The organism is Agromyces sp. NPDC058110, from assembly GCF_042884735.1.
In the GTDB taxonomy this organism is placed as follows: domain Bacteria; phylum Actinomycetota; class Actinomycetes; order Actinomycetales; family Microbacteriaceae; genus Agromyces.
Map to the genome: position 1 here is coordinate 273,519 of NZ_JBHVTI010000003.1, position 227,387 is coordinate 500,905.

The window sequence follows — 227,387 nt, forward strand, 5'->3', positions numbered from 1 at the left end:
TGGCCATCGCGACCGGGAACATCGCCCGCAACTCGGGGTGGGTGTAGAAGAGGTGCGAGTAGAAGAACAGCGGCACCTCGTCGCCGAGCGTCTCCGCCAGCGACCAGGTGTGCTTCAGTGCAGCGGTGTCCACGCCGTCAGGCTTGCGTCGAAGAGCCCTCGACGATGTCGGGCTGCGTCGCCGCGACCGCGCTCACCGTGCGGTCGATGATCTCGGACGGCACGCCGGCCTCGGTCAGCGCGGCGATCAGGTGGCCCGCGACCGCGCCGAACTGTTCGGCCGTGATGCCCATGCCCGCGTGCGCGGCGCGCAGCTCGCGGCCCTCGTACGCGACCGGGCCGCCCATGACCTGCGACACGAGCGCGACCTGGTGGCGCTTGAGCCTGGCCATCTCGATGCCCTCGAAGTGGCTCGCGAGCAGGTCGTCGCCCAGCACGAGCTCGTAGAAGCGGTTGACGACGGTCGTGACGGCCGGGGCGCCGCCGACGGCCGCGTAGTCGCTCTGGGCCGCCGGTTCGGTCTGCAGGTCGAGGGAGGTCATGTCGGGTGTCCATTCAGTAGGGGGGTTTGGGACTCCCCTTTCCTAGCAGACGGCAATCGTTCAGATCAAAGCTTTTCCACGATGTCGCCAAGGGGCCTGTGGGCCTTCGCGGGGTCGTGGTCGCGATCGTGGTCGCGACTAGGCTGGCGGGGTGGAACCCGGCATGATCTTCGCCCTCGCGTGGGCGGTGCTCGCGCTCGTCGCGGGCGTCGCGCTCATCGCGAGGCGGCGCTGGCTCGCCGAGACCATCACGGCCGAACGCCAGTCGGCCGTGTCCCGCGCCGGGGCGCGCGGCCCGAGCGCGAGGGTCTTCCTGATCGTCGGCCTCGTCTTCGTCGCGATGGGCCTGTTCATCATCGTGTGGTGGGCGTCGGCGACGCTCTGACCCTCCGATCGCATTCCCGGGAGGCAGTCGTGGTGCAGTTCCGTTCGGTCGTCGAGCCGCAGCAGAAGATGCACGGGCTCGAGGTGCCCGAGGCAGCGGTCGAGGCGCTGGGCGGCGGCAAGCGCCCCCGGGTGACCGTCACGGTGAACGGCCACTCGTGGGAGACCCGCATCGCGATCATGCTCGGACGCAACCTCATCGGGCTGAGCAACTCCAACCGCGACGCCGGTCGGCTGGTCGTCGGCGAAGCGGTCGACGTGCGGCTCGACCTCGCGGCGGAGCCGGTCGATGCCGACGTGCCCGACGACGTCGCCTCGGCGCTCGACGCCGACCCGGCCGTGCGCGCACGGTTCGACGCGAAGACGGTGAGCCAGCGCCGCCAGTTCATCCGGGTCGTCGACCAGGCGAAGACCGAGGCCACGCGCGAGCGGCGCATCGCGAAGCTCGTCGAGGAGTTCGGGGGCGAGTCGGGCGGCGAGCCCCAGCCTGCGGAGGGGTAGGCGCAGGCGCCCGCCCGCGGCATCCGCTCGCCCTGCCCGTGCGGTTCGCGCGGTCTCGTGCGGCCGGCTCAGTCGATCGGGTCGAAGCGCACCAGCAGTTGGCGGCTCACGAGGCCGACCGTGCCGGCCAGGGCCTGCGCCGTCGACTCCGGCACGAACGGCAGATCTCGCACGGCCCAGAGCGTGAGCGTGGTCGCCCAGGCGGCGTCGCGCGCCTTCTCCATCGAGAAGTTCGTGACGAGGTCGGCCAGCGGCGAGAGCGGTGCTCCTGCGCGCACGACGGCTTGTTCGAGAAACCGCTGCCGGATCGGGCGCACGAGTTCGGCGAGCACGCCGTTGATGCGATCGAAGTCGGCGTGCACGGTGCCGCGGTTCGGGTCGAGTCCGCGTCGTTCGCACGTGTCGACCACCGCGAGCGCGAGGTCGTGGTTGATGTGGGCGTTCATGCCCGCGAGGGCATACTGCAGCGGGAAGAGGCGCGCCGATCGACGATCGATCAGCGGGTCCCAGGCCTTCGGCACGGGTCTGCCCGCCGCGATCGCCTTCGGCACGGCGAGGAAGTAGCCCGCGAAGACGACGTCGAGCTCCTCGATGAAGGGCGCGTCGTCGAAGCGACCCTCGGCCACGCGCTGCCCGACGAGGGCGGTGACCTCTCGGTACATGTCGACGAAGACGGCCAGGCCGTCGGAGGCGCGCAGCGGCCGCCGCACGCGGTCGAGATCGGCGACGACCCTGCCGATCGGGGACTTCGGGTCGAGCTGAGGCGTGCTCATGTCCGCATCCTATGGGCGAGCGGCGAGCGGTCACAGGGTGCTGGCACTGACCACCGAGGTCCTGCCGCCGCCAGTCGTTCGTCGGTCGGTTACGCTCGGGATCGACACGGCGGGCGCGACGGGAGGCGGGCATGCAGGCATCCGGCACCGAGCGTGCGCCAGGCGAACCGCAGGCGCACGGCTCGTCGCGCGCGGTCGGCGTGCGAGACGTCGCCGCGCTCGCCGGTGTCTCTCGGCAGACGGTCTCGCGCGTGCTGAACGAGCATCCGCAGATCAAGGAGTCGACCAGGCGCCGGGTCATGGACGCGATCGCCGAGCTGCAGTACACCCCCAACTTCGCCGCCAGGGCGCTCGGCACCAAGCGGTCGCGCACGATCGGCGTGCTCGCCTCCGACTCGCGCCACTACGGGCCCTCGACGAGCATCGCGGCGCTCGAGGCCGCGGCCCGGGCGGCGGGGCACTGGGTCAGCACGGCCTACGTCGACTCCGCCGACCTCGGCTCGGTCTCGGCGGGAATCGCGCACCTGCGCGGGCAGGCCGTCGACGGCATCGTGGTGGTCGCCCCGCACGTGCGCGTGCTCGAGGCGCTCGACGAGCTGCGCGTCGACGTGCCCGTCGTGACACTGCTCGCGGGCGGGCGTGGCCGGGGCGACTCCGCCGACAGCCCCGCCGTCGATCAGGTCGAGGGCGGGCGCATCGCGACGCGCCACCTGATCGAGCTCGGGCACACGCGCCTCGCGCACTTGGCCGGCCCCTCCGACTGGCTGGAGTCGAGTTCGCGCGAACACGGCTTCGAGCTGGAGCTCGCGGCGCACGGTCTCGAGCCGGTCGCCACCGTGCGCGGCGACTGGTCGGCACGATCCGGGTACGACGCCGGACGCGAGCTGCTCGACGGCAGGGTGGGCGAGGCGCCGACGGGCGTGTTCGCCGCGAACGACCAGATGGCGCTCGGCCTCATGCGCTTCGTGCGCGAGCAGGGCGGCGACGTGCCCGGGTCGCTCAGCCTCGTCGGCTTCGACGACATCCCCGACGCCGAGTACTTCTGGCCGCCCCTCACGACCGTGCGGCAGGACTTCGACGAGCTCGCCCGTCGGGCGGTCGCGGCGCTGGTCGCGCGCTCCGACGGGCCCGACGGGTTCAACGCGTCGGAGCGAGCGGATGCCGCGGCGGACCGCCCGATGCTCGTGCCCGAGCTGATCGTGCGCGACTCGACCGCGCGGCGCTGAGGCGGGGGGGGGGGGAGTGCGCCTCGGCCGCTCGCGAATCGAGGCCGATCGCGCCGGTCCGGATGAGCGGGGCCCCGTGATGTCTCGCAGATCGTCGCCACCAGGCCAGGCCCGCGTACCGACCGTTCGCGCGACATCACGAGGTTTCGCGCAGGGGTGCGCCTAGTGGGTGTGCCTGGGGGTGCGCCCGGGGGTGCGCCCGGGCGTGTGCGGGCGCGCCCCGAGGTTCGGCCCAGTGATGTCTCGCAAATCGTCGTCACCGGGCCCGCGTACCGACCGTTCGCGCGACATCACGGGGTTGCGCGCGCGGGTGTGCGCCCGGCGTGTGCGCGGGAGTGCGCCCGGAGGTCCGGCCGTGCGCCCCGAGGTCCGGCCCGAGGGCCCGCTCGATTGACATGCGCGCGGGCCTGAGTCAGAATGTGACCGGTCACAGTGGCCCGATCACGATGGAGGACGCCCCGTGAATGCACCAGCCCAGACGTTCGGGGCCGACATCGAGACCGCGATCGCCCGAGTCCGGGCAGACGTGGCGAAGTTGCACGCGGAGTTGACGCGGTACGGCCTGGTGGTGTGGACGGGTGGCAACGTCAGTGGTCGGGTGCCGGGTGCGGAGCTGTTCGTGATCAAGCCGTCTGGGGTGTCGTATGACGATCTGGCTCCGGAGAACATGATCCTGTGCGATCTGGACGGCAATGTGATCGAGGGCACCCCGGGTGCTGAGCGCAGCCCGTCGTCCGATACCGCGGCGCACGCGTACGTCTACCGGAACATGCCCGAGGTCGGGGGTGTGGTGCACACGCATTCGACGTATGCGGTGGCGTGGGCGGCGCGGAACGAGCCGATTCCGTGTGTGATCACGGCGATGGCCGATGAGTTCGGGGGTCCGATCCCGGTGGGTCCGTTCGCGATCATCGGGGACGACTCGATCGGTCGGGGCATCGTGGAGACCCTCAGTGGGCATCGCAGCCGTGCGGTGCTGATGGCCAATCATGGGCCGTTCACGATCGGGGCGAACGCGAAGGACGCGGTCAAGGCTGCGGTCATGGTCGAGGATGTCGCCCGCACGATGCACCTGGCGCGTGAAGCCGGGCCGCTCGTGCCGATCCCGCAGGAAGCGATCGACCGGTTGTACGACCGGTACCAGAACGACTACGGACAGAGCGGAGATGCCCGACGATGAGCACCGAGCCCCAGAGCGCGCCTCAGAGCACGCCTCAGAGCACGCCCAAGAGCCTCGACGCGGATGCCGCGCGCTCGGCCATCCTCGCCGGCCGCACGTCGCTCGGCATCGAGCTCGGCTCGACCCGCATCAAGGCCTGCCTCGTCGCATCCGACGATCCAACCCTCGTGCTCGCCGTCGGCAGCCACGCGTGGGAGAACGAGTTCACCGAGGACCGCCGCTGGAGCTACTCGCTCGACGCCGTGCACTCGGGCCTGCAGTCCGCGTACGCCGACCTCGTCGCCGACGTGAGCGCTCGATACGGCGCAGGCGCCGTGCCCGAGACGTTCGGCGCGATCGGCGTCTCGGCGATGATGCACGGCTACCTCGCGTTCGACGAGCGCGGCGACCTGCTCGTACCGTTCCGCACGTGGCGCAACACGTCGACGGGTGCGGCGTCCGCCGAGCTCAGCGAGCGGTTCGGCGTCAACATCCCGTTGCGCTGGTCGATCGCCCACCTGCACCAGGCGGTGCTCGACGCCGAGGCGCACGTGCCCGACATCCGCTTCGTGACCACCCTCGCCGGGTACGTGCACTGGAAGCTCACCGACCGCAAGGTGCTGGGCGTCGGCGACGCGTCGGGCATGTTCCCGATCGATGCGGCGACGCACGACTACGACGCGGCGCTCGTCGCCTCGTACGACGAGCTGGCCGGCGACCGGCTGCCCCGCAAGCTCGTCGAGCTGCTGCCGCAGTCGCTCGAGGCCGGCGTTCCGGCAGGCGTGCTCACCGCGGGCGGCGCCGCGCTCCTCGATCCGACCGGCGCGCTGAAGCCGGGCGCGCTCCTCTGCCCGCCCGAGGGCGACGCCGGCACGGGCATGGTCGCGACGAACTCGGTCGCACCCCGCACCGGCAACGTCAGCGCGGGCACGTCGATCTTCGCCATGGTCGTGCTCGAGCGCCCGCTGCAGCACGCCCACCACGAGCTCGACCTCGTGACCACGCCTGCGGGCGACCCGGTCGCGATGGTGCACTGCAACAACGGCGCCAGCGAGCTCGCGGCGTGGGCGGGCGTGTTCGGGCAGTTCGCCGCGGCATCCGGAACCCCGCTCGACTCCGACGCCGTGTTCGAGGCGCTGTTCGCGGCGGCGCTCGAGGGCGAGGCCGACGCCGGCGGGCTGCTCGCCTACAACCACCTCGCGGGCGAACCCATCGCCGGCCTCGACGAGGGCCGCCCCCTGGTCGTGCGCACGCCCGACAGTCGACTGAACCTGCCGAACTTCATGCGCGCGCAGCTCTACGGCGTGTTCGGCACGCTCGCGCTCGGCATGCGCGTGCTCGACGGCGAGGGCGTCGCGCTCGACCGCATGTTCGCGCACGGCGGCATGTTCCGCACCGCGGGGGTCGCCCAGCGCTTCCTCGCCGGGGCGCTCGACGCTCCGGTCGCGGTCGGCGAGACGGCCTCGGAGGGCGGCGCGTGGGGCATCGCCGTGCTCGCGTCGTACCTCTCGGCCGCCGGAACGCACGACGGCCCCCCGGCCGACCTCGGCGGTTACCTGAACGACCGCGTCTTCGCCGACGCGGGGTTCACGACGGCCGAACCCGATGCGGCGGATGTCGCCGGCTTCGCCGCCTACCTCGACCGCTACCGCGCCGGCCTCGCCGCCGAGGCCGCGGCCGTCGAAGCCCTCTGATCCACACCACCGACCACCAGCAAGGAACGAACATGACCCGCACGCCCCTCACCACGTCGCTCGACCAGTACGAGGTCTGGTTCCTCACCGGCAGCCAGCACCTGTACGGCCCCGAGACCCTCGCACAGGTCGCCGAGCAGTCGGAGGCCATCGCCGCCACGCTCGACGCGGCATCCGACGTGCCCGTGAAGATCGTCTGGCTGCCCGTGCTCACCGACTCGGCGGCCATCAAGCAGGTCGCGCTCGAGGCGAACGCCGCACCGAACGTGATCGGCGTCGTCGCGTGGATGCACACGTTCAGCCCCGCGAAGATGTGGATCGCGGGCCTCGACGCCCTGCAGAAGCCGCTCGCGCACCTGCACACGCAGGCCAACGTCGAGCTGCCGTGGGCCGACATCGACTTCGACTTCATGAACCTGAACCAGGCCGCGCACGGCGACCGCGAGTTCGGCTACATCCAGACCCGTCTCGGCGTGCCGCGCAAGACGATCGTCGGCCACGCGAGCGACCCCGCGGTGCAGCAGCAGTTCGGCACCTGGCAGCGCGCCGCAGCCGGCCTCGCCGCGAGCCGCGACCTGAAGCTCGCCCGCTTCGGCGACAACATGCGCTACGTCGCCGTCACCGAGGGCGACAAGACCGAGGCCGAGCTGCGGTTCGGCGTGCAGGTCAACACGTGGGGCGTCAACGAGCTCGCCGAAGCGGTCGCCGCGGCGTCCGAAGCCGAGATCGACGAGCTCGTCGCGGTCTACGAGAACGAGTACGACGTCGTGCCCGAACTGCGCCAGGGCGGCGAGCGCCACCAGTCCCTGCGCGACGGCGCCGCGATCGAGATCGGCCTGCGGTCGTTCCTCGAGGAGGGCGGCTTCGGCGCGTTCACCACGTCGTTCGAAGACCTCGGCGAGCTGAAGCAGCTGCCGGGCCTCGCGGTGCAGCGGCTCATGGCCGAGGGCTACGGCTTCGGCGCCGAGGGCGACTGGAAGACCGCGATCCTCGTGCGCATCGCGAACGTCATGGGCGCGGGCCTGCCCGGCGGCGCGAGCCTCATGGAGGACTACACCTACGACATGACCCCCGGTGACGAGCTCATCCTCGGCGCGCACATGCTCGAGGTGTCGCCCTCGCTCACCTCGAAGAAGCCCACGCTCGAGGTGCACCCGCTCGGCATCGGCGGCAAGGACGACCCCGTGCGCCTCGTGTTCACGGCCGACCCCAGCCCCGCCGTGGTGGTCGCGATGAGCGACATGCGCGACCGGTTCCGTCTCACGGCGAACGTCGTCGAGAACGTCGAGCCGCGCGAGTCGCTGCCGAACCTGCCCGTCGGCCGTGCCGTCTGGAAGCCCGCGCCCGACTTCAAGACGAGCGCCGCGGCCTGGCTCACGGCCGGTGCAGCGCACCACACGGTGATGTCGACGGCGGTCGGCATCGACGTGTTCCGCGACTTCGCCGAGATGGCCGAGGTCGAGCTGCTCGTGATCGACGAGGAGACCACGCTGCCCGGCTTCAAGCACGAGGTGCGCTGGAACCAGGCGTACTACCGCCTCGCGCAGGGCCTGTAAGTGGTCGCCGAGCACGCCCTGTCGGGGCACCAGGCTCTGTCCGGTCAGCAGTACGCGATCGCGGCGCACGGGTACGAGGCGACGATCGCGAGCATCGGGGCCTCGCTCCGCACGCTCACGTTCGAGGGCCGCGACCTCGTCGTGCCCTTCGCGGCCGACGAGGTGCGCCCGGCGTACCGCGGGGTGACGCTCGCGCCGTGGCCGAACCGGGTGGTCGACGGCCGCTACCGTTTCGGCGACGTCGACGAGCAGCTGCCGCTCACCGAGCCCGACCGCGGTCACGCGCTGCACGGGCTCGCGGCCTGGCTCGACTTCACGCCCCTGCATCGTGAGAGCGCGCGCGTCGTGCTCGCGGCGACGATCGAGGCGCAGGCGGGTTACCCGCACCGGCTCGCGATCGAGGTCGAGTTCCGGGTCGACGCCGGGGGCCTGCACACGAGCGTCAAGGCCACGAACGTGGGCCCGGATGCGGCGCCCTACGGCACGGGTCCGCACCCGTACCTCGTGGCGGGCGTCGGCCTCGTCGACGACTGGACGCTGACGCTGCCCGCGGCCGAGGTGCTCGAGGTGACGCCCGACCGGCTCATCCCGACCGGTCTCGCACCGGTGGACGCCCCGCGCGAGGGCGGGTCGTTCGACTTCCGGATGCCGCGGCGCATCGGGTCGACCGAGATCGACCACGCCTTCACGGGCCTGGCCTACGACACCGACGGCGAGCACGGGGCCGTGCAGGTCACGGTCACCGACGACGGCGGACGCGGAGTCGGCATGGCCTGGGGTCGGGACTGCCCGTGGGTGCAGGTGCACACGGCCGACGGCAGCGGCCGCTCCGGCCTCGCGGTCGAGCCGATGACCTGCCCGCCCGACGCGTTCAACTCCGGCACCGACCTGATCGTGCTCGAACCGGGTGCGTCGACCACGGCGCACTGGACGATCTTCGGCATCTGACGTATCTGACGCATCTCATGCGCCCGCGCATCTGACGCATCGACCCGACGGCCCGGCTGGGGCTCGGTCGGTCACCGCCCTTCGACGAGGGCGGTGGTCGACCCGGCTCCAGCCGGGCCGTTCTGCGCGCCGCCACAGGTGAGCGGCCCGCGTCGGCGCCCGCCTATCTCCCGTCGCGCGACCGCGCAAGGCCTCGACGCAGGTCGGCGCGGGTCGTAGCGTCGGAGCACGCAACGAGAGGGGACCAGCATGTCCGATCCCGAGATCACCCCGTCGGACCCCGAGCAGGGTCCCGGAGAGAATCCAGATGCCGGTCGACCGTCGGGGGCGGACATCCCGCTGCCCGAGGAGATCCGGGTCGGCGACGAGACCGTCGAGGCGGACACGGCATCCGGCGGTGCGCCCGAGCCATCGGACGACCCCGAGGCCGGCGAAGGGGAGGACTGACCGCGACGCCGCGGCGCGGCATCCGACGCCCCGAGCCGTCGTGAGCGGCTAGTCGGAGGTGGGGCAGTGCACCTGGGTGCGCTCGCCCGAGCGGTCGATGCGGTGCTCGGCCATGGGGCCGCCGCACAGCGGGCAGCGAGGGTCGGCGGGCGGAACGTACGGCGCCTCGGGGCGGCCGATGCCGACCTGGGCCGGACCGGTGAACCGGAAGACCATGCGGTTGAAGGCGTTGTAGAACCCCGGCTTGCCGAGGAACGGGTTGAGGGGGTTGAGCCCACGCTCCGGGGTCCACTCGGTGGCGTCGTCATTCATTCGTGCCATAACACTTAGTATACTAATCAATATGGATGCCGCAGCCAGCCGACCACGGACCGACCCCGTCGGCACCGATGACGCGCCCGACACCGTCGACCCTCTCGCGCTCGACCGCCAGCTCTGCTTCGCGCTCGCCGTGGCCTCGCGTCTCGTGATCGGCACCTACAAGCCGATCCTGGAGCCCATGGGGCTCACGCATCCGCAGTACCTCGTGATGCTCGCCCTCTGGGAGCAGGAGCCGCGGGCGCTCAGCGAGATCGCCCAGCTCGTGCGACTCGAGCCCGCCACGCTGTCGCCCCTCGTGAAGCGACTCGAGGCGTCGGGCATCGTGACGCGCGAGCGCGCCGCCCACGACGAGCGCCAGCTCGCCCTGCGGCTCACCGACGAGGGGCGTCGGCTGCGCGATCAGGCCGAGCGGGTTCCGGGGCAGGTGGTCGACGCGCTCGGCGTCGAGCTCGACGACCTGACCCGCATCCACGCCGAGCTCACCACGCTCATCCAGCGCATCAGTCCCGACCCGGTGCCCCGCGCCCGGGCGTAGCTCGCGCGCGTCACCGACGCCCTGATCGTCGGGCACGCTCGAGGCGCTCGGCCAGGCGGCCGAACGCCTCGGCGAGTTCGTCACCCTCGAGCACCTCGACTTCGGCGTCGAGCTGGGTCACCCACAGCGCAAGGCGGTCGGGGTCGTCGGAGCCGACCTCGACCTCGCACGTCGCGTCGTCGACGGGGGTCACCACCGCGGGGGCGCCGATCTTCCACTCGACCACGGCAGCGGGCGCATCGACGCGGATGCGAGCGCGGTACCGCCACGTCGCGCGGTCGACGCCGCGGAGGATGTGGTCGACGACGAGCGCCTCGTCGATCTCGCGCGGGCGGAAGCGCACACCGGTCGGCGGGAGGGGAGCGATCCGGTCGGCCCGGAACGTCCGCCAGTCGGCGCGGTCGAGATCCCAGGCCAGCAGGTACCAGCGCGACCCCTGGTTCACCAGGCGGTGCGGCTCGGTGGATCGACGCGACGCGGTGCCGTCGTGGGTCGAGTAGTCGAAGCGGAGGCGTTCGCTGCCGCGGATCGCGGAGGCGATCGCGCTGAAGACCGAGACGTCGAGCGACGCATCGGGCCCGTCGGCGACGCTCGTGGCCGCCCGCGCCGCGTCGACGCGGTACCTGAGCCGCGGCGGGAGCACCTGTTCGAGTTTCGCGAGCGCGGTCAGCGACGATTCGCCGAACCGGATGCCCCTGGTCATCACCGAGGTCAGCCCGATGGCGATCGCCACCGCCTCGTCGTCATCGAGGAGCAGCGGAGGCATCGCAGCTCCCGCGGCGAGCCGGTACCCGCCGGCGACGCCGGGGCGCGCATCGACGGCGTACCCGAGGGTTCGGAGCTTGGCGATGTCGGTGCGGATCGTCCGGGCGCTCACCTCGAGGCGCTCGGCGAGCTCGTCGCTGGTCCAGTCGCGCGTCGCCTGCAGCAGCGCGAGCAGCTTCAGGAGTCGGGCCGAGGTATCGAGCATGCGTCGATCATTCCAGACATTGCGGAAGAGAACCCGCCGCAATTGACGGAAGAGTGGGAGACATGAACGAGCACACCGAAGACCGAGACGCACTCACCCCCTTCCGCATCGACGTCGCACAGGCCGACCTCGACGACCTCCACGAGCGCCTCGCGCGCACGCGCTGGCCCGACCCCGTTCCCGGCCGCGACGACCGGGCCGACTTCAGCCGCGGCATCCCGATGCCCTACCTCCGGGACCTCGCCGAGTACTGGGCCGACGGGTTCGACTGGCGCGGTCGCGAGGCGGCGCTGAACGCGCACGAGCAGTTCACCACCGTCGTCGACGGGCAGACGTTCCACGTCGTGCGCATCCGCTCGGCGAACGCCGAGGCGACTCCGCTGCTGCTGGCGCACGGGTGGCCCGGCTCCTTCGTCGAGTACCAGCGGCTCATCCCGCTCCTGACCGATGCCTTCGACCTGGTGATCCCGTCGCTGCCCGGATTCGGGTTCTCGACGCCGCTGTCGAGCACCGGCTGGGAGCTCGCGCGCACGACCGACGCGTACGCCGAGATCATGACCCGGCTCGGCTACGAGCGGTTCGCGGCGCACGGCACCGACATCGGGGCCGGCATCGTCGGCCGGCTCGCGGCGCTGCATCCCGAGCGCGTGATCGGGGTGCACGTCGGCAGCGACGGCCGCTCGCTCGCGATGGTGGGCGACCAGTTCCCGATGCCCGACGGGTTGACCGAGGCCGAGATCGCCGAGCTCGACGCGATCCGCGAACGGGATGCCTCGGAGCACGGGTACTTCGAGCTGCAGAACCACAAGCCCGACACCATCGGCCCCGCGCTGGTCGATTCGCCCGTCGGGCTGCTCGCCTGGATCGCGGAGAAGTTCGAGGGCTGGACGAACCCGAGCTCGGCGACGCCCGACGAGGCGGTCGACCGCGACCAGTTGCTGACGAACATCGGCCTGTACTGGTTCACGCGATCGGGCGCATCGAGCGCGCAGTTCTACTACGAGTCCACGCACTCCGGACTCGACTGGCTCGCCGGTTCGGAGGTGCCCACCGCGTGGTCGGTGTTCGACACGCATCCGTTGATGGCGAAGGCGTTCAACGCATGGGGCGGCATCGCGCAGTGGCGCGAGCACGCCGAGGGCGGCCACTTCCCGGCGATGGAGGAACCCGACCTGCTCGTGGGCGACCTGCGGGAGTTCTTCGCCGACCGCGCCTGAGCACGCCGCCCGGCGCACCGCTCCGAGCAGTCCGCGCCGAGCAGCCCCTGCCGAGCGCCCCACGCCTCGCCCCGAGTCGCCTAGCGGAAGATGCGCCGCCACACGTTCGTGTCGGCCAGGTCGAGCAGCTCGTCGCCGCGCCCCGACATCACGGTGCGCAACGCGTAGAGCGCGAAGCCCTTCGTCTGGGCGGCGGTGATCGACGGCGGGATCGAGAGCTCCTGCCTGGCGACGACCACGTCGACGAGCACCGCCCCCGGCTCGGCGAACGCCCGCCGCAGCGCCGGCTCGAGGTCCGCGCCGCGCTCCACCCGGATGCCGGTGATGCCGACTGATTCGGCCACCGCCGCGAAGTCGGGGTTCACGAGCTCGGTGCCGAAGTTCACGATGCCGGCCGCCTTCATCTCGACCTCGACGAAGTTCAGCGACGAGTTGTCGAACACGACGATCTTGATGGGCAGGTCGTTCTGCCGGATCGAGAGCAGGTCTCCCATGAGCATCGACAGCCCGCCGTCGCCCGCGAGGGCGATCACCTGGCGTCCGGGTGCCGCGCCCTGGGCGCCGAGCGCGTGCGGCATGGCGTTGGCCATCGAGCCGTGGGTGAACGAGCCGATCAGTCGGCGTTCGCGGGTCATCCGCAGGTACCTCGCCGTCCAGACGACGGGCGAACCGACATCCGCCGTGAAGATCGCGTCGTCGTCGGCGAGCCGGTCGATCAGCTTCGCGACGTACTCGGGGTGGATCGGCTCCTTGCCGTCGTCGTCGGCCAGGCCGTCGAGCTCCCGGCGCGTCTTCGCGTAGTGCTCGAGGCTGCCCGTCAGGTGCTTCGGGCTCCGGTCGCCGCCGATCAGCGGCAGCAGGGCGGCGGCGGTCTCGCGCACGTCGCCGACCAGCCCGACGTCGATGGGCGTGCGCCTCCCGAGCTGCTCGCCACGCAGGTCGACCTGCACGATCTTCGCCTTCGACGGGTAGAACTGGCGGTACGGGAAGTCGCTGCCGAGCACCAGCAGCGCGTCGCACTTCTCCATGGCCCGATAGCCCGAGGCGAACCCGAGCAGGCCGGTCATGCCCACGTCGTAGGGGTTGTCGTACTCGATGTGCTCCTTGCCTCGGAACGCGTGCACGATCGGCGCCTGCAGTCGCTCGGCGAGCGCGAGCACCTCGTCGTGCGCGCCCGCGACCCCGGCTCCGGCGAGGATCGTGACGGATGCCGCGGCGTTCAGCACCGCGGCCGCTTCGTTCAGCTCGTCGGGCGACGGCACGACCCGTGGGCGCGCGGCGCGGATCGGTGCGCTCGCCCGGCGCGCGGGGGCATCGCGGAAGAACACGTCGCCCGGCACGACGACCACGGCGACGCCCTGCTTCTCGACGGCCGTGCGCATCGCGATCTCGAGCACCCACGGCAGTTGCGACGGATCGCCGACGAGTTCGCTGTAGACGCTGCACTCGCGGAACAGCTCCTGCGGGTGCGTCTCCTGGAAGTAGCCGCTGCCGATCTCCGACGACGGGATCTGCGAGGCGATCGCGAGCACCGGCACCCGGCTGCGCTGCGCGTCGAAGAGCCCGTTGACGAAGTGCAGGTTGCCGGGTCCGCAGCTGCCCGCGACGACTGCGAGCTCGCCCGTCACGGCGGCATCGGCGGCAGCGGCGAAGGCGGCGGTCTCCTCGTGCCGCACGTGCATCCAGCGGATGTCGCCGTCACGGCGCAGTGCGTCGGTGAACGCGTTGAGCGAGTCGCCCGGAATGCCCCAGACCCGGCTCACCCCTGCCCGCTTCAACGTTTCGACGAACAGCTCGGCGACCGTCTGCGACATGCGTCATCCCCCCGGACGTGTGCGGGCGCCGCGACGACGCCGTACTCCCACCGTACGTCGCCGGGTGTCCGCTCACCACCCGCTGCGGGTCGGCGTGTGGCCCTCGCGCGCGTCGTCGGGCATCGGCATCTCGGCGCGCAGGCCGAGCAGCCGGATCGGCCGTCGGGGCTCGATCCGGTCGGTCGCGAACTGCTCGACCCGAGCCAGCACCTCGTCGCGGTCGGAGGACTCCGGCACCTTGCGGCTGAACGTCTTCGTCAGGAACGGCGCGTACCGCACCTTCAGGGTGAGTCGCATCACCGGGCGGCCCTCGGCGGCGATGTCGTCGAGCACGGCTTCGGCCAGCACGCGCAGCGCCGCCCGCACCTCCGCGGGCTCGACGAGGTCCTGCTGGTAGGTGGTCTCGCGACTGTGCCCTCGCGCGACCCATTCGGTGTCGTCGACGACGCGGGCGCCCTCGCCGCAGCCGAGCTCGCGGAACCACGGACCCATGCGCGGGCCGAACTCGGCGACGAGCGGGTCGAGCTCCGCCTCCGCCAGATCGGCGACGGTCGTGATGCCGAGTACGCCCAGCCGCTTCGAGATCTTCGAGCCGACGCCCCACAGGTCGATCGTGGGCCGCCCGCCCATGACCTCCAGCCAGTTCTCGGCCGTGAGCCGGAACACGCCCTGCGGCTTGCCGAAGCCCGTGGCGACCTTGGCCCGCACGAGCGTGTCGCCGATGCCTACGCTGCAGTGCAGCCGGGTGCGGTCGAGCACCGCGCGCTGCACGGCGCGGGCGTAGGCCTCCGGGTCGTCGACGTCGACGCCGAGGAAGGCCTCGTCCCAGCCGAGCACCTGCACCGTCGCACCCGGCTGCCCGCGCAGCGTCGCCATGACCACGGCGGATGCCTCGGTGTAGGCCTCGTGGTCGACCGGCAGGATCACCGCGTCGGGCGCCTTGCGCGCGGCGATGCGCAGCGGCATCCCGGAGCCGACGCCGAAGGCGCGCGCCTCGTACGACGCCGTCGAGACGACGGTCCGCTCGGTCGGGTCGCCGCGGCCGCCCACGATGACCGGGAGCCCGGCGAGCTCGGGGCGCCGGAGCACCTCGACCGCAGCGATGAACTGGTCGAGATCCACGTGCAGCACCCAGGCGGCCACGCGTCCAGTCTGCCGTGCCCGGCGGGTCGAGCGCACGGCCTGCGGCCGCTCACGAGACCCGGGACGGCGACGGGGCGCCGACCGGATCGGTCGGCGCCCCGCGGCATCCGTTCTCGTGCGAGGAGACTACGGCGTGATGATGTCGAATGCCGGGTCGCCCGGGTCGAGCACCGAGAGCAGCGAATGCAGCACGCTCGCGTCGCCCGTGAGCTCGACGCCCGGGCTCGTGGAGTCGCCGCCCGCGAGCTGGATCAGGCGGGGCTTCGTGACCGTGATGGTCAGGTCGGCGTCGTCGGCGGCGTCCTTCAGCACGTGGATCAGCACGCCGTTGCGCAACGTCAGGCGATAGTTCTCATCGAGGTCGGTGATCGTGACGTCGATCTTCAGGTCGAGGTCCCACGCCCGCGGCCCGTCGATCGAGAGCGCGAGCGAGTCGAAGAGCTGCTGCGGGTGCAGCTGAGCGAGCACCGCAGGCGCCGACGTGACGGTCGGCGTGCCGAAGTTGCCATCGCGCAGTTCGGTGGCGCCCGACAGGAAGAAGTCGCGCCAGGTGCCGTTCTCGCTGCCGTACGCGAGCTGCTCGAGGGTGTCTGCCTGCAGTTCACGGGCGGCGGCGTGCGTGTCGTCGGTGAAGATCGCGTAGTCGAGCAGGGTCGCCGCCCAACGGAAGTCGCCCTCGTTGAAGGCGGCCTTCGCGAGTTCGACCACGCGGTCGAGGCCGCCGATCGCCTCGACGTGGCGCTTCGCTCCCTCGGTCGGCGTGTGCTGCCAGAGACGGGCGGGGTTGCCGTCGAACCAGCCCATGTAGCGCTGGTAGATCGCCTTCACGTTGTGGCTGACCGAGCCGTAGTAGCCGCGCGCGTTCCAGGCGTTCTCGAGGGCAGGGGGCAGCTCGATCATCTCGGCGATCTCGCTGCCGGTGAAGCCCTTGTTGAGCAGGCGGAGGGTCTGGTCGTGCAGGTAGGCGTAGAGGTCGCGCTGCGTCGAGAGGAACTCGATGATGTTCGCCGACTCCCATGTCGGCCAGTGGTGCGAGGCGAACGCGACGTCGCTGCGCTCGCCGAACTTCGCGATCGCCTCGGTCAGGTACTCGCTCCACACGTGCGGGTCGCGCACGAGCGCCCCGCGCAGGGTGAGCAGGTTGTGCAGCGTGTGCGTGGCGTTCTCGGCCATGCAGAGCGCACGGTACTTCGGGAAGTAGAAGTTCATCTCCGATGGTGCCTCGGTGCCCGGCGTCATCTGGAACTCGATCTCGATGCCGTCGATGACGTGCGTCTCGCCGGTCGAGGAGATGTCGAGGTTCGGCACGATGATGCCGACCTCGCCCTTCGACGTGGTCTGCCCGAGTCCGGCGCCGACCTGGCCCTGCGGCCCGAGCTCGAGCGCGGCGCCGTACATGTACCCGGCACGGCGCGCCATCGCGGTGCCGGCGTAGACGTTCTCCTCGATCGCGTGCTCGAGGAACCCGGTCGGTGCGATGACGGTGACCTTGCCGGATGCCGCGTCTTCAGCGGATGCGACGGCGAACACGCCGCCGAAGTGGTCGACGTGGCTGTGCGTGAAGATGACCGCGACGACCGGGCGCTCGCCGCGGTGCTGCCGGTAGGTGGCGTAGGCCGCGGCTGCGGTCTCGGTCGAGATGAGCGGGTCGATGACGATCACGCCGGTCTCGCTCTCGACGAACGTGACGTTCGAGAGGTCGAAGCCGCGCACCTGGTAGACGCCCTCGACGACCTCGAAGAGGCCGTGCTTGGCCACGAGCTTCGACTGGCGCCAGAGGCTCGGGTTCACCGAGGTCGGCGCCTCGCCCTCGAGGAAGGCGTAGGCGTCGGCGTTCCAGACCTCGCGGCCGTCGGCTGCCGTGATGACGGCGGGTTCGATCGTGCCGAGGTATCCGCGGTCCGCGTTCGCGAAGTCGGTCGTGTCCGCGAACGGGAGGCTCTCGAGCAGTGCGCGATGCGCCTGCTCGATGGCCGGGGTGACGGGCTTGTGCTGCATGGCGACGAGTGCTCCTTCTCAATGAAGACGACGTGCGTTCGCCTTCACTCTGACAGTCGGCTGCGTGCCCGCCAATGGCAACATGCTGTGAGTCGCGGTGGCGTCAGCCGAGCACGGCGTCGACGAGACGCTCGGCAGCGTCGGGCTCGGCCGGGGTCGCGACGAGCGCATGGAGCACGATCGCGCCGACGAATGCCTGGCCGAAGGCCTGCGTCGGCCGGCTCGCCGAGAACTGCCCGGCGGCCACGGCGGACTCGAGCCGGGCGCGCAACAGGTCGTTGACGCCCATCGTCTCCTCGAGCCGTGCGCCGATCGCGGGCTGGTCGATCGCCGCGGCGACGAGGGAACGCACGAGCGAGGCGCCGCCGTTCTCGAGGAAGCCGAGGATGCCGCGCATCCACGTCACGAGGTCGGTCCGCAGGTCGCCGGTGTCGGGAGGCGAGAGGTACTCGCTCAGCAGGAGGCCCTCGACGAGGCAGTCCGCGACGATCGCGCTCTTCGACGGCCACCAGCGGTAGATCGTCTGCTTGCCGACGTGGGCCTCGGCGGCGATGCCCTCCATCGTCAGCTGGTCGTAGCCGCGTTCCTCGAAGAGCCGCGCGGTCGCCTCGAGGATCGCCAGCCGTGCGGCTTCGCTGCGCACGGGTCCACGTCGATGCTCGGGCATCCACACATGCTACTCACATGAAACGAGACGGTCCGTCTCGTATACTCGCACGGTCGATCGTGCCGGCGATCGCGAGGAGAGGACACGACGTGGCTGAGCTGTTGTACCGACTGGGCAAGTTCTCGGCGAGACGGGCCTGGGTCGTCATCGGCGCCTGGCTCGTGGTGCTCGCCATCGCCGTCGGCGGGTTCCTCGTCGGCTTCAAGGGGCTCGCGACCAGCTTCGACGTGCCGGGCACCGCCTCGGGCGACGTGATCGCCGAGCTCGAAGACGAACTGCCCGAGTTCAGCGGGGCATCCGGAACCGTCGTGTTCACGACCGACGACGGCTCGGCGCTCACGGCCGACCAGCAGGCGCAGATCAGCGCGCTCGTCGCCGACCAGAGCGACCTCATCGACGTCGCCGGCGTGGTCGACCCGTTCGACGCGCAGCAGCAGCTGGAGGACCAGCAGCAGCAGCTCGCCGACGGCCGGGCGCAGCTCGACGACGGCGTCGCCCAGCTCGACGCGGGCCAGCAGCAGCTCGATGCCGGCGCCGCCCAGCTCGCGGCGGGCCAGCAGCAGCTCGACGCTGCGCAGGCGCAGCTCGACGCCGGCCGCCAGCAGGCCGAGGCCGCCGGCGCCCCGACCGACGAGCTCGACGCCCAGCAGACCCAGCTCGACGCGCAGCAGGCACAGCTCGATGCCCAGCAGGCGCAGCTCGACGAGCAGCAGCAGAAGATCGACGACGGCCGCGACGAGATCGCGACCCAGGGCGAGCAGCTCGAACTCGGCACCGAGCTCGCCGGCTACGCCGACGGCATCCGTCTGGTCTCCGAAGACGGCTCGACCGCGCTCGTGAGCGTCTCGTTCACCGAGCCGCGCCTCGACCTGCCCGAGGAGTCGAAGCAGTCGGTCATCGACCACTTCGAGTCCGAGCCCATCGACGGCGTGTCGGTGTCGTTCTCGACCGACATCTCGCAGGGCATCCCCGAGATCTTCGGGGTCGGCGAGGCGGTCGGCCTCATCATCGCCGCGATCGTGCTGCTCGTCATGCTCGGATCGGTCATCGCCGCCTCGCTGCCGCTCGTGACCGCGATCTTCGGCGTCGCCGTCGGCATCCTCGGCTCGCTCGCCTTCTCGGGCGTCGTCGACATGGCCTCGGTCACGCCCATGCTCGCCGTGATGCTCGGCCTCGCGGTCGGCATCGACTACTCGCTCTTCGTCGTGAACCGGCACCGCAAGCAGCTGCTGCAGGGTGCCGAGGTCGTCGAGTCGATCGGTCTCGCCAACGGCACCTCCGGCAACGCGGTCGTGTTCGCGGGCACCACGGTGATCGTCGCCCTGCTCGCCCTGAACATCACGGGCGTGCCGTTCCTCGGCCTCATGGGCACCGTCGGCGCGGTCGCGGTGCTCGTCGCGGTGATCATCTCGACGACGCTCACGCCCGCGCTGCTCGGCCTGCTCGGCATGCGCATCCTCCGACGCAAGGTGCGCGCGCACCTCGGCGAGGGCAACCGGCACGAGCCGCCCGTCGTGAAGCCCATGCCCACGTGGCGCGCGGTGCTCACGGGCCTCGTCGCGATCGTGGCCCTGCTCGTCGTCGCGATCCCTGCGCTGTCGATGCGCGTCGGCCTGCCCGACGGCTCCACCGAGCCGCACGACTCGTCGTCGTACGAGGCGTTCACCGTCGCGGAGCAGCAGTTCGGCGCGGGCGTCAACAGTCCGCTGCTCGTCACGGCCCAGCTGCCGGAGGGCACGACCGAGGACGACGTGCTGCAGCTCCAGGTCGACGTCGCGTCGACCCTCGCCGCGCAGGACAACGTGGTGGCCGTCGCACCCATCGCGGTCTCCGACGACCACACGCTCGCGGCGTTCCAGGTGGTGCCGGCCGAGGGCCCGAGCGCCGTCTCGACCGAGCAGCTCGTGCGCGACCTGCGCGCGCTGCCGCCCGTCGACGGCGACATCGAGCTCGGCGTCGCGGGCCAGACCGCGATCAACATCGACATCTCCGAGGGGCTGTCCGACGTGCTGCCGCTCTACCTCACGGTCGTCGTGGGGCTCTCGCTGCTCATCATGATCCTGGTGTTCCGCTCGCTGCTCGTGCCGCTCATCGCCACGGGCGGGTTCATCCTGTCGCTGTTCGCGACGTACGGCGCGATCGTCGCGGTGTTCCAGTGGGGTTGGTTCGCCGACCCGCTCGGCATCAGCACCGGCCCGATCCTGAGCTTCCTGCCGGTGATCCTCGTGGGCATCCTGTTCGGCCTCGCGATGGACTATCAGCTGTTCCTCGCGACCGGCATGCGCGAGGCGTACGTGCACGGATCGTCGGCGAAGCTCGCGGTCGCGCAGGGCTTCCGCGCCGGCCGCTCGGTGGTCACGGCCGCGGCGCTCATCATGGTCTCGGTCTTCGGCGGGTTCGTCTTCTCGGACTCGACCATGATCCGCTCGGTCGGGTTCGGTCTCGCCTTCGGCGTGCTCGTCGACGCGTTCGTCGTGCGCATGCTCCTGATGCCCGCGATCATGCACCTGCTCGGCCGCTCGGCCTGGTGGATCCCGAAGTGGCTCGACCGCATCATGCCCGACGTCGACGTCGAGGGGGCCGCGCTCGAGCGCCGGCACCACCTCGTCACCAGCGACGACGAGCGAGCGGATGCCGCGGGCGACCCCGATCCCGAGGTCGCGACGCTCGTCGGCGAGCCCGAGCCGTCGTCGCGCTGAGGTCTGCCCGATCGGCCCTCGTCGCCCTCCTCGCCCGGCGTTAGCATGACGCCGAGCGAGGGGGCGTGGCATCGATGGGCGCACCGGTCGGTGACGAGCGGATCGACACCAGGCGCGGCACGGCCGGCGTCGTCGCGTTCATCGTCGCGCTGAACGTCGTCGGCTGGGGCGTGCTGCTGCTCGCCGTCGTGCCCGCGGGCATCCCGCTCGGCGGCGGCGACGGCACCGCGCTCGTGACGCTCGGCGTGGGGCTCGCGGCCTACACGCTCGGGGTGAGGCACGCATTCGACGCCGACCACATCGCGGCCATCGACAACACCACGCGCCGCCTAGCCGAGCGCGGCCGGCCGGCGAGCACGGTCGGCTTCTGGTTCTCGCTCGGGCACTCGACGATCGTCGTCGTGCTCTGCGTGCTGCTGACCTTCGGCATCACGGCCGTGAGCGCCTCGCTGGCTGACGACGGCTCGGCCCTGCACGCCTGGACCGGGGTCATCGGGCCGACCGTGTCTGGCGTGTTCCTCCTCGTGATCGCGGCGATCAACCTCGCGTCGGTGCGCGCGATGGCCAGGGGCGATCGACGGCGAGGCGGGCCGGTGATGCAGCTGCTCGGCCCCTTCGAGCGCTTCGTCGATCGTCCGTCGCGCATGTACGTCGTGGGCCTGCTCTTCGGGCTCGGATTCGACACGGCGACCGAGATCGGGCTGCTCGCCCTCGCCGGCGCCTCGACCCTGGCGTCCGTGCCCTGGTGGGCGGCGCTCACGCTTCCCGTGCTGTTCGCCGCGGGCATGAGCGCCTTCGACACGACCCAGGGGGCGGTCATGCGTCGGGCCTACACGTGGTCGCCGGTGCGCGGGCCTCGAGCCGTCGGAGCCGGCCGGCACTCCGACGAGGCTCCGGGCCGACCACCGGTCGGTGCGATCTACGGCATCGCGATGGCGCTGCTGTCGGTCGTCGCCGCGGTCGTCATCGCGATCGTGCAGCTGAGCGACGTGCTCGTCGTGTACCTCGGTCTGGGCGACCCGTTCACCTGGATCGCGTCGATCGGCATCGACGACCTCGGGCTCGTGCTCACGGGGCTGCTGCTGGCCACCTGGGCGGCCGTGTTCGCGACGACCAGGCGGCCGCGTTCCCTGCCGACGTGATCGTCAGGCGATGACGTCGAGGTCGGCGAGCAGCCGCCTGACCCGCTGCTCGATGTCGTCACGGACGCGCCGGACGGTCTCGATGCCTTGGCCCGCGGGGTCCTCCAGTTCCCAGTCCTCGTACCGCTTGCCCGGGAAGACCGGGCAGGCGTCGCCGCATCCCATCGTGATCACCGCGTCGGCGGCCTGCACGTCATCGGTTCGCAGGAGCTGCGGCACGGCGGTGCTGATGTCGATGCCCGCCTCGCGCATCGCCTCGATCGCGACGGGGTTGATCGCAGTGCCCGGTTCGGAACCGCCGGACAGCACGGTCACGGTGCCGCCGGAGAGGGCGCGCGCGAACCCGGCGGCCATCTGCGAGCGGCCCGCGTTGTGGACGCAGACGAACAGGATCGTGGGTGCGGAGCTCATCGGTCTCTCTCTGGTCGGTCGGAGGAGGCTAGTCGCAACTCGATGCGGACGTCGCGCCGCAGCAGGAGGAGCCGGGGGGCGCGGTGTCGGTGAGGCTCGACGAGCATACGCCGGTCTGGGGCAGGGCGAGTTCGACGTTCGCCGCGGCGGCGCGGTCGCCGCTCAGGTGGGCGACGATCGACCGAACCTGCTCGTAGCCGGTCGCGAGGAGGAACGTGGGTGCGCGGCCGTACGACTTCATTCCGGCGAGGAAGAAGCCCGGCTCGGGGTGGGCGAGCTCGGCGAACCCGTGCGGGGGCACCGTGCCGCAGCTGTGGAGGTTGGGGTCGATCAGCGGTGCGAGCCGGCGGGGCGCCTCCACGATGTCGTCGAGGTCGAGCCGGATCTCGCGCAGCATGCGGAGGTCTGGTCGGAACCCGGTGGCGTTCACGACGAGGTCGCCGGTGACCTCCTCGAGGGTGCCGTCGCGGCTGCCGATCAGGGTCGCCCGGTCGCCGTCGCGTCGCACGCGCACGATCTCGAACCGGTCGACGAGTCGGACCCGCCCCTGGGCCACGAGCCGGTCGAGTCGCCCGCCGATGGAGGCGCGGGCCGGGAGCCCGTCGTCGGCTGACGAACCTACCCTGACCGCGGAGGGGTTGCGGATGACCCAGGTCGCCGTCGTGCCCGACTCCGTCTCGGCGAGTTCGGCGAGCTTGAGGAGGGTGTTCGCGGCGGAATGGCCCGCCCCGACGACGAGCGTGCGGCGACCGGCGAACCGGTCGCGCTCGGTGCCGAGCACGTCGGGGAGTGCATGCGCGACGAGGTCGCGGACCTCCTCGACCCCGAGCGGGTCGAGCCCCGACGACGCGAGCGAGTTCGGGGTGCGGTAGGTGCCGGAGGCGTCGATGACGGCTCGGGCACGGACCTCGCGGAGGCCGCCGCGGTCGTCGATCCGGAGCACGAACGGGGCGTGCTCGCGGTCGGTCGTGCGGGTGCGGTCCATGCCGTCGCGGCTGACCGCGATCACCTCGGCGCCGGTCGTGATGTGCTCGGCGATGCCGGGCAGGGCGGCCAGCGGCAGGAGGTACTCGTCGATGAGCTCCGCTCCGGTGGGCAGGCCGTCTTCCCGGGGGTGCCGCCAGCCGGTGGCTTCGAGGAGGCGTCGCGATGCCGGATCGACCAGGTGCCGCCACGGCGAGAACAGGCGGGTGTGACCCCATGCGCGTATCGAGTCCGCGACGCCGTCGCCGGCCTCGAGGATCTCGAACGGGATGCCCCGCTCGGCGAGGTTCGCGGCGGCCGCGAGCCCGATCGGACCGGCCCCGATGATCGCGACGGGCAACCCGTCGAGTCGGTCGTCGCGTCGGGTCGGGATCATCAGGTCGGCGAGGGTCACGCGCTGCCTCCATGGCATCGAAGATCATCAATACAGCAAGCATCCACCCTGTATCGAAGAATGTCAATATGACGTAGGCTGAGCTGCGTGACCGACCTGATCGAGCTGCCCGTCATCCAACCGGATGCCTGTTGCACGCCGATCGCGAGCGCGCCGATCACCCTCGATGAAGCGGCGAGGACCGCCGCGCTGTTCAAGGCGCTCGGCGATCCGACGCGGGTGCTCCTGATCTCGATCGTCGCGGCCGCCGACGGCCAGGAGGCCTGCGTCTGCGACCTGACCGAGCCGACGGGACTCTCGCAACCGACCGTCTCCCACCACCTCAAGATCCTCACCGACGCCGGCTTCCTGACGCGGAGTCGGCGCGGCAGCTGGGCGTACTACGCGCTCGTGCCGGGCTCCCTCGATCGGCTCGCCGCCCTGCTCGGCGAATAGCAGCCGATCGGTTCCACCCGCCTTCGCATGGGGGAGCCCCCGACGCGCGCTGGCAGGGCCTAGGCTCGGCGCATGCGGAGCCCGACGGCGTATGTGCGAGGAGTGCGGCACCCCGAGGCCTTCCACGGGCACGGCGTGACGCGAGGCTACTTCGAGGGCTGGTACAACAAGGTCGTCTCGGCCGACCGGGCGCAGCGGTGGGCCGTGATCCCGGGGGTGTTCCGGGGCTTGGGCGGCGACTCCGCGACCGGGGCGAGCACCGACGAGGCGTTCGTGCAGGTGCTCGACGGGCGCACCGGGCGCTCCTGGTACCACCGCTACGAGGTCGGCGAGTTCGCGGCATCCGATCGGGAGTTCGACGTGCGCGTCGGGCCGAACCGGTTCTCGTCGGCCGGCATGAGCCTCGACCTCCCGCAGCTGCGCGGCGAGATCGCGTACACGACGCCCCTCGAACCCTGGCCGGTGACGGTGCGCGAGCCCGGCATCATGGGCTGGTACGGGCTCGTGCCCGCCATGGAGTGCTTCCACGGCATCGTCTCGTTCGGGCACGGGCTCGCCGGCGAGATCGACGTCGAAGGCGACCCGACGAGCTTCGACGGCGGTCGCGGGTACCTCGAGAAGGACTGGGGCAGGGCCTTCCCGGCGGGGTACGTCTGGATGGCGAGCAACCACCTCGACACCACCGACGGCGACGGGGCGGATGCCTCGCTCATCGCGTCGATCGCCATCATCCCGTGGCTGGGGCGGGCGTTCCGCGGGTCGATCATCGGACTGCGCCACGGCGGCCGCCTCCACCGTTGGACGACCTACAACCGATCGAAGGAGACCAGGCTCTCGATCGACGACACGCACGTGCGGTGGAGCGTCACCGGGCCCGACGGCGTGCTCGAGCTCGACGCCGAGCGCGTGCGCGGCGGCCTGCTGCACGCCCCGCTCCGCACGGCCATGCACCGACGCGTCGAGGAGACGCTCGATGCGAGCATCGTGTTCCGCCACCTCGACCACGACGGGCGGGTGCTGCTCGCCGGCGTCGGCGCGTGCGCCGGGCTCGAGGTGTTCGGCGACACCGAACGGCTGCTCGCGCTCGGACGCCGGCGCGCGGCATCCGCCCGACCCTTCGCGACGACGCCGGCACGCGGCATCCGCCCGCTTCGCGCCCCGCCACGCGGGCACCCGGACGCCTCACAGGCGGCAGGACTAGGCTGAAATGTGACTTCCGGCGAAAACCCCGTCGTGGCCGAGGCTCCTGAAGAGCCCGCCGCGATCAGCTTCTCCGACCTCGGACTCGACGGCGCCGTGCTCAAGGCCCTCTCCGATGTCGGCTACGAGACCCCCTCGGCCATCCAGGCCGCGACCATCCCGACCCTCCTCGCAGGGCGCGACGTCGTGGGCCTGGCCCAGACCGGCACCGGCAAGACGGCCGCGTTCGCGCTGCCCATCCTCGCGCGCCTCGACGAGTCGCAGAAGACCCCGCAGGCGCTCGTGCTGGCCCCCACGCGCGAGCTCGCGCTGCAGGTCTGCGAGGCGTTCGAGAAGTACGCGTCGCGCATGCGCGGCGTGCACATCCTGCCCGTCTACGGCGGCCAGGGCTACGGCGTGCAGCTGTCGGCCCTGCGCCGCGGCGTGCACATCGTCGTCGGCACCCCCGGTCGCATCATGGACCACCTCGACAAGGGCACGCTCGACCTCTCGGAGCTCAAGTACCTCGTGCTCGACGAGGCCGACGAGATGCTCAAGATGGGCTTCGCCGAAGACGTCGAGACGATCCTCGCCGAGACGCCCGACGACAAGCAGGTCGCGCTGTTCTCGGCCACGATGCCCGCGACGATCCGCCGCATCTCGAAGCAGTACCTGAACGACCCCGAAGAGATCACGGTCAAGACCAAGACCACGACCTCGGCCAACATCACCCAGCGCTACCTCATCGTGTCGCACCAGCAGAAGCTCGACGCCCTCACGCGCATCCTCGAGGTCGAGAACTTCGAGGGCATGATCATCTTCGTGCGCACCAAGAGCGTCACCGAGGAGGTCGCCGAGAAGCTCCGGGCCCGCGGGTACTCCGCCGCCGCGATCAACGGCGACATCGCCCAGGCCCAGCGCGAGCGCACGGTCAACCAGCTGAAGTCGGGCAAGCTCGACATCCTCGTGGCGACGGATGTCGCGGCCCGCGGCCTCGACGTCGAGCGCATCAGCCACGTCGTCAACTACGACATCCCGACCGACACCGAGTCGTACGTGCACCGCATCGGCCGCACGGGCCGCGCCGGCCGCACGGGCGACGCGATCAGCTTCGCCACTCCGCGCGAACGCCGCCTGATCTCGGCGATCGAGAAGGCCACCCGCCAGGAGCTCACGCAGATGCAGCTGCCGAGCGTCGAAGACGTGAACGTGACGCGCCTCTCGCGCTTCGACGACCGCATCACCGCGGCCCTCGAGCAGAGCGAGCGCATCGACGGCTTCCGCGACATCATCGGGCACTACATGAAGCACCACGACGTGCCCGAGGTAGACGTGGCCGCGGCGCTCGCCGTGGTCGCCCAGGGCGAGTCGCCCCTGCTGCTCGAGCCCGAGCCCGAGCGCCCGGCGCGCGAGTGGAAGGAGCGCGACGACCGCGGGCGCGGCGGCCGCGACGACCGCTTCGACCGCTCCGGACGCGACCGCGACGGCGGCTCGCGAGGCGGCAGGTACGACGACGACCGCGGTGAGCGCCGCGGCCGGGGCGGCCCCCAGCTCGCGACCTACCGCATCGCGGTCGGCCGCCGCCACAAGGTCGAGCCCCGCCAGATCGTCGGTGCGCTCGCCAACGAGGGGGGCCTGCGTCGCGAGGACTTCGGGGCGATCCAGATCCGTCCCGAGTTCTCGCTCGTCGAGCTGCCGGCCGACCTGCCCCGCGAGACGCTCGAGCGACTCGACGGCACGCGCATCAGCGGACGCCTCATCGAGCTGCGGCCCGATCGCGGCGGCCCCGCACGACGCGACGGCGGCCGCGACGGCGGCCAGCGCCGTTCGTACGGCGACCGCGACGACCGGCCGCGCCGCTCGTACGGCGACCGCGACGACAAGCCGCGCCGGTCGTACGACGACCGCCCCTCGCGTTCGTACGACGACCGCCCGGCTCGGTCGTACGACGACCGTGGCGCCGGCGCTCCCGACGGCGACGACCGGCCCGCGCGCAAGCCCCGTCACAAGGGCCAGCGCGACGAGTAGGTGCGCGTGAGCGCTCCGAGCCCGCGCGACCCGCGCGCCGAGGGCTCGCCCTCGCCCTCGCGTGTGTCGCACGGAGCCGACCTCCGCGTGCGGATGATGCTCACCGCGACCGCCGCGGTCGTGCTGCTCGCGGGCCTCGCCCTGCAGCTGCTCGATCGCACGATCGCGGTCGACCTCGTCGGCAGCGCGCTCTACGCGTGCCTCGTCGGACTCGTCGTCGCGATCGCGTGGCCGCGCCTGCCCTCCTGGGTGCTCGCGGCCGTCGCGTTCGACGCCTCGGCTGCGATCGAGCTGCTGCAGCTCACCGGCATCCCGTCGCGCTTCGTCGACGCCGTGCCGCCGCTGCGCCTGGTCTTCGGCAGCTCGTTCGATCCGCTCGACCTCGTCGGATACGCGATCGGCGCGGTGCTGCTGGTCGTGGTGCTCGCGGCGGCTCGGCGCATCGTGCGACGGCCCACGGGGTCTGCCGGCCCGGCCGACCGGGCGCCGGCCGGCTGATCGGCGCTCGGCCGCGCTCGCGGCACGTTGCGGCGTGCCGCAGACGCGACGATGCCGCGAGGCTCGTGCCCCGCGGCATCCGTCGTTCGCAGCCGTCAGCGCTGCGGAGTGATCTCGAAGGCGACTCGGCCCTCTTCGTCGACCTTCGCGTCAAGCGTCTTGTCGGTGAGGGCGGCGGCCGCTGCCTCGCCGAGGTAGACCCGGGCCCCCGACTGCTCGATGACCGCGTCGGTCTCGTTCGGCGTCGGCACGATCGCGACCGCGAACTCGGTCGCCTCGGGGTCCCGCGCGTTGATGCGCAGCCCCGATCCCTCTGGCGCGCCGTTGCTGGACACGATCTCCTTCACGACGGTGCTGGCGTTCTCGGTCAGTACGAGCATGTGCTCCTCCTCTGCGATCACGAGCCACCCACGATTCCGGAGTTCCGGATGTCTCGCACCCCCCTTGCGCCCGGCGAGCGGATGCCGCACACTCCGCGCGCGGGCGCGCACCCGCCCGAGCGTGCGGCCTGTGCCGGTGCGCGCACCCACCCGCACCCGCGCACCCACCCGCACCCGCGCACCCGCCTGCGGGCACCGCCTCGGGAGGTTTCGACTCGGCCACATTCCGCCTTCATGCGCCGTTCAGATTCGCGTGGTCGGCTAGGTTGAGCGCGACGCCCGACGTCGTGCGTCGAAGCCGATCGATGGGACCTCCCGTGAACACCCGGATCGCCGAATACCCCCGGCCGCTCCACTTCCTGCTGCACATCAGCGACACGCACCTGCTCGCCGGCGGCGGCAGGCTCTACGACCGCGTGGCCAGCGAACAGCACCTGCGCACGCTCTTCGAGGAGTTCGAGGCATCCGGCGGCCAGCCTGAGGCGATCGTCTTCACGGGCGACCTGGCCGACAAGGGGGAGCCCGACGCGTACGACCGCATCCGGCGCATCGTCGACCCGGTGGCCGAGCGCCTCGGCTCCCAGATCATCTGGGTCATGGGCAACCACGACGACCGCACCGCGTTCCGCCGCGGGCTGCTCGACGACCAGGTCGGCGGATCCCGCTCGGTCGACCGGGTCGACGACGTGAACGGCCTGCGCGTCATCACGCTCGACTCGACCGTGCCGGGCCACCACCACGGCGAGGTCTCGCCCGAGCAGCTCGACTGGCTCGCCGAGGAGCTCTCGATCCCGGCGCCGCACGGCACGATCCTCGCGATGCACCACCCGCCCGTGCCGAGCGTGCTCGATCTCGCGGTGTCGGTCGAGCTGCGCGACCAGTCGGGGCTCGCCGAGGTCGTCGAGGGCAGCGACGTCCGCTCGATCATCGCCGGGCACCTGCACTACTCGTCGACGGCGATGTTCGCGGGCGTGCCCGTCTCGGTGGCGTCGGCCAGCTGCTACACGCAGGACCTCAACGTGCCGGTCGGCGGCACCAGAGGGCGCGACGGCGCCCGCGCGTTCAACCTCGTGCACGTGTACCCCTCGACGGTGCTGCACTCGGTCGTGCCCCTCGGTGCGACGCCCGCGCTCGACTGGATCGACGCCGCCGAGAGTGCCCGTCGCCTCGCGGCAGACGGCATCCGGATCGCGGATGCCGCCGCGCCTCCGATTCCCAAGGAGCCGCCGTTCACGATGCCGATCCAGGTGCTCGCACGCTGACGCTCCCTGCGGGCACCCCGCGGATGGTGCGCAACTCCGGAGGCGAGTGCGGACACGCCGCCACTCGGCGCACATCCGCGGGGTGCCGGAGCGCGGCATCCGGAGTTCTGCACGCGCGCCGCGTCGCGACGGTTCGGCTCGGCCGAGCCGCTGGCGTCAGGCCGTGAGGTCGGGCGCGCCGGAGGGAGCGTCAGGCGACGGTGAGCCCGCCGGCGACGAGGCTGCGTGCAGCGGCGCGCCCGCGGCATCCGTCGGCTTCTCCCACGGAGCCGGGAACGGGAAGTAGCGCTCGAGGAAGTCGGTGACGGCCGCCGTGCGCTCCTCGACCGAGATCTCGGGCCGGCTGCCGTCGTTCAGGCAGAACATGTCTTGATCGCGGCGCTTCAGCAGGCGGCGCATCGCGGGCAGCGCACGCTTCAGCGTGGTCTCGACGTACTTCACGCGAGCGTCGGTCTGCACGACCGCGCGCCCGGTGAGCAGCGCGTAGTAGTGGTACAGCGAGTTCGTGACCGAGATGTCGGTCGCCGAGCGGAAGCGGCTCGCCGCCGTGCGACGGAACTCGTCGGGGAAGGCCGACTCGAGGTCGGACATGACCGACTTGCGCAGGGGAGCCGCGCAGTGCTCGAGGTGCCGCGTCGTGACCTTGCCGAAGCGGTCGCGCAGCAGCGCGCGGTTCACGCGTGCGGCGTTCTCGAAGCCCGAACGGCCGGGGTGCGACTCTCCGAGGCCGATGCGGGTCGCGGCCTCGACGAACTTCGTGACGCCGCCGGGCGAGAAGAACAGGTCGGGCGACACGGGGCGGCCGAAGAACATGTCGTCGTTCGAGTAGAGGAAGTGCTCGGCGAGGCCCTCGATGTTGTGCAGCTGGCTCTCGACGGCGTGCGAGTTGTGCGTCGGCAGCACCGACGGGTCGGCGAACATCTCCTCGCTGCGCACGATCGTGACCTTGGGATGCCGCGCCAGCCACTCGGGCGCCGGCGAGTCGGTCGCGATGAAGATTCGCCTGATCCACGGGGCGAACAGGTGCACCGATCGCAGCGCGTACTTCAGCTCGTCGATCTGGCGGTAGCGGGCCTCGGAGTCGTCGCCCTCGCCGACGACGTAGCTCGCCATGCGCTTGGCGCGCTCGCGCACGAAGTCGTCGCTCGAGCCGTCGACCCACGAGAAGACGAGGTCGATGTCGAAGTCGACGTCGCTCGCGAGCGGCGCGAACATGTGCTCGAGCGTCGGCCAGTCGCGCCCGTGCAGGTGCACGACGTCGTCGATCGCCTCGGAGCGCGGGAGCGTGCGGCGCATGAGCGCGTTCTCGACGGGCGCCTCGATGGTGTCGTCGCCGAACCGCCAGAACTCGAGCTGCACGCCGGTCTCGGCGCCGTAGCGCAGGCGCCCGACGGGCTCGATGCGCGGACGGTACACCCGCACGACGGATGCCTTTCTGCTGCCCGACAGCCGTCCGTCTGCCAGGAGCACCGGGTAAGCGTCGCCCGACGGCTCGACGGTCTCGGCGTAGAACGGCTCGGTCGCGAAGGCGTCGGCGAGCGCGCGGGCCGCGGCCTTGCGGTCGGCGCGGTCGAGGGCGAGCACGAGCCGCTCGTCGTTGCCGCGGACGAGCAGGTAGCCGATCCCGGCGGCGTCCAACGCCGCGCCGATCGCGCAGAGGTCCTCGATCATCGACTCGCGCGGCGTGAGGTGGCCGTTGCGCAGCGCGTACTGCCCCTTGCGCATCACGATGTCGGCGCGGTCGAAGCGGGCGTCGCGCGCCGGGGAGGTCACGAGCACGAGTTCGTGCTCGTCGGCGATGCGCATCTGCGGCTGGACGGTCGGATCGGCGCGCGTGAACGCGAGGTGGCGGTCGTGCTCGTTCGTCGTCATGAAGTGGACTCCTGGAGGTCTGGGAGCCACGAAGCTCATCGGAACCTCGATTCTACGGCCGCCGCCGAAACGACAGATAGCGTCACGTGGATTGCGCCGGATGACGCCTCCGTGGCGCCGCGAAGCGGCCGGAATCGCCCCGAACGGCCCGGAATCGCCCGAGCGTGACGGCCGGTGACGGTATCGGACATCGCGTGTCCACGCCGATTGCGAGGCGGCCCGAGGCCTTCGTACCTTCGTGCACACCCCGGGGAACCGCCCCGGCCGACACGCGAAGGAGGCACCGATGGGCGACACGATCGTGCGGTTCATCGCCGCGGACGACCCGCTGGCCAAGCCGCTGCTCGACGACCTCGAGCGCGAGTACGACGCGCGATACGGCGACCTCTTCGGCGAGGTCGCGAGCGTCGAGCTCAACCGATACCCCGCGCAGGAGTTCGCGCTGCCGCACGGCGCCTTCCTCGTGCTCGTCGAGTTCGTCGACGGCGTCGAGACCCCGGTCGCCGGCGGCGCGTTCCGCCGCTACGACGACCGCACGGCCGAGCTCAAGCGCATCTGGACGCGCGCCGACCGCCGCGGCCGAGGTCTCGCCGGCCAGGTCGTCGCCGCGCTCGAGGCCGAGGCGCGCCGCCTCGGCTACACCGACGTCTTCCTCACCACGGGGCCGCGCCAGCCCGAAGCCGTGGCGCTCTACCTGCGCGCGGGCTACGAGCCGCAGTTCGATCGAGCGCTGCCGGCCGAGGAGGTCGGCATCCACGCGTTCCGCAAGCAGCTGGCCGGGGTGGGCATCGGCCGGGCTACGGGCGTCGAGGCGGCCGCGACGGTCGCCGCGGCATCCGCAGACCGCGCAGGAGCGCTCGCGTGAGCGCGGCATCCGCTCGTCCGGACTTCACGCGCGACCACGGGCCCGGGCTCGAGCACGGCCTGAAGGTCGTGCCGGTGAAGCACTGGGGCCGCTGGGTGCTCTCGGCCGTGGTCGTGTTCCTCGTGCTGCAGTTCCTCTGGTCGCTCGCGGTGAACCCGCAGTGGCAGTGGAACGTGTTCGCCGAGTACTTCTTCGCGCCGTCGGTGCTGAACGCGCTCGTGCTCACGCTGCAGCTCACGGTCATCTCGGGCGTCATCGGGTTCGTGCTCGGCGCGGTGCTCGCGGTCTTCCGGCTGTCGAAGTCGCCGCTGCTGAACGCGGCGGCCTGGTGGTACATCTGGTTCTTCCGGTCGGTGCCGCTCGTCGTGCAGATCCTCGTCTGGTACAACCTCGGATACCTCTACCCGACGCTCGGGCTCGGCACGCCGTTCACGACCGACTTCTGGCTCGTCGAGTTCCCGACGACGACGCTCATCAGCGCGTTCGCGGCGGCGACGATCGGCCTGTCGCTGCACCAGGCGGCGTACTCGGCCGAGATCATCCGCGCCGGCATCCTCTCGGTCGACCAGGGGCAACTCGAGGCCGCCGCGTCGCTCGGCCTGCCGCGCCGCATCCGCTTCTTCCGCATCACGCTGCCGCAGGCGGCCCGGGCGATCGTGCCGAACGCGTTCAACGAGATCATCGGGCTCGTGAAGGGCACCTCGGTCGTCTTCATCGTCGCGCTGCCCGAGCTGTTCTACACGGTGCAGGTCATCTACAACCGCAACCAGCGAGTGATCCCGCTGCTGCTCGTCGCCGTCGTCTGGTACGCGATCATCACGACCGTGCTGTCGGTCGCGCAGTACTACGTCGAGCGGCGCTTCGCCCGCGGGGCGGTTCGCGAACTGCCTCCCACGCCCATCCAGCGGTTCCGCGGCTGGGCGGCCGAGCAGTGGGCGCGTCTCGGCGAGGGACCGGCCGGCGACCCGCCCGGCGGTCAGGGCGGTCCAGCGGATGCCGCGGGCGGCTCGCCGGGCTCGACCCGGCCGCCCGAGGAGCGGGCGCCCGCCGAAGTGCATGCGGATGCCGCATCCGCACGCGCCGGCCGGGGCGCCGCGGCCGAGGTCGCCGTCGACGCAGCATCCGTCGGACCTGTGGCCTCCCGCCTCATGACTACCACCCCGCCCAGCCGGATCGGAGGAACCCGATGAGCCAGACCCTCGCGCCCTCGTTCGACGGCAACGTGCCGATCGCCCCGCGGCCGACCGCGACCGTCGGACGCGTCGAGATCCGTGACGTCACGAAGTCGTACGGGCAGCACACCGTGCTGCACGACGTGTCGCTCGACATCCGGCCCGGCGAGGTCGTCGCGCTCATCGGGCCGTCCGGCTCGGGCAAGTCGACCCTGCTGCGCACCATCAACCACCTCGAGACCGTCGACCGGGGGTCGATCACGCTCGACGGGCAGTACATCGGCTACGAGGAGCGCGGCGGCAAGCTGTACGAGCTGCGCGAGGCCGAGATCCTGCGCCGTCGCACGCAGTTCGGGCTCGTCTTCCAGAACTTCAACCTCTTCCCGCACCTCACCGCGATCGAGAACATCGTCGAGGCGCCCGTGGCGCTGAAGCGGCAGTCGAAGGCCGAGGCGCGCGAGCTCGCCAAGGCGCTGCTGGCCCGGGTCGGCCTGGCCGACAAGCTCGACCACTACCCGAGGCAGCTCTCGGGCGGGCAGCAGCAGCGCGTCGCGATCGCTCGGGCCCTCGCGCTCTCGCCGAAGGTGCTGCTGTTCGACGAGCCGACGAGCGCACTCGACCCCGAACTCGTGGGCGAGGTGCTCGACGTGATCCGCGGGCTCGCCCGCGACGGCACCACGCTCATCGTCGTGACGCACGAGATCGGCTTCGCCCGCGAGGTGGCCGACCGAGTCGTCTTCCTCGACGGCGGCGAGATCGTCGAGCAGGGACCGCCCGTGCAGGTGCTGCGCTCGCCGAAGCAGCAGCGCACCAGAGACTTCCTCGCGAAGGTGCTCTAGCACCGGGCACCGCTCGACCCGCGTCGGGCGCTCGACCTCGGGTCGGGCATCCGCGAGAAAGACAGCCCGGGTGCGGCATGGCAGTGCCGCACCCGGCGAACCGAGAAACCGTCCGGCCATCGGAACAGCAACAACCCTAGGAGCAGCCATCATGGCGATCAACAAGAAGCAGGCGGGGGTGATCGTCGCGGGCGTCGCGGCGGTGGCCCTCATCGGAGGCGGCATCACGTGGGCCGTCCTGGCAGGCAACAACTCGGCCGAGGCGGCCGACAGCGGCGCGAAGTCGAGCACCGAGGAGCAGGTCGAGGCGGCGACGCAGTTCGACCTCACCTCGCAGAACGCCGCCGACCGGCCCACGATCGAGCCGGTCGCGGCCGCGGTCGAGGCGCTCGAGGAGAGCGGCTTCGAGCCGATCGAAGCCGGCAAGCTCACCGTGGCGATCTCGCCGTGGGCTGCGCCGCTCGGCGTGCTCGCCTCCGACGACGACACGACCGTCATCGGCACCGAGGCGGACTTCGGCTCGCTCATCGCCGACGGCCTCGGCCTGGAGTACAACCCCGTCGCCGTGAACTGGGCCGACTGGCCACTCGGCATCCAGTCGGGCAAGTACGACCTCATCGCGTCGAACGTGACCGTGACCGAGGAGCGCAAGGAGCTCTACGACTTCGCGAGCTACCGCCAGGACCTGCTCGGCTTCTACGTGCAGGCCGACAGCGACATCGACTCGATCTCGGAGGCCGCCGACATCTCGGGCCTGAAGATCGTGGTCGGCTCGGGCACCAACCAGGAGAAGATCCTGCTCGCCTGGAACGAGGAGCTCGAGGCCGACGGCGAGGCCCCGGCCGAGCTGGTGTACTACGACGACCAGGCCGCCGCGACGCTCGCGGTCACGTCCGGACGCGTCGACGCGACCTTCGGTCCGAACGCGACCTCGGCATACCAGGCGGCCACGACCGGTGAGACCAAGCTCGTCGGCACCATCAACGGCGGTTGGCCCGAGACCGCACCCATCGCCGCAGGCACCGCCAAGGGCAACGGCCTCATCGAGCCCGTGCAGCTCGTGCTCCAGTCGATCATCGACGACGGCACGTACGACGAGGTGCTCGAACGTTGGGCGCTGACCAGCGAGGCGCTCGACGCCTCCGAGATCAACCCCCCGGGGTTGCCGAAGTCCGAGTGAGGCAGAAGCTCGGATGACGGGGGATGCCGCGCAGCGGGTGGCTGCGCGGCATCCTGCATCTCCTGGATGCCGTCGCCCGGGCTCGGCGTACGCAGCGCCACCGCACCGACAACACCACATCGCGGCGTACCCAAGCGGTCAAAGGGAGCGGACTCATAGCCCGCCATTCGCAGGTTCGAATCCTGCCGTCGCGTCGAAACCCCCGATCGAGCACGAGGTCGGCTCGCCGTGAAGAGGCCCCTGAACTGTGGTCGCGGCGGCCGAGGCGTCTCTGCCAGAATCTGCGCGAGGAGGCGACCATGGGCCTGCTGGACGACGAGGTTCCGTCTGCGTCGCGGACGATGTCGAGGCGGACGATGCTGCGGAGATCCGCCGACCTGGCCGCCATCGTGGTCGCCGGCACGGCGGTGGCGGGATGCACCGCCGACGAGCCTGACGCTTCGAGCCCGCCGGGGAGCACCGGCCCGACGGGCGCATCGTCACCCAGTTCGTCCGACGCACTCTTCGCCGAGCTCGACGCCGAGATCCGGGCGGCGATGGAGGAGTACGCCGTGCCCGGCGTCGCCGTGGCCGTGCTGCACGACGGGAACGAGTACGTGCGCGGGTACGGGATCACCAGTGTCGACGCTCCGGTGCCGGTCGACGAGCACTCGTTGTTCCGCATCGGATCGACGACTAAGACGTTCACCGGAACCGCGATGATGCGCCTGGTCGATGCGGGCAAAGTTGACCTCGACTCGCCCGTACGCACCTACGTGCCGGAGTTCACCGTCGCCGACGACGACGTGGCAGCCGCCGTCACCGTTCGGCACCTGCTGAACCACACCGCCGGCTGGTTCGGCGACGACCTCGAGGACTTCGGCCGGGGTGACGACGCGATCGAGCGCTACGTGGCGAGCATGGCGGGCCTTCCCCAGCTGACGCCACTCGGGTCCACGTTCTTCTACAACAACGCCGCGGTCGTGCTCGCGGGCCGAGTGGTGGAGAAGGTGCACGGCACGACCTTCGAGCAGGCCATGCAGGAGCTCGTGCTCGACCCGCTGGGCCTCGACCAGACCCGATTCTTCACCGACGACCTCGTCGGACACACCTTCACCGGCGCGCACGACGTGGTCGACGGCGAGCCGGTCCTCGACCCGTCCTTCTGGCACGTGCCGAGGTCGCTCGACCCGACCGGCGCCCTCATCTCGAGCGCTCGCGACCAACTGGGCTACCTGCGCTTCCACCTGGGCGACGGCACCGGCCCCGACGGCCGTCGCATACTCAGCCCCGGTTCGTTCGACGCGATGCACTCGAACCCGGGCCCGGGCGGAACGATCTTCATCGAGATCGACGGGTACGCGGTCAGCTTCCGTCTTCGGCCGACGGCCGAAGGAGTCAGCGTCGTGCAGCACGGCGGGGACTGGCCAGGGCAGCACAGCGGGTTCCTCCTCGTTCCCGAACGGAACTTCGGCATCGCCATGCTCACGAATTCCGAGGACGGCCCGAAGCTGCTGAGCACCTTCTTCCAGGACGACTGGGCGTTGTCGCGGTTCGCGGGCGTCCACAACCTGCCGGCCGATCCCAGAACCAGGACCGCCGCGCAAGTGGCCCCCTACGAGGGCCGGTACGACCTCGCCGAGATCGGGCCCGACGGCAGCACGGGGCGGGTGACGCTCGAGTTCGCCGCGGACAACGGTCGGTTGCGCATCCGCCCGCTGAATCCCGACGGAACCGTGTCCGACGCGGCGCCGCCCGAGTACGTGGACTTCTACGGCGACGACCGCGTGGTGGGCGCGAGCCCCCTCTCGCCCCGCTCCGACTTCGTGCGGGGCCCGAACGGCGAGGTCGCCTGGTACCGCACCAGCGGCCGGCTGCTCCCCAAGGTCGGGTAGCTCAAGCGAAGCGCGCGAGGCGGAACGGCTCCGGAGAGGGGCGGCCCTCGGCGAGGTCCGCGAGCACGCGGCCGATGGCGGGCGTGAACTTGAAGCCGTGGCCCGAGAAGCCGGCGGCGACCACGAGCGGGCCGACGGCGTCGAGCACGAACACCGAGTCGGGGCTCGTCGTGTACGTGCAGCTGATCGCGCGGGCGGCGTCGGCGTCGGCGCCCGGGATCCACTCGCGCACGTAGCGCCGCAGGGCCTCGAACTGCACGGGCTCGGCCGTGAAGTCGCGGTGGTCGGGGTCGACGACGGGGCCGGTGCCGTGCCAGCCTGCCTTGACGCCCTCGCCGGGCGTGAGCATGCCGTAGACGCCCGAGTACCACCACTCGTCGCCGGGGCCCGGGCGGTGGTTGAATCCGGGCCACTCGAACGAGGTGTCGACCACCGCGAAGTGGCCGGGCTGCTCCTGCGTGACGACGAGCCCGGGCAGCGGCAGAAGGCCGCCGACGAGCTTCGAGGTCCAGGCGCCGGCGGCGACGACCACGCGCTTTGCGGTCAGCACGGTGCCCGCGCCGCCGGCCGTGGAATTTTCGAGCGTGACCTCGACGAGGTCGTCGTCGAGCACGCGGATGCCGCGCACGGGCGTCTCGTGGCGCACCTCGGCGCCTCGGGCGGCGGCCGCCTGCTGCAGTGCGCGCACCGAGGCGTCGGCGTTCAGCCGCCCGGCGGTCGGCGTGTGCAGCACGCGCGTCGCGAACCGCAGGCCCGGCCAGCGGTCGCATGCTTCCGCGGCGGGCAGGAACTCGCTCGGGATGCCGGCGGCGCCGAGCGCCTCGTGCACGGCATCGAGCTCGGGGTGGTCGCCGTGGTTCACGATGCCGACCCGGGCGAGCAGGCTCGCACCGGTCTCGGCCTCGAGCTCCTCCCACTGGCGGCCGGCTTCGACGAGCAGGGCGACGTGCGCGGCATCCGCGTACGAGACGTTGAAGTTGCGGCTCGCGCCGTGCGAGGCGCCGTTGGCGTGGCCGTCGGCGAAGCGCTCGAGCAGCAGCACGTCGCGTCCGCGCGAGGCGAGCTGCCAGGCGGCGGCCGAGCCCATGGCCCCGCCGCCGACGACGATGACGTCGTGGTCGGTCATGCGGCGGCCGTCTCGTCGGCCGGACGAGGTGCCCGGGGTGTCCGCGGCACGTCGATCGTGAACGCGAGCAGCCGGAAGCGCCGGTCGCCGTCGACGATCTCGCGCTCGCGGTCGTGCAGGCGGTCGAAGCCGAGCTTCGCGTAGAGGCGGTGGGCGCCGGTCATCTGCGGTCCGCTGTTCATGACGACGCGGTCGAGGCCGCGCAGGCGGGCGAGCTCGATCGCGAGCAGCGTGAGGGCTTCGCCGACGCCGCGTCCGCGGGCTGGCGGGTCGACGGCGAGCAGGCGGAAGTCGAGCTCGCCCGACTGGGCCAGCGGTGAGATCGTACTGCCGCGGCGAGGCGTGGCGACGCTGCCGAGCAGTTCGCCGGTCGCCGCGTCGGCTGCGACCCAGACCTGGTGCTCGAGCGCGCGGGGCGCGACGTCGGCGATCGACGCGCGGTAGTCGTCGGAGAGTTCGTACGCGTACTCGTAGGCGCGCACTGACAGGGCTGCGACCGCGTCGATCTCGTCGTCGCGTACGAGCCTGATCACGAGGTCGTCGCGGAGCTGCAACTGCAGGCGGTAGTCGACGTGGTCGATGCGATCCTCGGGCGACGCGGCATCGGCGGGTTCGGTTGCGACGGGCGAGAACGCCTCGTAGCCGAGCCGCTCGTAGAGCCGCTGCGAGGTGTGGTTCAGCGTGCCCGTGTCGAGCACGACGGCCGAGGCACCCCAGGTGAGGGCCTCCTCCTGTGCGGCGAGGGCGAGCGCCTCGCCGAGTCCGCGTCCGCGGGCCTCGGGGGCGACGGCCAGCAGGCGCAGCTCGGCCTCCTCGCCGACGGCGAGCCGGGCCTGCGACGAGGCGGAGCGCACGAGGCTGGCGGTTCCGAGGAGGTGGCCGCCCGCGGCATCCGCTCGCCCTTCGCGGTCGGATTCGGGATCGGATGCCTCGACCGCGACGAGCACGGTGCCCTCGGCCGCGCGTTCGGCGACCGCGTCCACGAGCGCGCGCCGCTCGGGCGAGACCGGCAGGTGCCCGTAGGGGCCCGCCGCGAACGCCCGATGGGTGAGCTCGGCGACGGCCGGGACCTCCTCGGGTCGCGCGGCGCGGATCGTGAACGCGGTCGCCGCGGCCATCAGGCGGCCACCGGCTCGCGGACGGTGCGGGTCGCTTCGACGCTGGCCGCGGCATCCGCCTCGGATCCGCCGGCGAAGGCCGGGCGCGCGGCGTACGGGTCGCCCTCGCCCCACAGGGTGGTCGGCAGCTCGCGGCGCAGCACCGGGAACACCTCGGAGGCGAGCCGGTCGAGCTGCTCGTGCTGCTGCTCGATCGGGAGCGTCGTCGGCAGGCTCACCGATTGCAGGTCGTGGCCGAGCGCCTCGTGGAACCGGGCGATCTTGTCGATCACCTGCTGTGGGCTGCCGACGAGCGCCGGCCCCTCGGCGATCGCGTGATCGATGTCGCGGAAGGGCGTGTTGTTGCCCGGAACGTTGGTCGCTGCCACCAGAGCATCGTAGACGGGCCCGTAGAGCTCCTTGGCCTGCTGCGTGGTGTCGGCGATGAAGAGCGAGCCCGACCCGGCGCCGACGTAGGCGAAGCGAGGGTCGTGCCCGTGCCTGGCGACCTCGTCGCGGTAGTGCCGCACGAGCACCGCGTAGTTCTGCAGCGGCTGGATCGCGTTGGCGCTGAACAGGGGGTCGCCCCACTTCGCGGCGAGGGCGGCGCTCGCCAGGGTCGTGGCCGAGCCGTGCCAGACGCGCGGCGCGCCCGCGAACGGGCGGGGGAGCGTCGTCGTCGCGTGCTGGTCGCGCGTGTACGGAGTGGCCGGCCAGTCGACGTCGGTCTCGCGCCAGAGGCGGCGCAGCAGCGCGTACTTGTCGGCGAGCAGCTCCCACTGGTCGTCGATCTCGAGGCCGAACAGCGGGAACTGCGCGACCTCGTTGCCCTTGCCGATCGTGATCTCGAGACGGCCGCGCGAGAGCTGGTCGATCGTCGCGTAGTCCTCGGCGACGCGCACCGGGTCGAGCACCGAGAGCACCGTGACGCCCGAGTGCAGGCGGATGCGCGAGGTCGTCGCGGCGATCGCGCCGAGCAGCACGGTCGGCGACGACGACAGGAAGTGCCCTGCGTGGCGCTCGCCGACCGAGAACGCGTCGAAGCCGAGGCGTTCGGCGCGACGGGCGGACTCAACGGTCTGGTCGAGGCGCTCGGCCGCGCTCACGAGCCGGCCGGTGACCGGGTTCTCGACGTGCGGCACGATGTCGAGCAGCTGGAACCGCATGGGTCAGGCCTCCGTGCTCGCCGTTGCGGCCGTCGCCGTCGCGGTCGCCGTCGCGGTCGCCTCGGCTCGCGCGAGCGGCGTCTTCTCGCCGGCCTCGATGCCGACGGGCAGCTTGTTGCCGGCCGGCGGCAGCGGACACGTCGCGAAGTCGGTGTACGCGCACGGCAGGTTGACCGCGCGGTTGAAGTCGAGCAGCACCGAGCCGTCTTCGGCGGGCGCGTCGATCGCGAGGCTGCGGTTGGCGGCGTACGTCGTGATCCCGCTCGTGGCATCCGTGAACAGCACGAAGAGGCTGCCCGGCGCGTGGCCGTTGAACGCGATGAGGCGGAACGTCTCGCCGCGCAGCTCGAACTCGACCTCGCCCGGCGCCTCGTAGACGTGCTGCAGGCCCTCGACGGCGGCGTCGACCGTGACCTCGCGGGGCGCGTCGAACGGCACGAAGCGGCCGTACGCGAGCCAGCGCGGGTTCGGCAGGTACGTGGGCGTGCCCGCGTAGGCCGCGAGGAACGGGAACGCCGGGTCGCGCGGACGCACGATGTCGTTGCCCCCGCGGCGCGCGAGCTCGATCGCGAGGTCGCCCGAGCGGAGCGTCAGCCCCCCGCGCTCGGGGATCGGGCCGAACTCGTGGCGTCCCTCGAGCGCAACGCCGTCGAGCTCGAGCACCTCGCCCTCGGCGAGCTCGACGACCGGGCCCGCGTCGCTCGTCGACCAGAGGCCCGGCGTGCCGTCGAGGCGCTGCGGCTCGGCGTCCAGCCAGTACAGACCGGTCACGGCGAGGAACCCGTGGCCGCTCGCACGTGCTGCCTCGTGGGCGCGGTGCCACTCCTCCCACTCGCGGGCGAAGGCGGCGCGGTCGATCGAGGCGGTCGGTGCGGCGGCAGGTGCGACAGCGGGAGCGACGGATGCCTCGGGCGCGACGGATGCCGCGTCTGCGGCGGGTGCCTCGGAGACTGAGTTCGTGGTGATCAGCGTGTCGGTCATGCAGGAATGCTAGGCAGGTCGCAAGGGGCTTTCGGAGGTCGTGACGGCAGGTTTCGGGCGGCCGTCACGGGGCGTAACCGGGTGGGCCTGCACCTCAGCCGACGCGCACGGTGGAGCGGTCGAACGCCGAGATCGCGACCGCGGCGGCCGAGAGCACGGCGAAGACCGCGGCGGCCGTGGCGAAGCCCGCCGCGGGCGTCGGAGCGGCGAGGAAGAGGCCGATGCCGACCGCGAGGCACACGGCGCCCGCGAGGCGCTGGGTGAGCGCGAGCACCCCTGCGCCGACGCCGGCCGCGTGGGCGGGCGCATGGTCGAGGGTGAGCGTCTGGTTCGACGGGATCGCCAGCCCGTAGAGCACGCCGTGCACGGTTCCGACGCCGACGAGTGCGATGAGCACGAGCACGTCGGAGCCGGTCGCCACGAGTGCCGCCTCGACGGCCACGGCCACGGCTCCGGCCGCGAGCACGAACGTGATGCCGCGGCGCCCGAACCTGGTGGCCACGCGCCAGCTCTGCATGCTGCCGAGGGCCATGCCGAGTGCGCGCGGCGCGAGCAGGAGCGCCGCCGTGAGGGCCGGCAGCCCGAGGCCGTCGATGAGGTAGAGCGTCGAGACGATGCCGAGGCCGAGCCCCGCCCCGAAGATGAGCGTCGCGACCCCGGTGCCGAGCATGAAACCGCGCGAGCGCATGAGCGCCGGGTCGAGCACCGGCGATCCGCCGCGGCGCGCGACCCGGCGCTCCCAGCCCGTGAACGCGAGGCCGGCGATCGCGGCGACGACGAGCCAGAGCGGGCCGCCGGGCACCCCGGCGGTGACGGGCAGCATGAGTGCGAGGATCGCCGCCATGAGCAGCACGAGGCCGACGAGGTCGAGGCCGCCGCGACGGCCGTCCGCGGCATCCGACCTCGTGGTCGCCGGTGACCGGCCCGCCGGCAGCACCGCGAGCCCGACCACGAACAGCGCGAGCGCGACGGGCACCGAGAGCAGCACCACGAGGCGCCAGCCGAGGCCGGGCGCGGCTGCCGCGAGGATCCACCCGGCCGCGGGCGGCGACACGAGCCCCGCGATCGAGCCCGCGACCGTGTAGGCGCCGAGCGCCTTCGCCCGTGGTGCGCCGGTGAAGAGGTCCTGGAAGTATCCGAGCACCTGCGGGTTCACGAGCCCGGCGCCGAGGCCCTGCACGAGCCGGGCCACGACGGCGGTGCTCGCATCACCGGCTCCGGCCGCGATGATCCCGCCGACCGCGAAGAGCAGCAGGCCGACGAGGTACGGCACCCGTCGCCCGAGCACGTCGCCGAGTCGCCCGCCCGGCAGCAGTGCGGCCCCGAACGCGAGCGAGTACCCGGCGACGAGCCACTGCACCTGCCCGGCGTCGGCACCGAGGTCGTCGCGCAGCCCGGGCACGGCGAACGAGAACGACGCCTGGTCGATGATCGTGACGAACCCCGTCGAGACACCGAGCGCGAGCACGCGCCCGGAGGTGCGACCCCGAAGTCGCACGGGGGTCGCGGATGTCGCGGGCCTCACTCCGGGGCGCCCTCGCCGAACATGCGCTCGACATCGACGACCCCGCCCGCCGCCTCGAAGTCCGCGCGGACGGCGGCCAGCAGGTCGGCATCGGCCAGCACGTCGGCGACCGTCGCCGCGAGGCCGTACGCGGCATCCGTGACGGCCTCGAGCGACGCGGGGGAGCCCGCATACTCGGCGAACTCGCGCGTGTGGAGCGCGATCTCGGGCGGCGCGATCGCGATGACGGGGTGGATGCCGGGCAGCCGCTGGCTGATGTTGCCGAAGTCGGTCGACGCGGCCTGCGCGTCCGGCGCATCCGCGGCTCGCAGCACGCGACGCCCGCGCTCGGCCTGGGCCAGCGCCCAACGCGCGGCGAGCGGACCGTTGTGGCGGATCGGCAGGCTGAACGGCTGCGGGTCCCAGACGACCTCGACGCCGGTGCCGGTCGCGAGGGCGATGCCGTGCGCGATGTCGTCGACGCGCGCCGAGAGCTCGCGCAGGGTCGCGATCTCGTGCGAGCGCACGTAGTACTCGAGCTCGGCGCGCTCGGGCACGACGTTGGGGCGCGCGCCGCCGTCGACGAAGACGCCGTGGATGCGATCGCCTGGCGGCAGGTGCTGCCGCAGCAGGCCGACCGCCTGGTAGTTGAGCGCCGCGGCGTCGAGCGCGTTGCGGCCCTGGAACGGGGCGGCCGCGGCGTGCGCGGCGACCCCGTGGTACACGATGCGCACGATGCGACGGCCGATGAAGACGGGATCGGCGAGGTCGGCGCCGAACGGGTGCGCCATGACCGCGGCGTCGACGCCGTCGAACGCGCCGGCGCGGGCGAGCAGCTCCTTGCCGTTGCCGCCCTCCTCGGCGGGCGTGCCGATGAGCAGCACCCGGCCGGGCACGCTCGCCGGGCTCTGCCGCCTCGCCTCGGCGAGGGCGAGGAACGCGCCGACGGATGCCGCGGCGATGAAGTTGTGCCCGCACGCGTGACCCACGCCGGGCAGGGCGTCGTACTCGGCGAGCAGCGCGATCGTCGAGCCGGGGGCGCCGGGCGCTCCGGAGAGATCCGATGCGCCGGGTGCCGCGGTCAGCTCCGCGACGAACGCCGTCGGCAGGCCGAAGACCCCGAGCTCGGAACGGATGCCGCGTGCCTCGAGCGTTTCGGCGATCGCCGCCGCGCTCTTCACCTCGGCGAACCCGGGTTCGGCGAGCGCGAACAGGTGCGCTGAGAGCGCGCCGAGTGTCGGCGCGAGTTCGTCGACGGCCGCGGCGAGGGAGGCCCGAAGCTCGGGCGCGGCCCCCTCGTGCGGCGACGAGATGGGCGGAGCCGCGCCCGCGAGGCGTTCGGCCTCGCGGGCGACGGCGTCCAGGTGCAGGGTGCTCGGCGTCGTGGGCCGGGCACCGATCCGCACGCCGTGCGTGGCGGACGTCACGCCCCGACCGCGGCGACCGCGAGCTCGGACGGCTCGCCCGCGGCATCCGCTCGGCCGTCGCGTTCGACGGAACCGGCGACGGAATGCGCTGCGGAGTCGACGGATGCCGCGGCCACCGGCGACTCGGCCGCCGACGATCCGGCGCCCCACGCCTCGGCGAGCAGCCGGTACGACGCCACGCGCGCCTCGTGGTCGTGCGTGATCGTCGTGACGAGCAGTTCGTCGGCGCCGGTCGCGCGCTGCAGGGTCTCGAGCTGCGCGACGACGGATGCCGGTGAGCCGACGAAGCGCGTGTCGAGGCGGTCCTGCACGGCGTCGAGCTCGATGCGCGAGAGCTCCGCGTCGGGGGTGGCTTGCTCGGGGCTCGGGTAGGGCACGGCGCCCTGGCCCTCGCGGATCGAGAGCACCCACTCCGCGTACCCGGCCGCGAGGCGCCGGGCCTCGGCGTCGGTCGGCGCAACGACCACGTCGACCGAGACGATCGTGTGCGGCCGTTCGAGCTCGGCCGAGGGCACGAAGTGCGCGCGGTACTCGGCGACCGCGTCGAGCACGCCGCTCGGGGCGACGTGGTAGTTCGCACCGAAGCGGAGGCCCTGGCTCCCGGCCAGGCGTGCGCTCTCACCCGCGCTCGACCCGTGCACCCAGAGCTCGACCGGGGTGCCGGTCGCGGGCTGCGCCTGCACGGTCACGCCGTCGGGCCGGGTGTCGTCGGCGTAGCGCACGGGGCCGGCGAAGAAGTCGCGCAGGGCGTCGACGTCGTCGGCGAAGCGGGCCGCGTCGCCGGCCGTGCGTCCGAGCAGCCTCGCCTGCAGCGCGAACCGCGCCGAGTCGAAGCGGAACGGACGCTGCGGCGGCACGACGAGTCCGTCGACCACGGCGTTGGGCGCGAGCGGCGCGGGATCCGCGACCGCCTCGGGGGCGTCGGGCACCGCGGGCAGCGGCGGGGCGGCCGGGACGGCGGCGGTCGGGGCCGCGGCATCCGGACCCCCGGCCTTCGCCGGCGGCAGCCCGCTCCGACCCAGCCCGAGGTCGACCCGGCCCGGCCAGAGCGCCGCGACCGTGCCGAGCGCCTCGGCGACCTGGAGCGGCTCGTAGTTGCCGAGGATCGTCGCGGCGGTGCCGACGCGGATGCGCTCGGTCGAAGCCGCGACGATGCCGAGGAACGTGTGCGGCGCGGCACCCGCGACGCCAGGGTTCAGATGGTGCTCGGCGAGCCAGTAGCGCGCGTAGCCGAACGACTCCGCCCGTCGGGCGAGGTCGATCGAGCGGTGCAACGACTCGCCGGCCGTCGAACCCTCGGCGATCGGCACGAGGTCGAGCACGGCGAGCGGTACGCGGCGGGCGGTGGCATCGGGGCGTGCGGACGCGGCATCCGCGGGTCGAATCGTCTCAGCCGACACGACGCACCTCCTCGGCTTCGCGCACGGACGCGACGCGCGCGCCGGGCTCGGGCAGCTCGAGGTTCTGCCGCAGCGTCGCGCCGGGCTCGTACTCGGTGCGGTACACACCGCGCTCCTGGAGCTCGGGCACGACGCGGTCGACGAACGCGTCGAGGCCGTGCGGCGAGGTCGTGCCGACGACGACGAAGCCGTCGGTCGCGCGCTCCTGCACGTAGCGGTCGAGCTCGGAGGCGATGTGCGACGGCGTGCCGACGAACGACTGGCGTCCGGCGACCTGGATCACGAGCTCGCGGATCGAGAGCCCCTCGGCCTCGGACTTCGCACGCCACGCGCGCGCGATCTGCGCGGCGTTCGGGAACCGCGGCGCCCAGCCCTTGGTGGTCTTGCCCGAGACGGTGTCGGCCGGGCCCTCGCCGGGATCGAACGTCGGCAGCGGGCCGTCGGCGTCGTACGACGACAGGTCGGTGCCCCAGAGCTGTTCGAGCGCGGTGATGGCGTTGCGCGGGGTGACCTGCGCGAGCGAGGTCTCGCGGGCGACCTCCTCGGCCTCGGCCTGCGTGTCGCCGATCGCGAAGGTCACGGCGGGCAGGATCTTCAGCGAGTCCTCGGTGCGGCCCCAGCCTGCGAGCCGGCCCTTGACGTCGGCGTAGAACGCCTGCGCCTCCTCGAACACGCTGTGCCGCGAGAAGATCACCTCGGCGTGCTCCGACGCGAAGTCGCGGCCGTCCGACGAGTCGCCGGCCTGCACGATCACCGGGTAGCGCTGCGGGCTCGCCGGGGTCGTGAAACGCCCGCGCACGTCGAACTGCGGTCCGCGGTGGGCGAAGGCGCCCGAACCGGCACCCTCGTCCGCGGCATCCGCGGCCAGGAACCGCCCGGACGCGCGGTCGGCGACGATCGCGTCGGCCGACCAGCTGTCCCACAGCTCCTTGGCGAGGCTCACGAACTCGTTCGCGCGGTGGTAGCGGTCGCCGTGGTCGAGGAACCCGCCGCGGCGGAAGTTCGCGCCGTGGAACGCGTCGGAGCTCGTCACGACGTTCCAGCCCGCGCGTCCGTCGGAGAGGTGGTCGAGCGTCGCGAGCTGGCGGGCGAGCTCGTACGGCTCGTTGAACGTCGAGTTCAGCGTGCCGACCAGCCCGATGTGCTCGGTCACCGCGGCGAGCGCGGTGAGCACGGCGAGCGTGTTCGGCCGGCCGACGACGTCGAGCTCGTGCAGTTGCCCCTTGTGCTCGCGCAGGCGCAGGCCCTCGGCGAGGAACAGGTAGTCGAAGCGGCCGCGTTCGGCCGTGCGGGCGAAGTGCTCGAAGGCCGTGAAGTCGATCTGGCTGCGGTGCAGCGGGTCGGCCCAGAGCGTCGTGTTGTTCACGCCCGGGAAGTGCGCGGCCAGGTGCACCTGGCGCTTGGTCGGTGCCGGCTTGCTCGCAGCCATCAGGCGGCCTCCTCGTTCGATCGTGCGGCTGATCCGGCGGCAGCGAGGCCGGCGGTGCGGCGGGCGGCGGTGTACCGGTTCTCGGGTAGCTCGAAGCCGAGCCGTTCGCGCAGGGTCGTGCCCGCGGCATCCGCTCGTCCGAGTGCGGGCAGCACCCAGTCGGCGAGCTGCTCGAGGTCGTGCGGCAGGCGGGCGGGGCGGATGCGCACGCCGTCGTAGCCGAGCGCGGTCCAGGCGTCGATGCGCTCGAGCAGCTGCTCGGGCGTGCCGGCGAACACGAGGGCGTCGGATGCCAGTGGCGAGCCGTTCTGCTCGTCGAGCCGTTCGAGCGCGGCACGTGCCGCAGCAGGCGTCGACTCGAGCACCACGAGCACTTCGGCGAGCACGGAGAGCGGACGGCCGGCGCGGCCGGTGCGGGCCTCGGCGTCGCGCACCTCCGCGAGGATCGACACCGACTGCGCGTCGTCGAGCGGGGTGATGAACACGAGGTCGGCGCTCGTCGCGGCGAGCTCGTAGGGGATGGTCTGGTGCGCGAGCACGGCGACGAGGGGCTGGCCCTGCGGCGAGCGCGGCACGATCGACGCGCCATGCACGTCGAACCACTCGCCCGAGAACTCGGCGCCGTGGATCTTCTCGCGGTCGATGAACCGGCCGGTGGCGGCGTGGCGGATGATCGCGTCGTCCTCCCAGCTGTCCCAGAGGCGGCGAACGACTTCGACGACGTCGCGGGCCTCGTCGAAGCCCGGGCGGATCTGCTCCGAGTCACCGGCCTGGAGCGCGGCGACGTCGACGGGCGGCAGCGTGCGGCGGCCGAAGTGGGCGGCCTCGGCGGGGGAGCCCGACAGCTGCGCGCGCCAGCCGGCTCGACCGCGGCTCACGAGGTCGAGCGTCTGCAGCCCGGTCGCGACGTGGAAGGGCTCGGTGTGGGTCGTCGTCACGGTGGGCACGAGGCCGATGCGGCTCGTCACGGGGGCGACGAACGAGGCGATGAGCAGGGCGTCGAGGCGGCCGCGCACCTGGTCGGCGCGCTCGTCGGGGGTCCAGAGCGTCGAGCTCTGCACGCCGAGCGCGTCCTCGATGGTGACGAGGTCGACGTCGGCTCGCTCGGCGAACTGCGCGAGGTCGCGCCAGTACCGGGCGGTGAAGAGTTCGGCCGGGCGGGCCGACGGGTCGCGCCAGGCGGCGGGGTGCCAGCCGGCCCCGTCGAGCGCGACGGCGATGGTGGGTCGTCGAGTCATGCCGTTCACCTTCCGCGCGTGCCGGCGGGGCTCGCAAGGCGGCCCGTCACGGGGTGAAGCCGAGGGTCACACGGCTTCATCGGATGCCGCGTGCGGAGGTCACACGCGGTCACACCGCGCGGCCGGCCGACGTCACGATCCGTCGCGCGGCGACACCCGGCGCCACCTTCGGTCACGGTTCGCGACACGGCTTGGCAGAGGCGCCGACCGACGGTTCAGTGGCGGCATGAGCACCCTTTCGACCATCGCATTCCTGACCCCGGGCAACTACGACGACGCCCGCCCCGAGCAGGGCCTCGAGGACACCCTCGCCCTGTTCGAGCACGGCGAGCGCCTCGGGTTCGACGGGGCCTGGGTGCGACAGCGGCACCTGGAGCACGGGGTGTCGTCGGCGCCCGTGTTCCTCGCCGCGGCCTCGCAGCGCACGAGCCGCATCCGGCTCGGCATCGGGGTGATCCCGATCGGCTACGAGAGCCCGTTCCGGCTCGCCGAGGACCTCTCGACGGCCGACGTGCTCTCGGGCGGCCGCCTCGAGGTCGGCGTGAGCGCCGGCCGCCCGCCGCACGTCGAGCTCATCGGCGAGCGCGTGTTCGACGGCGACTGGAGCGGCCAGGACTTCTCGCACGCCAGGGTCGACCGGCTGCTCGAGAACCTGTCCGGCGAGTTCCTCGGCGACGCCGACACCGTGATCCATTCGCCGGGCAACGTGCAGCGACCGCGCCTGCAGCCGCACGCCGCGGGCCTGCGCGACCGCGTCTGGATCGGCGCCGGCTCCGCACGCTCGGCCGAGTGGGCCGCGGAGCGGGGGCTCGGCCTCCTGACGGGCAATATCGTCTCGGGCGGGGCGGTCGCCGAGGGCGGACCCGCCGCGTTCGCCGCGACGCAGGCCGACGTGCTCGCCCGGTACCGCGACGCATACCGCGGTGCCGGCGCGCCGCGTGTGGCGCTCGGCCGGGTCATCGTGCCGACCGACGGCGCCGACCGGGCGACCCGAGCGCGGTACGCCGAGTACCGCGCGAGCCGCGTGGAGCGCACGCGCATCGCGCACGGCGAGCGCCTCACGCAGTTCGCGCCCGACCTCGTCGGCACGGCGGAGGAGATCCTCGAGCGGCTCGCCGCCGACCCCGTGGTCGCGAACGCGACCGACCTGCGGCTCGAGCTGCCCTACGAGTTCTCGGTCGACGACTACCGCCAGATCCTCGACGACGTCGCCCGGCTCGTCGCGCCCGAGCTCGGCTGGACCGCGAAGCCGGCCACGGATGCCCCGGCGCGCGCCGCGGCATCCGGAACCGATGGTGCCGTGGTCGCCGGTGCGAGCACGGAGGCCGCCTGATGGCCAGGTACGTGCTGCTGCGCCTGCTGCAGGCGGTCGGCGTGCTGTGGGCGGCGTACACGGTGTCGTTCCTCGTGCTCTACGCGCTGCCCGGCGACCCCGTCACGCTCCTCGCGGGGGCCGACGCGACCGACATCACCCCGGCGCAGCTCGACGCCCTGCGCGCTCAGCTCGGGCTCGACCGGCCGCTGATCGTGCAGTACCTCGACCAGCTCGGCGCGGTGCTGCGCGGCGACCTCGGTACCTCGATCGTCACGGGTCGACCCGTGACCGCGATCCTCGGCGAGGCGTTGCCGCCGACCGTCGCGATCTCGGCGTTCGCGCTCGTGATCGCTGTCATCGCCGGTGCCGGCATCGCGATCGCGGCGAACGTCACGCGCCACCGGTGGCTGGCCGACGTGCTGCTCGGGCTGCCGCCGCTCGGCGTCGCCGTGCCCGCGTTCTGGTTCGGCCTCATGCTCATCCAGTGGTTCTCGTTCACGGTGCCGATCTTCCCGGCGGTGGGCGACCGCGGCTTCGTCTCGCTCGTGCTGCCCGCGATCACGCTCGCCCTGCCGACGGGTGCGACGATCGCCCAGTTGCTCTCGAAGAGCCTCTCGAACACGCTGCGCGAGCCCTACGTCGACACTGCATGGGCCAAGGGCGCGAGCCGCGCCCGCGTGCACCTCGGCCACGCCCTGAAGAACGCGGCGCTGCCCGCGCTCACCGTCACGGGCCTCATCGTCGGGCAGCTGCTCTCGGGCACGGTCGTGACCGAGACCGTGTTCTCGCGCCCCGGCATCGGGCGGGTCACGGCGAGCGCCGTGCAGCAGCAGGACGTGCCCGTCGTGCAGGGCGTCGTGCTCATCGCCGCAATCGCGTTCGTGCTCGCCAACCTCGCGGTCGACCTCGTGGCGCCGCTGCTCGACCCGCGCATCGTCACATCTGGCGCGGCCGCCCGTCGTCGGGGTCGCGTCGGGGTGACGGTGCCGAGCGCACGGCCCGCACCCGCGGCATCCGGAGCCGTCGCCGGCGTGCCCGCCGCCGCCGTGCCCGCCGGGAGCCGACCCGCCGGGAGCCGACCCGCCGCATCGACCCAGGGGGAGCCTGCATGAGCGAGACCACCGCCCTCGTGCCCGACCGGCACGAGCAGTCCGACGACGTGTTCGCCGCCACGGCCGAGGCGCGCTTCGCCGATGCGGTGCGCAGCCGCTCGGCCGACGCCGCGCTGCGCGCCGGTCGCGGCATCCGGCAGGTGCTCGGCCGACCCGTGCTGCTGGTCGCGCTTGTATGGCTGGCCCTCGTCGTCGTGGCTGCGATCGCCCCGAACCTGCTCGCGCCCGGCGACCCGCTCGACGGGGTTCCGGCCGACCGGCTGCAGGGCCCCTCTGCGGCGCACTGGTTCGGCACCGACCAGCTCGGCCGCGACCTCTACACGCGCGTCGTGCACGGCACGGCCCTCACGCTCACGGCCGCAGGCATCGCCGTCGCCGTCGGACTCGTCGTCGGAACCCTGCTCGGCCTCCTCGCCGGCTTCGTCGGCCGGTTCGTCGACGAAGCCGTCATGCGCCTGGCCGACGTGCTGCTCGCGATCCCAGCGCTGCTGCTCAGCCTCGCGATCATCACGGCGCTCGGATTCGGCACGATCAACGTCGCCGTCGCGGTCGGCTTCGCGAGCATCGCGACCGTCTCGCGCATCTCGCGGTCGGAGGTGCTGCGCGTGCGCAGTTCGGTCTACGTCGACGCGGCCCGGGCCTCGGGCGACCGCTGGGGGCGGGTGCTGTTCCGCCACGTGCTGCCGAACTCGGCCGGACCCGTGCTCGTGCTCGCGGTGCTCGAGTTCGCCGGCGCGATCCTCGCGGTCTCGGCCCTGAGCTTCCTCGGGTACGGCGCTCCGCCGCCCGCGCCCGAGTGGGGCTCGCTCGTCTCGGGGGGTCGCGACTTCCTGCGGAACGCCTGGTGGTTGACGACCTTCCCCGGTCTCGTCATCGCCGCGACCGTGCTCGCCGCCAACCGAGTCTCCCGCGCCCTCGACACCGAAGGGAGGCGCACCCGATGAGCGCCGCATCAGAGAACCGAACGACCGACGCCGTGTCCGTGGCCCGGACCGCCACCGCGCTCGCCGCGGACGAGCCCGGCGCACCCCTGCTCGAGATCGCGAACCTCGCCGTGAGCTACCGCACGACGGCCGGCACGATCGAGGCCGTGCGCGACGCCAGCCTCACCGTGCACGCCGGCGAGACCGTCGCGATCGTCGGCGAGTCGGGCTCGGGCAAGTCGACGACCGCCCACGCCGTCGTGCAGCTGCTGCCCTCGACCGCGTCTATCGCGCAGGGGAGCATCCGCTTCGAGGGCCGCGACGTCACCGCGATCTCGCGCGTCGAGCTGCGCGGACTCCGCGGCCGGGCCATCGGCTTCGTGCCGCAGGACCCGACCGTGAGCCTCAACCCCGTGCAGCGCATCGGGCGCCAGGTCGCCGAGGTGCTCGAGATCCACGGCCTCGCCGATCGTCGCACCGCCGCGGCTCGAGCGGTCGACGCGCTCGCCGAGGCCGGCCTGCCCGACCCCGAGCGCCAGGCCCAGCAGTACCCGCACGAGCTCTCGGGCGGCATGCGCCAGCGCGTGCTCATCGCGATCGCGCTCATCGCGAGGCCGGCGCTCGTGATCGCCGACGAGCCGACGAGCGCGCTCGACGTCACGGTGCAGCGGCAGATCCTCGACCGCATCGACCGGCTGAAGCACGACCTCGGCACGGCCGTGCTGCTCATCACGCACGACCTCGGCGTCGCGGCCGACCGCGCCGATCGCATCGTCGTCATGTCGCAGGGCGAGGTCATCGAGCAGGGCACGCCGGCCGAGGTGCTCGGCTCGCCGAAGCACCCCTACACGCGGGCGCTCATCGCGGCGGCGCCGAGCCTCGACCTCGACGCGCCGGCGGGCGAACCTGTCGTCGGGCCGGCTCGGGTGACGGATGCCACGGGGTCGACTGGTGCGGAAGCGCAGGCGGATGCCGCCGGGCAGGCGTTCGCCGCGGCATCCGCCCCGCTCGTGGTCGCCCACGACCTCGTGAAGGAGTTCCCCGTGCCCCGGGCGGCCGGAGGAGGCGTGCATCGCGCCGTCGACGGAGTGAGCTTCGCGATCCCGCGCGGGCGCACGCTCGCCCTCGTCGGGGAGTCGGGGTCGGGCAAGTCGACGACCGCGCGTCTGGTGCTTCGGCTCGCCGAGGCGACCTCGGGCCGCGTCGAGTTCGACGGCCTCGACCTCACCGCGCTCGGATCGGGCGCCGTGCGGCGCTTCCGTCGCCGGGCACAGCTCGTGCACCAGAACCCGTACGCGTCGCTCAACCCGCGCCTGCCGATCGGCCGCATCGTCTCCGACCCGCTCGAGGCCTTCGGCGTGGGCTCGCGTGCCGAGCGCCGCCGCCGGGTGGAGGAGTTGCTCGACGTCGTCGCGCTGCCCGGCGGCACCATCGACCGCAAGCCCGCGGAGCTCTCGGGCGGGCAGCGGCAGCGCGTCGCGATCGCCCGGGCGCTCGCGCTCTCGCCCGACCTGGTCGTGCTCGACGAACCGGTCTCGGCGCTCGATGTCTCGATCCAGGACCAGATCCTCACGCTGCTGACCGAGATCCAGGCCGAGCTCGGCGTGAGCTACCTGTTCATCTCGCACGACCTCGCCGTCGTGCGCCGCATCGCGCACGACGTGCTCGTGCTGCGCGACGGCCGGGTCGTGGAGGCAGGGGAGACCTCGCGCCTCTTCCGCGACCCGCGCGAGGCCTACACGCAGGAGCTGCTCGACGCGATCCCGGGGCGCGCCGCCCGCGCCTGACCGCCGGCCGCGGCATCCGCTCGTCGCGATCGCGCCGCAACCAGACCACCCGCACCACCCAGACCTGCACACCGAACACACCAGGAGAACCACATGCGCACCACCACACGCTTCGTCGTCGCGGCCCTCGCGACGTCGACCGCCCTCGTCCTCGCAGGCTGCGCCGACGCGCAGCCGGCCGGCAGCGGCGAGTCCACCGCGACGGTCGTCGACGGCGGCAGCCTCGCCTTCGCGATCGGGAACGACCCGATCTCGCTGAACCCCTCGGGCACGGGATCGGGCAACGACACGCTCTACGTGACCCGCCAGCTGGTCGACTCGCTGCTCTACCAGAACCCCGGGACCGGCCGCCTCGAGCCGTGGCTCGCGACCGAGTGGAGCTCGAACGACGACGCGACCGTGTTCACGTTCACGCTGCGCGACGACGTGACCTTCTCGGACGGCACGCCGCTCACCGCGACCGACGTCAAGGGCACGTTCGACGACATCGTCGCGGCCGGGGCATCCGCCCAGAACGCCGCAGCGCTGCTCATCGGCTACGACGAGACCGTCGCCGTCGACGAGCACACGGTCGAGGTGCGCTTCAGCACCCCGAACGCCGCGTTCCCGAACTCGACCGCGACCGTCGCCCTCGGCATCGTCGGCGCCGCCACGCTCGAGACGCCGTTCGACGAGCGCGCCGACGGCCGGGCGATCGTCGGTTCCGGCCCATTCACGCTCGGCGAGTACACGAAGGACGTCGAGACGGTGCTCGCGGCGCGCGACGACTACGCCTGGGCGCCCGAGGCGCTCGGCAACGACGGCGCCGCGCACCTCGACGAGGTCGTGTTCCAGGTCGTGCCGGAGGCGAGCGTGCGCACCGGCAGCCTCACCTCCGAGCAGGTCGACGTCATCGGCGGCGTGCAGCCGAACGACGTGCAGACCATCGACGACGCCGGCTTCCCCCTCGTGTACCGCGGCAACCCCGGAGCGACGTTCGGCGTCTACTTCAACGAGTCGCGGCCGGCGGTCGCCGACCTCGACGTGCGCAAGGCGATCGCCGCGGCCATCGACCCCGAGGTCGTGCGCGACACCGCGCTGAACGACCTGTTCGCCGTCGCCACGAGCTCGCTCGCGAAGACCACGCCTGGCTTCGCCGACGAGGGCGACGCGTTCGCGTACGACCCCGAGGCGGCCGCCGACCTGCTCGACGAGGCCGGCTGGACCGAGGGCGCCGACGGCACTCGATCGAAGGACGGACAGCCGCTCAGCCTGAAGCTCGCGTGGATCACCAACTTCGGTCCGAACCAGACCTCGCTCGAACTGATCCAGCAGCAGCTCAAGGAGGTCGGCGTCGAGGTCGAGCTCGTGGGCGGCAGTGTTCCCGAGTTCCTGAAGATCCAGGAGTCGGGCGACTTCGACCTGTCGTGGCAGAACCTCTCCCGCGCCGACGGCGACGTCCTGCGCACCACGTACTCGACCGCGGCGAGCAACCGCCTGCACCTCGACGACCCCGAGCTCGAGGCGCTGCTGCAGGAGCAGGCCGCGCTCGCCGACCCCGACGCCCGCGACGAGAAGCTCGCCGAGGCGCAGGCCCGCATCGCCGAGCAGGTGCACCAGGTGCCCGTGCACGAGCTCACCTCGATCCTCGGCACCCTGCCGACCGTGCACGGCGTGAGCCTCGGCGCCGACTCGCGCCTCGACTCGCTCGTCGGGGCCTGGGAGGAGGCCGAGTGACCGGCTACTTCGACCCGAGCGACCGCAGCTACACCAAGGTCTACAAGGAGCACACGCCCGACATCCTGAAGGCGTTCGCCGACTTCGACGCGACGGTGTTCGCCGCAGAGGGGCGCGAGATCCCGCTCAAGTACCGCGAGCTCATCGCCCTCGCGGTGTCGATCACCACGCAGTGCTCGTACTGCATCGACGCGCATTCGAAGAACGCGGTCAAGGCCGGAGCCTCCGAGGCCGAGCTCGCCGAGTCGGCGTGGGTCGCGACCGCGATCCGCGCGGGCGGCGGCTACGCGCACGGCCGGCTGGCGTTCAAGCTCTCGGGATTGCACGAGCACTGATGTCGGAGACGTTGTTGACTGGGACGGTGAGCGAGACCTCGGACGGAGTGCAGGCGGGCGACGCGCGCGCCGTCGGCGACCCGGGCTCGGGCGATTCCCTGCTCGAGCGCGAGGCGCTGCACTACATCCGCGAGCTGATCCGCATCGACAGCGTCAACACGGGCGACCTGCGCACCATCAGCGACGGTGAGACGCGGGCCGCCCGGCTCGTGCAGTCGGCGCTCGCCGAGGCCGGCCTCGAGAGCGAGCTCGTCGAGTCGACGCCGGGCCGCGGCAGCGTCGTGGCCCGGCTGCGCGGGGCCGGTCCCGACGGCGGCCCGCCCGAACGCGGAGCACTCGTCGTGCACGCCCACCTCGACGTGGTGCCGGTCGAGGGGCAGGACTGGCGGCATCCGCCGTTCGGGGCCGAGATCCACGACGGCCTGCTCTACGGGCGCGGCGCGGTCGACATGAAGAACTTCGCCGGCGTGCTCGTCGCGGTCGCGCGGTCGTTCGCCCGCGAGGGGTTCGTGCCGCCGCGCGATCTCGTCTTCGCGTTCTTCGCCGACGAGGAGGCGGGCGGCACCTGGGGTGCGAAATGGCTCGTCGAGCACCGGCCCGACCTCTTCGCGGGGGCGATCGAGGCGCTCAGCGAGGTCGGCGGCTTCTCGGTGCCGATCCTGCCCGGCCCGACGGACGCGCCGACCGCGACCGGCTCGCCTGCTCCGGCCGGCTCGAAGGCTCCGGATGCCGCGGGCTGCCCGAACCGGCCACGACGCGCGTATCTCGTGGCCACCGCCGAGAAGGGCGTCGCCTGGGCGCGCATCACCGCACGTGGACGCCCGGGCCACGGCTCCCGGCCGACGCCCGACAACCCGGTGGTGCGCATCGGGCGCGCGGTCGCCGCGATCGGCGACCACCGGTTCCCGTTCACGCGCACGCCGGCGCTCGAGGTGTTCCTGCAGCGGTTCGGCGAGGCGCGCGGTCAGGCGTTCCCGGATGCCGCGGCCGACGTCGAGGCCGAGCTCGCCGAGCTCGGGTTCACGGGTTCGCTGCTCGGCGCGGGTGCCCGCGACACCGCGTCGCCGACCGTGCTCGACGCCGGATCCAAGACGAACGTCATCCCCGGCGTCGCCTCGGCGAGCCTCGACCTGCGTGTGCTGCCCGGGCACGAGGAGTCGTTCGTCGAGCAGCTGCGCGGGGTCGTCGGCGACGACGTCGAGCTCGAGGTGAGCACGTGGATCGCGCCCATCGCCTCGCCCGTCGACGCCCCGATCGTCGCGGCCATGCAGCGGGCGATCGAGGCCGACGACCCCGACGGCCTCGTCGTGCCCTACCTGCTGCCCGCGAGCACCGACAACAAGCACCTGTCGCGGCTCGGCATCGCCGGCTACGGCTTCGTGCCGCTCCGAGTGCCCGACGGCTTCGACGTGTTCGGCCAGTTCCACACGGCCGACGAGCACGTCCCGGTCGAGGCGCTCGCGTTCTCGGCACGCGTCACCGAGCGGCTGCTGCGGCTGGCCTGATCTAGCAGCGCGGCGGCATCTGACATGTCGTCATGCGGCGCAATGCGACGGCCTGTTGCGCCGCCTTACCGCCCGCGTCGGCGGCGCTCGCGACATCCGCCCGCCTCGACCTAGCTTCGAGGGATGCCGCATACGACGCCACGACGAGGGGAACGACGATGACGAGACTCATCATCGGCGCGATGGTGCGCGCGATCGGCGCCTACCCGTCGGGATGGCGGTATCCCGGCGCGCACCGGGACCCCCGGCAGGACGCGGGGGTGCTGCGACTGACCGCGCGCCTCGCCGAAGAGGCGCGCCTCGACTACCTGTTCTTCGGCGACTGGCTCGCGACCGGCACCGACCTCGAGCACCGCGACCCCTACCTCGTCGCGCGCATCGACCCGCTGTCGACGATCTCGCACCTCGCGGCGGTGACCGACCGCATCGGGCTCATCGCGACGGTCGACTCGACCTACGCCGACCCGTACACGGTCGCCCGCGCGACGGCGTCGATCGACCTGCTCTCGGGCGGTCGGGCCGGGCTGAACCTCGTGACCACGGCCGACCCGCGAGCCGCCGCGAACCACGGCGTCGACTTCGAGCTCGTGAACGGCACCAGGTACGAGCGGGCGGTCGAGTTCGAGACGCTGCTGCGACGCCTCTGGGACTCGTTCGACGACGACGCGATCGTGGCGGATGTCGCGACGGGCCGCTTCCTCGCACCGGGCAGCCTGCACGAGACCGCGTTCCGCGGCCGGCACGTGCGCTCGACCGGACCGCTCAACGTGCTGCGTCCTGTTCAGGGGCACCTGCCGATCGTGCGGTCGGGGGCCTCGCCGCGGTCGCAGCTCATCGCGGCGCAGAGCGCCGACCTCGCGCTCGTCGCCGCGAACGACCTCGCCCACGCCGTGTCGGTGCGCGAGGAGCTGCGCGCGCTCGCGTTCGAGTCCGGACGCGACGACCGCACGCTCAAGGTGATCGCGCCCGTGCTGCCGATCGTGGGGGAGACGCGCGCCGACGCGCAGCAGCTCGCCGACGAGCTATCGGAGCTCATGCAGATCGTCGAGGACTGGCCCGACGGGCCGCCGCCCGGGTTCCCGGCGTCGCGATCGCTCGCGAGCCTCTCGCCGCTCGTGGGCGTCGACCTCGCGGGCCGCTCGCCCGACCTCGCGGTGACCCCGGCGATCGCCGAGCAGTTCGGCGCGGCGGGGCAGCAGCTCGTCGAGATCGTCGCCGAGCGCACCGGGCGCACGCCCGGGGGCACGCGTCCGCCCACGCTGCGGCATCTCGTCGTCGCCGCCGCCGTGAACGCGCCCATCATCGTCGGCACCGCCGCCGACATCGCGGGCGAGTTCGAGACCTGGGGCGAGGCCGGGGCCGTCGACGGCTTCAACGTGCTCTCGGCCGTGCAGCCCGCGCAGTTCGAGGCGTTCACCTCCCTCGTCGCGCCCGAACTCGTGCGCCGCGGCGTGCTGCCCCCGGCCTACGAGGGCGAGACGCTGCGCGAGCACCTCGGGCTCGCCCGCCCCGAGAGCCGGTTCGCATACCCGAGCTACGCGGGCGCCCACATCTGAGCCGAGGGGCGGGCGACCCTCCGGTCTCGATGCCTCCGTCGTCGCTCCCCGAGCGGGGCGAGCGGCCGGTTCGTGACCGAATGTTGCACCCCGTGACCACGTGCGACGGTCGGCGCTTGTCGGCCCGTCGGCGGCGGTCGTAGGTTCGACGCCTGACCAGCATTGGAGCATCCGTGATCGAGACCGCAGCCCGCACCGACGTGCGCGAACCGGTGCGCACGGATGCCGCGATCCGCCCGGGTGCCGCGGCCGGCCGGGTCGCCGACGGCGCCGTTCCGCTCGCGCCGCTCACCGATGCCGGGCTCGAGGTGCCCGTGCTCGGCGGCGGCACCGTGCGGCACGTGAACCTCGACATCGCGGCCTCCGCCCCGGCGCTGCAGGCCGTCGCGGCCCACGTCGCCCGCGTGCTGCCCTACTACTCGAGCGTGCACCGCGGCAGCGGGTATCCGTCGCAGGCCGCGACCGCGCTCGTCGAAGACGCCCGCGCGAGCGTCGCGAGGCACGTCGGCGCCCGCGACGGCGATCTCGTGGTCTTCACGCGGAACACGACCGAAGCGCTCAACCTGCTCGCGACGGCGGTGCCCGGCGAGACCGTGGTGCTCGACATCGAGCACCATGCGAACCTGCTGCCCTGGCGCGACCGCCGCGTCGTCGTGGCCCGCACGAGCATCGCCGAGACGCTCGCCGCGCTCGACGCCGAGCTCGCCTCGCGCCCGGCCGCGCTGCTCTCGGTGACGGGGGCCTCGAACGTCACCGGCGAGGTGCTGCCGATCGCCGAACTCGCTCGCATCGCCCACGCGCACGGCGCCCGCATCGCCGTCGACGCCGCGCAGCTGCTGCCGCACCGACGCGTCGACCTCTCGGCATCCGACCTCGACTTCATCGCCTTCTCGGGGCACAAGGCGTACGCCCCCTTCGGGGCGGGCGCGCTCGTCGGCCGGGCCGACTGGCTCGACGCGGCCCCGCCGTTCCTCGCGGGCGGCGGCGCCGTCGAGCACGTCGCGCTCGAGCAGGTCGGCTGGAAGACCGGCGCCGACCGGCACGAGGCCGGAACGCCGAACGTGGTCGGCATCGCGGCTCTCGCGCGAGCCCTCGCCGAGCTGGAGCGTCTCGGCGACGCCGAGCGGGAGGCGCACGAGGCGGCCGTCACGGCCCGCCTGCACGACGGACTCGACGCGCTGCCGGGCGTGCGCGTCATCCGCGGATTCGACGACGCCGACGACCGGCTCGGCATCGCCACGATCGAGCTCGAGCGCGGCTCGGTCGGCCTCGTCGCGGCCGCCCTCGGCGCCGAGCACGGCATCTCGGTGCGGGCCGGGCGGTTCTGCGCGCACCCGTTCTTCGACCGCGTCTCGTCGCGCTCGAACGGACTCCGGGCGAGCCTCGGCGCGGGCTCGACCGCCGACGACGTCGACCGCTTCGTCGCGGCGCTCGGGCAGCTCGTGGCCGAGGGTCCGGCGTTCGAGTACTCCCGCACGCCCGAGGGCTGGTGTCCCGTGGCCGACGACCGGCCGCGCGTCTCGTTCGACTGACCGTCGGCCGCTGCCGCTGCCGCTGCCGCTGCTGCTGCTGCCGCAGCCGGAGCAGCGACCAACCGGCCCACCGCGCTGGCGGGTTCTCAGGTGCGCCTCGATACGATCGGCCCATGGGTGCGCGACACATCTCCACCGGGTTCGGCGCGATCGTGATGCTCGCGCTGCTGAGCGGCTGCGCGGCCAACGAACGCGACCAGCAGCCGAGCGATCTCTCGGGCACGATCGACGGCTCGGGCTCGTCGGCGCAGGCCTCCGCACAGGATGTGTGGGTCGCCGGCTTCCAGACCGCGAACGGCAGCACGACGGTGAACTACGACCCGGCGGGCTCCGGTGCGGGTCGCGACCAGTTCCTGGTCGGCGCGGTCGCGTTCGCGGGCAGCGACGCGGCCCTCGCTCCCGACCAGACGACCGGCGAGGTCGGCCGCTGCACCGACGGTGCGGGCGCGGTCGACCTGCCGCTCTACGTGTCGCCCATCGCGCTCGCCTACAACGTCGAGGGCGTCGACTCGCTGCGCCTCGACGCGGCATCCGTCGCCCGCATCTTCAGCGGCGACATCGACCGGTGGAACGACCCCGCGATCGTGGCGCTCAATCCCGGCACGGCGCTGCCCGACGCGCGCATCACGGCCGTGCACCGGTCCGATGACTCCGGCACCACCGAGAACTTCGTCGACTACCTGCACGAGGCGGCGCCCGCCGAGTGGCCCGACGAGCCGTCGGGCACGTTCCCCTACGAGGGCGAGGCCGCGCAGGGCAGCTCGGGCGTCGCGTCGGTGATCCGCGACGGCGTGAACGTCATCGGTTACCTCGACGCGTCGCGCACGACCGGCATGGACGTCGCGCAGCTCGCGGTCGGCGACGCGTTCGTCTCGCCGACGCCCGAGGCGGCCGCGGCGATCCTCGACGCCTCGCCCATGCAGCCGGGGCGAGCCGACGACGACCTCGTGATCGATATCGACCGGGCGACGGATGCCGCGGGCGCATATCCGCTCGTGCTCGTCAGCTACCTCATCGCGTGCCGCTCGTACGTCGACGAGCAGGAGGGCGAGCTGGTGGGCGCCTACCTCGACTGGATCGCGAGCGAGGCCGGCCAGGATGCCGCGGCCGAGGGTGCCGGTTCGTCGCCGATCTCGGCGGCGCTCCGCGCCCGCGTGCAGGAGGTCGTCGCCTCGATCGGCTGAACCGGTCGCGTCGGCGGCCGGGCTTCGTAGACTGGTGGGGTTCGATGAATCGCACGGACACGGGGAGATCGATGCAGGCGCTGACCGAGGCCGAGGTGCGCGACGCATTCCGCAACGCGTCGGCCGGCGAGCTCGAACAGCTGTCGCTGCCGGTCTCGTTCTTCGTGACGGAGTGGGCGCACCTCGACGCCTTCGCCTGGCGCGACCCCCGCATCGCCGGCCGCGGCTACCTCGTGACCGAGCTCGGCGGGTCGGCCGTCGGGGTCGTGCTCCGCGCGCCGAAGTCGAGCGGATCGCACCACCGGGCGGCGATCTGCAACCTCTGCCACACCCAGCAGCCGGCCGACCAGGTCGCCATGGTGTCGGCGAGGCGTGCGGGCCCCGCAGGCGAGCGCGGCGACAGCGTGGGCGTCTACATGTGCAGCGACCTCGCATGCCAGGAGACCGTGCGGCTCGGCCGACCGGCCGCCCCGTCGGAGGTCATGCCGAGCCTGCGCGAGCTCGAGCGCATCGAGGGACTCGCCCGCCGCACGCGGGCATTCGTCGCGAACGTGGTCGAGACCGGCTGATCGGGCGCATGAGGGCGGGTCGACGATGACGTCTTCCGATCGTTCCGAGCTCGAGGCACGCGTGGCCGTGCTCCGGCGGATCGTCTACGGCACGCCCGACGGATACGCGAGCGCGGCGGCGACCGAGCTCGAGGCCGCCGAGGCCGAACTCGTGCGCCGCGACTCCGCGTCCGGCGCTGCTCGGATGACGGCGGCGTCGGGGCAGGGGGTGCCCCTGCTGGCGGATGCCGGTGCCGCAGGCGGGGCTGGCATGGCAGGCATGGCCGGTGCGGGAGGCGTCGCCGGTTCCACCGGTGGTGCCGTCGGCGCCGATGGTTCTGGAGGGCTCGCGGTGCTCGAGCAGCTCCTGCACGACGTGCGCGACCTGCCGGAGGCGGTCGACCGAGCTGAGCCGTCGACGCAGGCGGGGCTCGACGTGCGCGCCGCATCCGCCGCAGAGGCACCGGAGTCCGCCCCGCCCCGCGGCGGCGCCCGTCGGCGGGCCAGGGTCGCGCTCGCAGTGGCCGCCGTCGTCGCCGCGGTCGTGGCGATCGGTCCGCTGCGAGAACTCGTCGAGCCGCCGCGCGGCCTGGCGATCTTCGACCGGGCCCCCGACCCGTCGCAGGCGCTCATGCCGGGCAGCCACGACATCCTCACGCCCGAATCGCTCGCCTCGGTGCGGTACATCGGCACGGAGGTCGGGTATCGCGCCTGGGTGTTCCGCGATCGAGGGGACGTCTGCATGACCCTGCAGCGCGAGAACTGGGCCGGGTCGGGCACCACGTGCGTCGCCGAGGCGGACTTCGCCGGCACCGGCATCCATCAGGTGGTGCGCTACGAGCAGCTGTACGACCTCGTGCGGCCGGTCGGGGTCGGGCCGGGCGACGGCGTCGAGTTCGCCTGGACGGCGGAGTCGACCGGGCTCGAGTGGTCGATGCGCCGGTAGTGCGCACCCCGTTCGCCCAGCTGCGCTGTGTACACTCGGCGCTCGTGAGTCAGCATGTTCCATTCGCGATGCCCGTGGGGCGTCAGGAGGTCGTCGGCGTTCTCGGAGCCGGCCTCAGAGGGCCGTCGCGCCCGTGACCTCCCGCGCCTCGGCGCGATCCCGCCGTGAGCCGCCCATGCCGCTCCGGCACCTCTCACCGGAACACCAGCACGGGTCGCTCGACCGACCCGTCACCACGAAGGACTCATCATCATGCTCCCCATCGACGACGCGCGCATCCGTGCCTCGTTCATCAACGCCACCCAGCGCGAGCGCGCCGCGGTGACCCTGCCCGCCGGCTTCGCGACCCTCGACTGGGACGCGCTCGACTTTTTCGGCTGGCGCGACCCGAAGCTGCCCAAGGTCGGATACGTCGTGACCGAGACCGAGGGCGGGCTCGTGGGCATCATGCTGCGCGAGGCCGATGGCCGCATCCGCACGCGCCCGCAGTGCTCGTGGTGCGAAGACGTGACCCTCCCGAACGACGTGGTCTTCTACACGGCGAAGCGCGCGGGGGCGTCGGGCCGCAACGGCAACACGGTCGGCACGCTCGCCTGCGCGGGCTTCGAGTGCTCGCGCAACGTGCGGCGGCTTCCGTCGGTCGCCTACCTCGGGTTCGACGTCGAGGCCGCTCGGCAGCGTCGCATGGAGGCGCTGCGCGAGCACGTGGCCGGCTTCGTGCACACGGTGCGCGAGGGGTCCTGACCTGGTCAGCGCGCGGCGTCGGGAGCCAGGGGCTCCAGCGTCGCGCGCTTGGCCGCGCGCCCGTCGCCCGATGAACGGCCGGTGAGGCGGCGCCCGATCCACGGCAGCACGAACTCGCGGTAGTACGCGGCCGTGTTGCGGCTGCGCGGGCCGGCGGGCGCGGCGGCGACCTCCGCGACGCCCCATTCCTCGGGTGTCGCGACGCCGATGGCCGTCAGCACGTTGCTCGCGACGCGCGCGTGCCCGAGCGAGTTCAGGTGCAGCTTGTCGGCCGACCAGTACCGGATGTCGCGCAGCCCGCGGTCGTTGAAGTTGTCGACGAACGTGACGCCGTCGAGTTCGGCGAGGTCGCCGAGCGCGGCCGTCAGTCGCACGCCACGTGCGTCGAACACCTTGCCCAGGGGCAGGTGGTCGGTGGGGTTCGCACCGCTCAGCATGAGCACGTGGATGCCCTCGTCGCGGATGCGGTGCACCGCCTGGCGGAACCGGCCGGCCACGCGCTCCTCGGGCATGCGCGGACGCAGCATGTCGTTGCCGCCGCCGTTGAAGCTGATGACCTCGGGCTTGAGCGCGATCGCGACCTCGAGCTGCTCGTCGACGATGGGCCCGAGCTTGCGGCCGCGGATCGCGAGGTTCGCGTAGCCGACGGGCTCGCGCGCCGCGATCGCGAGGCCCATCGCGACGAAGTCGGCCCAGCCGCGCACGCTGCCGTCGGGCAGCTCGTCGCCGACGCCCTCCGTGAAGCTGTCGCCGATGGCCGCATAGGAGTGGAACATACGTTCAACGCTACCTTTCCGCTGCGACGGCCGGGGTCGCCGACCAGTCGCCGGGGCCGCGGTCGCCGACCAGTCGCCGGGGGCGGCGCCGCCCACGGGTCGCCGCGGGGTGCCGACCCGTGGTGCTCCGCAGGGCCCGGCACTAGGCTCGGCGCAAGTGGGTCAATCGTCCCACTCCGAGGCTTCCTTCGATGGCGAGGTTCCAGTGGTCGACGCACGCATGCCCGAGTTCCCCCGCGGCTTCCGATGGGGTGCGGCCACCGCCGCATTCCAGATCGAGGGCGCGACCACGGCCGACGGACGAGGGCCGAGCATCTGGGACACCTTCACCGCCGAGCCGGGGCGGGTGATCGACGGATCGAACGCGCTGGTCGCCGCCGACAGCTACCGTCGCCACCACGACGACGTCGACCTGCTCGCCGAACTCGGCGCCACCGACTACCGCTTCTCGATCTCGTGGCCGCGCGTGCAGCCCGGGGGCTCGGGGCCCGCGAACGTCGCAGGCCTCGACCACTACGAGCGGGTCGTCGACGCGCTCGCCGAGGCTGGCATCGCCCCGCTCGCGACCCTCTACCACTGGGACCTCCCGCAGCCGCTCGAAGACGCCGGCGGATGGCTCGTCCGCGACACCGCCGAGCGCTACGCCGAGTACGTCGGCCTCGTGCTCGACCGCCTCGGCGACCGCGTCGGTCGCTGGATCACCCTCAACGAGCCGGCGATGACCACGCTCGAGGGCTATGCGCTCGGCACGCAGGCCCCCGGCCGCACGCTCATGCTCGGCGCCCTGCCGACCGTGCACCACCAGCTGCTGGGGCACGGGCTCGCGGTCGCGGCGATCCGCGCCGCCTCGGGCACGGCCGAGGTCGGCATCACGAACAACCACACGCTCGTCGTGCCCGCATCCGACGACCCGGGCGACCTCGTCGCCGCGGGCGCGTTCGACGTGGTCTACAACCGCATCTTCGTCGATCCGCTGCTCACGGGCGCCTACCCCGACCTGTCGGCGTTCGGCCTCGAGTCGTTCCCCGGCCTCGAGTCCGGCGACCTCGGAGTGATCGCGGCGCCGCTCGACTTCTACGGCGTCAACTCGTACAACCCCACCTACGTCGCCGCGCCGGCCGAGGGCTCGGAGTTCGCGCTCGCCGGACTGCCGTTCGAGCCGGCGGCCCCGCCGGCGGGCACCCCCGTGACGGGCTTCGACTGGCCGGTCGTGCCCGAGGCGTTCGCCGAGCTGCTGGTGGGCCTCCGCCGCGACTACGGCGACGCCCTGCCGCCGATCGTCATCACCGAGAACGGCGCCTCGTATGCCGACGAGGTCGTGCCGGGTGGGAACGGCGGGCGCTCGGTGCACGACCACGAGCGCATCGCCTACCTCGACGGGCACGTGAGGGCGGTCGCCGACGCGATCGGACGCGGCGTCGACGTGCGCGGGTACTTCGTCTGGTCGCTCGTCGACAACTTCGAGTGGGCGCAGGGGTACACGCAGCGCTTCGGACTCGTGCACGTCGACTTCGAGACCGGCGAGCGCACCCGCAAGGACTCGTTCGACTGGTACCGGCGGGTCATCGCCGAGCAGCGGGGCTGATTCGCGCGCGCGGATGCCGCGGGCGGCCGTCCGCGGCATCCGTCACCCTCGTCGGCGCTGCAGTCGAAGCCGGCCCGCTACTGCACGGCGAGCAGGGCCGCCCAGAGGTCGGCGCGCGCGTGGAACCCGGAGAGGTCGCGCTCGAGCAGGCGCTCGGCGAGGGCGATGCGGCTGCGCACCGTGTGGCGGTGCACGCCGAGCTGCTGCGCGGTCGCGTCGAACTGCCCGCCGTGCTCGAGCCACGTGCGCACGGTCTCCACGAGCGAGGTGCCGGATGCCGCGTCGTGCTCGACGAGGGGGGCGAGCGTCGCGACGGCGACCGCCCTGGCGTCGGTGCGGGCGAGGAACGCGAGCACGCCCTGCCGGCTGATCTCGTCGAACGCGACCACCCTGGCGCCCGACCCGGACTCGCGGGCGCGTTCGAGCGCCCGCAGCGCCTGCTCGTGGGCGGCGGAGAGGGCGTCGATCGGCACGGCGTCGGACACCCCGACCGGCAGTTCGAACTCGGTGCAGAGCTCGTCGGCGATCGCCGTGTCGGCGGCCTCGAGCACGAGCACGATGAGCTCGCCGTCGCGCGCGAAGAACAGGCGCCCGCCGCGCTCGTCGACCCGGAGCTCGAGCAGCTCGGTCATGCGGTCGAGGGCGTGGGCCGCGGCATCCGTCACCGCGACGCGGACCGGGCCTTCGGGCAGCGGACCCCACATCTCGGAGGCGACCCGCTCGGCGAGCGAGGTGTCGCCCGCGAGCAGGCTGCGCAGCAGGCCAGTGCGCAGGTGGCCGCGCGCGCGGTCGAGGTCGCGGTTCTGCTCGAGCGAGAGCCCGGCGAGGGCGATCACCGCGGTCACGACCTCGCGCCCGGCCTGGTCGAGCTCGGCGGAGTCTCCGACCGCCAGCACGCCGCGGAGCGCGCCGCCCGACCCGAGCGTCTGCATCGTGACGTGCTGGGGCTGCCCGGTCGACTCGCCGACGAGCACCGTGCGGCTCGCCCGCTGGCCGCGGCGCAGCATCGAGCGGGCCTCGCCGACGACCTCGCCGAGCGACGGCTGGCCGAGCGCCCCCTCCGGCGCCTCGCGGTCGAGCGCACCCGTCGCGTCGACGAGCCCGACCCAGGTGCCGAGGCGTTGCGAGAGCTCGGCGAGCGTCGCGGTGAGGCCGTCGGGGCGCAGGGCGGCGCGCGAGATCGCCCGCTGCGCCGAGAGGGCCCACGCCTGACGCGCGTAGGCGTCTTCGGCGAGCAGGTCGGCGACGAGCTTGGCGATCGCGATGAACGGCACCCGGTAGGGCACCTCGAAGAGCGGGAGTCCGAGCTCGGTGCAGGCGTCGACGAGGGCCGCCGGGGTGCCGGCGCGGATCACCTCGGTGCCGAACCCGAGGGCGGCGACGCCGCGATCGCGCAGGCGCTGCACGTACGCGCGCGCGTGGCCCGCGGCATCCGCCGTCGCCTCGTCGTCGTGCTCGAACTGCGTGCCCGTCGTGAGCAGCACCTGGCCCTCGTCGAGGAACGGGGCCGGGTCGGCGAGGTCGGAGCTGTGCGCCCAGACGACGGGGACGGCGAGCGCCCCGTCGGGCAGCGAGTCGGCCGGTGTCAGCAGGCCGAGGGCGAGCTCCGGGCGATCGAGCAGGGTCTGCACCGTCGGCTGCATGTCGCCACCCTCCGCTCAGGCATGTACGCGGTGTCGAACATGCAGCCACGAGTGTACAGGCGGGCGCTGCGGCATCCCCTGCGCGGGCCCCGGCCGGGCCGGCGGACGCTCGACCGGCGGGCCGACCGATGCGCCGGTCGACCCACCGGGGCTTCTCAGGTCACGGCGCCGCGACGGGCGAACCGCGGCTCGCGCCAGACCTCGGTCTCGAGGATGTCGGCGAGCACGTCGACCGCGTCCCACACGTCGGCGTGCGAGACGTACAGCGGCGTGAAGCCGAAGCGCATCAGGTCGGGCGCTCGGAAGTCGCCGATGACCCCGCGTTCGATGAGCGCCTGCACGACCGCGTACCCGTCGGCCTCGCCGGCCCGCAGCGACACCTGGCTGCCCCGGGCGGCCGACTGGCGCGGCGTGACGACCTCGATGCCCCACCGGGCCAGGCGCGAGTCGACGAGCGAGATGAAGAGCTCGGTCAGCCGGAGGCTCTTCTCGCGGAGCTGCTCGAGGTCGACGCCGCTCCAGATGTCGAGGCTCGCCTCGAGGGCGGCCACCGACAGGAGCTGCGGCGTGCCGACGCGGAACCGCGTGACCCCGTCGGCCGGCGCGTACGCGACATCGAAGTCGAACGGCTTCGCGTGCCCGTGCCAGGCCGTGACCCCGGGCCGCGCGGCGGACTGGTGCCGCCCGGCCACCCAGATGAACGAGGGCGAGCCCGGCCCGCCGTTCAGGTACTTGTAGGTGCAGCCGATCGCGAAGTCGGCGCCCGCGCCGTTCAGGTCGACCGGCACCGCGCCGACGCTGTGGCAGAGATCCCACACCATGATCGCGCCGGCCTCGTGCACCCGCCGCGTCACCGCGTCCATGTCGTACATGCGCCCGGTGCGGTAGTTCACGTGCGTGAGCACGACGACGGCCACGTCGTCGCCGAGCACGTCGTCGAGGGAGGGGCCGTCGTCGGCGATCAGGCGCCGCTCGAACGGCCGGCCCGTGTCGCCGAGCAGCTCCTGCACCGACTCGAGCACGTAGAGGTCGGTCGGGAAGTTGCCGCGCTCCGAGACGACCACGTTGCGTCCCTGGCGGAGCCTCGCCGCAGCGACGGCCACCTGGAACAGGCTCGCCGACGTCGAGTCGCCCAGCACCACCTCGCCGGCCGCGGCGCCGATGAGCGGGGCGATGCGGTCGCCGAGCACGCGCGGCTTGTCGAACCATCCGGCGTCGTTCCAGCTGCGGATGAGGCCCGTGCCCCACTCGTCGGCGATCACGCGCTGCACGTGCGCGGCCGTCGCCTTCGGCAGGGCGCCCAGCGAGTTGCCGTCGAGGTAGACCACGCCCTCCGGCAGGTCGAACAGGTCGCGGTGGCCGGCGAGCGGGTCGGCGGCGTCGAGCGCCGTGCACGTCGCGCGGTCGATCACGTGGGGGATGGAGGTGGCGATGCTCATGGCAGGGGGTCCTTCGCGTCTCGAGGTCGGGCGGGGGTCAGAGCGCCAGGAAGCGGCGGGCGTTGCCGTGGCGGATGGCTTCGCGCTGCGCCTCGGTCAGGAAGTCGGCCCGGTCGATCACGGCGCCCACGGGGCGCTCGCCGAGCGGATACGGGTAGTCGCTGCCGAGCATCACCTGCTCGGCGCCGAGCGTCTCGACGAGCAGGCGCAGCGCAGCCGGATCGAAGACCACCGAATCGACGCCGAAGCGGTCGAGATAGGCCGACGGCGGCTGCTCGCTCACGCCCACCAGGTCGCGTCGGCGGTGCCACGCGTTCTCGAACCGGCCGAGCCAGAACGCGAACGAGCCGCCGCCGTGCGCGAACGCGATGCGGAGCGACGACGGCACCCGGTCGAAGACGCCGCCGAGGATCATCGCGATGATCGACAGGTGCGTCTCGGCGGGCATGCCGGTGAGCCACCGCGCCATCCAGCGGTCCAGGCGCGGCGAGTTCGGCATGTCCCACGGGTGCACGAGCACGGGCACCCCGCGATCGGCGCAGTGCTGCAGGAAGGTGACGATGCCCTCGGAGTCGAGGTCGTCGTCGCCGACGTGGTTGCCGATCTCGACGCCGAGATGGCCCGACGCGATCGCGCGATCGAGCTCCGCGCACGCGGCATCCGTGTTCTGCAGCGGCACCTGGGCGAACGGCAGGAGGCGGCCCTGTCCGGGTTCGCAGATCTCGAGCGCGAGGTCGTTGAAGATGCGGGCGACCTTCACGGCCTCGTCGCCGGCCTTGTCGTACGAGAAGAACACCGGGGTGGGCGAGACGACCTGCAGGTCGACGCCGTCGGCATCCATGTCGGCCAGTCGTGACTCGGCATCCCAGCAGTCGACCCCGACGCGACGGAACTCGGTCTCGCCGAGCATGATCATCGCCTCGCGCTCGGAGTCGACCCGCAGCGACGGCCAGACGCCGGGCCCGACCTGCGTCTGCAGGTCGGGCCAGGCGCTCGGCACGTAGTGCGTGTGGATGTCGATCGTGCCCACCCGGGTCAGCCCTTGCCGGGATGCACGGTGCCGCACTCGGGGCAGGTGCGGCCCGACTCGCTCTCGTAGAACTCGCGGAACACGGGGGGCAGGTCCTCGACGATGTCGCGCACCTGCAGCTCGACCTCGTGCACCTTGGTGTTGCAGTTCGGGCAGAACCACGCGAACTTCTCGAGCGTTCCCTCCTCGCGGATGCGCTCGATCACGATGCCGATCGATCCGGCCTCTGGACGCTGCGGGGAGTGGAAGACGTTGCCGGGCAGCAGCCACATCTCGCCCTCGCGGATGTCGATGCGCTGCAGGCCCTCCTCGGTCTGGATGTTCACGTGCATGTTGCCGCGGTACTGGTAGAACCACTCCTCGTAGGGGTCGAAGTGGAAGTCGGTGCGCTGGTTGGGGCCGCCGACGACCTGCACGATGAAGTCGCCCATGGGCGTCCACGCGGCCTTGTTGTTCACCGGCGGCTTCAGCAGGTGCTCGTGCTCCTCGATCCACTTCGGGAAATCGATCACGGGTGGGATGGCGGTCATTGCTCCTCCTCGGGCGTTGCGGTGGTGTTGGGGTGGTTCGGGATGCGCGCGATCGCCTGGATCTCGATGCGCAGGTGCGGGTGCGGCAGCTGGTGCACGGCGACGGTCGTGCGGGCCGGGCCGGTCTCGTCGAAGGTCTCGGCCCAGACGGCGTTGTAGCGGCCGAAGTCGTTCATGTCGACGAGGAAGGTCGTGGCCTGCACGACGTCGTCGAGCGTGCAGCCGCATTCGGCGAGCACGTCGGCGATGTTCGCGAGCACGGCGCGGGTCTGCACCTCGATGTCGAGGCGCGTGGTGCCGAACCCGTCGACCTCGGCGCCCTCGATGGTGTTGTCGGGGCGCCGGCTCGAGGTGCCGGAGACGAACACGAGGTCGCCCGAGACGCGCGCGTGCGGGAACCGTCCGCGGGGCGTGGCCTTGCCGGTGGCGAGGATGCCGCGTGCGCCGGTCATGGCCTGGCCGCCGTTCGGTCGTGGCCGGCCGGCGCCCCGGCGCCCGTGACGCGCAGGGACACGCGTCCGAGGCCGGCCACCGTCGCCTCGGCGAGGCCGTGGCCGCCGAGCGGCACGGCCGCCGTCGCCGCGCCGGCGAGCAGCACGCTGCCGGCGGGCAGCGCGAAGCCGTGCGCGCGGCCGAGGCGGTGGGCGGCCTCGACGGCCCGGAGCGGGTCGCCGAGGATCGCCGCGGTCGAGCCGGTCTGCGCGAGGCGCCCGTCGAGCTCGATGCGCACGGCGCGGTTGGCGAGCGGCCCGACCTCGGCCGGGCTGCGCCACGGGCCGATCGCGTAGGCCGCGGCCGAGGCGTTGTCGGCGACGACGTCGTCGAGGCTGAACCGGAAGTCGCGGTAGCGGGAGTCGATCACCTCGAGTGCCGGTGCGACGGCCGCGATCGCGACGAGCGGATCGGCATCGACCGCGTCGCCGGCGTCGTCGCCCCCGAGGCCGACGCCGAGGTCGACGCCCAGGAGGATCGCGATCTCGGGCTCGACCCGCGGGTGGATCGCCGAGGCCGCGTCGAACGCCCCGCCGTCGGCGACGCGCATCGCGTCGGTGAGCGTGCCGATGATGACGTCGTCGACGCCCATCTGCGCGGCCTTCGCGCGGCTCGTGAACCCGAGCTTGACGCCCGTGATGCGCTCGCCGCGGGCGACCCGGCGGGCGATGAGCGCGTGCTGCGCCGCGTAGGCGGTGCCGAGGCCGATGGCGGCGTCGGGTGCCAGATTCGTGATCGGCGTCGCCGTGCGCTGGGCGCGGTCGAGCGCGGCGGCGAACGCGGCTGCGGCGGTCATGCGGCGTCCCCGTTCACGGCGGCGTCCCCGTCCACGGCCGTGTCCCCGTCTGAGGCGGCGTGCGCGGCACTGTCGGCGATCGCGGCGCGCTCGGCGTCGCGCTCGGCGACCAGGTCGAGCGCGACATCGACGATCATGTCCTCCTGGCCGCCGACCATGCGGCGTCGGCCGAGCTCGATGAGGATGGCGCGGGCGTCGAGCCCGTGGCGATCCGCCGCGCGCTCCGCGTGCAGCAGGAAGCTCGAATAGACGCCCGCGTAGCCGAGCGTGAGGGTCTCGCGGTCGACGCGCACCGGGCGGCGCTGCAGCGGGCGGATGAGCTCCTCCGCGGCATCCTGGAGCGCGAAGAGGTCGCAGCCGTGCTGCCAGCCCTGCAGGTCCGCCACCGCGACGAATGCCTCGATCGGACAGTTGCCCGCACCCGCGCCCTGGCCCGCGAGCGAGGCGTCGACGCGGAACGCGCCGTGCTCGACCGCGGTGATGGAGTTCGCGACGCTGAGCGAGAGGTTCTCGTGCGCGTGGATGCCGATCTGGGTCGCGGGGTCGAGCACGTCGCGGTAGGCGTCGATGCGTTCGGCGACGTCGCGCATGGTCAGGCGCCCGCCCGAGTCGGTGACGTAGACGCAGTGCGCGCCGTACGACTCCATGAGCCTCGCCTGCTCGGCGAGCCCGCGCGGATCGTTCAGGTGGCTCATCATGAGGAACCCCGAGACATCCATGCCGTGCTCGCGGGCCCAGCCGATGTGCTGGGCGGCGACGTCGGCCTCGGTGCAGTGCGTCGCGACGCGCACGCTCGTCACGCCGAGGTCGCGGGCGCGCTCGAGGTCGTCGAGCGTGCCGATGCCGGGGAGGATCAGCGTCGTGAGCTTCGCGCGCTCGAGCACCGAGGCGGCGGCCTCGATCCACTGCCAGTCGGTGTGCGCGCCGTGCCCGTAGGCGACGCTCGAACCGCCGAGCCCGTCGCCGTGCGCGACCTCGATCGCGTCGACGCCCGCGGCTTCGAGGGCGGCGGCGACGGCCCGCACCTCGTCGACCGAGTAGCGGTGCGCGACCGCGTGCATGCCGTCGCGCAGCGTGACGTCCTGCACGTAGACGCGGGGGGCGGATGCCGCGGGCGCGACGCCCGTCGTCGGCTGCGGGGTCATGCGCTCGCTCCTGTCGCGGTCGTCGCCGCCTGCACGCCGTCGGAGCCCGTGCCGGGGCCCGAGCCGACGGCCGAGGCGGTAGTCTTCGCCTCGACGAGCCGTTCGGCCGTGCGGAGCGCGGCGCTGGTCATGATGTCGAGGTTGCCCGCGTACTCGGGCAGGTAGTGGCCGGCGCCGGCCACCTCGAGGAGGACGGTCACCTTCGTGCCGTGGAACGCGCGGTCGAGGGCGGGCACGTAGGGCTCGTCGACGGCCTCGAACTGCACCTGCTGCTTCAGGCGGTAGCCGCCGACGTAGCCCTGCACGTCGGCGAGCATCGCCTCGATCGAGGCGCGCACGGCGTCCTGGTCGAGCGTCTCCGGCTCGCCCTCGACGAGGCAGAAGACCGTGTCGCGCATGATGAGCGGCGGATCGGCCGGGTTCAGCACGATGATCGCCTTGCCCCGTTCGGCGCCGCCGATGGCCTCGATCGCCCGTGAGGTCGTCTCGGTGAACTCGTCGATGTTCGCCCGTGTGCCCGGCCCGGCCGACTTCGAGGCGATCGAGGCCACGATCTCGGCGTAGGCGACCGGCGCGACGCGCGAGACGGCCGCGACCATCGGCACGGTGGCCTGGCCCCCGCAGGTGACCATGTTCACGTTCGTGGCGTCGAGGTGCGCTTCGAGGTTCACGACGGGCACGACGTAGGGGCCGATCGCCGCGGGCGTGAGGTCCACCATGATGCGGCCCGCGTCGCGCACGAGCGCGTCGTTGCGGGCGTGCGCGCCCGCCGAGGTCGCGTCGAAGACGAGCTCGACATCGGCGAACTCCGGCATGCGGATGAGCCCGTCGACGCCCTCGTGCGTGGTGGCGACGCCCAGGCGGCGCGCGCGGGCGAGCCCGTCGGAGTGCTCGTCGATGCCCGCGACCGCGACGACGCGGAGGGTGCTCGAGAGGCGCTTGACCTTGATCAGCAGGTCGGTGCCGATGTTGCCCGAGCCGATGATGGCGACGCCGGCGCTCATGCGGCGGCTCCTTCCGTGCGGGCGCCCGTGGGGGCGGCGGCGAAGTCAGCGCGCACCTCGCCGAGGCCGTCGAGGCGCGCCCGGAAGACCCCGGCGGTCGCGGCGACCATGGGGCCGAGCGCACCGGAGAGGATGACCTCGCCCGCTCGCAGCGGACGGCCGTGGCGGGCCACCGCGCGTGCGAGCCAGGCCACCGCGATGACGGGGCTGCCGATGCACGCGACGCCCGAGCCGGTCGAGACCGGGTCGCCGTCGCGTTCGAGGCTCATGCCCACCTCGGTGAGGTCGAGACCGTCGAGCGAGCGCGGCGTCGTGCCGAGCACGACGGCCCCGCTCGAGGCGTTGTCGGCGACGGTGTCGGCGATCGTGATGTCCCACCCCGCGATGCGCGAGTCGACGACCTCGATGGCGGGCAGCACGAAATCCGTGGCCCGGATGACGTCGGCGACGTGCGTCGTGGGGGAGTCGAGGTCGCGGCCGAGCACGAATGCGATCTCGGCCTCGACTCGCGGCTGCAGGAACCGGTCGAGCGCGATCGGCTCGCGGTCGGCCGCGACCATGTCGTCGAGCAGCACGCCGTAGTCGGGGGCGAAGACGCCGAACTGGGCCTGCACCGCCGTCGAGGTCAGGCCGATCTTGCGGCCGATCACGCGGCGTCCCTCGGCGATGCGACGCTCGATGCCGAGCGTCTGCACGGCGTAGGCGGCGTCCTGGTCGGCGTCGCCGATGAGGTCGCGCACCGGAGCGCAGGGGGTTCCGGATGCCGCGGCCAGCCGGAGACGCTCGTCGGCGGCGCGCACGGCGGGCGTCGCGGCCGTCGCGGATGCGGCGTGCGCGGCATCCGCCTCGAAGCGCTCGTCGGGGCGGTCGCCGGGCCAGGGCGGCGTGGCGCGGCCACTCACAGCGCCACGCACACGTTCGTCGGCTCGCTGTAGAACTCGAGGGAGTGGTGGCCGCCCTCGCGGCCGATGCCCGACAGGCCCATGCCGCCGAACGGGCTGCGCAGGTCGCGCAGGTACCAGGTGTTCACCCACGACATGCCGACGCGCATCCTCTGGGCGACGCGGTGGCCTCGCGAGAGGTCGCGAGTCCAGGTCACCGCGGCGAGGCCGTAGTCGGTGTCGTTCGCGAGCGCGATCGCCTCGGCCTCGGTGTCGAACGCGATGAGCGCGGCCACCGGGCCGAAGATCTCCTCGCGCATGGTGCGATGCGTGTTGTCGAGCCCGGTCAGCAGCGTCGGCTCGATCCACGAGCCGCCGTCGAGCCCATCGCCCATGGTCGGGATGCCGCCGCCGATGAGCACGTTCGCGCCCTCCTGCCTGGCGAGGTCGAAGTAGGAGAGCACCTTCTGCCGGTGCTGCTGCGAGATGAGCGGCCCGGTCGTCGTGGCGGGGTTCTCGGGGCGCCCGAGGCGCAGGCGCGCGGCCTGCTCGGCGAGGCCGGCGGCGACGTCGTCGAAGACCGGCCGCTCGACGTAGATGCGCTCGGTGCAGAGGCACACCTGCCCCGTGTTGAGGTAGGTCGAGCGCGCGAGCCCCGCGATCGCGGCGTCGAGGTCGGCGTCGGCGAACACGACGGCGGCGTTCTTGCCGCCGAGCTCGAACGACACCGGGCGCACGCGCGGGGCGACCGCGCGCATGATCGCGGAGCCGGTCGAGGACTCGCCCGTGAAGGTCACGCCGTCGACGCCGGGGTGCGTCGTGAGGAACTCGCCCGCCGAGCCGGCGCCGAAGCCGTGCACGACGTTCATCACGCCGGCGGGAACGCCGGCCTCGAGCAGGATCTCGGCGAGCAGGGTCGCCGACGACGGCGTCTCCTCCGACGGCTTCACGACGACGGTGTTGCCCGAGGCGAGCGCGGGGGCGAGCTTCCAGGTGAGCAGCAGCAGCGGGAGGTTCCACGGCACGATCACGGCCACCACGCCGAGCGGCTTGCGCACGGCGTAGTTCAGCGCGCGGCGTCCGTCGGGCAGTTCGGTGAGGTAGGAGTCGAGCGCCGCGGTCGAGATGATGTCGGCCGCCGACCGGAAGTTCGCCGCGGCACGGGCGACGTCGAGGTCGCGTGCGAGTGCCTCGGGCTTGCCGGTGTCGGCGACCTCGGCGGCGACGAGGTCGTCGAACCGCCGCTCGATCGCGTCGGCGACACGGCGGAGCACGGTCGCTCGCTCGCCGACGGGCATGCGGCCCCACGGGCCCTCGAGGGCTGCGCGGGCCGAGGCGACCGCCCGGTCGACCTCGTGCCGACCCGCCTCGTGCACGTCGGCGAGGAGGGCGCCGTCGATGGGGGAGTGCTTGGCGAACGTGCGCACGCCGTCGACGGGTTCGCCGTCGATGACGTTGCGCACGTGCCGCATCGGAGCGGGGGAGGGAGCCGTGTCAGGCAACGACGTCGTCCGGGTGGTCATGCGATCAGGCTAGGAAGCGGTGGCGATGCCGACAAATACTCTCTTGTCGCGCTGCCATGCCCGTACGGCTATAGTTCCGAGCCATGGCCACCGATCGACTCCTCGACGGACGACTGAAGATCCGTCATCTCGTGCTCATCACGGCGATCGCCGACGAGGGCACGCTCGTCCGCGCCGCCGAGTCGCTGCACATCACGCAGCCCGTCGTCACCCGCGGACTCCGGGAGGTCGAGGACATCCTGGGCGTGCCGCTCTTCGAACGACTGCCGCGCGGCGTCGTGCCGACGCCGTACGGCCGGCCCTTCATCGAGCGCGCCAGGTCGGTGCTCGCCGAGCTCCGCACCGCGGGCGAGGAGGTCAGGCTGCTGCAGACCGGCCGGCTCGGCACGGTCACGGTCGGCACGCACCTCGCCGGCTCGAACCTGCTGCTGCCGCGGGCGATCGCCGGCCTCAAGGCCGAGTTCCCGCGGCTCACGGTGGTCGTGCGCGAGGGCACTCCCGACATGCTCCAGCAGCTGCTGCTCGCGGGCGACCTCGACTTCACCGTCGGCCGGCTCTCGCCCGCGGTGCCCGTGCGCCTCGAGCAGGAGCGCCTGCACCTGGAGCCCATCCGGCTCGTCGCACGCGAGGGCCATCCAGTGCACGACGGGCACGGCACGTCGCTCGCCGACCTCATCGCGTACCCTTGGATCTTCCCGGTCGCCCAGACGGCGCTCCGCGACGAGCTCGAGGCGGTGTTCTTCCACGAGGGCCTGCCGCTGCCGGCCGACCGCGTCGAGTGCACGTCGATGCTGACCCTGCGCAACCTCCTCGTCTCGACCGACGTCATCGCGGCCCTGCCGATGTTCATCGCGGTCGACGACCGCGAGCTCCGCATCCTGCCGACCCCGCTCAGCTCGGTGCGGCGGGCGGTCGGCGTCACGAAGCTGAAGGACCGCGCACCCTCCGCGGCCGCGGCCGCCCTCCTCGGCCACCTGCGCGAGGAGGGCGCGCTGCTGGCGGCGCTCGAACGCGACTACGCGCACTCCGAGCCGCGCCCGCTCGGGTGAGCGGGCGCGGCCGCCCGCGCCGCGCCAGTCTGGGCGCCGCCTCCGAAGGTATGCCCGAACGGTCATAGCTCGGACCCGGAAAGTCATTGGACAGCATGCATCGGCCTCGCTGACGCTGGGGTGAACGACGCCCCCTGCGTCGAGACATCCACTGCCTGACCTGGAGGCGACATGGCCGGTTCTCCGTACGTACCCGACGCGAAGAAGTACCGCCCCGAGGACTTCGTGCGCGTGGCCGGCGAGCCGGCCGACCCCGATCCCGCGAGCTGGGGCATGCAGCCCGACGGCAGCTTCCTGCCGCCGGCGCACACCCCGTCGGTGCCGCGCGACGTGTTCGTCGATTGGCCCGGCCAGCTCGACTACCGCGACCCCGAGACCTACGCCCTGAACGCGAAGGCCGAGGCGTTCTACCCGATCGTCGTGAACACGAGCCACTCGTGGCAGTGCATCTACGACTGGGACGGCACTCGCTACATGCTGCACTACGGCGGCGGCAACCACTGGAAGCTCTACGACATCACCGACCCCCGCGACCTGAAGATCGTCGACGAGGAGCAGTGGGGCTGGGGCGACCCGCGCCCCCAGTTCGGCGCCACCACGGTGCAGTTCAACGAGAAGCTCGGCAAGCACCTCGCCATCCAGGCGAGCGAGACGCCGCGCTACTTCCTGAAGGGCCGCGTGGCCAACAAATGGATCGATGACACCGTCGAGGGCCAGCTCAAGGAGTGGGAGGGCCTGCGCGGCTTCCGCACGTTCGAGATGAACGGGCCGAGCCCGCGCGACTGGACCCTGATCAACGAGACCTCGACCGACCCGAACCACGGGCCCGACGAGATCCAGGAGGGCAACGGCGTGCTCGACCTGCCCGTCTATTACGGCGACAAGTACCTCTTCGTCGCGACCGCGCCCGACAACACATTCACCAACCAGCCCTACAAGACCACCCTCTGGACCGCCGGCCACGCCGCCTACGACGTCTCCGACCCGACCAGGCCCGAGCTGCTCTCGACCTGGTGGGTCCCAGGCTCGCGCGCCGGTGAGGAGGCCGACTCGGAGTACCTCGCGAACAACGACCGGTGGAACAACAACACCTCGTGGTTCGGCTCGCGCATGGGCGTGTTCATGCCCCGCTCGGTCGAGTCCGGCTCCCGTTACGCGTATGCGGCGCAGGGCGGCCAGGGATTCTTCGTGCTGGATGTCTCCGACCCGTCGAACATCCACCACGTCGGATGGTGCGAGCTGCCGTCGAGCGTCGCCGGCACCGAGGGCGACAACGTCGACACGACGCAGGTCGAGGAGACCGGCTACGTCTACGTGTCGGGTTACCCGATGAACACCGACTGCTACGAGCCCGCCAAGGAGATCTACCAGATCGACGTGAGCGACCCGACGCAGCCGAAGCTCGTGCGCACGCTGCCCCGCCCGGTGCCGCCCGCAGAGGCGAAGTTCACCGACTGGGCCCAGCGCCGAGGTTCGTTCGGCCCGAAGCGCTCCGGCTACTTCACGAACACCGGAACCCCGCACGGCGGCGTGATCCCCTATGCGTTCTACGCGGCGGGCCTGCAGATCTTCGACGTGCGCGACCCCGAGAACCCACAGGTGGGCGCGTACTTCGTGCCGCCCATGGGCCTGAAGGACGACGACGACCTCGCCGCCCCGGTGCACGGCATCTTCGTCGAGTGGGACCGCAACCTCATCTGGCTGTTCGCGAACCACGGCATCTACGCGGTCTCCACCCCGCTGCTCGGCGAGCCCGTCGTCGGCCTCCCGGGCGGCGAAAGTGCTCCGGATGCCGCGGCACCCGCAGCGGGCTGACCGGGCCACGAGACATCCGACGCCCATGAACCCCGCCGCGAACCAGACCGTGAACCGCACCAGCAGGCCCTGGCCCGCCCTCTGGGCGCTCGTCATCGGGTTCTTCATGATCCTCGTCGACACGACCATCGTGTCGATCGCGAACCCGTCGATCATGGCCGACCTCGACACCGACCTCACCTCGGTGTTCTGGGTCACGAGCGCCTACCTGCTCGGCTACGCCGTGCCGCTGCTCATCACGGGCCGCCTGGGCGACCGCTTCGGACCGAAGCGCGTCTACCTCGCGGGGCTCGTGGTGTTCACGCTCGCGTCGCTCTGGTGCGGGCTGTCGGGGGAGATCACGATGCTCATCGCGGCGCGAGCCGTGCAGGGCGTCGGCGCGGCGCTCATGACGCCGCAGACGATGGCCGTGATCGCCCGCATCTTCCCGCCGAACCAGCGCGGCGCGGCGATGGGCCTGTGGGGCTCGGTCGCGGGCGTCGCGACGCTCGTCGGCCCGATCCTCGGCGGCGTGCTCGTGGACTCCCTCGGCTGGCAGTGGGTGTTCTTCGTGAACGTGCCGGTGGGCGTCGTCGCGTTCGTCGCGGCGTGGCGGCTCGTGCCCGACCTCGAGACGCACGCGCACCGCTTCGACTGGCTCGGCGTCGTGCTGAGCGCGATCGGCATGTTCCTCGTCGTGTTCGGCATCCAGGAGGGCGAGACCTACGACTGGGGCACGATCGTCGGCCCGATCACGGTCTGGGGCCTCATCGCCACGGGGCTCGTGGTGCTCGCCGGATTCGTCGTCTGGCAGGCCTTCAACCGCGCAGAGCCGCTGCTGCCGCTCGGACTGTTCCGCGACCGCAACTTCGCGCTGTCGAACGTCGCGATCTCGCTCGTGGGCCTCGCCATGACGGCCATGCCGCTGCCGCTCGCGTACTACTTCCAGGTGGCGCGCGGGCTGACCCCGACCCAGGCGGCGCTCATGTTCGTGCCGATGGCGGTCGTGTCCGGCCTGCTCTCGCCGCTCGTCGGCCGCTTCAGCGACCGCATCGACGCGAAGTGGGTCGCGCTCGCCGGCCTCTCGCTGTCGGCCGTCGCGCTGGCCGGCTACGCCGCGCTGCTGCATCCGGATGTCGCGTACTGGGCGCTGCTGCTGCCCTCGGCGGTGCTCGGGCTCGGCATCTCGGGCGTCTTCGCGCCGCTCGCGTCGACCGCGACCCGCAACCTGCCGCCCGCGCGAGCCGGAGCCGGATCGGGCGTCTACACGATGACGAGGCAGGTCGGCTCGGTGCTCGGCTCGGCCGCGATCGCCGCGCTCATGAGCTTCACGCTCGCGGTGCAGCTGCCGGGCGCCGATGCGGGTTCGGCCGCGCCCGGCACGGGGGAGCCGCTGCCCGTCGACCTCGCCGAGGGCTTCTCGACGGCCATGGGCCAGTCGCTGTGGCTCGCCGTCGTCGGCTTCTCGGTCTGCGCGGTCGTCGTCGCGTGCTTCGCCAGGGCGAGGGTCACCGTCGCGTGGGGCGAGAGCGCGCCGGCCGACGGCGCCCGGGCCGGGAGTGCCCCGGGCGTCTCGACCGAACGTGCTCCTGCCGCGGGTGCGCCGGCCGGGAGTGCTCCGGCCGGGAGTGCTCCGGCCGAGAGTGCCCGGTCGACCTCGGCCGCCGAGTCCTGATGAGCGTCCGAGCGCCTGCCCCCGGCATCCGGAACCACCGTCTGGATCCTGAATACAGAAACCGTCACAGAGAGTTGGACACCGACATGACTTCAGCACGCGGCGGAGGCCGCCTCGTGGTCGACGGCCTCGAGAAGCACTACGAGCTCGACGGCACCGAGGTGCCCGTGGTGAAGGGCGTGACCTTCACCATCGAGCCCGGCACGTTCACCTCGCTGCTCGGTCCGTCGGGCTGCGGCAAGACCACGACCCTGCGCTGCGTGGCCGGGCTCGAGAACAGCAACGGCGGCGAGATCTCGCTCGACGGCCAGGTGCTCTCGACCGGGAGCCGGCACGTTCCGCCCGACCAGCGCGACGTCGGCATGGTCTTCCAGAACTACGCGATCTGGCCGCACATGACCGTGTTCGCCAACGCGGTGTTCCCGCTCCAGGTGTCGGCGGGCAAGCTGCCCAAGAAGGAGGCGAGGCAGCGGGCCATGGAGGCGCTCGAGCTCGTGCAGCTCGACGGGTACGCCGACCGGCCGGCGACCGCGCTCTCGGGCGGGCAGCAGCAGCGGCTCGCGCTCGCCAGGGCGCTCGCCCACCGGCCGCGCCTGCTGCTGCTCGACGAGCCGCTCTCGAACCTCGACGCGAAGCTGCGCGACACCATGCGCAACGAGCTGCGCTCGCTGCAGCAGCGCCTCGGCATCACGGCCCTGTACGTCACGCACGACCAGTCGGAGGCGCTGTCGATGTCGGACCGCGTCGCCGTGATGAACCAGGGCCGCATCGTGCAGGAGGCCACCCCGCGCGACCTCTACTTCAAGCCCGCCGACCGGTTCGTCGCCGACTTCGTCGGACGCGTGAACATGATCCCGGCGGTCGTGCGCGACCGCACCGCCGACGGCGACGCGGTCGTCGAGGCGCTCGGCGCCCGGCTGGTCACGCCGTGCCCGGCCGAGACCGCGACGGGCGCCGACGTCACGGTGACGTTCCGCCCCGAGAGCGTGCGCTGGCACGAGACCGCGCCCGACCGGCCCAACGTGCTGCCGGCGCGGGTCGTGCGGGTCGAGTTCCTCGGCGAGATCGTCGAGTTCGAGGTCGAGGTGCTGCACGGCGAGACCGTGGTCGGCACGCTCGTCGCCCGCGGAGCCCCGCTGAACTCGCCCGCGAACGGCAGCACCGTCTTCGTCGAGCTCGCCCCGCACGCCTGCCGCGTGCTCGCGGCCTAGCCCGCCGGCGCGACACCGTCCGCACTCCGCAACTGCAACTGCAACTGCAACCGCAACACCCGCAACACCTGAACCACCGACCACCCGCAACACCGACCACCCGGCACCACCGGCACGACCCCAAGCAAGAGCGCCACCGAGAAAGGAAACCCGGATCATGAAATCACCCACAGCACGGAACGGAATCGGAATGGTGGCCCTCGCGGCCGCGGGCATGCTGCTGCTCAGCTCGTGCAGCTCCGAGGGATCGGCCGCCTCAGGCGCCATCGAGCCCACGGGCGCACCGGTCGAGCTCGCCGCCTGCGACGCGGTCGAGGTCGGCGCGGTCACCCGCTGCGAGAACTTCTACGACGACTTCTGGCCGGTTATCTCCGAGCAGATGGACGCCCTCTACGAGACGGCGAAGCAGACCGACGGCGGCCGCGTGGTCATCTGGGACTGGTACGAGCTCTCGCCCGACGTGATCGCCGAGTTCAACTCGGTCTACCCCGACCTGAAGATCGAGACGCGCGGCCTCACGTACAACCTCTCGTCGGCCATCATCTCGGCCAAGGCGACCGGCTCGCGCAACACCGACGTCATCTCGGGCTCGCTCGTCTCGGCGGCGACCATGACCGACGAGGGCTACTGGGCCGACGTCGACTGGACGAAGTTCGGCGTGCCGGAGGAGTTCTTCACGATCGGCGCCCCCGAGATGCTGCCCGACAGCGTCAACGGCTCGCTCATGCAGGTCAACACCGACAAGATCGAGGCGCCGACGACGCTCGAGGGCCTCCTCGACCCGAAGTACGCGGGCAAGGTCTCGGTCGCGAGCTACAACGCCAACGTCTTCGCCGGGTACGGCATGGACCAGGGCGAAGACGCCATGGCCGGACTCATCGGCGACCTCAAGTCGTCGGGCAACCTCCAGGTGCTCGAAGACCAGGACTCGCCCCTCTCGAGCGGCGACGTGCCGATCGCGCTGGGCCAGACGCTCTTCAACCCGAACCCGAGCCTGACGGTCTCGCCGTATGAGGACGCCGGCGTGTTCGCCCAGTTCTCGGGCGTCAACGTCGACGCGAAGAACCCGGCCGGCGGCATGCTCTGGTCGCTCTGGAACGCCTACAACCCCGACTGGCTCGAGCTGCGCATGACCGACGAGCGGTTCTCGACGACGCAGGTGCCCTACCCCGGCCTGCCGACCTCGCTGTTCGACTCGGCCACCGGCCTCATGGAGACGAACGCCGACGCCCTCCTCGAGGGGCTGCAGGGCGGCGCGATCACCGAGACCGTCGACACCCGCGATGACTGGATCGCGATGATCAACGCCGCCGACGCGGCACTGAACGGATAGCACGTGTCTCAGGCAGGACGGACCACGAAGGTCGAGCGCACTCGGCCGACCTCGATGAAGATCGCGACGATCATCGCGGGAGCGGTGATCTTCCTCCTCCTCGCGATCCCGCTGGTCGTACAGGTGATCACGGCCTTCCGTGGTCCGTTCCTGCCGTTCGGCGTCTCGACCGCGAAGTGGTCGGTCGAGAACTTCGTCACGCTGTGGAGTCTGCGCGACGACTTCTGGGCGGTGCTCGGATCGACCGCGGTGTTCGTCGGCGGATCGACGGTGCTCTCGCTCGCGATGGCCTTCGGGCTCGCGTGGGTGACCGTGCGCACCGACGCCCCGTTCCGGCGGGTGATCTCGGTGCTCGTCGTGGTGCCGTTCATCATCCCGCCCATCGTCAAGGCCCAGGCGTACCTGCTGATGCTCTCGCCCGAGTCGGGCGTGCTGAACCAGCTGCTCCGGATGCTGCCGGGCGACCTCGTGATCGATCCGTACTCGTTCGCGACGATGACCGTCATCCAGTCGCTCACGAACGTGACCTTCCCGTACCTCATGATCGTGCCCATTCTCACGAGCATGGACGGCTCCCTCGAGGAGTCCGCGCGCGTCTCGGGCGCCTCGTGGGCGCAGACCCTTCGTCGCGTGACCCTGCCGATGCTGTGGCCGGGCTTGCTCGGGGTCACCGTGCTGACGTTCATCCTCGGCCTCGGCAGCCTCGAGGTGCCGCTGCTGTTCGGCCAGGAGTCGGGCAAGTCGATCTTCGCCCTGAAGCTCTGGACGCTGATCAGCGCGGGCGCCGGGGAGCTGCCGCAGTACGGCCTGGCGGCGGCCTGGGGCTGCGTGTTCCTCGTGATCACGACAATCGCGTTCGTGGTCTACCTGCGGGCGACGCGCAACGCCGAGCGCCGGGCGTCGATCTCGGGCAAGGGCTTCCGCCCGACCACCATGAAGCTCGGGGCGTGGAAGATCCCGGTCATGATCGCGATCGCCGTGTTCGTGCTGCTCACCGCGATCCTGCCGCTGTTCGCCCTGTTCTGGTCGGCGATCACGCCCTACCCGATCGCGTTCTCGTTCGACGCGCTCGCCACGCAGACGCAGTTCGGCTCGTTCGGGGCGGTGCTCGCCGACCCCGAGTTCTGGGCCTCGCTCGGGCGCACGCTGCTCATCGCGGGCGGCAGCGCGACGATCGCCTGCGTCGCGGCGACCGTGCTCGCCTACGGCATCGCACGGGCCAGGCGCTCGGGCTTCACGAAGGCCGTCGACCTGTTCGCCTCGTCGTCGGTCGCCATCCCGGCGGTCATCGCCGGCTTCGCGATGTTCCTCACGTTCATGGTCATCAACCCGGTGATCCCGCTCGCGGGCACGATCGCCGCGCTCGTCATCGCCTACGCCTACCGCGTCTCGATCGCCTACCGCTCGGGCTACAGCGCGACGCTGCAGATCCGCATGGAGCTCGAGGAGGCCGCGCTCGTGAGCGGCGCGAGCCCGCTCGAGGGGTTCCGGCGCATCGTGGCGCCGCTGCTCATGCCGACCGTGTTCGCCGTGTGGATCCAGATGTTCATCCTCGGCACGAACGAGTTCACCCTTCCGGCGTTCCTCGCCACCCCCGAGTCGCGCCCGCTGTCGGTGTACATGTACGCCATGATCAGCCCGCGGTCGGCGCAGCTCTACGCGCCCGACCAGGGGGCGGCCATGGCGCTCATCTTCACGCTGCTCGTCTTCGCGATCGGCTACGGCCTGCAGTGGGCGGTGTCGTTGCGCGCCATCGGTCGCGCCAGGCGCCGGGCCCGCATCCCCGGCACCGAGGCGCCGCCGGCCGTGCTGCAGGAGGCCCAGGCCGCCCCCGACACGCGCGCGGTCGCGGCGCAGGAGCTCGATGACCGGAGGGCGTTGGCGAAGCGGTGAACCCCGCTCGGCGGTGTTGTACGCGGCGTCGAGAAAACGGGCTCCGAGTGTACGACGGGGCGGTGCGACATCCGGATGTCGCGACCTAGCATTGGGCGCACCGCCACCGTCGTCACCTGAACAGGAGCCCGTCATGACCATCGTCGACACCACGGCCACCGTCACCGGAGGACCGACGCTCCCGCAGGAGCGCCGCCTCGTCACCGCCATCCCGGGCCCGCGCTCGCAGGAGCTCATGGCCCGCAAGGCCGCGGCCGTCGCCTCGGGCGTCGGCACCACCATCCCGATCGCCGTCGTCGCCGGCGGCGGCGGAGTGCTCGTCGACGCCGACGGCAACTCCATCATCGACCTCGGCTCGGGCATCGCCGTCACGGGCGTCGGCAACGCCAACCCGCGCGTCGTCGAGGCCGTCACCGCGCAGCTGAACGCCTTCACGCACACGTGCTTCACCGTCGCGCCGTACGACTCCTACGTCGACGTGGCCGAGAAGCTCAACGAGCTCACGCCCGGCGACCACGCCAAGCGCTCCGCCCTCTTCAACTCCGGCGCCGAAGCCGTCGAGAACGCGGTCAAGATCGCCCGCGCGTACACGAAGAAGCAGGCCGTCGTCGCGTTCGACCACGCCTACCACGGCCGCACCAACCTCACCATGGGCCTCACCGCGAAGAACATCCCCTACAAGAACGGCTTCGGCCCGTTCGCGCCCGAGGTGTACCGCGTGCCGCTCAGCTACCCCTTCCGCGACGGCGGGCTCTCGGGCGCGGATGCCGCGGCCAAGGCCATCTCGCAGATCGAGAAGCAGATCGGCGCCGAGAACCTCGCCGCCATGATCATCGAGCCCATCCAGGGCGAGGGCGGCTTCATCGTGCCCGCCGCCGGCTACCTCCCGGCGCTCGTCGAGTGGTGCCGCGCGAACGACGTCGTGTTCATCGCCGACGAGGTGCAGACCGGATTCGGCCGCACCGGCGCCTGGTTCGCCAGCGACCACGAGGGCATCGTGCCCGACCTCATCACGACGGCCAAGGGCATCGCGGGCGGCCTGCCGCTCAGCGCCGTCACCGGCCGCGCCGAGATCATGGACGCAGCCGGCCCCGGCGGCCTCGGCGGCACCTACACCGGCAACCCGATGGCCTGCGCCGCCGCGCTCGCCTCGATCGAGTCGTACGAGGAAGACGGGCTCATCGAGCGCGCCAAGCAGATCGGCACCGTGCTCATCGGCCGCCTGAACGCCCTGCGCACCACCGACGCCCGCATCGGCGACGTCCGCGGACGCGGCGCCATGGTCGCCATCGAGCTCGTCGACCCCGCCACCGGGGCGCCCGACGCCGCGCTCACCGGCAAGGTCAACGCGTACGCCCACTCGCAGGGCGTGCTCGTGCTCACCTGCGGAACGTACGGCAACGTGATCCGCTTCCTCCCCCCGCTCACCATCTCGGACGACCTCCTCATCGAGGGCCTGCAGGTCGTCGCAGAAGGGCTCAAGAACGCATGACCGACCTGCTCGCGGCGACGACGACGTCGACCGCATCCGCCGGCGCGCCCGCATCCGGGACCGTCGCCGACCACATCGCCACCCCGCTGACCGACGCGCGCGCCCAGCTCGCCGAGGCCGTCGCCCTGCTCGGGTACACCGACGGCCTGCACCGCATGCTCGCCACCCCGCGTCGTGAGCTCACGGTCGCCGTGCCGCTGCGCATGGACTCCGGCGAGAGCCGCCTGTACGTGGGCCACCGCGTGCAGCACAACTTCTCGCGCGGCCCGGCCAAGGGCGGCCTGCGCTACGCGCCGAACGTCAACATCGACGAGGTGCGGGCGCTCGCCATGTGGATGACCTGGAAGTGCGCCCTGCTCGACGTGCCGTACGGCGGCGCCAAGGGCGGCATCGCGATCGACCCCCGCGAGCACTCCAAGGCCGAGCTCGAGCGCGTGACCCGTCGCTACACGAGCGAGATCCTGCCGATCATCGGCCCGGAGCGCGACATCCCCGCGCCCGACATCGGAACCGACGAGCAGACCATGGCCTGGATGATGGACACCTACTCCGTCGCCAGCGGCTACACGGTGCCCGGCATCGTGACCGGCAAGCCCATCGCGCTCGGCGGTTCACTGGGTCGCGCCTCGGCGACCAGCCGGGGCGTGACCCACATCGCGCTCGCCGCGCTGCGCCACGCCGGCATCGAGCCTGGCCGGGCGACCGCGGCGGTGCAGGGCTTCGGCAAGGTGGGCGCCGACGCGGCGCGCTTCCTCTCCGAGGCGGGCGTGCGCGTGACCGGCGTCAGCGACCAGTACGGCGCCGTGTTCAACGCGGCGGGCCTCGACATCGAGGCGCTCTCCGACCACGTGCGGGCCGGAGGCTCGGTCGTCGGTTTCGCCGGTTCCGAGCCCATCGAGGGCTCCGACCTGCTCGAGCTCGACGTCGACCTGCTCGTGCCGGCCGCCGTCGAGGGCGTGCTCCACGAGTCCAACGCCGGCGACGTGCGCGCCCGCGTCATCGTCGAGGGCGCCAACGGCCCGACGACCCCCGCGGCCGACGCGATCCTGCGCGAGCGCGGCATCCTCGTCGTTCCCGACATCCTCGCGAACGCCGGCGGCGTGATCGTGTCGTACTTCGAATGGGTGCAGGCGAACCAGGCCTACTGGTGGCGCGCCGACGAGGTCGAGTCCAGACTGGAGGAGCGGATGCTCAACGCGTGGCAGCACGTGCTGGGGTACGCCGAGACCAGGGGGCTCTCGCTTCGCACCGCCGCGACGGCGCTGGCCGTCGAGCGCGTGGCGGATGCGCACCGCCTCCGGGGCCTCTACCCCTGATCCGTCCGGATGACTCCCCGAGTCGCCCGGATGGCACCGCATCCGGGCGACTCGGGGCCCGCACCACCACTCCTGCACCACCAGTCCGAACCGCACGAACCATCGAACGGAAGTCACACATGACGAACGCAACGCTCGAAACGACCGTCCTCGACGCCGTCGAGACCCGCCTCTTCATCGGCGGCGAGTGGGTCGAGGCCGAGGGTGGCCGCACGCTCGCGGTGCAGGACCCCGCGACCGGCGACACGATCAAGGAGATCGCCGACGCGTCGCCCGCCGACGGCATCCGCGCCCTCGACGCCGCCGTCGCCGCGCAGGACGCCTGGGCGGCGACCGCGCCCCGCGTGCGCGGCGAGCTGCTGCGCAAGGCGTTCGACCTGCTGCAGGAGCGCAAGGAGGAGTTCGCACTCCTCATGACCATCGAGATGGGCAAGCCGCTCGCCGAGGCCCGCGGCGAGGTCGTCTACGGCGGCGAGTTCCTGCGCTGGTTCAGCGAGGAGGCCGTGCGCATCTCCGGCCGCTACGGGCTGAACCCCGAGGGCACCGGCCGCATGATCGTCTCGCAGCGCCCCGTCGGCCCCTCGTTCTTCATCACCCCGTGGAACTTCCCGCTCGCGATGGCGACCCGCAAGATCGCGCCCGCGCTCGCCGCCGGCTGCACGGTCGTCATCAAGCCCCCGGCACTCACGCCGCTCACGACCATCGCGTTCGTGCAGCTGCTCGAGGAGGTCGGCCTGCCCAAGGGCGTCGTGAACGTCATCGCGACGTCCACGTCGTCGGCCGTCTCGGGCCCGATCATCGAGGACCCGCGCCTGCGCAAGCTCAGCTTCACCGGCTCGACCGGCGTCGGCCGCGCCCTCATGAAGCAGGCCGCCACCGGCATCCTCCGCACGAGCATGGAGCTCGGCGGCAACGCGCCGTTCGTCATCTTCGAGGACGCCGACCTCGACAAGGCCGTCGACGGCGCCATGCTCGCCAAGTTCCGCAACATCGGCCAGGCCTGCACGGCCGCCAACCGGTTCATCGTGCACGAGTCCGTCGCCGCCGAGTTCTCGAAGCGCGTCGCCGCACGCGTCGCCGGCTTCTCGGTCGGCCGCGGCACCGAGGAGGGCGTCACCATCGGCCCCCTCATCGACGACAAGGCCGTCGTCTCGACCGACGAGCTCGTGCAGGACGCCGTGTCGAAGGGCGCGACGATCCTCACCGGCGGCACCGTCATCGACGGCGCGGGCACGTTCTACGCGCCGACCGTGCTCGGCGACGTCTCGGCCGACGCGCGCCTGCTCAAGGAGGAGATCTTCGGGCCGGTGCTCGGCATCACCACCTTCTCGACCGAAGACGAGGCCGTGCGCCTCGCCAACGACACCGAGTACGGCCTCATCTCGTACGTCTTCACGCAGGACCTCGCGCGCGGCCACCGCATGATCGAGCGCCTCGCCACGGGCATGATGGGGCTCAACACCGGCCTCGTCTCGAACGCCGCCGCACCGTTCGGCGGCGTGAAGCAGTCGGGCATCGGCCGCGAAGGCGGGCTCGAGGGCATCCACGAGTACCTCGACACGAAGTACACGCTCGTCCCGGTGGACTGAGCGCGTCGAGCGGATGTCTCGGCGCTGCGCCGCGGCATCCGCTCACCCATTTCTCGAACCACGCGCATCGTGCGCGACCACGCGAACCGGAAGCGGAGCAACAACCATGGAACGCATCGACTGCGACGTCGTCATCGTCGGAGCGGGGGCCTCGGGCCTCACCGCCGCGAACAGGCTGAAGGACGCCGGCAGGACCGTCGTCGTGCTCGAGGCGCGCGACCGCATCGGCGGGCGCCTCTGGACCGACGACATCGACGGCGCGATGCTCGAGATCGGCGGCCAGTGGGTCTCGCCCGACCAGGACGCCCTCATCGAGACGATCGCCGACCTCGGCCTCGATACCTACTCGCGCTACCGCGAGGGCGAGAACGTCTACATCAGCGAGACGGGCGAGCGCCGCCTGTTCGAGGGCGAGATCTTCCCGGTGCCCGCGAAGACCGAGGGCGAGATCCTCGGCCTCATCGAGAAGCTCGACCAGCTCGTCGCCGAGATCGACCCCGACGCGCCCTGGGCGCACCCGCGCGCGAAGGAGCTCGACGAGGTCAGCTTCGCCGAGTGGCTCGGCACCCAGACCGACGACGAGGAGGCGAAGCTCAACATCGGCATGTTCATCGCCGGTGCCATGCTCACCAAGCCCGCGCACGCGTTCTCGGCGCTGCAGGCGCTGCTCATGGCCGCCTCGGCCGGCTCGTTCTCGAACCTCGTCGACGCCGACTTCATCCTCGACAAGCGCGTCGTCGGCGGCCTGCAGCAGGTGCCGCTCGGCCTCGCCGCGAAGCTCGGCGACGCCGTGCGCCTCGGCCAGCCCGTGCGCACCATCCGCTGGACCCCCGAGAACCCGGCCGCCGGCGTCGTCGCCGTGACCGAGTCGCTCGAGGTGCACGCGAAGCACGTGATCGTCGCCGTGCCGCCCGTGCTCATCAGCCGCATCTCGTACGAGCCGCCGCTGCCGCGCCGCCAGCACCAGCTGCACCAGCACCTCTCGATGGGCTTCGTCATCAAGGTGCACGCCGTCTACGAGACCCCGTTCTGGCGTGCCGACGGGCTGAGCGGCACGGCCTTCAGCCCCTACGAGCTCGTGCACGAGGCCTACGACAACTCCAACCACGACGACCCGCGCGGCACGCTCGTCGGCTTCGTCTCCGACGAGGAGGCCGACGGCGTCTTCACGCTCTCGGCCGGGGAGCGGAAGGCGAAGATCCTCGAGTCGATGTCGCACTACTACGGCGAGCAGACGAAGAACCCGGTCGTCTACTACGAGTCCGACTGGGGCTCCGAGGAGTGGACCCGCGGCGCGTACGCGGCGAGCTTCGACATGGGCGGCCTCGCGCGCTACGGCTCCGACCTGCGTGCGCCCGTCGGCCCCATCCACTTCTCGTGCAGCGACATGGCGGGCAAGGGCTACCAGCACGTCGACGGCGCGATCCGCGTGGGCCGCGAGGTCGCGGCGGAGATCCTGGCGGCCGGCTGATGGACGCGGCAGCGTCGTCGCCCGACGTCGCCCGGCGCATCGTCGTCGGCTACACCGCCAACGAGAGCGGCGCCGATGCGCTCGCGCTCGCGACGCGGCTCGCCACGGCGAGCGAGGCGCTGCTCGACGTCGTGATGGTGCTGCCGAGCGAGGCCCGCTCGAGCACCGTGCCCTCCGACGTCGGCTACGAGCGGCACCTCAAGGCGCGCTCGCGCGAGTGGCTGTCCGAGGCGTCGGCCGGGCTCGACGGCGACGTCGCGCAGTCGCTGCACGTGCGCTACGCCGAGTCGTTCGCCGAGGGCCTGATCGCCGCGGCGCACGAGTTCGGCGCGTCGCTCATCGTCGTCGGCGCGGCCCGCGGCGGCATCCTCGGGCGTTCGCGCATCGGGTCGGTCGCCAACGAGCTGCTGCACTCCTCCGACGTGCCGGTCGCGCTCGCGCCCTCCGGTTCCCGCGAGCTCGCGGCATCCGTCGGCGTCACCCGCATCACCGCGGCCCTCGGCACGCGACCGGGCGCGGGCGTGCTGCTCGACGCCGCCGTGCGCCTCACGAAGTCGCTTCGCGCGCCGCTCCGCCTGCTCTCGCTCGTGCCGATCGACCTGCCCGCCGGCATGGACGAGGGCCTCGCCGAGCTCACGAGCGAGGCGCACGCCGACGAGGTGCTCGCGGCGGCGAGGCAGGCGCTGCCCGCCGGCACCAGGGCGACCGCCGAGGTCGCGACCGGCGACACGATCGAGGAGGCCGTGCGCAGCCTCGACTGGCACGAGGGGGAGCTCGTGCTCGTCGCCTCGAGCCGGCTCGCGAAGCCGAGCCACCTGTTCCTCGGTTCGACGGCATCGAAGATGCTTCGCGAACTCCCGGTGCCGATGATCGTGGTGCCGCGCTCCACCGGGCCCCGCGCCCACGCTCCGAAGGCCGCATCATGACCAACCACTCCTCAGAGCCCGCCTCGGGCGCGCCCCTGACGTCGGCGACCGCCGTCGACGCGCCCGAGCAGGGCGGCATCTCGAAGAAGGGCCTGTCGGCCGGATCGGTCGGCCTCATCGGCGCGATCGTCATCGGCATCAGCTGCATCGCCCCCGCCTACACGCTGACCGCCGCGCTCGGCCCGACCGTGTCGGAGGTGGGCGTGCAGGTGCCGGCCATCATCCTCGTCGGGTTCATCCCGATGCTGCTCGTCGCGCTCGGCTATCGCGAGCTCAACAAGCGGATGCCCGATTCCGGCACGTCGTTCACGTGGGCGACGCGAGCGTTCGGCCCGTGGGTGGGCTGGATGGCGGGGTGGGGCCTGATCGCGGCGACGATCCTCGTGCTCTCGAACCTCGCGGGCATCGCCGTGGACTTCCTGTTCCTGCTGATCTCGCAGATCTCGGGCAACCCCGACATCGCCGCGCTCTCGACGAACCCCTTCATCAACGTCGCCGTGTGCCTGCTCTTCATGCTGGGCGCGACGTGGATCTCGTACCGCGACATGCAGACCACCCAGAAGCTGCAGTACTGGCTCGTCGGGTTCCAGGTCGCCGTGCTCGTGCTGTTCTCGGTCGCGGCCCTCGTCGAGGTCGCGAACGGCAACGCCTTCGACGCGACGCCCATCGAGCTGTCGTGGTTCAACCCGTTCGCCGTCGACTCGTTCTCGGCCTTCGCCGCCGGCCTGTCGCTCTCGATCTTCATCTTCTGGGGCTGGGACGTCACGCTCACGATGAACGAGGAGACCAAGGGCTCCGACAAGACCCCTGGCCGCGCGGCGACCATCACGGTCGTCACGATCGTGGTGCTCTACCTGCTCATCTCGGTCTCGCTCATCGCCTTCGCGGGCGTCGGCACCGGCGAGTACGGCCTCGGCAACGAGGACATCCAGGACAACGTCTTCTTCCACCTCGCAGGGCCGATCCTCGGACCGCTCGCGGTGCTCGTCTCGCTCGCCGTGCTCACCAGCTCGGCGTCGAGCCTGCAGTCGACGTTCGTCTCGCCCGCCCGCACGCTGCTCGCCATGGGCCACTACGGGGCGCTGCCCGAGAAGTTCGCGAGCGTCAGCCCGCGCTTCTTCACACCGGGCTACGCGACCGTCGTCTCGGCCATCGTCGCCTCGGTGTTCTACACCGTGATGCGCCTGCTCAGCGAGAACGTGCTGTGGGACACCATCACCGCACTCGGCATGATGATCTGCTTCTACTACGGCATCACGGCGTTCGCGTGCGTGTGGTTCTTCCGCAAGGTGTGGTGGAAGTCTGTGCGGAACGTCATCTACACGCTCCTCGCCCCGCTCATCGGCGGCGTGATCCTCGCGGTGCTGTTCTTCACCACGCTCATCGACTCGATGGACCCCGAGTACGGCAGCGGGTCGAACATCGGCGGCGTCGGGCTCGTGTTCGTGCTCGGCATGGTCGTGCTCGTCGGCGGTGTCGTCGTGATGCTCTGGCAGTGGCGCAAGCGTCCGGCGTTCTTCCGCGGCGAGACGCTGTCGCGGGCGGTCGCCGACCAGTAGGTCGTCGGCAGACGCCGGCGGCTGCGGCCGGCGACGTCGTCGGCATCCGCCGCCGGCGTCTGCGGACAGACGCGAAGCCCCCTCCCGCGACACCGGGAGGGGGCTTCGTGCTGTCGGCGAGTGCGTCTGCCGTCTGCGCCTGCGTCAGTCCGCCAGTGCGTCCCACCGCTTGAGGAAGGTCGCGAGCTCCTCGCGCGTCACGGTCGCGGTCGGGCGGAAACTGCCTGTCACGCCCGTGATGCGCTCGGCCGCGAACCACTCGATCGACGTGAAGTACGTCGAGCCCTTCGGCACGTCGGTGAAGGTCGCCTTCGCCGGCGCGGTGAAGGCCGCGTCGGCCGCGCGGTACAGGAACGCGGCGGCCTCCTGGCGCTTGAGCGCCGCGTTCGGGCCGAACGTCCCGGTCGCCGCGGTGATGCCCTCGAGCTTCATCCACTCGATCGCAGCGTAGGCCGCGTGGTCGGCGGGCACGTCGCGGAACGTCGGCTTCGCGGGCAGCGCGAACTCGGGCGACCCGGCGAGCCGGTAGAGCGCGACGGCGAGCGTCGCGCGGGTCGCGGCGGTCTTCGCGTCGAAGCGCACGATGCCGTCGTCGCCCCGCACGCCGTCGATGACGCCCTCGGCTCCGGCCCAGCGCACGTTGGCGGTGTGGCCGCCCGTGCCCGTGACGTCGGCGAAGCGGGGGAGCAGTGCAGCGGTCGGCTCGGAGGTCGCGGTGAGCGCCGCCTCGCCCGGGCGGATGCCGGTGACCTCGACGCTGATCGCCGCGCCGGACTCGGCGTCGGCCGGGGTGTACTCGGCGGCAGTGGCGCCCTCGACGGCCTCGCCGTCGGCGAGCCAGCGGTACGAGAGCGCCGCGTCGGCGCCCCAGTCGCCCGCGTCGGCGGTGAGCGCCTGGTCGACCTGGGCGACGCCCGCGATCGTGGGCACGGGAGCGGGCTCCGGCTCGGGCTCGGCAGAGGTGCGGGTCATCACGGCGGAGACGCCCTCGAAGGTGCCGCCGTTCGGCGCCTCGAGCACGGTCGCCTCGGCCTGCGTCGCGGCGTTCTGCCAGTACTGGGTGACGTAGGGCTGCTCCGTCGAGACGCCGCGGTCCTCGAACCTCACGACGTAGTTCCCGGGCGGCATGCCGCCGGCGGCGTAGGAGATGTCGTCGCCGGCACCGCCGTGGGCCGGCGGTTCGACCCAGTTGCCGGGCGTGCGCTCGTAGAGGATCACGAGGCGGGCATCGGGCGCCGCGCCGCCGTGCTCGTCGGTGATCGTGCCGCGGATCGAGACGCCGGGGCGGGTCTCGACGTCGACGTCGCCGGACTCGGTCGAGGCGGTCACGGCGACGGCCGTGGCATCCTCGGGGTAGTAGCCGCCGCCGAAGTAGGTCGACGCCCACTGCGCGCTCGACGAGCCGTACGTGAGCACCGTGTACTCGCCGGGCGCGAGGCCCGAGACCCGGTAGGCGCCGTCGGCGTCGGAACGGGCGGAGGTCACGCGCTCCCATTCACCTGCGGGGTTCTCGCGGAGCACGTCGAAGTAGCCCGATGCCGAGGGCACGGCGTCGCCGTCGGGGTTCTCGGTGAGCACGCCCGAGAGCGAACCGCCGGCCGTGAGCTCGGCGTCGATGTCGGCGACGACGTCGCCGGGTGCGACCGTGAGCGCGGTCGCCGACGTGCGGTCGGCGACGCCCTGCCAGTACTGCTGGCCGAGGTCTCCGTCGAAGTCGGAGAAGCTCACGACGTAGTCGGCCTGCTCGAGGCCCGCGAGGCGGTAGGTGCCGTCGGCCGCCGTCGTGGCGGTCACGGTCTCGACCCACCGGTCGGACGTGCCGGCGGAGGACGCCGACACCTCGACGCCCTCGACGGGGGCACCGTCGGAGGTGACCGTGCCCTCGATCGCGGCGCCGGCGTTCAGCACGAAGTCGGCGGTGAAGGCCGCGGCGCTCGCGAGGTCGACGCGCGTCGCAGCGTCGGACGTGTAGACGTCCTGCCAGTACTCGTCGACGAGGTCGGTCTCGGCGCCCCAGCCGGGCCCGGCCTTCAGCACGTACTTTCCGGCCGGCAGGCCGGTGATCGAGTAGGTGCCGTCGGCTGCCACCGACGCGCCGCCGCGGGTGCTGTTCAGGTCGTTCGAGAGGTAGGCGTAGACGTAGCCGCCGGCCACGGGCGCACCCGCGTCATCGACGACGGTGCCCGAGACGGTCGCGCCGACCTCGAGCGAGGGCGCGATCGACGCGGCACCGCCCGCCACGACCTCGATGTCGGTCGCGGCCTCGAGTGCCTCGACCCCGTCCCAGTACTCGCGCACGTACTGCGCGGTCTCGGCCTGCGGGGCGATCGACGCGCGGTACGTGCCGGGCACGAGCCCGTCGATGCCGAACATGCCGTCGGCGCCGGTCTTGGCGCTCTGCCCTTCGCCCCACAGCAGCGTCCAGCAGTCCGCCTGCACGGTGGGGTCGAATTCGGGGTCGCAGTGGAACAGCTGCACGAACACCCCCTGCAGGGGTGCGCCGGCCTCGCCGGTCACGACGCCCGTGATCGAGCCCGTGTCGGCGGCCGCTCCCGCGGCATTCGCGGCCGGCGTGCCGACGGCCGCGAGGCCGACGGTCATCGCGAGGGCGGCGAGCCCTCCGAGGAGTCCACGACCCGTGCGTCGCGGAGGTCGTGCAAGTTCTGGGGAGTTCATGGATGCCTTCCGTCGTCGTTGCCTGCGCGTTCCACGCTAGGCAGCGACCGCCGCCCCGACCATGGGCAGCGCTCCCCGTGCCGCGCCGGCCCCGCATCGTTCGGTCATCCGTGGTCGTTCCGAAGGCGCGGATGCGACCAGGAGCGACCGAACGATGCGCCCGACAGCGCCCGACAGTGCCCGACAGCGCCCGACGCTCAGGCGGCGTCAGGCGGCGTCGACGTCTTCGACGACGCTCGCCGGCGCCTCGAACACGATCGCCCCCGCGACGACGGTCTGCACGACCTTCGCCGTGAGCAGCGACTCGTCGCCCTCGGCGAACGGGTCGACGTCGAGCACCGCGAAGTCCGCCGCGAGCCCGGTCGCGAGGCGACCGCGGTCGTCGCCGTCGCCGCACGAGGCGGCTGCGTCGCGGGTCGCGTGCCCGATGGCCTCGGCGAGGGGCAGTGCGAATCCGGGCAGTGCGGGCGGGTACGACGGGTCGAGCGCCGACCTCCTCGTCGCGGCGACGTACATGTTGTGCAGCGCCTCGTGGGGTGCGGTTGGCGCGTCGGTCGAGAAGGCGAGGAGCGCGCCCGCCTCGCGGTACTCGGGCCACGCGAACGCCCGCTCCACGCGCTCGTCGCCGAGCATCGCGACCCAGTTGTCGAAGATCGCGGGGTCGGCGTGCACGGGCTGCATCGACGCGGTGACGCCGAGGCGCGACATCCGCTCGGCCGTTCCGGGCGCCGCGTACTCGAGGTGCTCGATGCGGTGGCGGCGGGGCAGGTCGCCGTTCACGGCGTGCGCGTGCTCGATCGCGTCGAGCGCGATCTCCGACGCGTAGTCGCCGATCGCGTGCTGGGCGACCTGGAGCCCGGCGGCGTCGGCCGCCGCGACCACGGGCTTCAGCGCGTCGAGCGGCCAGATCGGCTCGGCGTTCGACCCGTTCGCGTACGGATGCCGCATGGCGGCCGTGCACGCGTCGATCACGCCGTCGAGCACGAGCTTGATGCCCACGATGCGCAGCCAGGGCGCTTCGGGCGCGGCGGCCGTCTCGGCGGCGAGCGATGCGGCGTGCGCGACCTGCGCGAGGTTCTGCTCGGCATCGCCGGTGTTGGCTACGAACCAGTGGGCCGCGACGCGGATCGGCAGCGAGCCGCCCCGGCGCTCGATCGCCCGTCGGAACGCCGCGAGCCCGAGCTCGTCGAACGCCATGTCGACCACGCCCGTGACGCCGGTGGCGAGGTAGGCCTCGATCGTGCGCTCGACGGCCGCGTCGCGGTCGGCGTCGGTGGTCTCCGCTGCGAGGTGCTCCCAGACGAACTGCTGGGCCGCCGTCTCGTAGAGCATGCCGTCGGGCTCGCCGTCGGCGTCGCGGCTGATGCGCCCGCCGATGGGGTCGGGGGTGTCGCGCGTGATGCCGAGCTCGGCGAGCGCCGCGGAGTTGACCCAGCAGGAGTGGTAGTCGTTGGCGTCGAGGTACACAGGCACGTCGGCGACGGCGGCGTCGAGCATGGCGGCGGTCGGGGCCCCGCCAGGCACCGAGTCGAACAGCCAGCCCCGGCCGAGCACGCGCGGAGCCTCGGGTGCGGCGGCGCGCGCGGCCCGGAGCCGCGCCCGGATCTCGTCGAGCGTGCGCGCGTCGGTGAGGCCCACGCGTCCGAGGGCGTCGCCCATCATGACGAGGTGCGTGTGCGCGTCGGTGAAGCCGGGGAGCACCAGCCGCCCGCCGAGGTCGACGATCTCGGCGTCGGGCCCAGCCGCGCCGAGCGCCCCGTCGAGCGTGCCGACGAAGGCGAGCCAGTCGTCGTCGACGACGATCGCCTCGGCCCAGGGCTCGGCCGGCTCGGCGGTGAAGACACGGGCGTTGCGGTAGACCGTGCCGGTCATGCGCGGACCTCCTCGGGGTCGGTGGTGGCGGCGGGCGCAGCGGCGGTCGCCACTCCGGCCGCGGCGTGCTCGGCCCGTTCGTGCAGGGTCGACACGTGCGCGGCGAAGGCGGCGGGCACGGCGAGCACGAAGCTCGCGATGCCGAGCACGATCGCGAAGCCCTGGTAGCCGAAGACCTCGACGAGTGCGGCGCCGATGACGGGCGTGAGCGCCGAACCCACGAGGTAGACGGCGAGCAGCGGACCCGACCAGCGACCGTCGACGTCGAGCGCGGCCGAGGTCGAGACGAAGTACATGAACGCGATGGCGTAGATCGTGTTCCAGGCGATGAAGACGACGATGAACATGGTCGGGTCGGCGACATATCCCTCGACGATCTTGAGCGCGCCGCCGAGCACGAGCAGCACGACGAGTGGCACGGCGCGGCCGAGTCGGTTGCCGACGACCATGAGCAGGATCGAGCCGACCAGGCCGCCGGCGGTGGCGCCGCTCAGGGCCAGGCCGAGCCCCTCGGGGGTGAGTGCGGCCTGCTCGGCGCCCATGACGCCGGCCATGGCCCAGAGCGAGTCCTCGCTCACGGCCCAGAGGGCGAACGTCGCGAGCAGCACGAAGCCCGCGATGGTCGTGAGACGGTCGCGCGAGCCGGAGCGGGCGGATGCCGCGGCGCGGGCCTCGAGCGCCGGCACGGCGGCGGTCTCGGGCACCTCGAGCGGCACGGCCTCGGCGACGGCGGCCGCGGCGTTCGGGTCGGCGACGGGGGCCGCGGGCAGCCAGCCGCTCACGAGCAGCGCGACCACCGCGAAGATCGCGAGCGCGCCGAACACGTCGATGGGTGCGAGGCCGATGAGCGGCACGACGGCGAGGATCACGGTCACGATCGCGCGGTTGGCGAGGCCGTTGAAGCCGGCGACCCGGTCGGGGTTGGTGAAGGCGGCGATCGCGGCGCCAGAGGCGGCGACCGCGCCGCCCGCGCCGACGCCGCCGAGCAGCAGGCCGATGACGACGACGCCGGGTGCGGGGATGAGCGCGGCCGCGCCGAAGCCGAGCACGGCGAGCGCGAGGCCCGCACGGGCGACGAGCAGGCGGCGGGGGCCGGCGCAGAGCGGGGCGATCGCGAGGCCGGTGATCGCGGTGGCGAGCAGGGCGCCGGTGACGATCCAGCTCGCGGTGAGCACGTCGCTGCCGAGGGCGCCCTGCAGTGCGGTGATCATGTACGGCGAGAGGTTGACGCCGAGGTATCCGGCGATGCCGATGGTGAACGTGGCGGTCGCGGTGGGCAGGCGCAGGGGAACGCGCGCGCCGAGGTCGAGAGCGGTCATGGGGTTCTCCGATGGGGGAGGGGGCACGTCGTCGGGCCCGAACGGGACAGGGGGCGTCGAAGGGTTCGCCGGGGTGTCGACGGCTTCAACGAATGGTGTTCGTTTATTATGCACATCGAGGTGCGGTCGGGGAAGGGGGATACCCTGATCCGGGACATTCGGCACCCGACCGACCCGCGACATCCGCTCGCCGGAGCCCCGCGACATCCGATGGAGGAGGCGAACATGGCCAGGCCCAAGGTGCCGCTGCTCTCGGTCGATCGCATCGCTGATGCCGCCCTCGAACTCGTCGACTCGGGCGAGCCGTTCGGCGTCAACGCGCTCGCACGCAGGCTCGGCGTCACGGCCTCGTCGCTCTACAACCACGTCGACGGGCGCGACGGCATCATCGAGCTCATGCGCGGCCGCATCGCCCGTGAGGCGGGCACCGCCGACGACGTCCTCACCGACCTCGCCCGGCCCTGGCACGAGGCCGTCGCGGAGACGATGCGCGCACAGCGTCGCATGTACGCCGAGCACCCCAACCTCGTGCCGCTCATCGTCGGCAAGACGATCACCGACCCCTACGTCATCGCGAGCTACGACCAGCTCGCCACCCGCCTGCGCCTGGCCGGGTTCCCCGACCGGGAGGTGCTCGGCATCGTCGCCATCCTCGACGCCTTCGCGATCGGCATGGGCCTCGACCTCGCCTCGCCCGACGACGTCTGGCAGCCGGGCGAGCAGACCGAGACGCTCGGCCGTCTGCTCCACGACGCACCGCACGGCGTCGAGCGCTCCGACGCCGCGTTCGAGCTCGGACTCGAGCTCACGATCGACTCCCTGCGCGGACGCCTCGCCCGCCACACCGACTGACCAGCGCCGCGGCATCCGCTCGTGACGCCCGCCCGCGGCATCCGCTCGTGACGCCCTTTCACCGGGCCACGCCTCTCGCAGTGGCCCCGTGAACCGCCGCCCAGCGGCAGAACGTCGTCGCAGCGTGCCGCCCGCGGTGTAGCGTCGGCGCAGGGGATCCGCGCGACGCGCGAAGGGGGATGCCGTGACCGGCACGAACACGGGTGCGAACGCGAACGCGAACGCGCAGCCGATGACGGTGCACCTCGGCGTCGGCAGCCTGACCGCGGTCGTCGTCGGCTCGATGGTCGGCGCAGGCGTGTTCTCGCTGCCGGGCCAGTTCGCCGCGAACACGGGCGTCGTCGGCGCGCTCATCGCGTGGACCATCGCCGGCACGGGCATGCTCATGCTCGCCTTCGCGTTCCAGGCGCTCGCGAACCGCAAGCCGCACCTCGACGCGGGCGTGTACTCGTACGCGAAGACGGGGTTCGGCGACCTGCTCGGCTTCTTCTCGGCGTTCGGCTACTGGGCGAGCGCGTGCGTCGGCAACGTCACGTACTGGGTGCTCATCATGTCGACGCTCGGGGCGTGGCTGCCCGCGCTCGGCGACGGCGACACCGTGGTCGCGATGCTGGGCGCGACCGCGGGACTCTGGGTGACGTTCCTGCTCGTGCGCCGTGGCGTGCGGGAGGCGGCCGCCGTGAACCGCATCGTCACGGTCGCCAAGCTCGTGCCGATCGTCGTGTTCATCGTCATCTCGCTGACCGTGCTCGACCCCGAGGTGTTCGCCGCGAACCTGCTCGGCGGCGCCGACGCGGGCCCGCTCTTCGACCAGGTGCGCGGCACCATGCTCGTCACGGTCTTCGCGTTCCTCGGCGTCGAGGGCGCGAGCGTGTACTCCCGGCACGCGAGACGGCGGGCGGATGTCGGCAGGGCCACCGTGCTCGGCTTCCTCTCGGTGCTCGCGGTCTTCGCGTCGGTCACGATCGTGTCGTACGGCGTGCTGCCGGCCGACGAGATCGCAGCGCTCCGCGAGCCGTCGATGGCCGGCGTGCTCGAGGCGGCCGTCGGCGGATGGGGCGCCGTGCTCGTCAGCGTGGGACTCATCGTCGCGGTGCTCGGCGCCTACCTCGCCTGGACCCTCATGGCCGCCGAGGTCGTCTTCACGGCCGCGCGCGACGGCGACTTCCCCCGCGTCTTCGCGACCATGAGCTCGCGCGACGTGCCGACGACCGCCCTGCTCTGGTCGACGATCTTCGCCCAGGCCGTGCTCGTCGTCTCGTCCTTCTCGGCCGACGCGTTCGGCTTCGCGCTCGACCTCACAAGCGCCCTCGCCCTCGTGCCGCTCCTGTTCGCGGCGGGCTTCCTGCTGAAGATCGCGATCCGTCGCGACGGGTACGGAACGGATGCCGCGGCGCGCCGCTCGCGCAACGCCGAACTCGTGATCGGGGTGCTCGCCACGGCCTACGTGGTCTTCCTGCTGCTCGGCGCCGGCCTCGAGCTGCTGCTCATCTCGCTCATCGTGCAGGCGCCCGCGACCGTGCTCTACTTCGTGGCCCGCCGCGAGAACGGGCGCCCGCGCATCTCGGGCGCCGCCGACTTCGTCGTGCTCGGCGTCGCCTTCGGTGGAGCCGTCGTCGCGATCTTCGGCCTCACCTGGGGCTGGCTCGCCATCTGAGGCGAGCGCCCGGGCACGCCGCTCCGCATCCGAACCAGATGACACAACTTGCCGCCTCGAGCGATCCCGATGCGGCAAGTTCTGGCATTTCGGCGCCCCGGAGGCAGGCCCACGCACGGCAGACGCCCGGCCGCGGCATCCGCTCGCCCGATCCCGGAAGCAGCCGAACGGTCGCAGATGGCGACTTCGAGGTGCGGGATGTCGCCATCTGCGACCGTTCGGCGAGATGAATCGGCTCGAGGGGCTGCCGCCGCGCCCGAATAGACTGTCGGGGTGCCAGTGAACCCCGAGCTGCAGGGGCGGGTCTTCCCGCCGGCCGAGCCGTACCTCGTCGGTCGCGAGAAGGTGCGCGAGTTCGCGCGCGCCGTCTTCGCGACGCATCCGATCAACCTCGACCCCGCTGCGGCGCAGGCCGCGGGCTACTCCGACGTCGTCGCGCCGCCCACGTTCGCGGTGGTCGTGCAGGAGCACACGCTCGCGCAGCTGCTCGCCGAGCCCGACGCCGGCATCGACTTCTCGCGCGTCGTGCACGGCGACCAGCGCTTCACGTCGACGCGGCCCATCGTCGCTGGTGACCTGCTCACCGCGCAGCTCACGGTCGCGAGCGTCAAGACGCTCGGCGCCCACTCGATGGTCACCGCCGAGACGACCGTGACCGATGCCGTGGGCGAGCACGTGGTGACCGCGATCTCGACGCTCGTGGTGCGAGGCGACGAGTGATGGCCGCCGCAGTGACGACCCCCGTCTTCGAAGACCTCACCGTGGGCGACGTCGTGGCCGAGCGCTCGTTCGACCTCGCGCGCGACTCGCTCGTGCGCTACGCCGGCGCGTCGGGCGACTTCAACCCCATCCACTACCGCGACGACGTCGCCGCCTCGGTCGGTCTGCCCGGCGTGCTCGCGCACGGCATGCTCACCATGGGTCTCGCGGTGCAGCCCGTCGTCGACTGGGCGGGCGACCCCGGCCGCGTGGTCGACTACCAGGTGCGCTTCACGCGACCGGTGGTCGTCGACCCCGAGACCGGCGCCGTCGTGACCGTGAGCGCGAAGGTCGGCCAGCTCGACGCCGAGGCGCGCACGGCCCGCGTCGATCTCACCGTCTCGTACGACGGCGCGACCGTGCTCGGCAAGGCGCAGGTGCGCGTCGTCCTCGGCTGACGTGACCGGCAGCGACATGACCCAGCCCGACGCGCACGCCGGCTCCGACGAGGCCCGCGACACGCCCGCGCCGACGTTCGCCGACCTCACGACGCTCGGCGTCGGCGGCCCCATCCGCAGGCTCGTCACCGTCACGACGCAGCGCGACCTCGTCGACGCCGCCGAGACCGCGTGGAGCGACGTCGAACCGTGGATGGCGCTCGGCGGCGGCTCGAACCTCCTCGTCGGCGACGAGGGCTTCGACGGCACGGTCATCCGCATCGCGACGAAGGGCATCGAAGTGCTCCCGGCTCCCAGCGCAAGGGGCGGGGCGGATGCCGCGGGCGCTCCGGATGCCGCGGCCGGGCCGAGCGACGGCGAGGTCGCCGCTGCCGGGGCCGACGCGGCGACCGTGCACGTGCGCGTGCAGGCCGGCGAGGTCTGGGACGACCTCGTCGCCTGGACCGTCGAGCGCGGATACTCGGGCATCGAGGCGCTCTCTGGCATCCCCGGATGCGTCGGCGCCGCCCCCGTGCAGAACATCGGGGCCTACGGCCAGGAGCTCGAGTCGACCCTCGTCGCGATCGAGTTCCTCGACGAGGGCGCCTCGGAGCCCCGCCGCATGCGCGCGTCGGAGCTCGCGCTGGGCTACCGCACATCGGTGCTGAAGCAGGGCCTCTCGGGCATCGTCGTGTCGGTCGAGCTCGCGCTGCACGACACCGCCGCCGAGCGGGCGGTGCTCGGCGAGGCGCTCGGCCGGCCGGTCGCGTACGCGCAGCTTGCCGGCGCGCTGCACGTCGATCTCGGCGACCGCGTGCCGATCGCGCGCGTGCGCGAGAGCGTGCTCGCCCTGCGCGCCTCGAAGGGCATGGTGCTCGACCCCGACGACCGCGACTCCGCGAGCGCCGGATCCTTCTTCACCAACCCCATCGTCGGCGAGCACGTCGCGCGGTCCCTTCCGGGTGACGCGCCCCGCTGGTACGTCGAGCCCGAGCCGGCCGACGAGGTCGTGCCCATCGAGACCGCGCTCGACGAGTCGCCGCTCGAGCAGTTCCTCGCGCACCAGGCCTCGCTCGAGGCATCCGACCGGTCGACGGATGCCGCGTCGGCCCGACCGGCCGTGAAGCTGTCGGCGGCGTGGCTCATCGAGCGCTCCGGCATCGGGCGAGGATTCGCCCTGCCGGGTTCGCGTGCGGCGATCTCGTCGAAGCACACGCTGGCGTTGACGAACCGCGGGGGAGCGACGGCAGACGAGGTCGCCGAGCTCGCCCGGTTCGTGCGCAGCCGCGTGCAGTCCGAGTTCGGCATCCTGCTGCACCCCGAACCCGTCGTCGTGGGCCTCACGCTGTAGCGCGGGCACGCGCACCTGCCGGCTGCACGACCCGGCATCCAGGCGCCCCTGCCCCTGCCCGCCTCCGACACGCCGTCGGACGCGCACGAGGGGCCACGTCGTGCGGGAATGCACTCGGCATTCGCGCAGAACGCGGCCCCTCGACGTGGGTGGGCGGGCGTGTCGCCCCGGTGGGGGCGGGTCAGTGGGGCCGGGTCAGGCCGGTGGGGCCGGGTGAGGCCGGCGGGGCCGGGTGAGGCCGGTGGGGCGGGTCAGGCCCGGCGGGCGCCGTGGTGCACGGGCGGGCGCACGGCCGTTGCGGCGTCGGTCGGGGCGGCACCGGCATCACGCGCGGCTCGGGTGCGGGCGCGCTCGCCGCGGCGGATGAGCCCGACGAGCCCGAAGAGCGCCACGACGACGCCGACTCCGATGAGCGCGTAGAGCGACGCGGCGAGCGGGCTGAGCTCGACCATCCAGGCGGTCGCCTCGGCGCGGCGCGAGGGGTCGACGAGGATCCACAGCGTGAGCGCCGCCGTGCCGCCGAAGACGAGCGCCCAGACGAGCGCGCCCCAGCGGATGGTCGGACGCGGGGCAGGTGCCGCCGACGCAGCGGACGCTGCCGGTGCCGCCGGTGCCGCTGCCGCCGAGGCTGCCGAGGCTGCCGACGCCGCGTACACCGAGTCGGCGACGGATGCCGCGGGGTCGGCCGGGGGCGTGAAGCGCGAGTCCGGGGCATCCGTGTCGATGACGGCGGTGGGGCCGGTGGTGGGCACGGCGGTGGAAGCACCGGTCGCGGAGGGGCCGGTGGTCGGCGCGGTCGCGGACGCTGCCGCGGGTGCCGCGGAGGGCAGCACCTCGGTGTCGTCGGGAGTGCCGGGCTGTTCGATGTGGTCGGTCATGTGTTCGCTCATTCCATGATCTGGATGTGGACGTCGCCGGAGCGCTGGCTGAGTTCGAGACGGGCGTCGACGCGCTCGCCCGACCTGAGCGCCCGCACGCCGTTCTCGTCGAGCACGATCGCGTTGCGGTCGAGCCCGCCGAGCTGCGGGTTGGCCGTGCCCCCGCCGTCGGCGTCGAAGACGAAGACGTCGAGGTCGCCGGCCTCGCTCGCGTCGAGCAGCAGCGTGGCCCCGCCCTGCACGTTGATCCATGCGTCGCCGACGCCCTGCACGAGCTCGACGTTCGGTGTCTCGGCGTCGCCGAGCGGGAAGGCGCTGACGTAGGCGTCGCCGATCGGCTGCACGAGCCGTTGCGACTCGGAGAGTTCGATGCTCGTGTTCGGGGCGATGAGCGTGCCGTCCTGCCCGAACGAGGCCCCGCCGACACCGACGAGCATCGCCAGCGTCGACACCGTCGTGAAGAACGCGAGCGCACCGCTGCGACGGCGGCGGAGGGCCGCGACGATCATGCCGAGTGCCAGCACGAGGGTCGCGACGGCGAGCGCGATGGGCACCGCGAAGGCGGCGGACTCCGCGTCTCCGAGTGCCCAGAGCGCGACGCCCGCACCGCCGATGAGGGCGAGGCCGAGCACGGTCCACACGAACGCGGCGCTCGCGCGGGGACGGCTGCGGCGACGGGCGGCCCGCGCCGCGTCGGCCTGAGCGGCGAGCGCACGCGCCTGCTCGCGGTTCTCGGCAGCGGCCTGCGCCTTCGCGGCGCGCATGGCCTGGTCCTGACCCGTCTTCCACTCGGTGTGCGCGACGCGCCAGGCCTCGTGCTGCTCGCGCCACTCCGCGATGGCCGCGGCATCGGCGCCCATGGCGGGCACGGGCGGTTCGGCGCTCGGGTCGGCGGGGTCGGCGGGGTCGGCGGGGTCGGCTTCGGCCGTGCCGGCTGCGCCGGTGACGGGCGCCTCGGCGGTTGCGGTCGCGTCAGCTGCCCCGATGCCCGCGGCGACAGCCGCGGCGCCTGCATCGCCCGAAGGGCCGGACGCGGCATCCGTCGACTGGGCGGATGCCGCATCCGCACCCGACGCGCGGGTGTCGCCGAACGTCGGGGCCCCGGCCGTGGCGCCGGCTGCGGAAGCCGTTCGCGCACCGGCACCGCCGGCCGGGGGGTTCTGGGTGTTCGGGGAGTTCTGGGAGGACCGCTTCGCGAGCCAGATGACGAGCGCGACGATGCCGCCGACGACGAGCACGGTCCAGATGATGCGCAGCGGCACGGTGAGGTTGAACCCGAAGATCGGGTCGGCGATGTACGGCCAGTCGCCCCACCACTGCCAGCCGAGCCAGCCGCCCTGCACGAGCGGGACGAGCCCGAGCACGGCCATGACCGCGATGCCGACGACCGCGGGGTCGACGATGCCGCGCGTCAGGCGCTCGAGGTGGATGCGCCCCTCGGTGTCGGGCAGCAGCAGCCAGGCGATCGCGTACAGCAGCACGAGCGGGGCGCCGAGCACGGCGACCACGACGACGATGCCGCGCACGATGATCGGGTCGATGCCGAGGCGCGCGCCGATGCCCGCGCAGACACCGCCGAGCCAGCCCGCACGGCGCGGCAGCCCGAGGCGGCGGAGCCAGGCGTAGAAGCCGGGGCCCGTGGCGTCGGGGGCGGGCTCGGGCGCAGGAGTCGAACCGACCGCCCCGGCAGCCGACGGTCCGGCCTGCGCGGAATCCCCCTGCGCGCCGTCCGGCGCTGGGTCGGTGGGCGGGGCGGTCTGGTTCGTCTCCATGCCTCAAGGCTGGCAGTCGGGCGCACGGCCCCGCCATGGGGTGAGTCCCTGATTCGACCCTGAGCGAGGCTCCGGGACGGCTCGGGCACGGCACCCGTCTGCTTGGATTGCAGGCATGGAACCGAGGATGTCGCGCCCGCGCGCCTGCGTCGCCACGGGCGTCGCGGCGGGGCTCGCCGCGCACCTCGGGTGGCCCGTGCTCGTCGTGCGCCTGGCCTTCGCGGTGGCGAGCCTCGCCGCAGGCGCCGGCATCCTGCTCTACCTCTGGCTCTGGGCGCTGACGCCGTGGGAACCGGGCGACGCGCGCCCGACGCGCAGTGCGCCGGTCGCGTGGCTGCTCGTCGTGGCGTCGGGGGTCGTGCTCGTGTTCGCGTGGTTCCTGAGCGGACGCGTGCTCGGGCCGGCCATCGGCGGAACGGGGCCGGGCTGGTGGCTCGGGATCGTGCTCGCCGGCATCGTGCTCGCGGTCGCCGCCGCGGCGTGGGCGAGCTTCATCGACCGGCCCGAGCCCGAGCGCGGGCCCAGGCACGAGCTCACCATCCGACTCGTCGCGACGGGCGTGCTGCTCGTGACGGCCGTGGCGCTCGTGTTCGGCGAGACCGCGCAGTGGTTCCCCGCGCCGACGTTCCTCGTCGCGCTCGCCGCGGTGCTCGGCATCGGCCTCGTCTACGCGCCGACGCTCGTGACCGCGTGGCGCGACCTCACCGAGGAACGCACGAAGCGCATCCGCGAGGAGCAGCGCAGCGAGATCGCCGCGCACCTGCACGACTCGGTGCTGCAGACGCTCGCGCTCATCCAGAACCGTGCGGGCGCCACGAGCGAGGTCGCCCGCATCGCCCGTGCCCAGGAGCGCGAGCTCCGCGACTGGCTGTTCGACGGCGAGGCGCCGCCCGACAGCGACCTCGGCACCGACCTCCGCGACTTCGCGGCCGCGCTCGAGATCGAGTACCCCGTGACGGTCGACGTCGTCGCCGTCGGCTCGTCGGGCGAGCGCGCGAGCGGGGAGCTCGCCGCGGCCGCGCGCGAGGCGATGCTCAACGCCGCGCGCCACGCGGGCGGCGAGGTCTCGGTCTACGTCGAGGGATCGCCCGACGCCGTCGAGGTGTTCGTGCGCGACCGCGGCCCCGGGTTCGCGCTCGGCGACGTGCCGACCGACCGGCTCGGGGTGCGGCAGTCGATCCTCGGGCGAATGCGCCGCGCGGGCGGCTCCGCCGAGGTGCGCCGTGGTGCCGGCGGCGTCGGCACCGAGGTGCGGCTGCGGTTCCCCGCCGAGCGGGCCGGCGGCGCCGGCGGCATCGCGGGCATCGCGAACATCGGATCGGAGCACACGCGTGGCTGAGACATCCGTTCGGGTCGTCGTCGTCGACGACCACTCGATCTTCCGGTCGGGCCTGAAGGCCGACCTCGACACCTCGATCGACGTCGTCGGCGAGGCGCACGACGTCGAGTCGGCCGTGCGGGCGGTGACGGATGCCGCGCCCGACGTCGTGCTCCTCGACGTGCACCTGCCCGGGGTCGGCGTGCCCGCAGGGTCGAGCGGCGGGGCCGAGGTGATCCGCCGCGCCGGGCCCGCGCTGCCCAACACCCGGTTCCTGGCGCTCAGCGTCTCGGACAAGGCCGAAGACGTCGTCGGCGTCATCCGCGCCGGCGCCCGCGGGTACATCACCAAGGGCTCGTCGGGTGCCGACGTGAGCCGCGCGGTGCACGCCGTCGCGAGCGGCGACGCCGTGTTCTCGCCCAAGCTCGCGGGGTTCGTGCTCGACGCGTTCGGCGCGGCCGTCGGCGAGACCGCCGCCGCGAGCGACGAGCTCGATCGCCTGTCGGCGCGCGAGCAGGAGGTCATGCGCCTCATCGCGCGCGGCTACGCCTACAAGGAGGTCGCGGCCGGGCTGTTCATCTCGACGAAGACCGTCGAGTCGCACGTCTCGGCCGTGCTCCGCAAGCTCCAGCTCTCGAGCCGGCACGAGCTCACCGCCTGGGCGAACGCCCGCCGCCTGCTCTAGGCGGGGCGCATCCACGCACCCGCACCCGGCATCCGCACCCGGCGTCCGCACGTCAGCGCGCGCACTTCTGCGCGAGCCAGCGTTCCGGAGGAGATTCGCGCGACGGGAGGATGCTGCGCGAGAAATCGTCCTCCCTTCGCGCGATTCTCCTCCCGAACAGAGGGGAGCGGCACTGCGGCACTACGGCTCCCGAACGGAGGGGGAGGGGCACTACGGCGGCCGGACGCCCTGTCGGCGCTACTCGGACTCGAGCATCGTGTCGCGCACCTCGCGGCGCAGCACCTTGCCGATGAGCGATCGCGGCAGCTCGTCGAACTCGTCGACGCGTCGCGGCACCTTGTAGGGCGTGAGGTGGGTGCGGCAGAAGTCCCTGAGCGCGGTCTCGTCGAACACGGCGCCCTCGCGGAGCTCCACGCCCGCCGCGACCGTCTCGCCGCCGTCGGGCCGCGGGAGGCCGACGACGGCAGCGCCGCGCACGTCGGGGTGGGCGAGCAGGGCGGCCTCGACCTCGGAGGGCGACACGTTGAACCCGCCGGTGATGATGAGCTCCTTGCGGCGGTCGACGATCGTGACGAAGCCGTCGTCGGAGACGTGCACGATGTCGCCGGTGCGCAGCCAGCCGCCGGGCAGCAGCGTCTCGGCGGTCTCGGCCGGCCTGCGCCAGTAGCCCTGGAACACCTGCGGCCCGCGCACGAGCAGCTCGCCGGTCTCGCCGGCCGGGCGGTCGACCTCGGGGTCGTCGGGGTCGACGACGCGGATCTCGGTGCTCGGGAACGGCACCCCGACCGTGCCGGGGCGCCGGGTGGGGCCCATGGGGTTGCCGAGCGTGATCGGCGAGCTCTCGGTCATGCCGTAGCCCTCGACGAGCAGGCCGCCGGTGGCGCTCTCCCAGCGGTCTACGGTCGCGATCGGCAGGCTCATCGCGCCCGAGATGGCGAAGCGGATGCTCGCGAGCGCCTCGGGGCGTCGTTCGGCGGCGCGCACGAGTTGGTCGTAGATCGGCGGGACTGCCGGCAGGAACGTGGGCGGCGAGTGCCTGGCCGCGTCGAGCACCATCTTCGCGTCGAACTTCGGGAACAGCACGAGCCGTGCGCCGATGCTCATCGGCGTCGTGAGGCAGAGCGTGAGGCCGTAGGCGTGGAACAGCGGCAGCACGCCGGAGAACACCTCCTCGCCCTCGACGAGGCCGGGCACCCAGGCGCGACCCTGCATGGCGTTCGCCCGCAGGTTGCGGTGGCTGAGCACCGCGCCCTTCGGCCGGCCGGTCGTGCCGCTCGTGTACTGCAGCACGGAGGTGTCGTCGAGCGAGGGCCGCGGATGCCGCTTGGCGAGCGCTCGGCCGTCGGCCAGCCGTCGCCAGTCGACGAGCCCGCGGGCCTTCGGCGTCGTCGTGAGGGCGCGGCGCGATCGCCGCGCGGCGGGAACGGGCAGCCGCAGGGCCAGGCGCTTGCCGAGGGGGAGCGCCCGGGTGAGGTCGACGGCGACGATGTGCTCGGGGCGGATGTCGCTCGGGAACTCGGCGACCGTGTCGGCCACGGAGTTCCACACGATCGCGACGCGCGCGCCGTGATCCTCGAACTGGTGCCGCAGTTCTGGCGGCGTGTAGAGCGGGTTGTGCTCGACGACGATCGCGCCGAGCCGCAGCACGGCGTAGAACGCGGCCACGTGCTGCGGGCAGTTCGGCATCACGAGTGCGACCCGGTCGCCCGCCTGCACGCCGAGCCGGCGCAGCCCCTCTGCGGCAGAGGCGATCTGCGCGCCGAGGTCGCGGTAGGTCGTCTCGGCGCCGAAGAACTCGAGCGCGGTACGACGGCGGAAGCGGCGCACCGCATCGTCGATCATGTCGACGAGCGTCTGCGTCGGCTCGTCGATCTCGGGAGGCACGCCGTCGGCGTAGTGCTCGAGCCATGGCCGGTGTTCGTACGGGTTCATTCGCGCCTCTCGAGGTCACCCCGCGCACGTCCCGCGGGTGATGCCCGTCGTGATTCCGGCGTGAGCGGATGCCGCATCCCAGCGTAGGACGATCGGGCTGAGTCCGGGCTGGTGAGGGTCCGTGATCGGCCGGCCGTGACCGGCCGACCGGGCCGGCGGGCGGGAGCGACCGGGGGTGCGCCCGTGTCGAGGCGCACCCCCGGAACTGTCGGCCCGGTCGTCAGCGCTGGGCGGGCGTCGAACCGGTAGCTGTCGAGACCTGGTCGCCGTCGTCGGCCGGGCCCGTCACGACGGTCGCGCCGTCGCGCAGGGCCAGCTCAGCGGCATCCGCCTCTTCGCCCGTGATCGCCTCGCCGCGGGCGACCATGCCGGCCTGGTCGGAGAGCGGGATCTGCTTGAGGAACAGCGCGAGCACGAAGGCCGCCGCGATGAACGGGATGAGATACCAGAACACGGGCGCGAGCGAGTCGGCGTACGCGGTCACGATCGAGTCGCGCACGGGGTCGGGCAGCTCCGACAGCCGCTGCGGGTCGAGCGTCGACATGGCGTCGCCCGCCTGCGCGGCGCTCGCCCCGGCATCCGTGAAGATCTTCGTGAGGTTCTCCGACAGGCGGGTCGTGAACATCGCGCCGAAGATCGCGACGCCGAGCGAGGCGCCCACCTCGCGGAAGTAGTTGTTCGTGCTGGTCGCGGTGCCCACCTGGGTGGCGGGAACTGCGTTCTGCACCACGAGCACGACGACCTGCATGATGAGGCCGAGGCCCGCGCCGAACACGAACAGGTAGACGCAGATCAGCCAGATCGGGGTGTCGGCCGACAGCGTGGTCATGGCGAACATGGCCAGCGCGGTGACGACGGTGCCCGCGATCGGGTAGGCGCGGTAGCGGCCCGACTTCGAGATCGCGATGCCCGACCAGATCGAGGTGCCCATCATGCCCGCCATCATCGGCAGCATCAGCAGGCCCGAGGCCGTCGCCGAGGCGCCAGACGACATCTGCAGGAACGTCGGCACGAACGCGATGGCCGAGAACATGCCGATGCCGAGCGTGAAGCCGATCGCGGTCGCGTTGATGAAGACCGGGTTCTTGAACAGCGAGAGCGGGATGATCGGGTCTTCCGCGCGGGCTTCGGCGAACACGAAGGCGGATGCCGCGGCGAGCAGTCCGAGACCCCACGCCCACGTTTCGATCGCGCCCCAGCCGTGGTCGGCGCTGCCGCCGAAGTCGGTGAAGAAGATGAGGCAGACCGTGGCGGCCGAGAGCAGCATGACGCCGAGCACGTCGACCTTCTTCTCGGCCTTCTTGCTCGGCAGCGTGAGCGTGAACCAGGCGATCGCGAACGCCGCGATGCCGATCGGGATGTTGATGTAGAACGCCCACTGCCACGTGAGGTGATCGACGAAGTAGCCGCCGAGCAGGGGGCCTGCGACGGCCGAGAGGCCGAAGATCGCGCCGAGCGGGCCCATGTACTTGCCGCGCTCCGAGGCGGGCACGATGTCGGCGATGATCGCCTGCGACAGGATCATGAGCCCGCCGCCGCCGAGGCCCTGCATGGCGCGGAACGCGACGAAGGCCCAGAAGGTCGGAGCGAACGCGGCGCCGACGGAGGCCACGGTGAACAGCGCGATCGCGATGAGGAACAGGTTGCGCCGCCCGAGCACGTCGCCGAACTTGCCGTAGATCGGCATGACGATGGTCGTCGCGAGCAGGTAGGCGGTGGTGATCCACGCCTGGTACTCGACGCCGCCGAGCTCGCCGACGATGGTCGGCATCGCGGTCGAGACGATGGTCTGGTCGAGGCTCGAGAGCAGCATGCCGGCGATGAGCGCCGAGAAGATGATCCAGATCCTGCGCTGGGTGAGGACGAGGGGGCCGCCGGGCGGGGCGGTTCGTGCAGTGGTCATGAGGGGCTTCCGGGGTCGGGGCGGTCGGTCGGTGATGAACGGTGGGGGATTCGGGGAGCGGTCGACGGATGGGGGGCGGAGCTTGGCTCCGGGGTGAACCGGCCGGGTCGACCGGGTCGGGGTGCGGTCGCGTCGAGGGGTCAGAGGCGGGCGGATGCCGGTGGGGCGGTTGCCGGTGTGGCGGATGCCGGTGTGGCGGATGCCGGTGCGCAGGCCGCGCGGGTCGCGGCCACCGATTCTCGGAGCAACGCCGCGAAGTCCTCGCGCCGGCTCCCGGGATCGTCGAAGAACCGGTGCCCGGCGCTGCCGACGAGGGCGCCCATGACGACGGCCGCGGTGCGGGCGACCGGGTCGCCCGGCTGCAGGCCCTCGCGTTCCTCGATCGCGGCGACGACGCGGGCCTCGAGCTGGCGCCCTGCGCCGATCAAGTGGGGCAGCAGGCGGGGTTCGCGCTCCACGAGCGCGTGGGGATCGATGGCCTCGTGGCCCTCCTCCCACGCCGCGACGGTGGCGATCGCGAGCTCGGCGAGGGCGTCGAGCAGCGTCGGCGCGTCGTCGTCGCCGCGGACGAAGGCGGCGAGCGCCTCCTCGTCGATGCCGTCGGCGTCGTGGCCGACGACGGCGGCCTCCTTGCCGGCGAAGTAGTTGAAGAACGTGCGTCGCGAGATGCCGACGTCGGCGCAGAGTTCGTCGACCGTGAACCCGGCGAGCCCGCGTTCGATCGTGAGCTGGCGAGCGCGGTGGCAGAGATCGCGACGCGTGCGGCGCATGCGCAGCTCGCGCAGGCCGGGCGTGGTCTTTGCACTTTCGCTCATGAAGTGCAATTGTGCACTACGTTGCGCAAAGTGCAAAACCGAGCGTGAGTCGGGGGAGCGTCGTCGTCGAAATTCAGGAAATGTCGGGTCTCGCGGTCCTCAGCGAACCTTAGATGCCGGATCTCCTGAATTTCGTGATGCGGGGCTCCCGAGCGGACGCTGCAGCGCCGGCAGCGTCGGGCAGGCGCCGCTAGAGCAGGCCGAGCTCCATCGCCCGGGTCACCGCGTGCGTGCGGTCGCTCACGCCGAGCTTCTCGAACGCGTGCACGAGGTGCGTCTTCACGGTCGCCTCGCCGATGAACAGGGCCCGCGCGATCTCGGGGTTCGATCGCCCCTGCGCGACGAGCCGCAGCACGTCGAGCTCTCGCGGCGAGAGCGCCGGAACCGACGCGGCTGCTCCCGGCGCTCCGGCCCGCACCCGCGCGACGAGCTTCGCCGCGATCGACGGCGCGAGCACCGTCTCTCCCGAGGCGACCGCGCGGATGCCCGCGAGGATCTCGTCCTGCGGGGCGGCCTTCAGCAGGTATCCGCTCGCACCCGCCTCGATGGCGCCGAGGATCTGGTCGTCGTCCTCGTAGGTCGTGAGCACGAGCACGCGCGTGGCCGGCAGTTCGGCGAGGATGCCCGCCGTGGCTGCGGCGCCGTCGACCACCGGCATCCGGAGGTCCATGAGCACGAGGTCGGGCCGCGTGCTCCGGGCGAGCTCGACCGCCTGGGCTCCGTCGGCCGCTTCGCCCACGACGGCGAGGTCGCTGGAGGTCTCGAGCAGCCCGACGATGCCGGCCCGCACGATGGGGTGGTCGTCGGCGACGACGATGCGGATGCGGCCCGGTGCGGGCCCGCCCACCTCGGGCCCGCCCGCCTGGGGCTGGCTCACCTGGGGTCTGCCCGCATCGGGCCCGCCCGCCCCTGGCCTGTCGTCGGGGATGGTCATCCGTGCTCCTTCCTCGGCACCGTGACGCGCAGCAGCGCGCCGCCGTCGTCGCCCGGGCCGAACGCGAAGTCGCCGCCGACGAGCGCGGCCCGGTCGCGGAGGCCCGCGAGCCCGAAGCCGGCTCCGGCATCCGCTCCGGGAGGCCCGACGGCTCCGGGAGGCCCGACGGTTCCGGTCGGCTCCACGCTTCCGTTCGGCTCCACGCTTCCGGTCGCACGGGTGGGCCCGATCGACCCGGTGGATCCGGATGCCGCGGCATCCGTCGGTCCGACGCCGTCGTCGCGCACGCTCAGCGCGACCGATTCGCCGGCCTCGACGACGGAGATCTCGACGTTCGAGGCGCCGGAATGCTTGCGCACGTTCGCGAGCCCCTCCTGCGCGCACCGCAGCAGCACGACCTCGAGCTCGCGGTCGATGCCGGCGCGGTCCGCGAGCTCGGCCCGAACCCGCACCCGCACCCCGGTCTCGCGCTCGAAGGTCGCGGCCAGCCGCCCGAGTGCCGCGGCGAGCCCGCCGTCGGCCGGCACCGGGGCCAGCGTCGCGACGAGCCCGCGCGCCTCGGTGAGCGCCTCGCGCGCCATCTGCTCGATGAGCTCCACATCGTTGCGGGCGGATGCCGCGGGCGCGCCTTCGACGTTCGCGAGCCGGTTGCCGGCCCGCTGTGCGACCATCACGAGCCCGGTCAGGCTCTGCGCGATCGTGTCGTGGATCTCGCGCGAGATGCGGCCGCGCTCGTCGGCGACGCCCGCCTCGCGGTGCATGGCCGCGAGTTCGCCCTGCGCGGCCTGCAGGTCGGCGAGGAGCGCGGCCCGTTCGTCGCCGTACTCGGCGATGCGCGTGATCCAGAGCCCGAGCGCGAGGCTGAAGCCGAGCGACAGCGCGCCGACCGTGAGCCCGGTGACGATGCCCGGCGCGCCGAAGTGCACCACGTAGCCGACCACGATGCCCGACGCGAGCACGACATTGCCGACGACGGCCGCCCGAGTGCTCGGCGCGGTGATCCAGACGAACGGGTACGTGAAGGCCTGCAGCATGGCGAACGACGGCTCGACCGCGGTGCCGACGGCCGAGAGCGCCGAGAGCACGACGACGATCGCGACGTGGTGCCGGGCGTCGTCGTCGCCGCCGATCCGGCCGCGCAGGTAGCACGCGTACGTGAGCAGGAACGCCGCCGTCACCGCCCACGTGCCCCAGTCGTCGGGGCCGTAGGGCGGGTCGATCAGCCCGACGAACACGGTCACGACCGCGATCGCGAGGGCCGCGACATCCCACCACCGACGGTTCAGCATGGGGTCAGGCTCTCATGCGTCGCGGCGGATCCAGCGGAACGTCAGTCGGCTGACGACGAGCCCGATGACGAGCCAGACGAGCAGCGCGATCGCGACGCCGGGCAGGTTCCACGACTCGTTCTGCTCGAGCGCCTCCCAGCCCTCGGGCAGGAACACCGAGCGCATGCCCTGCGCGATCCACTTGAGCGGGAAGACGCTCGCGATGTTCTGCAGCCAGTCGGGCAGCATGCTCCACTGCAGGTATACGCCCGAGATGAACTGGAGGATCAGCGCGATCGGGATGACGACAGCCGCCGCGCTCTTGCCGGATCGCGGCAGTGCCGAGAGGGCGATGCCGAGCAGGGCGCACGTGGTGAGGCCGAGCACGAACACCCACGCGAACGTCAGCCACTTCTCGGGCTCGGTCGGCAGCGCGATGCCGAGCACGAGCCAGCCCGCGAGGATCAGCAGGGCCGCCTGCAGCGTGCCCGTCACGAAGACCTGGCCGATCTTGCCGAAGAAGTAGGCCACGGGCGAGAGCGGCGTGCCGCCGAGCCGCTTCAGCGTGCCGTTCGACTTCTCGAGCGCGATGTCGATCGCGAGGTTCTGCACGCCCGACAGCAGGATGCCCGACGCGAGCATCGCCGGCAGGTACATCGCCGCCATCGAGATCTCGGCCCCCGGAGGGCCGACCTCGCCGGCGGCGCTGAACGCCGCCGAGAATATCGCGAGCATCACGAACGGGAACAGGAAGGTGAAGAAGAGCGTGTCGGGCGCCCGGAAGTACATCTTCGACTCGACGCCGACGCGCGAGGCGCCCTGGGTCATCACGTTGGTGCTCATGCGACGGCCTCCTCGGCGTCGGCGTCGGCCCCGGCGGCAGACGCGCTGCGCGGGTCCAGGTCGGTCACGGTGCGCACGAGGCCGAGGTACACGTCTTCGAGGGTGGGCCTGATGATCTCGAGGCCCTCCGGCTCGCGGCCGAGGGCGTCGACGACGGATGCCACGAGCCGCCCGGGTTCGTGGGTGCGCTCCTCGTGCGGCTCGCCCGCGGCATCCGTCCACCGCACGAGCGGCACGCGGGCGTCGGCGCCGCCGATCTCGTCGATGCCGCCCACGTCGAGCAGCCGCCCGCCGGCGATGACGCCCGCGCGATCGGCGAGCTGCGCCGCCTCGTCGAGGTAGTGGGTCGTGAGCAGGATCGTCGTGCCCTCCGACTTGAGCGACCGGATGAGCTCCCAGAACTGCCGGCGCGCCTCGGGGTCGAAGCCCGTCGTCGGCTCGTCGAGGAACAGCAGCTCGGGGCGTCCGACGATGCCGAGCGCCACGTCGACGCGCCGCTGCTGACCTCCCGAGAGCTTCACGACGCGCGTGTTCGCCTTGGCCCCGAGGCCGACGGCCTCGATCACCTCGTCGACGTCGCGGGGCCGCGGATACAGCCCGGCGAAGTGCCGCAGCACCTCGCGCACGGTGAGCAGTCCCGTCTCGCCGCCCGTCTGGAGCACGATGCCGATGCGGGACTTCCAGTCGCGGCCGCCGTGCGCCGGATCGACGCCGAGCACCTCGACGTCGCCCGCCGTGCGCGAGCGATAGCCCTCGAGGATCTCGACGGTCGTCGACTTACCCGCACCGTTGGGTCCGAGCAGCGCGAAGGTCTCGCCGTGGTGGATGTCGAGGTCGAGCCCGTCGACGGCGGCCAGGCCGCCGTAGACCTTGCGGAGGCCGCGGATGCGCACCGCGACGTCGGGAGGTGATGAGTCCATGCTTCGAGACTGCCCCTCTCCCGGCCTGCGCAACACCCCTTGCCGATCGATCCCGGGCATCCATCGACCGGTGGATGCCGGCGTCCGCACCTCGACGGTTCGACGGCAGGCCGTCGCGATCGGCCGGAGTGCGTGTGAACATCGCGTCACAGGATTTCGACCTCGCGGGGCCCCGCAGTAACTTCGAGGAATGCCCAGCACCTCGGAATCCGCATACGACCGCGACCGCGAACTCGTCGTCGGCGACATCGACGCGAGCTTCCGCGCCGACGTCAGCCTGCTCGGCGGCCTGCTCGGCACGATCCTCGTCGAGGCCGGCGGGCAGGAGCTGTTCGACGACGTCGAGCGACTGCGCCACGCGACGATCGACGCGCACGAGACCCGCGATGCCGCCGCGCTCGCCGAGGCCGAGCGCATCGCCGCGTCGTTCGACCCGGCCAGGGCCGAGCAGGTCGCCCGTGCCTTCACCGTGTACTTCCACCTGGTGAACCTCGCCGAGGAGCACCAGCGCGTGCGCATCCTCCGGGCGCGCGCCGAGTCGCGCGAGCGTCTCTCGCGCGTCGAAGCGGCCGACGTCGAACAGGCCGAGGCCGCGACCGCCACTGGTGTCGACGGCTCGCTCTCGGCCACGATCCGCCAGCTGGTCGACGAGGTCGGCGCCGACGAGGCGCGCGCGAGGGTCGAGCGCCTGCGGTTCCACCCGGTGCTCACGGCGCACCCGACCGAGGCGCGCCGTCGCGCGATCGCCTCGGCGATCCGCCGCATCGGCGAGCTGATCGACGAGCGCGGCGACCTGTCTGGCGGCGACCGCACGATCGCCGAGATCGACCGCCGCCTGCTCGAGGAGATCGACATCCTGTGGCGCACGGCGCCGCTGCGCACCACGCGCCCGACGCCGCTCGACGAGGTGCGCACCGCGATGGGCGTCTTCGACCAGACCCTCTTCGAGGTCGTGCCGCAGGTGTACCGCAGCATCGACGACCGGCTGCAGCCGGCCTCGGCCGGACGCGCGACCCCTGTCGCCCCGGCCTTCCTGCGCCTCGGCAGCTGGATCGGCGGCGACCGCGACGGCAACCCGTTCGTGACCGCCGAGACCACCCGCGAGGCCGCGCACATCGCCGCGGAGCACGTGCTGCTCGGGCTCGAGCGCGCCGCCAAGCGCATCGGCCGCACGCTCACGCTCGATGCGAAGGAGACGCCGCCCTCGGCCGGGCTCTCCGAACTGCTCGCCGCGCAGGAGGCGCTCGCGCCGACCGTGACGGCGACCATCGGCACCAGGGCCCCGCACGAACCGCACCGCCGCGTGCTGCTCGTGGTCGCCGAGCGCATCGCCGCCACGCGCCGAGGCGACGCCGACCTCGCCTACACGGGCCCCGATCAGCTCATCGCCGACCTCCGCGTGCTGCAGGCGTCGCTCGCCGAGGGCGGCGCGGTCCGCAGCGCGAACGGCGAGCTGCAGCACCTCGTCTGGCAGGCCGAGACGTTCGGCTTCCACCTCGCCGAGCTCGAGGTGCGCCAGCACTCGAAGGTCCACCGGCAGGCGCTCGCCGAGATCCGCGCGGGCGGCGAACTCGGCGAGACGACCGAGGAGGTGCTGTCGGTGTTCCGCGTCATCGCCGACCTCCAGCGCCGCTTCGGCGTGCGCACCGTGCGCCGCTACATCGTCTCGTTCACGCAGAGCCCCGAAGACCTCGCGAACGTGTACGAGCTCGCGGCGGCGGCCCTCGGCGATGCGGCGGCGGATGTCGCGATCGACGTCGTGCCGCTCTTCGAGACGTTCGCCGACCTCGAGGCGAGCGTCGACATCCTCGAGGCGATGCTCGGCGACGAGCGCGTGCAGGCGCGCCTCGCGGCGACGGGTCGCAGGGTCGAGGTCATGCTCGGCTACTCCGACTCCTCGAAGGACGTCGGTCCGGTGTCGGCCACGCTCGCCCTGCACCGCGCCCAGGCGCGCATCGCCGTGTGGGCCGAGCGCAACGACATCGAGCTCACCCTCTTCCACGGTCGAGGCGGAGCACTCGGGCGTGGCGGCGGCCCGGCCAACGAGGCCGTGCTCGCGCAGCCCGCGGGCTCGGTCGACGGCCGGCTCAAGATCACCGAGCAGGGCGAGGTCATCTTCGCCCAGTACGGCGACCCGGCCATCGCCAAGCGGCACCTCGAGCAGATGGCCTCCGCGGCGCTCCTCGCCGGCAGCCCGTCGAACGAGGCGCGCAACCGCGCCGCCGACGAGCGGTTCGCGTCGCTCGCGACGACGCTCGACGAGTCGTCGCGCACGCGGTTCCACTCGCTCGTGAAGTCCGACGGCTTCGCGCCGTGGTTCGCCGACGTGACCCCGATGGAGGAGATCGGCGCGCTCGCGCTCGGCTCGCGCCCCGCCCGCCGCGGGCTGTCGGTCGAGTCGCTCGACGACCTGCGCGCGATCCCGTGGGTGTTCTCGTGGAGCCAGGCCCGCATCAACCTCGCCGCCTGGTTCGGACTCGGCACCGCGCTCGAGGCCGTGGGCGACGAGGCGCTGCTCCGCGAGGCCTACGCCGAGTGGCCGCTGTTCACCGCCATGATCGACAACTTCTCGATGTCGCTCGCGAAGACCGACGAGCGCATCGCCGCCCGGTACCTGGCGCTCGGCGCTCGCGACGACCTCGCCGAGCTGGTGCTCGACGAGATGCGGCTCACGAAGGAGTGGCTCGGCCGGGTCACGCAGAGCGACGAGCTGCTGGTCGCCCGCCCCGTGCTCGCGAAGGCGGTGCGCCTGCGCAGCCCCTACGTCGACGCCCTGTCGCTGCTGCAGTTGCGCGCGCTCACCGCGATCCGCTCCGGCGAGACCGACCTGCCGAGCGACGACCACCACGCGTTGCTCCTGCTCACCGTGAACGGCGTCGCCGCCGGCGTGCAGAACACCGGGTGAGCCTGCCCCGGCGCGGCGGGCGAACGGGGGATCGCGACGAGGTCACGTGGGTCGGTTGACAGTTTGAGATCTAACAGTTAATGTTCTAACTATGACTGAAACGGATGCCTCCGGCCCTCCGCTCACGACGAGCCTCGACCTCATGAGGTGGATCGGGTGGGAGCAGCGTCGGGCGCTCGACGAGTGGCTGCGTGCGCGCGACCTCTCGCACGAGCAGGCGTTCGTGCTGGGCTATCTCGCCCAGAACCCGGGGTCGATCCAACGAGACCTCGCCGACGTCAGCCGCACCACGCCCGCGAGCGTGTCGAGCCTGCTGCAGGGGCTCGAGCGCCGCTCGCTCATCGAACGCCGCACCGACGAGGTGAATGCGCGCATCAAGCGCGTGCACGCCACCCCGGCCGGCGCCGAACTCGTGTCCGGATTCGGAGACGCGGCCGCCGATGTGAACCGTCGCGTGCTCGCCCCGCTCTCGCCCGACGAACGCGACCGCCTGCACGCCCTGCTCACGAAGATCACCGACCCCCTGCCGCGACCGAGTCGCGACTGAGCCCCGCCGCCGAGACGCGGCGCCGCTCCCTCCGAATCCCATCCGCCTGACGGGCGGCCTCCTCCGGCGTGCCCGAGCGCGGGGCCATCCGGCGCGCCCGCGCCGTCGCCCCGCCCGCACCGTCGCGCCGCCCCTCGGTGCCCCGTCACCGGGCACCCTCGACTCTCTGGCGCCGCTCGCGCCCGGGCTCGCCTGCGCGCCCCGAAAGGACCTCTCATGACCATCTCGACCCCTCCTGAATCCCAGGCCGTCGTCGCCCCGCCCGCCGAAGTCGGCAGCAACCGCTGGGTCCTCTCGGCGGCTCCCGTGCTCCGCGCCCTCGTGCACCTCAGCGTGCCGATGGCCGCCGCCTTCGTCGTCAGCGCTCTCTACAACGTCATCAACGCGGGGTTCATCGGCTCCCAGCACGACACGTCGCTGCTCGCGGCCGTCACGTTCGGCACGCCGATCCTCGGCCTGATCATGGCCGTCGGGAGCATGTTCGGTGTCGGCGGCGGCGCGCTGGTGTCGCGCCTGCTCGGTGCCTCCGAGCACGATACCGCCCGCGGCGACGACGTGAGACGCGCCTCGTCGTTCTCGTTCTGGGGCGCCGTCGCCTCGGGTGCGCTGCTCGGCGCACTCGGGCTGCTCCTCCTGCAGCCGCTCGTCGGCGCCCTGGGGGCGTCGGGCACCGCGGCCGCGGCAGCGACGGGAGAGTACGTCGCCGTGATGCTCGCCTTCATGCCCGTGCTCGCGGCGGCGTTCTGCATGGAGCAGCTCGTACGGGCGGAGGGCGCCGCCACGCAGGCCATGATCGGGCTGATGCTCACGACCGGGGCGAGCATGGTGCTCGACGTCGTCTTCATCCTGATGCTGCACTGGGGCGTGGGCGGGGTCGCGCTCTCGATGGGCTTGGCCAACCTGCTCGCGATCGGCTACTGGGTGCGGTGGCTCCACCGCAGCGGCGCCGCGGTGAGCGTGGCGCCGAAGTGGTTTACGCTCGCCCGCCCGACGGTGGGACCGGTGTTCTCGATCGGTGTCGGGGCGCTCGGCCAGGCCGCCTTCATGATCGTCACGAGCCTCGTACTGAACACCCTCGCGGCCGGGTACGGCGAGGGACCGCTGGCCGCGATGGGCGTCGCCGTGCGCATCGCGCAGGTGCCGGAGTTCCTCATCATGGGCGTGACGATGGGTGTGCTGCCCCTGCTCGCCTATGCCTACGGCAAGGGCGACCGCGCCAGGCTGGGCAGCGCGGTGCGCACGTCGTTCGTCGTGGTGGGCCTGCTCGGCGTGCTGTTCTCGACCCTCGTGTTCGCGTTCCGCGACCAGGTCTTCGGCCTGTTCTCCGAGGACACCTCGCTGCTCGCCATCGGTGCGGTGATCATCACGGCCCAGCTGGTCGCGATGGTCGCCAACGGGTTCACCGGACTGCTCACCTCGCTGTTCCAGGCCTGCGGCAAGGCCGTGCCGAGCATCGTGATGTCGATGGCCCAGGGCGTGCTGTTCATCCCGGTCGTGATCGTCGCGAACCTGTGGTTCGGGCTGCCCGGCATCATCTGGGCGCTCACGGTCAGCGAGGTCGCCGTGCTGGTGGCGGGCCTCGCCATGTGGCTCGCCCTGCGCCGTTCGATCGCCGCGGGCCTCGCGGCCGGCACGCCCGAGCGTGCCGAGCAGGCGCTCGCCGAGACCGCCTGAACCGGCGACGGGCTCGCCGCCAGGCCGGCGCGCGAGCCCGTCGTCTCGCTCGTCTCCGCGGATGCGCGGCAGCCCGCCGCGATCGCGCCGCAGCCGCCCCGGTCAGAGCACGGTCGTGAGCACTCCGCCGTCGGCGCGGAGGGCCGCGCCGTTGGTCGCTACGGAGCGCGGACTCGCGAGGTAGCGCACGAGGTCGGCGATCTCGTCGGGCTCGATGAATCGCTGCAGCAGAGACGTCCGGTTCTGTCCGATGATGGCCGCCTTGAGGTCCGCCTCGCCGACCGCCTGGGCGGAGGCGAGCTGCGCGACCGTCTGCCTCACGCCGTCGGAGTAGGTCGGGCCGCCGAGCACGGTGTTCACCGTGACCGCGGTCCCCGCGGTGAGCTTCGCCAAGCCGTTGGCGACGGCGAGCATGGCTGCCTTGGTCATCCCGTAGTGCACCATGTCGGCGGGCACGTTCACGCCCGATTCGCTGCTGATGAAGATGACGCGTCCGTCGCCCCTGGAGAGCATTCCCGGAAGCAGGTGGCGGGAGAGACGTACGCCGCTCATCACGTTCGCATCGAAGAACCGCTGCCAGTCCTCATCCGTCGTCTGGTCGAAGGGCTTCACCTCGAAGAGGCCGACGTTGTTGACGAGGATGTCGACGTCACCGATGCGACCGATCAGCTCCGTCGCCTCGGCGCCGTCTGCGAGGTCTCCGGCGACGCCGTCGACGCGCCCTCCGGCAACGACGGTGCGCAGACGGGCCACGGCTTGCGCCACCCGCGCCTCGCTTCGACCGTTGATCGTCACCAGGGCCCCCTCTTCGAGCAGGGCCCGTGCGATCGCGTACCCGATCCCCTGCGTCGAACCGCTCACGAATGCGCGCCTGCCGGTGATTCCGAGATCCATCGAGTGCTCCTTTTTAGTTGCTTGGGCAAGTGAATAACCAGAATATTCACTTGCCTGAGCAAGTCAAATTGGCGTAAGTTCGTACGCATGGCTTCGGATGGTCCAGATGACGTGCTCACGGGTGAGGCCCTCGAGACCTGGTCGGCGTTCGCGACCGTGCTCGAGTGGTTGCCGCCGGCGCTCGACGCGCAGCTGCTCCGCGATGCCGAGCTGACCCACTTCGAGTACGGGATCCTCTTCGCCCTGGGTAACGAGCCCGGCGGAACGCTGCGCATGCGCGTGCTCGCCGAATACGCGAACAGTTCGCTCTCGAGGCTCTCGCGCGCGATGTCGCGTCTCGAGAGGCGCGGCTGGGCTCGCCGAGAGCCCGACCCGGTCGACGGCCGGTCGACGCTCGCCGTGTTGACTGCGGCGGGGCGGACGAAGCTCGTCGAGGCCACGCCCGGGCACGTGCAGACGGTGCACCGGTTGGTGCTCGGCGTACTGACCCCGGCTCAATCTCGCCAGTTGCGCGAGATCAGTCGACGGATCATGGGCGCGATTCGCGAAGACGACGGGTGGCGTCCCGCGTCGTAGTCGAACGCCGGTCTTCGTAAAGTCAGAGCAGGCTGCCTCCCGAGACCTCGATTCGCTCGGCGGTCACCCATCGCAGGTCGCCCGATGCCAGGGCGGCCACGGCGTCGGCGATCTCCTCGGGTTCGCCCACGCGACCGAGCGCCGTCGCTCCCGCGAGCGTCTCGCGGAGGTTCGCATCGTCTCGCATCGCACCCCCGTTGAAATCCGTGGCCGTCGGTCCGGGCGCGATGCAGTTGACGCGGATGCCGCTCGGTCCGAGTTCGACCGCGAGACTCCGCGTCAGTGTCTCGAGTGCCGACTTCGAGGCGGCGTAGAGCGAGGTGCCCGCGCTCACGTGTCGGGTCAGGGAGGTCGAGATGTTGACGACCCGTCCGCCGTCTCCCATTCGGCGCGCGAGGGCTCGGGTGAGGAAGAACGGGCCGCGGACGTTGGTCGCGAACAGGGCATCGAACTGCTCGACCGTCGCCTCGTGCAAGCCAGCGAACAACCCGATGCCGGCGTTGTTGACGAGGACGTCGATCCCGCCCGCCGACCAGCGGCGCCCCACTTCGGCAAGGAGTTCGTCTGCGAAGCGGTCGATCGATGCGGTGTCCGCGACGTCCAGGCGAATGGGGAAGGCCTCGCCGCCGAGCTCTCGGATCGAGCGCACGACGCCCTCGGCCTCCAGGCGATCACCGCGGTAGGTGAGCACCACGCAGAAGCCGCGCCTCGCGAGCGCCATCGCAGTGGCACGACCGAGCCCGCGGTTCGCACCCGTGACGACGGCGACTCGGGGAAGTTCCACGGCCCTCATCTGACGCCCCCTTCGAAGGCGACCCGGATGAGCGGGCTGCCGTTCACCCATTCGTCGAGCGGTTCGACGGGCTGGGGGATTCCCGCGGGATTCGACGGCTGGTTGAGGTCGTCGATGACCGAGGAGAACACCGCCACTCGCTCATCGGCGTCGAGGATCGGGGTGCCGATGGCACGCAGGTCTGCGTGCACGCCGTGCTTGAGATGGAAGAGGAACTCCGGGTTCGCGACGATGTTCGCGTACCAGGAGCGTCGGGCCGGCGACGAGGTGAGATAGATCCGCCCGTCCGACCGATAGAACCAGACCTCGATCCGTCGCGCGGCGCCCGTCTTCGCGCCCGTCGTGGTGATGTCGATCGTGCGTTCCCGGGCGGTCGATGCGGGCGTGATGGTCAGTGCGGCCGAGATGAGGGGGTCCATGGAGCTCCAAGTAAGTATCTATTTACTTATAAGATAGACCCGGAAGGTGGAGACGGTCAACATCATTGGGAGGAGCGCCATGGGTGGGCGGGACGCAGAGGCCACGAGGGGTCGCATCCTCGCAGCGGCAGTGGCGGAGTTCGCCGCGCACGGACTCTCGGGGGGTCGTGTCGACCGCATCGCCGCCGGCGCGGGAAGCAACGTCCGGATGATCTACGCCTACTTCGGCGGCAAGACTGCGCTCTTCGACGCCGCCCTCGCGGAAGCCGTGCTGAAGATGTCGCGAGAGGTCCCGCCTCGAGCGGAAGACCCTGCCGGCTGGGCGGGCGAGGTCTTCGACTTCCACCAGCGCGACCCTGCTGTGCTCCGGCTCTGCCAATGGGCGCAGCTCGAGCGACCCGAGGCGGCATCGGAGCCGCTTGAGGTCTACTCGCAGAAAGCGGCTGCGTTCGCAGGTACCGGCTCTCGCGGGTTCGCCGCGGTGGATCTGCTGGTCATCATCTACGCCATCGCGCAGGCGTGGCAGCTGGCGCCGTCTGGCCTGCTCGCCGCCGACCCGGCCGCCGATGCCCGGAGTCGCCGCTCGGCGGTCGTCAGCGCGGTCGCGCGCATCGTGGCCGGCTCCGGTTCGCCGACGGGCTGATCGTCGATCGCTTCCGAAGCGAGCCGGCACGGGGCGATTCCGGGCTCAGGGGTCTGAGGTCTCAGGCTGGTCGGCCGTCGAGCCCGTCGAGCCCGCCGAGCCGCCGCCTGAGGAACCGGCGCTCTGGGCCCGTAGGCGCAAGCGCGATTGCCTCGAGGTAGCGGTCGGCCGCGGCATCCGTTCGCCCGAGCCTGCGCAGCAGGTCGGCCTGCGCCGCCGGCAGCAGGTGGTAGCGCTCGAGCGATCCGGATGCCGCGAGCCGGTCGAGTTCGTCGAGGCCCGCCTGCTCGTGGCCGGCGAGGCCGACCGCGACGGCCCGGTTGAGCTCGATGACCGGCGACGGGCTGAGCGCCAGGAGCGCGTCGTACCGCCGCACGATCGCGGCCCAGTCGGTGTCGTCGGGGTGGGCCGCTCGCGCGTGCTCGCGCTGGATCTCGGCCTGCAGGCGGTACGGGCCGGCCGCGGCATCCGGCGCACCTGCATCGAGGGTTACGCGTAACCGGTCGAGCCGGTCGAGCCGGTCACCACGGTCGAGCCGGTCGAGCCGGTCACCACGGTCGAGCCGGTCGAGCCGGTCACCACGGTCGAGCCGGTCGAGCCGGTCACCACGGTCGAGCTGGTCGAGCCGGTCGAGCACGGCCAGCCCCTCGGCGATCTCGTCGGCGTTCCAGCGCGACCGGTCCTGCTCGTCGAGCGGCACGAGCTCGCCGCCGCCGTCGACCCGCGCGGCCGATCGGGCGTGCTGCAGCAGCAGGAGCGCCAGCAGGCCCGCGGCCTCCGGCTCGTCGGGCATGAGCCGGGTGACGAGCCGGGCGAGGCGGATGGCCTCCTCCTGCAGATCGAGCCGCAGCAGCCGATCGCCCGAGCTCGCGAGGTAGCCCTCGTTGTGCACGAGCATGAGCACCGCGAGCACGCCGTTCAGGCGTCGTCGGAGGTCGTCGCCCTCCGGCACCCGATAGGGGATGCCCGCGTTGCGGATCTTGCGCTTGGCCCGCACGAGCCGCTGCGCCATGGTGGCCTCGGGCACCAGGAATGCGCGCGCGATCTCGGGCGTCTCGAGGCCGCCGACGGTGCGCAGGGTCAACGCGACGCGGGCCTCGAGCGGCAGTGCCGGGTGCGCGCACGTGAAGATCAGGCGCAGCCGGTCGTCGATCTCGTCGGCGGCCGCGGCGAGGTCGGCGGGGTCGATCGGGGCGTCGGGCCCGCGCAGCTCGTCCGTCACCATCCACTCCCTGACCTTGTCGATCTCGACGCCTCGCCGCCGCAGCACGTCGAGCGCCCGGTTGCGCGCGACGGTCGTGAGCCAGGCGCCCGGGTTGTCGGGCACGCCCTCGCGGGGCCAGCGCTCGGCCGCTCGCACGAACGCGTCGGCCGCTGCATCCTCCGCGAGGTCCCAGTCGCGGGTCGCGCGGATGAGCGTCGCGACCACCCGGCTCCACTCCTCGCGGTAGGCCACGTCGACCGCATCGCGCACCGCGTCGCGCACGCCGGCGCGCCCGTCGCCGAGCACGTCGTCATGCACGGCGCGCACGCCGCCGTGATCGGCATCCGTCGGACTCCCGGGCTCGGGTGCGGCCGTCGTCATCGGCCGATCACTCGTCGTCCGATCCGTTCCAGAACGGTCGAAGCTCGATCCGGCCGCCCCTCGCCATCGGATGCCGCGCCGCGATCTCGATCGCCTGGTCGAGGTCGTCGCACTCGAGGATGTCGTAGCCGGCGATCCACTCCTTCGATTCGGTGAACGGGCCGTCGGTCACGAGCGTCTCGCCGTCGCGCACCCGCACGAGCGTGGCGTCGCGAACGGGCTGCAGTCGTTCGCCGTCGACGCGCGTGCCGCGCTCGTCGTTCTCGGCGACCCACTGCTCGATCGGGATGCCCTCGTCGCCGGAGCGGTCGGGCTGGGTGTCGGTGGCGACGAACATGAAGTACTTCATGAAAACTCCTCGGTCTCGTTCTTCACGGTATGCCCAGGCGACGAACGGCGACAGCGCGGATCGACACCTTCGCCCGAATCGATCCCGCAGACGAGGAATCGAGCGGATGTCGCCGCCCCTGTCGATTCGTCGGCCGGCCGTTCGTCGCAGGTGCAAGAGCACGAAGACGAGAGGAGTATGACGTGATGGAGATCATGATGTTCGTGGTCGCGGATCCCGAAGTGGACGCCGGACCGGTCGATGAGGAGGCCGTCGCCGAGTGGGATCGCGTTCGCGCCGAGCAGGGCGTGCTGACGCGGGCCATGCGCCTTCGACCCGCCGACGAGGCGATCACCGTGCGCGTGCGCGGCGGCGAGACCATCGTCACCGACGGTCCGTTCACCGAGTCGAAGGAGTGGATCGCGGGGTACGACATCCTCGAGCTGCCCGATCTCGACGCGGCCGTCGAACTCGCCAAGGGCGACCCGCTCGCCCGTCATGGTGCGCTCGAGGTGCGCGCGTTCTGGCCGTTGAACGGAGGGGAGTAGTCGTGGAGGTCTTGATGTTCGTCGTGCACGACCCCGAGGCCGAGCCCTACGTGGCCGAGGAGGACGACATGCACGCCTGGGGCGCCGAGGTCGAGCGACGCGGCGTCTGGATCGCGGGCGACCGACTGCGCCCGGCCGAGTTCGCCCGAACCGTGCGCGTGCGCGGCGACGAGGCGTTCGTGACCGACGGCCCGTTCACCGAGTCGAAGGAGTGGATCGCCGGGTTCGACGTGCTCGAGGTGCGCGACCTCGACGAGGCGATCGAGATCGCGGCCAAGCACCCGATGGCCCGGTTCGGGCGCATCGAGCTGCGCCGGGCGTGGCCGCTCAGCGAGGGCTTCGAGCGCTGACGGGTCAGGCGGGCGCGATGTGGTGCGCGGGGCGGAACACGTCGCCGGGGTCGACCTGCGCCTTGATCGAGCGCAGCCGGGCGAGCACCGCAGGCGGGTAGATCGTCGCCAGCACGCCGTCGCCGTACTCCTGCGTGAAGTTCGCATAGCGGCCGCTGGTGCGGTCGAGCGGTGCGCCGACCTCGAGCTGGAGGTCGGCCACCGTGGCCTCGTCGACGCCGGGGTCGAGCACTCCGTTGACGACCAGGAACGCCTCCGCGTCGCGGAACGCGATCGGGGTGGCGTCTGGAGCGACGCGGCCGAAGGCGCCGCCCAGCGCGCGGAGCATGAGCATGGTCGGCGCCGCGGCCCCCAGGGCGTGCACGCAGGCATCGAGGAACGCGTCGTCGAGCTCGGGCACGAAGCCGTTGCCGCCGACGAATCGGAACGGGGGCTTGCCCGGGGGTGCGGCCTCGAGCAGGTCGCCGTAGTCGAGCGGGGCGAGCGAGACGTCGGTGACCGAGGGGAGCTCGAGCAGCGGCGCGAGCAGCCCCCGGAGCTCGGCCTCGGTGCCCCTGAGCGCCACGCCGAGCTGCGGCCCGCCCGGCATGTCGGGGCCGAACGGCGGCATGATCAGCAGGGTCGAGTTGAGCTCGTCGGGCGAGGCGAGGGTGATGTCGCGCCAGGCGCGCAGCACCGCCGGCACATCGGACTCGTCGAAGCGCACGTGGCCGCCGACCAGCCCGTCGACGGGCACCGCGCGGAAGGTGAAGCGCGTCACGATGCCGAAGTTGCCGCCGCCGCCGCGCACGGCCCAGAAGAGGTCGGGGTGCGAGCGTTCGTTCGCGGTGACGACCGCACCAGCGGCCGTCACGAGCTCGACCTCGGTCAGCAGGTCGATCGCGAGCCCGTGCGTGCGCACCAGCCAGCCGATGCCGCCGCCCACGCCGATGCCGCCGACGCCGACGTCGCGGGTGTCGCCCGAGGTCACGGCGAGGGCGTGCGGGGCGAGGGCGTCGGCCACGTCGGACCAGTGCGCCCCGCCGCCCACGTCGACGAGGTCGCCGTCGCGGAGCCCGACCGAGCAGAGCGCCGACAGGTCGATCACGATGCCGTCGGCGGCGGGCTCGCTGCCGTGGCCGCCGCTGCGCACGTGGATCGCCACGCCGAGTCGCACGGCGGTGCGCACCGCCTCGGCGACCTCGTCGGCACTCGCGGGCCGCACGACGGCCGCGGGTGTGCCTGGGCCGAGGAACACCGTGCGGCCGGCGTCGTACTCGGGGGTGTCGGGCCCGAAGGTGCTGCCGGGCAGGGCGTCGCTCAACGTCGAGAGGATGGACATGCCGGGAGTCTGACAGGCGCCGCCGACATCCGGAATGCCTGATCCCGGCCGAAAGTCGCGGCCGCGCCCACCCGGTCGCGGGTGACGCGTCAGTGCGGCAGCACGAGCATGACGCCGAGCGCGATCATGACGACCGCGATGACGCCGTCGAGGATGCGCCACGCGCGGGGGCTCGCGAGCACGCCGCCGAGCAGCCTCGCGCCGTAGGCGAGGCCGAAGAACCACACGATGCTCGCGAGGCCGGCGCCGAGCGCGAAGGCCCAGCGCCCGTCACCGTGCGTGTTCGCGATCGATCCGAGCAGGAACAGCGTGTCGAGGTATACGTGCGGGTTCAGCCAGGTGAGCGCCAGGCAGGTGAGCACGGCCGCCGTCAACGTCGTGCGGCCTGCGCCGGCCGCGGCGCCGGCGCTCGTCGTGCGGCCGTCGCTCGCTCCGGCTGCGGCGTGCTGCCCGGCGTGCTGCCCCGCGTGAGCAGCGGGTGCGTCTTCCGCCTGCGTCAGCGTCGGAACGGCGGATGCCGCGGCCGGGCCGGGAACGGCGGCCGAGGTGTCCCGACCCGAGCCTTCCGCACCCGGGCCGCCCGCGGCATCCGTCCGGTCGTCGCCCTCCGCCGAGCCGGCGCCGCGGTCGCCCGTGCCCGGTCCGGAGCCCGGCCCGGCGACGAGAGCCTCGCCGCTCGGCCGGATCGCGCGCCGAGCGGCGAGCAGGCCGTAGACCACGAGGAACGCGGCACCGGCCCAGCGCACCGCCTCGACGAGCCACGGCACGGCCTGCAGCACCGCGCCGACGCCCGAGACGCCGAGCACGATGAGCGTCAGGTCGCTGAGCGCGCAGATCGCCGCGACCGCGAAGACGTGCTCGCGGCGGATGCCCTGGCGCAGCACGAACAGGTTCTGCGCGCCGATGGCGACGATGAGCGAGAGGCCGAGGCCGAGGCCGGCGAGCACGGACGAGAAGGGCACGTCTCGACGCTAGGCGCGCTGGGGTCATCAATCCAGCTCAAGTTCCTACAGAAGCATTAGCGTTGCTTCAGATGGAGATCCCGATCGACCTCGCCCGCACGCTTGCCGTCGTCATCGACGAGGGCACCTTCGACGCGGCCGCGCGCCGGCTGCGCGTGACGCCCTCGGCCGTCTCGCAGCGCATCAAGGCCCTCGAGCAGCAGCTCGGCCGCGTGCTCGTCGTGCGCAGCAGGCCCGCCAGGGCGACCGAGGCCGGCGCCGCGGTCGTGCGCCTGGCCCGTCAGCTCGCCCTGCTCGAACACGACACGCTCGCCGGGTTCGGGCTCGACGCCGAGCCCGGGTCGTCGCCGCGTCCGGTGACCCTGCCCCTGGCGGTGAACGCCGATTCGCTGGCCACCTGGTTCCTGCCGGCGCTCGCCCGGGTCGCCGAGCGGCGCCCGGTGGTCTTCGACCTGCACCGCGACGACCAGGACTTCACCGCCGGCCTGCTCGAGTCGGGCACGGTCATGGGCGCGGTCACCTCACAGGCCGAACCCGTCGCCGGATGCCTCGTGCGACCGCTCGGCACCATGCGCTACGAGGCGGTGGCCACCCCCGCCTTCGCTGCGCGCTGGGGGCTGCCCGAGCGTACGGACGCATTCGCGCTCGCGCCCGTCGTCGAGTTCGACCGGCGCGACGACCTGCAGCGGGAGTACCTCGGCGAGCGCGGACTCGACGCCGACGCACCGCCCCGCCACTTCGTGCCGGCGTCGGCCGACTTCGCGACCGCGATCAAGCTCGGACTCGGCTGGGGCCTGCTGCCCGGATTCCAGTCGGCCGACGAACTCGCCGCCGGCACCCTCGTGCCGCTCGGCGGCCCGCCGGTCGACGTGCCGCTGCACTGGCAGCAGTGGAACCTGCGCTCGCCGCTGCTCGACGCCGTCGCCGACGCACTCGCCCTCGAGGCGCGGTCGGCACTGCGCTGATCCCCGCGACCGCGCCACCCGCGACCGCGCCACCCGCGACCGCGCCACCCGCGACCGCACGTGATGTAGACCCTTCCGGCTGGGAACTCAACCCCTTGTCGCACGATCGCGCGCGGCGTTGACTCGACTCATGCGCAACCGGCGGACGCCGACCGCGCCGAACGTGAAGGAGACCGAGCATGGGACTCGACGACCGCATCAAGAACACGGCCGAAGACCTCGGGGGCAAGGCCAAGGAGGCCTACGGCAAGGTCACGGGCGACGACGAGAAGGTGGCGGAGGGCAAGGCCGACCAGGCGAAGGCCGACCTGAAGAACGCCGGAGAAGACGTGAAGGACGCCTTCAAGCACTGACGTCGCGATGACTCCCTCGGGCCCGGGGCGGGCCGAGGTGTGAGAAGCGGAAACGCCCGCACCAGGGGGGTGCGGGCGTTGCCGTGTCTCGGGGCGGCGACCCCCGCGAAGGCGATCGCCGGGCTCAGCCGAACAGGCGCTGCAGGCGCTGCACACCCTCGAGCAGCGGCGCGTCGCCGAGCGCGTAGCTGAAGCGCAGGAACCCGCTGGGCCCGAACGCCTCGCCCGGCACGGCCGCGACCTCGGCCTGGTCGAGGATGAGGTCGGCGAGCTCGAGCGAGTTCGTCGGCGTCACGCCGCCCCACTCGCGATTCAGCAGGCCGGTGACGTCGGGGTACACGTAGAACGCGCCCTCGGGCACCGGCACCGTGAGCCCGTCGATCTTCGACAGCTCCGACACGATGAGCCTGCGGCGTCGGTCGAACGCCCGGCGCATCTCCTCGACCGCGTCCTGCGGGCCGTTCAGCGCGGCGATCGCGGCGCGCTGCGAGATGTTCGACACGTTCGACGTGAGGTGCGACTGCAGGTTCGCGGCGCCCTTGATCACGTCGGCCGGGCCGACCATCCAGCCGAGTCGCCAGCCGGTCATCGCATAGGTCTTGGCGACGCCGTTCACCAGGATCGTCTGGTTCGCGAGGCCGGGCACGGCCTCGACGATCGAGACGGCGCGGGGCGCGGGCGCACCGACCTCCGTGTCGAGCCCGGCGTACGTGAGGTTCTGGTAGATCTCGTCGGAGATCACCCAGATGCCGTGCTCGAGCGCCCACTCGCCGATGGCGCGGGTCTGCTCCGGCGAGTACACCGCACCGGTCGGGTTCGACGGCGAGACGAAGAGCAGCACCTTGGTGCGCTCGGTGCGCGCGGCCTCGAGCTGCTCGACCGTGACGAGGTAGCCCTGGTCGGAGCCGGCGAACACGTCGACCTGCACGCCGCCGGCGAGCTTGATCGCCTCGGGGTAGGTGGTCCAGTAGGGCGTCGGCACGAGCACCTCGTCGCCCGCGTCGAGCAGCACCTGGAAGGCCTGGTAGACCGCCTGCTTGCCGCCGTTCGTGACGACGACCTGGCCGGGCGAGACCTCGAGGCCCGAGTCGCGCAGCGTCTTCGCGGCGATCGCCTCGCGCAGGTCGGGAAGGCCCACGGCGGGGGTGTAGCGGTAGTTCTTGGGGTCGTGCGTGGCCGCGAGCGCGGCCTCGACGATGTGATCGGGCGTCGCGAAGTCGGGTTCGCCGGCGGCGTACGAGATGACGGGGCGGCCCTCGGCCTGCAGGGCCTTCGCCTTCGCGTCGACCTTCAGGGTCGCGGACTCGGCGATGGCGGCGATACGGGCGGACAGGCGGGTGCGTTCGGTCACGACGACAAGCCTACGGCGCGTCGGCCCCGCATGACAGGGCGACGGATGCCGCGAGCGGTCGCCCGTGGCATCCGTCGCCTTCGCGTCGCTCGCCGTCGCGTCATTCGGCGTCGCGTCACTCGGCGTCGCGCGCCGAGAGCGGCCGCGCGATGTCCTCCAGCGACTTCCGTTCGGCGTCCACGCCGAGGAACACCTCGACGAGCCCGGCCGCGATCATGAGGCCGGCGCCGATGTAGTAGCCGATCGCCACGGCCGAGACCCCGTCCTCGATGAGCTGCCCGAAGAGGATCGGGCCGATGATGCCGCCGAGTGCGGTGCCGAGCGCGTAGAAGAACGCGATCGACATCGCGCGCGTCTCGAGCGGGAAGATCTCGCTCACGGTCAGGTAGGCGCTGGAGGCGCCGGCCGAGGCGAAGAAGAACACGACGACCCAGCACGCGGTCAACCAGAACGCGTCGAGCACCCCGCCCGCGAACAGCATGCCGGTGATCACCAGCAGCACGCCCGAGCCGATGTACGACGTCGAGATCATCACCTTGCGGCCGATGCTGTCGAAGAACCGACCGAGCAGCAGCGGGCCCAGGAAGTTGCCGATCGCGATGGGCACGAGCGACCACGGTGCGATGTCGTCGGGCACGTCGAGCAGCTTCGTGAGCACGAGGGCGTAGGTGAAGAAGACGGCGTTGTAGAGGAAGGCCTGCCCGATGAAGAGCGAGAGCCCGAGCACGAACCGCTTCGGGTACTTCGTCACCGCGGTCTTCGCGATCTCGACGAAGCCCGTGCTCGCGCGCTGCTCGATGCGGATCGCGCGGTCGTCGGGCACGGGTTCGAGCGCGGTGCCGGTCTCCTCCTCGATGGTCTGCTCGATCTCGCCCACGAGTTTCTCGGCGTCCTCGTCGCGCCCGTGGATGAACATCCACCTCGGCGACTCCGGCACGTTGCGGCGCACGAGCAGGATCACGAGGCCGAGCACCGCGCCGAGGCCGAAGGCGAGGCGCCAGCCGAGGTCGGGCGCGAAGAGCGCCGGGTTCAGCAGGAAGACCGTCAGGATCGCGCCGAACGCGGTGCCGAGCCAGTACGACCCGTTGATGGCGAGGTCGACGGCTCCGCGGCGACGGGCCGGGATCAGCTCGTCGATGGCCGAGTTGATGGCCGCGTACTCGCCGCCGATGCCCGCGCCGGTGAGGAACCGGCACACGAAGAACCAGAGGGGCGTGAACGAGAACGCGGTCGCGACCGTGGCGGCCAGGTAGAGGCCGAGCGTGATGATGAACAGTTTCTTGCGGCCGAACCGGTCGGTCAGGTAGCCGAACACGAGCGATCCCACGCAGGCGCCCGCGACGTAGATGCCCGCGGCGAGGCCGACGTCGGCCGTGGTGAGCCCGAGCCCGCTCTCGGGCTCGGTCAGGCGAGCGCCCAGCGCACCGACGATCGTCACCTCGAGCCCGTCGAGGATCCACACGGTGCCGAGCCCGAGCACGACGAGCCAGTGCCACCTCGCCCACGGCAGCCGGTCCATGCGCGCCGGGATCTTCGTCGAGATCGTCTTCAGGTTCGTGGTCGTCGTCATCGTCAGCCCTCCGTCGGGGCCGACGCTAGCCCTGCGAGCGGCCGCGGGCACGGGGTTGACAGGCGTCGCCGCCCGCGTGGCTACAGGTTCTGCCCGATGTCCCACAGCCGGTCGGGGCGCCCGTCGATCGCCTCGGACACCGCGAGGGCCTGGTCGTCGCTCAGGGACGCGACGTAGTCGACGACGCCGCGGCCGACGCCGAGGCGGTGCACGTCGCCGGCATCCGGGATCGGCACGCCCTCGGGCTTCACGACGCGCAGCAGCGCGTAGCCCTCGGTCGCGAGGTCGACGAGCTCGCGCAGCCGCTGCGGCACCCGGTGGCGGTCGATGTCGTCGGTGATCCACGCCGTGAGCCCCTTGACGGCGCGCGTCAGCACCCGGCTGAGGCCGCGCTGGTACATCGCGATGTCGGCGCGGTCGAGGATGAAGTGGCGGTGCACGAACTTCAGCACCTCGACCTCGTGCCAGGCGAGCCGGTCGAGCGTCACGAGGCCCGTGCGGATCTCGTCGGCGGGCGCGGGCACGACCGACGTCTGCAGGTGGCTGATCCACCGGTTCGTGAATGACGAGAGCGAGCGCTCCGAGGCGATCGAGCCGTCGAACGGAATGGCGAGCAGCCCGTCGACGAGGTCGTCGGCCACGACGTCGACGGCCTCCGCGAACGCCTCGTCGGAGGCGATCCAGGCGTCGGAGCGGTGCAGCTTGCGACGCAGGCCCTCGAGCGCGGCGCCAGGGGGAGCCGATCGGGCCGCGATCGCGTCGTCGTCGAGTTCGCGCAGGGTCGCCCCGTCTTCGATGAACCCGCGGAACTCCCGGGCGACCGACCCCTGGCTGAGCAGGCCCGCGCGGTAGAAGTCGTCGACGTCGTGGATCGAGTACGCGATGTCGTCGGCGATGTCCATGATCGAGCACTCGAGCGACTGCTGCAGCGGCGGCAGCCCCGTGCGGGCCGAGAACAGGTCGGCCGAGTCGAGGTCGTAGGCCGAGAACTTCGCGACCTCGACCCCGCCCGAGACGCGCCGCATGCCGCGAGGCAGCGGGCCCGCCGGCAGCGACGCGGCGTCGACGAACCGCGTCCACGGGTACTTCGCGACCGCGGCGCGCACGGCCGCCGTCAGGTTGAGGCCGTGCGGGGCGTTCGCCGAGACATCCAGCGTCGCGATGATGCGGTAGGTCTGCGCGTTGCCCTCGAAGCCGTCGGAGAGGCCGAGCGTCTCGCGCGCGAGCCGGTCGAGCACGCGCTCGCCGAGGTGCCCGAACGGCGGGTGGCCGAGGTCGTGGGCGCTCGCGGCGGCCTGCACGGCGACGGCGTCGCAGCCGTGCTCGAGGGCGAGCGCACGGGCCGGCGACGCGGCATCCGTCAGCCCGACGGCGATGGCACGGGCGACCGCGGTGACCTTGATCGAGTGCGTGAGGCGGTTGTGGATGAGCGGGCCCGCACCGGGCTGGGCGATGACCTGGGTCACGGCCGAGAGCCGCGAGAAGTAGGGCGAGAAGCGGATGCGCTCGAGGTCGAGCCGGAACTGCGAGTGCTCGCCCGTGACCTGCACGCTCGTGCTGGGCTCGGTCACGAGCCTGGTTCCGCGTTCGAGCATCGTCGAGCCCCCATCCGTTCGGCGCAGCGGCCGGAGGGCGGATGCCGCGCCCCGGCGTTGCTCCCAATCTACGGGTGGTGCGCCCGCCCGCCGTCGCCGTCGCGCGCATCACGACTGGGTCACGCGACCCACTTCGGGGTATGCTCCGCGCGTGACGAAGCACACCGGCGCGACGAGGCGCCCTGCTCGGCCCGCGCTCGCCGTGGTCGCCGCCCTGATCCTGCTCGCGCTCGGCGCGGGCGTCGCCTTCGTGCTGACCGACGCGCTCGGCATCAGCACCGAGTCCGCCGACATCCCGGTCGAGTCGCCGCAGGCCGAGACGGTCGCCGCGACCGTGGCACCGCCCGAGTTCACGCGCATCGCGGCATCCGATGCGCCCCGTGTGACCGCGGCCGTCGACGAGCTCATGGACGCGGTCTCGGATGCCGCGGCCACCGACGGCACGGCGACGCTCGAGGTCGTGGTGGGCGACGGCGACCCGGCCGACGAGGCGTACGCGCTCGAGGGCGAGCCCAGCGCCCTGCGCGTCGTCGCGGCGAGCGAGACCGGCGCCGTGCGCGGCGTGTACGACCTGGCGCAGGCCGTGCGCGACGGCCGCTCGACGTCCGAGCGCCTCGGCGAGCGCGTCGAGTCGCGGCTGGGGTTCCGCATGGCCGACCTCGGCGCGGTGGGCGTGGCGGTCGACGAAGAGGCCTGGGCCGCCGGCGACGACTACTCGCACAACTCCAAGGCGTTCGAGGACGTGATCCTGCCCGACGCGCCCTACATCGACCAGGACGCGCTCGCCGTCGCCCGCGACGACTTCGACGCCTACGTCGCGCACCTGCTCGCCGAGGGCTACACGGCGATCGCCGTGCCCGGGCTGCTCGAGTACCTGACCTTCTCCGACGTCGGCGACGGCACCGAGGTCTACGAGCCGGGCGACGAGCACGTGGCCCGCGCCCTCGCGATGCGTGACGCGTTCGGCCCCATGTGGCAGTCGGCGAGGGATGCCGGCCTGCAGGTGTTCCTGCGCACCGACATGCTCGTCGTCACGACCCCGCTCGAGGAGTACCTGACCGAGCGGTTCGGCTCGCTCGACACCGAGGACCCCGAGTTCTGGCAGGTCTACGCGGCAGGTCTCGACGAGCTCTACCGCGAGATACCGGCGATCGACGGCGTGCTGATCCGCATCGGCGAGGCCGGCCAGGTGTACGACCTGCCCGACTGGGACTACCGCTCCGCGCTCGCGGTCACGACGGTCGACGCGGTGCAGGCGATGCTCACGACGCTCCTCGACCAGGCCGAACGGGCCGACCGCGAGGTGATCTTCCGCACCTGGACCGTCGGCGTCGGCGCCGTGGGCGACCTGCACACGAACGCCGACTCGTACCGCACGGTCTTCGAGGGCATCGACTCCGACCGGCTCATCGTGTCGACGAAGTACTCGCTCGGCGACTTCTACAGCCACCTGCCGATCAACGACACGCTCGAGGTCGGCGACCAGCGCCGCATCATCGAGTTCCAGAGCCGGCGCGAGTTCGAGAACTTCGGCGCGTGGCCGAACGACCTCGGCGACCTGTACGCGCAGACGCTCGATCGCCTGCTCGCGGCGAACCCGCACATCGAGGGCATCTGGACGTGGACGCAGGACGGCGGCCCCTGGCGCGCCGGTCCGCTCTCGCTCGAGCTCAAGGCGGGGTTCTGGCAGCTCGCGGAGCTCAACACCGAGCTCGCGGTGCGCCTCGCCCGCGACCCGTCGCTCGACCCGGCATCCGTCACCGCGGACTGGGCGAGGCGGTGGTTCTCCGACGACCCGGTGACCGTGCAGGCGATCGCCGACGCGATGACCGACTCCCGCGAGGCCATCGCCGACGGGCTCTACATCGGGCCGTACGCCGAGCACCGCGTGCGGGCGATCGGCCTCGAGCCACCGCCCATGATGTGGATCTTCGAGTGGGACATCCCCACGGGCGACAGCGCCGCGCTCGACGTGATCTACGCGATCGCGCGCGACGACCTCGACGAGGCGATCGCGGGCGGGCCGCGGGCGGTGGCGGCCGTCGAGCGCATGCAGGCGCTCATCGAGGGCACCGACGCCGCCTCGTGGAAGGATGCTGCGCTTCGCGACGCGTTCGTCGACTCGCTCGCGTACGAGCGCAGCACCCTCGCCATGCTGTCCGACTACCGGGCCATGGTGCTGCGCAAGGCGCAGTGGCACGACACGAAGGATGCCGCGGCCTATGCGGACTGGCAGGAGGCGCGGGCCGCGTGGCTCGAGTCGTCGGCCGCGCACGAGCGCGACTACGCCGGCGACCCGTACCACCCGGCCTACAACCTGACCGCCGCCCGTCTGGGGCTCGAGCGCGGCGACCGGGACCAGGCGATGGGCTGGGCCGCCGGTGCGAGCCTCGTGCTCGTGCTCGCCTGGCTCGCGTACGGTGCAGCCGCCCGGTCGCCTCGGATCGGCCGATGGCGCGGAGCCCGGCTCGCGCGGGCCATGTGGGTCGCCGGCACGCGTCCGTGGCGCGGGCCGGAGGTCGTGACCGGGCTCGGCCGGATCGAGCGGGTGCTGCTCGTGGCGGTGCCCGCGGTGGCGCTCGTGCTGAGCCGGTGCATCCTCACGTGGTTCGCCGCTCCCGCGCACCTCGTGGCGACGCTCGGCGCGTGGCTCGTGTTCGGCGTCGTGGTGCTGCTCGGGGCGCGCGTGCTCGGCGGCCGGAGTGCCGTGGGCCCGGTCGCGGCGGCACTGGCCGGCGCCGTGCTGCTGCGGGTCGCCCTGCTCTCGTTCGCGCTCGCGCCGACGGGGCCCGGCGGCTACTGGTTCGGGTTCTGGACCGACCCGGTTGCGCGCTCCGCCTACTCGACGGTCGCGTTCGCGCTGTTCGCCTGGGTGATCGTCGCCGCCGCGTGGGCCCTCGCGCAGACGATCGGCGCCCGGCGCGCGATCGGGGTCGTGACCGCGGCGTGCGGCGCCGCCCTGGCCGTGATCGCCGGACTCGTTGCCATGGTCGGCCTCGAGGCCGCCCTCACGGCCTGGAATGACCAGATGGCGCTGCTGCCGTGGGGCCTCTCGCGCATCCTCGGCATCACGGTCTACCTCGGCATCCCGGCGGATTCCGCGTGGTGGGCGGCCCTCGTCGGCGTCGTCGTGGCCGCCCTCGGAGGGGTGCTCGCGTTCGCCGCTCGGCGGCGGAAGTCGCCCCGGTTTGGCGGTGGGGCATCCGTCGCCTAAACTTGCTGAGGTTGCGCACGACGACCAAGCTTTCCCGTGCCCGAATGTCTTCGGATCTCGAGTATGGTTGGTTGGCCGGTCGCAGTGTGCGATCCTCGGAGGCGAAGTCTCCGAAGGGCGGTGGCTCAATTGGTAGAGCAGCGGTCTCCAAAACCGCAGGTTGCAGGTTCGAGTCCTGTCCGCCCTGCGAGCCGGCAGTGATTGCCGGCCCACGAAAGGTGTACGAGGTGGCACGGAAGATCATCGACGAACCCAGCGAGGACGTCGTCGCCAACGCGAAGCGCGAGCGCGCGGCGCGGCGAAACCCCTTCGCGCGGATCGCGTTGTTCATCCGGCAGGTCATCGCCGAGCTGAAGAAGGTCGTCACCCCGACCCGCAAGGAGCTCTTCAGCTTCACCGTGGTCGTGCTCGTGTTCGTCGTCATCATGATGGCGCTCGTCTGGGCCCTCGACTCGGTGTTCGGATGGGTAGTGCTGTACGTCTTCGGGTCGACAGGGGCCTGATCAGCCACTCGTCCTGAAGAACCGCGCGCCGCAGGGCGCACGCAAGAGAAGGAATCGAGAAATTGGCAAAGACTGAGCGCGACGACGTCGACTGGGCCACGGCCGCAGAGCAGTCGGCCGAAGACGACGAGGCCCAGGAGGGCAACTCGCTCGAGCACGACGAGCAGTCGGTCGAGCCCGCCGAGCAGCGTGCGGTGCACGTCGTCGACGACGAGGGCAACGACGTCGACCTCGATGCCGTTCTCGACGCCATCGCCGAGGCGAACGACCCCGAGGCCGACGCCGTCGTCGACGACGCCCTCGACATCGACTCGGTCGAAGAGGCCGACGCCGCGCTCGAGGCCGTCACCGAAGAGAGCGAAGAGCCCGAGCACGACCCCTACGAGGAGTTCCGCAACGAACTGCGCTTCCTCCCGGGCAAGTGGTTCGTCATCCACTCCTACGCGGGCTTCGAGCGCCGCGTGAAGGCGAACATCGAGCAGCGCCGCGAGTCGATGGCCATGGCCGACTACATCTACCAGGTCGAAGTGCCGATGGAAGACGTGGTCGAGATCAAGAACGGCCAGCGCAAGATGGTCACCCGCGTGCGCATCCCCGGCTACGTGCTCGTGCGCATGGACCTCAACGAGGAGAGCTGGTCGGTCATCCGCCACACGCCCGGCGTCACCGGCTTCGTGGGCAACGCCCACAACCCCGCGCCGCTGCGCTTCGAAGAGGCCTTCGGCATGCTGAAGAGCCTCGTCGAGATCAAGGACGTCGCACCCGCCAAGGGCGCGAAGGCCGGCTCGTCGGCAGGCGCCGCACGCGTCGTGCAGGCTGAGGTCGACTTCGAGATCGGCGAGACCATCACGATCAAGGACGGCTCGTTCGCGGGCCTGCCCGGCACGATCAGCGAGATCAAGCCCGAGAGCGGCAAGCTCACCGTGCTCGTCTCGCTCTTCGAGCGCGAGACCCCGGTCGAGCTCAGCTTCGACCAGGTCACCAAGCTCTAACCACCTTCACAGGTACGACGCAGCGGCCCTCTGGGTATACTCGGAGGGTTGTGCTGCGTGAGGCAGAGCCCACCACCACAGACCACCGCCCTCCGGAACCGCCGGTCGAGCGGGAGAGTGCCCAGGACTTGGGCGTTCGAACAGAAAGAGAGAAATCATGGCACCGAAGAAGAAGGTCACTGGTCTGATCAAGCTTCAGATCAAGGCCGGCGCCGCCAACCCCGCCCCGCCCATCGGCCCGGCGCTGGGTCAGCACGGCGTCAACATCATGGAGTTCTGCAAGGCGTACAACGCGCAGACCGAGTCGCAGCGCGGCAACGTCATCCCCGTTGAGATCACCGTCTACGAGGACCGCTCCTTCACCTTCATCCTGAAGACCCCGCCCGCCGCAGAGCTCATCAAGAAGGCTGCCGGCGTCGCCAAGGGTTCGGGTGTCCCGCACACCACCAAGGTCGGCAAGCTGACCCAGGCGCAGGTGCGCGAGATCGCCGAGTCGAAGATGGTCGACCTCAACGCCAACGACCTCGACGCCGCGTCGAAGATCATCGCCGGCACCGCCCGTTCGATGGGCATCACGGTCGAGTAATCGCCTCGCCGACCGCCGCGACGTCACGCGTCGAAGGTCGGCACCGGATGCCGCGGCATCCGACCCTTCAGAATTTCACTCGTGGCAGCGCCCGCCAGGCGCGATGACCACACTCTCTCCAAGGAGAACCAACATGGCACAGAAGTCCAAGGCCTACCGGGCCGCGGCCGAGAAGATCAAGGCCGACACCTTCTACACCCCGACCGACGCCGTCGCCCTCGCGAAGGAGACCGGTTCGGCGAAGTTCGACTCGACCGTCGAGGTCGCGCTGAAGCTCGGCGTCGACCCCCGCAAGGCAGACCAGATGGTGCGCGGCACCGTCATCCTGCCCCACGGCACCGGCAAGACCGCTCGCGTCATCGTGTTCGCGACCGGCCCCGCCGCCGAGGCTGCCATCGCAGCCGGCGCCGACGAGGTCGGCGGCGCCGAGCTCATCGAGAAGGTCGCCGCGGGCTACACCGCGTTCGACTCCGCCGTCTCGACCCCCGAGCTCATGGGCCAGGTCGGTCGTCTCGGCAAGGTGCTCGGCCCGCGTGGTCTCATGCCGAACCCCAAGACCGGCACCGTGACCCCGAACGTCGGCCAGGCCGTCTCCGACATCAAGGGCGGCAAGATCGAGTTCCGCGTCGACAAGCACGCCAACGTGCACTTCGTCGTCGGCAAGGCCTCGTTCTCGCAGGAGCAGCTCGACGAGAACCTGAAGGCCGCCCTCGAAGAGGTCGTCCGTCTCAAGCCGTCCAGCGCCAAGGGCCGCTACATCCAGAAGGGCGCCGTCTCGACCACGTTCGGCCCGGGCATCCCGCTCGACGTCAACGCGATCTGATTCGCGCAGACCCCTCCGCCCCAGCGCTTCGCGCCGCGTGACGGAACGAAGGGCCCATCGGTTCGCCGGTGGGCCCTTCGTCGTCTGCGGGGGTCTCCTGCGGCATCCGCTTACCGGACGATGCTGAAGCCGTCTTCGTCGTCGCGCAGCTCTGCCTCGGTCACGGAGATGCCCGAGACGGCCGACCCGGGCGGTCCCTGCTCGAGGCGGCGCAACAGCTCGTGCACGGCCGCCGCCGCACCCTGAATCTCGGCCTCGACGGTGCCGTCGGGGAGGTTCCGCACCCAGCCCGTGACGTCGAGGCGCTGGGCGTGCTTGCGTGCGAGGTACCGGTAGCCGACGCCCTGCACGAGGCCGCTGACGATGACGTGCCGACGGATCATCCGCCAACCCTATCCGCCGCGGGTGTCCCCAGTTCGCGGGGCGGAGGGGCCTGCGCGCTGGCCGCGCGGGGGGAGCCGGTGGGAGGATTCCGCCATGGGGATCATCGACGCGCATCTCGATCGCGCAGACGTCGCGAATCGCGCCGCCCTCGAACGCGTCTACACCATCGCGCGCGAGAGCACACCCGATCTCACCGAGGGTGAGAGCTACGGCATGCCCGCGCTGCTCTACCGCGGCAAGGGCTTCGTCGCCGCGCTCGAGTCGAAGGCCCACCTCGGCCTCTATCCGTTCAGCGGAAAGGTGCTGCCGACGCTGGCCGACCGCCTCGACGGCTTCGACTGGTCGCAGGGCGCCCTGCGGTTCAGTGCGACCCACGAGCTCCCCGATGACCTGCTGCGGCTGATCTTCGAGGCCCGACGCGAAGAGATCGACCGGCAGCTCGACCGTCGCAAGCGCTGACGGACGGCGTCGGCCACGGACGACGGATGCCGCCCCGAGACGTCTCGGAGCGGCATCCGTCGGTGTGATGCAGCCTGCGCGGTCAGTCGACCTTCGACAGCGACGCCGTCTCGGTGCGGCGCTCGCGCAGCCGCTCGGCCACCTCGATCGCGTCGCCCGCCGGTGCGTCGGACTTGCGGTCGGGGCGGGCGATGAACTGGTAGGCGAAGCCGGTGACCAGCACCACGCCGAGGCCGATCCAGACCGCGTAGTCGACCACGAAGTCTCCCGAGCTGCCGGGCGTCGCGAGCAGCCAGATGGCGAACACGCCGTAGGCGAGGGCGAGCACGTTGACGACGAGGCCGATGCCGCCGAGCGAGAACGTGCCGGCGGGCTTCCACCCGCGCAGGCGCTGCCGCAGCGCGCCGAGCACGACCATCTGGAACGCGATGTAGATGCCGAGTACGGCGAACGAGGTCACCGGCAGCGAGATCGCGGGCTCGAGGAAGATCAGCACCGTGATGATGGCGGGAACCGTGCACGCGACGATGAGCGCGTTGCGCGGCACCTTCGAGGTCGGACTGACCTTCGCGAGCCACGAGTGGCCGGGGATCATGCCGTCGCGCGCGAAGCTGTAGAGCAGGCGGCTCGCGGCCGCCTGGAGGCTGAGCACGCACGAGATGAAGGCGAGCACGGCCACGACGAGGAAGATCTTCGCCCCGACGGGGCCGAGGGTCGACTCGAGGATGCCGGGGATCGGGTCGGCGTCCTCGCCGGAGACGATCGACGCGAGGTCGGGAGCGGCGAGCACGTATCCGCCGAACGAGAACAGCGCCGAGACGCCGCCCACGAGGATCGTCAGGATCATGGCCTTCGGAATGCGGCGACCGGGGTTCGAGACCTCCTCCGCGACATCCCCGCACGCCTCGAAGCCGTAGAAGAGGAACAGGCCCGCGATCGCCGAACCGATGAACGCGGTGGCGTACGAGCCGTCGCCCTGCACGTTCATGGTGTCGAAGAACACGCTGAAGTCCTGCTTGCGCTGGAAGACGAGCAGGTAGAGACCCACGCCGATGACGCCGAGCAGCTCGGCGGCCAGGCCGATCTGCGCGACCCGGGCGAGCGTCTTCGTGCCCGTGAAGTTGAAGACGAGGGCGAGCACGAGCAGGGCGAGCGAGAAGACGAGGGTGATCGTCGGGGTCGCCTCGATACTGAAGAGGCTCGCGATGAAGCCCGACCCGTACCCGGCGACGGCGGTGATCGTGACGATCATGGCCCAGATGTAGACCCACGCCGCCATCCACGCGTAGCGGCGGCCCCACAGGCGCCGAGCCCACGGGTAGATGCCGCCGTGGATCGGGTACTGCGAGACGACCTCGCCGAAGACGAGCGAGACGAGCAACTGGCCCGCGCCGACGATGACGATCCACCAGATCGAGGGCGGCCCGCCGACCGAGAGGGCGACGGCGAACAGCGAGTACACGCCGACCAGCGGGGAGAGGTACGTGAAGCCGAGGGCGAAGTTCGCCCACAGGCTCATCGAGCGGTTGAACGAGTCCTGGTAGCCGAGGACTTCGAGGTGATCACCGTCGCCGAGGTCGGTCGGCTTGGCTGGTTCGACGGACATATGCGCCTTTCGGGGTCGTCAAGAGGTGCCGTCGACGCCCCCTCGTCGCGACCACCTCATCGTGGTTGCGCCAGCATAGCCATACTTCCGGTCGTAAAACTATAGGTTGGGATGATTAATTCGGAGTGGTGCTGCCGAGGTCATGGACGGTGCCTCGCCGAAGGTGTCACGGATGCCGAGGGCGCGGGTGCATCAGGGGTTACGGATGCCGAGGGGCGCGCGTGCCGAGCAGCGCCGGCAGCTCGGCCATGTCGGTGAACACGCGAGCCGCGCCGGCCGCACGCAGGGCCTCGGGCGGCGTGGCCGCGAGGCTGCTCGGAGCGTAGGCGAAGACCGTCGCCCCGGCCGCCACGCCCGCGCTCACGCCGGCCACCGTGTCCTCGACGACGGCGCACTCGCGCGGGTCGACCCCGAGGCCGGCCGCCGCGGCGAGGTAGACATCGGGAGCGGGCTTGCTGCGGGGAGTCTCCATGCCGCTGTACACGTGCTCGCCGAACGCACCGACCAGGCCGATCTTCGACAGCTGCAGCTCGATCTTCGCCCGGTCGGCTCCCGAGGCGCACGCGATGCGGCCGTCGAACGCGGCGGCGACGGCCTCGACCGCGGCGACCGCTCCGGGGATCGGCTCGAGGTCGACCGCCAGGGCGGCGTTGCGCCGCGCGCGGAACTCCAGCAGCCAGGCCCCGTCGGGACGCACCCCCGTGTGCTCCTCGATGACGTCGAACTCGTCGGTCAGCGCGCGGCCGATGAAGCGCTCGACGCACTCGGCCTGGCTGATCGGCCAGCCGAGCTCGTGCAGCATGCCGCGGAGCACGCCGTTCGTGATCACCTCGGAGTCGACGAGCACGCCGTCGCAGTCGAAGAGCACGGCCTGGAATCGCTGCACGGGAGTCACCCTGTCGACGCTACCCCGCCGCGGGCGCGGGACGGCGGAACCCCGGAGACGGCGGATGCCCCGGGGCATCGGCCCCGGGGCATCCGTTCGCTCTCGCGAGCCGCGTGGCGATCAGCCGATGCGGATCATCTTCTTGTTGACGAACTCGTCGGCGCCGAAACGGCCGAGCTCGCGGCCCGAGCCCGAGCGCTTGATGCCGCCGAAGGGCAGCTCGGCGCCGTCGGCGGCGACGACGTTCACGAAGACCATGCCGGCCTCGATCTTGTCGGCCACGCGCAGCGCCTGGTCGGAGTCGGTCGTGAAGACGTAGGAGCCGAGGCCGAACGGGGTGTCGTTCGCGAGCTCCACCGCTGCGTCTTCGTCGGCGACCTTGAAGACCTGGGCGACGGGGCCGAAGAACTCCTCGTGGAACGCGTCGGAGCCGGGCTTGACATCGGTGAGGATCGTCGCCGAGAAGTAATTGCCGTTGCGCGTGCCGCCCGAGTGCAGGGTGGCACCCTGCGAGACGGCGCGAGCGACCTGGTCGGCGAGGCCGTCGGCGGCCTTGGCCGACGAGAGCGGGCCGAGCGCCGTGCCCTCCTTGGCGGGGTCGCCCTCCTCGACGGCGTTCATCGCGGCGGTGAACTTGTCGAGGAACGGCTGGTAGAGGTCTTCGACGACGATGAAGCGCTTGGCCGCGTTGCAGGCCTGGCCGTTGTTGTCGACGCGCGCGAGCACGGCGGCTTCGACGGTCGCGTCGAGGTCGTCGGTCGAGAGCAGGATGAAGGGGTCGGATCCGCCGAGCTCGAGCACGACCTTCTTCAGATGGCGGCCGGCGATCTCGGCGACCGCGGCACCCGCGCGCTCCGAGCCCGTGAGCGAGACGCCCTGCACGCGCGGGTCGGCGATGACGGTCTCGATCTGGTCGTGCGACGCGTAGATGTTCACGTAGGCGCCCTCGGGGAACCCGGCGTCGAGGAAGATCTGCTCCATCGCGGCGGCCGACGCTGGGCACTGCTCGGCGTGCTTGAGCAGGATCGTGTTGCCGATGATGAGGTTCGGGCCGGCGAAGCGGGCGACCTGGTAGTACGGGAAGTTCCACGGCATGATGCCGAGTAGCGGGCCGAGCGACGAGCGGCGGATGAGCGCCGAGCCCTCTCCGGCCAGCAGGTCGATCTGCTCGTCGGCGAGCAGCGACTCGGCGTTGTCGGCGTAGTACTCGTAGATGGCGGCGGCGAACTCGACCTCGCCGACCGCCTGCTCGATGGGCTTGCCCATCTCGCGCACGATGATCTCGCCGAGCTCCTGCGCGCGCTCGTTGTGCAGCTCCGCGACCCGGCGCACGAGTGCGGCGCGCTCGGCGACGGTGGTGTTCTTCGACCACGTGCGGTGCGTGTCTGCGGCCTTGGCGATGGCGGCCTGCAGCGCATCTGCGGAGATCGTGTCGAACGACTCGACCGTCTCGCCGGTGGCGGGGTTGATCACGGCATAGCTCATGGGGTTTCTCCTTCTCGGGTGCACTCGCAGAGCTTCGTCTGCCTCGGTGCATACGCTCGATTCAAAGATACGTTAACGGATGATTAGTTTCGACCCGGATGCCGCGGGCGGCCGGTTCCGCGCATCGCAGCGGCTCAGGCGATGGGCGAGACGAGCACGCGGAACGGCGTGCCGGTGCACGGCACGGCCGTCGCCGAGCCGCCGGCGAGCTGCCCGACCTGCAACGACGGCTCGGTCGAGAGCACGACGCGCGAGTCGGCGTTCACGAGTGCGAGGGGCTCGTCTGCGGCGAGGAACCCGGCGAGCAGTTCTGCCTCGACGCGGCGCACGGTGACGTCGGCCCCGACGACGCCGACCATGCGCTCGCCGTCGGGCGCGTGCACGGGCATCGTGAGGGTGAGCAGGTAGTCGCACGTGCACAGGTGGTCGACGTACGGTCCGGTGACGTGCGCGCGGCGGGTGGTCGAGGGGATGCGGTACCACTCGAGCGACCGGAAGTCGCGCAGGTACTCGGTGTACCCGCGGGTCGAGAGGTCGAGCCGGGTCGGGGCGTCGGTCGAGCCGAGCACGGGGTTGTCGGAGAGCGGGCCGAGCCACCACGCGAAGTGCACGTCGCGACCTCGCACGATCTCGCCGTCGGCGATGAACCCCGCCCCGACGTAGCGCGGCTCGGGCTCGACGAGCAGGGGCAGCACGAGGCCGGCGACGACCTGGTCGAGGTCGGCGGGGCGCACCTCGCCGACGGCGGCATCGGCGGCGATGCCCCGGATGCCGGGGGCGATCGCCTGCTCGATGGGGGAGCGCCACTCGGCGAGCTGTTCGAACACCTCGGCGAACAGTCGCGAGACGGCGGCGGCCGCGTCGATGGCGGCGGCGGGAGCCGGCTGCTCAGTGGGCATCGATGCCTCCTCCGCGCTCGACCCTGGCCTTCGCGGCGAGCAGGCGGGCCGCGAGCGCGGCCACGAGCTCGCCGGCCGCCGCGCGCGCGTCGATCGGACGGTGGGCGGCGACCGCGGCGACGATGCGGCGATCGGCGGCCGCGGCATCCGCTCGCTCCGATTCGTCGTCGAGCCCGAGCAGCAGCAGCGGCCCGAACTCGGCCTGCAGGCGGATCTGCTCGCGCACGAGCCGCGCGGACTGGCTGAGCACGGCGAGTTCGAGGAAGAACCCGCCCTGGTTGGTGCGTGCGCCGGCGGCGGTCGAGAAGTCGGCGGCGTCGAGCCAGGCGCCCAGGCGTTCGGCGTCGGCGTCGGAGGCGCGCTCGGCGGCGCGTTCGGCGAGCCCCGCGAGGATCGCGCCGAAGTAGACGGCCATGTCGCTGAGCTCGACCTGCGCGAGCGCGCGCAGGCGGGCCGTGAGGATAGTGCGGTGGTCGGCGTCGTCGTGCACCACGAAGCTGCCGCCCTCGCGACCGCGGCGCGTCTCGACGAGGCCCGCCTCGCGCAGGATGCCGAGACCCTCGCGCACGGTGATGAGCGCGACGCCGAAGCGGCGGGCGAGCTCGGGCTCGCTGGGCAGGCGTTCGCCGGGATCGAGCACGCCGAGCACGATGCCGTCGGTGAGGCGCTGCGCGACCTGCTCGGCGCGGCCCGCATCGGCGAGCTGGGCGAACACGGCTTCGCGTGCGCCGGGGCCCACCCTCGATTCCATGCGTTTCAGGCTAGTGGAGCGGTCGGGGTGCAACCCGCGACGCGCCGGAAAAAGATTCACTATAGGATGAATGCGGATCGACGGTGATGGAGGCGCGATGACGAACGAGCTGCGGGGCACGGTGACGGCCGGCGTGCTCGCCGGCATCCGCATCGCCGACTTCTCGCGCGTGCTCGCCGGGCCGTACGCCACGATGATGCTCGCCGACTTCGGCGCCGACGTGGTGAAGATCGAACCGCCGACCGGCGACGACACCCGCCACTGGACCCCGCCCGTCGACGCGAGCGGGCAGGCCACCTACTTCGGCAGCGTCAACCGCAACAAGCGATCGGTCGCGCTCGACCTGACGGATGCCGCGGGGCTGGCCGAAGCGCGACGGCTCGCGGCCTCGGCCGACGTCGTCATCGAGAACTTCCGCCCCGGCGTCATGGCGCGCTTCGGGCTCGCCTACGACGACGTGCGCGCGTTGAACCCGGCCGCCGTCTACTGCTCGATCACGGGCTTCGGCGCGGGGCGCGGCGCAGCGCTCGCCGGGTACGACCTGCTGGTGCAGGCCGTCGGCGGGCTCATGTCGATCACCGGCGAACCCGACGGCGACCCCGCGAAGGCGGGCGTCGCCCTCGTCGACGTGCTCACCGGCCAGAACGCCCTCGCGGGCATCCTGCTCGCCCTGCGCGAGCGCGACCGCACCGGGCGCGGCCAACTCGTCGAGGTCGACCTGCTCGGCAGCCTGCTCTCGGCGCTGACGAACCAGGCCGCCTCGACCCTCGCGACGGGTGCGCCGCCTCGGCGGCTCGGCAACGCCCACCCCAGCATCGCCCCCTACGCCGTGTTCCATGCGGCCGACCGCGAACTCGTGATCGCCGTCGGCAACGACAAGCAGTTCCGCGCGCTCGCCGGGGTGCTCGGGGAGCCCGCGCTCGCCGACGACCCCCGATTCGCCGCGAACGCCGCGCGCGTCGCGCACCGGCACGAGCTGACCGAGATCATCGAGCGCGTGCTCGCCGCGGCATCCGCAGCCCACTGGATCGGGCTGCTCGAACCCGCTGGGGTGCCCGCCGGGCTCGTGAACGACATCGGCGAGGCGATCGCGTTCGCCGAGTCGCTCGGGCTCGAGCCCGTGGCCGAGACCCGGCGGCCGGTCGCCGACCCGGCCGACGCCGCTGCCGCCAGCCGTACGATCGCCAACCCGATCCGCCTCTCGGACACTCCCGCGACCTACCTGACCCCGCCGCCCGTGCTCGACGAGCACCGCGGGGCCGACTGGCTTCCGACCCCGCCGGCCGAGTAGGCCGCGCCGACTCGCACCGGGGCCGCGCAGCGCCCCGACCGCAGACCTCCACCGACGAACCGCCCTCGAAAGGACCGCACGCATGACCGTCACCGCCCCGCGCATCGACTCCGTCTTCGACCTCGACGCCCTGCTCACCGACGAGGAGCGCGAATGGCAGCAGCTCGCCCGCACCATCGCGCAGGAGCAGATCGCCCCCATCATCGAGGACGACTTCGAGCAGAAGCACTTCCGCCGCGAGCTCATCAAGGTGCTCGGCGACGCGGGCCTGCTCGGCATGCACCTGCAGGGCTACGGATGCGCCGGCGCAGGCGCCGTGGCCTACGGGCTCGTCTGCCTCGAGCTCGAGGCCGCCGACAGCGGCTGGCGCACGTTCGTGTCGGTGCAGGGCTCGCTCGCGATGAGCGCGATCCACAAGTACGGCTCCGAGGAGCAGAAGCAGCGGTGGCTGCCGGGCATGGCCGCGGGCGACCTCGTCGGATGCTTCGCCCTCACCGAGCCGCAGGGCGGAAGCGACCCCGCCGCGATGACCACGACCGCGCGCCGCGACGGCGACGAGTGGGTCATCGACGGCGCCAAGCGCTGGATCGGCCTCGCGTCGCTCGCCGACGTCGCCGTCGTGTGGGCCCGCGTCGACGACCCGTCGGGCGCATACGGCACCGGCGGCAGCGCGGTGCGCGGGTTCCTCGTTCCCACGGCGACCGCTGGCTTCACCGCGACGCCCATCGACGGCAAGCTCTCGATGCGCGCGTCGGTGCAGTGCGACATCGACCTCGACGGCGTTCGCGTTGCGGCCGACGCGATGCTGCCCGGCGCATCCGGACTCTCGGGCCCGTTCGGCTGCCTGAACGAGGCCCGCTACGGCATCGTCTGGGGCGCCATGGGCGCCGCGCGCACCTGCCTCGAGGTCGCGATCGAGCGCTCGACGACTCGCGAGGTCTTCGGCAAGCCGATCGGGGCGAACCAGCTCACCCAGGCCAAGCTCGCCGACATGTTCGTCGAGGTCGAGAAGGGTGTGCTCCTCGCGCTGCACCTCGGTCGCCTCAAGGAGGCCGGCACCCTCACGCCCGCGCAGATCTCGGTCGGCAAGCTGAACAGCGTGCGCGAAGCGCTCGAGATCGCCCACCAGGCGCGTTCGATCCTCGCGGGCGACGGCATCACGAACGCGTTCCCCGTCATGCGCCACGCCGCGAACCTCGAATCGGTGCGCACCTACGAGGGCACCGACGAGATCCACCAGCTCGTCATCGGCCGCGCCCTCACCGGCATCTCGGCGTTCTGACGCCCGGAGCAGACCAGCACCACCAGTAGCACCCAGCACCACCATCACCACCATCACCACCATCACCACCATCACCACCATCACCACCATCACCACCATCACCACCATCACCACCCGCATCACCCAGCACCACACAAGGAGCAGTCATGAAGGCAATGGAGCCTCGACTCACCCGCGCCGTCGTCGAGTGGACCGGATGGGGCACCGCCCCCAGCCCGGTGCGCGACGACGCCCGCGTCATCGCGAAGTTCGGCGCGACCGCCGGCCCGGCGCTCGTCAAGGCGGCACGACGCCTGGAGGCCGACTACGGCGGCTGTTCGGCGGAGTTCCGCACGCGGCATCCGGAGCTCGGCATCGACGCCGTCGAGGCGCTCGCCTGGGCGAGCGCGTACGCGAGCGCGCACGACGCGGCGTAGGAGCGAACGCGACGAGGGCGCCCGGGCCGAAGCTCGAGCGCCCTCATCGGCGTGCCCGCTGGCGTCAGTTGACGCCGGGGATGACGAGCCAGTGGTTGACCAGCACGACCCAGATCGCCGTGACCACGAGGGCGGCGATCGTGACGCCGCGACCCGTGCGGCCGCCGGCGAAGAGCGCGACGACCAGCGCGATGATCGTCGCGACGCCGAGCACGAGCGGGCCCCACGGAATGCCGGGCACGAAGAGCGAGAGCAGGAACAGCGCGGCGACGATGACCTCGATGACGCCGACGACGGTGGAGCCGCCGCGGGCGCGAAGGCGCCAGATGCCGTCGATGAGGGCGAGCACGCCGCCGATGAGCGCGAGGAGCAGGAGCCAGGTCAGGGTGATCATGAGGTTCCCTTCGGGTAGCGGTGTGGGGGCACCGGTCCGCCGGCAGTTTCCGACGACCCCGCAACGGTAGCGAGGGCGTCGAGGGCCGGAACGGGGGTTGCGCGGCTCGGCCCGCACCGTGTATCCCGCGCGACGCATGCGCACCGGGGAATGCCACGGGAGGTCATGCGGTTTCACTCTGCGACGTCCGCGTGATGGACTCGAAGCACGCCGAACGGCCCACGACGGCCCCGGCTCACATCACGATCGGCCACAACGCCACCCCACGAACGGAGCACCACCCGCATGTCACGCGTCCGCAGCATCCTCGGCCTCGCCGCCGCATCCGCCGTCGCCATCGCCCTCGCCGCCTGCTCGAGCAGCGCGCCCGCCGCGAGCGACGACGCGGCCGGCAACGAGTACGGACTCGTGAAGGCGGGCACGCTCACCGTCGCGACCGAGGGCACCTACCGCCCCTTCACCTTCCACGACGAGGGCTCGGGCGACCTGGTCGGCTACGACGTCGAGATCGCCGAGGCCGTCGCCGACGAGCTGGGCCTGAAGGTCGAGTTCCAGGAGACCCAGTGGGACGCGATCTTCGCGGGCCTCGACGCGGGCCGCTTCGACGTCATCGCGAACCAGGTCTCGATCAACCCCGAGCGTGAGGAGAGCTACCTGTTCTCGACGCCGTACACGGTCTCGCCGAGCGTCGTCGTCGTGAACGAGGGCGACACCTCGATCTCGAGCTTCGACGACCTCGAGGGCAAGACCACCGCCCAGTCGCTCACGAGCAACTTCTACCAGCTCGCGGTCGACGCGGGCGCGAACGTCGAGTCGGTCGAGGGGTGGGCGCAGGCCGTGGCACTCCTCGAGCAGGGCCGCGTCGACGCGACCGTGAACGACAAGCTGACCTTCCTCGACTACGTGAAGCAGAACCCCGACGCGAAGATCGAGGTCGCCGCCGAGACCGACCCGAGCGAGAGCGCCCTCGCGTTCACGAAGGACAAGACGGCGCTCGTGAAGGCCGTCGACGAGGCCCTCGCGAAGCTGAAGGACGACGGCACGCTCGCCGAGATCGGCGAGAAGTACTTCGGCGCCGACGTCTCGCAGTAACCTCGGCTCAACCGCGCGAGTGTTCCCGTTCGTGCCGGATGTCTCCGCTGATGCGGGAACGCCGCGGCCGAACGGAAACACTCGCGCAGTCATTTCACGGAAGGGCGGGTCGTCATGGCCGATGGTGCGGCCGAAGGCTGGCAACTGTTCCTCGACTCCTTCTGGCCCATCGTCTGGGGCGGCATCAGCGGCACGATCCCGCTGGCCCTGTCGTCGTTCGCGATCGGCCTCCTGCTCGCACTCGGCGCGGCGCTGGCGCGCATCTCGAAGAACCGCGTGCTCTCGGGTGCGGCCAGGTTCTACATCTCGGTGATCCGAGGCACGCCGCTGCTGGTGCAGCTGTTCGTGATCTTCTACGGCATGCCCGCGATCGGCGTCGTGCTCGATCCGTGGCCGAGCGCGATCATCGCGTTCTCGCTGAACGTCGGCGGGTACGGCGCCGAGATCATCAGAGCGGCGATCCTCTCGGTGCCGAAGGGCCAGTGGGAGGCCGGGTACACGATCGGCATGTCGTCGGGTACGACGCTGCGCCGCATCATCCTGCCGCAGGCCGCGCGGGTCTCGGTGCCGCCGCTCTCGAACACCTTCATCTCGCTCGTGAAGGACACGTCGCTGGCCTCGCTCATCCTCGTGACTGAGCTGTTCCGCGTCTCGCAGCAGATCGCCGCGTTCAGCCAGGAGTTCATGCTGCTCTACCTCGAGGCCGCGCTCGTCTACTGGCTCTTCTGCCTCGTGCTCTCGAGCGGGCAGACCCTCATCGAGAAGAGGCTCGATCGCTATGTCGCCGTCTGAGAACCCGAGGAACGACGCGAGCCGGGCGGATGCCGGTGGCGGGCCGCACGCCGCCGACCCCCTCGCACCCCGGGAGAGGCCCGACGATGCCGTGCTGCTGACCGCCCGCGGCATCCGCAAGTCGTTCGGCGACAACGAGGTGCTGCGCTCGATCGACCTCGAGGTGCGCCGCGGCGAGGTCGTCGTGCTCATCGGCCCGAGCGGATCGGGCAAGACGACCGTGCTGCGCTCGCTGAACGGTCTCGAGACGCCCGACGCCGGCGTCCTGAGCTTCGCCGGCGGGCCCGAACTCGACTTCGCGGCCAAGGTGACCAAGCAGGGCAGGCTCGCGATGCGCGACCGCTCGGCCATGGTGTTCCAGCAGCACAACCTGTTTCCGCACATGACCGTGCTCGAGAACGTGATCGAGGGGCCGGTGCGCGTGCAGCGGGTGCCGAAGCAGCGTGCGATCGCCGAGGCCGAGGCGCTGCTCGAACGCGTCGGCCTCGCCGAGAAGCGCGACGCCTACCCGTTCGCACTCTCGGGCGGGCAGCAGCAGCGCGTCGGCATCGTGCGAGCACTCGCGCTGAAGCCCGACCTGCTGCTGTTCGACGAGCCCACGAGCGCGCTCGACCCCGAACTGGTGGGCGAGGTGCTCAAGGTCATCAAGGAGCTCGCCGACGAGGGCTGGACCATGGTCGTCGTCACGCACGAGCTCGGCTTCGCCCGGCAGGTGGCCGACGAGGTGCTGTTCATGGACGGCGGCGTCGTGGTCGAACGGGGGGCGCCGAAGGCGATGTTCACGAACCCCCGCGAGGAGCGCACCCGACGGTTCCTGGATCGCATCCTCCGGCCGCTCGACTGAGCGAACGGCGAGTCGACGCGTAGCGTGGAGGCATGCCCGCCGCCACCACCGGACTCCAGCCGGAGGCGAGGGTGCGGCGAGCGCGCCGGTGGCTGGGCCTGTTCAGGCTGGGCATCGTGGTGCTCGAGGTCGTCGCCCTGATCGGCAACTTCCGCTACGTGCTGGGGTTCCGCAGCTTCGCGACCGCGAACTTCTTCAGCTACTTCACGATCCAGTCGGCGTTCCTCGCGGTGATCACGCTCTCGATCGCGGCCGGGTTCGCCTTGCGCGCACCGAGGGACCCCGCGTGGCTCGGCATCCTGCGCACGATGGTCACGGTCTACGTGGTGCTTTCTGGCATCGTGTTCGCGATCATCGTCGCGGAGTCGTCGTCGCACGGGTACCGCGTCGACGTGCCGTGGTCCGACACGCTGCTGCACTTCGTCGTGCCCGCGCTCGCCGTGATCGCCTGGTCGGTCGACAGCGTGCTCGGCGTCAACCCGCCCGTTCCGTGGTCGACGGTCGGCTGGGTGCTCGTGTTCCCGTCGGGCTGGCTCGTCTACACGCTCATCCGAGGTGCGGATGTCGGGTGGTACCCCTACTTCTTCCTCGATGAGGCCCAGGTCGGCAGCGTGTTCGGCGTCGTCGTGTCGTGCGCGCTCGTGGTGCTGATCTTCCTCGCGCTGACCTCGACGCTGGTCGCCGTCAACCGCCGGCTGTGGCGAAGGGCTCGAGATCGGCGAGCACGGCGGTCAGGAAGTCCTGGTCGGACAGCTCCTCGAGCCGAGTCGCCTGCGCTGCGGCGATGACGCCCACGAGCGCGGCTTCGCCGCTGCCCGTCGCGGCGCCCACGTCGATCCACCTCGCGACCGTCGGGCGACCGCCGACCACGCTGAGCAGCGAGGGGGCTGTCGTCGGGTCGGCCGTCGACGGGTCGGCCGTTGGGGCTGGGTCGGGCGAGGCGGTCGAGGCGCCCGCGTCGGACTCGGCGTCGGCCGAGGCATCCGCCCTCCAGAACGGCTCGTCGAAGGCGAGCCAGACGACGTCGAGCACGCCCATGCCGAGCTGGGAGATCGCCAGCTGGTAGGGCCGGGGGAGCACCGGCTCGAAGCGCACCTGGTCGGTCTGCAGCACGCCGAGCGGCAGGGTCACGACGGCGCGGTCGACCGTTAGGGACTCGCCCGTGTCGAGCCGCAGGCTCACGCGGTCGGCGGTGCGGGTGATCTGCGTGACCCCGCTCATGAGCACGACCTCGAGGCCGTCGGCGAGCCGGTCGAGCAGGTCGGAGATCGGGGCCGTCGGAAGTCGGGGCGGCGGGGCGGCGTCGGCGTCGGCCTGGAACGGCGCGAGCAGGGGGGCCGGATCCCAGCGCTGCGCCGACACGACCGTCGGCTCGGCGCCCGTGAGCGGCTCGAGCCCGGTCGCGATCGCGTGCCGCAGCCAGGCCGCCGGGCTCACGCCGTCGTCGCCGGGCGTCTCCGACGCGGGCGCCTCGCCCGACTGCTGCAGTGCGGCCGTGACCGACACGTCGTGGGGCAGCGCCTGCGACCACTCGTGCGCCCGTTCGAGCGTCTCCGCGCCCGACGGCGACGGCGCCACGGGCGTGCCGTCGACGCGCACCACGCGCTGCTGCTCGGGAAACGGGATCGTGCCGACGGATGCCGCGGCCAGCGCCTCGAGGAGGCCCGCGTCGTCGCCGACGAGCCAGCTGCCGAGCTCGACCGGCGTGCCGAACGCGTCGTCGACGATGGACTGCACGCGACCGCCGATGCGATCGCGCGCCTCGATGACGATGACGTCGAACCCGCGGTCGGCGAGTTCGCGCGCCGCGGTGAGCCCGGCGAGTCCCGCGCCGATGACGGCGATGCGCTCACCGGGCGCGGCGAGCTCCTCGATGTCGTCGGCAGCGCGGAGCCCGGAGTTCTGGGCGCCCTGCAGGGTGCCCGCGCCGATGGTCGAGGTCGCCTCGCCGGCGAAGACGAGGCGCCCGTCGATCGGCTTCGCGAGCCGCGTGCGCATCTGCTCGGTCGAGCCGAACTCGGCGAAGCTGAACGACCCCCTCGCGTACGGATCGGTGCCCCACGCGGAGCGGCGCATGTTCGTCGGCCGCGGCACGGCCGACGGCGTCGGGGTGGGCGTGGGGCTCGCGGTCGGCGTGGGCGTCGGCGTGGGGGTCGGCTCGTTCCACGTGCAGCTCGAGAGCACGACCGCGGTGACGCCCGCGAGGCCCGTGGCGAGTCCCGCCGCGAGGAACGTGCGACGGGGGATCCCGCCCGACGCACCCCGTTCGTCCATGCGATTCAGGCTAGTCGACGCGGGTTCGACCGGGGTGTCCGCCGGGCGTACCCCGGGTGACGAACGGCCGGACCCGCGGCATCCGCAGGTCCGGCCGTCGTGGAGGCGACGTCAGGCGACGTACGAGTCGGCGGCCGTGAGGGCCTCGTCGATGATGTCGAGGCCGCGCACGAGCTCCTCCTCGGAGATCACGAGCGGCGGCGCGACGTGCATGCGGTTGAAGTGCACGAACGGCCAGAGGCCCGCCTGCTTGCAGGCCGCGGCGACGGCACCCATGGGGGCGGCGTCGGCTCCACCGGCGTTGAAGGGCACGAGCGGTTCGCGCGTCTCGGGGTCCTTCACGAGCTCGATCGCCCAGAAGAGGCCGAGGCCGCGCACCTCGCCGACCGACGGGTGCTTCGCCGCGATCTCGCGCAGGCGCGGGCCGACGACGCGCTCGCCGAGGTCGCGCACGCGCTCGAGGATGCCGTCGCGCTCGAAGACCTCGAAGGTCGCGACGCCGGGGGCGCAGGCGAGCGGGTGACCCGAGTACGTGAGTCCGCCCTGGAACGAGACCGTGTCGAAGTGCGAGGCGATCTTCTGCGAGATGACGACGCCGCCGAGCGGCGCGTAGCCCGAGTTGACGCCCTTCGCGAAGGTGATCAGGTCGGGCACGACGCCGAAGTGGTTCACCGCGAACCATTCGCCGACGCGGCCGAAGCCGACCATGACCTCGTCGGCGATGTAGACGATGCCGTGCTTGTCGGCGAGCGCCCGCACGCCCTCGAGGTAGCCGGGCGGCGGCACGAGCACGCCGTTGGTGCCGACGACCGTCTCGAGGATGATCGCGGCGATGGTGTTCGCACCCTCGAGCGTGATGACCTGCTCGAGGTGGGCCAGCGCGCGCTCGGCCTCCTGCTCGGGCGTCTCGGAGTGGAAGGAGGAGCGGTACGCGTACGGCCCGAGGAAGTGCGCGACCGAGCCGTCGGAGGGCTCGTTCGCCCAGCGGCGGGGGTCGCCGGTGAGCGAGATCGCGGTCGCGGTGCCGCCGTGGTAACTGCGGTACATCGAGAGCACCTTGCGGCGGCCGGTCACGGCGCGCGCCATGCGCACCGCGTACTCGTTGGCGTCGGCACCGCCGTTGGTGAAGAACACCTTGTCGAGGTCGCCGGGGGCGACCTCGACGATGCGGCGGGCGAGCTCGCCGCGCACGTCGTTCGCCATCGACGGCTGGATGGTGGCCAGGCGGCCGGCCTGCTGCTGGATCGCCTCGACGAGGTCGGGGTGCTGGTGGCCGAGGTTCAGATTCACGAGCTGCGAGCTGAAGTCGAGGTACGCGTTGCCCTGGTAGTCCCAGAACGTGGCGCCCTCGCCGGCAGCGATGGGCAGCGGGTCGATGAGCGCCTGCGCGCTCCACGAGTGGAACACGTGGCCGCGGTCGTCGGCGCGCACCTGCGCCTCGGCCTCGGGGGCGGGCAGCGGATGCCGCGTGCCGGCGCGGTCGACGAAGGTCGCCGTCGCGGCATCCGTCGTCGCGGTGTCTGCGGCTGTCTCGGGAATCAGGGTGTCGGTCATGGGATGTGCTCCTGGGTGAATCGCTGCGCGGACGCGAATGGCCGGTATTGCGGGTGCTTGACGACCATTCGCGTCCGCGCGAGGGAGATGGTGCGGGTTCTGGCGAACGGATCAGTGGTTCTGGGGGAACCCGAGGTTGATGCCGGTGTGCGCGGAGTCGCTGCGGGTGGCGGGGTCGAGCCAGCGGCTGGTGATGGCCTTCTCGCGGGTGAAGAAGTCGAAGCCGTGGGTGCCGTAGGCCTTCGCGTCGCCGAAGAGGGACTGCTTCCAGCCGCCGAACGAGTGGTACGCGACCGGGACGGGGATCGGCACGTTGATGCCGATCATGCCGACCTGCACCTCGTTCTGGAAGCGGCGCGCGGCACCGCCGTCGTTCGTGAAGATCGCGGTGCCGTTGCCGAACTGGCCCGAGTTGATGAGGTCGAGTCCCTCGTCGTAGCTCTCGACGCGCACGACCGAGAGCACCGGGCCGAAGATCTCCTCGGTGTAGGCGCGGCTCGTGGTGGGCACCTGGTCGAGCAGCGTCGGGCCGAAGAAGAACCCGTCCTCGTGGCCGTCGACCTCGAAGCCGCGGCCGTCGACCACGACGGTCGCGCCGTCGGCCTCGGCGATGTCGACGTAGGAGGCGACCTTGTCGCGGTGCACGCCGGTGATCAGGGGGCCCATGTCGGGCTCGATGCGCGTGCCGTCGCCGGCGTCGACGCCCGCGCCGTTGCCGATCTTCAGCCGCCCGATGCGCTCGGAGATCTTCGCGATCAGCTCGTCGGCCACGGGCTCGACGGCCAGCACCACGCTGATCGCCATGCAGCGCTCGCCCGCGGCGCCGTACCCGGCGTTCACAGCCGAGTCGGCCACGAGGTCGAGGTCGGCGTCGGGCAGCACCAGCATGTGGTTCTTCGCACCGCCGAGGGCCTGCACGCGCTTGCCGTGCTTGGAGGCGGTCTCGTAGATGTACTGCGCGATCGGGGTCGAGCCGACGAACGAGATCGACTGCACCACGGGCGAGGTCAGCAGGCCATCGACGGCGAGCTTGTCGCCCTGGAGCACCGTGAACACGCCGTCGGGCAGTCCGGCCAGCTTCCAGAGCTCGGCGATCCAGAGCGCGGCCGACGGGTCCTTCTCCGACGGCTTCAGCACCACCGCGTTGCCCGCGGCGATCGCGATGGGGAAGAACCACATCGGCACCATGGCCGGGAAGTTGAACGGGCTGATGATGCCGACCACGCCGAGGGGCTGCTTGATCGAGTAGACGTCGATGCCCGACGAGGCGTTCTCGGAGAACGCGCCCTTGATCAGGTGCGGGAACCCGGTCGCGAGCTCGACGACCTCCTGGCCGCGGAGGATCTCGCCCATCGCGTCGGAGAGCACCTTGCCGTGCTCGGCCGTGATGATCGCGGCCAGCTCGCCCTTGCGCGAGTTGAGGAGCTCGCGGAACGCGAACATCACGGTCTGCCGCTTCGCGATCGACCAGCTGCTCCACTCGAGGAACCCGGCCTGCGCCGACGCGAGCGCCGCATCGATCTCGGCCTGGTCGGCGAGGGCGACCTCGGCCTGCACGGCACCGGTCGCGGGGTTGTAGACGGGCGCGGTGCGGCCCGAGGTCGATGCGCGCAGCGCGCCGTCGACCCAGTGCCCGATCACGGGCACGTCGGAGGTCGCGGCGTGCGACGAGGCGGTCTCGGTGAGGCTCATGAGCTGTTCCTTCGTGGTGGAGCGACGGATGCCGCGGCCGCGTGAGGGCGGCCGGCCCGGACATTCCGCCCGGTCGTCGGTTAGGCTGACGGTTCCAAGCTTTTCAGAGGGTGTGAGGGTGCGCCGATGTCAGACCGTCGCGAAGACCGAGTGATCCAGACGGATCGTCCGGCTGCAGTCCAGCTCGGCGACGGCCTGCCGACGGTGCGCGAGATCCTCGCGCTCGAGGCCGTGGCGAACGGCCTGCCTGAGGTGCTCGCGGCAGACGAGCTGCTCGACGCGCGCGTGCGCTGGGTGCACGTGTCCGACAGCGGCGGGGTCGCCAGGCTGCTCGACGGCGGCGAGCTGCTGCTGTCGACCGGGTCTGGCTGGCCGACCGAGCCGGCAGACCTCGACGCGTTCATCGCCGGCCTCGTCGCGGCGGGCCTCTCCGGACTCGTGCTCGAGCTCGGCGTGCACTACCGCTACGTGCCCGCCGTGGTCGAGCAGTCGGCCCGCGGCCACGGGCTCGCCCTCGTGGTGCTGCACCGCGAGGTGAAGTTCGTGGCGCTGACCGAGGCGGTGCACAACCGCATCATCTCGGAGCAGACGGCGGCGCTGCGGGCCCGCGACGAGGTGCGCGAGCGGTTCACGGCGCTGAGCCTGCGCGGCTCGCCCGCCGACTTCATCGTGCACCAGCTCGCGCAGACCCTGGGCTCGGCGGTCGTGCTCGAGAACCTCGCGCACGAGGTCGTGGCCGCCGAGGTGCCGCCCGCGGCCGAGGAGGCGCTGTTCACGAACTGGGAGGCGCGCTCGCGGCGCGAGCACCGCCTGGCGGGTTCGGCGTCGAGTGCGCGCGAGTGGCTCATCGTGCCCGTCGAGGCGCGCGGCACCCGCTGGGGCCATCTCGTCGCGCTGCCGGGCCCCGCGCATCCGGCGGGCCGCACGAGCGTGCTCGAGCAGGGCGCGATCGCACTCGCGCTCGGGCGTCTGGCCGACGGGGCCTCCGACGAGTGGACCCGCATCGGTCGCCAGCGTCTCATCGACGGCCTGCTCGCGGGCCGCTTCGCCGGGGTCGCGGGCGCGGCCGCCCGTGTCGCCGCCGCCGGGCTGCCCGTCGAGGGGGCCGTGCTGTACGGCATCGTCGCCTCGGGCGCCCCGGTCGTTCCCGGAGCGGCGGATGCCGCGGCGCGGGCGTTCGCGGGTCGGGCGATCGACGGTGCCGCGAACGCGGCGGGTGCGCCGTCCGGCGCCAGGATCGTGCTGCTGTCGCTGCCGAAGCCCATGACCGATGCGCAGGCCCAGTCGTTCGGCCTCGGCCTCGTGGGTGGCGACGCCGCCGCCGCCGATCGCCTCGTGCTCTCGGTCGGCTCGTCGGCCGTGGGCCTCGAGGGGGCGCTCGGGTCGGTGCAGGAGGCGACCGACCTCGCCCGCGGCGCCCGCCCTCGCGGGGCTCGCGGCCTCGTCGTGCGCCGTGCCGACGACCGGCCGCTCATCAGGCTCGTGACGTCGTTGCGCGACGATCCGCGGCTGCTGCAGCACAGCGAGCGCATGCTCGCCCCGCTCATCGAGTACGACCTGGCGCGAGACGGCGACCTGCTGACCGTGCTCGGCGCGATGCTCGCCCACCCAGGCAACCGCACGGCTGCGGCGGGGGCGTCGCACCTGTCGCGCTCGGTGTTCTACCAGCGGCTGTCGCTCATCGGCGATCTGCTCGGGCTGGATCTCGACGACGGCGAGGTGCAGACGGCGCTGCACCTCGCGCTGCTCGTGCGGCGCAGCGCGGCGCGCTGACAAGTGGCCGCCTGCGGCATCCGTTCGGTCTGAAGTTCTTGTTTACTTGCTATTGACAAGTGCACTTGCAAAGAGCAAGCTGGGCTCTGTCAACACGAACTGAACCGACGATCTCCCGGAGGCGATCATGACCGCGACCAGCATCTTCGTGAACTTTCCCACCACCGACCTCGACCGAGCGAAGGCGTTCTACGAGGCGCTCGGGTTCAGCATCAACCCGGCCTTCACCGACGACAACGCGGCGTGCGTGGTGCTCAGCGACACCATCTACTTCATGGTGCTGAAGCGCGAGTACCTCGCGACCTTCACCGACAAGCAGATCATCGACCCCAAGACGCACGCGCAGATGTCGATCGCGCTCAGCCGCGACTCCCGCGACGAGGTCGACGAGGTGCTCGCCAAGGGTCTCGCGGCCGGCGGCAGCGAGCCGCGCGAGCCGCAGGACTACGGCTTCATGTACGCGCGCGACCTCGACGACCCCGACGGCAACAACCTGTCGTTCGTCTACATGGACCCGGTGGCCGCCGAGCAGGGTCCGGAGGCCTACGCGGCCGAGCAGGGCGCAGCGCAGCCGGCCGCGACCGCATAGTCTCGACCGCATGGCGACACGAGGCGCGCGCGGCTACGGCCAGTACGGCGGGGCCGCGCGCGCCCTCGAGCAGGTCGGCGACCGATGGGCGCTGCTCATCGTGCGCGACCTGCTCGTCGGTGCCCGCAGGTACGGCGACCTCAAGGCGGGCCTGCCGCGCATCCCGACGAACATCCTGAGCGATCGGCTGCGCGAGCTGCAGGAGGCGGGCATCGTGCGCCGCGTGCCGACCGTGCGCGGCGGCTACGAACTGACCTCGCTCGGCCGCGGGCTCGAGCCCGTCGTCGTCGCCCTCGAGCGCTGGGGGTGGGCCGTGCTCGGCACCCCCGCCGACGGCGAGACCGTGAGCGCCGACTCGCTGATCATGGCCCTTCGCGCCGCCTTCAGAGCCGATGCCGCAGCCGACCTCCCGCCGACCGAGTACGTGCTGCACGTCGCCGAGGTCTCGGTCTCGGCCATCGTCGTGGGCGCAACGCTCGACGTCGTGCCCGTCGGGCCGGGTGCGCTGCCGCAGCCGCGCCGGCGCTCGGCGTTCGAGCCGGTGCCGCAGGCGGTGCTCGAACTCGCGGTCGAGCCCGTGGCGCTTCCCGGGCTGCTCTCGGGGGCGCCCGCCGGAGTGCGCGGCCTCGCCGTGCTGACCGGTGGCGACGACCTGCTCGATCGCTTCAGCGCCACGTTCCGCATCGAGCCCGTGACGCCGACGACGGATGCCGCGGCCGCCGCGGCTGCCTAGACGACGCGGTGTGCGCCCGACCGCGGCCGGGCGGTGCACGGCGCACGATCCGGCGAGCCGGAGTCGGGCCGCTCCGTCAGACGCGCGAGCGCCGTCGTCCGTTATCGAAGCGGTATGCACGCGCGGTTCGCCGGAGAGTGCGGGCTCGATACGCTGACGCGAGCGGTTCCCCCGCACGATCTTTCCGATGGAGGAGCCCATGCCGCAGCCCACCCGATTCGCCACCAGGATCGCCGCCATCGGGCTGGCCTCGATCGTCGCCCTCGGTATGGCGGGGTGCGCTCCCGGCGCCGCCGCCGATGAGCCGACGGCTCCGGCCAGTCCATCAGCCGCCGTGACGACCCCGACCCCGACCCCGACGCCCACGCCGGCGGCGGTCGCGATGGATCCCGCCGATGTGACGACCTGGGTGATCACGACCGACGGCATGGGGCCGATCCAGCGGGGAGTCGCATACCCCGAGGTCATCGCCGGCCTGCCGGCGTTCCGGGCCTCCGAGGACTGGTGCCCATGGGTCGTCGGCCTCGCCTCAGACGACGCCGCTCCGCTGACGTTGATCCACCCCGAGGGCGATGAGGCGATCAGCGGGGTGTGGGTCAACGGCCGCCCCGACGAGTCCGGCGCGCTTCCGGCATCGCCGTCGACCGAGGCCGGCATCCGTCTCGGTTCGACCATGGACGAGCTCTCGGCCGCGTATCCCGCACTAGAGACGGTGAACCAGACCGGCCCGGAGTCGTACGGGTACGCCGTCGGCGACGAGACCGCTGGCTACATCGACTTCCTGGTCGAAGACGACCGGGTCGTGCTCATCGGCGTGCAGGAGCGGGCCGGCGTGCCGAAGGAGTTCTGCGGCTGAGCCGACGGGCGAGCCGCACGGTCGCCCTGGGCGAGCAGGAGTCCGGCGAACGCACGACGGCCCGGTCACCAGGGTGACCGGGCCGTTTCGATGCCCCTGTGAGCCGTGCACCCGCGGGCGGACGACTACTTCGCGACGAACGAGAGCCGCCGGTTGGCGAACTCGCCGATGCCGACAGGGCCCATCTCGCGGCCGAAGCCCGAGCGCTTGACGCCGCCGAAGGGCAGCTCGGCCGCTTCGGCGGCGATGGTGTTGACGTGCGTCATGCCCACCTCGAGGCGCGAGGCGACGCGTGCCGCACGGGCCTCGTCGGTCGAGAACACCGAGCCGCCGAGGCCGAGGTCGCAGTCGTTCGCGAGCTCGAGGGCCTCCTGGTCGCTGTGCACGCGGTACACGGTCGCGACCGGGCCGAAGATCTCCTCGCGGTACGACGCCGAGTCGCGCGGTACGCCCGTGAGCACGGCCGGCGAGTAGTACGCGCCGGGGCCGTCGGAGAGCACGCCGCCTGCCACGAGCGTCGCGCCCGCGGCGACCGCCTGCTGCACCTGGGCGTGCACGGTCTCGGCCGCGGCACGTGACGACATCGGCGCGAACTGGCCCTCGCCGAGGTCGAGCTGGTCACCCGGTACGAGACCCTCGGCGAGCTTCGTCAGCTCGGCGACGAACTCGTCGTAGATCTCGTCCATGACGATGAGGCGCTTGTTCGAGTTGCAGACCTGACCGACGTTGTAGACGCGGAAGTCCCACGCGGCCTTCGCCACGGCGGCGACGTCGTCGGAGTCGAGCACGACCATCGGGTCGATGCCGCCGAGCTCGAGCACGCACTTCTTGAGGTGGCGCCCGGCCTGCTCGCCGATGATGGCGCCCGCGCGCTCGGAGCCCGTGAGCGAGACCCCCTGCACGCGCGGGTCGGCGATCATGGTCGCGATCTGGTCGTGAGAGGCGAACACGTTCTGGTAGCCGCCGACCGGCACGCCGGCCTCCTCCATGATCTCCTGGATCGTGAGGGCCGATCGCGCGCAGATGTCGGCGTGCTTCAGGATGATCGTGTTGCCGAGCACGAGGTTCGGCGCCGCGAAGCGGGCCACCTGGTAGTACGGGAAGTTCCACGGCATGACGCCGAGGAGGGCGCCGACCGGCAGCTGCTCGATGATCGCCTTGCCCGCGATGGTCGACGGGATCTCGTGATCGGTGATCAGGCTCGGCCCGTGCACCGCGTAGTACTCGATGATCGAGCGGGCGAACTCGACCTCGTCGAGCGACTCGGCGATGGACTTGCCCATCTCGACCGCGATGAGGCGTGCGAGCTCGTCGCGCCGCTCGTCGAAGAGCTCGGCGACGCGCTTCACGACGGCCGCGCGCTCCTGCACGCTGCGTTCGCGCCATTCGCGGTACGCCGATTCGGCGGCGGCGAGCTTCTGCTCGATCTCGGCGTCGGTCGCCGCTTCGAACGTCTCGACGATCTCGCCGGTCGCGGGGTTCTGCACTCGGTACTTCGACATGTGATGCTCCTCGGTTGTGCTCAGCGCGCTCGGCGCGTTCGGCGCATTCAGCGCGAGATGAAGACCTTGCGCAGCGTCTCGCGCACGGTCCAGATGGTCTGCATGCCCGTCTCGAGCCGCACGACGGAGCCCGGGGCGAGATCGATCGACGGGAGGCTCGGCTCCACGAACTCGACGGTGGCGGAGCCCGCGAGCACCACGAAGACCTCGTCGACCTCGACGTCGCTCATGGCGCCCACCGACATCTCCCAGACGCCGATCTCACCGGCATCCGACTCGTCGAGCGGCCGGTAGGCGGTAGTCGGCGCACCGGCGACGACCTGCTCGGGGGCGACCGGCTCGTGCTCGAGGGCCAGCCCCGCGGCATCCGTCAGCGCGCCCGCGATGAGCCGTAGGCCGCCGGCCTGCTGCCCGCCGCTCACGAGTCGAACCCCAGGCCGAGCGCGTCGAGCGTCTTCAGCAGCACGTTGCGCTTGCCGCGGTTGTGGTCGGCGCGGTCGAGCGACCAGCGCGTCGCGTTGATGCCCATCGCGGCCGCAGGCTCGGGCGGGAACGGCAGCGGGCGCTTGCGCACCATCTCGAGGCGCGTGCGCTCGGTGTCGCGACGCTCGAGCAGGTCGAGCATGGTCTCGGCCGCGAACCGGGTGGAGCCGACGCCGAGTCCCGTGAAGCCCGCCGCGTACGCGACCCGGTGGTCGCGGGCGGTGCCGAAGAACGCCGTGAACTGGGTGCTCGTGTCGATCGCGCCGGCCCATTGGTGGCTGAACTCCAGCCCCTCGAGCTGCGGGAACGTCGTGAAGAAATGGCTCGCGAGCTTCTGCCAGGTCTCGGGCCGGTTCTCGTACTCGCTGCGCACGCGGCGGCCGTAGTGGTAGATGGCGTCGTAGCCGCCGAACAGGATGCGGTTGTCCTTCGAGAGGCGGTAGTAGTGGAACTGGTTCGCCATGTCGCCGATGCCCTGGCGGTCGCTCCAGCCGATGTCGGCCAGCTGCTCGGGCGAGAGCGGGTCGGTCATGAGCACGTAGTCGTAGACCGGCACGGTCATGAGCCTGTTGCGCTTGAGCAGCGACGGGAACACGTTGGTCGCGAGCACCGCGTGCGTCGCGTCGACGCGACCGCCGTCGGTGATGACGCTGACCGCCCCGGTCGAGCCGGGCGTCTCGATGCGCTTCACGGGGGAGTGCTCGAAGATCTCGACGCCGAGCTCCTCGGCGACGCGCGCGAGCTCGGAGGCGAGGCGCGCGGGGTGCACCATCGCGTTGGTGCGCTTCTCCCACACGCCCGCGAGGAACGTGGGCGACTTGACGCTCGCCTGCACGGCCTGCTCGTCGAGGAACACGACGTCGTCGCCCTCGCCCTTCGCCACGGCACCCTCGTGCCACTCGCGCAGCCACTCGACCTGGTGCTCCTCGATCGCGGGCGCGAGCTGGCCCGTGCGCTCGAAGTGGAAGTCCATGCCGAGCTCGGCCTCGGCCGCCTCGATGGCGTCGAGGTTCTCCATGCCGAGGCGGTGCAGCGTCGGCATCTCGTCGGGCCAGCGCGACTCGCCGTTCTCGTCGCCGTGCGTGAGGCTCGCCTCGCAGAATCCGCCGTTGCGGCCGGATGCCGCCCAGCCGACCGACTTGGCCTCGACGAGCACGACGCGAGCGGCCGGGTTGCGGCGCTTCGCGAGCACGGCGCTCCAGAGGCCCGTGTAGCCGCCGCCGACGATCACGAGGTCGGCGACCCTGGTGCCCGCGAGCTTCGGGCGTCGTCCCGTCGCCCCCTCGGGCAGGTCTTCGAGCCAGAAGACGGCGTGGCGGGTAGCGGCGAGCGAGTGCTCGACGATGGATGCGGGAGGTTGACGTCGTTCGAAGACGGTGGTGCCCACGGGGTATCACTCCGATGCGGTTGTGGTCGTTCCATCCTTCCGCGCACCCCACGGGCTGCGCCAGTGGCGGATGTCTCGACATCCGCCTGTGCTCGGACAGGCTGTGCCGTGAGCCCCGAACGGGGCGCATCCGCACGGGCGTCGTAGCAGTACCATGCGAGCGTTGCGGAGCGGTTCGGCCCGGAGCGGGCCGGAGCGACGGCGCCGCGTGAGGGGGTGGGCACCATGAGCGACGTGAAGACGACCGGATGGGTCGGCTGGGGCTGGTTCGCCGGAGCCATGTTGTTGACCGCGGGCATCATCGACCTGATCTACGGTTTCGTCGCGATCTCCGGACCCGACAGCGCCTACTTCGTCGGCGACGATGCCGTGGTGCTGCTCGACATCGCAGGCTGGGGCTGGTGGCACGTGATCTCGGGCGCCGCGCTCATCCTGGTCGCGCTCGCCCTCTTCGGCGGTGCCGCATGGGCGCGCGTGGTCGCGATCATCCTCGCGATCCTGAACGCCGTGGGGCAGATGTTCCTCATCACCGAGCAGCCGTGGCTGTCGCTCGCGCTCATCGCGCTCGACATCCTCGTGATCTACGCGCTCACGGTGCACGGCCGGGAGCTGACGGCGGCCGCGCAGCGCTGATCAGGCGACGCGCCGACGCCTCAGGCGCTCGGCGCGTGCGCCTCGAGGAACTGGAAGACCTCGGTCTGGTCGACGCCGGGGAACGTGCCGGTCGGCAGTGCCGCGAGCAGCGACGTGGGCGTGCGCGCGGCCGGCCACGAGGCATCCGCCCACCGCTCGGCGAGGCCCGACGGCGCCTGGCAGCACGCTGGGTCGGGGCAGCGCGACACCGCGCGGTGCGGCGTCTCGCGCCCGCGGAACCACTTCACGTGCTCGAACGGCACGCCGACCGAGACCGAGTACTCGCCCTCCTTCGCCTTCTCGATGCGGGAGGTGCACCAGAACGTGCCAGAGGAGGTGTCGGTGTACTGATACCACGGGCTGAAGCGGTCCTCGACGTCGAACACGGTGCGGGCCGTCCAGTTGCGGCACATCGTCGTGCCCTCGATCGCGCCGAGCGCGTCGCTCGGGAACCGCACCCGGTCGTTCTCATAGGCCTTGATGATGGTGCCCGACTCGTGCACCTTCGTGAAGTGCACCGGGATGTCGAGGCGCGCCGTCGCGACGTTCGTGAACCGGTGCGCGGCCGTCTCGTACGACACGGCGAACGCGTCGCGGAGGTCTTCCATCGAGATGCGGCGGAGGTTCTTCGCCTCGGTCAGGAACCGCACGGTCGCCTGCTCGGGCAGCAGGATGGCGGCCGTGAGGTAGTTCGTCTCGATGCGCTGGCGGAGGAACTCGGCGTAGTCCTTCGGTTCATGGTGCCCGAGCAGATGGCTCGCGAGCGCCTGGAGGATGGGCGAGCGCGAGTCGCGCGACGGCGACTGCGCGGTCGGCAGGTAGATGCGGCCGTTGCGCTTGTCGGTCACCGAGCGCGTCGAGTGCGGCAGGTCGCCGACGTAGTGCAGCGAGTACCCGAGGTGCGAAGCCATGTCGGCGACGAGCTGGTGAGAGACCGGCCCGCCCGTGTGGCCGACCGCCTCGAGCAGCTCGGAGGCCTTCGCCTCGAGCTCGGGGTAGAAGTTGTCGCGTGCGCGCATCTCGGCGCGGAGCACGCCGTTGGCGCGGCGCGCCTCCTCGGGCGTCGCAGCCCGCTCGCGGTGCAGGCGGTCGATCTCGTTGTGCAGCGCGAGGATGGTCGCGAGGGTCTGGTCGTTCATGGTCTTGGCCACGCGGAACGGCTCGAGCCCGAGCGCCGAGAACACGGGCCCGCGCTGGGCGCGCTCGACGGCGATCTCGAGCGCCGCGCGCTCCGACGGCGCGTCGGGCTTCAGCAGCTCGTCGGCAGTCGTGCCGAGCGCGAGTGCGATGGTGCGCAGCATCGAGAGGCGCGGTTCGCGCTTGCCGTTCTCGATCGCGCTCACCTGCGACGGGGCGCGGTCGATCGCGGCGGCGAGCTCGCCGAGGGTCATGCCGCGTGCAGTGCGGTGCTCGCGGATGCGTCGCCCGAGGGTGAGCGCGTCGACCTCGGGGCCGGGCTCAGCCTCGCCCTCGACGGCGACGCGTCGGGCCTGGGCGGCCGTGCGCGGGTCGAGGGCGGTGGGTCGAGGGCTTCGATCGGCGGTGATCATCTTCCGATGGTCACACGCGCGTGCGGATGCCGCAAACGGAACTCCGTGGAATCTTCTGTTGCATTGCACGGAATCTGCGGCATTCGGCACTGACTGCCCGATCTCGCTCGTGAACTTCATGCCGAGTTCGCTCGACGAGGGGTCGTCAGCACTCGTCGGCGACACGTCTCAGAGGTCTGGCTCTGCATGCCGCGGCGCCGATATGCTCTGGATCAGGACGCCGTCGTTGGCGCCATTGCGGCTGGGGGGCTGGCTCATGGAATACGTGGTCGTCATACTGCAGGCCGTCGTCGTCATCGGCGCGATCGTCATGGGTGTCCGCACCGGCGGGCTCGGGCTCGGGCTCTGGGGCGTGGTGGGCACCGCGATCCTCGTGTTCGGGTTCCACCTGCCGCCCGGCTCGATCCCGATCGACGCGTTCTTCATCATCATCGCGGTCATCACCGCGTCGTCGGCCATGCAGGCCGCCGGCGGCATCGACTACCTCGTGTCGATCGCGTCGAAGATCATCCAGGCGAACCCGAAGCGGCTCACCTACGTCGCGCCCATCGTGGCGTTCGTATTCACGGTGCTCGCCGGAACGTCGAACATCTACTTCGCGCTCATCCCGATCATCTACGAGACCGCGTATCGCAACGGACAGCGTCCGGAGCGCGCGCTCGCCTCGTCGACGGTCACCTCGGCGCTCGGCATCACCGCGAGCCCCGTCTCGGCGGCGATGGCCGCGTACCTCGTGCTGATGGACGGCACCGGCTACGGGCTCCCGCAGATCCTCGCCATCACCATCCCCGCCTCGCTCGTCGCCTGCGTCGCCACCTCGGTGGTGCAGCAGCGCATCGGCAAGGAGCTCGTGAAGGACCCGGTGTTCCGCGCTCGCGTGGAGGCCGGCACGGTCGAGGTGCCGACGGCCCTGCAGGCCGAGTACGCCGTCGCGACCGGGTCCACCACGGCTTCCGTCGCAGGCGGATCGGCGGCCGACCGAGGCGAGGCGCCCACCGCGACCGCGACGGCCGCGAAGCCCGCCAAGCAGGACCGCATCGAGCATCCCGTGCCCAAGGGCGGCGCGACCGCCGCGTGGATCTTCCTCTCCGGCACCTTCCTCATCGTGCTGTTCGGTCTGTTCTCGGGCCTGCGGCCGTCGTTCCCCGACGAGAACGGCGACCTCCAGCCGATCGGCATGGCGACGGTCATCGAGATGGTCATGTTCACGGCCGCGCTCGCGATCATCCTCGTGCGCAAGGTGAAGCCGTCGGTCGTCGTCGAGCAGCCGTTGCTCAAGGCCGGCTTCGTCGCCGCGGTGGCCCTGTTCGGCATCGCGTGGATGGCCGACACGTTCATCAGCGCCAACACCGAGACCATCATCGAGCCCCTCGGGGCCTTCATCGAAGACCGGCCGATCATGCTGGCCGTCGCGCTGTTCCTCGTCGCAGGTCTGACGACCAGCCAGTCGGCGACCACGAACACGCTCGTGCCGATCGCGCTCGCGGCCGGCCTCGCACCGGGCGTGATCACCGCGATGTGGCCGTCGCTCGTCGGCGTCTGGCTGTTCCCCGCGAACGGCTCCCAGATCGCCGCGGTCGAGACCGACCTCACCGGGTCCACGAAGCTCACCCAGGTGCCGGTCTGGCACTCGTTCACCATCCCGATGCTCGTCTCGTGGGTCGCCGTCGTCGGCGCCGGCCTGCTGGTGCAGCTCGTCATCCCGGCCTGACGTGGCGAGGCCGCCCGGCGCGGGCGGTCCGGGTCGCACGGGAGGCCCCACGAGACATCCGCCCACCCAGTCAAGGAGGAACCATGTCCGAGTCCGATGACCTGAACGCGGCAGCAGAGGCGCTGATGCCCGACGTGCTCGAGCGGCACGCGGCGCTCGTGCGCATCCCGTCGGTGGCGTTCCCGGGCTTCGACCCCGCGCCGGTGCACGCGATGGGCCAGGCCGTCGTCGACCTGTTCGCGGATGCCGGGGCCGAGGGGGTTCGCCTGCTCGACGTGCCCGGCGGCTACCCGTGCGTGTACGCCGACCTGCCCGGCCCCGAGGGGTCGCCGACCGTGCTGCTCTACGCGCACTACGACGTGCAGCCGGCGCCCGAGTCGCAGAACTGGTCGAGCGACCCGTGGGAGCCCGTGACCAAGGAGGACGGTCGCATCTACGGTCGCGGGTCGGCCGACGACAAGTCGGGGCTCGCGATCCACTACGGCACGCTCAAGCTGCTCGGTCCCGACCGTCCGTGCCGCGTGAAGATCCTGGTCGAGGGCGAGGAGGAGACGATCTCGCACCTCGAGCCCTTCGTCGAGGCCAACCCCGAGCTGTTCGCGGCCGATGCGTTCGTGATCGGCGACATCGGCGGGCAGGCCGTCGGCCGACCGGGTCTCACCACCGCGCTGCGAGGGGATGTCGCGTGCACGGTCACGGTGCGCACACTCGAGTTCCCCGTGCACTCGGGCGAGTTCGGCGGCGCGGCGCCCGATGCCATGACGGCGATGATCCGCATCCTCGACTCGTTGCACGACGAGCACGGCGACACCGTGATCCCCGGCGTGCCGAGCGGAACCTGGGACGGCGCTGACATGGACGAGGACGTCTACCGCGGCGGCTCGGCGATCCTGCCGGGCGTCGACTTCCTCGGCACCGGTTCGCTCTCGGACCGCATCTGGGCGAAGCCGTCGGTGACGGTGCTCGGCATGGACCTGCCGAGCACCGTCGAGGCGTCGAACGTGCTGTTGCCCGAGGTGAAGGCCAAGCTCTCGATGCGCATCGTGCCCGGCGTCGACGCCGAGGAGCAGCTGAACCTGCTCATGGACTTCCTGCGCGCGAACCGGCCGTGGAACTGCGAGGTCACCGTCGAGAAGGTCAAGACCGGGTACCCGTTCCACGTCGACGAGTCGCACCCCGCGATCGTGGCCGGCGAGGACGCCCTCACCGAGGCCTACGGCGTGCAGGTCGAGAAGATCGGCAGCGGGGCGTCGATCCCGCTCGTCGCGTCGTTGAAGAAGGTGTCGCCCGACGCGGCGATCCTGTTGTGGGGCGCGGAGGACACCGCCCAGTCGCGCATCCACGCGTCCGACGAGTCGGTCGACCCCGGCGAGATCCAGCGCATGATCGCGGCGCAGGTCGGGTTCATCCGCAAGTTCGTCGCGGCCGAGGGGTAGGCGACCCCGAGCAGGGCGAGCGGATGCCGCAGGCGCGCGCCCGCGGCATCCGCTCGTCGTCGCAGCTGTGCGCTCAGGCGCTCGCCGCTGCGGTCTCGCCGAGCTGCGCCAGGTAGTGCACGTTCGTCATGATGCCGAGCACGTTGCCGAACGGGTCGACGACCGAGGCGGTGACGAAGCCGGGGCCGTGCTCGGTGATCGGCAGCAGCGGGGTGGCGCCGAGATCGAGCAGCCGGGCCAGCGAGCCCTCGAGGTCGTCGACGTGCCAGTGCACGAGCGGTCCGGCCGCGCGGCCGTCGACGGTCGTCGGGGCGAGCGTCTCGGGGGCGAAGCGGCGGTCGATGAAGCCGAGCTCCTGCTGGTGGTCGCCGATGCGGAACTCGACGTAGGCGGTGCGGCCGTCGGGCCCCTCGCGGTGGAAGTACGGCTCGATGCCGAGCACCTCGGTGTACCAGGCCGCCGCGGCGGCTGGGTCTTCGACGTACTGGTTGACGGTGGCGATGCCTCGAAGCATGGGAGTCTCCCTCGGTGTCGAGCGACCCGGTGCCGCCCTGGTGATTCCATATTGCGCCCGATAAGTGCTCACCTTCTGACTACTTTTCTGACGACAATGGAAGTATGCGCGCAGATCGCCTCGTGGCCACCCTCCTCCTCATGCAGGCGAGGGGTCGGGTGACTGCGGCCGAGCTCGCGGAGGAGCTCGAGATCTCGGTCGCCACGGCCCGCCGCGACCTCGAGGCGCTCTCGGCCGCGGGCATCCCGGTCTATCCGCAGGCCGGGCGCGGCGGCGGGTGGCAGCTCCTCGGCGAGGGGCGCACCGACCTCAGCGGCTTCACCGCGTCGGAGGCGCGCGCCCTGTTCCTCACGCTCGGCCCGCGGGCCGGCGAGAGCGAGGCCGCACGCTCGGCGCTCCGCAAGGTCATGCGCGCTCTGCCCGAGACGTTCCGCGCCCAGGCCGAGGCGGCGGCCGATGCGGTCGTGGTCGAGGCGGGCGGCTGGGGCGCGTCAGCCGTGCGGCCGGCGGCGGTCTCCGTGCTCCAGGGCGCCGTGGTCGAGCGCAGCGTGGTGCGCTTCGACTACGCGGCGTGGGGCAAGCCCGCCCGTTCGCGCACGGTGCGGCCGCTCGGGCTCGTCGACAAGGGCGGCACCTGGTACCTCGTGGCCGCTCCGGAGCCGGATGCCGTGGGCGGTCGCCCCGGGCGAGGGCCGACGGATGCTGCGGGCGGTCGCCCCGAGGCGGGTACGACGGTTGCCGAGGCCGGTGGCGGCACCGCCGGACGGCCGCCCGCGGCATCCGCAACCGCCATGCGCAGTTACCGACTCGATCGCATGACGCACGTGGAACCGCTCGAGGAGGTGTTCGAGCCGCCGCCGGGGTTCGATCTCGACGCGGCGTGGGCCGCCGTGAGTGCCGAGGTCGGCCGGGCGCGCACCCGTGCCACCGCGCTGGTGCGGGTGAGTCCCGATGCGATCGAAGGTTTCCGGGGCTGGGTGGGCGGCACCGAACTCGTCGCCGACGCGACCGCCGACGACGTCGGCCGTGTGCTCGTGCGCGTCACCGCACCGAGCGACGATGCGCTCGCGCGACGGCTCGTCGCGTGGGTCGACGGCGCCGAGGTGGTCGAACCGGCCGCGGTGCGCGACCGGCTCGCGGCGATCGGCGCCCGACTCGTCGAGACGTACCCGGGCGCGACTCAGGCGGTCGTCGAACCCAGCAGTTCGTCGACGCCCACGACCTCGGCGTAACTGTCGCCGAGCGCCGCCATGAACGACGCGTGCACCTGGGCGGCCGGCACGACCTGACCGCCGAACTCGAGGTCGGGTGCGGCGCAGGCGTCGTGGGCGACCGTCACCCGGTATCCGAGGTCGCTCGCGGCGCGGACGGTCGCGTCGACGCACATGCTCGACATCATGCCGACGATGACGAGTCCGTCGGAGTCGGCGCCGGCCTCTCGCAGGCGAGCGTCGAGGTCGGTGCCGAGGAACGAGTTGGGGTTCGCCTTGACGACGACGGGCTCGCCTTCGACCGGGGCGACGAGCGGGTGGATCTCGACGCCGGGAGTGCCCGGAGCGAAGAACGTCGCATCGGGCGCGTCCCACACGTGCTGGATGTGGATCACGGGCTGGCCGTCTTCGCGGTGCGACGCGAGCAGGCGGGCCGCCGCAGCGGCCGCGGCCTCGGGGCCGACGAGCGGGAACGCGCCGCCCGGGAAGTAGTCGTTCTGGATGTCGATGATCACGAGTGTCCGGGTCACGCGGGCCACGCTAGTCCACCGATGGGGATGCGCGGCGCTGGATGCCTGTCCGATTCGTCCGAGCCGCCCCTAGGCTTGCGACACCACGACCGAGCGGAGGGCGCCGTGACCGAGTCCGACATCGAGCACCGCCTCAGCCGATGGCAGCGAACGACGGTCTCCGACGGCACCCTCGCCTACGAATGCCTCGAGCGCGGTGACGGTCCGGGGGTGATCCTGCTGCCCGAGATCCCGGGCATCATGCCGAGCACGCTCGAGCTCGGCGAACTGCTCGTCGAAGCCGGCTTCACGGTCGTCATGCCGTCGCTGTTCGGCGTGCCCGGCAGGAGGCCGAACCCGCTGAACCAGGCCGGGGCCCTCGCCCGGCTCTGCGTGCTGAAGGAGTTCCGGGCATTGTCGAAAGACCTGCGCGGGCCGGTCACCGACTTCCTCCGGCTCGTCGCCGCCGATCTCGCCGGCCGCACAGCGGGTCGGGGTGTCGGCATCATCGGCATGTGCTTCAGCGGCGGCTTCGCGATCGCGACCGCGGTGACGACCGACGACATCGCGGCAACCGTCGTGAGCCAGCCCGCGGCGCCGTTCCCGATCGCGCCGTCGCGCGCGAGGAGCATCGGCGTTCCGGCGGCGGAGCTCGAGCGGTACGCCGCGTCGCGCACGGGCGAGCAGCCCTGCGTGATCGGGCTCCGGTTCAGCCGCGACCGCACCTCGGGCGACGCCAGGATGGCGACGCTCGAAGCGCATCTCGGCCGAGAGGTGCGGGTCGTCCGCATCCCGTCGGGCCGCGACGCCCGCGACGGAACTCCTCGGGGCGCGCACTCCGTGCTCACGGGCGGCGTGCGCGAGGACCCGCCGAACGAGGCGTTCCACGAGCGGGCGCGCGTCATCGCGTTCCTGCAGGAGCGGCTCGCGCCGGCGGAGTCGACCGCGGAACCCGAGCCCTGACCACGCCAGGCGGTCGCCCGATCAGGCGCCGGATGCCGCGTAGACGCGTTCGCCCTCGACGAAGGTCTGCAGCACGCGCGTCGCCCCGATCTCCGACGACGGACCGGCGAACGGATCGCGGTCGAGCACGACGAGGTCGGCGTACTTGCCCACCTCGATCGTGCCGGTGACGTCGTCGAGGTGGTTCACGTAGGCCGAGCCGGCGGTGTACGCGGTGAGCGAGGTCGCGAGGTCGATCGACTGCTCGGGCAGGAACGCGTCGTACGCTCCCTCCTCGTAGCCGGGCGCCGAGACGCGGTTCACCGCGACGTGGATCGCCGCCATCGGGTTCGGCGTCGAAACCGACCAGTCGCTGCCCGCCGCGAGCACGGCGCCCGACCGCTGCAGGTCGCCGAACGGGTACTGCCAGGCGTCGCGCGGCGAGCCGAGGAACGGCAGCGTCAGGTCGACCATCTGCGGTTCGAGCGCCGCCCAGAGCGACTGCATGTTCGCGACGACGTCGAGGTCGCGGAACCGCGGGATGTCCTCGGGGTGCACGACCTGGATGTGGGCGATGTGGTGCCGGTGGTCGCTGCGGCCGTTGGCGGAGATCGCGTGCTCGACGGCGTCGAGGCACTCGCGCACGGCCCGGTCGCCGATGGCGTGGAAGTGCAGCTGGAACCCGAGCGCGTCGAGTTCGGCGGCAGCCCGCACGAGCACGTCGGGCTCGACGAACGAGATGCCCGAATTGTCGGTGAAGTGTCCGTGGCCGTCGCAGTACGGCTCGAGCATCGAGGCGGTGAAGTTCTCGGCCACGCCGTCCTGCATGACCTTGATGCTCGTCGCCGCGAAGCGCCCGCCGCGGTAGGCCTCGCGCTTGGCGACGAGGTCGGGGATCTGCTCGACGCCGCGCAGGCGGTCCCACCAGATCGCGCCGACCACGCGGCCGGTCAGCTTGCCGGCCTCCGCCGCCGCGACGTAGGCGGGGCCGGGGTCGCCCGCGTCGCCGTAGCTGCCGACGATCGCGTCCTGCCATGCGGTGATGCCGTACGAGTGCAGGTACTCCTGCCCGAGCAGCAGCGCCTGCATGAGCTCGTCGTCGGTGGTGCGCGGCAGCATCGTGTTGACCAGGCCCATGGCGCCCTCGTGCAGGGTGCCGGAGGGCTCGCCGGAGGCATCGCGTTCGATGCGGCCGTCGCTCGGATCGGGAGTGTGGCGGTCGATGCCGGCCAGGCGCAGGGCGGCCGAGTTGACCCAGGCGCCGTGCCCGTCGCGGTTCGGCAGGAACGCCGGGCGGTCGGGCACCACGGTGTCGAGGTCGGCGGCGGTCGGCGTGCCGCCGGGGAAGGCCGACATCGACCAGCCGCCGCCGAGCACCCACTCCGCGTCGGGGTTCGCCTCCGCGTAGGCGCGGAGCGCGTCGAGGTACTCCTCGCGCGTGGCGAGTTCGGCGAGGTTGCAGCGCATGAGGTCGAGGCCGCCCCACACCGGGTGCACGTGCGCGTCCTGGAACCCCGGCACCAGCATGCGGCCCGCGAGGTCGACGTGCTCGGTGTCGGGGCCGATGAGCTCCAGCACCTCGTCGTGGCCGACGGCGACGATGCGCCCGCCGGTCACCGCGACGGCCGTCGCGCGCGTGCGCTGCGTGGTCGCGGTGAACACGGGGCCGCCGGAGAAGACGAGGTCGGCGTGGGTCATGAGGGCTCCTTTCGCGGTCGCAGCAGGGTGCGGCCGCGGCATCCGGGATCTGCGAATCGTCGAGGTGACTTGGCGGTCAGACGGTCGGGCGAGGCGACTCCGGTGGGAGCCGCCTGCTGCCGTCGGCTCAGCCGCCGCCCATGGTTCGCGCGATGTCGGCGGCCGAATCGCCCGCGCGCCGCAGCACGTACGCCACGAGTCCGAGCGCGATGAGCGTGAGCACGAGCATGATCGTCGACACCGCCGCGATCTCGGGGCGGAGGCCGCTGCGCAGCGCGCTCAGCACGTAGACCGGCCACGGCGTCGAGCCGGAGACCGACACGAACGCGGCTATGACCGTGTTGTCGAGGCTGAGCGTGAACGACAGCAGGAAGCCGGCGAGCACGGCCGGCATGGCGAGCGGCAGCGTGACCTTGCGGAACGTGCGCGACGGCGTCGCGTAGAGGTCGCCCGACGCCTCCTCGAGGTTGGCCTCCTGGCCCACGAGGCGCGCGCGCACCAGGTACGACACGACCGCCACCGAGAAGAGCGAGTGGCCGATGACGAGGCGCACGATGCCGTCGTTGAAGATCGACATGCCGAGGTCCTGACCGAGGAACACCATCCACGGCAGCAGTGCGACCGCGTCGACGATCTCGGGCGTCACCGACACGAGCAGCAGCAGCCCGAGGAACCACCACACCCACTTGCCCGGATGCCGCGCCATCGCGATGCCCGCGAGGGTGCCGAGCGCGGTGGCGACGAGGGCCGCGATGAAGCCCGTCTGCACCGACATCCACACGGCGTCGCGGATCGCCGGCTTCGCCAGCAGCGCGAGGAACGAGTCGAACCCGAAGTGGTCCCACGAGACGAGCAGGCGCCCCACGTTGAACGACGACACGATGATCACGAGGATCGGCGCGAAGAGGAAGACGAGCACGAGCACGCCCCACACGCCGAACGCGACATCCGACCACGACTTGCGCTGGCGGCGGGTCAGCTGATCGGTCATGCGACGACCTCTTCCTTGCGAACGGGGGCGGATGCCGCGGGCGCGGCGGACTGGCCCGGCCCGGCCGTGGCGTCGGCCCCGATGACCAGGCGGTTGCGGGCGCGGAACGGCAGCGTCACGAGCCAGACGATGCCCACTCCGATCGCGGCGCTCAGCAGGATCACGAAGATGAGCACGACCGCCATAGCCGACCCCAGGGCCCAGTTCTGCGCGGTCTGGAACTGGCTGGCCACGAGCTGGCCGACCATGTTGCCCTTCGCGCCGCCCAGCACGGTCGCCGTGATGTAGTCGCCCATCAGCGGGATGTACACGAGCAGCACGCCCGCGATGATGCCGGGTCGGGCGAGCGGCAAGGTGATGCGGAAGAAGGTCGTCCACTTGCCGGCGCCCAGGTCCTTCGAGGCCTCGCGCAGCGGGCCGTTCACCCGGTCGAACGCCACGAAGAGCGGCAGGATCATGAGCGGCAGGTAGTTGTAGACCACGCCGAGCAGCACGGCCCCGCGCGTGTTCAGGATCGCCAGGGGCTCGAACCCCACCGCCTGCAGCGCCGACGACAGCCAACCGTCGGGCGAGAGGATGACCTGCCAGCCGATCGTGCGCACGAGGAAGTTCGTCCAGAAGGGCACCATCACGAGCGCGACGAGGAGGCCGCGCTTCGACGGCGGAGCCTTCACGGCCATCCAGTACGCGACCGGGAGTCCGATGACGAAGCACAGCGCGGTGCCGACGATGCCGACCCAGAGGGTGTTCTGGAAGGTCGCGAAGAACGTGGGGTCGAGCACCTCGGCGTAGCGGTCGAACGAGAGCCGGTCGGTGGCCTGCGTCGCGAAGATGCTCGGCTTGTAGCCGAAGCTGAACCACACGACCATCGCGACGGGCGCGATGAAGAAGATCGTCAGCCATGCCCACGCGGGCAGAGCGAGGAGGAACCCCGGGGATCGTCTACGCACCAGCGGCCGCCTTCATCCTGTTCCAGATCTGCACGATGCGCTCCTGCGCCTCGGTGAGCTCGCCCTCGTGCATCGTCGCCAGCTGCTCCGGCGTGAAGAAGACGAGGTCGAGCATCGGCAGCCCGGCGTCGGCGGCCGCCTGCTCGGCGTCCTTCGCACCCGTGTGGTAGCCGATGTAGTCGAGCTCGTCGAGCGAGTTCTGCGGTTCGAGCACGTAGTTGATGAACGCGTGCGCCGCCTCGGGGTGGGGTGCGCCGGCGGGGATCGCCCAGTTGTCCATCCAGAGCTCGGTCGCGGGGGAGCCGAGCACGAACTTCCAGCGGTCGGGATCGGGGCTCTCGAGGATGCCCAGTCGCGCGTCCCCGTTGTAGGACTGCATGAGCATCTGCGTCGCCTGGGGGATGGCGCCGCCGCCGGGGTATGGGTCGAACGCCGAGATGTGCGGTGCGAGCTCCTCGACGAGGAACTTCTCGGCCGCGTCGAGGTCCTGCTCGTCGGTCGTGTTCCACGGGATGCCGTTGGCCCAGAAGTAGAGGCCCGTGAGCTCGGCGGGGTCGTCGAGCACCGACGTCCTGCCGCTCGCCTCGTTCTGCGCCGCGTCGATGAAGTCGTTCCAGTCCTTGAGCTCCCGGTCGATGAGCGTCACGTCGTAGACGAACCCGGTCGTGCCCCACGCCTTGCAGATCGAGTACTCGTTGTCGGGATCCCACGCGCGACCGAGGAACGCGGGGTCGACGTACCGGATGTTCGGAATCAGGTCGCGGTTGAGCTTCGACAGCAGCCCGTGCTCGGCCATCTGTGCGATGAACGTGCCGGTGGGCACGACGATGTCGTAGCCGCTCGTGCCTCGCGCGCCCACGAGCTTCGCGACCATCTCCTCGTTGGAGTTGAAAGCGCTGAGCGAGACCTTCGGGCCGAGCTCGTCGGCGAACTGGTCGAGCACGTTCGGCGCGTCGTAGTCGCCCCACGTGTAGATCGACAGGCGGTCTTCGAGCGGGCCGCCCGACGCCTGGGTCGTCGAGGCGGCGCTGCGCGGCGCGCACCCGGCCAGGGCGGCGGTCACGCCGGCCGAGCCGGCCGTCGCGGCGGCGAAGCTCAGGAAGCGGCGGCGCGTGAGCTCGCGCCGGATCGTCTTGGCCGCGCCGGTGGGCGCGAGGATGCGGATGTCGGGTTCGGAAGCCATCGGGGTGCTCCTGATCGGGTTCAGGCCGTGGGCGGGGCGACGTAGCCGCCGGCGCTCGCCGCGTCGTCGGAGGGGAACAGCTGCACGCTCTCGGCGCGCCACGAGCACACGACGGCGTCGCCGACGACGAGCTGGGGCGCCTCGGGAGACGGGCGGCGGGCGATGAGGCTCTGGTCGTCGCCGAGCTGCACGAGGTACTGCATCGTCTCGCCCTGGTGCGAGACGCCGATCAGGGTGCCGCGTGCGGTGTTCACGGCATCGGATGCCGCGGCCGGGTCGTCTGCGGCGATCGACACGAACTCGGGGCGCACGGCGGCCTGGCCCGTGGTGCCCTCCTGCAGGGTGGCCGACGCCGCGCGCACCCGGGCGTGCGGTGCGTCGACCGCGGAGCCGCCGTCGACGACGGTGCCGCGGAAGAAGTTCTGCTGGCCGACGAACGCCGCGACGTAGGCCGAGGCCGGTCGTGCGTACACCGTGTCGGCGTCGGCGAGCTGCTCGATGCGGCCGCTGCGCATGATCGCGATGCGGTCGCTCATCGACAGCGCCTCGCCCTGATCGTGCGTGACGAAGACGAACGTGATGCCGAGGCGGGACTGCAGGAGCTTCAGCTCGAGCTGCATCTCCTCGCGGAGCTGGCGGTCGAGGGCGCCGAGCGGTTCGTCGAGCAGCAGCACCGAGGGGCGGTTCACGAGTGCGCGGGCGAGCGCGACGCGCTGCTGCTGGCCGCCCGAGAGCTGGGTGGGCTTGCGGTCGGCGAAGCCGCGCATCTGCGCGAGGTCGAGCGCGTCGATCACGCGCTGGCGGATCTCGGACTTGGGCGTGCGCTTCTGCTGCAGGCCGTAGGCCACGTTCTCGGCCACCGACATGTGCGGGAACAGCGCGTACGCCTGGAAGACGGTGTTCACGTCGCGGCGATACGGGGCAGGTCGAGCACCGAGCGCCCGGACACGCGGATGTCGCCGGCATCGGGATGCTCGAAGCCGGCGATCATGCGCAGCGTCGTCGTCTTGCCGCAGCCCGACGGCCCGAGCAGCGAGATGAACTCGCCGGGCTCGATGGTCAGCGACAGGTCGTCGACCGCGCGGGCGTCGCCGTAGTGCTTCGTGACGCCCTCGAGCACGACGGCGCCGGCGTGCTCGTCGCGGGGCGCAGTGGCCGCGCCCGTGCTCGGGGTCTCGGCCTGGCCGGCCGCGGTCGTCGTCGTGCTCACCAATGGGCCTCCGGTCTCGGGTCGCTGCGTCGCGTCCGGCCATTCAATGCCTGTCGGACGTGCAGTGCAAGGCGACCGCCGGGAACGAGACAGACCATCGTGAGGCGATGCCGGGGCCCGACAGTCCGTCCGGTCGGTCGGTCGGGCCACGCCGGGCGCGGGTCAGGCGCGGGTCAGGCGAACGCGAAGACGGGCGGGAACACCACCACGAGCACGGCCGACCAGGCGAGGTAGACGGGCAGGTACCCCGTCTGCCAGCGCTCGAGGCGGTCGAACGGCTCGCGACCGCGGAGGAACCCGAGTTGCAGCCAGGCCGCCCAGGCGAGGTTCACCAGCAGGATCAGGTTGAGCCCGAGCGAGGCCGTCTTGTTCGGACTGAAGCCGAACTCGCCCGTGCGCCCGACCATCGCGACGAGCACGAACAGGTCGACCAGCAGGGCCGCGACGAGCATCACGAGCTGGATGCGCTCGAACCAGCCGGGGCGCTGCAACGGGTCGCGCGACGAGTACGAGTACACGAGCAGCCCGAGCACGACGACGAGCACCAGGTCGAAGGCGATGAGCAGCTCCCGCTCGGCATCGACGATGTTCCACTGCACGACCGCGGCCACGACGAGGGCGATGAGCATGATCGTGAAGAGCGGGGTGAAGACCTTCGTGAGCACGGGTGCGATGTTCTCGATGACGCGCTGCTTCGCATCGACCAACCACGCGGCGACGAGCACGGCCCCGGGAACGGCGCACGGCAGCACCCAGTCGTTGAAGAACCATGCGACATCGACGCCGATCGTGCTGAAGACGCCGATCGTGAGCGCCGACAGCGCCCCGCCGACGAGCGCGATGAGCACGTAGTACACGAGCCACTCGCCGCTGAAGCGCACGAAGTCCATGCGCCCGGAGCTGTTGCGCCACCCCCGCCCCACGTACGCCAGCCCGGTGACCAGCCACAACCCGACGGCCGCGGCGATCGAGGCGATGAGCTCGGTGTCGGTCGGCGGGACGCCGAACACCATCGTGTCGCCCGGGTCGCCCCAGAGGTAGACGTTGAGCAGTACCGCCACGACCGCGAAGGCGCCGACCACCGCCAGCACCGGCCCGCGCGGCGGGCGATGCCGCCAGACGAACCACGCGGCGAGGAACGGGAGCACCAGCACCGAGAGGTTCCTGAGGAAGAAGACGGGGTCGGCGCCGAGGAGCCCCGCGACCTTGACGGCGGCCCCGGCGCCCACGCCGAGCGCGAGCGCGACGGCGAGCCCGTTCGCGCGCCTCCAGAACGGCGCGCGGCCGCCCGCGGCATCCGATGCTCCAGCGAGTGCGGATGCCGGGGCCGACGTGTCGTCGAGCACGAGCTGCTTCCACAGCCGCTCGGAGTGCTCGCGGGCGTACTCGCGAGAGAGGCGGTCGGTCGCGCCGAGGCGCTTGACCGCGACGAGGAACGCCTCGTCGGGCGTGAGTCCGGCGTCGACGAAGTGGTCGACGGAATCGAGCAGGTGGCTCTCGAGCTCGTCGAGGTCGGCCGTCGTCACGGCGTCGTGCCGCGACATCCACCCCCTCCAGGAGGCGACGAGCGCATCGAGGCCGACCGGCACGCCGGAGGTCTGCTCGGCCATGCTCAGACCGCCCCGAGGGCGAGGCGCATGCGGGGGCCGCCGTCGTCGGGCCAGACCTTGCTCAGCACGTCGGCCATCAGGGCCCACTGGCTGCGGTGCTCCGCGAGCGCGCCCGACCCCTGCTCGGTGAGTCGGTAGTGCTTGCGCGGCCGGCCCGTGCCGGACTGCCGCCACTCGGACTGCACGTGCCCGACCCGTTCGAGCCGGTGCAGCAGCGGGTAGAGCATGCCGTCGCTCCACTCGAGCTCGCCGCCCGAGAGCGCGGTGATGCGCTGGAGGATCGCGTAGCCGTACGACTCGCCCTCGGCGAGGATGCCGAGCACGACCGGGGTCGCGGCCGCCGCGACGAGGTCTTTGCCGATGCGCATGGTGCACCCGTCTCGTCTTGTACCTTGCAGCTCAAGGTATCTGGATCAGCAATATACCTCGCACTGCAAGGTATCGCCACTCGAGGAGTGACTTGTCTCCATCGAGATGCCGCTTCTCGTCGCATCCGGGGGCTTGAGCGCGACGAAAGCTGTCATCTCGACGGGTGACGGCTCGTCCTCCACACTGCGGACGCGCGAGGGCCGTCGGCTCGCGAGCGCTGGTCTGCGGTCGCAGCGCTGAGGCACCGCGACGATTCGCTGGTGACCCGACCGACGCCGCTTCCACGCCGATTCGAAGGCGTGCCGTTCGCCACCTCCGACGCGATCGCCGCGGGGGTGACGCCCCGCCGGCTCCGCTCCGTCACATTGGCGTCGCCCCATCGTGGTGTCCGGGTCGATGCGCGGCACCTCCGCGATCTGCGCGAGCGATGTTCGGCGCTCGCGGTGGTCATGACCGATGCCCATGCCTTCACCGGTCCGACCGCAGCCGGGCTCCTCGGCCTGCCGTTGCCGTTCGCGCTCGAACGCGATCCACGACTCCACGTGGTCGTGCTCGACGGCACGCGGGCGCCGCGGCGGCGCGGGGTGATCGCGGGCCGCAGTTCGGCGAGGCCGATCCTGGTCGGCGTCGCGGGCGTGCGCAGCGCCCTGCTGACGTCTCCGGCCGACACCTGGTGCTCGCTCGCGGTGCACGTGGGCCTCGACGACCTCATCGCGGCCGGCGATCGCCTGCTCGGCCTCCCGGCGCCGCTCGCAGGCGAGCACGCGATCGACGAGGCGATCTCGCGCCACGGGTCGAGGCGGGGTGCGCGTCGCCTCGCTGAGGCGCGGCTGGCGATGCGGGCGAACGTGTACTCGCCTCGCGAGACGTTCACGCGTCTCGCGCTCACCCGTGCAGGACTGCCCGAGCCCGAGCCGAACGGCATGATCGTGCTGCGTTCGGGCCGTCGCACTCGCGGCGACCTGGTGTTCCGAGCGTGCAAGGTGCTGGTCGAGTACGAGGGCGAGCAGCACCTCTTCGACGTCGACCAGTGGGCGACGGATGTCGGGAGGCTCAACGATCTCATCGACGACGGATGGTGGGTGATCCGGGTTACGAAACGGATGCCGCGTGCCGAAGTCGTGGCGCGCACTCGTCGTGCGCTCGTGGATCGTGGGTGGCGCGGGCCTGGCCGAACACCGAGATGACACCTCTGGTCGCCGCACCGCGCTCAGCGCCGGCGACTCGTGTCATCTCGAGGCAGAGGCCTGCCAGATGGCGGGACCCAAGCGCGCGCGATCCAGAAGATTCCGCGGCGCAGAAATACCGCGGAAGTTCACCCCCCGAATCGTCGGTTGGGGTGCTGCGGGCGGCCGCAGAGTGGATGCACAGCCACCCCGGACGGCGTCGAGCAGACGCCGGAAGGGTCGCAGGAGACATCCGCCAGGAGGCCTCTGCCACAGATCTCCGGCCGCCGCACGCCTGCGGGTCGGACCGCACCGAAGGAGCACGACGATGAGCACCAACCGCCCCGGCGACCAGACCCAGACCGCAGCAGAGCTCCAGCTCGAGTGGGACGCCAACCCCCGCTGGGAGGGCGTCAAGCGCGACTACACCGCCGAAGACGTCATCGCCCTCCGCGGCCCGGTGCGCGAGGAGCGCACGCTCGCCAAGCGCGGCGCCGAGCGCCTGTGGGACGACATCCAGCAGAACACGGGCACCGCGTTCGAGCGCATGGAGAACCCGGAGTGGTCGGCCGCGCTCGGCGCCCTGACCGGCAACCAGGCCGTGCAGCAGGTGCGCGCGGGCCTCAAGGCCATCTACCTCTCGGGCTGGCAGGTCGCCGCCGACGCCAACCTCAGCGGCCAGACCTACCCCGACCAGTCGCTGTACCCCGCGAACTCGGTTCCGGCGGTCGTGCGCCGCATCAACAACGCGCTGCTGCGCGCCGGCCAGATCGAGCAGGGCACCGACGACCGCGACTGGATGGCCCCCATCGTCGCCGACGCCGAGGCCGGCTTCGGCGGCCCGCTGAACGCCTACGAGCTCATGCACCAGATGATCGAGGCTGGCGCGGCCGGCGTGCACTGGGAGGACCAGCTCGCGAGCGAGAAGAAGTGCGGCCACATGGGCGGCAAGGTGCTGATCCCGACCTCGCAGCACATCCGCACGATCAACGCGGCCCGTCTGGCGGCGGATGTCGCCGGTGTGCCGTCGATCATCATCGCCCGCACCGACGCACTCGCCGCGACCCTCCTCACGAGCGACCACGACGAGCGCGACAAGCCCTTCGTCACGGGCGAGCGCACCGCCGAGGGCTTCTACAACGTGCAGAACGGCATCGAGCCGGTCATCGCCCGAGGCCTCGCCTACGCCGAGTACGCCGACCTGCTCTGGGTCGAGTCGGCCGAGCCCGACCTCGACCTCGCGCGTCGCTTCGCCGAGGCCGTGCACGCGAAGTTCCCCGGCAAGCGCCTGAGCTACAACTGCTCGCCGAGCTTCAACTGGAAGCGCCACCTCGACGACGACCAGATCGCGAAGTTCCAGCGCGAGCTCGCGTCGATGGGCTACGCGTTCCAGTTCATCACCCTCGCCGGCTTCCACTCCCTGAACCACGGCATGTTCACGCTCGCCAAGGACTACAACGAGCGTCACATGTCGGCCTACGTCGAGCTCCAGGAGGCGGAATTCGCCTCGGAGGCATCCGGATACACCGCCACGCGCCACCAGCGCGAGGTCGGCACCGGCTACTTCGACCAGATCGCCACGGCGCTGAACCCCAACAGCGCGACCCTCGCCCTCGTCGGATCGACCGAGGAAGAACAGTTCGCCCACTGACCTCTTCGAACATTCGAAGGAGACCATCATGAACACCACGCCCACCATGACCCTCGAGCGCGATCGAACGGATGCCCCGTCCGCCCGCCTCCCCGAGCCGAAGCCCGCGACCGGCAGCTTCCAGACCGTCGAGCCCCGCATCGAGCTGGCGACGACGGGCGCGGAGCGCGCGGCATCCGTCGACCGTGCCGACGAGATCCTCACGCCGGAGGCGCTCGCGTTCCTCGCCGCACTGCACGACCGCTTCGCCGGCACCCGCCACGAGCTGCTCGCCGAGCGCCTGCAGACCCGGGTCGATGCCGCGAACGGCCGCGACCCGAAGTTCCTGCCCGAGACCGAGTGGATCCGCGATGACGCCTCCTGGCGCGTCGCGGGCCCGGGCCCCGGCCTCGAGGACCGTCGCGTCGAGATCACCGGCCCGACCGACCGCAAGATGGCCATCAACGCGCTGAACTCGGGCGCGAAGGTCTGGCTCGCCGACCAGGAGGACGCCACGAGCCCCACCTGGGAGAACGTCATCGGCGGCCAGGTCACGCTCTTCGACTTCCTGCGCGGCGACCTCGCGTACACGAGCCCCGAGGGCAAGGAGTACCGGGTCACGGCGTCGGAGACCCCGACGATCGTGATGCGGCCGCGTGGCTGGCACCTCGTCGAGAAGCACCTGACGTTCCACGACCGGGCTGGGCGGGCCATGCACGCCTCTGGCTCGCTCGTCGACTTCGGCCTGTACTTCTTCCACAACGCGCAGGCGCTCATCGCCGCCGGCCGGGGCCCGTACTTCTACCTGCCGAAGCTCGAGTCGCACCGCGAGGCGAAGCTCTGGAACGACATCTTCGTCTTCGCGCAGCAGGCGCTCGGCATCCCGCGGGGCACGATCCGCGCGACCGTGCTCATCGAGACGATCCAGGCCGCGTTCCAGATGGACGAGATCCTCTACGAGCTGCGCGACCACTGCGCCGGCCTCAACGCGGGCCGCTGGGACTACATCTTCTCGATCGTGAAGACGTTCCGTTCGCGGGGTCGTCGCTGGGTCTTCCCCGACCGCAGGCAGATCACGATGACGGTGCCGTTCATGCGGGCGTACACCGAGCTGCTCGTGCAGACGTGCCACAAGCGCGGTGCACATGCCATCGGCGGCATGAGCGCGTTCATCCCGAACCGCCGCGACCCCGAGGTCACCGAGCGCGCGCTCGCCGCGGTGTCGGCCGACAAGCGCCGCGAGGCCGGCGACGGCTTCGACGGCACGTGGGTCGCGCACCCCGACCTGATCCCGACGGCTCGCGCCGAGTTCGACGCCGTGCTCGGCGACCGGCCGAACCAGGTCGAGCGCCTCCGCGACGACGTCGAGGTCACCGCCGCCCAACTGCTCGACATCCCGTCGATCAGCGGCGAGGTCACCGAGGCCGGCGTACGCGACAACATCTCGATCGCGATCCGCTACATCGAGTCGTGGCTGCGCGGCACCGGGGCGGCGGCCATCGACAACCTGATGGAGGATGCCGCGACGGCCGAGATCTCGCGCTCGCAGATCTGGCAGTGGCTCGACAACAACACCGTCTCCGCCGAGGGCACGCGCATCGACCAGACGTCGATCGTGCGCCTCATGGCCGAGGCCGTCGCGGCGCTGCCGCGGTTCGACGGCGACCGGTTCGACGACGCGATCTCGGTGTTCCGCACCGTGGCGCTCGAGCCCGAGTTCCCGACGTTCCTCACGGTGGGGGCCTACGCCCGGTTCCTCTGATCCGGCGGGTCGCCCGGTATCCCCGTCTCGGGGGGCCGGGCGGCCCTCCACCGCCGCGGTTCCCGAAGGGCCGCGTCGACCGCATCCGGCGATCCCGGAAGGTGCGACGGTCGGCGCGGCCCTCTCGGCGTGCCGGACGCACTGCGGCGCCGCGGGGCGTCACCGGCGCGCGGCGGCATCCGTCGGCCTGCGAGAATGGCGAGTCGTGACCCGAACCACGATTCGCCAGGCCAGACCGACGGATGCCGCGGCGCTCGCCGAGCTCGCGGCCGACACGTTCCCGCTCGCCTGCCCGCCCTCGACCACCGCCGAGGCGATCGCCGAGTTCATCGCGTCGAACTTCACCGCGGCGAGGTTCGAGGAGTACCTGGCGGATGCCGACCGGGTGCTGGTGGTCGCCGAAGACCCCGGCGGAACGCTGGTCGGCTACACGATGCTCATCGCGGGCGACCCGAGCGACACCGACGTCGCCGCCGTCGTGACCGACCGCCCGACGGTCGAGCTCAGCAAGTGCTACACCCGCAAGGCCGCGCACGGCTCCGGTTCGGTGGCCGGGCCCCTCATGGAGGCCACGATCGAGGCCGCGCTCGCGACCGGGGTGGCGTCGATCTGGCTGGGAGTGAACGAGGAGAACGCCCGCGCGATCCGGTTCTACGAGAAGCACGGCTTCGTGAAGACCGGCCGCAAGCACTTCAAGCTCGGCGATCGCTACGAGGATGACTGGGTGCTCGTGCGATCGGCCCGTGCAGGCGTCGACGGTTCCTGAGGTTCGATCGCGGCCCGTCGTTCAGCAGCGGGCCGTCATCTGGATGCGCCGGCTCGTGATGCCGGTCGCAGTCGCGCCGGGGAGGCCGAGGTCGTGCGCTGCCAGCTCGCGGTGCCACGCCGTGGCGGGCTCCGACTCGACGAATCCGCAGCTGCGGTAGAACGGCCCGTTCCACGGGATGTCGGCGTAGGTGCGCAGCGAGATCTCCGGGTAGCCGAGGGCCGCCGCACGGGCGATCGCCGCTTCGACGAGCCGGCGGCCGTGCCCGCGGCGTGCATGCGCCGGCGAGACCGAGAGCTGCTCGAGGTGCGCGCAGCCGTCGTGCTCGAGCACGTGGGCGAAGCCGACGACGGTCGATCCGGCACCCGCTGCGTCGGCCGCGCCGTCACCCGCGCCGTCGGCCACGCCACCGGCCGCGCCACCGACGGCGTCGTCGGCCGCGTCGTCGACGGCGACCAGGATGAACCCGGGCTGCGCCGTTCGTGTCGCAGCGTCGGGCGCGGGGCGCCACGACGTGGGCCGGAACCGCTCGATGAACAGCTCGTCGGCATCGTTCTCGATCTGCTCGAGGAGGTCGAGCTCCTCGGGCGCCACGAGCCGGATCTCAGGACGACGTCGCGGCACGAGCCTCTCCCATGGCAGCCTTCACCGCTTGGTACCCCGCGAGGGCGGCCGCCCGGGACTCGCCGAGATCGACGATCGGCTCGGGGTAGTCGTCGGTGTCGGCCTCGGGCACCCAGCGCCCGACGTACTCGCCGCGCGGGTCGAACTTCTTCGCCTGCAGCAGCGGGTTGAACACGCGGAAGTAGGGCGCGGCATCGGCCCCCGACCCGGCGACCCATTGCCAGTTGAACGGGTTCGATGCGGCATCGGCATCGACGAGGGTGTCCCAGAACCATTGTTCGCCGCGGCGCCAGTCGATGAGCAGGTTCTTCGTGAGGAACGATGCCGTGACCATGCGCACACGGTTGTGCATCGTCCCCGTGCGCCACAGTTCGCGCATGCCGGCGTCGACGAGGGGAACGCCGGTGCGGCCCTGCTCCCAGGCCCGAAGCGCGGTCGGGTGAAGCCGCGGCCATGGGAAGGCGTCGAACTCCGCGCGCCAGTTGCGCGTCGCGAGGTCGGGCGCATGGAACAGCACGTGCCAGGCGAACTCGCGCCAGCCGAGCTCGGCGAGGAACCGGGAACGGCTCGTCGCCTCCGCGTCTCGACCGCCCGCCCGCCGCTCGCGCACCGCGTGCCACACCTCGAACGGACTGATCTCGCCGAACCTCAGGTGCGGCGAGAGGCGCGAGGTCGCGTCGACCTCGGCCGGGCGGTCGCGTGCGGCGTCGTAGTCGGCGAGGTGCTCGTCGAGGAACTCCTCGAGGCGTTCGTGCGCCGCGGCCGAGCCGGGAACCCACGTCTCGCGGAGACCTTCGGCCCAGTCGGGGCGGGTCGGCAGCAGCTGCCATGCCTCGAGGTCGTCGCTCGCGACATCCGTCACGTGCGCATCGAGCGACTCGGGCACGGCGAGCGGATGCCGCGGCTCGGGCGCCGAGAGGCAGGCGCGCCAGAACGGGGTGAACACCGAGTACGGCGTGCCCTGCCCGGTACGGATCGTCCACGGCTCGAAGAGCAGGTTCGCGGCGAGGCTCCTCACCTCGAGCCCTCGGTCGACGAGCGTCGACTTCAGGTCGGTGTCGACATCGCGCTCGGGGCCGCCGTAGCGCCGGTTCCAGAAGACGGCGTCGGCGCCGCTCTCATCGACGAGCGATCGGATGACGCGGCCTGCCGGCCCACGCCGTAGCACGAGCTGGGCGCCGAGCGCCTCGAGATCGGCGCGCAGCGCCTCGAGCGAGCCGTGCAGCCACCAACGGGCGGCCCCGCCGAGCGGGCGGATGCCGGGCGACTCCTCGTCGAGCACGAACACGCACACGACGGGCGCGCCCCGCTCGGCCGCGGCCGCGAGCGCCGGGTGGTCACCGACGCGCAGGTCGTCGCGGAACCAGACGATCGTCGGCGCGGCGGGCATGCGCCCGACCCTACCCGACACCCCCGACGGCACCGGCAGCCCGGCGGGTCGCCGCGGCATCCGCTCGGCTCGCCGCGGTTCGCGCGATCGCCCACGTGCCGAGCCCCGATGCGAGGAAGATCACGGCGAGGATCGCCCACCCCGCCAGGCCCATGCTGAGCGCCGTCGCGGTCACGACGGCCGGTGCGAGCGTCGCGCCGATCGAGTAGCCCATCGAGTAGACGCCCTGGTAGGTGCCCGCCTGCACGGGGTCGGCGAGCTCGAAGCTCAGGCCCCAGCCGCCGGCCTGCGAGAGCACCTCGGCGAAGGCGTGCGTGATCGAGGCCAGCACGATGAACACGACCGAGAACCACACCGGCAGGCCCGCTGCGGCCGCGTAGATCAGACAGGTGCCGGCCATGAGCCACGCGGCGATCGCCGACACGCGCCCGGCGCGGCGCAGGTCGTGCGTTCCGCGCGAGAGCGGCACCTGGAACAGCACCACGATGACCGTGTTGAGGATGAGCACGGCCGACACCAGCACCGTCGACGCGTCGGTCTCGTGGGCGATCCAGAGCGGCACGCCGATCTCGGCCACGCCGAACTGCATGCCGAAGATCGCGCTGAGCGCCGTGAGCGCCAGGTAGCGGGGGTCGCGCCACGGCGAGTGCGCGAACCGGCTGCGCCGCTTCGCCGGTCGGGCCGGGCGGGCGGATGCCGCGGGCGCGGCATCGTGGGACGTGCGGCCGTCCGCGGCATCCGCCCCTTCGAGCTCGTCGTCGTCGATGCTGCCGTCGACCGCAGCGCCGACCGGAGCGGTCGTGACCGGGTCGATCGCCTCGACCGCTCCCGTGATCGGCGGAGCCGGCGGAACCGCGTCGACGCTCGCGGGCAGCTTCACGAGTCGCACGAGCGCGAGCAGGTAGAGGCCGCCGGCGGCGACGAGCAGGATCCGGTAGGCCTCGGGCGTGCCGATCGCGAGGGCGAGTGCGCCGAGCCCCGAGCCGACGGCGATCGACAGGTTCGTGACCGTGCGCAGCACCGCCCTCGCGTGCACCCGCTGCTCGGGCGCGAACGCCCGCGCGAGGATCGCCATGCGCGTGGTGTTGGCGCCCTGGCCGAAGGCGCCGACCAGCACCGCGACGACGAGCGCCGACACGAAGTCGCCCGCGACGGCGTAGCAGAGCAGCCCGATGCCCTCGAGCGTGGTGAGCACGAGCAGCACCCTGCGGGCGCTCATGCGGTCGGCGAGCCAGCCGCCCGCAAGCGAGGCGACGATGCCCGCCGCGCTCGATGCGCCGAGCACGATCGCGATCTCGTGCGCCGGCAGCCCCACGACGAGCGTGAAGTACAGCACCGTGATCGTGAGGAAGATGCCCCGCCCGACCCGGCTGATGAGGGTGGCGGTCACCAGGATCCGCAGCACCGGGTCGGAGACGGATGCCACGAGGCGGGCCACGAGTCCCGGCTTCGCCGCGGCCGAGGCGCCCCCCGCGTTCGCGGCACCCGTCTGCGATGCCGACGACGCCTGCGCCGCGGCATCCGCTTCGTCGATGCTCGTGGCGGCGGCCTCGAGATCGGGTTCGATGACGGGCAGTGACGAGGTGTCGGGGCTGGAGGTAGGGCTCACGGGTTCGATACTGGCGAGCGCATCGGGCGGTCGAAATCGATGTAGCGTTGTGCTTCATGTTGCGCTACGTGCTGAACGAGGACGACGTCGGCGCCGTGCGCTTCGCCCTCTCGCCGCTGTGCGAGCTCGGCCTGTCGTTGCGGGCCATCCGCGAGCCCGCCCGGTTCCCGTTGCAGCTCGGCTGGCTGCGTCGCACCGAGGAGGCCCGCGAGCGGCTCGACATGGCGGTGCTCGGCGCCCTCATCGACGAGCGCATGTGGACGCCCGACTTCCTGAACCCCCGGCCGGCGTCGCCGCTCACGCGCCTCGAAGACGAGTTCCGGGTGCTCGCCGCGACGCCGCCCGACGTGTTCCGCAGCGACCTCATCGCGGTGCACGGACACGTTCCCGAGGTGTTCGCCGGGTCGACGAGCCAGGCGTTGCGCCGCATCGTCCGTGCACTGCGACAGCTCTGGGAGACCTGCTTCGAACCGTACTGGCCCCGCATGCGCGCCGTGCTCGAGGCCGACGTCGTCTACCGCGGCCGCCAGATCGCGCAGGCCGGCGTCGCGAGCATGCTGAACGGCCTCTCGCCGCGCATCGCCTACGAACACGGCGTGGTCTCGGTGCGCCTCGCCGACCCGAAGGACCGCACGCTCGCCATCGACGGCAACGGCCTCACCCTCATGCCCACGATGTTCACGCGCCGCGCCTCGGCGCCGGTCGGCGACGGCCCGCCGATGATCCTCTACTCGGCGCGCGGCCAGGGCGCACTCTGGGAGGCCGAGCCCGTCGCCAACCCCGCAGCGGTCGCGGCCGTGCTGGGCGAGGCCCGCGCGAGCCTGCTCGCCGCCCTCGGAGACCCCGCCTCCTCGACCGAGCTCGGCGTGCGCTTCGGCGTCACCGCCTCGGCCGTGAACCAGCACCTGCGCGTGCTGCGCGACGCCGGCCTGCTCGTCAGCACCCGCTACGGCCGCAGCGTGCTCTACCTGCGCAGCGAGCTCGGAACCGCGCTGCTCGAGGCGCGGTCTGGCTAGTCTTCGGCCAGCCACGCCCGGATGACGGCGACGATCGCGTCGCTTCGGTCGGAGCGCTCACCGGCAGGAGGCAGCGCGAGGCTGGCCCGGATGTCGGAGTGCCAGGTGAGCAGCGCGTCGGGGTCGCCCGCGAACGTCGGTGCCGTGCCCTTCGACTCGGCGCGCTCGGTGCCGAGGTGGAGCACGAGCCGAACCGGACCCCTGCCCGCGGCGTTGACCGTGAGCCGATCGACGCCGTCGAGCGTGTAGCTGGGCGAGTTCCACTTCACGATCTCGACGAGGGCGGGCCCGGCTTCGCGCACGAGCGCCCGCAGCGCCTCGACCTCCTCGCGACGTTCGGGCGCCTGGGCGGCGAGGAACTCGTCGACGGAGGCGAATCGATCGGGCATGCGGTGATGCTAGCGCTCGTCGAACTCGCGCCGCAGGTACTTGGGCGCCTGCACGCGCCACGCCTCGGTCACGAGCTCGGCGAGGTGGTCGAGCTCGATGCCCGCCATGCGGAACGAGATCTTGGGTTCGCCCCACGGGGTCGTCGTGCGCAGGAACACGTCGGGCGCCATCTGCTTGAGCGCCATGGCGTCGACCGGATCGGCGACCTTCACGCCCACCACGAGCTCGGCCGCGACGATCGCGCGCACGTCGTCGGGGATGCTCGGCCACGGATGGCACTCCCACGCGTAGAGCTTGTTGCGCACGAACCACGCCGCACCACCCGTCGTCGCGCGCTCCTCGCTGCCGGGCAGGGCGGCGGAGGTGCGGCGGAGGTCGTCGAGGGTGGCCACACTGCGAGGCTACGGCCGGCCACCGACAGGCGCTGCGTCGTCGGTCGGTCCCATCATGCAGACGACGGATGCCGCGGCATCCGCTCGCTCGAATCGCGGGCCTACTCGGGGTCGGGAGCGACCCGCAGCACGACCTTGCCGCGCACGTGCCCGGCCTCGATGAGCCGGTGGGCTTCGGCGCCGGCGTCGAGCGGGAGCTCGCGGTCGACGTGCACGCGCAGGGCGCCGTCGTCGACGAGGCGGGTGAGCACCGCGAGCGTGCGGGCGTCGGGGGAGCACGAGTACCCGGTCGCGCGGATGCCGCGGGCGGCCGCCTCATCGGCCATGGTCGGCCACGACCCGGTCGGCACGTTGACGACGAGCCCGCCGCGACGGAGCACGTCGAGCGAACGCGTGCCGGTGTCGTCCTTCACGTTGCCGATCAGGTCGATGACGACGTCCTGCTCGCCGGCGACCCGCTCGAAGCGCTCGGCGCGGTAGTCGATGACGCGCTCGGCGCCCAGGCTCCGCACGAACTCGACGTTGTCGGGGCCGCAGGTCGCGGTCACGTGGGCGCCGAAGTACGCGGCGAGCTGCACCGCGAGGTGGCCGACGCCGCCCGCGCCGGCATGAACGAGCACGCGCTGCCCGTCGTGCACGCGCGCCACGTCGACGATCGCGCCCCATGCGGTGAGCGCCGCGATGGGCAGCGCCGCCGCCTCGACGAAGCCGAGCGACGCGGGCATCGGGGCCACGCTCATCGACGACACGGTGACGAACTCGGCGAAGCTGCCCGGCGTGCGCGGCGGGCGTGCGGCGCCGTAGACCCGATCGCCGACGTGCAGCGGATGCGACGCATAGGGCACCTGCTCGACGACACCCGCGAAGTCGTTGCCGAGCACGAACGGGAACCCGGCGATCGCGGCAGACGTGCCGCGGCCCGCGCGCGTCTTGGCGTCGATCGGGTTGACGCCCGCGGCCACGACCCGCACGACCACCTCGTCGCTGATGCGCGTGGGGCGCGGCACGTCGGCGAGGTGCAGTTCGTCGGCCTCGCCCGTGCGGTCGATCACCAGGGCGCGCATCGTGTCGGTCATGCGACCATCCTCGCGCGGCCCGCGCCGAGTCGTCGGAGAGTTTCGGCGACACGCCGCGCGGCGACGGCGTGTCGCCCCGATCTTCCGACGACTCGGCGACGGACGGGCGCCGGGAGGGCGGCGGGCGGACGGCCGCCGTGCGGCAGGGCAGGCGGGACGGCGGGCAGCCGCCCGGGCGCCGGGCAGGGGCCAGACGCGTCAGAAGTCGCGCAGCCAGCGGCCCACCTGTTCGGTGAGCACGTGCGACTGCGCGGCCGGTCCGTCGTCGCGCGCGGGCAGCACGAGCAGGGGCCCGGCGACGCCGGCCGCCCAGCGCTCGGCGGTGGGCAGCGGGTGCACGGGGTCGCGCAGGGCGCCGACCACGAGCGAGCGGATGCCGCGCTGCTCGAGCTCGGCCAGCTCGGCGTCGTCGCGGAACGCCCGGTTGCGCGGGATCTCGACGAGTCGCATGGCCCGGCGGGCGGCATCGGGGGCCGTGAACTGGGCGAGCAGGCCGCGCGCTCCGGCGGGCGAGATCTCGGCGACCCGCTGGTACACCTCGCGCTCCTGGAACTCGGCCGCGCCCGACGCGCCCGCGTCGGCGAGCACCTGCCCGATGACGGGGAAGGCGCGGAGGTTCTCGGGCACCGGGCGGTCGTCGAACGACGGGCGGATGAACACCGCGCGTTCGACGGGCAGCAGTCCGTCGAGGGCGATGCGCAGGGCGATCGCGGCGCCCATCGAGATGCCCATGACGGTGAGCGGCCCGTCGAGGTCGACGCCCCCGGCTTCGACGCCCCCGCCTCCGACGGCGGCTCGCTCGGCGACGGCCTCGGCGAGGTCGCGGCGCACGGCGGCGGCGACCTCGGCCGCGAGCCGGCCGATCGCGAAGTCGTCGGCGTGGCCGACCTCGAGGAAACCGCCGTGGGCCCGCACGTCGGGCGCGATCACGAGCTCGTCGTCGCCGAGCACCTCGTGCACCATGGGTTCGAGCAGCGTGAGGGGCTGACGGCGATCGGCGCCGAGCCCGTGCAGGAGCACGACCGTCATGCGAGCCCGACCGTCATGCGAGCACGCTCGGCCGGTAGTACGCGCGCGCCTCCTGGGCCTGCTGCTGCGTCGGCCGGATCGCCTCGAGCAGTTCGCCCGCCAGCTGCACGAGGATCGCGATCTGGTCGTCGTCGCGTTCGATCCACCGGCACTGGGGTTCGGCGGCGACCGGCACGAAGTCGTCGTGCTGCTCCCACACGATGAGCGTGCGGTCGGCGCCGAGCACGTACTGCTGCCACCACACCTGTCGCAGGTAGCTGCGCGGCACCTGCCGCCACGGCTTCGAGGTGGTCTTGATCTCGCAGAGCTCCAGCACGCCGTCGTGCACCCGCAGGCCGTCGGGCGTCGCAAGATGCCGGCGATCGGATGCCGCGTGGTACAGCAGCGACGAGTGGCTCATGCCGTGCGTGCGGGCCGCCCACTCGGCGATGACGGGCTCGCGCTCGCGCCCGTGATCGGTGTACCGGCTGCCGCCGAAGCTCCGCGGTGCGCCGTGGAGCTTCTCCCAGGCGGCGGACTTCACCGAGGTATGGGTCGCGAGCTTCGCGGCGTCGGTCGCGGTCACGCCCTGTGATCGGGCCCTGAGCCAGGCGACCCGGTCGCTCGAGTCGGCAACGACCCTCGTCTCGTGCGGCAGCTTCGGCGGCGGCGAGATCGAGCCGTGCAGATCGTCGGTCTCACGCAGATCGCCGTCAGGCGTGAGATCGAAGAGCGCGAAGGGGGAGTCGGGCACCCGAAGAGAGTATCGCGGGCCGCCCACCTGCGGACGGCGATTTCGGTGCGTCAGGCGACGCGGATGAGCCGCCGCTGCCACCCGGTCGAGCCGTCGGGGGCGATCGGGGCGCGCTCCTCGACCTGCAGGTTGCCGTCGCGGTCGGTGGCGCGCACGGTCACGTTGTGGGTGCCGCTCGTCGCCTCCCATTCGAGGAACCATTGCACCCAGGTGTCGGCGTTGACCGGGTTCGAGAGGGTCGCGAGCTGCCAGTCGGCGTCGTCGATCTTCACCTCGACCCGGTCGATGCCGACCGTCTGGGCCCAGGCGACGCCGGCGATCACGGTCGTGCCGGCGTCGACCGTCTTGTCGAGGCGAGGGGTGTCGATGCGCGACGAGAGCTTGATCGGCGCCTTCGCGCTGTAGCCGCGCGGGGTCCAGTACGCCTCGTCGGCGTCGAAACGCGTGACCTTCAGCTCGGTGAGCCACTTCGTCGCCGAGACGTACCCGTAGAGGCCGGGCACGACCATCCGCACCGGGAAGCCGTGCTCGAGCGGCAGCGGTTCGCCGTTCATGGCGACCGCGAGGATCGCGTCGAGGCCGTCGTCGGTGAGCGAACCGAGCGGCGTCGATGCGGTGAACCCGTCGACGCTGCGCGAGAGCACCATGTCGGCTTCGGCGCTCGGCCCCGCCATCGCGAGCACGTCGCGCACGGGCACGCCCAGCCACTTCGCGGTGCCGAGCAGGTCTCCGCCGACCTCGTTCGACACGCACGTCAGCGTGATCGAGTACTCGTCGAGTCCCATGGCCACGAGGTCGTCGAAGCTCAGCTCCACGCGCTCGCCGACCATGCCGTCGACCACGAGACGCCACGTCGACGGGTCGACCGACGGCACGGTCAGGGCGGTGTCGACTCGGTAGAAGTCGGCGTTCGGCGTGTAGAGGGGCGTCAGACCCGGAATGTCGAGCTCGGCGCCGTCGGGCACCTTCACGGTCGACTTCGGCGCGGGCAGCTTCAGCGCCTTGCGGATCGCGGTGATCGAGCTCGTCGCAGCGCCGGCGACGCGCGAGCCGACGCCGACCACCAGGGCGGATGCCGCGGCGAGCCCTGCGAGCACGAAGAACCCGCGACGGTCGACGGATGCCGCGGGGCGGCCGCGCTTCGCCCGTTCGCCGGGATCGGCAGGTGCCGTCGCGGTCGTCGTCGTGGTCGCCCGGGTCACCGGGGGCGCCGCCGACCGGGTCGTCGCCGACGCCTCCTCCGCCGAGGCCGCACGCTCCGGACGTTCGGGCGAAGACGCACGCGGCGCCCACTGCGCCTCCGCCGCGCTGGCCGCGGCGGCGGCCGCAGCGGCTGCCGCCTCGCCGGTCGCGGCGGCGCGCCCGACCGCCTCCGCCTCGACGGCGTCACGCCAGGCGCGGAGCCTGCTCACGAGCAGGTGCAGCACCACGACGCCGGCGGCCGTGCCCACGACGGGAGGCAGCCAGGCGAACGGGGTCGCGCCCGCGCGGGTGACGATGGCCGCGAGCGAGAGCGCGCCGGCGAGGCCGAGGGCGACCGCGCCGAGCGGGGGGCGCACGAACTGCAGCACGCCCGAGATCGCGGCGGCCACGAGCACCGCGAGTCCGAGACCGCCGAGCAGTGCGAGCTTGTCGTTCGCGCCGAAGAGCTCGATGGCGAGCTCCTTCGCCCAGCGCGGCACGATGTCGATCACGAACGAGCCCACCGCGAGGATCGGGCTGCCGTCGCGCGCGACGAGCAGTGCGACGAGCTCGGCCGCGGCGAGGAACACCGCCGCCGCGATGGTGCCCGCGAGGGCCGCGAGCGACCACCAGCGCCAGCGCGAGCCGCCCGATGCGCCCCGATCGCCGCTCGCGGGCTGCGCGGGCTGCGCGGGCTGCGCGGGCGCGGCGGCTCGTGCGGGCTGCGTGGGTTCGTGCGTCATGTCGCCTCCGTCGGGTGCGGGCGGGAACTCCCGCGGGAGGTGGTTCGACACGAGCACGACGCCGGATTGGCGGGCTCGATGGGGTTCTTCGGACGAACGTCTGGCTGAACGGTCCCCTACGTCGCGGTACGCGCCCGCTCAGGCGGGGATGACGGCGACCGCGCTCACCTCGACGAGGAACTCGGGGTTCGCGAGCGAGGCGACCTGGTTGACCTGCACCGTCGTGCGATGCCGCCCCCAGACCTCGGCGGAAGCCGCGAACCCCTCGTTCGCGTCGGCGCCGCCTGCGAGCGTGATGGTGAGCGAGACGACGTTGGTCTGGTCGGCGCCGGCCTCGGCGAGCACCGCGAGCACGTTCTCGAGCGCTCGAACGGTCTGCGGGCCGAGGCCCCCCTCGACGACGCTGCCGTCGGGGTTGCGCCCGTTCTGCCCGCCGACGTAGAGCGTGCTGTGCGGGCCGCTGACGAGCACTCCCTGGCTGAATGCCGGGCTGGAGTGCATCGATTCCGGATTGATGTGCGTGATCTCCATGCCTCCGGTCTACGCCTGCCGTCCGACATCCGTTCGGGCGCTCGGCGGGTGGCGCCGCCCTGATCCTCATGGATCGCTGGGAGCTCATCGACGGCGGTTGCCGAACAGGTAAGCCTTACCTAAACTGAACCCGTGCCAGTTGCCCGACCCGCCCAGCGAACCCGCATCGCCTCGATCTCAGAGCCGAGGTGCGCGCGATGGTGAGCCGCATGCGTCCGCGGCGCGAGCCCGGCCCCGCGATGCTCTTCGCCGGCGACTCCGGCGACCTCGCGGCGATCCGTTCGCGTCTGGCCGACTGCGCCCCCGATGCGACGGGCCTCGTGATCATCGAGGTCTTGAACGCGATGCAGATCGTTCCCGTCGACGCCCCCCGCGGCATGGGCGTGCACTGGGTCTTCCGCGAGTCGCGCTCCGGCATCGCGCCTCGGGGTTCGAGGCTGGTCGCGGCCGTCGACGCCTGGCTCGACGAGTGGATGCGGCCCGAGGGCGCCGTCGCGGTCTCGATCTGGCTCGGCGCACGCGCATCGGAGCCCGTGGTCGACTTCGCCGCACGGCTCGACCGCGAGCTCGCGGCCAGCCGCTGACGCGAGCACCCTGACGCGAGCCTGCTGACGCGAGCACCCTGACGCGAGCCCGCTGACGCCGACGCGGGGTCAGTCCGCGATGCTCCAGTAGGTCGCGACGCCGCCCGGGTGCATCTCGGTGATCGCGTAGTCGACCGAGCGGTCCCACGTGGCATCCGTGTGCCCGGCGTAGAGGATGTCGGTCGAGCCGTCGTCGTTCGTCACGACCGCCGTGACGATGCCGGTGTGGTCGCGGTCGCCCGAGTCGTCCCAGTCGAACTGCACGATGTCGCCGACCTTCACCTGGTCGCGCTGGTCGTCGGTGAGCATGGTGGCCAGGTCGGGCCGCGACTCGAGGTACTCCATGAACGCCGTCGAGCTGCGCCAGGCGGCCGAGCTCGAGTAGGCGTCGCCCACCGAGTACCACCACTCGTCGTCTTCGACCCAGCCGCGGGCGATGAGCGACTGGCTCGCGAAGTCCATGCAGTCGTTCTCGTCGATGAAGCCGTACTCGTCGCTCCACGTCGACGTCCAGTTGTCGTCGACGTACTGCATCTGCGCCGAGACGGCGGGGTCGAGCGAGGACCAGTCGAGTCGGAGCCCGGAGTCGGGCTCGGCCGAGGCATCGGCCTCTGCGGCGGACTCCTGCACCTCGACCGAGTCGCGCGCGGTCTCGCCGGGCGTCGCCTCGCCCTGCGTCGCCGAGGCCCAGCCGATGGCGACGAAGCCGCAGCCGACCGCCAGCACGGTCACGACGGCGGCGACGGCCAGCGTGCGGCGACGGCGGTACATGCGGCGGCGGTCGGCATCCGTCATCTCGTCGGCGCCGGCCAGTTCGGGATGCTCCGACACTCCACGGGCGTCGATGGGCTGGTCGGGCTGGTGCGGCGGTTCGGGGTGGGACATCTCCTCGACGGTATGCGCCGAGTCTGTGGATCCGCTCTGGCCCGGGCCCGAATCGGCCGTGCCTGCATCTCGCCCCGGCGCCGACCCGCGACATCGCGACACGGTCGCAGAGACGACGGACGCCGCAGCCGCACGTGGCGGGCTGCGGCATCCGTCTGCCTGAGGGACGTGGCCGGCGTCGGCGGGGTCAGCGCTCGGTGACGGTGCCCGCCTTGATGTGCAGGCGGCGTTCGGCGCGCCGGGCGACCGCCGAGTCGTGCGTCACCACGATGAGCGTGAGCCCGCGGTCGCGGTGCAGGCCCTCGAGGATCTCGAGGATCTCGTCGCGGGTCTCCTCGTCGAGCGCGCCCGTGGGCTCGTCGGCGAGCAGCACGTCGGGCTCCTTGACGAGCGCCCGCGCGATCGCGACGCGCTGCTGCTGGCCGCCCGAGAGCTCGCTCGGCAGGTGGCCTGCGCGTTCGGCGAGGCCGACCGACGCGAGCGCCTCGGCGGCCCGCTTCGCGCGCTGCTCGCCCGACACGCCGAGGGGTTCGAGCGCGGTCTCGACGTTCTCCTGCGCCGTGAGCGTCGGGATGAGGTTGAAGTTCTGGAACACGAACCCGACCTCCTTCGCGCGGATCTTCGCGAGCTTCGCGTCGGCCATCTTCGAGATGTCGTCGTCGCCGATGGTGATGGTGCCCGAGGTCGGCCGGTCGAGCCCGCCGAGCATCTGCAGCAGCGTCGACTTGCCGCCGCCCGTCGGGCCCTGGATCGCGACGTGCTGGCCCGACCTGATGTGCAGGTCGACGTTCTTGAGCGCGTGCACGGTGCGGTTGCCCTGCTGGTAGGTCTTCGTGAGTTTCGTGAGCGTGTACATGGTGTCCTTCGTTTCGTGGGCGGTCGGATGCCGGTGGTCGGCGTCAGCCGACGCTCCGCAGCGCCTCGGCGGGGCGCAGTCGCGAGGCGCGCCAGCCGCCGATCGCACCGGCGAGCAGGCCGCCGAGGATCGCGATGCCGACGGCGATGGCGATGACCGACACGGTGACGGGGGCGTTCAGCGCGACCTCGGTCGTGGCCGCCGCGGTCTGGCCCATGGGGCCGCCGAACGATCGCCCGCCGCCTGCGGCCGCCGCGTCGCCTCCGGCCGAGCCGCCGCCGGGGCCGCCGGCCATGTCGAACCCGCCGCTCGAGGCGCTGCCCGAGAGTGTCGGGGCGATGACGTTGATCACGACGATGCCGACGAGGCCGATCGCGATGCCGAGCGCGCCGCCGATGAGGCCCTGCACGAGCGACTCGCCCGCGACCTGGCCGACGATGCGTCGGTTCGACCAGCCGATCGCCTTCAGCGTGCCGAACTCGCGCGTTCGGCGCGTGACGCCCGAGATCGTGAACAGGATCGCGATGAGGAACGCGGCCACGAGCACGGCGAGCGAGAGCCAGAGGCCGAGGTTCGAGACGAGGTCCGACGCGGTGCTGAGCGAGCCCGAGACGCTGGAGGCGAGGTCCTCCTGCGTCGACACGGTGGCGTCGGGCAGTGCGGCCTCGATGTCGGCCTGCACCTGGGAGATGTCGGTCGACGATGCCGCCTGGACGTAGATGTTCGAGAGCATGCCCTCCTCGCCCGACAGGGCCTGGGCGACGTCGAGCGGGATGTACACGTTCGACGCGCTCGCCGAGTCGGCGGCGTTCGAGGTCACGGTGCCGACGATCTCGAAGTCGGTGCCGCCGACGTTCAGCGTGTCGCCCACGGCGAGTTCGGCGCTCGTGGCGTAGTCGGCGTCGAGCACGGCGACGTGGGCACCGGCGTCATCGGCGTCGAGCGTGCGCCCCTCCGAGAGCGAGACCGCCGAGAGCGGGCCGATGGCGTCGGCCGACGGGTCGAGGCCGAGCACGCTGAACGAGTCGACGTCGAACGCGCTGCCGCCCGCGCCGTCGGGGCCGCCCTGCGGGGGCGCCTGCTGCTGGTCGGTCGAGCCGCCCTCCGCGCCCTGGTCGGCGCCCTGCTGCATCTGGCTGAAGTCGGGCATCTCGCCGTTGAACGTCGTGTTCGTGAGCGAGAGCGTGCCGGAGGCCGCTGCGACGTTGTCGACGCCCAGCACCGTGTCGAGGGCGCTCGCGTCGAACGTGCTCGACCCGAAGCCGGCCATCAGGCGGGACTGGCTGATCTCGGTCGTGCCGTCGGTGGTGGTGCCGTCGCCCGAGTCGAACTCGAAGCGCGGCCCTCCGCCGCCCTCGCCCTCGGTGGGGGGCGTCGGCGACTGCGTCACGGTGATGTCGGTGCCGACGCCGTACACCGACTCGAGCACCGAGGCCTGCGCGGCCTTCACACCCGAGGCGACGGAGTTGACGATGATGACGAGCGCGATCGCGAGCGCCATGCCGATGGCGATGATCGCCGTCTGCCTGCGGCGGCCGGCGAGCTCGCGCCGGAGGTACGTGAAGAACATGGGAATCCTCGGGGTCGGGAGGTGCACCCCGGGCGGGGCGCCGAGCACGACGGTATGGAGCGGCGCTTTGCCGGCCCTTGCCGGTGCCTATGAATCGGCCATGAGGTGTTGCGGGCTCGGCGCGGGCGTCGCAGCGGACGCAAGCGCGAGGCATCCGCTCCGCGACCGCGAGGCATCCGCACAAGAAGCTCATAGGAAACGCATAGTCCGGCTCATAGGAAACGCATAGTCCGGCGCGGATACTGGAGACATGACGACCGCTGCACCGCATCGAGCCCCCCAGATCGCCAAGGGCGACGGATCCATGGTCCGCGTGCTCGTGGTCGACGACGAGCACTCGCTCACCGACCTGCTGAAGATGGCCCTGCGCTACGAGGGGTGGGACGTTCGCACCGCGGCCGACGGCCTGAGCGCCGTGAAGGTCGCCCGCGAGTTCCGGCCCGACGCGATCGTGCTCGACATCATGCTCCCCGACATCGACGGGCTCGAGGTGCTGCAACGCGTGCGCGCCGACGGCACCGAGACGCCCGTGCTGTTCCTCACGGCCAAGGACTCCCTCGACGACCGCATCGCCGGCCTGACCGCAGGCGGCGACGACTACGTCACCAAGCCGTTCAGCCTCGAAGAGGTCGTCGCGCGCCTGCGCGGACTCATCCGCCGCTCGTCGCTGACGCTCGCCGCCGCGAAGGACCCGGTGCTCTCCGTCGGCGACCTCACGCTCGATGAGGACAGCTACGAGGTCGAGCGCGACGGCACCCCGATCGAGCTCACGGCGACCGAGTTCGAGCTCTTGCGCTTCCTCATGCGCAACCCGCGCCGGGTGCTCAGCAAGGCGCAGATCCTCGACCGGGTGTGGTCGTACGACTTCGGCGGCAAGGAGTCGGTCGTCGAGCTCTACATCTCGTACCTGCGCAAGAAGATCGACGCGGGGCGGGAGCCGATGATCCACACCGTGCGCGGTGCGGGCTACATGATCAAGGCAGCCGGATGACGAAGCCGGGCGACCCGGGCCACGCCGCCGCCGCGCGGGCCGACGCCGAACGGGCGAGCACCGGCGGGCTCGCGCTGCTCGAGCTCGAGGCGGGATCGCCGGGTGCGACCGGCACGCCGCAGGGGTCGCCGCGCGCCGGCGGCGTCCGCGCGGCGTGGACCCTGCGCCGCCGCCTGCTCGCGCTCGTGGCCGGCCTCCTCATCGCGATGGGCGCCGTCATCGGCGTCGCCACGGTGACCCTCTTCCACGCGTCGAGCGTCGAGCGCCTCGACTCGAGCCTTCGCGCCGCGGCCGAACGGGCCGACGGGGCGACCGGTCCGAACGTCCCGACCAACCCGGGCCTGGCAGTCCGGGAGTTCCTCAGTGTGCCCGGCCAGCCCGACGGCACGCTCGGGGCGATCTTCGCGGGCGACCAGTCCGACGGCGCCTACATCTCGCAGGGGCAGTTCCTTCCGGCGGGTCCCGTCGCGACGGCTGCGCTCGGCGAGGTGCCGCTCGACCGCCAGGTGCACACCGTCACCGCGGGCGGACTCGGCGACTACCGCTCCCTCGCCGTCGAGATCGCGCCCGACGTGCGCATCGTGCTGGCGCTGCCGCTCGACACCGTCTCCGCCCAGACCACGCAGCTCGCGATCACCGTCGCCGTGGTGGCGCTCGGGGGGTTGCTGCTCGCGCTCGCCGTGGGCCCGTTCGTCGTGCGTCGCGCGCTCCAGCCGCTCGAGCGCGTGACCGAGACCGCCCAGGCGGTCTCGGAGCGCCCGCTCGATCGCGGCGACGTCGACCTGACCGAGCGCGTGCCCGTCGACGACGAGCGCACCGAGGTCGGCCGACTCGGCACGGCGTTCAACCGCATGCTCGGCCACGTCGCCTCGGCGCTCACCGCGCGCGAGCACAGCGAGCGCAAGGTGCGCCGCTTCGTCGCCGACGCGTCGCACGAGCTCAGGACGCCCCTCGCGTCGATCCGCGGCTACGCCGAGCTCACGCGCCTGCACGGCGGCGAACTGCCGCCCGACGTCACCCACGCGATCTCGCGCATCGAGGCCGAGTCGGTGCGCATGACCGAGCTCGTCGAAGACCTGCTGCTGCTCGCGCGGCTCGACGAGGGCCGCGAGCTGGCGGCGCTGCCCGTCGACCTCGAGCGCATGCTCGGCGAGGCGGTCGGCGACGCGCAGGCGGCGGGCCCCGACCACGACTGGGAGGTGCGCGTGACGGATGCCGCGACGACCGTCGTCGGCGACGAGCCGCGCCTGCGCCAGGTCGTCACGAACCTGCTCGCGAACGCCAGGGTGCACACGCCGGAGGGCACGCACGTCGTCGCCTCGATCGACCGTGAGCGCGTCGGGGGCGACGACCTCGTCGTGCTGCGCGTGACCGATGACGGCCCCGGCATTCCGCCCGAGCTGCTCGGCTCGCTGTTCGAGCGCTTCGCCAGGGGCGACTCCTCGCGGTCGCGTCGAGCCGGCAGCACCGGCCTCGGCCTCGCGATCGTGCGCGCCGTCGTCGAGGCGCACGCGGGTCGGGTCGACGTCGAGAGCGAGCCCGGTTCGACCGTCTTCACGGTGCGCCTGCCCGCCGCGCCGGGGGAGTAGCGGCGGCATCACGGCGAACGGCCCGCCCTCCACGATGGAGGGCGGGCCGTTCGTGCACGCGTCGTGACCGGGTCAGGCCTCGGTGATGCGCCTGATCAGCTCGGCGAAGTTGCGCAGCTCCGACTCGGGGTACTCGATGAGCACGTCCCGCAGTCGCTGCTGGTTGCCCGACCGCACCCGGTCGACGCGCTCGATGGCGTCGGGTGTGGCGGCGAGCACGCGCACCCGCCCGTCGCGCTCGTCGGGTCGGGTCTCGACCAGGCCGAACTCCTCGAGCATGCGCAGCTGGCGGCTGACCACCGACTTGTCCATCTCGAACATCTCGGCGAGCACGTGGGCGTTCGTCGTGCCCAGTCGCACGATCGTCGAGAGGAGCTTGTAGGCCGCGGGCTGCAGGTCGGGATGCACCTGCTGGGCGGCCTCCTTCCAGATGGTGCGCGCCCTGCTGAAGAGCACGCTCATCTGCTGCTCGACGTCGGCGATCGCCTCGTCGGCTGCACGCGGGGCCTCGGTCACGGTGGTCATGCTAGCGGGCGCTCGGCCCCGCGGCCTTCGCCGCGGCATCCGTGCGATCCGTGCCATCGGCCCGGACGACCGGCACCGATGCGGTCATGGCAGCCCCGATCTCGGCCTCGGCGGTCTCGATGATCGACTCCTCGGCCTGCTCGCGGAGCTGGTCGCCCGCGGACTTGGTCGAGAGTTTCTTGTTCGGCAGGAACGCGATGGCGATCAGGCCGAGCACGGCGAGCGGGATGGCGATGATGAACACGTCGGCGATGCCGTGGCCGTACGACCCCTCGACGATCGCGCGGATCGTGTCGGGCAGGGCCGAGACCTTGGGCACGTCACCGCTCGAGAGGTTCTGGAGCGCGGTGATCTCGTCGGGCGAGCTGGGGGTGAAGCCCTTCAGGCCGTCGACCATGTAGTCGCCGACCTTGGTCGCGAGCACCGAGCCCATGATGGTCACGCCGATGGTGCCGGCGATCGTGCGGAAGAAGTTCACGTTCGAGCTGGCGGCACCGAGCTGCTGGGGCGGGGTGTCGTTCTGCACGATGAGCGTGAGGTTCTGCATGACCATGCCGAGGCCGGCGCCGAGCACGACCATGAAGAGCGCCACGAGTGCGAACGGCGTGTCGTAGCGGAGGGTCGACATGAGGCTCACGCCGGCGATGATCAGCACCGAACCGGTGACCATCCAGCCCTTCCACTTGCCGAAGCGGCTGACGAGCTGGCCGATGATGATCGACATGCCCATCTGCCCGACGATCATCGGGATGGTCATGAGGCCCGACTCCGTCGGCGTGGCGCCGCGCGCGAGCTGGAAGTACTGGGCGAGGAACACCGAGGTGGCGAACATCGAGACGCCGACGCCGATCGAGGCGATGACCGAGAGCGTGAAGGTGCGGTTCTTGAAGAGCGTCATCGGCACGATGGGCTCCTTGACGAAGAACTCGACGATGACGAACGCGACGAGCGAGACGCCGGCGCCGACGGCGAGGGCCCAGCTGGTGGCCGAGTCCCACTCGAACTGGCTGCCGCCCATGGAGACCCAGATGAGCAGGAGCGAGACGCCGACGGCCATGAGCACGATGCCGAAGTAGTCGATCGACACCTTGCGGTCGCGCTGCGGCTTGGGCAGGTGCAGCGTGAACTGCAGCACCACGACCGCGAGGATCGCGATCGGCACGCCGATGAAGAAGTTGGAGCGCCAGCCCCAGGCGTCGGTGAGCACGCCGCCGAGCAGCGGGCCGCCGATGGTGCCGAGCGCCATGATGCCGCCGACGACGCCCATGTACTTGCCGCGCTCGCGCGGGGAGATGATGAGCGCGATCGCGATCATGACGAGCGACATCAGGCCGCCGACGCCGAGGCCCTGCACGACGCGGGTCGCGATGAGCATGTTGGTGTCGGTCGAGAACCCGGCGAGCACGGTGCCAGCGGTGTAGAGGATCAGCGAGAGCTGGATCAGCACCTTGCGGTCGACGAGGTCGGCCAGCTTGCCCCAGATCGGGGTCGAGACGGCGGTCGCGAGCAGGCTCGCGGTGATGACCCAGGTGTACTGGGACTGGGTGCCGCCGAGGTCGGCGATGATGACGGGCATCGAGGTCGAGACGATCGTGCCCGAGAGCACGGCCACGAACATGCCGATGACGAGACCCGAGATGGCGGTGATCACCTCTCGGGGCGAGCGCGGCGCGGACTCGGCCGGCGCGGTGCCCGTTGCGGGCTTGTCAGCCACAGAAGTCACGGTTGATCCTTACGTAGAACAAGTTGATATTCGGCAACTATATATAATTGGTTGCATTGAGTCAACTTTGGACTTCGGTCAACTATTCCCGTCGATGCGAAAAAGGTGCGGATGCTGCGGGCCGGCGTCGATTTGGCGGTTGCCGCGGCATCCGGTAACGTGGTCCAGAGCCGAAGACCGCTGGTTGTCGTGCTGCCGGGTGTTCCGCACTCGGAGAGCCGACCGAAGTCTTGCGAAAGCAAGGGCCCGCGCAGGTGTGACGAAGACTTCTCCGAGAGATCGGGCTGAGCTCCGCGCAACTGCGCCGGAGCTTTTTTCTTTTCCCGAAACGTTCCAGCGCTCCAGGCCGTGCATCGCCACCGTGATGCACGTTGAGTACACAAGGAGTGGCCATGGCGAACAAGGAAGCCTCGGTTGCCGAACTCACGAACCTGTTCGAGAGCTCTGCTGCCGTTCTGCTGACCGAATACCGCGGCCTGACGGTTGCCCAGCTCAAGCAGCTGCGCAACAGCATCCGTCAGGACGCGAACTACGCCGTGGTGAAGAACACGCTGACCAAGATCGCCGCGAACAACGCGGGGATCACGACGCTGGACGACGACCTCACCGGTCCGTCCGCCGTCGCCTTCGTGCATGGTGACTTCGTCGCCACCGCCAAGGCCGTGCGTGACTTCGCCAAGGCGAACCCCGCGCTTGTGATCAAGGGCGGCGTCTTCGAGGGCAAGACCCTCAACGCCGATGAGGTCAACAAGTACGCCTCGCTCGAGAGCCGTGAGGTTCTGCTTGCGAAGGCTGCGGGCATGATGAAGGCGACGATGGGCAAGGCTGCCGCCACCATCGACGCGCTTCGCGAAAAGCTGGAGACCGCCGAGGCCGCGTAAGCGCCCGACGATCTCGTTACGAAACCCCAGAAATCTAGGAGATACATCATGGCGAAGCTCACCACCGAAGAGCTGCTCGAGCAGTTTGCCGGCCTGACGCTTGTCGAGCTCAGCGAGTTCGTGAAGGCGTTCGAGGAGAAGTTCGAAGTCACCGCGGCCGCCCCGGTCGCCGTCGCCGGCGGCGCCGGCGCCGCTGCCGAAGAGGTTGAGGAGAAGGACTCCTTCGACGTCATCCTCGAGGCTGCCGGCGACAAGAAGATCCAGGTCATCAAGGTCGTCCGCGAGCTCACCTCGCTCGGCCTCGGCGAGGCCAAGGCCGTCGTCGACGGTGCTCCCAAGGCCGTGCTCGAGGGCGCGAACAAGGAGACCGCCGACAAGGCGAAGGCTGCCCTCGAGGAGGCCGGCGCGACCGTCACCCTCAAGTAATCCCGTGCGCCGGTCCTCGGCGCTCGCGGCTTGAGGTGACCCGCGTCACCACGCACACGGATGCCCCGTGGCTCGTCATGAGCCACGGGGCATCCGTCATCTCCGGCCTCGAGCTCCGCCAATTTGCATAGCCAAGCTATGTATACTGGAGGGCGTGACTTCAGAACTCCGCACCGTGCTCGGCGACCTCGTGTCGGTGAACAACCGGCTGACCAGGCTCGCCGCCTCCGCGAGCGGCAACACCGAATCGCCCGCGATCTGGCGCACCATCAGCGTGCTCCGCGACCTCGGGCCCATGCGCCTCGGCGAGCTCGCCCGCGTCAGCCGGGTGAGCCAGCCCACCATGACCAAGCTGGTGCGCACGCTCGACGAGCGCGGCTGGGTGCGGCGCATCGCCGACGTCGACGACGCACGAGCGTGGCTCATCTCGGTCGACCCGACCGGCCTCGAGGCGCTCGCCGCCTGGCGCGACGAGATCACGGCCGCCCTCGAGCCCACCTTCGCCGACCTCTCCGACGACGAACTGCAGACGCTCGCCGACTCGGTCGAGATCGTGCGTTCGCGGCTCGAGCAGGCGCGCGAGGCGCTCCGCGAGGGGAAGTCGGCATGAGCGCGCAGACGGGAGCACGGCCCGCGGTCGCGTCGGCAGCAACGCCCGCCGCGACGACGCACGGCGGCCACGCGGCATCCGCATCGATCCTCACGCAGCCCAAGGCAGTCTGGGCCGTCGCCTTCGCGAGCGTCATCGCGTTCATGGGCATCGGGCTCGTCGATCCGATCCTCCCGGCGATCGCCGAGAGCCTGCAGGCCACGCCCACCGAGACCGAGATGCTCTTCACGAGCTACCTGCTCGTGACCGGGTTCGCGATGCTCGGCACGAGCTGGGTCTCGAGCCGCATCGGCGCCAAGAAGACCCTGCTCATCGGCCTCGCCCTCATCGTGGTGTTCGCCGCCGCCGCCGGACTCTCGCAGAACGTCGAGTCGATCATCGGGTTCCGCGCGGGCTGGGGCCTCGGCAACGCGCTCTTCATCTCGACCGCGCTCGCGACCATCGTCGGCGCGGCGTCGGGCGGAACGGCGTCGGCGATCATCCTGTACGAGGCGGCGCTCGGCCTCGGCATCGCGATCGGACCGCTGCTCGGAGGACTGCTCGGTCACGTCAGCTGGCGGGGGCCGTTCTTCGGCACGGCGGTGCTCATGGCCATCGGGTTCATCGCGATCGTCGTGCTGCTCAAGCGCGACCCCGATGCGGCCAAGCCCGAGCCGACACGGCTCTCGGCTCCGATCAGGGCGCTCCGCCAGCCCGCGCTCGCGGTGCTCGCCGGCGCCGCGTTGTTCTACAACATCGGGTTCTTCGTACTGCTGGCCTACTCGCCGTTCCCGCTCGGCTTCGACGCGCTCGGCCTCGGCTTCACCTTCTTCGGGTGGGGCGTCGCGCTCGCGATCACGTCGGTCTTCGTCGCGCCGCTGCTCACCGCACGGATGCCGCGCACCCGCGTGCTCTGGATCGCACTGCCCCTGTTGGCGGTCGTGCTCGCCGCAGCCGGCCTCTCGATCGACTCGCCCACGTGGCTCGTGGTCTGGATCGTCGCCGGCGGGCTCGTGCTCGGCGTGCTGAACACCGTGCTCACCGAGTGCGTCATGGAGGCCACCGACCTGCAGCGCTCGGTCGCCTCGAGCGCCTACTCGGCCGTGCGGTTCCTCGGCGGCGCCGTCGCCCCGCCCGTCGCGGCCGAGCTGGCCCGCCTCATCTCGCCCGAGGCGCCGTACTACGCGGCCGCCGGGTCGGTCGTGATCGCGGCCCTCATCGTGGTGCTCGGCCACCGCGCGCTGCGCCGCGTCGACGGCGAACCCGAGTCGGCGCAGGTCGAGGCCGAGGCGATCTCGGTCGGCGACGCCGCCTGACCGGCCGCGTCAGCCCGACGGTCGGGCCGTGCTGCCCCGCACGACGAGCCGCGTCGACATGGGCGCCCCCGAGTCGGGCAGGGGATCGGCCGGTGCGTCGGGCTGCTCGTCGGCGCCGAGCAGCCTGAGGGCGACCTCCACCGCGAGCCGCCCCTGCTCGGCCGGCGACTGCGCGATGGTCGTGAGCTCGTAGAGCGCGGCGTTCTCGTGGTCGTCGACGCCGATGACCGAGAGGTCGCGCGGCACCGAGAGGCCGAGCCGCTCGGCCGCACGGATGACCCCGAACGCCATCTCATCGGATGCCGCGAACACCGCGGTCGGGCGATGGGCGGGATGCCCCAGGAGTTGGAGTCCCGCCTCGTAGCCGCCGGCCATGCTCATCTCGGCCTCGACGACGATCGCGCCGGCGGTCTCGGGGTCGCCCGACGCCGCGTCGCCCGCGAAGCCGTGGGCGGACGCGCGGGGGAGGCCCGCGGCATCCGTCGTCTCGAGGAAGCCGGCCGCTCGCAACCCGGGCACGCTCGCCGGCTCGGCGGCGGCACCTGTGCCCGCGAGGTGGGCGATTCGGCTGTGCCCGAGGTGCAGCAGGTGCGAGGCCGCGAGCACGCCGACGCCCAGGTCGTCGACCGCCAGCCTCGCGCTCACCTCGCCGCTGCCCCCGATGCTCACGACCGGTTTCTCGCGCCGCTCGAGCCCGCCGATCTCGTGAGGGGTGAGGTCGACGCCGATCACGATGACCGCGTCGACGCGCTTGCGCGCGAGGAAGAACTCGAACACGCGGGCGCGTTCCGGCCCCTCGCGCGGGAGGTTGTAGAGCGTGAGGTCGTACCCGGCCGACAGGAGCGTGCGCTCGATGCCGTCGAGCACGGCGCCGAAGAACCAGCGGTTCACGAACGGGATGACGACGCCGACGTTCTTGGTGCGACCGGTCACGAGGCTCGCCGCGTCGGGGGAGGCGATGTACCCGATCTCGGAGGCCGCGCGCTGCACCCGCCGGCGGGTGTCGTCGGCGACGTGGCCGCGACCCGAGAGCGCACGCGAGGCGGTGGCCTTGGAGACGCCGGCCAAGCGCGCGACATCGTCGATGGCCGGCATCGGCGCCTCCCTCCGTCGGGACGTTCCGAGCCTGATCGTAGTGGCAGGTGCGGCTCGAGTGGAACCGATTCCACCGTGCGCGATGCTGCGCACGTCTCGCGCGGTGCCCGCGTGGGCGGGAGCGGTGGCTCCGCCTCGGTGCAGCGTGAGAGCGTTCCCACCGAGGGCGGTGCGATGCCCGTGGGCTTGTCCGGATCGTGATCACGAAGTGGTTGTGCGCTCATCGCGGCGTCGCCTAGCGTGTTCACTGGAACCGTTTCCGGATCCGCCCCTGCACCACATTCGCTACTCGACGAGGAGAAGACATGAGAACCAGAGGGCATCGCCGTTTGACGGCATCGCTCGTGGCGGCCGCCGCACTCGGCCTCACGCTCACGGCCTGCACCGGTGACATCGCCAACGAAGAGGCCGGCGACGTCGATTGCGCCGACTACGAGGCGTACGGCACGTTCGACGGAGCCGAGGTCACCATCGCGGGCACCATCCTCGACCTCGAGGCCGACCGGCTGAACGAGTCGTGGGCCGACTTCGAGCAGTGCACCGGCATCTCGATCGACTACCAGGGCTCGAGCGAGTTCGAGGCCCAGATCGCCGTGCTGGCCGAGGGCGGCAACGCGCCCGACATCGGCATCGTGCCGCAGCCCGGCCTGCTCGCACGCCTCGCCGACGGCGGCTGGCTCATCCCGGCGTCGCAGCCCGTCGAGGACAACGTCGACAAGTGGTGGTCCGAGGACTGGAAGAAGTACGGCACCTACGACGACACCTTCTACGCCGCGCCGCTCATGGCCAGCATCAAGGGCTACGTCTGGTACTCGCCGACGGAGTTCTCGGAGAAGGGCTACGAGATCCCGAAGACGCTCGACGAGCTCAAGACGCTCTCCGAGACCATCGCGGCCGAGGGCGACCACAAGCCGTGGTGCGTCGGCCTCGAGTCGGGTGACGCGACCGGTTGGCCGGGCACCGACTGGGTCGAGGACTTCGTGCTCCGCCAGGCCGGCGCCGACGTGTACGACCAGTGGGTCACGCACGAGATCCCGTTCAACGACCCGCAGATCGCCGAGGCGTTCGACTCGGTCGGCGAGTACCTGAAGAGCGACGACATGGTCAACGGCGGCATCGGCGACGTGTCGACCCTCGTGACCGAGGCGTTCCAGACGGCCGGCCTGCCGATCGTCGACGGCGAGTGCTCGCTGCACCACCAGGCCTCGTTCTACGAGACCTTCTGGAACCCCGACGGCGGCGACGCCGTCAAGGTCGCGTCCGACGGCGACGTGTTCGGCTTCCTGCTGCCGCCGGTGAACGCCGACGACCCGCAGGCGGTCACGGGCGGCGGCGAGTTCCCCGTCGCGTTCCGCGACGCCGAAGAGGTCGAGGCCGTTCGCGCGTACCTGTCGAGCGACACCTGGGCCAACAACCGCGTCAGCCTCGGCGGCGTGGTCAGCGCCAACACGGGTGTCGACCCCGAGAACGCGTCGAGCGAGCTGCTCGTGCAGTCCATCGAGATCCTCCAGGACCCCGAGACCACGTTCCGGTTCGACGGATCCGACCTGATGCCCGGTGCCGTCGGCGCCGACTCCTTCTGGAAGGGCATCGTCGCCTGGGTCGGCGGTGAAGACACCAAGCAGGTGCTCGACACCATCGAGGCGAGCTGGCCCGCCAGCTGATCCACCTCGTGTCGCACCCGGGTTGACCGGAGTATGCGGCAGAGTCGAGGGGTGGGGTTCCCAGAGCCCCACCCCTCGGCAACCCAGTTCCACGACGACTGCATTCAGCGACGAATCCGGGAGGCGCGATGACCACGGCCGATCTGCTCGGCAAGATCCTGCAGGTGGTGATGGGGCTCGCCGTGTTCGCGGCGGTCGTCGGCCTCCTCATCTTCTTCATCGACAAGGCGCCCAAGAAGGGGCGCGACTACTGGCAGCTCGCCGGGTTCCTGGCTCCGGCGATGATCTTCCTCGCGGTCGGCCTGGTGTACCCGGCCATCCGCACGAGCATCCTCGCCTTCCAGGACAAGGGGGGCGACTGGACCCTCGACAACTTCGTCTGGATGTTCACGCAGCCCGCGGCGATCCGCACGCTCATCAACACGATCGTGTGGGTGGCGCTCGCGCCCGTCATCTCGACGGTGATCGGACTCGCCTACGCGGTGTTCATCGACCGTTCGCGCGGTGAGAAGTTCTACAAGGTGATCCTGTTCATGCCGATCGCGATCTCGTTCGTCGGCGCGAGCGTCATCTGGCGGTTCGTCTACGAGTACCGCTCGGGCGACCGCGAGCAGATCGGCCTGCTGAACGCGATCGTCGTCGCGGCCGGCGGCGATCCGGTGCAGTGGCTGCAGACCGACCCGATCAACACCATCCTGTTGATCGTCATCATGATCTGGATCCAGACGGGCTTCGCGATGGTGCTGCTGAGCGCGGCCATCAAGGGCGTGCCGACCGAGCAGATCGAGGCCGCCCAGCTCGACGGCACCAACGCGTGGCAGCGGTTCATGAACGTGACCGTTCCCGGCATCCGGGGTTCGCTCGTGGTCGTGTTCACGACGATCTCCATAGCCACGCTCAAGGTCTTCGACATCGTGAGAACGATGACCGCCGGAAACTTCAACACCAGCGTCGTCGCGAACGAGATGTACACCCAGGCGTTCCGGGCGAGCGAGGTCGGGCGGGGCTCGGCCCTCGCGCTCATCCTGTTCGTCATGGTGCTGCCGATCGTCATCTACAACGTCAACGTGCTCCGCAAGCAGAGGGAGATCCGATGAGCAGCGTCGCCCCCGCCGAACTGCCGATCGACCGCGAGCTCGCCGACGGCGAGGCCGCGGAGGTCGCCGAGCACGAGCCCGACACCAAGGCGGGTCGGGTCAAGAAGCGCCTCACCTCGCGCACGGCGACGATCGCCTCGATCATCATCGCCGTGCTCTGGACCATTCCCACGTTCGGCCTGCTGATCTCGTCGTTCCGACCGGCCGAGCTGATCCGCACCACGGGCTGGTGGACGATCTTCCAGAACCCGGGCTTCACGCTCGAGAACTACCAGGACGTGCTGTTCTCGGCGTCGTCGTCGTCACCGCAGCTCGGCGCCTACATCGTGAACTCGATCGCGATCACCGTGCTCGGCACGCTGATCACGCTCGTGTTCGCAGCCATGGCGGCGTACGCGTTCGCGTGGATCAAGTTCAAGTGGCTGAACTGGCTGTTCATCTTCGTGTTCGCGCTGCAGATCATCCCGCTGCAGATGTCGCTCGTGCCGCTGCTGCAGATCTTCTCGACCGTGCTGCGGCCGATGCAGGCCTGGTTGCACGACATGATCCCGATCATCCCCGAGCAGAACTACCTGCCGCTCTGGCTCGCGCACGCCATGTTCGGCCTGCCGCTGGCGATCTTCCTGCTGCACAACTTCATCTCCGACATCCCGGCCGACGTCATCGAGGCGGCGAGGGTCGACGGCGCCACGCACGGCCAGGTGTTCTTCCGCATCGTGCTGCCGCTCGCGACCCCGGCGCTCGCGTCGTTCGCGATCTTCCAGTTCATCTGGGTCTGGAACGACCTGCTCGTCGCGCTGATCTTCTCCGGCGGCACGCAAGACGTGGCGCCCATCACGCAACGATTGGCGGAGTTGGTCGGCACCAGGGGCCAGGACTGGCAGTTGCTGACGGCTGCCGCGTTCATCTCGATCATCATCCCGTTGATCGTGTTCTTCAGTCTGCAGCGGTACTTCGTGCGCGGGCTCCTCGCGGGGGCGACCAAGGGGTAGCGCGGCCTCGCGGGCAGGGGGAGACGGATGCCGCGGGCGGGGGCCCGCGGCATCCGTTCGCCCTCTGCCCGGCGCGCCGCCCGCCCCGCGCGCGCCCGCTCCGCGCCCGCCCGCGCCGCGCGCCCGCACGCTCCGCCGTCGGCGCCCGGGTCCGAAGGCCGACGTAGGGTTGGCCCATGAGCATGCACCAGAGTCCGCCTGGGGCGCAGACGGGCAAGTTCGGCAAGCCGCGCACGCGCATCTCGGGGGCAGACGAGTCCGCCCAGCGCGCCGAGAACGCCGAGGCGCCGAAGATCCCGAACCTGCTCGGCCGCATCGCCGAGCTGTTCCGGCCCCACCGGGGGCAGTTGACGGTCGTCGTGGTGCTCGTGCTCGTCGGTGCCGCGCTCAGCGTCATCCCGCCGCTGCTCACCGAGCGCGCGTTCGACGAGGGGCTGTTCCCGCCCGACCCGGCGAACGAGGGGGCCACGACGGGACCGAACCTGCAGGTGCTCGCCTGGATCGTGGGCGCGATGATCGTGGTCTTCGTGTTCTCGGCACTGCTCGGGGTCTGGCAGACGTGGATGACCGCGACCATCGGCAACAACGTCATGGGCGCGCTGCGCGTGCGCATGTTCACGCACCTCCAGTCGATGGAGCTGAGCTTCTTCACCCGTACGAAGACCGGCGTGATCCAGTCGCGCCTGCAGAACGACGTGGGCGGCGTCGCCTCGGTGCTGACGAACACGGTGTCGAGCGTGCTCGGCAACACGGTCACGGTGATCTCGGCGTTCATCGCGATGCTGCTGCTGAACTGGCAGCTCACGATCGTCGCGCTCATCCTGATGCCGTTCATGGTCTACGCCCAGCGCCGCGTGGGCAAGGTGCGCGCGCGCATCGCGGGCGAGACGCAGGAGTCCCTCTCCGAGATGACGGCGATCACGCAGGAGACCCTGAGCGTGTCGGGGATCCTGCTCTCGAAGTCGTTCACGCGGCAGCAGAACGAGATCGACCGCTACGCCGACGAGAACCGCAACCAGATCCGCCTGCAGGTGAGCCAGCAGATGACCGGGCAATGGTTCTTCGCGCTGGTCAACATCTTCATGTCGTCGATCCCCGCGATCGTCTACCTGGTGTCTGGCCTGCTCATCGACAACGGCGCCTCGGATGTCACGGCGGGCACGATCGTGGCGTTCACCACCGTGCAGGCGCGCCTGCTGTTCCCGCTCATGGCGCTCATGCGCGTCTCGCTCGACCTGCAGACCTCGAGCGCGCTGTTCGCGCGCATCTTCGAGTACCTCGACCTGCGTCCGACGATCATCGATGCGCCCGACGCCAGGGAGGTCGCGGCCGGCGAGACGCCCGGGGCCGGCCGTCGTGGGCCGGCCGATGCGGCATCCGCGACGGCGCTGGGGCGGGTCGAGTTCGAGGACGTGACGTTCCGCTACCCCGACGCGACCGACGACTCGGTGCCCACGCTCGACGGGGTGAGCTTCGTGATCGAGCCGGGCCAGTTCGCCGCGTTCGTCGGTCCGTCGGGCGCCGGCAAGACGACGGTGTCGTACCTGGTCCCGCGGCTGTACGAGGCCACGGGCGGCGTCGTGCGTTTCGCCGGCGACGACGTGCGCGAGCTCCGCCAGGAGTCGCTCGTGGGCAACATCGGCATCGTGAGCCAGGAGACCTACCTGTTCCACGCCTCGATCGCCGAGAACCTGCGCTACGCGAAGCCCGACGCGACCGATGCCGAGCTCGAGGCGGCGGCGCGGGCCGCGAACATCCACGAGACGATCGCCTCGTTCCCCGACGGCTACGAGACCGTGGTCGGCGAGCGGGGGTACCGCCTCTCGGGCGGCGAGAAGCAGCGCATCGCGATCGCCCGCGTCCTGCTGAAGGACCCGCCCGTGCTCGTGCTCGACGAGGCCACGAGCGCGCTCGACACCATCTCCGAACGGGTCGTGCAGCAGGCGCTCGACGACGCGGCCAAGGGGCGCACGACGATCGCGATCGCGCACCGGCTGTCGACGATCGTCTCGGCCGACGTGATCTTCGTCGTCGTCGCGGGCCGCATCGTCGAGCAGGGCACGCACGCCCAGCTCGTCGCGGCCGACGGCGTGTACGCGACGCTCTCGCGACAGCAGGAGCAATCCGCGCAACTGCCGGGGCTGGCGCGATAGGCTCGGCAGCACGGCCGGGGGAACGCCGATGAGGGCGAGGGGGATCCGATGAGCGAGGTCAAGGGCGACGCGCAGAAGTTGCCGAAGAACGTGAACCGGAAGGTCATCGGGCTCGCAGCAGCCGGCGCCGTCGGCGGGTTCCTCTTCGGATTCGACTCGTCGGTCGTGAACGGCGCCGTCGATGCGATCCAAGACGAGTTCTCGCTCTCCGCGGCGGTCACGGGTTTCGCGGTCGCGAGCGCGCTGCTCGGCTGCGCGATCGGTGCCGAGCTCGCGGGCCGTCTGGCCGACCGGTTCGGCCGCATCCCGGTCATGGTCATCGGCGCGGTGCTGTTCCTCGTCTCGTCGATCGGTGCGGGTTTCGCGTTCGGCGTCGTCGACCTCATCGTCTGGCGCGTGCTCGGCGGCATGGGCATCGGCATCGCCTCGGTCGTGGCTCCCGCGTACATCGCCGAGATCTCGCCGAGCGCGATACGCGGGCGGCTCGCGTCGCTGCAGCAGCTCGCGATCGTGTTCGGCATCTTCGCGGCGCTGCTCTCCGACGCGCTGTTCGCGGCGGCCGCGGGCGGCGCCGACCAGCCGTTCTGGTTCGGGCTCGAGGCCTGGCGATGGATGTTCATCGCCTGCGCGGTGCCGTCGATCGTCTACGGCGTGATCGCCCTCCTGCTGCCCGAGTCGCCGCGCTACCTGGTCAAGGCGGGCCGCGACAAGCAGGCCGAGGAGGTGCTCGAGCGCATCGGAACCCCCGACCCGGCGAAGGCCGTCGCCGACATCACCGGATCGCTGCACCGCGATGAGGTCGCCCAGGCGCAGGGCACGCTCCGCGGCCCGGTGCTCGGGCTCAAGGGCATCGTCTGGATCGGCATCCTGCTGTCGGTGTTCCAGCAGTTCGTCGGCATCAACGTGATCTTCTACTACTCGACGACGCTTTGGAAGGCCGTCGGCTTCGACGAGTCCGACTCGTTCACGATCAGCGTGCTCACCTCGGTCACCAACATCGTCGTGACGTTCATCGCGATCGCCCTGGTCGACAAGGTGGGCCGGCGCCCGCTGCTGCTCATCGGCTCGACCGGCATGGCGGTCACGCTGGCCACCATGGCGATCGCGTTCGCGAACTCGGTGACGGTCGACGGCGAGGTGACCCTGCCGGGCGCCTGGGGCCCCATCGCGCTGGTCGCGGCGAACCTCTTCGTGGTCGCGTTCGGCTTCTCGTGGGGCCCGCTCGTGTGGGTGCTGCTCGGCGAGATCTTCCCGAACAGCATCCGCGGCCGGGCGCTCGGACTCGCGGCCGCGGCCCAGTGGATCGCGAACTTCCTCATCACCGTGAGCTTCCCGCCGATGTCGGAGTTCTCGCTGTTCTGGACCTACGCGATGTACGCGGCGTTCGCCGTGCTCTCGTTCATCTTCGTGTTCTGGAAGGTGCCCGAGACCAAGGGCATGGCGCTCGAGGACTCCGAGGCGGTGTTCGCCGCCGGCACGGGCCGAGACCGGCGTCGCCGCGCGAGTCAGGCGACCACAGGGTAGGGTGTCTCTCGTGCTGATCACGTGTTGTTGTTGTCGTCGTTCCGACCGACCATGACCTTTCGCGCCGTGCGCCCGCTGAGCGGGTCTCGCCCGGCGCACCACGATGACGACACCCAGGGGAGATCCCTCGCATGAAGTACGCAGAATCCATCGTCGACCTCGTCGGCAACACCCCGCTCGTGAAGCTGACCCGAGTGGTCGAGGGCGCGACGCAGGCCACCGTGCTCGTGAAGCTCGAGTACCTGAACCCGGGCGGCTCGGTCAAGGACCGCATCGCCTCCCGCATGATCGATGCGGCCGAGCGCGACGGCCTGCTGCAACCCGGCGGCACGATCGTCGAGCCGACGTCGGGCAACACCGGCGTCGGGCTGGCGCTCGTCGCGCAGCAGCGCGGCTACCGCTGCATCTTCGTCGTGCCCGACAAGTTCGGCGAGGAGAAGCGCAACGTGCTCACCGCCTACGGCGCCGAAGTCGTCGTGACGCCGACGTCGGTCGCACCCGACGGGCCCGAGTCGTACTACAGCGTGTCCGACCGCATCGTGCGCGAGACGCCTGGCGCCTACAAGCCGAACCAGTTCGCGAACCCGAACGGTCCGCGGGCGCACTACGAGACCACGGGTCCTGAGATCTGGAACGACACCGAGGGCCGGATCACGCACTTCGTGGCCGGCATCGGCACGGGCGGCACGATCACCGGCACGGGCCGCTACCTGCGCGAGGTCTCGGGCGACCGGGTGCGCGTGATCGGGGCCGACCCCGAGGGCTCGGTGTACTCGGGCGGCACGGGTCGCCCGTACTTCGTCGAGGGCGTCGGCGAGGACATGTGGCCCGACACGTTCGATCCGGCGGTTCCGCACGAGGTGCTCGCCGTCTCCGACCGCGATGCGTTCGCGATGACCAGGCGCCTCGCCCGCGAGGAGGGACTGCTCGTCGGCGGTTCGAGCGGCATGGCCGTCGCGGCCGCCCTCCGCGCCGCGAAGGACGCCTCGCCCGACGACGTCTTCGTCGTGCTGCTGCCCGACGGCGGCCGCGGGTACCTGGGCAAGATCTTCAACGACAAGTGGATGCGCGCCTACGGCTTCTCGAACGCGCCCGCCGGCCACACGATCGCCGACGTGCTCGCCACGAAGGCCGACCGCACGGCCCCGCTCGTGTACGTGCACCCGAACGACAGCGTGCGCGAGGCGATCGACCTCATGGCCACGACCGGCGTCTCGCAGGTGCTCGTGCTCTCGGCCGAGCCCCCGGTCGTGCTCGGCGAGGTGAAGGGCACGATCACCGAGGACGTGCTGCTCGACCTCGTCTTCACGGGGCAGGTCAAGCTCACCGACGAGGTCGGCGGCGTGGTCGGCCCGCAGCTGCCGCTCATCGGCGTCAACGAGCCGGTCGCCGCGGCACGATCCGCGTTCGCCGACGCCCAGGCGATGCTCGTCACCGACGGCGGCAAGGCACTCGGCGTCATCACGCGCACCGACCTGCTCACCTACCTCTCGGCGTAGCCGCCGGCATCCGCGGGGCCCTCCGCCTCGCCCGCTCGCTTCTCCATTTCCCCAGATCCAGAAACGGATGTCACGCATGAACCTCTCAGACCGCGCGGGCTTCGACACGCTCGCGATCCACGCCGGCCAGGCCTTCGACCCCACCACCGGCGCGGTCATCCCGCCCGTCTACCTCACCTCGACCTACGTGCAGGACGGCATCGGCGGCCTCCGCGAGGGCTACGAGTACTCGCGCGGCGGCAACCCGACCCGCACGGCGCTCGAGACCCAGCTCGCGGCGCTCGAGGGCGGCATCCGCGGCCTGTCGTTCGCGTCGGGCCTCGCCGCCGAAGACGCGCTGCTGCGCACGGTGCTCGCGCCGGGCGACCACGTCGTCGTCGGCAACGACGTGTACGGGGGCACGCACCGGCTCATCCGCAAGGTGCACGGGGCGTGGGGCGTGCGGCACAGCACGGTCGACCTCGGCGACCTCGACGCGGTGCGTGCAGCGATCGAGCCCGGCGCCACGAAGGTGCTGTGGATCGAGACCCCCTCGAACCCGCTCATGAAGATCACCGACATCCAGGCGCTCGCGGCGCTCGGCGCCGAGTCTGGCGCGCTCGTCGTGGTCGACAACACGTTCGCGACGCCCGCTCTGCAGCAGCCGATCGCGCTCGGCGCGCACGTCGTGGTGCACTCGACGACGAAGTACCTCGGCGGCCACTCCGACGTGGTGGGCGGCGCGCTCGTCTTCGCGCCGGGCCGCGAGGAGCTGGCCGAGCAGGTGACGTTCACGCAGTTCGCGGCGGGCGCGGTCTCCGGCCCCTTCGACGCGTTCCTCACCACGCGCGGCATCAAGACGCTCGGCATCAGAATGCAGCGACACAGCGAGACGGCGCAGCTCATCGCCGAGCGGCTCGACGCGCACGCGGGCATCGCGAGGGTCTACTACCCGGGGCTGCCGTCGCACCCCGGCCACGAGCTGGCCGCCCGGCAGATGTCGGGCTTCGGCGGCATGCTCTCGATCGAGCTCGCCGGGGGCGGAGCGGCGGCGCGCCGCTTCGCGGAGTCGACGACGCTGTTCCAGCTCGCCGAGTCACTGGGCGGGGTCGAGTCGCTCGTGAACCACCCGTGGTCGATGACGCACGCGTCGGTGCGCGGCACCGAGGCCGAGGTCGCGGAGTCGATCGTGCGCCTCTCGGTCGGCATCGAGGACGCCGATGACCTGCTGGCCGACATCGACGGGGCGCTCGCCCGCCTGTAGGCCGCCATTCGGTCACTCGTGGTCGCTTCACGGGTCGCGGGCGACCACGAGCGACCGAACGAACGCGCGGTCGCCGCGGCATCCGAGATCTCGGTGGCAGGAAGTCGTCGAAGCCAGTCAGTCCTGCCATCGCGGTGCGCAGAGCGGATGCCCCAGACTGAACGGGTGAGCACGAACCCCTCCGGCGCGACCGCCGCCGGCGCATCCGCAGAACACCACGGCAGCCTCGGCCTCGTGCAGGGCACCGCCCTGTACATCGCGAGCGTGCTCGGCACGGGCATCCTCGTGCTGCCGGGCCTCGCCGCGGCCGCCGCGGGCCCCGCGTCGATCGTCGCGGTCGCCGTCGTGCTCGTGCTCTCGATCCCGCTCGCCGGAACCTTCGCGGCCCTCGCGTCGCGCTACCCCGACGCGGGCGGCGTCGCGAGCTACGTGCGCCGCGCGCTCGGCGACACGGCCGCGCGCATGGCCGGGTACTGGTTCTACTTCGGCGTCTGCATCGGGGCTCCGGTGCTCGCCGTGCTCGGCGGCGAGTACGTCGTCGCGGTGCTCGGCATCGACCGCTCGGCCGTGCCGATCATCGGGTTCGCCGTGTTCGTGCCGCCCTTCATCGTCAACTGGTTCGGCGTGCGCGTCGCCGGATGGGTGCAGTTCGTGCTCACGGGCCTGCTGATCGCGGTCGTCGTCGGCGTGGTCGCCGTGACGTTCCCGGCCGCCGACGCCGCGAACTTCACGCCATTCCTGCCCAACGGCTGGGGCGGCGTCGGCGTCGCGATCAGCCTGTTCGTCTGGGCGTTCGCCGGCTGGGAGGTCGGCACCCACATCGCGGGGGAGTTCAAGAACCCGCGCAAGATCATCCCGCTCGCGACCGGCATCGCCGTCGTCGTGGTCGGCGCCGGGTACCTCGCGCTGCAGTTCGTCACGGTGGCCGTGCTCGGCGATCGCGCGGGCGACGGCCAGGTGCCGCTGCTCGACCTGGTCGAGACGACCGCCCCCGGCATCGGCCAGGTGCTCGTCGCGATCGTCGCCGCGATCGTGACCCTCGGCGTCATGAACGCCTACCTGCCCGCCTTCGGCAAGCTCGGTGCCGCACTCGGACGCGACGGCGACCTGCCGAGGTTCTTCGCGAAGGGCGCCGCAGACGGGCAGGTGCCGCGACGCTCGCTCGCCCTCACGGGCGTGATCATCATCGTCTACTTCGGGCTCATGCTCTGGAACGACCTCGACCTCACGGGCTTCATCCTCATCCACACGAGCAACATGGTCGCGATCTACGCCGCGGGCATGCTGGCCGCGACGCTGCTGCTGAAGCGGTGGTCGTTCGGATGGTGGCTGGCCGTCGTCGCCACGATCATGACCGCGGGCCTGCTCGTGCTCGCCTGGCAGAACCTGCTCGTGCCGGCCGTGCTCGCCCTCGCGGCCGTGGCCGTGACGGTCGTGCGCCGCGTCCGCGGCCGGCGGGCGGGGCGCGGCACTGCGTCGACGACCGCCGGACGAGCGGATGCCGCGGGCGAGCCCGGTCGGGTCGAAGCACCCGTGCTCGTGCCCGCCGCGCCGGCCGCGGCATCCGTCGTGCCCTCGAACACCACCGACCCGAAGGACCCCGAGTGACCGAGTACCGCGCCCACTTCGATGCCGAGATCGAGTTCGTGAACGGGGGAGGGCTGCGGGCCGACGCGTTCCGGCTCGACCTGCCGACGCGCGAGGTCACCGAGGCCCGGATCGGCGAGCTGCTCGTGCGCCACCTCGGGCTGACCCTGGTGGGCAGCGTGCGCCTGACGAACCTCGAGATCGTCGAGGAGGCCCACCGAGGCTCCCGCGGTGTGTCGCAGCTTCAGGATGCGCCGGGTGACGCGCCGTCGTCGAAGGATGACGGCGCGGCGCGGGGCGGGTCGCTCCTGAATCCGCCACGCGAGCTCGTCGACCTCAGCCACCCCATCCGCGCAGGACTCGTGACCTATCCCGGCCTGCCCGCACCGGTCATCACGCCGCACCTCACGCGGGAGGCCTCGCGGGGCGTGTACGAGCCGGGCACCGAGTTCGCCATGGACCTCATCACGATGATCGGCAACACGGGCACCTACCTCGACAGCCCGTTCCACCGCTACGCGGACGGAGGCGACCTGGCGAGCCTGTCGCTCGAGACCCTCGTCGGGCTGCCCGCCGAGGTGTTCCGGCTGACGGATGCGGCGAGCCGAGGCATCCCGCCCGAGGTCTTCTTCGACCGCGAGCTCGCGGGCACCGCGGTGCTGCTGCACACCGGATTCGACCGGCACTTCGGCACCCCCGAGTACCGTCACGGCTCCCCGTTCCTCACCGAGGCGGGGGCCCGGCACCTCGTCGATGCCGGGGTCGCGCTCGTCGGCATCGACTCGCTGAACATCGACGACACCGAATCGGGAGGCACGCGCCCGGCGCACTCGCTGCTGCTCGAGGCGGGCATCCACGTGGTCGAGCACCTCACGAACCTCGGGAGCATGCCCGTGCGCGGCGCCCGGTTCACGGCGGTGCCGCCGCGCGTCGAGGGGTTCGGCACATTCCCCGTGCGGGCGTTCGCCGAGGTCCCGGCCTCGCGGGTCGGCTAGCCCGGCCTCCCCGAAGGCCGGATCGGCCTGAGAACGAGCGCCCGATCGGGCCGGGTTCGCTGTGGTGTCGTGCATCTGCCGCCCGAGTGGGTGAGGATGGGAGGATGAGCGTCCCCTCGTATGCCCTGCACGACGGAAACACGATTCCCGCGATCGGCCTGGG

At 71.8% G+C, this 227,387-nt stretch carries 202 protein-coding genes, 2 tRNA genes and 1 pseudogene (2 of these 205 cut by a window edge); 110 read left to right on the forward strand and 95 right to left on the reverse strand.

What is annotated here, in order from left to right:
- Nucleotides 1-133, reverse strand: partial view of a globin domain-containing protein gene (locus tag ACFVS8_RS08825; protein WP_387060406.1) — the start only. 1,061 nt of this gene lie to the left of the window's left edge; the window shows 133 of its 1,194 coding nt (coding positions 1-133); it begins with the start codon at nt 131-133; the stop codon falls past the left edge of the window.
- Between the two features lie 4 nt (nt 134-137).
- The gene (locus ACFVS8_RS08830; RefSeq protein ID WP_387060409.1) at nt 138-542 is read right to left on the reverse strand and encodes a group 1 truncated hemoglobin; all 405 of its coding nucleotides are present in this window, start codon (nt 540-542) and stop codon (nt 138-140) included.
- A gap of 151 nt (nt 543-693) precedes the next feature.
- On the opposite strand from ACFVS8_RS08830, the gene ACFVS8_RS08835 reads away from it, so the two are divergent.
- Entirely contained in the window at nt 694-927 is a 234-nt protein-coding gene (locus tag ACFVS8_RS08835; protein WP_387060411.1) for a hypothetical protein, read from the forward strand.
- A gap of 29 nt (nt 928-956) precedes the next feature.
- Nucleotides 957-1,427: a YdeI/OmpD-associated family protein gene (locus tag ACFVS8_RS08840; RefSeq protein ID WP_387060414.1), complete on the forward strand. Its 471-nt coding sequence runs from the start codon at nt 957-959 to the stop codon at nt 1,425-1,427.
- A 68-nt stretch (nt 1,428-1,495) separates the two neighbouring features.
- Here the strand turns inward: ACFVS8_RS08840 and ACFVS8_RS08845 are convergent, their stop codons facing one another.
- Complete coding sequence (locus ACFVS8_RS08845; RefSeq protein ID WP_387060417.1) at nt 1,496-2,200, reverse strand: DUF5995 family protein; 705 nt, start codon at nt 2,198-2,200, stop codon at nt 1,496-1,498.
- A 131-nt stretch (nt 2,201-2,331) separates the two neighbouring features.
- Here ACFVS8_RS08845 and ACFVS8_RS08850 point away from each other — a divergent pair, with 131 nt between their 5' ends.
- The 6 genes from ACFVS8_RS08850 (at nt 2,332) to ACFVS8_RS08875 (ending at nt 9,230) form a co-directional block, all read left to right on the forward strand.
- Nucleotides 2,332-3,426, forward strand: coding sequence for a LacI family DNA-binding transcriptional regulator (locus ACFVS8_RS08850; RefSeq protein WP_387060420.1), 1,095 nt, complete (start codon nt 2,332-2,334; stop codon nt 3,424-3,426).
- Nucleotides 3,427-3,886: 460 nt separating this feature from the next.
- Nucleotides 3,887-4,606: an L-ribulose-5-phosphate 4-epimerase gene (locus ACFVS8_RS08855; RefSeq protein WP_387060422.1), complete on the forward strand. Its 720-nt coding sequence runs from the start codon at nt 3,887-3,889 to the stop codon at nt 4,604-4,606.
- The gene (locus tag ACFVS8_RS08860) at nt 4,603-6,279 is read left to right on the forward strand and encodes a xylulokinase (RefSeq protein WP_387060425.1); all 1,677 of its coding nucleotides are present in this window, start codon (nt 4,603-4,605) and stop codon (nt 6,277-6,279) included. The genes ACFVS8_RS08855 and ACFVS8_RS08860 overlap by 4 nt, the downstream gene beginning before the upstream one ends.
- Before the next feature lie 32 nt (nt 6,280-6,311).
- Nucleotides 6,312-7,835, forward strand: coding sequence for an L-arabinose isomerase (gene araA / locus ACFVS8_RS08865; RefSeq protein ID WP_387060428.1), 1,524 nt, complete (start codon nt 6,312-6,314; stop codon nt 7,833-7,835).
- Nucleotides 7,836-8,783, forward strand: a complete 948-nt coding sequence (locus ACFVS8_RS08870) for an aldose 1-epimerase family protein (RefSeq protein WP_387060430.1) — start codon at nt 7,836-7,838, stop codon at nt 8,781-8,783. It abuts the gene before it with no gap.
- Between the two features lie 249 nt (nt 8,784-9,032).
- The gene (locus ACFVS8_RS08875; protein ID WP_387060432.1) at nt 9,033-9,230 is read left to right on the forward strand and encodes a hypothetical protein; all 198 of its coding nucleotides are present in this window, start codon (nt 9,033-9,035) and stop codon (nt 9,228-9,230) included.
- A 48-nt stretch (nt 9,231-9,278) separates the two neighbouring features.
- Here ACFVS8_RS08875 and ACFVS8_RS08880 read toward each other — a convergent pair whose 3' ends face one another.
- Nucleotides 9,279-9,551 carry a hypothetical protein gene (locus ACFVS8_RS08880; RefSeq protein ID WP_387060435.1) on the reverse strand — a complete coding sequence of 91 codons (273 nt, stop codon included), beginning with the start codon at nt 9,549-9,551 and terminating at the stop codon, nt 9,279-9,281.
- Nucleotides 9,552-9,573: 22 nt separating this feature from the next.
- On the opposite strand from ACFVS8_RS08880, the gene ACFVS8_RS08885 reads away from it, so the two are divergent.
- On the forward strand, nt 9,574-10,086 hold the full coding sequence (locus ACFVS8_RS08885) for a MarR family winged helix-turn-helix transcriptional regulator (protein WP_387060436.1): 513 nt from the start codon (nt 9,574-9,576) through the stop codon (nt 10,084-10,086).
- Between the two features lie 10 nt (nt 10,087-10,096).
- Here the strand turns inward: ACFVS8_RS08885 and ACFVS8_RS08890 are convergent, their stop codons facing one another.
- Entirely contained in the window at nt 10,097-11,056 is a 960-nt protein-coding gene (locus ACFVS8_RS08890) for a helix-turn-helix transcriptional regulator (RefSeq protein ID WP_387060438.1), read from the reverse strand.
- 62 nt (nt 11,057-11,118) lie between these two features.
- Here ACFVS8_RS08890 and ACFVS8_RS08895 point away from each other — a divergent pair, with 62 nt between their 5' ends.
- Nucleotides 11,119-12,273, forward strand: coding sequence for an epoxide hydrolase family protein (locus tag ACFVS8_RS08895; RefSeq protein ID WP_387060441.1), 1,155 nt, complete (start codon nt 11,119-11,121; stop codon nt 12,271-12,273).
- 80 nt (nt 12,274-12,353) lie between these two features.
- Here the strand turns inward: ACFVS8_RS08895 and poxB are convergent, their stop codons facing one another.
- The 4 genes from poxB to ACFVS8_RS08915 all read right to left on the reverse strand — a co-directional run bounded on the left by poxB (nt 12,354) and on the right by ACFVS8_RS08915 (nt 17,895).
- Nucleotides 12,354-14,087, reverse strand: a complete 1,734-nt coding sequence (gene poxB, locus ACFVS8_RS08900; RefSeq protein WP_387060443.1) for a ubiquinone-dependent pyruvate dehydrogenase — start codon at nt 14,085-14,087, stop codon at nt 12,354-12,356.
- A gap of 72 nt (nt 14,088-14,159) precedes the next feature.
- Nucleotides 14,160-15,218: a DNA polymerase IV gene (locus tag ACFVS8_RS08905; RefSeq protein ID WP_387061199.1), complete on the reverse strand. Its 1,059-nt coding sequence runs from the start codon at nt 15,216-15,218 to the stop codon at nt 14,160-14,162.
- Between the two features lie 138 nt (nt 15,219-15,356).
- Entirely contained in the window at nt 15,357-17,228 is a 1,872-nt protein-coding gene (locus tag ACFVS8_RS08910) for an alkyl/aryl-sulfatase (RefSeq protein WP_387060446.1), read from the reverse strand.
- A 103-nt stretch (nt 17,229-17,331) separates the two neighbouring features.
- A complete protein-coding gene (locus ACFVS8_RS08915) occupies nt 17,332-17,895 on the reverse strand; it encodes a TetR/AcrR family transcriptional regulator (RefSeq protein WP_387060449.1) in 564 nt (187 codons plus the stop codon).
- Nucleotides 17,896-17,984: 89 nt separating this feature from the next.
- Here ACFVS8_RS08915 and ACFVS8_RS08920 point away from each other — a divergent pair, with 89 nt between their 5' ends.
- A complete protein-coding gene (locus tag ACFVS8_RS08920) occupies nt 17,985-20,594 on the forward strand; it encodes an MMPL family transporter (RefSeq protein WP_387060452.1) in 2,610 nt (869 codons plus the stop codon).
- A 74-nt stretch (nt 20,595-20,668) separates the two neighbouring features.
- Entirely contained in the window at nt 20,669-21,736 is a 1,068-nt protein-coding gene (locus ACFVS8_RS08925) for a HoxN/HupN/NixA family nickel/cobalt transporter (RefSeq protein WP_387060454.1), read from the forward strand.
- Nucleotides 21,737-21,739: 3 nt separating this feature from the next.
- On the opposite strand, the gene ACFVS8_RS08930 is transcribed toward ACFVS8_RS08925, so the two are convergent.
- The gene (locus ACFVS8_RS08930; RefSeq protein WP_387060457.1) at nt 21,740-22,147 is read right to left on the reverse strand and encodes an arsenate reductase ArsC; all 408 of its coding nucleotides are present in this window, start codon (nt 22,145-22,147) and stop codon (nt 21,740-21,742) included.
- A gap of 28 nt (nt 22,148-22,175) precedes the next feature.
- Entirely contained in the window at nt 22,176-23,525 is a 1,350-nt protein-coding gene (locus ACFVS8_RS08935; protein WP_387060459.1) for an NAD(P)-binding domain-containing protein, read from the reverse strand.
- An 87-nt stretch (nt 23,526-23,612) separates the two neighbouring features.
- On the opposite strand from ACFVS8_RS08935, the gene ACFVS8_RS08940 reads away from it, so the two are divergent.
- The 4 genes from ACFVS8_RS08940 to ACFVS8_RS08955 all read left to right on the forward strand — a co-directional run bounded on the left by ACFVS8_RS08940 (nt 23,613) and on the right by ACFVS8_RS08955 (nt 27,665).
- A complete protein-coding gene (locus tag ACFVS8_RS08940) occupies nt 23,613-23,960 on the forward strand; it encodes an ArsR/SmtB family transcription factor (protein ID WP_387060462.1) in 348 nt (115 codons plus the stop codon).
- A 72-nt stretch (nt 23,961-24,032) separates the two neighbouring features.
- Nucleotides 24,033-25,166 carry a tocopherol cyclase family protein gene (locus ACFVS8_RS08945; protein ID WP_387060465.1) on the forward strand — a complete coding sequence of 378 codons (1,134 nt, stop codon included), beginning with the start codon at nt 24,033-24,035 and terminating at the stop codon, nt 25,164-25,166.
- Nucleotides 25,167-25,169: 3 nt separating this feature from the next.
- Complete coding sequence (locus ACFVS8_RS08950; protein WP_387060467.1) at nt 25,170-27,167, forward strand: DEAD/DEAH box helicase; 1,998 nt, start codon at nt 25,170-25,172, stop codon at nt 27,165-27,167.
- A gap of 6 nt (nt 27,168-27,173) precedes the next feature.
- Entirely contained in the window at nt 27,174-27,665 is a 492-nt protein-coding gene (locus ACFVS8_RS08955) for a DUF2809 domain-containing protein (RefSeq protein ID WP_387060469.1), read from the forward strand.
- A gap of 95 nt (nt 27,666-27,760) precedes the next feature.
- Here ACFVS8_RS08955 and ACFVS8_RS08960 read toward each other — a convergent pair whose 3' ends face one another.
- Nucleotides 27,761-28,045, reverse strand: coding sequence for a hypothetical protein (locus tag ACFVS8_RS08960; RefSeq protein ID WP_387060472.1), 285 nt, complete (start codon nt 28,043-28,045; stop codon nt 27,761-27,763).
- A gap of 317 nt (nt 28,046-28,362) precedes the next feature.
- On the opposite strand from ACFVS8_RS08960, the gene ACFVS8_RS08965 reads away from it, so the two are divergent.
- Nucleotides 28,363-29,307 carry a phosphodiesterase gene (locus ACFVS8_RS08965; RefSeq protein ID WP_387060475.1) on the forward strand — a complete coding sequence of 315 codons (945 nt, stop codon included), beginning with the start codon at nt 28,363-28,365 and terminating at the stop codon, nt 29,305-29,307.
- A 156-nt stretch (nt 29,308-29,463) separates the two neighbouring features.
- On the opposite strand, the gene ACFVS8_RS08970 is transcribed toward ACFVS8_RS08965, so the two are convergent.
- A complete protein-coding gene (locus ACFVS8_RS08970; RefSeq protein WP_387061202.1) occupies nt 29,464-31,113 on the reverse strand; it encodes a stealth family protein in 1,650 nt (549 codons plus the stop codon).
- Nucleotides 31,114-31,465: 352 nt separating this feature from the next.
- Between ACFVS8_RS08970 and ACFVS8_RS08975 the strand changes: the two genes are divergently transcribed.
- The 6 genes and pseudogenes from ACFVS8_RS08975 (at nt 31,466) to ACFVS8_RS09000 (ending at nt 37,109) form a co-directional block, all read left to right on the forward strand.
- On the forward strand, nt 31,466-32,044 hold the full coding sequence (locus ACFVS8_RS08975) for a GNAT family N-acetyltransferase (RefSeq protein ID WP_387060477.1): 579 nt from the start codon (nt 31,466-31,468) through the stop codon (nt 32,042-32,044).
- Nucleotides 32,014-32,970: pseudogene (locus tag ACFVS8_RS08980) on the forward strand (amino acid ABC transporter permease); the annotation flags it as partial. The gene ACFVS8_RS08975 and the pseudogene ACFVS8_RS08980, both read left to right, overlap by 31 nt.
- Nucleotides 32,971-33,230: 260 nt before the next feature.
- Complete coding sequence (locus tag ACFVS8_RS08985) at nt 33,231-34,055, forward strand: amino acid ABC transporter ATP-binding protein (protein WP_387060479.1); 825 nt, start codon at nt 33,231-33,233, stop codon at nt 34,053-34,055.
- A 151-nt stretch (nt 34,056-34,206) separates the two neighbouring features.
- Complete coding sequence (locus tag ACFVS8_RS08990) at nt 34,207-35,235, forward strand: ABC transporter substrate-binding protein (protein ID WP_387060482.1); 1,029 nt, start codon at nt 34,207-34,209, stop codon at nt 35,233-35,235.
- A 120-nt stretch (nt 35,236-35,355) separates the two neighbouring features.
- Nucleotides 35,356-35,429 (forward strand) — tRNA-Met (locus ACFVS8_RS08995).
- Nucleotides 35,430-35,591: 162 nt separating this feature from the next.
- Nucleotides 35,592-37,109 (forward strand): serine hydrolase domain-containing protein, encoded by a 1,518-nt coding sequence (locus ACFVS8_RS09000; protein ID WP_387060485.1) that lies wholly within the window; start codon nt 35,592-35,594, stop codon nt 37,107-37,109.
- 1 nt (nt 37,110) lies between these two features.
- Here the strand turns inward: ACFVS8_RS09000 and ACFVS8_RS09005 are convergent, their stop codons facing one another.
- The 9 genes from ACFVS8_RS09005 to ACFVS8_RS09045 form a co-directional block, all read right to left on the reverse strand.
- Nucleotides 37,111-38,235: an FAD-dependent oxidoreductase gene (locus ACFVS8_RS09005; protein WP_387060488.1), complete on the reverse strand. Its 1,125-nt coding sequence runs from the start codon at nt 38,233-38,235 to the stop codon at nt 37,111-37,113.
- Complete coding sequence (locus ACFVS8_RS09010; protein WP_387060491.1) at nt 38,232-39,353, reverse strand: GNAT family N-acetyltransferase; 1,122 nt, start codon at nt 39,351-39,353, stop codon at nt 38,232-38,234. Before ACFVS8_RS09010 ends, ACFVS8_RS09005 begins: the two co-directional genes overlap by 4 nt.
- Nucleotides 39,353-40,498, reverse strand: coding sequence for an LLM class flavin-dependent oxidoreductase (locus tag ACFVS8_RS09015; RefSeq protein WP_387060493.1), 1,146 nt, complete (start codon nt 40,496-40,498; stop codon nt 39,353-39,355). Before ACFVS8_RS09015 ends, ACFVS8_RS09010 begins: the two co-directional genes overlap by 1 nt.
- Nucleotides 40,499-40,501: 3 nt before the next feature.
- Complete coding sequence (locus ACFVS8_RS09020; RefSeq protein WP_387060496.1) at nt 40,502-41,479, reverse strand: DUF1684 domain-containing protein; 978 nt, start codon at nt 41,477-41,479, stop codon at nt 40,502-40,504.
- A 94-nt stretch (nt 41,480-41,573) separates the two neighbouring features.
- Nucleotides 41,574-42,977 (reverse strand): MFS transporter, encoded by a 1,404-nt coding sequence (locus ACFVS8_RS09025; protein ID WP_387060498.1) that lies wholly within the window; start codon nt 42,975-42,977, stop codon nt 41,574-41,576.
- 23 nt (nt 42,978-43,000) lie between these two features.
- A complete protein-coding gene (locus ACFVS8_RS09030) occupies nt 43,001-44,410 on the reverse strand; it encodes an amidohydrolase (protein WP_387060501.1) in 1,410 nt (469 codons plus the stop codon).
- Nucleotides 44,407-45,810, reverse strand: coding sequence for an LLM class flavin-dependent oxidoreductase (locus ACFVS8_RS09035; protein ID WP_387060504.1), 1,404 nt, complete (start codon nt 45,808-45,810; stop codon nt 44,407-44,409). Before ACFVS8_RS09035 ends, ACFVS8_RS09030 begins: the two co-directional genes overlap by 4 nt.
- The gene (locus ACFVS8_RS09040) at nt 45,800-47,239 is read right to left on the reverse strand and encodes an NtaA/DmoA family FMN-dependent monooxygenase (protein WP_387060506.1); all 1,440 of its coding nucleotides are present in this window, start codon (nt 47,237-47,239) and stop codon (nt 45,800-45,802) included. The genes ACFVS8_RS09035 and ACFVS8_RS09040 overlap by 11 nt, the downstream gene beginning before the upstream one ends.
- A complete protein-coding gene (locus tag ACFVS8_RS09045; protein ID WP_387060509.1) occupies nt 47,239-48,477 on the reverse strand; it encodes an LLM class flavin-dependent oxidoreductase in 1,239 nt (412 codons plus the stop codon). The genes ACFVS8_RS09040 and ACFVS8_RS09045 overlap by 1 nt, the downstream gene beginning before the upstream one ends.
- 226 nt (nt 48,478-48,703) lie before the next feature.
- Between ACFVS8_RS09045 and ACFVS8_RS09050 the strand changes: the two genes are divergently transcribed.
- The 13 genes from ACFVS8_RS09050 (at nt 48,704) to ACFVS8_RS09110 (ending at nt 63,680) form a co-directional block, all read left to right on the forward strand.
- On the forward strand, nt 48,704-49,810 hold the full coding sequence (locus ACFVS8_RS09050; RefSeq protein WP_387060512.1) for an LLM class flavin-dependent oxidoreductase: 1,107 nt from the start codon (nt 48,704-48,706) through the stop codon (nt 49,808-49,810).
- Nucleotides 49,810-50,904, forward strand: coding sequence for an ABC transporter permease (locus tag ACFVS8_RS09055; RefSeq protein WP_387060514.1), 1,095 nt, complete (start codon nt 49,810-49,812; stop codon nt 50,902-50,904). The genes ACFVS8_RS09050 and ACFVS8_RS09055 overlap by 1 nt, the downstream gene beginning before the upstream one ends.
- Nucleotides 50,901-51,848, forward strand: a complete 948-nt coding sequence (locus ACFVS8_RS09060) for an ABC transporter permease (protein ID WP_387060517.1) — start codon at nt 50,901-50,903, stop codon at nt 51,846-51,848. The genes ACFVS8_RS09055 and ACFVS8_RS09060 overlap by 4 nt, the downstream gene beginning before the upstream one ends.
- Complete coding sequence (locus tag ACFVS8_RS09065) at nt 51,845-53,614, forward strand: dipeptide ABC transporter ATP-binding protein (RefSeq protein WP_387060524.1); 1,770 nt, start codon at nt 51,845-51,847, stop codon at nt 53,612-53,614. Before ACFVS8_RS09060 ends, ACFVS8_RS09065 begins: the two co-directional genes overlap by 4 nt.
- 93 nt (nt 53,615-53,707) lie before the next feature.
- Nucleotides 53,708-55,330, forward strand: a complete 1,623-nt coding sequence (locus tag ACFVS8_RS09070; RefSeq protein WP_387060526.1) for an ABC transporter substrate-binding protein — start codon at nt 53,708-53,710, stop codon at nt 55,328-55,330.
- A complete protein-coding gene (locus ACFVS8_RS09075) occupies nt 55,327-55,665 on the forward strand; it encodes a carboxymuconolactone decarboxylase family protein (protein WP_387060529.1) in 339 nt (112 codons plus the stop codon). The genes ACFVS8_RS09070 and ACFVS8_RS09075 overlap by 4 nt, the downstream gene beginning before the upstream one ends.
- Before the next feature lie 26 nt (nt 55,666-55,691).
- Nucleotides 55,692-57,170, forward strand: a complete 1,479-nt coding sequence (locus ACFVS8_RS09080) for a M20/M25/M40 family metallo-hydrolase (protein WP_387060531.1) — start codon at nt 55,692-55,694, stop codon at nt 57,168-57,170.
- A 158-nt stretch (nt 57,171-57,328) separates the two neighbouring features.
- Nucleotides 57,329-58,726, forward strand: coding sequence for an NtaA/DmoA family FMN-dependent monooxygenase (locus ACFVS8_RS09085; protein ID WP_387060534.1), 1,398 nt, complete (start codon nt 57,329-57,331; stop codon nt 58,724-58,726).
- A gap of 173 nt (nt 58,727-58,899) precedes the next feature.
- Nucleotides 58,900-60,258, forward strand: a complete 1,359-nt coding sequence (locus ACFVS8_RS09090; RefSeq protein WP_387060536.1) for an aminotransferase class V-fold PLP-dependent enzyme — start codon at nt 58,900-58,902, stop codon at nt 60,256-60,258.
- Nucleotides 60,259-60,371: 113 nt separating this feature from the next.
- The gene (locus ACFVS8_RS09095; RefSeq protein WP_387060539.1) at nt 60,372-61,442 is read left to right on the forward strand and encodes a phosphate ABC transporter substrate-binding protein PstS; all 1,071 of its coding nucleotides are present in this window, start codon (nt 60,372-60,374) and stop codon (nt 61,440-61,442) included.
- 44 nt (nt 61,443-61,486) lie between these two features.
- Nucleotides 61,487-62,011, forward strand: coding sequence for an FBP domain-containing protein (locus ACFVS8_RS09100; protein ID WP_387060542.1), 525 nt, complete (start codon nt 61,487-61,489; stop codon nt 62,009-62,011).
- A 25-nt stretch (nt 62,012-62,036) separates the two neighbouring features.
- Nucleotides 62,037-62,936: a hypothetical protein gene (locus ACFVS8_RS09105; RefSeq protein ID WP_387060545.1), complete on the forward strand. Its 900-nt coding sequence runs from the start codon at nt 62,037-62,039 to the stop codon at nt 62,934-62,936.
- 252 nt (nt 62,937-63,188) lie between these two features.
- The gene (locus ACFVS8_RS09110; protein ID WP_387060547.1) at nt 63,189-63,680 is read left to right on the forward strand and encodes an FBP domain-containing protein; all 492 of its coding nucleotides are present in this window, start codon (nt 63,189-63,191) and stop codon (nt 63,678-63,680) included.
- Nucleotides 63,681-63,685: 5 nt separating this feature from the next.
- Here ACFVS8_RS09110 and ACFVS8_RS09115 read toward each other — a convergent pair whose 3' ends face one another.
- Complete coding sequence (locus ACFVS8_RS09115; RefSeq protein ID WP_387060549.1) at nt 63,686-64,456, reverse strand: SGNH/GDSL hydrolase family protein; 771 nt, start codon at nt 64,454-64,456, stop codon at nt 63,686-63,688.
- A 220-nt stretch (nt 64,457-64,676) separates the two neighbouring features.
- Here ACFVS8_RS09115 and ACFVS8_RS09120 point away from each other — a divergent pair, with 220 nt between their 5' ends.
- Nucleotides 64,677-66,041, forward strand: coding sequence for a GH1 family beta-glucosidase (locus ACFVS8_RS09120; RefSeq protein ID WP_387060552.1), 1,365 nt, complete (start codon nt 64,677-64,679; stop codon nt 66,039-66,041).
- Nucleotides 66,042-66,118: 77 nt separating this feature from the next.
- Here the strand turns inward: ACFVS8_RS09120 and ACFVS8_RS09125 are convergent, their stop codons facing one another.
- The 10 genes from ACFVS8_RS09125 to ACFVS8_RS09170 all read right to left on the reverse strand — a co-directional run bounded on the left by ACFVS8_RS09125 (nt 66,119) and on the right by ACFVS8_RS09170 (nt 76,524).
- Nucleotides 66,119-67,684, reverse strand: a complete 1,566-nt coding sequence (locus ACFVS8_RS09125; RefSeq protein ID WP_387060555.1) for a PucR family transcriptional regulator — start codon at nt 67,682-67,684, stop codon at nt 66,119-66,121.
- Between the two features lie 155 nt (nt 67,685-67,839).
- On the reverse strand, nt 67,840-69,123 hold the full coding sequence (kynU, locus tag ACFVS8_RS09130) for a kynureninase (RefSeq protein ID WP_387060558.1): 1,284 nt from the start codon (nt 69,121-69,123) through the stop codon (nt 67,840-67,842).
- Between the two features lie 37 nt (nt 69,124-69,160).
- Nucleotides 69,161-70,153: an amidohydrolase family protein gene (locus ACFVS8_RS09135; protein ID WP_387060560.1), complete on the reverse strand. Its 993-nt coding sequence runs from the start codon at nt 70,151-70,153 to the stop codon at nt 69,161-69,163.
- A 5-nt stretch (nt 70,154-70,158) separates the two neighbouring features.
- Nucleotides 70,159-70,683: a 3-hydroxyanthranilate 3,4-dioxygenase gene (locus ACFVS8_RS09140; RefSeq protein ID WP_387060563.1), complete on the reverse strand. Its 525-nt coding sequence runs from the start codon at nt 70,681-70,683 to the stop codon at nt 70,159-70,161.
- Nucleotides 70,680-71,135, reverse strand: a complete 456-nt coding sequence (locus ACFVS8_RS09145; protein ID WP_387060565.1) for a RidA family protein — start codon at nt 71,133-71,135, stop codon at nt 70,680-70,682. Before ACFVS8_RS09145 ends, ACFVS8_RS09140 begins: the two co-directional genes overlap by 4 nt.
- Nucleotides 71,132-71,971: a 2-keto-4-pentenoate hydratase gene (locus ACFVS8_RS09150; protein WP_387060568.1), complete on the reverse strand. Its 840-nt coding sequence runs from the start codon at nt 71,969-71,971 to the stop codon at nt 71,132-71,134. The genes ACFVS8_RS09145 and ACFVS8_RS09150 overlap by 4 nt, the downstream gene beginning before the upstream one ends.
- Nucleotides 71,968-73,116 (reverse strand): 4-hydroxy-2-oxovalerate aldolase, encoded by a 1,149-nt coding sequence (dmpG, locus tag ACFVS8_RS09155; protein WP_387060571.1) that lies wholly within the window; start codon nt 73,114-73,116, stop codon nt 71,968-71,970. The genes ACFVS8_RS09150 and dmpG overlap by 4 nt, the downstream gene beginning before the upstream one ends.
- Nucleotides 73,113-74,120, reverse strand: coding sequence for an acetaldehyde dehydrogenase (acetylating) (locus ACFVS8_RS09160; RefSeq protein ID WP_387060574.1), 1,008 nt, complete (start codon nt 74,118-74,120; stop codon nt 73,113-73,115). Before ACFVS8_RS09160 ends, dmpG begins: the two co-directional genes overlap by 4 nt.
- Entirely contained in the window at nt 74,117-75,022 is a 906-nt protein-coding gene (locus ACFVS8_RS09165; RefSeq protein WP_387060577.1) for a 2-keto-4-pentenoate hydratase, read from the reverse strand. Before ACFVS8_RS09165 ends, ACFVS8_RS09160 begins: the two co-directional genes overlap by 4 nt.
- On the reverse strand, nt 75,019-76,524 hold the full coding sequence (locus ACFVS8_RS09170) for a 2-hydroxymuconic semialdehyde dehydrogenase (protein WP_387060579.1): 1,506 nt from the start codon (nt 76,522-76,524) through the stop codon (nt 75,019-75,021). The genes ACFVS8_RS09165 and ACFVS8_RS09170 overlap by 4 nt, the downstream gene beginning before the upstream one ends.
- A gap of 83 nt (nt 76,525-76,607) precedes the next feature.
- Between ACFVS8_RS09170 and ACFVS8_RS09175 the strand changes: the two genes are divergently transcribed.
- The 12 genes from ACFVS8_RS09175 to ACFVS8_RS09230 all read left to right on the forward strand — a co-directional run bounded on the left by ACFVS8_RS09175 (nt 76,608) and on the right by ACFVS8_RS09230 (nt 93,832).
- Entirely contained in the window at nt 76,608-77,573 is a 966-nt protein-coding gene (locus ACFVS8_RS09175; RefSeq protein ID WP_387060582.1) for a LysR substrate-binding domain-containing protein, read from the forward strand.
- Nucleotides 77,574-77,744: 171 nt separating this feature from the next.
- The gene (locus ACFVS8_RS09180) at nt 77,745-79,388 is read left to right on the forward strand and encodes an LVIVD repeat-containing protein (protein ID WP_387060589.1); all 1,644 of its coding nucleotides are present in this window, start codon (nt 77,745-77,747) and stop codon (nt 79,386-79,388) included.
- Nucleotides 79,389-79,413: 25 nt separating this feature from the next.
- The gene (locus tag ACFVS8_RS09185; protein ID WP_387060592.1) at nt 79,414-81,042 is read left to right on the forward strand and encodes a DHA2 family efflux MFS transporter permease subunit; all 1,629 of its coding nucleotides are present in this window, start codon (nt 79,414-79,416) and stop codon (nt 81,040-81,042) included.
- An 86-nt stretch (nt 81,043-81,128) separates the two neighbouring features.
- Entirely contained in the window at nt 81,129-82,253 is a 1,125-nt protein-coding gene (locus ACFVS8_RS09190) for an ABC transporter ATP-binding protein (RefSeq protein ID WP_387060595.1), read from the forward strand.
- A 190-nt stretch (nt 82,254-82,443) separates the two neighbouring features.
- Nucleotides 82,444-83,586, forward strand: coding sequence for a hypothetical protein (locus tag ACFVS8_RS09195; RefSeq protein ID WP_387060598.1), 1,143 nt, complete (start codon nt 82,444-82,446; stop codon nt 83,584-83,586).
- Nucleotides 83,587-83,589: 3 nt separating this feature from the next.
- Nucleotides 83,590-85,479 (forward strand): ABC transporter permease, encoded by a 1,890-nt coding sequence (locus ACFVS8_RS09200; RefSeq protein ID WP_387060601.1) that lies wholly within the window; start codon nt 83,590-83,592, stop codon nt 85,477-85,479.
- Between the two features lie 133 nt (nt 85,480-85,612).
- Nucleotides 85,613-86,971: a 4-aminobutyrate--2-oxoglutarate transaminase gene (gabT, locus tag ACFVS8_RS09205; protein WP_387060604.1), complete on the forward strand. Its 1,359-nt coding sequence runs from the start codon at nt 85,613-85,615 to the stop codon at nt 86,969-86,971.
- On the forward strand, nt 86,968-88,287 hold the full coding sequence (locus ACFVS8_RS09210) for a Glu/Leu/Phe/Val dehydrogenase (RefSeq protein ID WP_387060607.1): 1,320 nt from the start codon (nt 86,968-86,970) through the stop codon (nt 88,285-88,287). Before gabT ends, ACFVS8_RS09210 begins: the two co-directional genes overlap by 4 nt.
- A gap of 119 nt (nt 88,288-88,406) precedes the next feature.
- Nucleotides 88,407-89,876: an NAD-dependent succinate-semialdehyde dehydrogenase gene (locus tag ACFVS8_RS09215; protein ID WP_387060610.1), complete on the forward strand. Its 1,470-nt coding sequence runs from the start codon at nt 88,407-88,409 to the stop codon at nt 89,874-89,876.
- Nucleotides 89,877-89,982: 106 nt separating this feature from the next.
- Nucleotides 89,983-91,347, forward strand: a complete 1,365-nt coding sequence (locus ACFVS8_RS09220) for a flavin monoamine oxidase family protein (RefSeq protein WP_387060613.1) — start codon at nt 89,983-89,985, stop codon at nt 91,345-91,347.
- The gene (locus ACFVS8_RS09225; RefSeq protein WP_387060616.1) at nt 91,347-92,273 is read left to right on the forward strand and encodes a universal stress protein; all 927 of its coding nucleotides are present in this window, start codon (nt 91,347-91,349) and stop codon (nt 92,271-92,273) included. The genes ACFVS8_RS09220 and ACFVS8_RS09225 overlap by 1 nt, the downstream gene beginning before the upstream one ends.
- Nucleotides 92,270-93,832 carry an APC family permease gene (locus ACFVS8_RS09230; RefSeq protein WP_387060619.1) on the forward strand — a complete coding sequence of 521 codons (1,563 nt, stop codon included), beginning with the start codon at nt 92,270-92,272 and terminating at the stop codon, nt 93,830-93,832. Before ACFVS8_RS09225 ends, ACFVS8_RS09230 begins: the two co-directional genes overlap by 4 nt.
- 144 nt (nt 93,833-93,976) lie before the next feature.
- Here the strand turns inward: ACFVS8_RS09230 and ACFVS8_RS09235 are convergent, their stop codons facing one another.
- The 3 genes from ACFVS8_RS09235 to ACFVS8_RS09245 all read right to left on the reverse strand — a co-directional run bounded on the left by ACFVS8_RS09235 (nt 93,977) and on the right by ACFVS8_RS09245 (nt 99,699).
- Entirely contained in the window at nt 93,977-96,508 is a 2,532-nt protein-coding gene (locus tag ACFVS8_RS09235) for a carboxypeptidase regulatory-like domain-containing protein (protein WP_387060622.1), read from the reverse strand.
- Nucleotides 96,509-96,715: 207 nt separating this feature from the next.
- A complete protein-coding gene (locus ACFVS8_RS09240; protein ID WP_387060625.1) occupies nt 96,716-98,380 on the reverse strand; it encodes an amidohydrolase in 1,665 nt (554 codons plus the stop codon).
- The gene (locus tag ACFVS8_RS09245; protein ID WP_387060627.1) at nt 98,377-99,699 is read right to left on the reverse strand and encodes an MFS transporter; all 1,323 of its coding nucleotides are present in this window, start codon (nt 99,697-99,699) and stop codon (nt 98,377-98,379) included. The genes ACFVS8_RS09240 and ACFVS8_RS09245 overlap by 4 nt, the downstream gene beginning before the upstream one ends.
- Nucleotides 99,700-99,924: 225 nt before the next feature.
- Between ACFVS8_RS09245 and ACFVS8_RS09250 the strand changes: the two genes are divergently transcribed.
- From ACFVS8_RS09250 to ACFVS8_RS09270, 5 genes are all read left to right on the forward strand, one after another.
- Nucleotides 99,925-100,551: a TetR/AcrR family transcriptional regulator gene (locus ACFVS8_RS09250; protein ID WP_387060630.1), complete on the forward strand. Its 627-nt coding sequence runs from the start codon at nt 99,925-99,927 to the stop codon at nt 100,549-100,551.
- A gap of 184 nt (nt 100,552-100,735) precedes the next feature.
- Complete coding sequence (locus ACFVS8_RS09255; RefSeq protein ID WP_387060633.1) at nt 100,736-102,208, forward strand: basic amino acid/polyamine antiporter; 1,473 nt, start codon at nt 100,736-100,738, stop codon at nt 102,206-102,208.
- Nucleotides 102,209-102,481: 273 nt separating this feature from the next.
- Nucleotides 102,482-102,928 (forward strand): MaoC family dehydratase N-terminal domain-containing protein, encoded by a 447-nt coding sequence (locus ACFVS8_RS09260; RefSeq protein ID WP_387060636.1) that lies wholly within the window; start codon nt 102,482-102,484, stop codon nt 102,926-102,928.
- Entirely contained in the window at nt 102,928-103,365 is a 438-nt protein-coding gene (locus ACFVS8_RS09265; RefSeq protein WP_387060639.1) for a MaoC family dehydratase, read from the forward strand. Before ACFVS8_RS09260 ends, ACFVS8_RS09265 begins: the two co-directional genes overlap by 1 nt.
- A gap of 16 nt (nt 103,366-103,381) precedes the next feature.
- Nucleotides 103,382-104,695, forward strand: a complete 1,314-nt coding sequence (locus ACFVS8_RS09270; RefSeq protein WP_387061205.1) for a UDP-N-acetylmuramate dehydrogenase — start codon at nt 103,382-103,384, stop codon at nt 104,693-104,695.
- A 251-nt stretch (nt 104,696-104,946) separates the two neighbouring features.
- On the opposite strand, the gene ACFVS8_RS09275 is transcribed toward ACFVS8_RS09270, so the two are convergent.
- On the reverse strand, nt 104,947-105,573 hold the full coding sequence (locus ACFVS8_RS09275; protein WP_387060642.1) for a hypothetical protein: 627 nt from the start codon (nt 105,571-105,573) through the stop codon (nt 104,947-104,949).
- Between the two features lie 8 nt (nt 105,574-105,581).
- On the reverse strand, nt 105,582-107,345 hold the full coding sequence (locus tag ACFVS8_RS09280) for a PspC domain-containing protein (RefSeq protein ID WP_387060645.1): 1,764 nt from the start codon (nt 107,343-107,345) through the stop codon (nt 105,582-105,584).
- Nucleotides 107,346-107,460: 115 nt separating this feature from the next.
- Here ACFVS8_RS09280 and ACFVS8_RS09285 point away from each other — a divergent pair, with 115 nt between their 5' ends.
- Together ACFVS8_RS09285 and ACFVS8_RS09290 are read left to right on the forward strand one after the other, a co-directional pair.
- Complete coding sequence (locus tag ACFVS8_RS09285; protein WP_387060648.1) at nt 107,461-108,684, forward strand: PspC domain-containing protein; 1,224 nt, start codon at nt 107,461-107,463, stop codon at nt 108,682-108,684.
- Nucleotides 108,677-109,348 carry a LuxR C-terminal-related transcriptional regulator gene (locus ACFVS8_RS09290; RefSeq protein WP_387060651.1) on the forward strand — a complete coding sequence of 224 codons (672 nt, stop codon included), beginning with the start codon at nt 108,677-108,679 and terminating at the stop codon, nt 109,346-109,348. Before ACFVS8_RS09285 ends, ACFVS8_RS09290 begins: the two co-directional genes overlap by 8 nt.
- A 237-nt stretch (nt 109,349-109,585) precedes the next feature.
- Here ACFVS8_RS09290 and ACFVS8_RS09295 read toward each other — a convergent pair whose 3' ends face one another.
- The 7 genes from ACFVS8_RS09295 to ACFVS8_RS09325 all read right to left on the reverse strand — a co-directional run bounded on the left by ACFVS8_RS09295 (nt 109,586) and on the right by ACFVS8_RS09325 (nt 117,963).
- Nucleotides 109,586-111,280: a long-chain-fatty-acid--CoA ligase gene (locus tag ACFVS8_RS09295; protein WP_387060654.1), complete on the reverse strand. Its 1,695-nt coding sequence runs from the start codon at nt 111,278-111,280 to the stop codon at nt 109,586-109,588.
- 220 nt (nt 111,281-111,500) lie between these two features.
- Nucleotides 111,501-113,183: an MDR family MFS transporter gene (locus ACFVS8_RS09300; RefSeq protein ID WP_387060656.1), complete on the reverse strand. Its 1,683-nt coding sequence runs from the start codon at nt 113,181-113,183 to the stop codon at nt 111,501-111,503.
- A 140-nt stretch (nt 113,184-113,323) separates the two neighbouring features.
- Nucleotides 113,324-113,998, reverse strand: a complete 675-nt coding sequence (locus ACFVS8_RS09305; protein WP_387060659.1) for a TetR/AcrR family transcriptional regulator — start codon at nt 113,996-113,998, stop codon at nt 113,324-113,326.
- Between the two features lie 190 nt (nt 113,999-114,188).
- Nucleotides 114,189-114,932, reverse strand: coding sequence for a response regulator (locus ACFVS8_RS09310; RefSeq protein ID WP_387060662.1), 744 nt, complete (start codon nt 114,930-114,932; stop codon nt 114,189-114,191).
- Nucleotides 114,929-116,221: a histidine kinase gene (locus ACFVS8_RS09315; protein WP_387060664.1), complete on the reverse strand. Its 1,293-nt coding sequence runs from the start codon at nt 116,219-116,221 to the stop codon at nt 114,929-114,931. Before ACFVS8_RS09315 ends, ACFVS8_RS09310 begins: the two co-directional genes overlap by 4 nt.
- Before the next feature lie 12 nt (nt 116,222-116,233).
- A complete protein-coding gene (locus ACFVS8_RS09320; protein WP_387060666.1) occupies nt 116,234-117,043 on the reverse strand; it encodes an ABC transporter permease in 810 nt (269 codons plus the stop codon).
- Nucleotides 117,040-117,963 carry an ABC transporter ATP-binding protein gene (locus ACFVS8_RS09325; protein WP_387060669.1) on the reverse strand — a complete coding sequence of 308 codons (924 nt, stop codon included), beginning with the start codon at nt 117,961-117,963 and terminating at the stop codon, nt 117,040-117,042. The genes ACFVS8_RS09320 and ACFVS8_RS09325 overlap by 4 nt, the downstream gene beginning before the upstream one ends.
- 190 nt (nt 117,964-118,153) lie before the next feature.
- Here ACFVS8_RS09325 and ACFVS8_RS09330 point away from each other — a divergent pair, with 190 nt between their 5' ends.
- From ACFVS8_RS09330 to ACFVS8_RS09340, 3 genes are all read left to right on the forward strand, one after another.
- On the forward strand, nt 118,154-120,868 hold the full coding sequence (locus ACFVS8_RS09330) for a phosphoenolpyruvate carboxylase (RefSeq protein ID WP_387060672.1): 2,715 nt from the start codon (nt 118,154-118,156) through the stop codon (nt 120,866-120,868).
- A 91-nt stretch (nt 120,869-120,959) separates the two neighbouring features.
- On the forward strand, nt 120,960-121,415 hold the full coding sequence (locus ACFVS8_RS09335; RefSeq protein WP_387060675.1) for a MarR family winged helix-turn-helix transcriptional regulator: 456 nt from the start codon (nt 120,960-120,962) through the stop codon (nt 121,413-121,415).
- A gap of 216 nt (nt 121,416-121,631) precedes the next feature.
- Nucleotides 121,632-123,089: an MATE family efflux transporter gene (locus tag ACFVS8_RS09340; protein ID WP_387060678.1), complete on the forward strand. Its 1,458-nt coding sequence runs from the start codon at nt 121,632-121,634 to the stop codon at nt 123,087-123,089.
- A gap of 102 nt (nt 123,090-123,191) precedes the next feature.
- Here ACFVS8_RS09340 and ACFVS8_RS09345 read toward each other — a convergent pair whose 3' ends face one another.
- The gene (locus ACFVS8_RS09345) at nt 123,192-123,983 is read right to left on the reverse strand and encodes an SDR family NAD(P)-dependent oxidoreductase (protein WP_387060681.1); all 792 of its coding nucleotides are present in this window, start codon (nt 123,981-123,983) and stop codon (nt 123,192-123,194) included.
- Between the two features lie 87 nt (nt 123,984-124,070).
- On the opposite strand from ACFVS8_RS09345, the gene ACFVS8_RS09350 reads away from it, so the two are divergent.
- Nucleotides 124,071-124,559 (forward strand): MarR family winged helix-turn-helix transcriptional regulator, encoded by a 489-nt coding sequence (locus ACFVS8_RS09350; RefSeq protein ID WP_387060684.1) that lies wholly within the window; start codon nt 124,071-124,073, stop codon nt 124,557-124,559.
- Between the two features lie 22 nt (nt 124,560-124,581).
- On the opposite strand, the gene ACFVS8_RS09355 is transcribed toward ACFVS8_RS09350, so the two are convergent.
- A complete protein-coding gene (locus tag ACFVS8_RS09355) occupies nt 124,582-125,343 on the reverse strand; it encodes an SDR family NAD(P)-dependent oxidoreductase (protein WP_387060687.1) in 762 nt (253 codons plus the stop codon).
- Between the two features lie 5 nt (nt 125,344-125,348).
- Nucleotides 125,349-125,771 carry a nitroreductase/quinone reductase family protein gene (locus ACFVS8_RS09360; RefSeq protein WP_387060690.1) on the reverse strand — a complete coding sequence of 141 codons (423 nt, stop codon included), beginning with the start codon at nt 125,769-125,771 and terminating at the stop codon, nt 125,349-125,351.
- A gap of 79 nt (nt 125,772-125,850) precedes the next feature.
- Here ACFVS8_RS09360 and ACFVS8_RS09365 point away from each other — a divergent pair, with 79 nt between their 5' ends.
- On the forward strand, nt 125,851-126,414 hold the full coding sequence (locus ACFVS8_RS09365; RefSeq protein WP_387060694.1) for a TetR family transcriptional regulator: 564 nt from the start codon (nt 125,851-125,853) through the stop codon (nt 126,412-126,414).
- Between the two features lie 61 nt (nt 126,415-126,475).
- Here ACFVS8_RS09365 and ACFVS8_RS09370 read toward each other — a convergent pair whose 3' ends face one another.
- Nucleotides 126,476-127,999: an RNA polymerase sigma factor gene (locus ACFVS8_RS09370; protein WP_387060697.1), complete on the reverse strand. Its 1,524-nt coding sequence runs from the start codon at nt 127,997-127,999 to the stop codon at nt 126,476-126,478.
- A gap of 7 nt (nt 128,000-128,006) precedes the next feature.
- Nucleotides 128,007-128,348 carry a YciI family protein gene (locus tag ACFVS8_RS09375; RefSeq protein WP_387060700.1) on the reverse strand — a complete coding sequence of 114 codons (342 nt, stop codon included), beginning with the start codon at nt 128,346-128,348 and terminating at the stop codon, nt 128,007-128,009.
- A 185-nt stretch (nt 128,349-128,533) separates the two neighbouring features.
- Between ACFVS8_RS09375 and ACFVS8_RS09380 the strand changes: the two genes are divergently transcribed.
- Nucleotides 128,534-128,875, forward strand: a complete 342-nt coding sequence (locus ACFVS8_RS09380; protein ID WP_387061207.1) for a YciI family protein — start codon at nt 128,534-128,536, stop codon at nt 128,873-128,875.
- 2 nt (nt 128,876-128,877) lie between these two features.
- Complete coding sequence (locus ACFVS8_RS09385; RefSeq protein ID WP_387060703.1) at nt 128,878-129,225, forward strand: YciI family protein; 348 nt, start codon at nt 128,878-128,880, stop codon at nt 129,223-129,225.
- 4 nt (nt 129,226-129,229) lie between these two features.
- Here the strand turns inward: ACFVS8_RS09385 and ACFVS8_RS09390 are convergent, their stop codons facing one another.
- Both ACFVS8_RS09390 and ACFVS8_RS09395 read right to left on the reverse strand, forming a co-directional pair.
- Complete coding sequence (locus ACFVS8_RS09390; RefSeq protein ID WP_387060706.1) at nt 129,230-130,546, reverse strand: FAD-binding oxidoreductase; 1,317 nt, start codon at nt 130,544-130,546, stop codon at nt 129,230-129,232.
- Between the two features lie 89 nt (nt 130,547-130,635).
- Complete coding sequence (locus ACFVS8_RS09395; RefSeq protein ID WP_387060709.1) at nt 130,636-131,508, reverse strand: LysE/ArgO family amino acid transporter; 873 nt, start codon at nt 131,506-131,508, stop codon at nt 130,636-130,638.
- Between the two features lie 71 nt (nt 131,509-131,579).
- Here ACFVS8_RS09395 and ACFVS8_RS09400 point away from each other — a divergent pair, with 71 nt between their 5' ends.
- Both ACFVS8_RS09400 and ACFVS8_RS09405 read left to right on the forward strand, forming a co-directional pair.
- Nucleotides 131,580-132,473 (forward strand): LysR family transcriptional regulator ArgP, encoded by an 894-nt coding sequence (locus tag ACFVS8_RS09400; protein WP_387060712.1) that lies wholly within the window; start codon nt 131,580-131,582, stop codon nt 132,471-132,473.
- Between the two features lie 179 nt (nt 132,474-132,652).
- A complete protein-coding gene (locus ACFVS8_RS09405; protein ID WP_387060714.1) occupies nt 132,653-132,826 on the forward strand; it encodes a CsbD family protein in 174 nt (57 codons plus the stop codon).
- Nucleotides 132,827-132,950: 124 nt separating this feature from the next.
- Here the strand turns inward: ACFVS8_RS09405 and ACFVS8_RS09410 are convergent, their stop codons facing one another.
- The 3 genes from ACFVS8_RS09410 to ACFVS8_RS09420 form a co-directional block, all read right to left on the reverse strand.
- Nucleotides 132,951-134,177 carry a pyridoxal phosphate-dependent aminotransferase gene (locus tag ACFVS8_RS09410; RefSeq protein ID WP_387060717.1) on the reverse strand — a complete coding sequence of 409 codons (1,227 nt, stop codon included), beginning with the start codon at nt 134,175-134,177 and terminating at the stop codon, nt 132,951-132,953.
- Between the two features lie 115 nt (nt 134,178-134,292).
- Nucleotides 134,293-135,747 (reverse strand): MFS transporter, encoded by a 1,455-nt coding sequence (locus ACFVS8_RS09415; RefSeq protein WP_387060720.1) that lies wholly within the window; start codon nt 135,745-135,747, stop codon nt 134,293-134,295.
- Between the two features lie 80 nt (nt 135,748-135,827).
- Complete coding sequence (locus ACFVS8_RS09420; protein ID WP_387060723.1) at nt 135,828-137,342, reverse strand: deoxyguanosinetriphosphate triphosphohydrolase family protein; 1,515 nt, start codon at nt 137,340-137,342, stop codon at nt 135,828-135,830.
- 151 nt (nt 137,343-137,493) lie between these two features.
- On the opposite strand from ACFVS8_RS09420, the gene ACFVS8_RS09425 reads away from it, so the two are divergent.
- The 6 genes from ACFVS8_RS09425 (at nt 137,494) to rplA (ending at nt 143,460) form a co-directional block, all read left to right on the forward strand.
- Complete coding sequence (locus tag ACFVS8_RS09425) at nt 137,494-140,556, forward strand: hypothetical protein (RefSeq protein WP_387060725.1); 3,063 nt, start codon at nt 137,494-137,496, stop codon at nt 140,554-140,556.
- A 114-nt stretch (nt 140,557-140,670) separates the two neighbouring features.
- Nucleotides 140,671-140,743 (forward strand) — tRNA-Trp (locus tag ACFVS8_RS09430).
- A gap of 40 nt (nt 140,744-140,783) precedes the next feature.
- Nucleotides 140,784-141,059: a preprotein translocase subunit SecE gene (secE, locus tag ACFVS8_RS09435; RefSeq protein WP_092966478.1), complete on the forward strand. Its 276-nt coding sequence runs from the start codon at nt 140,784-140,786 to the stop codon at nt 141,057-141,059.
- A 62-nt stretch (nt 141,060-141,121) separates the two neighbouring features.
- Nucleotides 141,122-142,051 (forward strand): transcription termination/antitermination protein NusG, encoded by a 930-nt coding sequence (nusG, locus tag ACFVS8_RS09440; RefSeq protein ID WP_387060729.1) that lies wholly within the window; start codon nt 141,122-141,124, stop codon nt 142,049-142,051.
- A 157-nt stretch (nt 142,052-142,208) separates the two neighbouring features.
- Nucleotides 142,209-142,637, forward strand: a complete 429-nt coding sequence (gene rplK, locus ACFVS8_RS09445; RefSeq protein ID WP_067872872.1) for a 50S ribosomal protein L11 — start codon at nt 142,209-142,211, stop codon at nt 142,635-142,637.
- Between the two features lie 133 nt (nt 142,638-142,770).
- Nucleotides 142,771-143,460 (forward strand): 50S ribosomal protein L1, encoded by a 690-nt coding sequence (gene rplA, locus ACFVS8_RS09450; RefSeq protein WP_387060733.1) that lies wholly within the window; start codon nt 142,771-142,773, stop codon nt 143,458-143,460.
- A 110-nt stretch (nt 143,461-143,570) separates the two neighbouring features.
- On the opposite strand, the gene ACFVS8_RS09455 is transcribed toward rplA, so the two are convergent.
- The gene (locus tag ACFVS8_RS09455; protein ID WP_387060736.1) at nt 143,571-143,843 is read right to left on the reverse strand and encodes an acylphosphatase; all 273 of its coding nucleotides are present in this window, start codon (nt 143,841-143,843) and stop codon (nt 143,571-143,573) included.
- Nucleotides 143,844-143,937: 94 nt separating this feature from the next.
- On the opposite strand from ACFVS8_RS09455, the gene ACFVS8_RS09460 reads away from it, so the two are divergent.
- Entirely contained in the window at nt 143,938-144,303 is a 366-nt protein-coding gene (locus ACFVS8_RS09460) for an iron chaperone (RefSeq protein WP_387060738.1), read from the forward strand.
- 82 nt (nt 144,304-144,385) lie between these two features.
- On the opposite strand, the gene ACFVS8_RS09465 is transcribed toward ACFVS8_RS09460, so the two are convergent.
- From ACFVS8_RS09465 to ACFVS8_RS09485, 5 genes are all read right to left on the reverse strand, one after another.
- On the reverse strand, nt 144,386-145,909 hold the full coding sequence (locus tag ACFVS8_RS09465; RefSeq protein ID WP_387060741.1) for an APC family permease: 1,524 nt from the start codon (nt 145,907-145,909) through the stop codon (nt 144,386-144,388).
- Between the two features lie 199 nt (nt 145,910-146,108).
- Nucleotides 146,109-146,804 carry an HAD family hydrolase gene (locus ACFVS8_RS09470; protein ID WP_387060744.1) on the reverse strand — a complete coding sequence of 232 codons (696 nt, stop codon included), beginning with the start codon at nt 146,802-146,804 and terminating at the stop codon, nt 146,109-146,111.
- 111 nt (nt 146,805-146,915) lie between these two features.
- Nucleotides 146,916-148,280, reverse strand: a complete 1,365-nt coding sequence (locus ACFVS8_RS09475; protein WP_387060747.1) for an NAD-dependent succinate-semialdehyde dehydrogenase — start codon at nt 148,278-148,280, stop codon at nt 146,916-146,918.
- Nucleotides 148,281-148,414: 134 nt separating this feature from the next.
- The gene (locus ACFVS8_RS09480; protein WP_387060750.1) at nt 148,415-149,179 is read right to left on the reverse strand and encodes a hypothetical protein; all 765 of its coding nucleotides are present in this window, start codon (nt 149,177-149,179) and stop codon (nt 148,415-148,417) included.
- Nucleotides 149,169-149,930, reverse strand: a complete 762-nt coding sequence (locus tag ACFVS8_RS09485; protein ID WP_387060753.1) for a FadR/GntR family transcriptional regulator — start codon at nt 149,928-149,930, stop codon at nt 149,169-149,171. The genes ACFVS8_RS09480 and ACFVS8_RS09485 overlap by 11 nt, the downstream gene beginning before the upstream one ends.
- Nucleotides 149,931-150,027: 97 nt before the next feature.
- On the opposite strand from ACFVS8_RS09485, the gene ACFVS8_RS09490 reads away from it, so the two are divergent.
- The 3 genes from ACFVS8_RS09490 to ACFVS8_RS09500 all read left to right on the forward strand — a co-directional run bounded on the left by ACFVS8_RS09490 (nt 150,028) and on the right by ACFVS8_RS09500 (nt 152,919).
- Entirely contained in the window at nt 150,028-151,221 is a 1,194-nt protein-coding gene (locus ACFVS8_RS09490; protein WP_387060756.1) for a CaiB/BaiF CoA transferase family protein, read from the forward strand.
- A gap of 82 nt (nt 151,222-151,303) precedes the next feature.
- Complete coding sequence (locus ACFVS8_RS09495) at nt 151,304-152,503, forward strand: acyl-CoA dehydrogenase family protein (RefSeq protein WP_387060759.1); 1,200 nt, start codon at nt 151,304-151,306, stop codon at nt 152,501-152,503.
- A 146-nt stretch (nt 152,504-152,649) separates the two neighbouring features.
- Nucleotides 152,650-152,919, forward strand: coding sequence for a hypothetical protein (locus ACFVS8_RS09500; protein WP_387060762.1), 270 nt, complete (start codon nt 152,650-152,652; stop codon nt 152,917-152,919).
- Between the two features lie 64 nt (nt 152,920-152,983).
- Here ACFVS8_RS09500 and ACFVS8_RS09505 read toward each other — a convergent pair whose 3' ends face one another.
- The gene (locus ACFVS8_RS09505; RefSeq protein WP_387060765.1) at nt 152,984-153,313 is read right to left on the reverse strand and encodes a hypothetical protein; all 330 of its coding nucleotides are present in this window, start codon (nt 153,311-153,313) and stop codon (nt 152,984-152,986) included.
- 285 nt (nt 153,314-153,598) lie between these two features.
- On the opposite strand from ACFVS8_RS09505, the gene ACFVS8_RS09510 reads away from it, so the two are divergent.
- The 4 genes from ACFVS8_RS09510 (at nt 153,599) to ACFVS8_RS09525 (ending at nt 156,829) form a co-directional block, all read left to right on the forward strand.
- Nucleotides 153,599-154,405: an amino acid ABC transporter substrate-binding protein gene (locus tag ACFVS8_RS09510; RefSeq protein WP_387060768.1), complete on the forward strand. Its 807-nt coding sequence runs from the start codon at nt 153,599-153,601 to the stop codon at nt 154,403-154,405.
- Between the two features lie 114 nt (nt 154,406-154,519).
- Entirely contained in the window at nt 154,520-155,197 is a 678-nt protein-coding gene (locus tag ACFVS8_RS09515) for an amino acid ABC transporter permease (protein WP_387060771.1), read from the forward strand.
- Nucleotides 155,184-156,041 carry an amino acid ABC transporter ATP-binding protein gene (locus ACFVS8_RS09520; RefSeq protein WP_387060774.1) on the forward strand — a complete coding sequence of 286 codons (858 nt, stop codon included), beginning with the start codon at nt 155,184-155,186 and terminating at the stop codon, nt 156,039-156,041. The genes ACFVS8_RS09515 and ACFVS8_RS09520 overlap by 14 nt, the downstream gene beginning before the upstream one ends.
- Nucleotides 156,042-156,073: 32 nt before the next feature.
- Nucleotides 156,074-156,829 (forward strand): Pr6Pr family membrane protein, encoded by a 756-nt coding sequence (locus ACFVS8_RS09525; RefSeq protein ID WP_387060777.1) that lies wholly within the window; start codon nt 156,074-156,076, stop codon nt 156,827-156,829.
- On the opposite strand, the gene ACFVS8_RS09530 is transcribed toward ACFVS8_RS09525, so the two are convergent.
- The 3 genes from ACFVS8_RS09530 to ACFVS8_RS09540 form a co-directional block, all read right to left on the reverse strand.
- Nucleotides 156,726-158,315, reverse strand: a complete 1,590-nt coding sequence (locus ACFVS8_RS09530; protein WP_387060780.1) for an FAD-dependent oxidoreductase — start codon at nt 158,313-158,315, stop codon at nt 156,726-156,728. The two genes, ACFVS8_RS09525 and ACFVS8_RS09530, sit on opposite strands and share 104 nt — an antisense overlap.
- Before the next feature lie 111 nt (nt 158,316-158,426).
- Nucleotides 158,427-159,869 (reverse strand): aspartate aminotransferase family protein, encoded by a 1,443-nt coding sequence (locus ACFVS8_RS09535; RefSeq protein ID WP_387060783.1) that lies wholly within the window; start codon nt 159,867-159,869, stop codon nt 158,427-158,429.
- A 111-nt stretch (nt 159,870-159,980) separates the two neighbouring features.
- Nucleotides 159,981-161,561 carry a CoA-acylating methylmalonate-semialdehyde dehydrogenase gene (locus tag ACFVS8_RS09540; RefSeq protein WP_387060786.1) on the reverse strand — a complete coding sequence of 527 codons (1,581 nt, stop codon included), beginning with the start codon at nt 161,559-161,561 and terminating at the stop codon, nt 159,981-159,983.
- Nucleotides 161,562-161,687: 126 nt separating this feature from the next.
- Here ACFVS8_RS09540 and ACFVS8_RS09545 point away from each other — a divergent pair, with 126 nt between their 5' ends.
- The 4 genes from ACFVS8_RS09545 (at nt 161,688) to ACFVS8_RS09560 (ending at nt 165,512) form a co-directional block, all read left to right on the forward strand.
- On the forward strand, nt 161,688-163,334 hold the full coding sequence (locus tag ACFVS8_RS09545; protein WP_387060788.1) for a PucR family transcriptional regulator ligand-binding domain-containing protein: 1,647 nt from the start codon (nt 161,688-161,690) through the stop codon (nt 163,332-163,334).
- A gap of 127 nt (nt 163,335-163,461) precedes the next feature.
- Nucleotides 163,462-163,923: a VOC family protein gene (locus ACFVS8_RS09550; protein ID WP_387060790.1), complete on the forward strand. Its 462-nt coding sequence runs from the start codon at nt 163,462-163,464 to the stop codon at nt 163,921-163,923.
- Nucleotides 163,924-163,933: 10 nt separating this feature from the next.
- On the forward strand, nt 163,934-164,656 hold the full coding sequence (locus ACFVS8_RS09555; protein WP_387060793.1) for a winged helix-turn-helix transcriptional regulator: 723 nt from the start codon (nt 163,934-163,936) through the stop codon (nt 164,654-164,656).
- Nucleotides 164,657-164,855: 199 nt separating this feature from the next.
- Nucleotides 164,856-165,512, forward strand: coding sequence for a hypothetical protein (locus tag ACFVS8_RS09560; RefSeq protein WP_387060796.1), 657 nt, complete (start codon nt 164,856-164,858; stop codon nt 165,510-165,512).
- Between the two features lie 125 nt (nt 165,513-165,637).
- On the opposite strand, the gene ACFVS8_RS09565 is transcribed toward ACFVS8_RS09560, so the two are convergent.
- From ACFVS8_RS09565 to ACFVS8_RS09575, 3 genes are read right to left on the reverse strand one after another with little or no spacing between them, the layout of a single operon-like run.
- The gene (locus ACFVS8_RS09565; protein WP_387060798.1) at nt 165,638-167,014 is read right to left on the reverse strand and encodes an NAD-dependent succinate-semialdehyde dehydrogenase; all 1,377 of its coding nucleotides are present in this window, start codon (nt 167,012-167,014) and stop codon (nt 165,638-165,640) included.
- A gap of 47 nt (nt 167,015-167,061) precedes the next feature.
- Complete coding sequence (locus ACFVS8_RS09570; protein WP_387060801.1) at nt 167,062-167,436, reverse strand: cupin domain-containing protein; 375 nt, start codon at nt 167,434-167,436, stop codon at nt 167,062-167,064.
- On the reverse strand, nt 167,433-168,884 hold the full coding sequence (locus ACFVS8_RS09575) for an NAD(P)/FAD-dependent oxidoreductase (RefSeq protein ID WP_387060804.1): 1,452 nt from the start codon (nt 168,882-168,884) through the stop codon (nt 167,433-167,435). Before ACFVS8_RS09575 ends, ACFVS8_RS09570 begins: the two co-directional genes overlap by 4 nt.
- Before the next feature lie 225 nt (nt 168,885-169,109).
- On the opposite strand from ACFVS8_RS09575, the gene ACFVS8_RS09580 reads away from it, so the two are divergent.
- Nucleotides 169,110-169,517 (forward strand): hypothetical protein, encoded by a 408-nt coding sequence (locus ACFVS8_RS09580; RefSeq protein ID WP_387060806.1) that lies wholly within the window; start codon nt 169,110-169,112, stop codon nt 169,515-169,517.
- 20 nt (nt 169,518-169,537) lie between these two features.
- On the opposite strand, the gene ACFVS8_RS09585 is transcribed toward ACFVS8_RS09580, so the two are convergent.
- Nucleotides 169,538-171,067 carry a helix-turn-helix domain-containing protein gene (locus ACFVS8_RS09585; RefSeq protein WP_387060809.1) on the reverse strand — a complete coding sequence of 510 codons (1,530 nt, stop codon included), beginning with the start codon at nt 171,065-171,067 and terminating at the stop codon, nt 169,538-169,540.
- A 256-nt stretch (nt 171,068-171,323) separates the two neighbouring features.
- Between ACFVS8_RS09585 and ACFVS8_RS09590 the strand changes: the two genes are divergently transcribed.
- Together ACFVS8_RS09590 and ACFVS8_RS09595 are read left to right on the forward strand one after the other, a co-directional pair.
- Nucleotides 171,324-172,778 carry an anaerobic C4-dicarboxylate transporter family protein gene (locus ACFVS8_RS09590; protein WP_387060812.1) on the forward strand — a complete coding sequence of 485 codons (1,455 nt, stop codon included), beginning with the start codon at nt 171,324-171,326 and terminating at the stop codon, nt 172,776-172,778.
- Nucleotides 172,779-172,861: 83 nt separating this feature from the next.
- Nucleotides 172,862-174,214, forward strand: coding sequence for a M20/M25/M40 family metallo-hydrolase (locus ACFVS8_RS09595; protein WP_387060816.1), 1,353 nt, complete (start codon nt 172,862-172,864; stop codon nt 174,212-174,214).
- A gap of 73 nt (nt 174,215-174,287) precedes the next feature.
- On the opposite strand, the gene ACFVS8_RS09600 is transcribed toward ACFVS8_RS09595, so the two are convergent.
- The gene (locus tag ACFVS8_RS09600) at nt 174,288-174,728 is read right to left on the reverse strand and encodes a VOC family protein (protein WP_387060819.1); all 441 of its coding nucleotides are present in this window, start codon (nt 174,726-174,728) and stop codon (nt 174,288-174,290) included.
- Between the two features lie 104 nt (nt 174,729-174,832).
- Between ACFVS8_RS09600 and ACFVS8_RS09605 the strand changes: the two genes are divergently transcribed.
- Nucleotides 174,833-175,960 (forward strand): helix-turn-helix transcriptional regulator, encoded by a 1,128-nt coding sequence (locus tag ACFVS8_RS09605; protein WP_387060822.1) that lies wholly within the window; start codon nt 174,833-174,835, stop codon nt 175,958-175,960.
- Here the strand turns inward: ACFVS8_RS09605 and ACFVS8_RS09610 are convergent.
- A complete protein-coding gene (locus ACFVS8_RS09610) occupies nt 175,909-176,469 on the reverse strand; it encodes a cysteine hydrolase family protein (RefSeq protein WP_387060824.1) in 561 nt (186 codons plus the stop codon). The genes ACFVS8_RS09605 and ACFVS8_RS09610 overlap by 52 nt on opposite strands.
- A 105-nt stretch (nt 176,470-176,574) precedes the next feature.
- Here ACFVS8_RS09610 and ACFVS8_RS09615 point away from each other — a divergent pair, with 105 nt between their 5' ends.
- The gene (locus tag ACFVS8_RS09615; RefSeq protein ID WP_387060827.1) at nt 176,575-177,411 is read left to right on the forward strand and encodes a dienelactone hydrolase family protein; all 837 of its coding nucleotides are present in this window, start codon (nt 176,575-176,577) and stop codon (nt 177,409-177,411) included.
- Between the two features lie 21 nt (nt 177,412-177,432).
- Here the strand turns inward: ACFVS8_RS09615 and ACFVS8_RS09620 are convergent, their stop codons facing one another.
- The 8 genes from ACFVS8_RS09620 to ACFVS8_RS09655 form a co-directional block, all read right to left on the reverse strand.
- Nucleotides 177,433-179,088, reverse strand: a complete 1,656-nt coding sequence (locus ACFVS8_RS09620; RefSeq protein ID WP_387060829.1) for an amidohydrolase — start codon at nt 179,086-179,088, stop codon at nt 177,433-177,435.
- A gap of 127 nt (nt 179,089-179,215) precedes the next feature.
- A complete protein-coding gene (locus ACFVS8_RS09625) occupies nt 179,216-180,079 on the reverse strand; it encodes an ABC transporter permease (RefSeq protein WP_387060832.1) in 864 nt (287 codons plus the stop codon).
- Entirely contained in the window at nt 180,076-181,029 is a 954-nt protein-coding gene (locus ACFVS8_RS09630) for an ABC transporter permease (RefSeq protein ID WP_387060835.1), read from the reverse strand. The genes ACFVS8_RS09625 and ACFVS8_RS09630 overlap by 4 nt, the downstream gene beginning before the upstream one ends.
- A complete protein-coding gene (locus ACFVS8_RS09635) occupies nt 181,022-182,212 on the reverse strand; it encodes an extracellular solute-binding protein (RefSeq protein ID WP_387060838.1) in 1,191 nt (396 codons plus the stop codon). Before ACFVS8_RS09635 ends, ACFVS8_RS09630 begins: the two co-directional genes overlap by 8 nt.
- 20 nt (nt 182,213-182,232) lie before the next feature.
- Entirely contained in the window at nt 182,233-183,117 is an 885-nt protein-coding gene (locus ACFVS8_RS09640) for an ABC transporter ATP-binding protein (protein WP_387060841.1), read from the reverse strand.
- Nucleotides 183,114-183,422: an ATP-binding cassette domain-containing protein gene (locus tag ACFVS8_RS09645; RefSeq protein ID WP_387060844.1), complete on the reverse strand. Its 309-nt coding sequence runs from the start codon at nt 183,420-183,422 to the stop codon at nt 183,114-183,116. The genes ACFVS8_RS09640 and ACFVS8_RS09645 overlap by 4 nt, the downstream gene beginning before the upstream one ends.
- Before the next feature lie 173 nt (nt 183,423-183,595).
- Entirely contained in the window at nt 183,596-185,032 is a 1,437-nt protein-coding gene (locus tag ACFVS8_RS09650) for a permease prefix domain 1-containing protein (protein WP_387060847.1), read from the reverse strand.
- Nucleotides 185,033-185,034: 2 nt separating this feature from the next.
- Nucleotides 185,035-185,400 (reverse strand): PadR family transcriptional regulator, encoded by a 366-nt coding sequence (locus ACFVS8_RS09655; RefSeq protein ID WP_387060849.1) that lies wholly within the window; start codon nt 185,398-185,400, stop codon nt 185,035-185,037.
- Between the two features lie 450 nt (nt 185,401-185,850).
- Between ACFVS8_RS09655 and ACFVS8_RS09660 the strand changes: the two genes are divergently transcribed.
- The 4 genes from ACFVS8_RS09660 to ACFVS8_RS09675 all read left to right on the forward strand — a co-directional run bounded on the left by ACFVS8_RS09660 (nt 185,851) and on the right by ACFVS8_RS09675 (nt 190,725).
- Nucleotides 185,851-186,588 (forward strand): hypothetical protein, encoded by a 738-nt coding sequence (locus ACFVS8_RS09660; RefSeq protein WP_387060851.1) that lies wholly within the window; start codon nt 185,851-185,853, stop codon nt 186,586-186,588.
- 307 nt (nt 186,589-186,895) lie between these two features.
- Nucleotides 186,896-188,218 (forward strand): isocitrate lyase, encoded by a 1,323-nt coding sequence (aceA, locus tag ACFVS8_RS09665; RefSeq protein WP_387060853.1) that lies wholly within the window; start codon nt 186,896-186,898, stop codon nt 188,216-188,218.
- Between the two features lie 28 nt (nt 188,219-188,246).
- Nucleotides 188,247-189,959, forward strand: a complete 1,713-nt coding sequence (gene aceB, locus ACFVS8_RS09670) for a malate synthase A (RefSeq protein WP_387060855.1) — start codon at nt 188,247-188,249, stop codon at nt 189,957-189,959.
- A 205-nt stretch (nt 189,960-190,164) separates the two neighbouring features.
- A complete protein-coding gene (locus ACFVS8_RS09675) occupies nt 190,165-190,725 on the forward strand; it encodes a GNAT family N-acetyltransferase (RefSeq protein ID WP_387060858.1) in 561 nt (186 codons plus the stop codon).
- A gap of 21 nt (nt 190,726-190,746) precedes the next feature.
- Here the strand turns inward: ACFVS8_RS09675 and ACFVS8_RS09680 are convergent, their stop codons facing one another.
- Genes ACFVS8_RS09680 through ACFVS8_RS09690 form a run of 3 tightly spaced genes read right to left on the reverse strand, consistent with a single transcriptional unit; the run spans nt 190,747 to nt 194,348 of the window.
- Nucleotides 190,747-191,349 carry a GNAT family N-acetyltransferase gene (locus ACFVS8_RS09680; RefSeq protein ID WP_387060860.1) on the reverse strand — a complete coding sequence of 201 codons (603 nt, stop codon included), beginning with the start codon at nt 191,347-191,349 and terminating at the stop codon, nt 190,747-190,749.
- A complete protein-coding gene (locus tag ACFVS8_RS09685; protein WP_387060862.1) occupies nt 191,330-192,739 on the reverse strand; it encodes a cryptochrome/photolyase family protein in 1,410 nt (469 codons plus the stop codon). The genes ACFVS8_RS09680 and ACFVS8_RS09685 overlap by 20 nt, the downstream gene beginning before the upstream one ends.
- 10 nt (nt 192,740-192,749) lie before the next feature.
- Nucleotides 192,750-194,348 (reverse strand): MFS transporter, encoded by a 1,599-nt coding sequence (locus ACFVS8_RS09690; protein WP_387060865.1) that lies wholly within the window; start codon nt 194,346-194,348, stop codon nt 192,750-192,752.
- A 56-nt stretch (nt 194,349-194,404) separates the two neighbouring features.
- On the opposite strand from ACFVS8_RS09690, the gene ACFVS8_RS09695 reads away from it, so the two are divergent.
- On the forward strand, nt 194,405-195,364 hold the full coding sequence (locus ACFVS8_RS09695) for a helix-turn-helix domain-containing protein (protein ID WP_387060868.1): 960 nt from the start codon (nt 194,405-194,407) through the stop codon (nt 195,362-195,364).
- Here the strand turns inward: ACFVS8_RS09695 and ACFVS8_RS09700 are convergent.
- The 7 genes from ACFVS8_RS09700 to ACFVS8_RS09730 all read right to left on the reverse strand — a co-directional run bounded on the left by ACFVS8_RS09700 (nt 195,361) and on the right by ACFVS8_RS09730 (nt 201,440).
- Nucleotides 195,361-195,753, reverse strand: coding sequence for a DUF1801 domain-containing protein (locus ACFVS8_RS09700; protein WP_387060870.1), 393 nt, complete (start codon nt 195,751-195,753; stop codon nt 195,361-195,363). The genes ACFVS8_RS09695 and ACFVS8_RS09700 overlap by 4 nt on opposite strands.
- Before the next feature lie 9 nt (nt 195,754-195,762).
- On the reverse strand, nt 195,763-196,146 hold the full coding sequence (locus tag ACFVS8_RS09705; protein WP_387060873.1) for an MmcQ/YjbR family DNA-binding protein: 384 nt from the start codon (nt 196,144-196,146) through the stop codon (nt 195,763-195,765).
- A 101-nt stretch (nt 196,147-196,247) separates the two neighbouring features.
- Nucleotides 196,248-197,222, reverse strand: a complete 975-nt coding sequence (locus ACFVS8_RS09710; protein ID WP_387060876.1) for an NADP-dependent oxidoreductase — start codon at nt 197,220-197,222, stop codon at nt 196,248-196,250.
- Between the two features lie 198 nt (nt 197,223-197,420).
- Complete coding sequence (locus ACFVS8_RS09715) at nt 197,421-198,251, reverse strand: alpha/beta fold hydrolase (RefSeq protein ID WP_387060878.1); 831 nt, start codon at nt 198,249-198,251, stop codon at nt 197,421-197,423.
- Between the two features lie 13 nt (nt 198,252-198,264).
- On the reverse strand, nt 198,265-198,984 hold the full coding sequence (locus tag ACFVS8_RS09720; RefSeq protein WP_387060881.1) for a YqaJ viral recombinase family protein: 720 nt from the start codon (nt 198,982-198,984) through the stop codon (nt 198,265-198,267).
- Between the two features lie 50 nt (nt 198,985-199,034).
- On the reverse strand, nt 199,035-200,909 hold the full coding sequence (locus tag ACFVS8_RS09725) for a molybdopterin-dependent oxidoreductase (RefSeq protein WP_387060884.1): 1,875 nt from the start codon (nt 200,907-200,909) through the stop codon (nt 199,035-199,037).
- A gap of 138 nt (nt 200,910-201,047) precedes the next feature.
- The gene (locus ACFVS8_RS09730) at nt 201,048-201,440 is read right to left on the reverse strand and encodes a RidA family protein (protein ID WP_387060886.1); all 393 of its coding nucleotides are present in this window, start codon (nt 201,438-201,440) and stop codon (nt 201,048-201,050) included.
- A gap of 197 nt (nt 201,441-201,637) precedes the next feature.
- Here ACFVS8_RS09730 and ACFVS8_RS09735 point away from each other — a divergent pair, with 197 nt between their 5' ends.
- Nucleotides 201,638-202,024: an SIP domain-containing protein gene (locus tag ACFVS8_RS09735; protein ID WP_387060889.1), complete on the forward strand. Its 387-nt coding sequence runs from the start codon at nt 201,638-201,640 to the stop codon at nt 202,022-202,024.
- A 69-nt stretch (nt 202,025-202,093) separates the two neighbouring features.
- Here ACFVS8_RS09735 and ACFVS8_RS09740 read toward each other — a convergent pair whose 3' ends face one another.
- The 3 genes from ACFVS8_RS09740 to ACFVS8_RS09750 all read right to left on the reverse strand — a co-directional run bounded on the left by ACFVS8_RS09740 (nt 202,094) and on the right by ACFVS8_RS09750 (nt 205,335).
- A complete protein-coding gene (locus ACFVS8_RS09740) occupies nt 202,094-202,909 on the reverse strand; it encodes an amidase domain-containing protein (protein WP_387060891.1) in 816 nt (271 codons plus the stop codon).
- 187 nt (nt 202,910-203,096) lie between these two features.
- Nucleotides 203,097-203,765 carry an ABC transporter ATP-binding protein gene (locus ACFVS8_RS09745; protein ID WP_387060893.1) on the reverse strand — a complete coding sequence of 223 codons (669 nt, stop codon included), beginning with the start codon at nt 203,763-203,765 and terminating at the stop codon, nt 203,097-203,099.
- Nucleotides 203,766-203,808: 43 nt separating this feature from the next.
- Nucleotides 203,809-205,335: an ABC transporter permease gene (locus tag ACFVS8_RS09750; RefSeq protein ID WP_387060895.1), complete on the reverse strand. Its 1,527-nt coding sequence runs from the start codon at nt 205,333-205,335 to the stop codon at nt 203,809-203,811.
- A gap of 250 nt (nt 205,336-205,585) precedes the next feature.
- Here ACFVS8_RS09750 and ACFVS8_RS09755 point away from each other — a divergent pair, with 250 nt between their 5' ends.
- Entirely contained in the window at nt 205,586-206,326 is a 741-nt protein-coding gene (locus ACFVS8_RS09755; protein WP_387060897.1) for a response regulator transcription factor, read from the forward strand.
- A complete protein-coding gene (locus tag ACFVS8_RS09760) occupies nt 206,323-207,915 on the forward strand; it encodes a sensor histidine kinase (RefSeq protein ID WP_387060900.1) in 1,593 nt (530 codons plus the stop codon). The genes ACFVS8_RS09755 and ACFVS8_RS09760 overlap by 4 nt, the downstream gene beginning before the upstream one ends.
- Nucleotides 207,916-207,987: 72 nt before the next feature.
- Here ACFVS8_RS09760 and ACFVS8_RS09765 read toward each other — a convergent pair whose 3' ends face one another.
- Nucleotides 207,988-208,431: a MarR family winged helix-turn-helix transcriptional regulator gene (locus ACFVS8_RS09765; RefSeq protein WP_387060903.1), complete on the reverse strand. Its 444-nt coding sequence runs from the start codon at nt 208,429-208,431 to the stop codon at nt 207,988-207,990.
- Nucleotides 208,432-208,441: 10 nt separating this feature from the next.
- Nucleotides 208,442-210,163: a DHA2 family efflux MFS transporter permease subunit gene (locus ACFVS8_RS09770; RefSeq protein ID WP_387060906.1), complete on the reverse strand. Its 1,722-nt coding sequence runs from the start codon at nt 210,161-210,163 to the stop codon at nt 208,442-208,444.
- Nucleotides 210,164-210,555: 392 nt separating this feature from the next.
- Here ACFVS8_RS09770 and rplJ point away from each other — a divergent pair, with 392 nt between their 5' ends.
- The 4 genes from rplJ to ACFVS8_RS09790 all read left to right on the forward strand — a co-directional run bounded on the left by rplJ (nt 210,556) and on the right by ACFVS8_RS09790 (nt 213,375).
- Nucleotides 210,556-211,044, forward strand: coding sequence for a 50S ribosomal protein L10 (gene rplJ, locus ACFVS8_RS09775; protein ID WP_387060909.1), 489 nt, complete (start codon nt 210,556-210,558; stop codon nt 211,042-211,044).
- Nucleotides 211,045-211,092: 48 nt separating this feature from the next.
- Nucleotides 211,093-211,470: a 50S ribosomal protein L7/L12 gene (gene rplL, locus ACFVS8_RS09780; protein WP_387060912.1), complete on the forward strand. Its 378-nt coding sequence runs from the start codon at nt 211,093-211,095 to the stop codon at nt 211,468-211,470.
- A 154-nt stretch (nt 211,471-211,624) separates the two neighbouring features.
- A complete protein-coding gene (locus tag ACFVS8_RS09785; RefSeq protein WP_387060914.1) occupies nt 211,625-212,080 on the forward strand; it encodes a MarR family winged helix-turn-helix transcriptional regulator in 456 nt (151 codons plus the stop codon).
- Entirely contained in the window at nt 212,077-213,375 is a 1,299-nt protein-coding gene (locus ACFVS8_RS09790; RefSeq protein WP_387060917.1) for an MFS transporter, read from the forward strand. Before ACFVS8_RS09785 ends, ACFVS8_RS09790 begins: the two co-directional genes overlap by 4 nt.
- Before the next feature lie 9 nt (nt 213,376-213,384).
- Here ACFVS8_RS09790 and ACFVS8_RS09795 read toward each other — a convergent pair whose 3' ends face one another.
- A complete protein-coding gene (locus ACFVS8_RS09795; RefSeq protein ID WP_387060919.1) occupies nt 213,385-214,470 on the reverse strand; it encodes a LacI family DNA-binding transcriptional regulator in 1,086 nt (361 codons plus the stop codon).
- 305 nt (nt 214,471-214,775) lie between these two features.
- On the opposite strand from ACFVS8_RS09795, the gene ACFVS8_RS09800 reads away from it, so the two are divergent.
- From ACFVS8_RS09800 to ACFVS8_RS09845, 10 genes are all read left to right on the forward strand, one after another.
- Nucleotides 214,776-216,134 carry an ABC transporter substrate-binding protein gene (locus ACFVS8_RS09800; protein ID WP_387060922.1) on the forward strand — a complete coding sequence of 453 codons (1,359 nt, stop codon included), beginning with the start codon at nt 214,776-214,778 and terminating at the stop codon, nt 216,132-216,134.
- A 128-nt stretch (nt 216,135-216,262) separates the two neighbouring features.
- On the forward strand, nt 216,263-217,231 hold the full coding sequence (locus ACFVS8_RS09805; protein WP_387060924.1) for a carbohydrate ABC transporter permease: 969 nt from the start codon (nt 216,263-216,265) through the stop codon (nt 217,229-217,231).
- Entirely contained in the window at nt 217,228-218,223 is a 996-nt protein-coding gene (locus tag ACFVS8_RS09810) for a carbohydrate ABC transporter permease (protein WP_387060927.1), read from the forward strand. The genes ACFVS8_RS09805 and ACFVS8_RS09810 overlap by 4 nt, the downstream gene beginning before the upstream one ends.
- Nucleotides 218,224-218,399: 176 nt before the next feature.
- Nucleotides 218,400-220,376: an ABC transporter ATP-binding protein gene (locus ACFVS8_RS09815; protein ID WP_387060929.1), complete on the forward strand. Its 1,977-nt coding sequence runs from the start codon at nt 218,400-218,402 to the stop codon at nt 220,374-220,376.
- A gap of 48 nt (nt 220,377-220,424) precedes the next feature.
- Entirely contained in the window at nt 220,425-221,900 is a 1,476-nt protein-coding gene (locus tag ACFVS8_RS09820) for a sugar porter family MFS transporter (protein ID WP_387060930.1), read from the forward strand.
- A 131-nt stretch (nt 221,901-222,031) separates the two neighbouring features.
- A complete protein-coding gene (locus tag ACFVS8_RS09825; RefSeq protein ID WP_387060932.1) occupies nt 222,032-223,399 on the forward strand; it encodes a cystathionine beta-synthase in 1,368 nt (455 codons plus the stop codon).
- Nucleotides 223,400-223,475: 76 nt separating this feature from the next.
- Complete coding sequence (locus ACFVS8_RS09830) at nt 223,476-224,642, forward strand: cystathionine gamma-synthase (protein ID WP_387060935.1); 1,167 nt, start codon at nt 223,476-223,478, stop codon at nt 224,640-224,642.
- A gap of 165 nt (nt 224,643-224,807) precedes the next feature.
- On the forward strand, nt 224,808-226,250 hold the full coding sequence (locus tag ACFVS8_RS09835) for an APC family permease (RefSeq protein WP_387060938.1): 1,443 nt from the start codon (nt 224,808-224,810) through the stop codon (nt 226,248-226,250).
- Nucleotides 226,247-227,224 carry a cyclase family protein gene (locus tag ACFVS8_RS09840; RefSeq protein WP_387060941.1) on the forward strand — a complete coding sequence of 326 codons (978 nt, stop codon included), beginning with the start codon at nt 226,247-226,249 and terminating at the stop codon, nt 227,222-227,224. The genes ACFVS8_RS09835 and ACFVS8_RS09840 overlap by 4 nt, the downstream gene beginning before the upstream one ends.
- A gap of 104 nt (nt 227,225-227,328) precedes the next feature.
- Nucleotides 227,329-227,387, forward strand: the 5' end (the start) of a protein-coding gene (locus ACFVS8_RS09845) for an aldo/keto reductase (protein ID WP_387060944.1). Its footprint extends 772 nt past the window's final position; 59 of the gene's 831 nt are visible here — the first part of the coding sequence; the start codon lies at nt 227,329-227,331; the stop codon falls past the right edge of the window.

Bases quoted from the DNA above. Each gene is read 5' to 3' on its own strand.
- ACFVS8_RS08830 (WP_387060409.1), bottom strand. From the start codon at position 542: ATGACCTCCCTCGACCTGCAGACCGAACCGGCGGCCCAGAGCGACTAC.
- ACFVS8_RS08845 (WP_387060417.1), bottom strand. From the start codon at position 2,200: ATGAGCACGCCTCAGCTCGACCCGAAGTCCCCGATCGGCAGGGTCGTC.
- ACFVS8_RS08850 (WP_387060420.1), top strand. From the start codon at position 2,332: ATGCAGGCATCCGGCACCGAGCGTGCGCCAGGCGAACCGCAGGCGCAC.
- ACFVS8_RS08860 (WP_387060425.1), top strand. From the start codon at position 4,603: ATGAGCACCGAGCCCCAGAGCGCGCCTCAGAGCACGCCTCAGAGCACG.
- araA (WP_387060428.1), top strand. From the start codon at position 6,312: ATGACCCGCACGCCCCTCACCACGTCGCTCGACCAGTACGAGGTCTGG.
- ACFVS8_RS08875 (WP_387060432.1), top strand. From the start codon at position 9,033: ATGTCCGATCCCGAGATCACCCCGTCGGACCCCGAGCAGGGTCCCGGA.
- ACFVS8_RS08880 (WP_387060435.1), bottom strand. From the start codon at position 9,551: ATGGCACGAATGAATGACGACGCCACCGAGTGGACCCCGGAGCGTGGG.
- ACFVS8_RS08885 (WP_387060436.1), top strand. From the start codon at position 9,574: ATGGATGCCGCAGCCAGCCGACCACGGACCGACCCCGTCGGCACCGAT.
- ACFVS8_RS08890 (WP_387060438.1), bottom strand. From the start codon at position 11,056: ATGCTCGATACCTCGGCCCGACTCCTGAAGCTGCTCGCGCTGCTGCAG.
- ACFVS8_RS08895 (WP_387060441.1), top strand. From the start codon at position 11,119: ATGAACGAGCACACCGAAGACCGAGACGCACTCACCCCCTTCCGCATC.
- poxB (WP_387060443.1), bottom strand. From the start codon at position 14,087: ATGTCGCAGACGGTCGCCGAGCTGTTCGTCGAAACGTTGAAGCGGGCA.
- ACFVS8_RS08910 (WP_387060446.1), bottom strand. From the start codon at position 17,228: ATGCAGCACAAGCCCGTCACCCCGGCCATCGAGCAGGCGCATCGCGCA.
- ACFVS8_RS08915 (WP_387060449.1), bottom strand. From the start codon at position 17,895: ATGCCCGAGCATCGACGTGGACCCGTGCGCAGCGAAGCCGCACGGCTG.
- ACFVS8_RS08925 (WP_387060454.1), top strand. From the start codon at position 20,669: ATGGGCGCACCGGTCGGTGACGAGCGGATCGACACCAGGCGCGGCACG.
- ACFVS8_RS08930 (WP_387060457.1), bottom strand. From the start codon at position 22,147: ATGAGCTCCGCACCCACGATCCTGTTCGTCTGCGTCCACAACGCGGGC.
- ACFVS8_RS08945 (WP_387060465.1), top strand. From the start codon at position 24,033: ATGCGGAGCCCGACGGCGTATGTGCGAGGAGTGCGGCACCCCGAGGCC.
- ACFVS8_RS08960 (WP_387060472.1), bottom strand. From the start codon at position 28,045: ATGCTCGTACTGACCGAGAACGCCAGCACCGTCGTGAAGGAGATCGTG.
- ACFVS8_RS08970 (WP_387061202.1), bottom strand. From the start codon at position 31,113: ATGCGCATCGCCGACGAGCACGAACTCGTGCTCGTGACCTCCCCGGCG.
- ACFVS8_RS08975 (WP_387060477.1), top strand. From the start codon at position 31,466: ATGGGCGACACGATCGTGCGGTTCATCGCCGCGGACGACCCGCTGGCC.
- ACFVS8_RS08985 (WP_387060479.1), top strand. From the start codon at position 33,231: ATGAGCCAGACCCTCGCGCCCTCGTTCGACGGCAACGTGCCGATCGCC.
- ACFVS8_RS08990 (WP_387060482.1), top strand. From the start codon at position 34,207: ATGGCGATCAACAAGAAGCAGGCGGGGGTGATCGTCGCGGGCGTCGCG.
- ACFVS8_RS09000 (WP_387060485.1), top strand. From the start codon at position 35,592: ATGCTGCGGAGATCCGCCGACCTGGCCGCCATCGTGGTCGCCGGCACG.
- ACFVS8_RS09005 (WP_387060488.1), bottom strand. From the start codon at position 38,235: ATGACCGACCACGACGTCATCGTCGTCGGCGGCGGGGCCATGGGCTCG.
- ACFVS8_RS09010 (WP_387060491.1), bottom strand. From the start codon at position 39,353: ATGGCCGCGGCGACCGCGTTCACGATCCGCGCCGCGCGACCCGAGGAG.
- ACFVS8_RS09015 (WP_387060493.1), bottom strand. From the start codon at position 40,498: ATGCGGTTCCAGCTGCTCGACATCGTGCCGCACGTCGAGAACCCGGTC.
- ACFVS8_RS09020 (WP_387060496.1), bottom strand. From the start codon at position 41,479: ATGACCGACACGCTGATCACCACGAACTCAGTCTCCGAGGCACCCGCC.
- ACFVS8_RS09040 (WP_387060506.1), bottom strand. From the start codon at position 47,239: ATGGCTGCGAGCAAGCCGGCACCGACCAAGCGCCAGGTGCACCTGGCC.
- ACFVS8_RS09045 (WP_387060509.1), bottom strand. From the start codon at position 48,477: ATGACTCGACGACCCACCATCGCCGTCGCGCTCGACGGGGCCGGCTGG.
- ACFVS8_RS09050 (WP_387060512.1), top strand. From the start codon at position 48,704: ATGAGCACCCTTTCGACCATCGCATTCCTGACCCCGGGCAACTACGAC.
- ACFVS8_RS09055 (WP_387060514.1), top strand. From the start codon at position 49,810: ATGGCCAGGTACGTGCTGCTGCGCCTGCTGCAGGCGGTCGGCGTGCTG.
- ACFVS8_RS09060 (WP_387060517.1), top strand. From the start codon at position 50,901: ATGAGCGAGACCACCGCCCTCGTGCCCGACCGGCACGAGCAGTCCGAC.
- ACFVS8_RS09065 (WP_387060524.1), top strand. From the start codon at position 51,845: ATGAGCGCCGCATCAGAGAACCGAACGACCGACGCCGTGTCCGTGGCC.
- ACFVS8_RS09070 (WP_387060526.1), top strand. From the start codon at position 53,708: ATGCGCACCACCACACGCTTCGTCGTCGCGGCCCTCGCGACGTCGACC.
- ACFVS8_RS09085 (WP_387060534.1), top strand. From the start codon at position 57,329: ATGACGAGACTCATCATCGGCGCGATGGTGCGCGCGATCGGCGCCTAC.
- ACFVS8_RS09095 (WP_387060539.1), top strand. From the start codon at position 60,372: ATGGGTGCGCGACACATCTCCACCGGGTTCGGCGCGATCGTGATGCTC.
- ACFVS8_RS09100 (WP_387060542.1), top strand. From the start codon at position 61,487: ATGAATCGCACGGACACGGGGAGATCGATGCAGGCGCTGACCGAGGCC.
- ACFVS8_RS09105 (WP_387060545.1), top strand. From the start codon at position 62,037: ATGACGTCTTCCGATCGTTCCGAGCTCGAGGCACGCGTGGCCGTGCTC.
- ACFVS8_RS09110 (WP_387060547.1), top strand. From the start codon at position 63,189: ATGCTCCCCATCGACGACGCGCGCATCCGTGCCTCGTTCATCAACGCC.
- ACFVS8_RS09115 (WP_387060549.1), bottom strand. From the start codon at position 64,456: ATGTTCCACTCCTATGCGGCCATCGGCGACAGCTTCACGGAGGGCGTC.
- ACFVS8_RS09120 (WP_387060552.1), top strand. From the start codon at position 64,677: ATGCCCGAGTTCCCCCGCGGCTTCCGATGGGGTGCGGCCACCGCCGCA.
- ACFVS8_RS09125 (WP_387060555.1), bottom strand. From the start codon at position 67,684: ATGCAGCCGACGGTGCAGACCCTGCTCGATCGCCCGGAGCTCGCCCTC.
- kynU (WP_387060558.1), bottom strand. From the start codon at position 69,123: ATGAGCATCGCCACCTCCATCCCCCACGTGATCGACCGCGCGACGTGC.
- ACFVS8_RS09140 (WP_387060563.1), bottom strand. From the start codon at position 70,683: ATGACCGCCATCCCACCCGTGATCGATTTCCCGAAGTGGATCGAGGAG.
- ACFVS8_RS09145 (WP_387060565.1), bottom strand. From the start codon at position 71,135: ATGACCGGCGCACGCGGCATCCTCGCCACCGGCAAGGCCACGCCCCGC.
- ACFVS8_RS09150 (WP_387060568.1), bottom strand. From the start codon at position 71,971: ATGACCGCCGCAGCCGCGTTCGCCGCCGCGCTCGACCGCGCCCAGCGC.
- dmpG (WP_387060571.1), bottom strand. From the start codon at position 73,116: ATGACCCCGCAGCCGACGACGGGCGTCGCGCCCGCGGCATCCGCCCCC.
- ACFVS8_RS09160 (WP_387060574.1), bottom strand. From the start codon at position 74,120: ATGAGCGCCGGCGTCGCCATCATCGGCTCGGGCAACATCGGCACCGAC.
- ACFVS8_RS09170 (WP_387060579.1), bottom strand. From the start codon at position 76,524: ATGACCACCCGGACGACGTCGTTGCCTGACACGGCTCCCTCCCCCGCT.
- ACFVS8_RS09175 (WP_387060582.1), top strand. From the start codon at position 76,608: ATGGCCACCGATCGACTCCTCGACGGACGACTGAAGATCCGTCATCTC.
- ACFVS8_RS09180 (WP_387060589.1), top strand. From the start codon at position 77,745: ATGGCCGGTTCTCCGTACGTACCCGACGCGAAGAAGTACCGCCCCGAG.
- ACFVS8_RS09185 (WP_387060592.1), top strand. From the start codon at position 79,414: ATGAACCCCGCCGCGAACCAGACCGTGAACCGCACCAGCAGGCCCTGG.
- ACFVS8_RS09190 (WP_387060595.1), top strand. From the start codon at position 81,129: ATGACTTCAGCACGCGGCGGAGGCCGCCTCGTGGTCGACGGCCTCGAG.
- ACFVS8_RS09195 (WP_387060598.1), top strand. From the start codon at position 82,444: ATGGTGGCCCTCGCGGCCGCGGGCATGCTGCTGCTCAGCTCGTGCAGC.
- gabT (WP_387060604.1), top strand. From the start codon at position 85,613: ATGACCATCGTCGACACCACGGCCACCGTCACCGGAGGACCGACGCTC.
- ACFVS8_RS09210 (WP_387060607.1), top strand. From the start codon at position 86,968: ATGACCGACCTGCTCGCGGCGACGACGACGTCGACCGCATCCGCCGGC.
- ACFVS8_RS09215 (WP_387060610.1), top strand. From the start codon at position 88,407: ATGACGAACGCAACGCTCGAAACGACCGTCCTCGACGCCGTCGAGACC.
- ACFVS8_RS09220 (WP_387060613.1), top strand. From the start codon at position 89,983: ATGGAACGCATCGACTGCGACGTCGTCATCGTCGGAGCGGGGGCCTCG.
- ACFVS8_RS09225 (WP_387060616.1), top strand. From the start codon at position 91,347: ATGGACGCGGCAGCGTCGTCGCCCGACGTCGCCCGGCGCATCGTCGTC.
- ACFVS8_RS09230 (WP_387060619.1), top strand. From the start codon at position 92,270: ATGACCAACCACTCCTCAGAGCCCGCCTCGGGCGCGCCCCTGACGTCG.
- ACFVS8_RS09235 (WP_387060622.1), bottom strand. From the start codon at position 96,508: ATGAACTCCCCAGAACTTGCACGACCTCCGCGACGCACGGGTCGTGGA.
- ACFVS8_RS09240 (WP_387060625.1), bottom strand. From the start codon at position 98,380: ATGACCGGCACGGTCTACCGCAACGCCCGTGTCTTCACCGCCGAGCCG.
- ACFVS8_RS09245 (WP_387060627.1), bottom strand. From the start codon at position 99,699: ATGACCGCTCTCGACCTCGGCGCGCGCGTTCCCCTGCGCCTGCCCACC.
- ACFVS8_RS09250 (WP_387060630.1), top strand. From the start codon at position 99,925: ATGGCCAGGCCCAAGGTGCCGCTGCTCTCGGTCGATCGCATCGCTGAT.
- ACFVS8_RS09265 (WP_387060639.1), top strand. From the start codon at position 102,928: ATGGCCGCCGCAGTGACGACCCCCGTCTTCGAAGACCTCACCGTGGGC.
- ACFVS8_RS09270 (WP_387061205.1), top strand. From the start codon at position 103,382: ATGACCCAGCCCGACGCGCACGCCGGCTCCGACGAGGCCCGCGACACG.
- ACFVS8_RS09275 (WP_387060642.1), bottom strand. From the start codon at position 105,573: ATGACCGACCACATCGAACAGCCCGGCACTCCCGACGACACCGAGGTG.
- ACFVS8_RS09280 (WP_387060645.1), bottom strand. From the start codon at position 107,345: ATGGAGACGAACCAGACCGCCCCGCCCACCGACCCAGCGCCGGACGGC.
- ACFVS8_RS09285 (WP_387060648.1), top strand. From the start codon at position 107,461: ATGGAACCGAGGATGTCGCGCCCGCGCGCCTGCGTCGCCACGGGCGTC.
- ACFVS8_RS09295 (WP_387060654.1), bottom strand. From the start codon at position 111,280: ATGAACCCGTACGAACACCGGCCATGGCTCGAGCACTACGCCGACGGC.
- ACFVS8_RS09300 (WP_387060656.1), bottom strand. From the start codon at position 113,183: ATGACCACTGCACGAACCGCCCCGCCCGGCGGCCCCCTCGTCCTCACC.
- ACFVS8_RS09305 (WP_387060659.1), bottom strand. From the start codon at position 113,998: ATGAGCGAAAGTGCAAAGACCACGCCCGGCCTGCGCGAGCTGCGCATG.
- ACFVS8_RS09310 (WP_387060662.1), bottom strand. From the start codon at position 114,932: ATGACCATCCCCGACGACAGGCCAGGGGCGGGCGGGCCCGATGCGGGC.
- ACFVS8_RS09315 (WP_387060664.1), bottom strand. From the start codon at position 116,221: ATGCTGAACCGTCGGTGGTGGGATGTCGCGGCCCTCGCGATCGCGGTC.
- ACFVS8_RS09320 (WP_387060666.1), bottom strand. From the start codon at position 117,043: ATGAGCACCAACGTGATGACCCAGGGCGCCTCGCGCGTCGGCGTCGAG.
- ACFVS8_RS09325 (WP_387060669.1), bottom strand. From the start codon at position 117,963: ATGGACTCATCACCTCCCGACGTCGCGGTGCGCATCCGCGGCCTCCGC.
- ACFVS8_RS09330 (WP_387060672.1), top strand. From the start codon at position 118,154: ATGCCCAGCACCTCGGAATCCGCATACGACCGCGACCGCGAACTCGTC.
- ACFVS8_RS09335 (WP_387060675.1), top strand. From the start codon at position 120,960: ATGACTGAAACGGATGCCTCCGGCCCTCCGCTCACGACGAGCCTCGAC.
- ACFVS8_RS09340 (WP_387060678.1), top strand. From the start codon at position 121,632: ATGACCATCTCGACCCCTCCTGAATCCCAGGCCGTCGTCGCCCCGCCC.
- ACFVS8_RS09345 (WP_387060681.1), bottom strand. From the start codon at position 123,983: ATGGATCTCGGAATCACCGGCAGGCGCGCATTCGTGAGCGGTTCGACG.
- ACFVS8_RS09350 (WP_387060684.1), top strand. From the start codon at position 124,071: ATGGCTTCGGATGGTCCAGATGACGTGCTCACGGGTGAGGCCCTCGAG.
- ACFVS8_RS09360 (WP_387060690.1), bottom strand. From the start codon at position 125,771: ATGGACCCCCTCATCTCGGCCGCACTGACCATCACGCCCGCATCGACC.
- ACFVS8_RS09365 (WP_387060694.1), top strand. From the start codon at position 125,851: ATGGGTGGGCGGGACGCAGAGGCCACGAGGGGTCGCATCCTCGCAGCG.
- ACFVS8_RS09370 (WP_387060697.1), bottom strand. From the start codon at position 127,999: ATGACGACGGCCGCACCCGAGCCCGGGAGTCCGACGGATGCCGATCAC.
- ACFVS8_RS09375 (WP_387060700.1), bottom strand. From the start codon at position 128,348: ATGAAGTACTTCATGTTCGTCGCCACCGACACCCAGCCCGACCGCTCC.
- ACFVS8_RS09380 (WP_387061207.1), top strand. From the start codon at position 128,534: ATGGAGATCATGATGTTCGTGGTCGCGGATCCCGAAGTGGACGCCGGA.
- ACFVS8_RS09390 (WP_387060706.1), bottom strand. From the start codon at position 130,546: ATGTCCATCCTCTCGACGTTGAGCGACGCCCTGCCCGGCAGCACCTTC.
- ACFVS8_RS09400 (WP_387060712.1), top strand. From the start codon at position 131,580: ATGGAGATCCCGATCGACCTCGCCCGCACGCTTGCCGTCGTCATCGAC.
- ACFVS8_RS09405 (WP_387060714.1), top strand. From the start codon at position 132,653: ATGGGACTCGACGACCGCATCAAGAACACGGCCGAAGACCTCGGGGGC.
- ACFVS8_RS09415 (WP_387060720.1), bottom strand. From the start codon at position 135,747: ATGACGACGACCACGAACCTGAAGACGATCTCGACGAAGATCCCGGCG.
- ACFVS8_RS09420 (WP_387060723.1), bottom strand. From the start codon at position 137,342: ATGCTCGAACGCGGAACCAGGCTCGTGACCGAGCCCAGCACGAGCGTG.
- rplK (WP_067872872.1), top strand. From the start codon at position 142,209: ATGGCACCGAAGAAGAAGGTCACTGGTCTGATCAAGCTTCAGATCAAG.
- rplA (WP_387060733.1), top strand. From the start codon at position 142,771: ATGGCACAGAAGTCCAAGGCCTACCGGGCCGCGGCCGAGAAGATCAAG.
- ACFVS8_RS09455 (WP_387060736.1), bottom strand. From the start codon at position 143,843: ATGATCCGTCGGCACGTCATCGTCAGCGGCCTCGTGCAGGGCGTCGGC.
- ACFVS8_RS09460 (WP_387060738.1), top strand. From the start codon at position 143,938: ATGGGGATCATCGACGCGCATCTCGATCGCGCAGACGTCGCGAATCGC.
- ACFVS8_RS09465 (WP_387060741.1), bottom strand. From the start codon at position 145,909: ATGTCCGTCGAACCAGCCAAGCCGACCGACCTCGGCGACGGTGATCAC.
- ACFVS8_RS09475 (WP_387060747.1), bottom strand. From the start codon at position 148,280: ATGAGCTATGCCGTGATCAACCCCGCCACCGGCGAGACGGTCGAGTCG.
- ACFVS8_RS09480 (WP_387060750.1), bottom strand. From the start codon at position 149,179: ATGCCCACTGAGCAGCCGGCTCCCGCCGCCGCCATCGACGCGGCCGCC.
- ACFVS8_RS09485 (WP_387060753.1), bottom strand. From the start codon at position 149,930: ATGGAATCGAGGGTGGGCCCCGGCGCACGCGAAGCCGTGTTCGCCCAG.
- ACFVS8_RS09490 (WP_387060756.1), top strand. From the start codon at position 150,028: ATGACGAACGAGCTGCGGGGCACGGTGACGGCCGGCGTGCTCGCCGGC.
- ACFVS8_RS09495 (WP_387060759.1), top strand. From the start codon at position 151,304: ATGACCGTCACCGCCCCGCGCATCGACTCCGTCTTCGACCTCGACGCC.
- ACFVS8_RS09500 (WP_387060762.1), top strand. From the start codon at position 152,650: ATGAAGGCAATGGAGCCTCGACTCACCCGCGCCGTCGTCGAGTGGACC.
- ACFVS8_RS09505 (WP_387060765.1), bottom strand. From the start codon at position 153,313: ATGATCACCCTGACCTGGCTCCTGCTCCTCGCGCTCATCGGCGGCGTG.
- ACFVS8_RS09510 (WP_387060768.1), top strand. From the start codon at position 153,599: ATGTCACGCGTCCGCAGCATCCTCGGCCTCGCCGCCGCATCCGCCGTC.
- ACFVS8_RS09515 (WP_387060771.1), top strand. From the start codon at position 154,520: ATGGCCGATGGTGCGGCCGAAGGCTGGCAACTGTTCCTCGACTCCTTC.
- ACFVS8_RS09520 (WP_387060774.1), top strand. From the start codon at position 155,184: ATGTCGCCGTCTGAGAACCCGAGGAACGACGCGAGCCGGGCGGATGCC.
- ACFVS8_RS09525 (WP_387060777.1), top strand. From the start codon at position 156,074: ATGCCCGCCGCCACCACCGGACTCCAGCCGGAGGCGAGGGTGCGGCGA.
- ACFVS8_RS09530 (WP_387060780.1), bottom strand. From the start codon at position 158,315: ATGGACGAACGGGGTGCGTCGGGCGGGATCCCCCGTCGCACGTTCCTC.
- ACFVS8_RS09535 (WP_387060783.1), bottom strand. From the start codon at position 159,869: ATGACCGACACCCTGATTCCCGAGACAGCCGCAGACACCGCGACGACG.
- ACFVS8_RS09540 (WP_387060786.1), bottom strand. From the start codon at position 161,561: ATGAGCCTCACCGAGACCGCCTCGTCGCACGCCGCGACCTCCGACGTG.
- ACFVS8_RS09545 (WP_387060788.1), top strand. From the start codon at position 161,688: ATGTCAGACCGTCGCGAAGACCGAGTGATCCAGACGGATCGTCCGGCT.
- ACFVS8_RS09550 (WP_387060790.1), top strand. From the start codon at position 163,462: ATGACCGCGACCAGCATCTTCGTGAACTTTCCCACCACCGACCTCGAC.
- ACFVS8_RS09555 (WP_387060793.1), top strand. From the start codon at position 163,934: ATGGCGACACGAGGCGCGCGCGGCTACGGCCAGTACGGCGGGGCCGCG.
- ACFVS8_RS09560 (WP_387060796.1), top strand. From the start codon at position 164,856: ATGCCGCAGCCCACCCGATTCGCCACCAGGATCGCCGCCATCGGGCTG.
- ACFVS8_RS09565 (WP_387060798.1), bottom strand. From the start codon at position 167,014: ATGTCGAAGTACCGAGTGCAGAACCCCGCGACCGGCGAGATCGTCGAG.
- ACFVS8_RS09580 (WP_387060806.1), top strand. From the start codon at position 169,110: ATGAGCGACGTGAAGACGACCGGATGGGTCGGCTGGGGCTGGTTCGCC.
- ACFVS8_RS09585 (WP_387060809.1), bottom strand. From the start codon at position 171,067: ATGATCACCGCCGATCGAAGCCCTCGACCCACCGCCCTCGACCCGCGC.
- ACFVS8_RS09590 (WP_387060812.1), top strand. From the start codon at position 171,324: ATGGAATACGTGGTCGTCATACTGCAGGCCGTCGTCGTCATCGGCGCG.
- ACFVS8_RS09595 (WP_387060816.1), top strand. From the start codon at position 172,862: ATGTCCGAGTCCGATGACCTGAACGCGGCAGCAGAGGCGCTGATGCCC.
- ACFVS8_RS09600 (WP_387060819.1), bottom strand. From the start codon at position 174,728: ATGCTTCGAGGCATCGCCACCGTCAACCAGTACGTCGAAGACCCAGCC.
- ACFVS8_RS09605 (WP_387060822.1), top strand. From the start codon at position 174,833: ATGCGCGCAGATCGCCTCGTGGCCACCCTCCTCCTCATGCAGGCGAGG.
- ACFVS8_RS09620 (WP_387060829.1), bottom strand. From the start codon at position 179,088: ATGACCCACGCCGACCTCGTCTTCTCCGGCGGCCCCGTGTTCACCGCG.
- ACFVS8_RS09625 (WP_387060832.1), bottom strand. From the start codon at position 180,079: ATGACCGATCAGCTGACCCGCCGCCAGCGCAAGTCGTGGTCGGATGTC.
- ACFVS8_RS09635 (WP_387060838.1), bottom strand. From the start codon at position 182,212: ATGGCTTCCGAACCCGACATCCGCATCCTCGCGCCCACCGGCGCGGCC.
- ACFVS8_RS09650 (WP_387060847.1), bottom strand. From the start codon at position 185,032: ATGGCCGAGCAGACCTCCGGCGTGCCGGTCGGCCTCGATGCGCTCGTC.
- ACFVS8_RS09655 (WP_387060849.1), bottom strand. From the start codon at position 185,400: ATGCGCATCGGCAAAGACCTCGTCGCGGCGGCCGCGACCCCGGTCGTG.
- ACFVS8_RS09660 (WP_387060851.1), top strand. From the start codon at position 185,851: ATGACCGATGCCCATGCCTTCACCGGTCCGACCGCAGCCGGGCTCCTC.
- aceA (WP_387060853.1), top strand. From the start codon at position 186,896: ATGAGCACCAACCGCCCCGGCGACCAGACCCAGACCGCAGCAGAGCTC.
- aceB (WP_387060855.1), top strand. From the start codon at position 188,247: ATGAACACCACGCCCACCATGACCCTCGAGCGCGATCGAACGGATGCC.
- ACFVS8_RS09685 (WP_387060862.1), bottom strand. From the start codon at position 192,739: ATGCCCGCCGCGCCGACGATCGTCTGGTTCCGCGACGACCTGCGCGTC.
- ACFVS8_RS09695 (WP_387060868.1), top strand. From the start codon at position 194,405: ATGTTGCGCTACGTGCTGAACGAGGACGACGTCGGCGCCGTGCGCTTC.
- ACFVS8_RS09700 (WP_387060870.1), bottom strand. From the start codon at position 195,753: ATGCCCGATCGATTCGCCTCCGTCGACGAGTTCCTCGCCGCCCAGGCG.
- ACFVS8_RS09710 (WP_387060876.1), bottom strand. From the start codon at position 197,222: ATGACCGACACGATGCGCGCCCTGGTGATCGACCGCACGGGCGAGGCC.
- ACFVS8_RS09715 (WP_387060878.1), bottom strand. From the start codon at position 198,251: ATGACGGTCGTGCTCCTGCACGGGCTCGGCGCCGATCGCCGTCAGCCC.
- ACFVS8_RS09725 (WP_387060884.1), bottom strand. From the start codon at position 200,909: ATGACGCACGAACCCACGCAGCCCGCACGAGCCGCCGCGCCCGCGCAG.
- ACFVS8_RS09730 (WP_387060886.1), bottom strand. From the start codon at position 201,440: ATGGAGATCACGCACATCAATCCGGAATCGATGCACTCCAGCCCGGCA.
- ACFVS8_RS09735 (WP_387060889.1), top strand. From the start codon at position 201,638: ATGGTGAGCCGCATGCGTCCGCGGCGCGAGCCCGGCCCCGCGATGCTC.
- ACFVS8_RS09740 (WP_387060891.1), bottom strand. From the start codon at position 202,909: ATGTCCCACCCCGAACCGCCGCACCAGCCCGACCAGCCCATCGACGCC.
- ACFVS8_RS09745 (WP_387060893.1), bottom strand. From the start codon at position 203,765: ATGTACACGCTCACGAAACTCACGAAGACCTACCAGCAGGGCAACCGC.
- ACFVS8_RS09750 (WP_387060895.1), bottom strand. From the start codon at position 205,335: ATGTTCTTCACGTACCTCCGGCGCGAGCTCGCCGGCCGCCGCAGGCAG.
- ACFVS8_RS09755 (WP_387060897.1), top strand. From the start codon at position 205,586: ATGACGACCGCTGCACCGCATCGAGCCCCCCAGATCGCCAAGGGCGAC.
- ACFVS8_RS09760 (WP_387060900.1), top strand. From the start codon at position 206,323: ATGACGAAGCCGGGCGACCCGGGCCACGCCGCCGCCGCGCGGGCCGAC.
- rplJ (WP_387060909.1), top strand. From the start codon at position 210,556: ATGGCGAACAAGGAAGCCTCGGTTGCCGAACTCACGAACCTGTTCGAG.
- rplL (WP_387060912.1), top strand. From the start codon at position 211,093: ATGGCGAAGCTCACCACCGAAGAGCTGCTCGAGCAGTTTGCCGGCCTG.
- ACFVS8_RS09790 (WP_387060917.1), top strand. From the start codon at position 212,077: ATGAGCGCGCAGACGGGAGCACGGCCCGCGGTCGCGTCGGCAGCAACG.
- ACFVS8_RS09795 (WP_387060919.1), bottom strand. From the start codon at position 214,470: ATGCCGGCCATCGACGATGTCGCGCGCTTGGCCGGCGTCTCCAAGGCC.
- ACFVS8_RS09800 (WP_387060922.1), top strand. From the start codon at position 214,776: ATGAGAACCAGAGGGCATCGCCGTTTGACGGCATCGCTCGTGGCGGCC.
- ACFVS8_RS09805 (WP_387060924.1), top strand. From the start codon at position 216,263: ATGACCACGGCCGATCTGCTCGGCAAGATCCTGCAGGTGGTGATGGGG.
- ACFVS8_RS09810 (WP_387060927.1), top strand. From the start codon at position 217,228: ATGAGCAGCGTCGCCCCCGCCGAACTGCCGATCGACCGCGAGCTCGCC.
- ACFVS8_RS09815 (WP_387060929.1), top strand. From the start codon at position 218,400: ATGAGCATGCACCAGAGTCCGCCTGGGGCGCAGACGGGCAAGTTCGGC.
- ACFVS8_RS09820 (WP_387060930.1), top strand. From the start codon at position 220,425: ATGAGCGAGGTCAAGGGCGACGCGCAGAAGTTGCCGAAGAACGTGAAC.
- ACFVS8_RS09825 (WP_387060932.1), top strand. From the start codon at position 222,032: ATGAAGTACGCAGAATCCATCGTCGACCTCGTCGGCAACACCCCGCTC.
- ACFVS8_RS09830 (WP_387060935.1), top strand. From the start codon at position 223,476: ATGAACCTCTCAGACCGCGCGGGCTTCGACACGCTCGCGATCCACGCC.